179 protein-coding genes, 1 tRNA gene and 2 pseudogenes (2 of these 182 cut by a window edge) are annotated in these 230,686 nt (G+C 68.7%); 83 read left to right on the top strand and 99 right to left on the bottom strand.

Annotated features, from left to right (window positions below; all coding sequences use genetic code 11):
- Positions 1–262, bottom strand: the 5' portion of a protein-coding gene (locus ACI1V7_RS05090; protein ID WP_404530660.1) for an SIMPL domain-containing protein. The gene continues 524 nt to the left of window position 1, outside the view; the window shows 262 of its 786 coding nt (coding positions 1–262); its start codon is at positions 260–262; the stop codon falls past the left edge of the window.
- Positions 263–414: 152 nt separating this feature from the next.
- Here ACI1V7_RS05090 and ACI1V7_RS05085 point away from each other — a divergent pair, with 152 nt between their 5' ends.
- From ACI1V7_RS05085 to ACI1V7_RS05070, 4 genes are all read left to right on the top strand, one after another.
- Positions 415–813, top strand: coding sequence for a BlaI/MecI/CopY family transcriptional regulator (locus ACI1V7_RS05085; protein ID WP_404530659.1), 399 nt, complete (start codon positions 415–417; stop codon positions 811–813).
- Positions 810–2,084 (top strand): M56 family metallopeptidase, encoded by a 1,275-nt coding sequence (locus tag ACI1V7_RS05080; protein ID WP_404530658.1) that lies wholly within the window; start codon positions 810–812, stop codon positions 2,082–2,084. The genes ACI1V7_RS05085 and ACI1V7_RS05080 overlap by 4 nt, the downstream gene beginning before the upstream one ends.
- A 139-nt stretch (positions 2,085–2,223) precedes the next feature.
- The gene (locus ACI1V7_RS05075; RefSeq protein WP_404530657.1) at positions 2,224–2,598 is read left to right on the top strand and encodes an energy transducer TonB; all 375 of its coding nucleotides are present in this window, start codon (positions 2,224–2,226) and stop codon (positions 2,596–2,598) included.
- A 91-nt stretch (positions 2,599–2,689) separates the two neighbouring features.
- Positions 2,690–3,727: a S41 family peptidase gene (locus ACI1V7_RS05070; RefSeq protein WP_404530656.1), complete on the top strand. Its 1,038-nt coding sequence runs from the start codon at positions 2,690–2,692 to the stop codon at positions 3,725–3,727.
- 77 nt (positions 3,728–3,804) lie between these two features.
- Here ACI1V7_RS05070 and ACI1V7_RS05065 read toward each other — a convergent pair whose 3' ends face one another.
- Complete coding sequence (locus ACI1V7_RS05065) at positions 3,805–4,455, bottom strand: 3-oxoacid CoA-transferase subunit B (protein WP_404530655.1); 651 nt, start codon at positions 4,453–4,455, stop codon at positions 3,805–3,807.
- 21 nt (positions 4,456–4,476) lie between these two features.
- Positions 4,477–5,175 carry a CoA transferase subunit A gene (locus ACI1V7_RS05060; RefSeq protein ID WP_404530654.1) on the bottom strand — a complete coding sequence of 233 codons (699 nt, stop codon included), beginning with the start codon at positions 5,173–5,175 and terminating at the stop codon, positions 4,477–4,479.
- 135 nt (positions 5,176–5,310) lie between these two features.
- On the opposite strand from ACI1V7_RS05060, the gene ACI1V7_RS05055 reads away from it, so the two are divergent.
- A complete protein-coding gene (locus tag ACI1V7_RS05055) occupies positions 5,311–5,871 on the top strand; it encodes a LuxR C-terminal-related transcriptional regulator (protein ID WP_404530653.1) in 561 nt (186 codons plus the stop codon).
- Between the two features lie 54 nt (positions 5,872–5,925).
- On the opposite strand, the gene ACI1V7_RS05050 is transcribed toward ACI1V7_RS05055, so the two are convergent.
- From ACI1V7_RS05050 to ACI1V7_RS05040, 3 genes are read right to left on the bottom strand one after another with little or no spacing between them, the layout of a single operon-like run.
- On the bottom strand, positions 5,926–6,345 hold the full coding sequence (locus ACI1V7_RS05050) for an acyl-CoA thioesterase (RefSeq protein WP_404530652.1): 420 nt from the start codon (positions 6,343–6,345) through the stop codon (positions 5,926–5,928).
- Between the two features lie 44 nt (positions 6,346–6,389).
- Positions 6,390–7,139, bottom strand: a complete 750-nt coding sequence (locus ACI1V7_RS05045; protein ID WP_404530651.1) for an alpha/beta fold hydrolase — start codon at positions 7,137–7,139, stop codon at positions 6,390–6,392.
- An 18-nt stretch (positions 7,140–7,157) separates the two neighbouring features.
- The gene (locus tag ACI1V7_RS05040; RefSeq protein WP_404530650.1) at positions 7,158–7,934 is read right to left on the bottom strand and encodes an SDR family oxidoreductase; all 777 of its coding nucleotides are present in this window, start codon (positions 7,932–7,934) and stop codon (positions 7,158–7,160) included.
- A gap of 190 nt (positions 7,935–8,124) precedes the next feature.
- Here ACI1V7_RS05040 and ACI1V7_RS05035 point away from each other — a divergent pair, with 190 nt between their 5' ends.
- Positions 8,125–9,801, top strand: coding sequence for an electron transfer flavoprotein-ubiquinone oxidoreductase (locus ACI1V7_RS05035; protein ID WP_404530649.1), 1,677 nt, complete (start codon positions 8,125–8,127; stop codon positions 9,799–9,801).
- Between the two features lie 12 nt (positions 9,802–9,813).
- Here ACI1V7_RS05035 and ACI1V7_RS05030 read toward each other — a convergent pair whose 3' ends face one another.
- From ACI1V7_RS05030 to ACI1V7_RS04995, 8 genes are all read right to left on the bottom strand, one after another.
- Positions 9,814–11,955, bottom strand: a complete 2,142-nt coding sequence (locus tag ACI1V7_RS05030; RefSeq protein WP_404530648.1) for a putative bifunctional diguanylate cyclase/phosphodiesterase — start codon at positions 11,953–11,955, stop codon at positions 9,814–9,816.
- Between the two features lie 104 nt (positions 11,956–12,059).
- Positions 12,060–12,731 (bottom strand): amino acid ABC transporter permease, encoded by a 672-nt coding sequence (locus ACI1V7_RS05025; RefSeq protein WP_404530647.1) that lies wholly within the window; start codon positions 12,729–12,731, stop codon positions 12,060–12,062.
- A gap of 16 nt (positions 12,732–12,747) precedes the next feature.
- The gene (locus tag ACI1V7_RS05020) at positions 12,748–13,572 is read right to left on the bottom strand and encodes a cystine ABC transporter substrate-binding protein (protein WP_404530646.1); all 825 of its coding nucleotides are present in this window, start codon (positions 13,570–13,572) and stop codon (positions 12,748–12,750) included.
- Positions 13,573–13,678: 106 nt separating this feature from the next.
- A complete protein-coding gene (locus ACI1V7_RS05015; RefSeq protein ID WP_404530645.1) occupies positions 13,679–14,113 on the bottom strand; it encodes a hypothetical protein in 435 nt (144 codons plus the stop codon).
- 70 nt (positions 14,114–14,183) lie between these two features.
- Entirely contained in the window at positions 14,184–14,657 is a 474-nt protein-coding gene (locus tag ACI1V7_RS05010; RefSeq protein ID WP_404531544.1) for a metallophosphoesterase family protein, read from the bottom strand.
- 5 nt (positions 14,658–14,662) lie between these two features.
- Positions 14,663–14,935: a DUF378 domain-containing protein gene (locus ACI1V7_RS05005; RefSeq protein ID WP_404530644.1), complete on the bottom strand. Its 273-nt coding sequence runs from the start codon at positions 14,933–14,935 to the stop codon at positions 14,663–14,665.
- A 147-nt stretch (positions 14,936–15,082) separates the two neighbouring features.
- Positions 15,083–15,724, bottom strand: a complete 642-nt coding sequence (locus tag ACI1V7_RS05000; protein WP_404530643.1) for a YcbK family protein — start codon at positions 15,722–15,724, stop codon at positions 15,083–15,085.
- Positions 15,725–16,073: 349 nt separating this feature from the next.
- Positions 16,074–16,487 (bottom strand): GNAT family N-acetyltransferase, encoded by a 414-nt coding sequence (locus tag ACI1V7_RS04995; protein ID WP_404530642.1) that lies wholly within the window; start codon positions 16,485–16,487, stop codon positions 16,074–16,076.
- A 198-nt stretch (positions 16,488–16,685) separates the two neighbouring features.
- Here ACI1V7_RS04995 and ACI1V7_RS04990 point away from each other — a divergent pair, with 198 nt between their 5' ends.
- The 3 genes from ACI1V7_RS04990 (at position 16,686) to ACI1V7_RS04980 (ending at position 19,622) form a co-directional block, all read left to right on the top strand.
- Positions 16,686–17,702: a sulfate ABC transporter substrate-binding protein gene (locus ACI1V7_RS04990; protein ID WP_404530641.1), complete on the top strand. Its 1,017-nt coding sequence runs from the start codon at positions 16,686–16,688 to the stop codon at positions 17,700–17,702.
- A gap of 374 nt (positions 17,703–18,076) precedes the next feature.
- Positions 18,077–18,994 (top strand): serine hydrolase, encoded by a 918-nt coding sequence (locus tag ACI1V7_RS04985; RefSeq protein WP_404530640.1) that lies wholly within the window; start codon positions 18,077–18,079, stop codon positions 18,992–18,994.
- Between the two features lie 91 nt (positions 18,995–19,085).
- Positions 19,086–19,622, top strand: coding sequence for a DUF2939 domain-containing protein (locus ACI1V7_RS04980; RefSeq protein ID WP_404530639.1), 537 nt, complete (start codon positions 19,086–19,088; stop codon positions 19,620–19,622).
- A gap of 99 nt (positions 19,623–19,721) precedes the next feature.
- Here the strand turns inward: ACI1V7_RS04980 and motA are convergent, their stop codons facing one another.
- The 4 genes from motA to recC all read right to left on the bottom strand — a co-directional run bounded on the left by motA (position 19,722) and on the right by recC (position 29,766).
- A complete protein-coding gene (motA, locus tag ACI1V7_RS04975) occupies positions 19,722–20,582 on the bottom strand; it encodes a flagellar motor stator protein MotA (protein WP_404530638.1) in 861 nt (286 codons plus the stop codon).
- Positions 20,583–20,730: 148 nt separating this feature from the next.
- Positions 20,731–22,683 carry an exodeoxyribonuclease V subunit alpha gene (gene recD, locus ACI1V7_RS04970; RefSeq protein ID WP_404530637.1) on the bottom strand — a complete coding sequence of 651 codons (1,953 nt, stop codon included), beginning with the start codon at positions 22,681–22,683 and terminating at the stop codon, positions 20,731–20,733.
- Positions 22,673–26,332, bottom strand: coding sequence for an exodeoxyribonuclease V subunit beta (gene recB, locus ACI1V7_RS04965; protein ID WP_404530636.1), 3,660 nt, complete (start codon positions 26,330–26,332; stop codon positions 22,673–22,675). The genes recD and recB overlap by 11 nt, the downstream gene beginning before the upstream one ends.
- Positions 26,329–29,766, bottom strand: a complete 3,438-nt coding sequence (gene recC, locus ACI1V7_RS04960; protein ID WP_404530635.1) for an exodeoxyribonuclease V subunit gamma — start codon at positions 29,764–29,766, stop codon at positions 26,329–26,331. Before recC ends, recB begins: the two co-directional genes overlap by 4 nt.
- Before the next feature lie 174 nt (positions 29,767–29,940).
- Between recC and ACI1V7_RS04955 the strand changes: the two genes are divergently transcribed.
- Together ACI1V7_RS04955 and ACI1V7_RS04950 are read left to right on the top strand one after the other, a co-directional pair.
- Positions 29,941–31,998 (top strand): prolyl oligopeptidase family serine peptidase, encoded by a 2,058-nt coding sequence (locus ACI1V7_RS04955; protein ID WP_404530634.1) that lies wholly within the window; start codon positions 29,941–29,943, stop codon positions 31,996–31,998.
- Positions 31,999–32,208: 210 nt separating this feature from the next.
- Positions 32,209–32,478, top strand: a complete 270-nt coding sequence (locus ACI1V7_RS04950) for a helix-turn-helix domain-containing protein (protein ID WP_290411144.1) — start codon at positions 32,209–32,211, stop codon at positions 32,476–32,478.
- On the opposite strand, the gene ACI1V7_RS04945 is transcribed toward ACI1V7_RS04950, so the two are convergent.
- Positions 32,453–33,184 (bottom strand): helix-turn-helix transcriptional regulator, encoded by a 732-nt coding sequence (locus tag ACI1V7_RS04945; protein WP_404530633.1) that lies wholly within the window; start codon positions 33,182–33,184, stop codon positions 32,453–32,455. The two genes, ACI1V7_RS04950 and ACI1V7_RS04945, sit on opposite strands and share 26 nt — an antisense overlap.
- 487 nt (positions 33,185–33,671) lie before the next feature.
- Between ACI1V7_RS04945 and ACI1V7_RS04940 the strand changes: the two genes are divergently transcribed.
- Positions 33,672–38,606: a hybrid sensor histidine kinase/response regulator gene (locus tag ACI1V7_RS04940; RefSeq protein WP_404530632.1), complete on the top strand. Its 4,935-nt coding sequence runs from the start codon at positions 33,672–33,674 to the stop codon at positions 38,604–38,606.
- Positions 38,607–38,617: 11 nt separating this feature from the next.
- A complete protein-coding gene (locus ACI1V7_RS04935; RefSeq protein WP_404530631.1) occupies positions 38,618–39,481 on the top strand; it encodes a CheR family methyltransferase in 864 nt (287 codons plus the stop codon).
- A 107-nt stretch (positions 39,482–39,588) separates the two neighbouring features.
- Here ACI1V7_RS04935 and ACI1V7_RS04930 read toward each other — a convergent pair whose 3' ends face one another.
- Complete coding sequence (locus tag ACI1V7_RS04930) at positions 39,589–40,212, bottom strand: glutathione S-transferase family protein (RefSeq protein ID WP_404530630.1); 624 nt, start codon at positions 40,210–40,212, stop codon at positions 39,589–39,591.
- A 183-nt stretch (positions 40,213–40,395) separates the two neighbouring features.
- Between ACI1V7_RS04930 and ACI1V7_RS04925 the strand changes: the two genes are divergently transcribed.
- Positions 40,396–43,050 carry a M1 family metallopeptidase gene (locus ACI1V7_RS04925; protein ID WP_404530629.1) on the top strand — a complete coding sequence of 885 codons (2,655 nt, stop codon included), beginning with the start codon at positions 40,396–40,398 and terminating at the stop codon, positions 43,048–43,050.
- A 99-nt stretch (positions 43,051–43,149) separates the two neighbouring features.
- Here the strand turns inward: ACI1V7_RS04925 and glpD are convergent, their stop codons facing one another.
- Positions 43,150–44,715, bottom strand: a complete 1,566-nt coding sequence (gene glpD / locus ACI1V7_RS04920; protein WP_404530628.1) for a glycerol-3-phosphate dehydrogenase — start codon at positions 44,713–44,715, stop codon at positions 43,150–43,152.
- Positions 44,716–44,926: 211 nt separating this feature from the next.
- Here glpD and ACI1V7_RS04915 point away from each other — a divergent pair, with 211 nt between their 5' ends.
- The 3 genes from ACI1V7_RS04915 (at position 44,927) to ACI1V7_RS04905 (ending at position 46,629) form a co-directional block, all read left to right on the top strand.
- A complete protein-coding gene (locus ACI1V7_RS04915) occupies positions 44,927–45,535 on the top strand; it encodes a phosphohydrolase (RefSeq protein ID WP_404531543.1) in 609 nt (202 codons plus the stop codon).
- Positions 45,532–46,350, top strand: coding sequence for an SIR2 family NAD-dependent protein deacylase (locus ACI1V7_RS04910; RefSeq protein WP_404530627.1), 819 nt, complete (start codon positions 45,532–45,534; stop codon positions 46,348–46,350). Before ACI1V7_RS04915 ends, ACI1V7_RS04910 begins: the two co-directional genes overlap by 4 nt.
- Before the next feature lie 156 nt (positions 46,351–46,506).
- Positions 46,507–46,629, top strand: coding sequence for a hypothetical protein (locus ACI1V7_RS04905; RefSeq protein ID WP_404530626.1), 123 nt, complete (start codon positions 46,507–46,509; stop codon positions 46,627–46,629).
- A 100-nt stretch (positions 46,630–46,729) separates the two neighbouring features.
- On the opposite strand, the gene ACI1V7_RS04900 is transcribed toward ACI1V7_RS04905, so the two are convergent.
- Together ACI1V7_RS04900 and ACI1V7_RS04895 are read right to left on the bottom strand one after the other, a co-directional pair.
- Complete coding sequence (locus ACI1V7_RS04900) at positions 46,730–48,868, bottom strand: ATP-dependent helicase (RefSeq protein ID WP_404530625.1); 2,139 nt, start codon at positions 48,866–48,868, stop codon at positions 46,730–46,732.
- Positions 48,869–49,252: 384 nt separating this feature from the next.
- Positions 49,253–49,471 carry a hypothetical protein gene (locus ACI1V7_RS04895; protein WP_404530624.1) on the bottom strand — a complete coding sequence of 73 codons (219 nt, stop codon included), beginning with the start codon at positions 49,469–49,471 and terminating at the stop codon, positions 49,253–49,255.
- 236 nt (positions 49,472–49,707) lie between these two features.
- On the opposite strand from ACI1V7_RS04895, the gene ACI1V7_RS04890 reads away from it, so the two are divergent.
- From ACI1V7_RS04890 to ACI1V7_RS04865, 6 genes are all read left to right on the top strand, one after another.
- Positions 49,708–49,929 (top strand): hypothetical protein, encoded by a 222-nt coding sequence (locus ACI1V7_RS04890; protein ID WP_404530623.1) that lies wholly within the window; start codon positions 49,708–49,710, stop codon positions 49,927–49,929.
- Between the two features lie 121 nt (positions 49,930–50,050).
- On the top strand, positions 50,051–50,893 hold the full coding sequence (gene fghA, locus ACI1V7_RS04885) for an S-formylglutathione hydrolase (RefSeq protein WP_404530622.1): 843 nt from the start codon (positions 50,051–50,053) through the stop codon (positions 50,891–50,893).
- Between the two features lie 236 nt (positions 50,894–51,129).
- Positions 51,130–51,600: an Hsp20/alpha crystallin family protein gene (locus tag ACI1V7_RS04880; protein WP_404530621.1), complete on the top strand. Its 471-nt coding sequence runs from the start codon at positions 51,130–51,132 to the stop codon at positions 51,598–51,600.
- Positions 51,601–51,659: 59 nt separating this feature from the next.
- On the top strand, positions 51,660–52,319 hold the full coding sequence (locus ACI1V7_RS04875; protein ID WP_404530620.1) for a phosphoribosyltransferase: 660 nt from the start codon (positions 51,660–51,662) through the stop codon (positions 52,317–52,319).
- Positions 52,320–52,407: 88 nt separating this feature from the next.
- Positions 52,408–53,496, top strand: coding sequence for an SRPBCC family protein (locus ACI1V7_RS04870; RefSeq protein ID WP_404530619.1), 1,089 nt, complete (start codon positions 52,408–52,410; stop codon positions 53,494–53,496).
- 7 nt (positions 53,497–53,503) lie between these two features.
- Entirely contained in the window at positions 53,504–54,859 is a 1,356-nt protein-coding gene (locus tag ACI1V7_RS04865) for an erythromycin esterase family protein (protein WP_404530618.1), read from the top strand.
- On the opposite strand, the gene ACI1V7_RS04860 is transcribed toward ACI1V7_RS04865, so the two are convergent.
- Positions 54,841–57,258: a sensor domain-containing diguanylate cyclase gene (locus ACI1V7_RS04860; RefSeq protein WP_404530617.1), complete on the bottom strand. Its 2,418-nt coding sequence runs from the start codon at positions 57,256–57,258 to the stop codon at positions 54,841–54,843. The two genes, ACI1V7_RS04865 and ACI1V7_RS04860, sit on opposite strands and share 19 nt — an antisense overlap.
- Positions 57,259–57,463: 205 nt before the next feature.
- On the opposite strand from ACI1V7_RS04860, the gene ACI1V7_RS04855 reads away from it, so the two are divergent.
- From ACI1V7_RS04855 to ACI1V7_RS04845, 3 genes are read left to right on the top strand one after another with little or no spacing between them, the layout of a single operon-like run.
- Complete coding sequence (locus ACI1V7_RS04855; RefSeq protein ID WP_404530616.1) at positions 57,464–57,976, top strand: (2Fe-2S)-binding protein; 513 nt, start codon at positions 57,464–57,466, stop codon at positions 57,974–57,976.
- Entirely contained in the window at positions 57,973–60,204 is a 2,232-nt protein-coding gene (locus tag ACI1V7_RS04850; RefSeq protein ID WP_404530615.1) for a xanthine dehydrogenase family protein molybdopterin-binding subunit, read from the top strand. Before ACI1V7_RS04855 ends, ACI1V7_RS04850 begins: the two co-directional genes overlap by 4 nt.
- A 1-nt stretch (position 60,205) precedes the next feature.
- Positions 60,206–61,708 carry a tetratricopeptide repeat protein gene (locus tag ACI1V7_RS04845; RefSeq protein WP_404530613.1) on the top strand — a complete coding sequence of 501 codons (1,503 nt, stop codon included), beginning with the start codon at positions 60,206–60,208 and terminating at the stop codon, positions 61,706–61,708.
- A 112-nt stretch (positions 61,709–61,820) separates the two neighbouring features.
- Here ACI1V7_RS04845 and ACI1V7_RS04840 read toward each other — a convergent pair whose 3' ends face one another.
- Positions 61,821–62,426 carry an isochorismatase family protein gene (locus ACI1V7_RS04840; RefSeq protein ID WP_404530611.1) on the bottom strand — a complete coding sequence of 202 codons (606 nt, stop codon included), beginning with the start codon at positions 62,424–62,426 and terminating at the stop codon, positions 61,821–61,823.
- A gap of 101 nt (positions 62,427–62,527) precedes the next feature.
- Positions 62,528–62,884, bottom strand: a complete 357-nt coding sequence (locus ACI1V7_RS04835; protein ID WP_404530610.1) for a hypothetical protein — start codon at positions 62,882–62,884, stop codon at positions 62,528–62,530.
- 184 nt (positions 62,885–63,068) lie between these two features.
- On the opposite strand from ACI1V7_RS04835, the gene ACI1V7_RS04830 reads away from it, so the two are divergent.
- Together ACI1V7_RS04830 and ACI1V7_RS04825 are read left to right on the top strand one after the other, a co-directional pair.
- Complete coding sequence (locus ACI1V7_RS04830; RefSeq protein ID WP_404530609.1) at positions 63,069–64,250, top strand: pyridoxal phosphate-dependent aminotransferase; 1,182 nt, start codon at positions 63,069–63,071, stop codon at positions 64,248–64,250.
- Between the two features lie 57 nt (positions 64,251–64,307).
- Positions 64,308–66,497 carry a hybrid sensor histidine kinase/response regulator gene (locus tag ACI1V7_RS04825; RefSeq protein WP_404530608.1) on the top strand — a complete coding sequence of 730 codons (2,190 nt, stop codon included), beginning with the start codon at positions 64,308–64,310 and terminating at the stop codon, positions 66,495–66,497.
- A gap of 12 nt (positions 66,498–66,509) precedes the next feature.
- On the opposite strand, the gene ACI1V7_RS04820 is transcribed toward ACI1V7_RS04825, so the two are convergent.
- Both ACI1V7_RS04820 and ACI1V7_RS04815 read right to left on the bottom strand, forming a co-directional pair.
- Positions 66,510–66,983 (bottom strand): hypothetical protein, encoded by a 474-nt coding sequence (locus tag ACI1V7_RS04820; RefSeq protein ID WP_404530607.1) that lies wholly within the window; start codon positions 66,981–66,983, stop codon positions 66,510–66,512.
- A gap of 186 nt (positions 66,984–67,169) precedes the next feature.
- The gene (locus tag ACI1V7_RS04815) at positions 67,170–68,429 is read right to left on the bottom strand and encodes a PEP-CTERM sorting domain-containing protein (RefSeq protein WP_404530606.1); all 1,260 of its coding nucleotides are present in this window, start codon (positions 68,427–68,429) and stop codon (positions 67,170–67,172) included.
- 214 nt (positions 68,430–68,643) lie between these two features.
- Here ACI1V7_RS04815 and ACI1V7_RS04810 point away from each other — a divergent pair, with 214 nt between their 5' ends.
- From ACI1V7_RS04810 to ACI1V7_RS04795, 4 genes are all read left to right on the top strand, one after another.
- Positions 68,644–70,416: an alkaline phosphatase D family protein gene (locus ACI1V7_RS04810; RefSeq protein ID WP_404530605.1), complete on the top strand. Its 1,773-nt coding sequence runs from the start codon at positions 68,644–68,646 to the stop codon at positions 70,414–70,416.
- 167 nt (positions 70,417–70,583) lie between these two features.
- Positions 70,584–72,209 (top strand): Na+/H+ antiporter, encoded by a 1,626-nt coding sequence (locus tag ACI1V7_RS04805; RefSeq protein WP_404530604.1) that lies wholly within the window; start codon positions 70,584–70,586, stop codon positions 72,207–72,209.
- A gap of 145 nt (positions 72,210–72,354) precedes the next feature.
- The gene (locus ACI1V7_RS04800; RefSeq protein ID WP_404530603.1) at positions 72,355–73,482 is read left to right on the top strand and encodes a DNA topoisomerase IB; all 1,128 of its coding nucleotides are present in this window, start codon (positions 72,355–72,357) and stop codon (positions 73,480–73,482) included.
- A 23-nt stretch (positions 73,483–73,505) separates the two neighbouring features.
- Complete coding sequence (locus ACI1V7_RS04795) at positions 73,506–74,549, top strand: L-dopachrome tautomerase-related protein (protein WP_404530602.1); 1,044 nt, start codon at positions 73,506–73,508, stop codon at positions 74,547–74,549.
- 12 nt (positions 74,550–74,561) lie between these two features.
- Here ACI1V7_RS04795 and ACI1V7_RS04790 read toward each other — a convergent pair whose 3' ends face one another.
- The 6 genes from ACI1V7_RS04790 to ACI1V7_RS04765 form a co-directional block, all read right to left on the bottom strand.
- Positions 74,562–75,392: an ABC transporter substrate-binding protein gene (locus ACI1V7_RS04790; protein ID WP_404530601.1), complete on the bottom strand. Its 831-nt coding sequence runs from the start codon at positions 75,390–75,392 to the stop codon at positions 74,562–74,564.
- A 19-nt stretch (positions 75,393–75,411) separates the two neighbouring features.
- Positions 75,412–76,134 carry an energy-coupling factor ABC transporter ATP-binding protein gene (locus tag ACI1V7_RS04785; protein ID WP_404530600.1) on the bottom strand — a complete coding sequence of 241 codons (723 nt, stop codon included), beginning with the start codon at positions 76,132–76,134 and terminating at the stop codon, positions 75,412–75,414.
- Between the two features lie 8 nt (positions 76,135–76,142).
- Positions 76,143–76,850 carry an ABC transporter permease gene (locus tag ACI1V7_RS04780; RefSeq protein ID WP_404530599.1) on the bottom strand — a complete coding sequence of 236 codons (708 nt, stop codon included), beginning with the start codon at positions 76,848–76,850 and terminating at the stop codon, positions 76,143–76,145.
- On the bottom strand, positions 76,850–77,791 hold the full coding sequence (locus ACI1V7_RS04775; RefSeq protein ID WP_404530598.1) for a formate dehydrogenase accessory sulfurtransferase FdhD: 942 nt from the start codon (positions 77,789–77,791) through the stop codon (positions 76,850–76,852). The genes ACI1V7_RS04780 and ACI1V7_RS04775 overlap by 1 nt, the downstream gene beginning before the upstream one ends.
- An 82-nt stretch (positions 77,792–77,873) precedes the next feature.
- A complete protein-coding gene (locus ACI1V7_RS04770; RefSeq protein ID WP_404530597.1) occupies positions 77,874–79,262 on the bottom strand; it encodes an FAD-binding oxidoreductase in 1,389 nt (462 codons plus the stop codon).
- Positions 79,263–79,344: 82 nt separating this feature from the next.
- Positions 79,345–79,881 carry a pyridoxamine 5'-phosphate oxidase family protein gene (locus ACI1V7_RS04765; RefSeq protein WP_404530596.1) on the bottom strand — a complete coding sequence of 179 codons (537 nt, stop codon included), beginning with the start codon at positions 79,879–79,881 and terminating at the stop codon, positions 79,345–79,347.
- 142 nt (positions 79,882–80,023) lie between these two features.
- Here ACI1V7_RS04765 and ACI1V7_RS04760 point away from each other — a divergent pair, with 142 nt between their 5' ends.
- Positions 80,024–82,219, top strand: coding sequence for a hybrid sensor histidine kinase/response regulator (locus ACI1V7_RS04760; protein WP_404530595.1), 2,196 nt, complete (start codon positions 80,024–80,026; stop codon positions 82,217–82,219).
- Positions 82,220–82,336: 117 nt separating this feature from the next.
- Here ACI1V7_RS04760 and cyoE read toward each other — a convergent pair whose 3' ends face one another.
- The 18 genes from cyoE to ACI1V7_RS04670 form a co-directional block, all read right to left on the bottom strand.
- Positions 82,337–83,281: a heme o synthase gene (cyoE, locus tag ACI1V7_RS04755; RefSeq protein WP_404530594.1), complete on the bottom strand. Its 945-nt coding sequence runs from the start codon at positions 83,279–83,281 to the stop codon at positions 82,337–82,339.
- 268 nt (positions 83,282–83,549) lie between these two features.
- Entirely contained in the window at positions 83,550–84,737 is a 1,188-nt protein-coding gene (pncB, locus tag ACI1V7_RS04750) for a nicotinate phosphoribosyltransferase (protein WP_404530593.1), read from the bottom strand.
- 59 nt (positions 84,738–84,796) lie between these two features.
- Positions 84,797–85,294: an SET domain-containing protein gene (locus ACI1V7_RS04745; RefSeq protein WP_404531542.1), complete on the bottom strand. Its 498-nt coding sequence runs from the start codon at positions 85,292–85,294 to the stop codon at positions 84,797–84,799.
- Positions 85,295–85,406: 112 nt separating this feature from the next.
- Positions 85,407–87,083, bottom strand: coding sequence for an AMP-binding protein (locus tag ACI1V7_RS04740; RefSeq protein ID WP_404530592.1), 1,677 nt, complete (start codon positions 87,081–87,083; stop codon positions 85,407–85,409).
- Between the two features lie 127 nt (positions 87,084–87,210).
- The gene (locus tag ACI1V7_RS04735) at positions 87,211–88,914 is read right to left on the bottom strand and encodes a 4Fe-4S binding protein (RefSeq protein ID WP_404530591.1); all 1,704 of its coding nucleotides are present in this window, start codon (positions 88,912–88,914) and stop codon (positions 87,211–87,213) included.
- Positions 88,911–89,423, bottom strand: a complete 513-nt coding sequence (locus tag ACI1V7_RS04730) for a DUF3306 domain-containing protein (RefSeq protein WP_404530590.1) — start codon at positions 89,421–89,423, stop codon at positions 88,911–88,913. Before ACI1V7_RS04730 ends, ACI1V7_RS04735 begins: the two co-directional genes overlap by 4 nt.
- A gap of 11 nt (positions 89,424–89,434) precedes the next feature.
- On the bottom strand, positions 89,435–89,881 hold the full coding sequence (locus ACI1V7_RS04725; RefSeq protein WP_404530589.1) for a DUF3305 domain-containing protein: 447 nt from the start codon (positions 89,879–89,881) through the stop codon (positions 89,435–89,437).
- 19 nt (positions 89,882–89,900) lie between these two features.
- On the bottom strand, positions 89,901–90,383 hold the full coding sequence (locus ACI1V7_RS04720) for a hypothetical protein (protein ID WP_404530588.1): 483 nt from the start codon (positions 90,381–90,383) through the stop codon (positions 89,901–89,903).
- 19 nt (positions 90,384–90,402) lie between these two features.
- Positions 90,403–90,840, bottom strand: a complete 438-nt coding sequence (locus ACI1V7_RS04715; RefSeq protein WP_404530587.1) for a hypothetical protein — start codon at positions 90,838–90,840, stop codon at positions 90,403–90,405.
- 10 nt (positions 90,841–90,850) lie between these two features.
- Positions 90,851–92,020 (bottom strand): formate dehydrogenase subunit gamma, encoded by a 1,170-nt coding sequence (locus ACI1V7_RS04710; RefSeq protein ID WP_404530586.1) that lies wholly within the window; start codon positions 92,018–92,020, stop codon positions 90,851–90,853.
- Between the two features lie 9 nt (positions 92,021–92,029).
- Complete coding sequence (locus tag ACI1V7_RS04705; protein WP_404530585.1) at positions 92,030–92,251, bottom strand: hypothetical protein; 222 nt, start codon at positions 92,249–92,251, stop codon at positions 92,030–92,032.
- Positions 92,248–92,928: a formate dehydrogenase FDH3 subunit beta gene (gene fdh3B, locus ACI1V7_RS04700; RefSeq protein ID WP_404530584.1), complete on the bottom strand. Its 681-nt coding sequence runs from the start codon at positions 92,926–92,928 to the stop codon at positions 92,248–92,250. The genes ACI1V7_RS04705 and fdh3B overlap by 4 nt, the downstream gene beginning before the upstream one ends.
- Positions 92,929–92,947: 19 nt before the next feature.
- Positions 92,948–95,770 (bottom strand): formate dehydrogenase subunit alpha, encoded by a 2,823-nt coding sequence (locus tag ACI1V7_RS04695; RefSeq protein WP_404530583.1) that lies wholly within the window; start codon positions 95,768–95,770, stop codon positions 92,948–92,950.
- Between the two features lie 85 nt (positions 95,771–95,855).
- Positions 95,856–96,074 (bottom strand): formate dehydrogenase, encoded by a 219-nt coding sequence (locus ACI1V7_RS04690; RefSeq protein ID WP_404530582.1) that lies wholly within the window; start codon positions 96,072–96,074, stop codon positions 95,856–95,858.
- Positions 96,075–96,082: 8 nt separating this feature from the next.
- Positions 96,083–96,868 (bottom strand): TorD/DmsD family molecular chaperone, encoded by a 786-nt coding sequence (locus ACI1V7_RS04685; RefSeq protein ID WP_404530581.1) that lies wholly within the window; start codon positions 96,866–96,868, stop codon positions 96,083–96,085.
- Between the two features lie 105 nt (positions 96,869–96,973).
- Positions 96,974–97,096, bottom strand: a complete 123-nt coding sequence (locus ACI1V7_RS04680) for a DUF2474 domain-containing protein (RefSeq protein WP_404530580.1) — start codon at positions 97,094–97,096, stop codon at positions 96,974–96,976.
- Positions 97,096–98,103 (bottom strand): cytochrome d ubiquinol oxidase subunit II, encoded by a 1,008-nt coding sequence (cydB, locus tag ACI1V7_RS04675; protein ID WP_404530579.1) that lies wholly within the window; start codon positions 98,101–98,103, stop codon positions 97,096–97,098. The genes ACI1V7_RS04680 and cydB overlap by 1 nt, the downstream gene beginning before the upstream one ends.
- A 9-nt stretch (positions 98,104–98,112) precedes the next feature.
- The gene (locus ACI1V7_RS04670; protein ID WP_404530578.1) at positions 98,113–99,531 is read right to left on the bottom strand and encodes a cytochrome ubiquinol oxidase subunit I; all 1,419 of its coding nucleotides are present in this window, start codon (positions 99,529–99,531) and stop codon (positions 98,113–98,115) included.
- Between the two features lie 150 nt (positions 99,532–99,681).
- On the opposite strand from ACI1V7_RS04670, the gene ACI1V7_RS04665 reads away from it, so the two are divergent.
- The 3 genes from ACI1V7_RS04665 (at position 99,682) to ACI1V7_RS04655 (ending at position 102,202) form a co-directional block, all read left to right on the top strand.
- Positions 99,682–100,158: a DUF2721 domain-containing protein gene (locus tag ACI1V7_RS04665; protein ID WP_404530577.1), complete on the top strand. Its 477-nt coding sequence runs from the start codon at positions 99,682–99,684 to the stop codon at positions 100,156–100,158.
- Between the two features lie 102 nt (positions 100,159–100,260).
- Positions 100,261–101,028, top strand: coding sequence for a fumarate/nitrate reduction transcriptional regulator Fnr (fnr, locus tag ACI1V7_RS04660; RefSeq protein WP_404531541.1), 768 nt, complete (start codon positions 100,261–100,263; stop codon positions 101,026–101,028).
- 76 nt (positions 101,029–101,104) lie between these two features.
- The gene (locus ACI1V7_RS04655; RefSeq protein WP_404530576.1) at positions 101,105–102,202 is read left to right on the top strand and encodes a porin; all 1,098 of its coding nucleotides are present in this window, start codon (positions 101,105–101,107) and stop codon (positions 102,200–102,202) included.
- Between the two features lie 102 nt (positions 102,203–102,304).
- Here ACI1V7_RS04655 and ACI1V7_RS04650 read toward each other — a convergent pair whose 3' ends face one another.
- The 5 genes from ACI1V7_RS04650 to ACI1V7_RS04630 form a co-directional block, all read right to left on the bottom strand.
- Positions 102,305–104,155, bottom strand: coding sequence for a DUF885 domain-containing protein (locus ACI1V7_RS04650; protein ID WP_404530575.1), 1,851 nt, complete (start codon positions 104,153–104,155; stop codon positions 102,305–102,307).
- A 119-nt stretch (positions 104,156–104,274) separates the two neighbouring features.
- On the bottom strand, positions 104,275–105,726 hold the full coding sequence (gene hemN / locus ACI1V7_RS04645) for an oxygen-independent coproporphyrinogen III oxidase (RefSeq protein ID WP_404530574.1): 1,452 nt from the start codon (positions 105,724–105,726) through the stop codon (positions 104,275–104,277).
- A 152-nt stretch (positions 105,727–105,878) separates the two neighbouring features.
- Positions 105,879–107,183 (bottom strand): polyamine export protein PaeA, encoded by a 1,305-nt coding sequence (paeA, locus tag ACI1V7_RS04640; RefSeq protein ID WP_489672314.1) that lies wholly within the window; start codon positions 107,181–107,183, stop codon positions 105,879–105,881.
- Positions 107,184–107,272: 89 nt separating this feature from the next.
- A complete protein-coding gene (locus tag ACI1V7_RS04635; RefSeq protein WP_404530573.1) occupies positions 107,273–107,764 on the bottom strand; it encodes an META domain-containing protein in 492 nt (163 codons plus the stop codon).
- Positions 107,765–107,813: 49 nt separating this feature from the next.
- The gene (locus ACI1V7_RS04630; RefSeq protein ID WP_404530572.1) at positions 107,814–108,086 is read right to left on the bottom strand and encodes a hypothetical protein; all 273 of its coding nucleotides are present in this window, start codon (positions 108,084–108,086) and stop codon (positions 107,814–107,816) included.
- 77 nt (positions 108,087–108,163) lie between these two features.
- On the opposite strand from ACI1V7_RS04630, the gene ACI1V7_RS04625 reads away from it, so the two are divergent.
- The 4 genes from ACI1V7_RS04625 to ACI1V7_RS04610 all read left to right on the top strand — a co-directional run bounded on the left by ACI1V7_RS04625 (position 108,164) and on the right by ACI1V7_RS04610 (position 110,484).
- On the top strand, positions 108,164–108,562 hold the full coding sequence (locus ACI1V7_RS04625) for a VOC family protein (protein ID WP_404530571.1): 399 nt from the start codon (positions 108,164–108,166) through the stop codon (positions 108,560–108,562).
- A gap of 65 nt (positions 108,563–108,627) precedes the next feature.
- Positions 108,628–109,071: a cupin domain-containing protein gene (locus ACI1V7_RS04620; protein WP_404530570.1), complete on the top strand. Its 444-nt coding sequence runs from the start codon at positions 108,628–108,630 to the stop codon at positions 109,069–109,071.
- Positions 109,072–109,178: 107 nt separating this feature from the next.
- Positions 109,179–109,541 (top strand): translation initiation factor Sui1, encoded by a 363-nt coding sequence (locus ACI1V7_RS04615; RefSeq protein ID WP_404530569.1) that lies wholly within the window; start codon positions 109,179–109,181, stop codon positions 109,539–109,541.
- Positions 109,542–109,638: 97 nt separating this feature from the next.
- Complete coding sequence (locus ACI1V7_RS04610; protein ID WP_404530567.1) at positions 109,639–110,484, top strand: DUF6159 family protein; 846 nt, start codon at positions 109,639–109,641, stop codon at positions 110,482–110,484.
- Here ACI1V7_RS04610 and ACI1V7_RS04605 read toward each other — a convergent pair whose 3' ends face one another.
- A complete protein-coding gene (locus ACI1V7_RS04605) occupies positions 110,485–112,047 on the bottom strand; it encodes a methyl-accepting chemotaxis protein (RefSeq protein ID WP_404530565.1) in 1,563 nt (520 codons plus the stop codon).
- 200 nt (positions 112,048–112,247) lie between these two features.
- On the opposite strand from ACI1V7_RS04605, the gene ACI1V7_RS04600 reads away from it, so the two are divergent.
- Both ACI1V7_RS04600 and ACI1V7_RS04595 read left to right on the top strand, forming a co-directional pair.
- The gene (locus tag ACI1V7_RS04600; RefSeq protein ID WP_404530564.1) at positions 112,248–116,285 is read left to right on the top strand and encodes a Pls/PosA family non-ribosomal peptide synthetase; all 4,038 of its coding nucleotides are present in this window, start codon (positions 112,248–112,250) and stop codon (positions 116,283–116,285) included.
- A 2-nt stretch (positions 116,286–116,287) separates the two neighbouring features.
- Positions 116,288–116,878: a 4'-phosphopantetheinyl transferase family protein gene (locus ACI1V7_RS04595; RefSeq protein ID WP_404530563.1), complete on the top strand. Its 591-nt coding sequence runs from the start codon at positions 116,288–116,290 to the stop codon at positions 116,876–116,878.
- A gap of 78 nt (positions 116,879–116,956) precedes the next feature.
- Here the strand turns inward: ACI1V7_RS04595 and ACI1V7_RS04590 are convergent, their stop codons facing one another.
- Positions 116,957–117,685 carry a PEP-CTERM sorting domain-containing protein gene (locus ACI1V7_RS04590; protein ID WP_404530562.1) on the bottom strand — a complete coding sequence of 243 codons (729 nt, stop codon included), beginning with the start codon at positions 117,683–117,685 and terminating at the stop codon, positions 116,957–116,959.
- A 274-nt stretch (positions 117,686–117,959) separates the two neighbouring features.
- Between ACI1V7_RS04590 and ACI1V7_RS04585 the strand changes: the two genes are divergently transcribed.
- Positions 117,960–119,285, top strand: a complete 1,326-nt coding sequence (locus ACI1V7_RS04585; RefSeq protein ID WP_404530561.1) for a metal-dependent hydrolase — start codon at positions 117,960–117,962, stop codon at positions 119,283–119,285.
- Between the two features lie 120 nt (positions 119,286–119,405).
- On the opposite strand, the gene ACI1V7_RS04580 is transcribed toward ACI1V7_RS04585, so the two are convergent.
- On the bottom strand, positions 119,406–121,229 hold the full coding sequence (locus ACI1V7_RS04580) for a glycosyltransferase (protein WP_404531539.1): 1,824 nt from the start codon (positions 121,227–121,229) through the stop codon (positions 119,406–119,408).
- 285 nt (positions 121,230–121,514) lie between these two features.
- Here ACI1V7_RS04580 and ACI1V7_RS04575 point away from each other — a divergent pair, with 285 nt between their 5' ends.
- The 6 genes from ACI1V7_RS04575 to ACI1V7_RS04550 all read left to right on the top strand — a co-directional run bounded on the left by ACI1V7_RS04575 (position 121,515) and on the right by ACI1V7_RS04550 (position 131,481).
- Complete coding sequence (locus ACI1V7_RS04575; RefSeq protein ID WP_404530560.1) at positions 121,515–122,066, top strand: GNAT family N-acetyltransferase; 552 nt, start codon at positions 121,515–121,517, stop codon at positions 122,064–122,066.
- Positions 122,067–122,342: 276 nt separating this feature from the next.
- The gene (locus ACI1V7_RS04570) at positions 122,343–124,601 is read left to right on the top strand and encodes a TonB-dependent receptor (RefSeq protein WP_404530559.1); all 2,259 of its coding nucleotides are present in this window, start codon (positions 122,343–122,345) and stop codon (positions 124,599–124,601) included.
- A gap of 85 nt (positions 124,602–124,686) precedes the next feature.
- A complete protein-coding gene (locus tag ACI1V7_RS04565) occupies positions 124,687–125,568 on the top strand; it encodes a carotenoid biosynthesis protein (RefSeq protein ID WP_404530558.1) in 882 nt (293 codons plus the stop codon).
- The gene (locus ACI1V7_RS04560) at positions 125,565–126,965 is read left to right on the top strand and encodes an oxygenase MpaB family protein (protein ID WP_404530557.1); all 1,401 of its coding nucleotides are present in this window, start codon (positions 125,565–125,567) and stop codon (positions 126,963–126,965) included. The genes ACI1V7_RS04565 and ACI1V7_RS04560 overlap by 4 nt, the downstream gene beginning before the upstream one ends.
- 5 nt (positions 126,966–126,970) lie before the next feature.
- Positions 126,971–130,555 (top strand): hybrid sensor histidine kinase/response regulator, encoded by a 3,585-nt coding sequence (locus tag ACI1V7_RS04555; RefSeq protein WP_404530556.1) that lies wholly within the window; start codon positions 126,971–126,973, stop codon positions 130,553–130,555.
- Positions 130,552–131,481 carry a diguanylate cyclase gene (locus ACI1V7_RS04550; RefSeq protein WP_404530555.1) on the top strand — a complete coding sequence of 310 codons (930 nt, stop codon included), beginning with the start codon at positions 130,552–130,554 and terminating at the stop codon, positions 131,479–131,481. Before ACI1V7_RS04555 ends, ACI1V7_RS04550 begins: the two co-directional genes overlap by 4 nt.
- Positions 131,482–131,532: 51 nt before the next feature.
- On the opposite strand, the gene ACI1V7_RS04545 is transcribed toward ACI1V7_RS04550, so the two are convergent.
- The 5 genes from ACI1V7_RS04545 to ACI1V7_RS04525 all read right to left on the bottom strand — a co-directional run bounded on the left by ACI1V7_RS04545 (position 131,533) and on the right by ACI1V7_RS04525 (position 139,711).
- Entirely contained in the window at positions 131,533–131,946 is a 414-nt protein-coding gene (locus ACI1V7_RS04545) for a DoxX family protein (RefSeq protein WP_404530554.1), read from the bottom strand.
- A gap of 170 nt (positions 131,947–132,116) precedes the next feature.
- Complete coding sequence (locus ACI1V7_RS04540) at positions 132,117–136,649, bottom strand: discoidin domain-containing protein (RefSeq protein WP_404530553.1); 4,533 nt, start codon at positions 136,647–136,649, stop codon at positions 132,117–132,119.
- Between the two features lie 568 nt (positions 136,650–137,217).
- Complete coding sequence (ppk2, locus tag ACI1V7_RS04535; RefSeq protein ID WP_404530552.1) at positions 137,218–138,138, bottom strand: polyphosphate kinase 2; 921 nt, start codon at positions 138,136–138,138, stop codon at positions 137,218–137,220.
- Positions 138,139–138,213: 75 nt separating this feature from the next.
- Positions 138,214–139,479, bottom strand: a complete 1,266-nt coding sequence (locus ACI1V7_RS04530) for a ComEC/Rec2 family competence protein (RefSeq protein ID WP_404531538.1) — start codon at positions 139,477–139,479, stop codon at positions 138,214–138,216.
- A gap of 161 nt (positions 139,480–139,640) precedes the next feature.
- Positions 139,641–139,711 (bottom strand) — tRNA-Cys (locus ACI1V7_RS04525).
- A gap of 265 nt (positions 139,712–139,976) precedes the next feature.
- On the opposite strand from ACI1V7_RS04525, the gene ACI1V7_RS04520 reads away from it, so the two are divergent.
- The gene (locus tag ACI1V7_RS04520; RefSeq protein ID WP_404530551.1) at positions 139,977–142,133 is read left to right on the top strand and encodes a TonB-dependent siderophore receptor; all 2,157 of its coding nucleotides are present in this window, start codon (positions 139,977–139,979) and stop codon (positions 142,131–142,133) included.
- A gap of 111 nt (positions 142,134–142,244) precedes the next feature.
- Positions 142,245–143,402, top strand: coding sequence for a sensor histidine kinase (locus ACI1V7_RS04515; protein WP_404530550.1), 1,158 nt, complete (start codon positions 142,245–142,247; stop codon positions 143,400–143,402).
- Between the two features lie 4 nt (positions 143,403–143,406).
- Here ACI1V7_RS04515 and ACI1V7_RS04510 read toward each other — a convergent pair.
- A pseudogene (locus tag ACI1V7_RS04510) lies at positions 143,407–145,932 on the bottom strand (response regulator).
- A 247-nt stretch (positions 145,933–146,179) separates the two neighbouring features.
- Between ACI1V7_RS04510 and ACI1V7_RS04500 the strand changes: the two are divergent.
- The 4 genes from ACI1V7_RS04500 (at position 146,180) to ACI1V7_RS04485 (ending at position 155,058) form a co-directional block, all read left to right on the top strand.
- Entirely contained in the window at positions 146,180–146,827 is a 648-nt protein-coding gene (locus ACI1V7_RS04500) for a superoxide dismutase (protein ID WP_404530547.1), read from the top strand.
- A 269-nt stretch (positions 146,828–147,096) separates the two neighbouring features.
- A complete protein-coding gene (locus ACI1V7_RS04495; protein ID WP_404530545.1) occupies positions 147,097–150,036 on the top strand; it encodes a sensor histidine kinase in 2,940 nt (979 codons plus the stop codon).
- A gap of 114 nt (positions 150,037–150,150) precedes the next feature.
- Positions 150,151–153,057: an insulinase family protein gene (locus tag ACI1V7_RS04490; RefSeq protein ID WP_404530543.1), complete on the top strand. Its 2,907-nt coding sequence runs from the start codon at positions 150,151–150,153 to the stop codon at positions 153,055–153,057.
- 105 nt (positions 153,058–153,162) lie between these two features.
- A complete protein-coding gene (locus ACI1V7_RS04485; protein WP_404530542.1) occupies positions 153,163–155,058 on the top strand; it encodes a CocE/NonD family hydrolase in 1,896 nt (631 codons plus the stop codon).
- A gap of 117 nt (positions 155,059–155,175) precedes the next feature.
- Here the strand turns inward: ACI1V7_RS04485 and ACI1V7_RS04480 are convergent, their stop codons facing one another.
- A complete protein-coding gene (locus tag ACI1V7_RS04480; protein ID WP_404530541.1) occupies positions 155,176–157,614 on the bottom strand; it encodes a membrane-bound PQQ-dependent dehydrogenase, glucose/quinate/shikimate family in 2,439 nt (812 codons plus the stop codon).
- Positions 157,615–157,877: 263 nt separating this feature from the next.
- Here ACI1V7_RS04480 and ACI1V7_RS04475 point away from each other — a divergent pair, with 263 nt between their 5' ends.
- Complete coding sequence (locus ACI1V7_RS04475) at positions 157,878–158,873, top strand: Lnb N-terminal periplasmic domain-containing protein (protein ID WP_404530540.1); 996 nt, start codon at positions 157,878–157,880, stop codon at positions 158,871–158,873.
- Positions 158,874–158,886: 13 nt separating this feature from the next.
- On the opposite strand, the gene ACI1V7_RS04470 is transcribed toward ACI1V7_RS04475, so the two are convergent.
- On the bottom strand, positions 158,887–159,324 hold the full coding sequence (locus tag ACI1V7_RS04470) for a response regulator (protein ID WP_404530539.1): 438 nt from the start codon (positions 159,322–159,324) through the stop codon (positions 158,887–158,889).
- Between the two features lie 321 nt (positions 159,325–159,645).
- Here ACI1V7_RS04470 and ACI1V7_RS04465 point away from each other — a divergent pair, with 321 nt between their 5' ends.
- Positions 159,646–160,215, top strand: a complete 570-nt coding sequence (locus ACI1V7_RS04465) for a TetR/AcrR family transcriptional regulator (protein ID WP_404530537.1) — start codon at positions 159,646–159,648, stop codon at positions 160,213–160,215.
- On the opposite strand, the gene ACI1V7_RS04460 is transcribed toward ACI1V7_RS04465, so the two are convergent.
- Positions 160,212–161,663: a UDP-glucose dehydrogenase family protein gene (locus ACI1V7_RS04460; protein ID WP_404530535.1), complete on the bottom strand. Its 1,452-nt coding sequence runs from the start codon at positions 161,661–161,663 to the stop codon at positions 160,212–160,214. The two genes, ACI1V7_RS04465 and ACI1V7_RS04460, sit on opposite strands and share 4 nt — an antisense overlap.
- A 288-nt stretch (positions 161,664–161,951) precedes the next feature.
- On the opposite strand from ACI1V7_RS04460, the gene ACI1V7_RS04455 reads away from it, so the two are divergent.
- Both ACI1V7_RS04455 and ACI1V7_RS04450 read left to right on the top strand, forming a co-directional pair.
- Positions 161,952–162,641 carry a heavy metal response regulator transcription factor gene (locus ACI1V7_RS04455; RefSeq protein ID WP_290411240.1) on the top strand — a complete coding sequence of 230 codons (690 nt, stop codon included), beginning with the start codon at positions 161,952–161,954 and terminating at the stop codon, positions 162,639–162,641.
- A complete protein-coding gene (locus ACI1V7_RS04450; RefSeq protein ID WP_404530534.1) occupies positions 162,619–164,091 on the top strand; it encodes a heavy metal sensor histidine kinase in 1,473 nt (490 codons plus the stop codon). The genes ACI1V7_RS04455 and ACI1V7_RS04450 overlap by 23 nt, the downstream gene beginning before the upstream one ends.
- On the opposite strand, the gene ACI1V7_RS04445 is transcribed toward ACI1V7_RS04450, so the two are convergent.
- Both ACI1V7_RS04445 and ACI1V7_RS04440 read right to left on the bottom strand, forming a co-directional pair.
- Positions 164,054–165,937, bottom strand: coding sequence for a glycosyltransferase family 39 protein (locus tag ACI1V7_RS04445; RefSeq protein WP_404530533.1), 1,884 nt, complete (start codon positions 165,935–165,937; stop codon positions 164,054–164,056). The genes ACI1V7_RS04450 and ACI1V7_RS04445 overlap by 38 nt on opposite strands.
- 194 nt (positions 165,938–166,131) lie before the next feature.
- Complete coding sequence (locus ACI1V7_RS04440; RefSeq protein WP_404530532.1) at positions 166,132–166,293, bottom strand: hypothetical protein; 162 nt, start codon at positions 166,291–166,293, stop codon at positions 166,132–166,134.
- A 235-nt stretch (positions 166,294–166,528) separates the two neighbouring features.
- On the opposite strand from ACI1V7_RS04440, the gene soxC reads away from it, so the two are divergent.
- From soxC to ACI1V7_RS04425, 3 genes are all read left to right on the top strand, one after another.
- A complete protein-coding gene (soxC, locus tag ACI1V7_RS04435) occupies positions 166,529–167,806 on the top strand; it encodes a sulfite dehydrogenase (protein ID WP_404530531.1) in 1,278 nt (425 codons plus the stop codon).
- Positions 167,793–168,320: a c-type cytochrome gene (locus ACI1V7_RS04430; protein ID WP_404530530.1), complete on the top strand. Its 528-nt coding sequence runs from the start codon at positions 167,793–167,795 to the stop codon at positions 168,318–168,320. Before soxC ends, ACI1V7_RS04430 begins: the two co-directional genes overlap by 14 nt.
- A gap of 107 nt (positions 168,321–168,427) precedes the next feature.
- Entirely contained in the window at positions 168,428–170,302 is a 1,875-nt protein-coding gene (locus ACI1V7_RS04425; RefSeq protein WP_404530529.1) for an ABC transporter ATP-binding protein/permease, read from the top strand.
- 20 nt (positions 170,303–170,322) lie between these two features.
- On the opposite strand, the gene ACI1V7_RS04420 is transcribed toward ACI1V7_RS04425, so the two are convergent.
- From ACI1V7_RS04420 to ACI1V7_RS04405, 4 genes are all read right to left on the bottom strand, one after another.
- The gene (locus ACI1V7_RS04420) at positions 170,323–171,957 is read right to left on the bottom strand and encodes a L,D-transpeptidase family protein (RefSeq protein ID WP_404530528.1); all 1,635 of its coding nucleotides are present in this window, start codon (positions 171,955–171,957) and stop codon (positions 170,323–170,325) included.
- Between the two features lie 179 nt (positions 171,958–172,136).
- Positions 172,137–173,360, bottom strand: coding sequence for a chromate efflux transporter (chrA, locus tag ACI1V7_RS04415; protein ID WP_404530527.1), 1,224 nt, complete (start codon positions 173,358–173,360; stop codon positions 172,137–172,139).
- Between the two features lie 146 nt (positions 173,361–173,506).
- A complete protein-coding gene (locus ACI1V7_RS04410) occupies positions 173,507–174,052 on the bottom strand; it encodes a hypothetical protein (RefSeq protein ID WP_404530526.1) in 546 nt (181 codons plus the stop codon).
- Positions 174,053–174,154: 102 nt separating this feature from the next.
- Positions 174,155–175,135 (bottom strand): NAD(P)H-quinone oxidoreductase, encoded by a 981-nt coding sequence (locus tag ACI1V7_RS04405; RefSeq protein WP_404530525.1) that lies wholly within the window; start codon positions 175,133–175,135, stop codon positions 174,155–174,157.
- A gap of 317 nt (positions 175,136–175,452) precedes the next feature.
- Here ACI1V7_RS04405 and ACI1V7_RS04400 point away from each other — a divergent pair, with 317 nt between their 5' ends.
- Entirely contained in the window at positions 175,453–176,382 is a 930-nt protein-coding gene (locus ACI1V7_RS04400) for a LysR family transcriptional regulator (protein ID WP_404530524.1), read from the top strand.
- Positions 176,383–176,542: 160 nt separating this feature from the next.
- Positions 176,543–177,001, top strand: coding sequence for a hypothetical protein (locus ACI1V7_RS04395; RefSeq protein ID WP_404530522.1), 459 nt, complete (start codon positions 176,543–176,545; stop codon positions 176,999–177,001).
- A 30-nt stretch (positions 177,002–177,031) separates the two neighbouring features.
- Here the strand turns inward: ACI1V7_RS04395 and ACI1V7_RS04390 are convergent, their stop codons facing one another.
- On the bottom strand, positions 177,032–177,946 hold the full coding sequence (locus tag ACI1V7_RS04390; RefSeq protein WP_404530521.1) for a LysR family transcriptional regulator: 915 nt from the start codon (positions 177,944–177,946) through the stop codon (positions 177,032–177,034).
- Between the two features lie 109 nt (positions 177,947–178,055).
- On the opposite strand from ACI1V7_RS04390, the gene ACI1V7_RS04385 reads away from it, so the two are divergent.
- Genes ACI1V7_RS04385 through ACI1V7_RS04365 form a run of 5 tightly spaced genes read left to right on the top strand, consistent with a single transcriptional unit; the run spans position 178,056 to position 183,431 of the window.
- Positions 178,056–179,147 carry a porin gene (locus ACI1V7_RS04385; RefSeq protein WP_404530520.1) on the top strand — a complete coding sequence of 364 codons (1,092 nt, stop codon included), beginning with the start codon at positions 178,056–178,058 and terminating at the stop codon, positions 179,145–179,147.
- Positions 179,148–179,158: 11 nt separating this feature from the next.
- Entirely contained in the window at positions 179,159–179,962 is an 804-nt protein-coding gene (locus ACI1V7_RS04380) for a substrate-binding domain-containing protein (RefSeq protein ID WP_404530519.1), read from the top strand.
- A gap of 28 nt (positions 179,963–179,990) precedes the next feature.
- Complete coding sequence (locus tag ACI1V7_RS04375; RefSeq protein ID WP_404530518.1) at positions 179,991–181,340, top strand: MFS transporter; 1,350 nt, start codon at positions 179,991–179,993, stop codon at positions 181,338–181,340.
- Positions 181,341–181,363: 23 nt separating this feature from the next.
- A complete protein-coding gene (locus ACI1V7_RS04370; RefSeq protein WP_404530517.1) occupies positions 181,364–182,194 on the top strand; it encodes a class I SAM-dependent methyltransferase in 831 nt (276 codons plus the stop codon).
- 10 nt (positions 182,195–182,204) lie between these two features.
- Entirely contained in the window at positions 182,205–183,431 is a 1,227-nt protein-coding gene (locus tag ACI1V7_RS04365; protein WP_404530516.1) for a cation:dicarboxylate symporter family transporter, read from the top strand.
- A gap of 150 nt (positions 183,432–183,581) precedes the next feature.
- On the opposite strand, the gene ACI1V7_RS04360 is transcribed toward ACI1V7_RS04365, so the two are convergent.
- The 5 genes from ACI1V7_RS04360 to ACI1V7_RS04340 form a co-directional block, all read right to left on the bottom strand.
- Positions 183,582–184,517, bottom strand: a complete 936-nt coding sequence (locus ACI1V7_RS04360; protein WP_404530515.1) for an alpha/beta hydrolase — start codon at positions 184,515–184,517, stop codon at positions 183,582–183,584.
- Between the two features lie 24 nt (positions 184,518–184,541).
- Complete coding sequence (locus ACI1V7_RS04355; protein WP_404530514.1) at positions 184,542–187,220, bottom strand: glycoside hydrolase family 3 C-terminal domain-containing protein; 2,679 nt, start codon at positions 187,218–187,220, stop codon at positions 184,542–184,544.
- 3 nt (positions 187,221–187,223) lie between these two features.
- Positions 187,224–190,259 (bottom strand): glycosyl hydrolase family 28-related protein, encoded by a 3,036-nt coding sequence (locus tag ACI1V7_RS04350; protein WP_404530513.1) that lies wholly within the window; start codon positions 190,257–190,259, stop codon positions 187,224–187,226.
- Positions 190,260–190,416: 157 nt separating this feature from the next.
- Entirely contained in the window at positions 190,417–191,727 is a 1,311-nt protein-coding gene (locus ACI1V7_RS04345) for a gluconate:H+ symporter (RefSeq protein WP_404530512.1), read from the bottom strand.
- A 12-nt stretch (positions 191,728–191,739) separates the two neighbouring features.
- Complete coding sequence (locus ACI1V7_RS04340; RefSeq protein WP_404530511.1) at positions 191,740–194,748, bottom strand: TonB-dependent receptor domain-containing protein; 3,009 nt, start codon at positions 194,746–194,748, stop codon at positions 191,740–191,742.
- A gap of 417 nt (positions 194,749–195,165) precedes the next feature.
- Here ACI1V7_RS04340 and ACI1V7_RS04335 point away from each other — a divergent pair, with 417 nt between their 5' ends.
- Positions 195,166–196,800, top strand: coding sequence for a cation:proton antiporter (locus tag ACI1V7_RS04335; RefSeq protein WP_404530510.1), 1,635 nt, complete (start codon positions 195,166–195,168; stop codon positions 196,798–196,800).
- Between the two features lie 19 nt (positions 196,801–196,819).
- Here ACI1V7_RS04335 and ACI1V7_RS04330 read toward each other — a convergent pair whose 3' ends face one another.
- Both ACI1V7_RS04330 and ACI1V7_RS04325 read right to left on the bottom strand, forming a co-directional pair.
- Complete coding sequence (locus ACI1V7_RS04330) at positions 196,820–198,181, bottom strand: MFS transporter (RefSeq protein WP_404530509.1); 1,362 nt, start codon at positions 198,179–198,181, stop codon at positions 196,820–196,822.
- Between the two features lie 214 nt (positions 198,182–198,395).
- The gene (locus ACI1V7_RS04325; RefSeq protein WP_404530508.1) at positions 198,396–199,169 is read right to left on the bottom strand and encodes an IclR family transcriptional regulator domain-containing protein; all 774 of its coding nucleotides are present in this window, start codon (positions 199,167–199,169) and stop codon (positions 198,396–198,398) included.
- 154 nt (positions 199,170–199,323) lie between these two features.
- On the opposite strand from ACI1V7_RS04325, the gene pcaH reads away from it, so the two are divergent.
- Genes pcaH through pcaCD form a run of 4 tightly spaced genes read left to right on the top strand, consistent with a single transcriptional unit; the run spans position 199,324 to position 203,233 of the window.
- Entirely contained in the window at positions 199,324–200,016 is a 693-nt protein-coding gene (gene pcaH / locus ACI1V7_RS04320; RefSeq protein ID WP_404530507.1) for a protocatechuate 3,4-dioxygenase subunit beta, read from the top strand.
- Positions 200,017–200,026: 10 nt separating this feature from the next.
- The gene (locus ACI1V7_RS04315; RefSeq protein ID WP_404530506.1) at positions 200,027–200,548 is read left to right on the top strand and encodes a peptidase associated/transthyretin-like domain-containing protein; all 522 of its coding nucleotides are present in this window, start codon (positions 200,027–200,029) and stop codon (positions 200,546–200,548) included.
- 20 nt (positions 200,549–200,568) lie between these two features.
- Positions 200,569–201,963, top strand: coding sequence for a 3-carboxy-cis,cis-muconate cycloisomerase (gene pcaB / locus ACI1V7_RS04310; protein ID WP_404530505.1), 1,395 nt, complete (start codon positions 200,569–200,571; stop codon positions 201,961–201,963).
- 7 nt (positions 201,964–201,970) lie between these two features.
- Positions 201,971–203,233, top strand: coding sequence for a bifunctional 4-carboxymuconolactone decarboxylase/3-oxoadipate enol-lactonase PcaCD (gene pcaCD / locus ACI1V7_RS04305; protein ID WP_404530504.1), 1,263 nt, complete (start codon positions 201,971–201,973; stop codon positions 203,231–203,233).
- A 45-nt stretch (positions 203,234–203,278) separates the two neighbouring features.
- Here the strand turns inward: pcaCD and ACI1V7_RS04300 are convergent, their stop codons facing one another.
- From ACI1V7_RS04300 to ACI1V7_RS04275, 6 genes are all read right to left on the bottom strand, one after another.
- Positions 203,279–204,391, bottom strand: coding sequence for a porin (locus ACI1V7_RS04300; protein WP_404530503.1), 1,113 nt, complete (start codon positions 204,389–204,391; stop codon positions 203,279–203,281).
- Between the two features lie 52 nt (positions 204,392–204,443).
- Complete coding sequence (locus ACI1V7_RS04295; protein ID WP_404530502.1) at positions 204,444–206,180, bottom strand: tannase/feruloyl esterase family alpha/beta hydrolase; 1,737 nt, start codon at positions 206,178–206,180, stop codon at positions 204,444–204,446.
- 390 nt (positions 206,181–206,570) lie between these two features.
- Positions 206,571–207,800, bottom strand: a complete 1,230-nt coding sequence (mhpT, locus tag ACI1V7_RS04290; RefSeq protein WP_404530501.1) for a 3-(3-hydroxy-phenyl)propionate transporter MhpT — start codon at positions 207,798–207,800, stop codon at positions 206,571–206,573.
- Complete coding sequence (locus tag ACI1V7_RS04285; RefSeq protein ID WP_404530500.1) at positions 207,797–209,710, bottom strand: feruloyl-CoA synthase; 1,914 nt, start codon at positions 209,708–209,710, stop codon at positions 207,797–207,799. The genes mhpT and ACI1V7_RS04285 overlap by 4 nt, the downstream gene beginning before the upstream one ends.
- Before the next feature lie 12 nt (positions 209,711–209,722).
- Positions 209,723–211,165, bottom strand: a complete 1,443-nt coding sequence (locus ACI1V7_RS04280) for an aldehyde dehydrogenase (RefSeq protein WP_404530499.1) — start codon at positions 211,163–211,165, stop codon at positions 209,723–209,725.
- Positions 211,166–211,261: 96 nt separating this feature from the next.
- A complete protein-coding gene (locus ACI1V7_RS04275; RefSeq protein WP_404530498.1) occupies positions 211,262–212,095 on the bottom strand; it encodes a p-hydroxycinnamoyl CoA hydratase/lyase in 834 nt (277 codons plus the stop codon).
- 92 nt (positions 212,096–212,187) lie between these two features.
- Here ACI1V7_RS04275 and ACI1V7_RS04270 point away from each other — a divergent pair, with 92 nt between their 5' ends.
- On the top strand, positions 212,188–212,655 hold the full coding sequence (locus ACI1V7_RS04270; protein WP_404530497.1) for a MarR family winged helix-turn-helix transcriptional regulator: 468 nt from the start codon (positions 212,188–212,190) through the stop codon (positions 212,653–212,655).
- 61 nt (positions 212,656–212,716) lie between these two features.
- Here the strand turns inward: ACI1V7_RS04270 and ACI1V7_RS04265 are convergent, their stop codons facing one another.
- Positions 212,717–213,883, bottom strand: coding sequence for a 4-hydroxybenzoate 3-monooxygenase (locus ACI1V7_RS04265; protein WP_404530496.1), 1,167 nt, complete (start codon positions 213,881–213,883; stop codon positions 212,717–212,719).
- A gap of 94 nt (positions 213,884–213,977) precedes the next feature.
- Between ACI1V7_RS04265 and ACI1V7_RS04260 the strand changes: the two genes are divergently transcribed.
- A complete protein-coding gene (locus ACI1V7_RS04260; protein ID WP_404530495.1) occupies positions 213,978–214,859 on the top strand; it encodes a helix-turn-helix domain-containing protein in 882 nt (293 codons plus the stop codon).
- 15 nt (positions 214,860–214,874) lie between these two features.
- On the opposite strand, the gene ACI1V7_RS04255 is transcribed toward ACI1V7_RS04260, so the two are convergent.
- Positions 214,875–215,843, bottom strand: coding sequence for a PDR/VanB family oxidoreductase (locus tag ACI1V7_RS04255; protein WP_404530494.1), 969 nt, complete (start codon positions 215,841–215,843; stop codon positions 214,875–214,877).
- Positions 215,840–216,892 carry an aromatic ring-hydroxylating dioxygenase subunit alpha gene (locus tag ACI1V7_RS04250; RefSeq protein ID WP_404530493.1) on the bottom strand — a complete coding sequence of 351 codons (1,053 nt, stop codon included), beginning with the start codon at positions 216,890–216,892 and terminating at the stop codon, positions 215,840–215,842. Before ACI1V7_RS04250 ends, ACI1V7_RS04255 begins: the two co-directional genes overlap by 4 nt.
- A 167-nt stretch (positions 216,893–217,059) precedes the next feature.
- Here ACI1V7_RS04250 and ACI1V7_RS04245 point away from each other — a divergent pair, with 167 nt between their 5' ends.
- Entirely contained in the window at positions 217,060–217,563 is a 504-nt protein-coding gene (locus ACI1V7_RS04245) for a MarR family winged helix-turn-helix transcriptional regulator (RefSeq protein WP_404530492.1), read from the top strand.
- A gap of 27 nt (positions 217,564–217,590) precedes the next feature.
- Here the strand turns inward: ACI1V7_RS04245 and ACI1V7_RS04240 are convergent, their stop codons facing one another.
- The 4 genes and pseudogenes from ACI1V7_RS04240 to ACI1V7_RS04225 form a co-directional block, all read right to left on the bottom strand.
- Positions 217,591–220,083, bottom strand: a complete 2,493-nt coding sequence (locus ACI1V7_RS04240) for a hybrid sensor histidine kinase/response regulator (protein ID WP_404531537.1) — start codon at positions 220,081–220,083, stop codon at positions 217,591–217,593.
- Positions 220,084–220,101: 18 nt separating this feature from the next.
- Positions 220,102–220,356 (bottom strand): annotated as a pseudogene (locus ACI1V7_RS04235) (PAS domain-containing protein); the annotation flags it as partial.
- Positions 220,357–220,555: 199 nt separating this feature from the next.
- The gene (locus ACI1V7_RS04230) at positions 220,556–221,509 is read right to left on the bottom strand and encodes a LysR family transcriptional regulator (protein ID WP_404530491.1); all 954 of its coding nucleotides are present in this window, start codon (positions 221,507–221,509) and stop codon (positions 220,556–220,558) included.
- 98 nt (positions 221,510–221,607) lie between these two features.
- Positions 221,608–222,627 (bottom strand): porin, encoded by a 1,020-nt coding sequence (locus ACI1V7_RS04225; RefSeq protein ID WP_404530490.1) that lies wholly within the window; start codon positions 222,625–222,627, stop codon positions 221,608–221,610.
- 167 nt (positions 222,628–222,794) lie between these two features.
- On the opposite strand from ACI1V7_RS04225, the gene ACI1V7_RS04220 reads away from it, so the two are divergent.
- Positions 222,795–223,892, top strand: a complete 1,098-nt coding sequence (locus tag ACI1V7_RS04220) for an amidohydrolase family protein (protein ID WP_404530489.1) — start codon at positions 222,795–222,797, stop codon at positions 223,890–223,892.
- A 4-nt stretch (positions 223,893–223,896) separates the two neighbouring features.
- Here ACI1V7_RS04220 and ACI1V7_RS04215 read toward each other — a convergent pair whose 3' ends face one another.
- From ACI1V7_RS04215 to ACI1V7_RS04205, 3 genes are read right to left on the bottom strand one after another with little or no spacing between them, the layout of a single operon-like run.
- Positions 223,897–224,601 carry a TetR/AcrR family transcriptional regulator gene (locus tag ACI1V7_RS04215; protein WP_404530488.1) on the bottom strand — a complete coding sequence of 235 codons (705 nt, stop codon included), beginning with the start codon at positions 224,599–224,601 and terminating at the stop codon, positions 223,897–223,899.
- 54 nt (positions 224,602–224,655) lie between these two features.
- The gene (locus ACI1V7_RS04210) at positions 224,656–225,888 is read right to left on the bottom strand and encodes an FAD binding domain-containing protein (protein ID WP_404530487.1); all 1,233 of its coding nucleotides are present in this window, start codon (positions 225,886–225,888) and stop codon (positions 224,656–224,658) included.
- Between the two features lie 11 nt (positions 225,889–225,899).
- Positions 225,900–226,349, bottom strand: coding sequence for a VOC family protein (locus tag ACI1V7_RS04205; protein ID WP_404530486.1), 450 nt, complete (start codon positions 226,347–226,349; stop codon positions 225,900–225,902).
- 174 nt (positions 226,350–226,523) lie between these two features.
- On the opposite strand from ACI1V7_RS04205, the gene ACI1V7_RS04200 reads away from it, so the two are divergent.
- From ACI1V7_RS04200 to ACI1V7_RS04180, 5 genes are all read left to right on the top strand, one after another.
- Positions 226,524–227,738, top strand: a complete 1,215-nt coding sequence (locus ACI1V7_RS04200; protein ID WP_404530485.1) for an ABC transporter substrate-binding protein — start codon at positions 226,524–226,526, stop codon at positions 227,736–227,738.
- Between the two features lie 64 nt (positions 227,739–227,802).
- Positions 227,803–228,687 carry a branched-chain amino acid ABC transporter permease gene (locus ACI1V7_RS04195; RefSeq protein ID WP_404530484.1) on the top strand — a complete coding sequence of 295 codons (885 nt, stop codon included), beginning with the start codon at positions 227,803–227,805 and terminating at the stop codon, positions 228,685–228,687.
- A 10-nt stretch (positions 228,688–228,697) separates the two neighbouring features.
- Positions 228,698–229,681 (top strand): branched-chain amino acid ABC transporter permease, encoded by a 984-nt coding sequence (locus tag ACI1V7_RS04190; protein WP_404530483.1) that lies wholly within the window; start codon positions 228,698–228,700, stop codon positions 229,679–229,681.
- Entirely contained in the window at positions 229,671–230,414 is a 744-nt protein-coding gene (locus ACI1V7_RS04185; RefSeq protein WP_404530482.1) for an ABC transporter ATP-binding protein, read from the top strand. Before ACI1V7_RS04190 ends, ACI1V7_RS04185 begins: the two co-directional genes overlap by 11 nt.
- Positions 230,401–230,686 carry the start of an ABC transporter ATP-binding protein gene (locus tag ACI1V7_RS04180; RefSeq protein ID WP_404530481.1) on the top strand. The gene runs 440 nt beyond the window's last position, so the window shows 286 of its 726 coding nt (coding positions 1–286); its start codon is at positions 230,401–230,403; the stop codon falls past the right edge of the window. Before ACI1V7_RS04185 ends, ACI1V7_RS04180 begins: the two co-directional genes overlap by 14 nt.

The following is a 230,686-nucleotide window of genomic DNA, read 5'->3' as shown; positions in this document are numbered from 1 at the left end:
CCACCTGCCGCATCAGCGCATGCAGCTCGCCCATGCGCGCTTCCAGCACGGCGCGCGCCGCGGCCGGGTCGGCATCGGTGGCGACGATCTCGAAGTCGAGGCTGCCGATGTCCGGCAAGGCGGCCTGGAAGGCGCTGCCCGTCACGTGCACGAACGGGTAGGCAGGCAGGTCGGCCGCCGATGCGGTGGCCACGGCGGCGCCGGACAGCGCGAGGGAGACGGCAAAGGCGGATGCGGCGAGGCGGGTGTTCGGCAGGATCATCGGAGCGCTCCATGTGTAGACAATGTTTTCTATGTTAGGCCGCTTCAGTCCGCCGCGGCAAGCCGCCGCACGAAAAATAAATGTGTAGACAAAGCGATCTAGACGGTTTAGTCTAGGTTATCGAATCATCATTGCCGTCGCGAGGAATTCCCATGGCCAAGTCCCCTGCCCTACCGAAGCCGACCCCGGCGGAACTCGACCTGCTGCAGGTCCTGTGGCCGCTCGGCGCCGCCACCGCCCGCCAGGTCCACGATGCGATCGTCAAGGAGCGTCCGGACGTCACCTACGCGACCGTGTTGCGGCTGATGCAGATCATGCACGGCAAGGGCTTGCTGATCCGCGACGAGAGCGAACGATCGCATGTGTACGCACCGGCCCAGGCCCAGGAATCGCTGCAGACGAACCTGCTGAAGGACTTGATGCAGCGGGCCTTCTCGGGCTCCGCGACGGCCCTGGTGCTGGCCGCGCTCAAGACCGGCATCTCCAGGAAGGAAAGGGAGGAAATCGAGAAGCTGCTGAAGGATGGAGACGCGGACGGAGACGCCCGATGAGCGCCCAGGCGGTGGTTGCCGCGCTCGGCTGGGTACTGTTGAACTTCCTGTGGCAAGGCTGCGTCATCGCCTGCATCACGGCGGAACTGCTGGTGGCCTTGCGCAATGCGCGTCCCGAGTCCCGCTATGCCGTCGCCTGCCTCGGCCTGGCCCTGTGCCTGGCCTGGCCCGCCGCGGTCCTCGTCAGCGTCCTTGCGGGGCCGCACGATGCCCAGGCCGGCGCCGTCTTCTTCGGCATCGGCTTCCAGGCGGTACCGGCGAGTGAGCCCGGCAACTGGCTGGCCTGGCTGCAGGCGCACACGGGCTGGATCGTGGCGCTGTGGACGGCGTGCGTGGCGGCATTGTGCCTGCGCACGGCGACGGGCCTCCTGTGGATCGGCCGCACCGTGCGCAAGGAGCGCGGCGATCCCGCGTGGCAGGCACGCCTCTCCGCCATGGCCGAGCGTTGTGGCCTCGGGCGCGACGTGCGCCTGCGCGTGGTCGAGCGGCTCGCCAGTCCCGTGACGGCCGGGTGGTGGCGGCCCGTCGTGCTGGTGCCCGCCTCGCTCGTGGCCGGCATGCCGCCGCACTTGCTGGAAGCGCTGCTGGCGCACGAACTCGGCCACATCAAGCGCCACGACTACCTCGTGAACCTGCTGCAGAACGTGGTCGAGATCCTGCTGTTCTACCACCCGGCCGTCTGGTGGATCTCGCGCCGGATCCGCACCGAGCGCGAGCAGATCGCCGACGACTTCGCCGCGCGCCACCTGGGCGATCCGCGCCGCCTGGCGCTGGCCCTGTCCGAACTCGAACGCCTGCAGTTCGCCGGCACCGGCCTCGCCCAGGCCGCCAATGGCGGCGACCTGCTGGCCCGCATCCGCCGCCTGCTGCGTCCCAGCACGCAGTCGCTGGACTGGCGCGCGCTCGTCCCCGTGCTGGGACTGGCGCTCGCCTTCGCCGGCAGCGCCCAGGCGCTCGCCGGCCGCGACGCCGTGCTGGCGGACCAGCGCTCGATGACGACCAAGGCGCTGGCCGACTTCAGCAGTTGCGCGCGGCCCGATTATCCGCAGGCCGACATCGACGCCGGCCACCAGGGCACCGTCACGCTGGCCTTCCTCGTCGACCAGACCGGCATCGTCGGCGATTCCCGCGTCGAGCGCTCGAGCGGCTTCGCCTCGATGGACGAGGCCGCGCACGGCGCCCTGCGCAAATGCCGCTTCCACCCGGCGCTCCAGCAGGGCCGTCCCGTCACCGAATGGACCAGGGTGCAGTATGTCTGGACCCTTGAGTGACACCGCCCGGCTAGGCAGCTAGCCGGTTCCGCTTCCCCGTCGTTCCCGGCGCACCGCGCCGGCCCCGTTGCGCCCGCCGCACGGCGCATCGTCACGTCCGTCAACAACGAGCCGAGTGCTCATCAACCAGGAGAAGACCATGTACCAACGCACGATCTCGATGCAATCCCGCGCCGCCCTGCTGGCGGCATGCCTGCTGGGCATCGCCGGCTGCGCCACGGCAGCGGACACCAAGGGCAACGAGCGCGCCCTGCTCGACTTCGACAGCTGCGCCAAGCCCGAGTATCCGCATGCCGACGTCCAGGCCGGGCACCAGGGCACGGTCACCCTGAACTTCCTCGTCGACCAGGACGGCAAGGTCGGCGACTCGAAGGTCGCCAAGTCCAGCGGCTTCCCGACCATGGACGAGGCCGCGCGCACGGCGCTGGTCAAGTGCCGCTTCCGCCCCGCGACGAAGAACGGCAAGCCGGTCAAGGACTGGACCAAGGTGCAGTACGTCTGGACGCTGAAGTAAGGCGACACCCTGGTGGCCGCCCGCGGCGCCCTGGCGTCGCCACGGACGGCGTCACCACGCCATTGACCGCCACATTCGAGGAACATCATCCGTGCGCCATTACTTCATGTTGTACGCGACGCTCGTCGCCGCTGCTGCGGTGCATGCCGCCCCTGCGTCCACGACACGCGCGACGCTCGTCGAACGTGTCGCGGTGGAACTGGAACGCGCCTATATCGATGCCGGACAGGCCGCCCGGCTGGGCCCGGCGTTACGCCGTGCCGACTTCGGCCCCAACCTCGACGACGAAGCGTTCGCCAAGGCGGTCACGACGCTGATGCAGGACGTCAGCCGCGACCCGCACCTGCGTCTGATCTACGATGCGAGACCCGCCCCGGCCGGCGGTGCCGGTACGCCCGCGCCAGCCGACATCGCCAGGCGGCAGGCCTACCTGAGGGAACGGAACTATGGCATCGAGCGCGTCGAGTGCTTGCCGGGCAATATCGGCTACCTCAAGACGCGGTTTTTCGCGCCGGCGGCCGATGCCGCGCCGTCCATCGGCGCGGCAATGACCCTGCTGGCCAATACGCGCGCCCTGATCCTCGACATGCGCGAGAACGATGGCGGCGCGGCCGATGCGCTCCCCCTGATGGCCAGCTACCTGTTCGATGCACCCACCCACTTGAGCGACCTGTACCGGCGTGAAGGCAACGTGACCGAGCAACAGTGGACGTTTCCCGGCGTTCCCGGGAACCGCTACGGGATGGACAAGGAGGTCTACATCCTGACCAGCAAAGCCACGTTCTCGGCGGCGGAAGGCCTGGCGTTCGCACTGAAGAACCGCAAGCGCGCCATCATCGTCGGCGAAACGACTCGCGGCGGCGCGCATCCGTCGCGCATCAAGCGGCTCGACGAGCACTACGCGCTGATGGTGCCCGCCTCGACGGCGCGGGATCCCGTGACGCGACTGGACTGGGAAGGCACGGGCGTCCAGCCCGATGTGGCGGTGCCCGCTGCACAGGCGCTGACGCGCGCCCAACTCATCATCCTGGACAAATTGCCGACCGGCGACGGCGACCGCGCCACCCAGGACGCGATCCGGCAGCGCCTCGATACCCTGCGCGCCGAAGCGTCGACGGCCAGCGATTGAGGACCGCGCAAACAAGAACGCGACGCCGGCAAGCGCCGCGCGTCGCGTGTGTGCCGGGCCGGATCGCTGCGGCGCCGTCAGACTCCCGTCACGTCCAGCTCGGCGGACGTGGCCTGCACCACTTCTTCCTTCGTGACGCCCGGTGCCAGCTCCACGAGCTTCAGGCCCGTGTCGGTCACGTCGATCACGGCGAGGTCCGTGATGATGCGGTCGACCACGCCCACGCCCGTCAGCGGCAGGTCGCACTTCTTGAGGATCTTGTGGCTTGTCGAGCCGTCCTTGGCCGTCGCCACGTGCTCCATCACGACGACGACGCGCTTGACGCCCGCCACGAGGTCCATCGCGCCGCCCATGCCCTTGACCATCTTGCCCGGGATCATCCAGTTGGCCAGGTCGCCCCGCTCCGACACCTGCATCGCGCCCAGGATCGCCAGGTTGATCTTGCCGCCGCGGATCATGCCGAAGGAATCGGCCGAGCTGAAGTAGGCGGCGCCCGGCAGCGCCGTCACGGTCTGCTTGCCGGCGTTGATCAGGTCGGCATCGACCTCGCCGTCCGTCGGGAACGGGCCGATGCCCAGCAAGCCGTTTTCCGATTGCAGGAAGACTTCGATGTCCCTGGGTACATAGTTTGCCACCAGGGTCGGCAAGCCGATGCCCAGGTTGACGTAGAAGCCGTCCTGCAGCTCCCGTGCCGCGCGCGCGGCCATTTCATCACGAGTCCATGCCATGGTTTGTCTCCGATCCTGGTCTTATGCTTGGCGCACGGTGCGCTGCTCGATGCGCTTTTCCGGCGTCGGGTTGTGAACGATGCGGTGCACGAAGATGCTCGGGGTGTGCACCTGGTCCGGATCGATCTCGCCGACCTCGACCAGCTTTTCCACTTCCACGATGCAGACCTTGCCGGCGGTGGCCACGTTCGGGTTGAAGTTGCGCGCCGTCTTGCGGAACACCAGGTTGCCGGCGCGGTCGGCCATATAGGCCTTGACCAGCGAGACGTCCGGCAGCAGTGCCCGTTCCATCACGTACATTTCGCCGTCGAATTCGCGCGTCTCCTTGCCTTCGGCGACGATCGTGCCGTAGCCCGTCTTGGTGAAGAAGGCGGGGATGCCGGCGCCGCCGGCGCGCAGCTTCTCGGCCAGCGTGCCCTGCGGCGTGAATTCCAGCTCCAGTTCGCCGGCCAGGTACTGGCGCGCGAATTCCTTGTTCTCGCCCACGTAGGACGCGATCATCTTCCTGATCTGGCGCGTCGTCAGCAACTGGCCCAGGCCGAAGTCGTCGACGCCGGCATTGTTCGAAATGGCCGTCAGGTTCTTGACGCCGGAATCGCGCAGCGCGAGGATCAGCGCCTCCGGAATGCCGCACAGGCCGAAGCCGCCGACGGCGATGGTCTGGCCGTCCGCGACGACGCCTTCGAGCGCGGACCGCGCGTCAGGATACACTTTGTTCATACCCGTCCCTTTAATAGTTAAGCTGGAAGCTCTTTCTGTACAGCAGAGTAGAATCTCAGAATAAAATAGCCCCCTTCAAAGCACAATACCGTAGAACTACCGGCAACAAGGCCCGCGGAGACACCCTTGCACCAGATGAACGCATCATACGCCATCGACTACGAGATGATCTTCCAGCACGCGCCCGTCGGCATGTGCATCTCGGTGGACCGCGTCATCCAATCCTGCAACGATGCCCTCGCCGCGATGTTCGGCTATGAGCGCGCGCAACTGGACGGCCAGTCCTTCGCCGTGCTCTACCCCACCATGGACGAGTTCCTGCGCACGGGCGACCGCATCATCCCCATCATGAACACGAAGGGCCGCTACTCGGACGAGCGCATCATGCGCCGGGGTAATGGCGAACTGTTCTGGTGCCACGTGACGGGCCGCGCGCTCGACCCGCAACAGCCCTTGGGCGCCGGCGTCTGGACCTTCGAGGACGTCAGCGAAAAGCGCCCCGTCACGGCCGAGCTGACGCCGCGCGAACGGGAGATCGCCGCCCTGCTCGTCGAAGGCAAGACCAGCAAGGTGATCGCCCGCGAGACCGACCTGTCGCCGCGCACGGTGGAGATGCACCGGGCCAAGCTGATGCGCAAGTTCTCGGCATCGACCTCGTCCGAGCTCGTGCACAAGCTCGTGGGCGTGACGCGCTGAGCGCCGACGAAAAAGGCGGGCACATGGCCCGCCTGCGATGGCGCCGCGCGCGGCTCAGCCGCCCGCCAGCAATGCCTTGAATTCTTCCGGCAGCGGCACCGACTTCTCTGCAGCGAAATTCACCCATACGACCTTGGCGCCGCCCTCGGCATGCACGACCTCGGCGTTGCCCTCGGCATCGACGAGGCGCATCTCGTGCGTGATCTCGACGCTGGAGCGGCCCGGCGTGCCGGCGAAGGTGCGCACTTCGATGTCGCCCGGATAGGTCAGCTGCTTCATGAAATTGCAGTAGGCGGTGACGATCACGGGGCCCTCGCCTTTCGGATCGATGCTGCCCTGCGCTTCTTCCAGGAAGGCGATGCGGGCGCTTTCCATGTAACGGAAATAGACGGTGTTGTTGACGTGTCCCAGCGCATCCATGTCTCCCCAGCGGATGGCCTGACGCATCGTGTGAACCAGTTTCTTGTCGCTCATTATTGTTAATCGCTTCGATTGCTATGCTTCGTTGAAAAAATCGTTCAGGCCGGGTTCTCCTCGGCCAGGATCCGCGCGACGATGGCGCAGAAGCCCGACGGGTCTTCCAGCATCATCATGTGGCCCGTCTTCGGCTGCACGTGGATGGCGCGCGCGGCAGCCAGCACCCATTCGGGAATGTCCCAGCCGGCCGCCGACTGTTCGCCGCCGACCAGCCACAGGGGCGTACCGCGCAGCAGCACGCGCCGCACCCGTTCAAGGTAGTCCGGCGATCCCGTCACGTCCAGCACCGATTGCGCGAGCCGCTGCAGCGTCGTGTAGGGCTGGTTGGCGAGCATCTCGCGCGCGAACGCGACGTGTTCGTCGCTCGCTTCGATGCCCATGCGTTCGAGCCAGGCGCCGGGCGCGTCTTCCATGGCGCCGTATTCGGCCGCCCATTCGGCCTCCGGCAGCGCGGCGATGCGGCCGCACCAGAAGGCATCCTTCAGCGTGAAGTTGCCCTCGACGTTGACGATGCCGCGCACCCGCTCCGGTACCAGGTCCGCCACCAGCCACGCCAGCGCGCCACCCACGCTGTGGCCGAGCAGCCAGGCCGGCCGCCCCACCTCGTCGCGCAGGAAATCGGCCAGGGCACGCGCCTGCGACGGCAGGTCGATGCCTGCGTCGACGCTGCGCAAGCGCCCGTAGCCGGCCAGGTCGGGCATGCGCACGTCCACGCCGGGCAGCAGGCGCTGCGGCGCGATCGGGGCGAAGGCGTTGAACAGGCCGTGGACGACGACGACGGGATCGCTCATTATGCGCTCATTGCGCGCTCACTGCGCCGTCATGCCGTCGTCGGCCGTGATGATGGCGCCATTGATGAAATGGGCTTCCTCGGCCGCGAGCAGCAGCAGCAGGCCGTCCAGGTCTTCCGGGCGGCCCGTGCGGCGGCGCGGCAGCATGTCGATCAGGCGCTTGCCCTGCTCGGTCTCGAAATAATCCTCGTTCATCTCGGTGGCGATGTAGCCGGGGCAGATGGCGTTGACGTTGATGCCGTAGCGGCCCCATTCGACGGCCATCGCCTTGGTCATCTGGACCACGCCGGCCTTGCTCATGCAATAGACGCCGATCTGCGGCAGCACGCGCAGGCCCGCCACCGAGGCGATGTTGACGATGCGGTGCTGCTTGCGCGGGTCGCCCTTGGCGCGCTGGATCATGCGCTTGGCCGTCTGCTGGGCCATGAAGAAGGCGCCGCGCAGGTTGGTGTCCATGATGTAGCCGTAGTCGTCCTCGCTGACGTCGAGCAGGCGCTGGGTGTTTTGCACCCCGGAATTGTTGACCAGGATGTCGATCGGCCCCGCTTCCGTCTCCGCGTGGGCGATGGCGGCCTTGATGCTGGCCAGGTCGGTGACGTCGAGCGAGACGACATGGGCGGCGCCGCCGTCGGCCTCGATCTCGGCGCGCAACTCCTTCAGGCGGTCGAGCCGGCGCGACGCCAGCACGACCTGGGCGCCGGCGCCGGCCAGCGCCTTGGCGAAACGCGCGCCCAGCCCGCTGGATGCCCCCGTGACCATCGCGATCTTGCCTTCGAAGTTGACTTCAATACCCACTTTACGATCCTCCGCGCGGACGAGCCCGAACTATATTCTGTTGCGAAGACATAATGATTACATACTTCACCAAATTCACGCGGTTTAGATTGCCGCATCTAATACTTGCCCTACAATGGCGCACGCCGTTGCCAAGCAACGCAAAAAAGTGCACACTCGTGCTTAAATTTTTTTGATACCAATTAGAACAATGACACAGACCAACAGCATCCTCGAACAGTATGGCCCCCGCGAGGCGATGGAGTACGACGTGGTGGTCGTCGGCGGCGGTCCCGCCGGCCTGGCAGCGGCCATCCGCCTGAAGCAACTGGCCACGGAGCAAGGCCGCGAGGTATCGGTCTGCGTGCTCGAAAAAGGCGGCGAGCTGGGCGCGCACATCCTGTCCGGCGCCGTCATGGACCCGATCGCGCTGAACGAACTGTTCCCGAACTGGAAGGAACTGGGCGCGCCCCTCAACACCCCGGTCACGGAAGACCGCGTGCTGTTCCTCACGGAGACCAAGTCCTACGCCACGCCCTCGTTCATGGTACCGAAGGCGCTGACCAACCATGGCAACTACGTGATCTCGCTGGCCAACGTCGTGCGCTGGCTGGGCCAGCAGGCGGAAGCGCTGGGCGTCGAGATCTTCCCGGGCTTCCCGGCCGCCGAGATCCTGTACAACGAGGACGGTTCCGTGAAGGGCGTCGCCACCGGCAACATGGGCATCAACCGCCATGGCGAGCCGACCGACGCCTTCCAGCTGGGCATGGAGCTGCATGCCAAGTACACGCTGTTCGCCGAAGGCTCGCGCGGCCACCTGGGCAAGCAGCTGATCGCCAGCTTCGGCCTGGACAAGGGCCGCGACCCGCAGGTGTACGGCATCGGCATCAAGGAGCTGTGGGAGATCGACCCCGCCAAGCACCAGCCGGGCCTCGTCGTGCACACGGCCGGCTGGCCGCTTGACTCTTCGACCTACGGCGGCTCCTTCCTGTACCACCTGGAAAACAACCAGGTCGCCGTCGGCTTCGTCGTCGGCCTCTCGTACCAGAACCCCTACCTGTCGCCGTACGAGGAATTCCAGCGTTATAAAACCCACCCCAGCATCCGCGGCTTCTTCGAGGGCGGCAAGCGCATCTCCTACGGCGCGCGCGCGATCACGGCGGGCGGCCTGCAATCGCTGCCGAAGACCGTGTTCCCGGGCGGCGCCCTGCTCGGCTGCGACGCCGGCTTCCTGAACGTCAGCCGCATCAAGGGCAGCCACGCCGCCATCAAGACGGGCATGCTGGCCGCCGACGCCGCCTTCGCCGCCCTTGGCGAGGGCCGCCAGTTCGACGAACTCTCCGCCTACCCGGCCGCTTTCGAGGCGTCGTGGCTGAAGGAAGAGCTGCACGTGGCGCGCAACTTCAAGCCGTGGATGAGCAAGGGCCTGTACCTGGGTTCCATCATGACGGGCATCGACCAGATCGTCTTCAAGGGCAAGGCGCCCTGGACACTGCACCACCAGCACGCGGACCACGAATGCCTGCGCCCGGCCTCCGAGTTCAAGCCCATCGTCTACCCGAAGCCGGACGGCAAGCTGACGTTCGACCGCCTGTCCTCCGTGTTCATCTCGAACACCAACCACGCGGAAGACCAGCCCGTGCACCTGACGCTGAGGAACCCGAGCATCCCTGTGGAGGTGAACCTGGCCAGGTTCGCGGGTCCCGAGCAGCGCTACTGCCCGGCCGGCGTGTACGAGTTCGTGAAGACCGACGAAGGCAAGGACCGCCTGCAGATCAATGCGCAGAACTGCGTGCACTGCAAGACCTGCGACATCAAGGATCCCACGCAGAACATCGTGTGGGTGACGCCGGAAGGCGGCGGCGGGCCGAACTACCCGAACATGTAGTTGGCGGAGGGGTCAGAGCCCGGTGTTGGTGTTAAAAGGGCTCTGACCCCGGTGTTCCGCCACCGACGTATCGAAGGGCACCACCGCCATCTCCTCCAGCTCCCCCGCCGTCATCGGCGCCCCGAACACATACCCCTGCGCGTAATCGCACCCCGCCTGCACCAGCAGCCGGCGCTGCTCCTCCGTCTCCACGCTTTCCGCCACCACTTCCAGGCCCAGCTTGTGCGCCATGGCGACGATCGCCTCGACCAGCGCCGCCTCGCCGTCGGCCGCGCTGGCGGACGCCGCGTCCACCTTCACGAAGTCGATCGCGTGGCGCTGCAGGTGCGCCAGCGAGCCGTGGCCGCTGCCGAAGTGGTCCAGCGCCACCTGCAGGCCCAGCGCGCGGTACTGGCGCAGGCGTTCCACCACCCGCTCGGTCCCGTCCATCAGCACGTTCTCGCCGATCTCGGCGACGATGCTGCGCGGCGGCAGCCCGAGCTGCTGCAGGTAGTCGAACCAGCCCTGGTAGAGCGCCGCGTCGCGCCGGAACTGCACGGGCGACTTGTTCACGCTGACCTGGAAGTCGGGCGCAATGCTGCGCTGCCAGGCCTGCACCTGGCGCGCCGCCTCGCGGAACACCCAGTCGCCGATCTCGACGATCAGCCCCGAGCTTTCCGCGAAGGGGATGAACTCGGCCGGCTGCAGCAGGCCCTGGCGCGGATGGCGCCAGCGCAGCAGCGCCTCGGCCTTGCGCACGGCGCCGCTCTTGAGCGAGACGATCGGCTGGTACAGGATCTCGAACTGGCCGTCGTCGAGCGCGTGGCGCAGGTCGGCGCCGATGGCCTGGCGGCGCAGCGCGGCCTGCTGCAGGTCCGGCGTGAAATAGCAGTAGCGGTTGCGCCCCCCGTTCTTGGATGCGTACATGGCCTGGTCGGCGCTGGCCAGCAGCGCACCCAGGTCGCGCGCATCGGCCGGATACAGCGCGATGCCGACCGACGCCGACACCTCGGCCTGGCCGCCCGGCAGCTCGAACGGCCGCGCCAGCGCATCGACGATGGCCTGGGCGATGCGATCGACGTTGCCGACCCGGTCCAGCCCCGCCAGGATCAGCGTGAATTCATCGCCGCCCAGGCGCGCCAGCGTGTCCGACGCGCGCACGCAGCCCTTGATGCGGCGCGCAGCGTCGGCCAGCAGCGCGTCGCCCATCGCGTGGCCGAGGCGGTCGTTGACCTCCTTGAAGCGGTCCAGGTCGATGAACAGCAACGCCAGGAAGGTGGCGTTACGGTCGGAGCGGTGCATTTCCTGGCGCAGGCGGTCGCGGAACATGTGGCGGTTCGGCAGGCCCGTCAGCTCGTCGTAGTTGGCCTGGTGCCAGATGCGCTCGGCCGAGGCGCGCTGGCGCGTGATGTCGGTGACGAGGGCCAGCGTGCCCGTCACGTTCCCGAGGGCGTCGTGGATCGGCGTTGTCGCCACGCTGGCCCACAGCACGGCGCCGTCGCTGCGGATGAACGTGAGTTCGGCGCGCGCATCCACGCCCGCGCCCGCGTGCGCAGGCAGCCGGCGCACGTCGATGGCATCGAAGCGGGCCCGCCCCTCGTCGTCCATGAAATCGGCCAGCGGCCGGTCGAGCATGTCCTCGATGGTGCAGCCCAGCAGCGCCGCCATGCGCGGATTCACGAAGGCGATGCGCCCGCGCGCATCAGTCTCCCAGATGCCGACGTCGGCGCAGTGGACGATGCGGCGGAACCGTTCTTCGCTCCGGGCCAGCAGCGCCAGGCGCTCGGCGGGGTCGCCCGGATCGATGGCAATGCGGCAGGCCCGGCCGCTGCCGTCGGCATGGGCGGCCAGCGCCACCGCCAGCGGCTCCGCACGCTCCGCCCACGCCAGTTCCAGCGTGCAGGCAAGCGGCACGCGGCTGCCCAGCGCGGCATCGAAGAAGGCGTCGAAGCGCGCCTCGCTGCCGCGTGCCACGAAGTCGCGCAACTCCCGCCCGCCGCCCGCCCGCGGGATGCCCAGCATGCGCGCTGCCGCCACGTTGGCGCGCAGGATGCGGCCGTCGGCGGCCACCACCACGTGGCCACCAGGCGCCAGCAGGTGCAGTTCGTCGTAGGGGTCCTGCACATCGTCCACGCGGTCCGTGGCCCGCCGGCCGGCCTGCACGTCCTTGTCCATTCCGCCTCGCTCGTCGTCGGTGCTGCGTTCGGAAACACGATGCGCCGACGCTCGGGCGTCCGGCAACCGCCTCGCCGGCCGGCACGAGGCGGTTGCCGGGCGCGTCAATGAGGCTGGTGGGCCCGGTTGAAGCGGCGTTCGGCGCGGCGCTGCAGGGCCTCGAAGAACAGGCTCAGCAACCAGTAGATGATGGCGGCTGCGATGTACAAGGGCAAAGGCTGGAATGTGACCGAGATCAACTCTTTGGTGACTAGCATCAGTTCGGTCATCGTGATCACGGAAACCAGCGAGGTGTCCTTGATCAGGCTGATCAGGGTATTGCTCATCGCGGGTACGGCAATGCGCAATGCCTGCGGCAGCACGACGTGGCGCAAGGCCTGCGGCCAGGTCAGGCCCAGGCTGAACGCGACGCGCCATTGTCCCTGGGCGACGCCGAGGATGGCGCCGCGCAGGCTTTCCGACAGGTAGGCGCCGGAATTCAGGGACAAGGCCAGGATGCCCGCCGTGACGGGCGTGAATTCGATACCCACGCTGGGCAATCCGTAATAGATGACGAACAGCTGCACGAGCAGCGGCGTGCCGCGGAACAGGCTGACGTAGAGCGCCGCCGGCCAGCGCAACGGTGCCCAGGGCACCACGCGCAGCACGGCGGCGGGAAAACCGAGCACGAGGCCGCCGACCATGGCGGCCACGGCGAAGACCAGCGTGTAGCCGGCCCCCTTGAGCATGGTCGGCGCCGCCTCGGCCAGCAGCGCCGTCAATTCATGGACATCCATCGCGGCCGGGAACTCCTCAGGGCGCGCGGCTGGCGTCGCTGCCGAACCACTTGACCGACACCTGCTTCAGGCTGCCGTCGGCGCGGGCATCCTCGATGGCCTTGTCGATGGCGGCCAGCAGCTTCGGATTGCCCTTCTTGAGCGCCACGCCCATGCGCTCGACGGCACCGACGCGCGCGCCGGCGCGGATCGGCAACTGCGAATTCTTCAGCAGGTAGGACACCATCAGGCTGTCGTTCAGCGCGGCGTCGATGCGGCCGAACGCGAGGTCCTGCAGGTTTTCCGGCGCCGCCGGGTAGCTCTTGACGTCGATGCCGGCCACGGCCTTGGCCTGCTGCTCGTAGACGCTGCCCTGCCCCACGCCGACCTTCTTCCCTTTCAGGTCGTTCAGGCTGGCGTAGTTGTTGCGCTCGTTCTTGCGCACGATGAGCTGCGGCGACGAATACGTATAGGGCTGGGAAAAGTCGAAGGCCTGCTGGCGGCGCGGATTGATGCCGACCTGGCTGACGATCACGTCGTACTTGCCGGCGCCCAGGCCGGCCAGGATCGCCGCCCATTCGGTGGTGACGAATTCCGGCTTGACGCCCAGCCTGGCGCAGATGAGCTTGGCGACATCGACGTCGTAGCCGGCCAGCTGGCCCGTCTTCGCATCCTTGAAGTTGAACGGGGGATAGGTGCCCTCGAGGGCGATGCGCAGCGTGCCGCGGGCCTTGGCCGTATCGAGCAGGTCGGCGGCATGGACGGACGATGCCAGCCCCAGGTTCAGGCCCAGTGCCAGCAGGCCCGCGCCGGCCAGCAGGGAACGGCGCTTGCCGCCACGCGTGAGGGATACCATTTGCATGTAATTCAACACTCCAGTCGTAGACAGCGCAGATCGAAGACGGCCTCGCACGGGAGCACAGCACGGCGCGAGGCAGAAGTTGTCACCGAATAATATCAGGAGCGCATCACCAGCGCTGGCGGCCATGCTTGCCGAAATGGTGGCCCGTGACGATCAACGAGGTTTCGACGAGGGTGGACAGGCCCAGCAGCAGTTGCACGAGCTTGTCGTCCGCCAGGATCCAGAATTGGCCGCTGGGCTGCTCAGCGCCGGTGGCGGCCATGATCAGGGGGGCGACCCAGCTCGCGTCCGGTTCGACGTCGAGGATCACGGCGTCGTCCAGCGTCTGCATGTAGATGTCGCCGCCCACGGCCAGGCGGAAGCGCACGCCGACGCCCGTCTCCTGGGGCCGCACCAGTTCCTGCATCGTGCGGTTGTGCTCCTCGATCCAGAGCTCCACGTCCTGCGGGGTTTCCAGCGGGGTCCAGGGCACGGGACGGAAGCGCGGGCGTTCGCCGTCGCGCGTGGAGGAGTTCGAATCGGAGTTGGCGTCTTGCGTCATATCAAAGGGGATGCGGGAAGTGAATGAGACGGCGCGTATGCTACGGCATTTCGGCGCCCTCGGCCATGGCTCAGGCCGGCGGCACCAGCGTCACGAGCCGCGCCTCGACGCGGCCGGCGTCGATCAGCAGCTCGCCCACCGCGATGGGCAGGCTGAAGCGGCGCTTGCCGGCGCTGCCCGGGTTCACGTAGAGCACGCCGTCGCGCTCCGTGCACGAGGGCCGGTGCGAGTGGCCGGACACCACCACGCGCACGCCCTCCGCCCGCGGGTCGAGCGGGTCGAATGCCAGCGCCTTCAGGTCGTGGATCGCCAGCAGGCGTATGCCGCCGAGGTCCAGCGTGGCCGTCTCGGGCAAGGCATCGGCCCAGGCGGCCGTGTCGTTGTTGCCGCGAACCACCGTCAGCGGCGCGATCTGCGCCAGGCGCACCAGGATCTCCTCGCCGCCGATGTCGCCGCCGTGGACGATGTGGTCGCTGCCGGCCAGGAAGTCGAGCGCTTCCTGGCGCAGCAGCCCGTGGGTATCGGAGACGAGGCCGATGCGCAGCCGCGTCAATGCCTGCGGCCCATCTTCATCGCCGTCCAGATCGAGTACAGGGCCGAGATGCCGACCAGGACGTAGATCAGGCGCGTGGCGGGACTGCCGGCGCCGAACAGCGTGGCGACGACGTCGACGTCGAACAGGCCGACCATGGCCCAGTTCAAGCCGCCGACGATCAGCAGCGCCATGGCGATGTAGTCGATCGCCGACATGGCCGCGCTGCCTTCGCGCACGGCGGCGCGCCGTTCCGGCAGGTGCCGGCGTTCCATCGTGGGTGCGTTCATGGTTGCCATCATGTCCTCCGTGGAAAGGTTACGAGTGAGGGAACCTGCCGCCGGGCTCGCACTGCGCCGGCCGGCCACGTAAAGATAGCAAAAACGCGGAGAAGCGCGCGCCGCCATGCGCGGGCGCACGCGCCCGGCACGGTGGGCTCAGCCTTTCCAGGTACGGTTCAAGCCCGTATCGGCATGGATCCAGCCGCCCTTCGGACCGGAGCGGTAGTAGAAACCGACGCCGCCCTGGCGGAAGCTCTTCACCAGGCCGCCCAGCACTTCCTCGGTCAGGCCGGCGATGCGCACGTCGGCTGCCTTGCCCGACATGTGCAGCGACTGGCGCGCGGCCGGCACGCCCTGCTCGCGCAGGCGCGCATTCGAGGCCGGCGTGCGGTAGCCGGACAGGATCTCGAGCGGATGCTCGAGGCCGTAGCGGGCTACGAAGGCCTGCGAGGCCCACAGCGTCTCGAACAGCTTCGGGTCGATCGGGATCGACGCCTTGCCGTTCACGTCGCGCAGGATGTGGCACAGCTCCTGGTAGGCCGAATCGATGATCTGGCCGTCCTTCCAGTACAGTACCTTGGTGCGTTCGCCGCTGGCCGGACGGATGACGGACAGCGTGCGCGGCTTGACCCAGAAGTCGAGATCGACCACCTGGGCGTCGAACAGATCGGGGGGCGGTTCCAGCTCGGTGCTGGATTGGGCTGCGGCGCGGGCACGCGCATCGAGCAGCGGCACGGCGACCAGGCCGGCGGCGGTCAGGCGCAAGCCCTTCTGAATGAAATCTCTACGGGAAGCCATATGGTACTCATCGTTGCAAGCTGCTTACTATAACGCAAGCAATAACAGGAAAAAAGACGAGCACACATTACAAATGCATCAGAGAGCACTCGCGCAACAGTGGCGCGATGCGGTCAGCCGGTGCACTTGCAGTAACGTTTACTGGCGGGCGGCGCGCAGGCATCGACCTGCTTCCAGAGGAAATCGCATTCCATGCCGAAGCAGGCCTTGTCCTTGCCCGCATTGATATAGCCGAGGGGCTTTGTTGCATAAATAAACGATAAGCCTTTGATTTTTCAGTGAATTATAAATTTAGCAGCGAAATTTTTGTTCAATAAAATCAATGACTTGCGGATTTATGCAACAAAGCCTAGCCGAGGCGTTCGAAGAAGGCGCTGGAGGAACCGGGCGCGTGCATATGCAGCTTGCTGATGTTCCAGACGCGCGCCTGGGCCTCGATGGCATCCAGCAGCAGGCGGCCGACGCCGTTCTTGATCTGGTCCGGGCGCACGTAGCACAGCGCCAGCTTGCCGGCCTGGTTCACCAGCGCGAGGCCGACCAGCGCGCGCCCTTCGCCATCGCCCATCTCGGCCACGACGGCGTAGTTGGAGGGCGAGGAAAACCAGCCCAGGACGTTCTGCGGAGTCTTGTTGCCGAGCCAGGCCTCCAGGATCTCGGGCCGGCCGCCGTGGTCCTGCTCGCAACCCTGCTCGATCGAGCGGCGCAGCAGGTCGCACGCGTCGGTTGCGTCGGAAGGTCGTGCCTGGCGAATGTCGATACCCATGATCTAGCGCTGGAAAAACGTCGATGCAGTAAGAGAGCCGTGCGAAGGCCGGACTATAACGCAATCCCGGGATCTCTGCTGTCCAGGTATGCATTCCGGATTTGGTTGTAAGCATATGATGAAAATGTACTTTTGTTTTGCTATTCATTAACGGATCATGCCTCGAGTTCCCATCGCACCTCCCACAGGAAGAAAACCATGACCCCGACCACCTCCCCGCTGCGCCGGCTGCTGCTGGCGCTGGCCCTGGGCAGCGCCATGCTGCCTGCCGTGCAGGCGCGCGCCGCCGAGACCGAGCTGCTGAACGTGTCCTACGACGTGGCGCGCGAACTGTACAAGGATGTCAATCCCGCCTTCATCGCGGAATGGAAGAAGACGACCGGCGAGGACATCGTCATCAAGCAGTCGCACGGCGGCTCCAGCAAGCAGGCGCGCGCCGTCGCCGACGGTTTGCAGGCCTCGGTCGTGACGATGAACCAGGCCAACGACATCGACATGCTGGCCGACCGCGGCCTCGTCGCCAAGGATTGGGCCAAGAAATTCCCGAACAATGCGGCGCCCTATTATTCGACCATGGTATTCCTGGTTCGCAAGGGCAATCCGAAGCAGATCCGCGACTGGGCCGATCTCGCCAAGCCGGGCGTGAAAGTGGTGATCCCGAATCCGAAAACCGCCGGCAACGGCCGTTATACCTACCTGGCCGCCTGGGGCGCCGTGGTCAAGAAGGGCGGCAGCGAGGCGCAGGCGCGCGACCTCGTCGCCCGCATCTTCAAGAACGTGCCCGTGCTGGACGGCGGCGGCCGCGCGGCCACTACCACCTTCACCCAGCGCCAGATCGGCGATGCCCTCGTCACCTTCGAGAACGAAGTGAACCTCGTGCGCGCCGAGTTCGGCGACGGTTTCGAAGTCGTCTACCCGACCATTTCCGTGCTCGCCGAATCGCCGGTAGCCGTGGTCGACAAGGTCGTGGACCGCAACGGCACCCGCAAGCAGGCCACGGCCTACCTGAACTTCCTGTATTCGGAAACGGGCCAGGCGATCGGCGCGAAGCACTATATGCGCGTACGCAATGAGAAAGTGATGAAGCAGTTCGCGGCCAACTACAAGCCGATCCAGCTGTTTACCGTCGACGACGTGTTCGGCGGCTGGCGCGCGGCGCAAAAACGTCACTTCGACGATGGCGGCGAATTCGACAAGATCTATCAGTCGAAATAATGCTGATAAATGATTGGCAACGAATGAGCTGGATAGATATACAGCCTTAAAACCGATAAAACGTTTTATGCTGTACAAATATACAGCCGTAAGCGCAGATAACTATTGCTGAGTGGTTTTTTTAACGAACATAAATTGCTCAACAATTAAATTTCCGTTCGAAAATAAGGCCTTGCGACAACGCGAGGCCTTTTTTTCTTGTAGAATCTTGCCAGTGGTCTTGATTTCCTTTGAGAGACATTGATATATGTCATTCATTGGTGCGAGACCAATGAAAATTTCGCTATTTAGCGCGACGCTAATAGCTGGCTTGACGTTTTGATGCTCCGCCGCCATTCGGCGCCCGACCATTAACCCGTACCTACACGATACCCATGATCAAAAAATTCCTCGCTGCCGTGCTGATGACGCTTTCCAGTGCGGCCGCCCTCGCCGTACCGTTCGGATCGCAATCGGTGCTGGTGGTGGAAGACGATACCGGCAAGGTGCTGTTCGAAAAGAACGCCGACAATGTCGTGCCCATCGCTTCCCTGACCAAGCTCATGACTGCCATGGTGGTGCTCGACGCCCACCAGGACATGAACGAGATGATCGAAATCGACAAGAGCGACGTCGACATGCTCAAGCACAGCAGCTCGCGCGTGCCCGTCGGTTCGACCATCCCGCGCCGCGACGTGCTGCAGCTGGCGCTGATGTCCTCGGACAACCGTGCCGCCGCCGCCCTGGGCCGCACCTACCCGGGCGGCATGCCGGCCTTCACGGCCGCCGTCAAGCGCAAGATCGCCGCGCTGGGCATGCACCAGACCGTGATCGAGGAACCGACGGGCCTGAGCCCCCATAACCGTTCGACCGCCGCCGACCTCGTCAAGATGGCGACCGCCGCCTCGAACTACGCCGAGATCACCCGCATCACGACCTCGTCCGACCACATGGTCAACATCAAGGGCCGCGAGGTCGAGTACCACAACACCAACCGCCTGGTCGGCGCCAAGGGCTGGGACATCGGCCTGTCGAAGACCGGCTACACGCAGGAAGCGGGTCGCTGCCTGATCATGCGCGTGAAAGCCGCCGGCAAGAACGCGACGCTGGTGCTGCTCAACGCCGGCGCCTCGTCGGTGCGCATGCTGGACGCGCTGAACATCCGCCGCCACGTGCTGGGCGACACGATCCCGACCGCGACGGCCGCCACCAAGGCGCCGCGCATCAAGGCGACCGCCGGCACCGTGCGCGTCAAGGCCTCGGCCCGCAGCGCCCGCAAGAAGGCCGTGGTACGCCACCGCAAGCACCGCTGATCGGCGCATCAGCGTCGTCATCGAAAGCCGGCACGGGCAACCGTTCCGGCTTTTTGTTTATCATGGCGCCTTCGCCACTTCCGCTGACCCCATGAAACGCCATCGCTCAGTTGCCATCTTCGCCATCGGCGCCGTCGTCCTGGCCCTGCTGGCCGCCTCCGTCTATGCCAGTCCGTACTGGCAACTGCGCCAGCTGCGCGCCGCCGTCGAGCGCCACGATGCCGACGCCGTCGCGGCCCACGTCGATTTTCCCGCGCTGCGCGACAGCGTCAAGAGCCAGCTGATGGCATCCGTCAGCCGCGACCTGGCGGCGCAGGAGAGCACGAACCCGCTGGTCGGCCTGGGCAGGTCGATGGCCCTCGCCTTCCTGAACCCGATGGTCGACGCGCTCGTGTCGCCGGCGGGCGTGATCGCGATGATGGAGAACGGCAAGGTCAACCTGGCCAGGCGCCGCAGCACGGACGACGCGCAGCCGCGGCGCGACGAGCACGGCAAGCCGGAATACGCTGCGGCCTACCGCGGCTGGAACCGGTTCGCGCTGACGTGGAAGGGCTCGGAAGGCGGCCTCGTGTTCACGCGCCACGGGCTGTGGGGCTGGAAGCTGTCGGGCATCGAGCTGGGCCATTAACCCGCGTCGCCCCGGCGCAGGCCGGGGCCCAGGTTCATGGCTCGGCCTGCGAATGACATCGGGCCCCGGCCTGCGCCGGGGCGACAGGTTGGAGGAGTTCTAGCGTGCCTTCAACTGCCGCACATGCCCCTCCAGCTCCTCGAAGGTCGGCCGCTCGGTTGCCGAGATGACCTTGCGTCCGAACTCGACGGCGATGGTCGGGGCGTAGCCGTTCAGGCTCGCCAGCAAGGTCACCTTCACGCACTGCATCGCCTTCGTCACTTCCTGGTGGCGGCGGTGCAGCAGGCTGGCCAGTGGCGCGACGAGGCCGTACGACAGCAGGATGCCGAGGAAGGTGCCCACCAGCGCGGCGGCGATCAGGCTGCCCAGTTCCGCGGGCGGGCGCCCGATCGCGCTCATCGTGTGCACGACGCCCATCACGGCGGCGACGATGCCGAAGGCCGGCATGCCGTCGGCCAGCTTGTGGATCGCCTGGACGGGAATGTCGGCGTCTTCCTCGCAGGTCGCGATCTCGCTGTCCATCAGGTTCTCGAGCTGGTAGGCGTTCATCGTCCCGGACACGATCAGCCGCAGGTAGTCGGTGATGAAGTCGAGCAGGTGCTCGTCCTGCAGCACCAGGCGGTAGCTGCCGAACAGCGGGCTCCGATAGGGGTTGTCGATGTCTTCCTCGATGGCCATCAGGCCTTCCCTGCGCACCTTGGTCAAGACGTCGAACAGCAGCGCCATCAGGTTCATGTACAGCGCCCGCGTGTAGCGCGAGCCGCGGAACAGCAGCGGCAGGCTGTGCCAGGTCAGCACGAGCGCCTTGCGGTCGTTGGCGATGACGAAGGCACCCAGCGCGCCGCCGAAGATCATCATCAGTTCGTAGGGCTGGAACAGCGCGGCCAAATGGCCGTCCTGCAGCGCGAAGCCGCCGAAGACGGCCAGCAAGACGATGACGAATCCGGCGAGGATCAGCATGGCGGCTCCCGATTACTTTCCAAATCGCAACTTTATCATTGTTGCCACTAAGAAAGCAAAGCGGGAACGCAAGCCATCGCAAACAGCTTTACCAATGCGCAGCCGCCGCTTGCGCGGACGCAGGGAACGCAAGAGCCGAACGCAGCGTTCAGCGCTCGATCATGCCCCGCAAGCCGCTGGCCCGGTGCGTGCGGCGCTGGATGGCGTCGCCCAGCACGCCGGGCGTCGGGGTCGTCAGCGTGAAGCGGCGGCTGGCGCGGGTGATACCCGTGTACACCAGTTCGCGCGCCAGCACGGCTCCGCCCTCCTTCGGCAGCGCCAGCACCGTGTGCGCGAATTCCGAACCCTGCGATTTGTGGACCGTCATCGCGAACGCCGTCTCGACGTGGCGCAGGCGCGTGGCCAGCACGCTGCGCACCTCGTCCCCTTCCAGGAAGTAGACGCGCAGCGAACCGGGGCGGTCCGGGTCGGCCAGCGTCAGGCCGATGTCGCCGTTGAAGACGCGCGTGCCATAGTCGTTGCGCGTCACCATGACGGGGCGGCCCACATACCATTCGCCCGCGCGCGCGATCAGGCCGGCGTGGTCCAGGCGCCCCTCGATGGCCGTGTTCAGCCCCTCGACGCCCCACTCGCCCTCGCGCAGTGCGCACAGGATGCGGAACTGTTCGAACTGCTGCAGCACGCCCCGCACCCAGTCCTCGTGCGCGCCCTGGGGCCCGGCCTTGAGCAGCTCCAGGTAAGGCCGGTAGCCGTCGCCGGCCAGCTGCAGCAGGTGGTGCTGGTGCGCATGCTCGATCCAGCGCAGCTCTTCCGCGTGTTCGCCGTCGCGCAGGACAGCCGTCGCCCCGTCGACGTCGCCGCCGTTGACGGCCAGCGCCAGCCGGCCGATCGGCCCGCCGAAGCGGCGGCTGTGGCGCAGCATCACGGTCTGCTGGGCCAGCGGTCCGCCGGCGCCGGCGTACTCGTCCGGGATGGCCTCGCCGCTGGCCGCGCGCACGTAGTCCAGCGTGGCGCCGTCGTAGTTGCCGGCCTGGGCATCGTGGCACAGGTCGCCCAGCACGGCACCCGCCTCCACCGACGCCAGCTGGTCCTTGTCGCCCAGCAGGATCAGCGTCGCTTCCGGCGGCAGCGCGTCGAGCAGCGAGGCCATCATCTCCAGGTGCACCATCGACGCCTCGTCGACGATCAGGACGTCGACGTCGAGCGGATTGCCGCGGTGGTGGGCGAACGCGCGCGTATCCGGGCGCGCGCCGAGGAGGCTGTGCAGCGTGCGCGCCGCCCCCATGCGCGCCGTCAGCTCGCGCAGCGGCAAGGCTTCGCCGACGCGGTCGGCCAGCTCCGTCAGCGCCTTGTCGATCGACTGCTTCAGGCGTGCGGCCGCCTTGCCCGTCGGCGCCGCGAGGGCGATGCGCTGGCGGGCGGCATCGGGCGCCGTCGCGAACAGCAGCGCCAGCAGGCGCGCCACCGTATAGGTTTTACCCGTGCCCGGACCGCCCGTGATGATGGCGATCGAGCCGCGCAGCGCAATGGCGCAGGCCAGCTTCTGCCAGTCCGGCCTGGGCTGCTGGTCCGACGCGCGGGGCGACGTGAACAGCACTTCGAGCCACGTGCGCACGGGTGCCGGATCGACGGAGTGATGGGCCAGGGCCCGTCCGCGCACGCTGGCCGCCACCAGCGTCTCGTCGCGCCAGTAGCGGCGCAGGTACAGGCGCGAACCGTCCAGCACGAGCGGCTGGCCGTAGTCCAGGTCGCCGACGCGCCACACCTGCTCCACGTTCGACAGTTGCCCGATCCAGCCCTTGGCGCCCTTCGGCAGCGGCTTGGCGGCCCTGGCCAGCGCCTTCCAGTCCTCGTCGGCCCAGCCCAGCAGCGCGGCGGGTTCGCTGGCCAGGTCGTCCAGCAGCAGGCAGCTGTGGCCGCGCCCTTCCAGTTCCGACAGCACGAGGGCGGCCAGCAGCAGCGGCAATGGCGCGGATGCCGGGACGGCAGCGAGGCTGGCGACGAAGCGCGAAAACGCGCCGGACAGGCGGCGCAACTCTCCCGCCTCGGTCAGGCGTTCGACCTCCTGCCAGAACGCCGGATGTGCTTCTTCAATCTTCATGGTGTCGTCCATCGCCCAGCAGGCGATCCAGTCCGTCGAGCAGTTCCAGGTCGGGCTCGATCAGGTAGCAGCCGTGCGTGGCGGGGTTGGCGATCCCCCGCAGGAACAGGAACACGGCACCGCCCAGCTGCTCCTCGGGCGCGTAGTCGTCGCCCAGGCGCGCGCGCAGCAGGCGGTGCAGCGCCAGCAGGTAGATGGCGCCCTGGATGTCGTAGCGGTGCTCGGCCATGCCGGCGGCCATCGCCGTGCGCGTGTAGGCCGCGTCGCCCGGTCCCAGCGCGTTCGACTTGTAGTCGAGCACCCAGTAGCGTCCCTCGTGCTCGAACACGAGGTCCGTGAAACCCTTGAGCATGCCGTGCAGCTGGCGCTCCGGCAGCGTGGGACGCGCCACGTTGCCCAGCAGCCGGCGGCGGCACAGGCGGTCCAGCGCACCCACGTCGAGCTGGCGGCTGGGGAACCAGAATTCCATCTCGGGCAGCGGCGCGGCGATGTCGGCCAGCGCGGCGTGGAACGGCGGCAGGCGCGTGGTCGCGATCGTCTTCAGCCAGGCCAGCGCGTCGTCCAGGCGGTTGCCCCAGCCGGCGCGCTGGATACGTTGCGCCAGGCGTTCCTGGAAGCCCTCGTCGTCGACCATGGAAAAACCTTCCTGCGCCATCCATTCGAGCTGCTCGTGCAGGAAGTTGCCGGGCGTGGAGCCGCGCGGAAAACGGTGCCACGGGGCGTCCTCGGCGCGCACCGGCTCCACCGTGCCGGGCTCCGCCTCTTCCATCAGGTTCTCGTCCTGGGGCCGCGTGGGGGGCGCCACCGTATGGCGAGTGAGCGAGGTGAACGACCCGACCGCCCAGTTGCGCTCGAAGCGGCCGTCGAAATGGGCGGCGTCCACCAGTTCGGGGCGCACGTCGGTGCGCCGCAGGACGGTAATGCCTTCCGGTTCGTCCAGCATGCGCAATTCGATGCCGGCGGCGTCGCCGCGCAGGCGCTCCCAGTGGGCGCCCATGTCGGCGGCCGCCACCGGCTCGCCGCCCGTGAGCAGGTAGCCCAGCGCGGAATCGTGCAGGCGGTTCTCGCCCTTCTTGCGGCCCGCCACGGCGGCCACGCCCAGCCACAGGAAGTGGCGCGCCCGTGTCAGCGCCACGTACAGCAGGCGCAGGTCTTCCTCCAGGCGCGCCCGGTCGACGGCGGCCAGGGCCTCGTCGGACAGCGCGAGGTCGATGCGGCGCTCGCCATCGTCCACGTACTCGAAGAAGGCGCGGTTGCGCTTGTCGGTCTTGCGCGCCGTGACGGCGAACGGCAGGTACACGAGCGGGTACTCCAGACCCTTCGACTTGTGCACGGTGACTACCTTGACCAGCTCCGCGTCGCTTTCCAGGCGCAGCACGCGCTCGTCGCCGCTCGCCCCCATGCCCTCGATCTGTTCGGCGAACCAGCGGATCAGCGCCTGCTCGCCGTCCAGTTCGCGGCTGGCTTCCTGCAGCAGCTCGGCCAGGTGCAGCAGGTTCGTGAGCTTGCGCTCGCCGCCCGTCTGCTGCAGCAGCGTCGACGGCAGGCCCAGCTCGTGGATGAAGCGGCGCAGCATGGCCAGCACGCCCTGGCGCTGCCAAGCCTGGTGCAGCGCCTTCAATTGCTCCACGCGCGCTTCCCAGGCCAGTTCGTCGCTCGACAGGCGCGCCAGCTCGCCCAGCGGCAGCGCGCAGGTGGCGGTGGCGAACGCGGCGCGGGCCAGGCCGCCGTCGAGCGGATTGGCGACGGCCTGCAGCCAGCGCAGCACGTCGCGCGCTTCCTCGCTCTCGACCACGGAGTCCTGGTCGGACAGGTAGACGCTGGCCACGCGCCGGCGCACCAGCGCGCGCCGGATCGCCCCCGCCTCGCGGCGGTCGCGCACGAGGATCGCGATATCGGCCGGCATCAGGCGGCGGAAGCCCCCTTCGTCGTCGGCAAAACCCACGCGCTCGTCGTTCAGCAGTTCGACGATGTGCTCGGCGCAGTGGTGGGCGAAGAATTCGCGGTAGTCCTCGGCCTTGAGGTCGTCGCGCGCCGTACTGCAGATCGCCAGAGCCTGGTAGGCGCCCTCGACGCCCACCAGCTGCTGGCGCCGTCCGGCCGCGTCGACGGGTTCGAACGGCAACGGATTCTCGCCGTCCTTGCGGAAACGGAAAGCGCCCGCCGCATAGCCGCCCTCGGCGTAGTCGAACAGGCGGTTCACGGCCGCCACCAGCTGCTTCGTCGATCGGTAGTTGGTGCCCAGCTGGTAGTGACGCCCCGTCGTCGCGCGCCGCGCCGACAGGTAGCTGTGGATGTCGGCGCCGCGGAAGCCGTAGATCGACTGCTTCGGGTCGCCGATCAGGAACAGGCCGCGGCCCGCATCGTTGTCGGCCACGCGGTACAGCAGGTCGAAGATGCGGTACTGCTCGGGCGAGGTATCCTGGAATTCGTCGACCATCGCCACGGGGAACTGCTCGACGATGCGGCGCCGCAGCGCCTCGCCGTTCGGTCCTTCCAGCGCCGTCTTCAGCCGCGCGAGCATGTCGGCAAAGCCGAACTGGCGGTTGCGGCGCTTCAGTTCAACCATGCGCCGCGCGATATTGCAGGCGGCGTGGCGCAGCAGCTGGTGCTTCAGCGGTTCGATGGCGTCGAGCGCGGCGCGCAGGGCGGCCGTGTGCTCGAAGCATGCGGGCACGGCGGCGTCGAAGTCCTTGCCGTAGGCGTCGATGATGCCGTCCGGCGTCAGGCGGCGCCAGGCCGTGTCGGTCAGGTCCGGTTCCGCCAGCGCCGGGTCGGCGGCCCAGCGCCGCAGCGCCTCGAACCATTTGGCCAGCGTGTCGGGGCGCATCTTCGTGCCGTTGAACGCTTTCGGATTGGCGCCGCGCTGGGTGGCGATCCAGGCTTCCATCGCGTCGGCCCGGTCGGCCCAGCCTTCCTTGACGCGCGCCAGTTCGGCCTGGCGCCGGGCCTCCGCGCGCGCCACCAGCTTGCCCAGCGGCTCCATGCCGCCCGGGCCGCCCTCCTCGTCCAGGCAGTCGGGCCCCAGCAGCTCGGCGCGCTGCACCAGCTCGCGCACGCCGTCCTTCATCGCGTCGACGTCGGGCCATGCGCCCAGCAGCGCCTGCAACGCGCGCCCGCCCAGCGGGTACACGTGCTGGCGCCAGTAGTCGTGGGCCGCGTCCTCGAACAGGCCGCGCTCGTCGCTGACCAGTTCCTCGTCGAACAGGCTGCCGCTGTCGAACGCGTGCTCGCGCAGCATGCGCTGGCACCAGGCGTCGATGGTGAAGATGGCCGCCTCGTCCATCGTCTCGGCGGCCAGCACCAGGCGGTGCGCGGCGACCAGGCGCTCGGCCTCGTCCGTGTAGCTGTCGGCCAGCGCTTCGAGGTAAGGGTCGTCGACGAATTCCTCGCCGCGGAAGAAGGCGGCGGCCTGCACAAGGCGCTCGCGCACGCGGTTCGACAGCTCGCGCGTGGCGGCGCGCGTGAAGGTCATCACGAGGATCTCGGGCGGCAGCAAAGGACGCACGTAGCCGGCCTCGCCGCCGTGGCCCAGCACCAGGCGCAGGTAGAGCGCGGCGATCGTCCAGGTCTTGCCGGTGCCGGCGCTGGCCTCGATCAGGCGCGAGCCGTGCAGGGGGAACGTCAGCGCGTCCAGCAGCTGGCTCATGCCGCACCTCCGTCCGCGCCGCCGTCCGCGCCGCCGTCGAAGCGGGTGACGCTCACCCCTTCCTGCAGCCAGTCGTGCAGCGGTCCGTACAGCGCGCGGGCGACGGCCGGCCAGTCGCCCGCGGCGCGCAGCAGCTCGAATTCCGGCCACAGGCGCGCCAGGCACGGGTCGGCGACCTCGCCGTCGATCTCGAAGCCGCCGTCGTAGGTTTCGCGCGCGTCGCCGCCGGACAGTTCGGCCAGCGCCGTCTTGCAGGCCACGGCCAGCGGACGGTCGAGGTTCGCGCGCCACAGCCGCGCCAGTTCCTCCAGCCGGGCCAGCGCGGCATCCTGGGCGATGGGCGCCATCTCGACCATGCCGTCGCGCGCCACCAGGTGGCCCGTGACGCCCGCGCCCATGGCGGACGCGGCCAGCTGGCGCAGCCAGGGCGCGATCAGCTTGTCGCCGCGCGGCGCACCCTTGCGGTCCAGCACCTTCGACGAGATCTGCACGAGCCACACGGTCGATGTGCCGTCCGTGCGCAGGCGGTCGATCCAGTCGTCCAGGCGGATGTCGCCAAGCTGCAGGTCCACTGCGAGCTTCGGCGCCGCCTGCGGAAAGCGGGCGCCCAGCGCCAGCCAGGCGCGGCGCACGGGCACGAGTTCTTCGACCAGTTGCTGCTGCCACTGGCGGCCCACGAGACCGATGGGCAGCACGCCTTCGCGCGCGACCCGTTCGGCGCGCGCTTCCAGCACCTGGCGCACCTCATGCTCCGGCTCCGGCGCGCCGCTGTCGTCGAGCAGCGTGTCTTCCAGGAAGTAGCGGTCCAGCGCATTGAGCGCGAACGGCTCCTCGTCCTCGCCCACCACTTCGAGGTCGTTGAAGTTCACGGCCAGGCGGCGCCGGAAGAAGTAGCGCGCCGGCTGCTTCAGGAAGGACGCCAGTTCGCCCAGCTTGAGCCCACTCCCCGCATCCAGTTCGTACGGCGGCAGCTCGGTGGCGACGGCCGCGAGGGCCTCGTCGTCGCCATCGCGGCGGTGCGCCGAGCGCCATTCGCCCGCATAGGTGCGCAGGCCGCCGCGCTCGAAGTAGCGGCGCGAAAACGGCTGCAGCGCGTGCACGGTCGTCAGCGCGTCCGGATCGAGGTCCCAGCCGGACTTCAGGTAGTCGCGCAACTGCGCCACCAGCACCGACGCGGGCTGCTCCGTGTTGTCGCGCACGTTGCGGCCCACCCAGCTCACGTACAGCTTGTCGCGCGCGGCCAGCAGCGCTTCCAGCATCAGGTAGCGGTCGTCGTCGCGGCGCGAGCGGTCGCCGGGACGCTGCAGGCCCGGCAGCGCCAGCAGGTCGAAGTCGGCCTGCTGGGCGCGGCGCGGGAAGTCGCCGTCGTTCATGCCCAGCAGGCACACGACGCGGAACGGCACGGCGCGCATAGGCATCAGCGTGCAGAAGGTGACGCCGCCGGACACGAACTGGTGCGTCAGCGCCGGCTGGTCCAGTTCGTTCATCCACGCCTCGCGCATCACGGCCAGCGGCACGGGCTCGTCGAACAGTGCGTTCTCGCAGATCTCGAGCCAGCACTGCAGCGCTTCCTCCAGCTGGTTCAGCGTGATGCGGTCCGCTTCGTCGGACGCCCGGAAGAACCTGGCCATCAGCGCCCGCGCCCGTTCTCCCCATTCCAGCGGACGCAGGTCCGCGTCCAGCAGCTCGCGCCAGGCCAGCAGCGACTCGACCAGCTCGGCGAGCGAGCCGGCCAGCGCCGCGTCGAGGCCACCCACTTCCGCATACGGCTCGATGTCGCGGAAGCTCGGGCCGGCGCCCGTCGCATAGCCCAGCAACATGCGCCGGATGCCGAACAGCCAGGAATTCTGCTCGCCCGCCGATCCCAGGCCCAGGCCGGCGCGGTGGCGCTGATCCAGTCCCCAGCGCACGCTGGCGCCTTCGATCCAGTGGCCCAGAACGGGCAGGTCGTCGTCGGCAAGGCCGAAGCGGGCGGCCAGCGCCGGCACGTCGAGCAGGTCGCGGACCTCGCTCTGGCGGCAGCGCTGCTGCGGCAGGCGCAGCAGCCATTCGAGCGCGACCAGCAGCGGATTGACGCTGCGGTCCTTGGTGTCGCCGATCTCGAACGGGATGTAACGGGGGTCGCTGCGCTTGTGCTGGTCGAACACGGCGTGGATCGCGGCCGAGAAGGTGTCGATGTCCGGCACCATCACGACCACGTCGCGGGGACGCAGCGGCTCGTCGCCGAACTGTCCCGTCTCGTCGGCGAACCAGGACAGCAGCTGGTCGTGCAATACCTCCACCTCTCGCTGGGCGCTGTGGGCGATGTGGAATTCGATCGAGCGGTCGGCGGGATCGGGTGGCACGTGCGGATGCTCGGCCAGCGGCAGCAAATCGCGGATCGCGGCCTGGGCCTGCGCCAGCAGCGTCTCGCCCTCCTCGTCGCCGAACAGGTCGACGCGCAGGTTGCCGAAGCGCGCCCCATGGTCGCTGTCGAATTCGTCCAGCATGCGCACGAAGTCGCGCCCCTGGCGGCCCCAGCTCGCCAGCAGCGGATGGCTGTGCGCGTGCAGTTCCTCGATCGGGACGGACGAGAGGTCGCGGCCGTCGCGCGGCGCCTGGCGTTTATAGGCCGCCTTCAGCAGGTCGCGCCCCTCGATGATGTCGCCCCAGTAGAAGCGGCAAGGGTTCGGCACGGCCAGCAGCACCTGGGTGTGGCGCGACAGGCCCGCCATCGCCTGGATGGTCTGGTAGGGCAGCGTCGACATACCGAACAGCACCACGCGGCGCGGCAGGCGCAGCACGGGCGGGCGGTCGTCTTCCACGGCGGCCATGAACTGCTGGTGGATGGTGGCGCGGCCGGACCAGCGCCGCTCGGGCGGCAGGCTCTCGTGGATCTCGCGCCAGAGCTGCGCCTGCCAGCACTGGTCGGGTGTCAGCGCGATGGGGTCACCGCCCGGGCGCTGCAGCTGGTCGCGGCCCTCGGCCCAATCGGTCAGCCAGTCCGCGCGGTACACCTGGTACTGGTCGTACAGGTCGGCAAGGCGCTCGGCCAGCTGCAGGCGGCGCTCCGGGTCGCCGTCGGACAGGAAGTGGCGCAGCGGTTCGAATTTTTCCTTCTGCAGCAGCTCGGGCAGCAGGCGCATCAGGCGCCAGGTCAGCGCATCCTTGTCGAACGGCGAGCGGCGCGGCACGCGCTCCGGCCCCAGCATGCCGCGGTAGGCCTGCCACAGGAACCTCGCCGGCAGCGCCACGCGGGTGGCCGCGCACACGCCCAGTTCGTCGGCCAGCGCGATCTTGAGCCATTCCGCCACCCCGTTCGACTGCACGAGGATCAGCTCTTCCTCCAGCGGGCCGAGCGGATGGTTGCGCAGCCAGTCGAAGACGGCGGCGCGCAGCAATTCCATCTGGTTGCCGTGCAGGATGAGGAGACCGGGGGTGATCGGGGATGGCATGGGGTCTGCTGAAGGATGTACGTCCAAGGGATGCCGGCAGCATACACCGCATGGCCCGCCATTGGTAGAGCTGGAAGCCATTCCGCCGCCACGTCCGCGGGGGCGTGACGCGTGGTCATTTCTTTACATTTGCTACCATGGCAGCATCGCCAAGCACGGCAATGAGGAAACGACATGCAAGATCGAGAACACGAGGACCACGCCGCCCTGGCGGACCCGAGCCAGGACCCGCACGGCTGGCTGGAAGACATCGCCGGCGACGCGGCGCTCGGCTGGGTGCGCGAGCGCAATGGCGCGAGCGAGGCGGAGCTGACGGCGCGCCCCGACTACGCGCCGCTGCGCGCGCGCCTGAAGACCATCCTGGATGCCAAGGAACGCATTCCCTGGGTCGGCTACCACGCCGGCTTCTACTACAACTTCTGGCGCGACGCCGAGCACGAACGGGGCCTGTGGCGCCGCACGACGCTGGACGAGTACCGCAAACCGGAACCGGCGTGGGAGACGGTGCTCGACCTGGACGCGCTGGCGCGGTCGGAGAACGAGAACTGGGTCTGGGCCGGCAGCGTCAAGCTCAAGCCGCGCGGCGACCGCTGCCTCGTGTCGCTGTCGCGCGGCGGCGGCGATGCCCACGTGGTGCGCGAATTCGACCTGGCCGCCAAGTCCTTCGTCGCCGACGGCTTCGTCCTGCCGGAGGCGAAATCCAACGTCGGCTGGATCGACGCCGACACCCTGTTCGTGGCCACCGACTTCGGTCCGGAATCGATGACCAGCTCGGGCTACCCGCGCATCGTCAAGGAATGGAAGCGCGGCACGCCGCTGGAAGCGGCCGTCACCGTCTACGAGGCGCAGCCGGACGATTTGTCGGCGTCCGCCTGGAAGGACTTCGCGCCCGGCTTCGAGCGCCAGTTCGTCAACCGCCAGATCGATTTCTACAGCAGCGAACTGTTCGTGCGCGAAGCTGGCCGGCTGGTGCCGATCCCGAAGCCGCTGGACGCCAACGCCTTCACGGTGCGCGGCGAGATCGTCATCGAACTGCGCTCGGACTGGGACGCGGGCGACCGCAAGTGGCCGCAGGGCGCCCTGCTGGCGATGGATTTCGCGCGCTACATGGCGGGCGAGACGGCGTTCGAGGCGCTGTTCCTGCCCACGCCCACGACCTCGCTGGACGGGGTGACGGCCACGAAGACCGCCGTGCTGCTGACCATCCTCGACAACGTCAAGAACCGCGTCGTCGAGCTGCGCAACGAGCACGGCCGCTGGATCCGCCGCGACGTCGATGCGCCCAAGATGGGCGCGCTGGAAGTCGACAGCGTCGACGAGATCGAGTCGGACGACTACTTCCTCACGGTCACCGACTTCCTGACGCCTACCAGTACCTACCTGGCCCACGTGGGCAACGACCGGCGCGAACTGCTGAAGTCGATGCCGGCGTTCTTCGACGCGTCGCCGTACACGGTGAACCAGTTCGCCGCCAAGTCGGCGGACGGCACCTACGTCCCCTACTTCGTCGTGATGCGCAAGGACGTCGAGTGGAATGGCGGCAATCCGACGCTGCTGTACGGCTATGGCGGTTTCGAAGTGTCGCTCAAGCCATTCTACAGCGGCATCACGGGCGAAGCCTGGCTAGCCCAGGGCGGCGCCTATGTGCTGGCGAACATCCGGGGCGGCGGCGAATTCGGCCCGCGCTGGCACCAGGCCGCGCTGAAGGAACACCGCCAGAAGGCCTTCGACGATTTCCTGGCCGTGGCCCAGGACCTGATCCGGCGCCGCCTGACGAGCCCGCGCCACCTGGGCATCATGGGTGGCAGCAACGGCGGCCTGCTGGTCGGCGCCGCGCTGACCCAGCGCCCGGACCTGTTCAATGCCGTCGTGTGCCAGGTGCCCCTGCTGGACATGCGCCGCTACCACCAGTTGCTGGCCGGCGCGTCTTGGATGGGAGAGTATGGCGACCCGGACGATCCGGCCCAGTGGGCGGCGATCGCGAAATACTCGCCCTACCACAACGTTTCCGAGGACAAGCAGTATCCGCGCGTGCTGTTCACGACATCCACGCGCGACGACCGCGTCCACCCCGGCCACGCGCGCAAGATGGCGGCGCTGATGGGCGCCCAGGGCCATGACGTGCTGTACTGGGAAAACACGGAAGGTGGACACGCTGGCGCAGCAAACAATGAACAAACTGCAACGATGTATGCATTGACGTTCACGTTCCTGCTGCAACAACTGAAGTGATGACGAGCTGATACGTCGTCGACAAGCCGGTTCGGCAAGCAAACGCCGAACCGGCGATCCTTTCTTTTGATAGGGATCAAGTCCTAAAACCCCTGTTTTAGGGGACCGCTCCTAGGGAGTTCCGGTCGGAACTAGCAGGGTTGCTAGGTCGCTAGATGAATGATGCATGGAATACTTGTCTCCCACACATCTTTCCCTGGAGGATCGGCGATGGCTAATGATTTCGTTACCGAAGCAAGCCTGCGTGAACCGGCTGCAGGCACTGTGCTCAAACCGGCGTCGCTGGCCCTGTCCGTCGGCGATTTGAAGAAATACCGGATCAGCAAGCGCGAAAGCCAGGAGAAATTCTGGGGCCGTTTCGGCGTGACCCAGTCGAGCGGCAGCCGCTTCGAGACGGGCCTTGCGATTCCCGCACCCGTCGCGCTGTTGTTGAAGCTTTACGTCAACGGCAAGCTCAACGATGGTGATCTTCTGGGGTAATCAGGCCCAGGGAAATGGCCCGCACGACCGCCTGTTGCCGAGTGTTGACGTTGAACTTCTGCCGGATATTACCCATGTGGAAGTTCACCGTTGCCTCGGAACAGCCGGTGATCTTTGAAATCTCCCACGACGACTTGCCCACCATGACCCAGTTGAGCACCTCCAGCTCGCGCGGGGTCAGCTTCGGCGCTGCCTCCTGCGCCACCGGCGGGCAGAACCGCACCGCGGACGCGAACGCGTAATCGCGCACCAGGGCCAGGTCGGCCAGCATCCCCGTCACTCTCCGTACATAAGCCGCATCCGGCGCCGCATCGCTGGCAAAGGACAGCAGGCCGAACTCCCCGTTCGGGCCGTGGATCGGGAAGGTCACGCCCGCGCGCACTCCGTGGCTGCAAGCGTCGTCGTACAGGGCACGCTGGGTCGGGCTGCGGAACAGTTCCGGCTGCCAGATGACGGGCAAGGTGCTCTGCATGCAGTGGCTCACCACCGGATCGACATGGGCAAGGCGTTCCGCGTCGTAGCGCTCGCGCCATGTAGCCGGATAGTTGGATTGGATGAAAGCGTTTTCGAGCCGCGCATGGCGCGAGCCGGACAGCCCGAACAAGACCTTCTCGAAGCCGTGGGCGCGGCCGAGCGCGAACAAGACCTTGCCCCACGCGGCGGCGCTGTCCGCGTGCATCAGCTCGTCAAGCTCGACGCTATTCATGTCTTCCTCGCACTAGGGATGTCGCTGCCGCTATCGATGTCTGGGTCGTTTTAATAACAACTACCATGCTAAATAAGCCGTAACAAAAAAGCACGAAAAATGTTGTTCTTATTCATAATGGCTAGTTCCAGCCGGCTTGTCTACTTATACGAAGATGGATGGCGATCGGATCTGAAATCGTTTTCTTTCAATCGTGCGCTCCGATCATCGAAGATGTTCTAAGATCGCGCGAATTGTCCATTGAAAATTGCATAAATGCAAGTTTATATACACAATAGATGAAACTTGGCATGTAAGCCACAGCGTCGCTTGACTGGCTTGCCGAGATGCGTATCGTTGCAATTTTTTGACATTTAACAATAGCGTCCGTCCAAATTTCTCGCTCGAGCATGTACATCGTCCTCACCTTGACGTGGTCGTCCGTACCTGCCGCGGCGGTTGGCGCACCGCCCCTACCTACTCTTTCTCCTTCGAGGAACCCTAGTCAATGAACGACATGACTGACATGGCTGAGCAGCTCGATGTCAAGCTGTTGCTGTCCACCCTGATGGCCCTGAAAAAAGGCGATTTCTCCGTCCGCATGCCGTCCGACTGGACCGGCGTCTCGGGCAAGATCGCCGACACCCTGAACGACATCATCGAGACCAAGCAGAAGATGGTCGAGACGGTGACCGAGGTGTCGCGCGTCGTGGGCCGCGAAGGCCACCTGACCCAGCGCGCCGACGTGCCGGGCGTGGTCGGCGGCTGGTCCACCATCATCAGCTCCGTCAACACCCTGATCGACGACCTGGTGCGTCCGACGACGGAGATGGCGCGCGTCATCGGCGCCGTGGCGAAGGGCGACCTGTCGCAGACCATGGCCCTCGAAGTGGACGGCCACCCGCTCAAGGGCCAGTACCTGCGCGCGGCGACCACCGCCAACACGATGGTGGAACAGCTCTCTTCCTTCTCCTCCGAAGTGACGCGCGTGGCGCGCGAAGTGGGTACCGAGGGCAAGCTGGGCGGCCAGGCCTACGTGCCGGGCGTCGCGGGTACCTGGAAGGACTTGACCGACTCCGTGAACTCGATGGCGGGCAACCTGACCTCGCAGGTGCGTAACATCGCCGAGGTGACCACCGCGGTGGCGAACGGCGACCTGTCCAAGAAGATCACGGTGGACGTGCGCGGCGAGATCCTGCAGCTGAAGGACACCATCAACGTGATGGTGGACCAGCTGCGCTCCTTCGCTTCCGAGGTGACCCGCGTGGCAAGGGAGGTGGGTACCGAGGGCAAGCTGGGCGGCCAGGCCTACGTGCCGGGCGTCGCCGGCACGTGGAAGGATTTGACCGACAACGTGAACTTCATGGCGTCGAACCTGACAGGCCAGGTGCGTAACATCGCGGCGGTGACCACCGCCGTGGCGAACGGCGACCTGGGCAAGAAGATCACGGTGGACGTGAAGGGCGAGATTCTCGAGCTGAAGAACACCATCAACGTGATGGTGGACCAGCTGTCCTCGTTCGCATCGGAAGTGACCCGCGTGGCGAGGGAAGTGGGTACCGAGGGCAAGCTGGGCGGCCAGGCAATGGTGAAAGGCGTCGCCGGCACGTGGAAGGACTTGACCGACTCGGTGAACTCGATGGCGGGCAACCTGACGGGCCAGGTGCGTAACATCGCGGACGTGACGACGGCCGTGGCGAATGGCGACCTGTCCAAGAAGATCACGGTGGACGTGAAGGGCGAGATCCTGGAACTGAAGAACACCATCAACGTGATGGTGGACCAGCTGAACTCCTTCGCGTCCGAGGTGACCCGCGTGGCCCGCGAAGTGGGTACCGAGGGCAAGCTGGGCGGCCAGGCGAACGTGCCGGGCGTCGCCGGCACCTGGAAGGACTTGACCGACGGCGTGAACTCGATGGCGGGTAACCTGACGGGCCAGGTGCGTAACATCGCGGAAGTGACGACGGCCGTGGCGAACGGCGACCTGGGCAAGAAGATCACGGTGGACGTGAAGGGCGAGATCCTGGAACTGAAGAACACCATCAACGTGATGGTGGACCAGCTGTCCTCGTTCGCGTCCGAGGTGACCCGCGTCGCGCGTGAAGTGGGTACCGAGGGTAAACTCGGCGGCCAGGCCTACGTGCCGGGCGTGGGCGGCACGTGGAAGGACTTGACGGACAACGTGAACTTCATGGCGTCCAACCTGACGGGCCAGGTGCGTAACATCGCGGCGGTGACCACCGCCGTGGCAAGGGGTGACCTGTCCAAGAAGATCACCGTCGACGTGAAGGGCGAGATCCTGGAACTGAAGGACACCATCAACGTGATGGTGGACCAGCTGTCCTCGTTCGCGTCGGAAGTGACGCGCGTGGCGCGCGAAGTGGGTACCGAAGGCAAGCTGGGCGGCCAGGCGAACGTGTCCGGCGTCGCCGGTACCTGGAAGGACTTGACGGAAAACGTCAACCAGCTGGCGGCGAACCTGACCAACCAGATGCGCGCGATCGGCGAGGTGGCGACGGCGGTGACGCGCGGCGACCTGTCGCGTTCCATCCAGGTGGAAGCGCGCGGCGAGGTCTCGTACCTGAAGGACAACATCAACGAGATGATCCGCAACCTGAAGGAGACCACGCAGAAGAACGCCCAGCAGGACTGGCTCAAGACCAACCTGGCGCGCTTCACCCGCCTGCTGCAGGGCCAGCGCGATCTGCAGGCCGTGACGAAGCTGATCCTGTCCGAACTGGCCCCGCTGGTCTCGGCGCACCACGGCGTGTTCTACATGATGGACTCGCAGGAGATGGAAGCGCGCCTGCGCATGATCGCCTCCTACGGCTACCGCTCCAGCCGCAAGCTGCCGACCTCGTTCGCCCCGGGCGAAGGCCTGGTCGGCCAGTGCGCGATCGAGAAGAGCCGCATCTGGCTGACCGACGTGCCGCGCGACTACATCGTTGTCTCCTCCGGCCTGGGTTCGGCGCCGCCGACGAACATCGTCGTGCTGCCGATCCTGTTCGAGCAGCAGGTCAAGGCCGTCATCGAGATCGCCTCGCTGGACCGCTTCACGGAAACCCACCTGTCCTTCCTCGACCAGCTGATGGAATCGATCGGCGTCGTCCTCAACACCATCGAGGCGAACAGCCGTACCGAATCGCTGCTGACCCAGTCGCAGTCGCTGGCGCAGGAACTGCAGCAGACCAACCAGGAACTGGCGGAAAAGGCGCGCCTGCTGTCCGAGCAGAACATCGAGGTGGAACGCAAGAACCGCGAGGTGGAACAGGCCAAGCTGGCGCTGGAAGAAAAGGCCACGCAGCTGGCGCTGTCCTCGAAGTACAAGTCCGAGTTCCTGGCCAACATGTCGCACGAACTGAGGACGCCATTGAACTCGCTGCTGATCCTGGCGCAGCAGCTGTCGGACAACCCGGAAGGCAACCTGACGGGCAAGCAGGTCGAATTCGCCAAGACCATCCACGGCTCCGGCTCCGACCTGCTGACGCTCATTAACGACATCCTCGACCTGTCGAAGATCGAATCCGGTACCGTCACGCTGGACGTGTCCGAGTACCGCTTCTCGAACCTGCGCAACTACGTCGACCGCACGTTCCGCCACATGGCCGAGGCCAAGCACCTGGGCTTCCAGGTCGACCTGGCGGACAACCTGCCGACCGCCGTGATGACGGACACCACGCGCCTGCAGCAGGTGCTCAAGAACCTGCTGTCGAACGCGTTCAAGTTCACCAGCCACGGCCAGGTGTCGCTGACGATCAGCCTCGTCACGAGCGGCTGGACCGCCGACCACCCGCACCTGCTGCATGCGGACGCCGTGCTGGCCTTCTCCGTGCGCGACACGGGCGTGGGCATCCCGTCCGACAAGCTGCAGCTGATCTTCGAGGCATTCCAGCAGGCCGACGGTTCCACCGCGCGCAAGTATGGCGGCACGGGCCTGGGCCTGTCGATCTCGCGCGAGCTGGCGCGCCTGCTGGGCGGCGAAATCCGCGTCGAGTCGACCGTCAACATCGGCTCCACCTTCACGCTGTACCTGCCGTACAACCGCGCCGGCTTCATCAACTACGAACAGACGCGCCAGCCGCAACCGGCGCGCCTGGCCGCGCCGCCGGCCGCGCCGAGCGTGGTGGCCTCCCCCGTCGTGCAGACGGAGCGCGGCCACGAAGCCGATGGCGGCGTGGTCACGATCGACGCGCTCGATCCGTCCGACGACCTGGGCGACGATGCGGGCCAGTACGCGACGATCCGCGACGACCGCGGCCTGGTGGTGCCGGGCGACGCCTCGGTGCTGATCGTCGAGGACGACGAGCGCTTCGCCAAGACGCTGCTCGACTTCGCCCGCGAGAAGAACTTCAAGGGCGTCGTCACGCAGCGCGGCGATTCCGCCCTGTCGCTGGCGCGCGACTACCTGCCGTCGGCGATCCTGCTCGACATCGACCTGCCCGACATCGACGGCCTGACGGTGCTCGACCGCCTGAAGCGCGACCCGAGCACGCGCCACATCCCCGTGCACGTAATCTCGGCGCTGCGCGAGCGCGAGCGCGCGCTGCGCCAGGGCGCGATTTCCTACCTCAACAAGCCCGTCGACCGCGACATGCTGCAGGAGGAATTCAAGCGCATCCAGAAGTTCCTGATGGGCGGCAAGCGCTCGCTGCTGGTGGTCGAGGACGATCCGGCCCAGCGCGAGGCGATCGTGTCCCTGATCGGCGCCGCGGACGTGCACATCGTGATGGCCGAGGACGGCAAGTCGGCGCTGCAGGCGCTGGCGTCCGACCAGTTCGACTGCATGGTGCTGGACCTGACGCTGCCCGACGTCTCCGGCTTCGACCTGCTCGACCAGATCGGCAAGCAGCCGCAGCTGCGCGACCTGCCGATCGTGATCTACACGGCGCAGGAGCTGTCGCGCAAGGAAGTCACCAAGCTGAAGCGCTATGCCAAGACCATCGTCGTCAAGGACGCGCGCTCGCCCGAGCGCCTGCTCGACGAGACGGCACTGTTCCTGCACCGCTCGCAGGCCAGCCTGCCCGAGGTGCAGCGGCGCATGCTGGAAGAGATCCACGCGCTCGACGGCGGCCTGGCTGGACGCAAGGTGCTGATCGTCGACGACGACCTGCGCAACATCTTCGCCCTGTCCTCGCTGCTGGAGCGCCAGCAGATGCAGGTGCTGTTCGCCGAGAACGGCCGCGACGGCATCGAGGTGCTGGAGAAGGATCCGAGCATCGAGATCGTCCTGATGGACATCATGATGCCGGAGATGGACGGCTACGACACGATGCGGGCGATCCGCCGCATCCCGAAGTTCAAGTCGCTGCCCATCATCACGCTGACGGCCAAGGCGATGAAGGGCGACCGCGACAAGTGCATCGCGGCCGGCGCCTCCGACTACATCACCAAGCCCGTCGACGTGGCCCAGTTGCTGTCGATGATGCGTGTTTGGCTCCATTGATGGCTGCACTGATGCCAAAGTCGATGGGACCATCCAACGCATGGACCGGCATGGCCGCCGGTCTCGCGGTCGAGGAGCTGGAGACGGAGCTGCTGCTGGAAGCCGTGTTCCAGCGCTTCGGCCACGACTTCCGCGCCTACGACCGCCAGGCGCTGCGCGAGCGGCTGGCGCGCGTGCTGCGCCTCCTGGACGTGCGCACGCTGTCCGGACTGCAGGAACGGGTGCTGCACGACGGCGCGGAAGCGTCGCGCCTGCTGCGCGCGTTCTCGCCGTCCCCGGCCGGCCTGTTCGAGAATCCCGGCCACGCCTCGCGCCTGCGCACGGTGCTGGCGCCGTCGCTGCGCGGCTGGCCGCTGCCGCGCGTGTGGATCGCCGAATGCGCGGGCGTGGGCGAAGCCTGGACGCTGGCCATCGTGCTGGCCGAGGAAGGCGTGCTGGGACGGCTCGACATCCACGCCACGCTGGCCAACGAGGAACTGGTGGCCGAACACCAGGACGGCTGGCTGCCGCTGGCCGAGCTGGACGCCGCACGGCAGCGCCATGCCGACAGCGGCGGCACCGGCGACCTGTCCGCCTGGTTCGAGATCGCGGACGGCAAGGCGCGCCTGCAAACGCAGCTGCGCCGGCGCATCACGTGGTCGCAGTACAGCCTCGTGACGGACGCCTCGTTCAACGAGTTCCAGGCCATCGTCAGCTGCCACGCGCTGTCCGACTTCGGCCCCGTGCTGCGCCAGCGCGTGCTGCGCCTGTTCTACGACAGCCTGGCGCGCTTCGGCGTGCTGTGCCTGGACCGGCCGCTGGCCGTGACGGATGCGCACGCGGGCTCGTACCAGGCGGTGGCGGGCGAACGGCCGTGGTACAAGCGGGTGGGATAAGCGTCCCTGCCTGCACGTCGTCCCTGCGCAGGCAGGGACCCAATTGCTGATGCGCCGTCGCAACGCGTACAAATTGGGCCCCTGCCTGCGCAGGGGCGACGGACTTTCTACACCACCGCCGCACTCGGCCTTTCCGCCACACGATCCCGCCACGCCTGCAGGTGTTCCATCCCCTCCTGCCCCGGCCGGAACCGCATCAATCCCCGTGCGAACTCCAGCGCGCAGAACGCCGTGATGTCGGCGATCGTGAACCGTTCCCCCGCCACGTAGGGCTGCCGCGCCAGCACCCCATCCAGCCAGCGCGCCGTCGCGCGCATCTTGTCGCCCTGCGAGACCCCGAATTCGCCGAACTGCGGCTGCTCCAGCGGGGCCAGGCCCGGATGCGTGTGACGGATGCAGTTGGCGATGCGCAGGAACAGCTGCAGTTCGCAGCGCCGGTCCATCATCTCGACGAAGGCGCGCTCCTCGAAGCCCTCTCCCATCAGGTTCGGCGCCGGATGGCGGCCCTCCAGGTAGGTGCAGATGGCGCGCGTCTCGGCCAGCACGCGGCCGTCGTCCAGTTCCAGCGCCGGCACCTGGGCCAGCGGATTCTTCGCCATGAAGGCGGCGCCGCGGTGCTCGCCGCCCGCGAGGTCGACCGGCACGACCTCGATGTCGCGGATGCCCTTCTCGGCCATGAACATCAATACGCGGCGCGGATTCGGCGCGCGCGTGGCACTGTACAGTTTCATCAGCGTCTCCTGTCGTCGTTATCGTGCGGACCATGATAACCGCACGGCGTGCCGGCGCCGCGACCGCATGGGCGAATTGCCTCGTTGACATCCGGCACGGTTTGCCCGTAGATTTGCCGCTTGGCCTTGCTCGTCCAAGCACACCCAGCGCGCAAGTTCGACATACATACAAATAGGACCTCCATGCAACGCCGCCTGCTTTCCGCCGCCATTGCCCTGGCTTTCGCCGCCATGCCCGCCCTCCACGTCCAGGCCGCGCCGGCCACGGCCGCCACCCAGCAAGCCACCACGCAGCTGCCGCGCGGCGTCGTGCCGACGCACTACGACGTCTCGCTGACGCCCGACGCCGCCGCCGCGACCTTCGCCGGCAAGGCCGTCATCACGCTCGACGTCGCCAAGGCGACGGACAGCATCGTGCTCAACGCCGCCGACCTCGCGTTCTCCGGCGCCAGCATCGCGCCGGCCGCGGGAGGCGCCGCCACCAAGGCCAGCGCCAGCGTGAACGCCGAGGCGCAGACGGCGACCTTCAAGTTCGACCGTCCGCTGGCGCCGGGCACCTACCGCCTGTCCCTGGACTACACGGGCAAGATCGGTACCCAGGCCGTCGGCCTGTTCGGGCTGGACTACGCGGGCGCCGATGGCAAGCAGCAGCGCGCCCTGTTCACGCAGTTCGAGAACTCGGACGCGCGCCGCATGATCCCGTCCTGGGACGAGCCGGCCTACAAGGCCACGTTCTCCCTCGACGTGACGGTGCCGGCCGGCCAGATGGCCGTCAGCAATATGCCGGGCGACGTCAAGACGCTGCCGGACGGCCGCCAGCAGGTGCGCTTCGCGCGCACCCCGAAGATGTCCACCTACCTGCTGTTCTTCGCGCTGGGCGACTTCGAGCGCGCCACCGCCACCGTGGACGGCACGGAACTGGGCGTCATCACGCGCCGCGGCGCCGTCAAGCAGGCCCAGTTCGCCCTCGATTCGTCGAAGGACATCCTGAAGGAATACAACCAGTACTTCGGCGTGCGCTATCCGCTGCCCAAGCTCGACAACATCGCCGGCCCGGGCCAGAGCCAGTTCTTCGGCGCGATGGAAAACTGGGGCGCGATCTTCACCTTCGAATACGCGCTGCTGCTCGACCCGGCCATCGCCACCCAGCGCGACCGCCAGAACATCTTCTCGACGGCCGCCCACGAGATGGCGCACCAGTGGTTCGGCGACCTCGTCACGATGCGCTGGTGGGACGACCTGTGGCTCAACGAAGGCTTCGCCTCGTGGATGGAAAGCCGCATGACGGAGCGCCTGCATCCGGAATGGAACAGCAATCTGTCGGCCGTCGGCAGCCGCGACGGCGCCATGCAGCGCGACTCCACGGCCGCCACCCACCCCGTCGTGCAGCACATCGAGACCGTCGAGCAGGCCAGCCAGGCCTTCGACGAGATCACCTACCAGAAGGGCGAAGCCGTCATCCGCATGCTGGAAGCCTACGTGGGCGAGAACGCCTGGCGCGACGGCGTGCGCGCCTACATGAAGGCCCATGCCTACGGCAACACGGTGTCGGACGACCTGTGGAAGCAGATCGAGAAGGCGGCCGGCAAGCCCGTCACGGCGATCGCCCACGACTTCACGCTGCAGCCGGGCGTGCCGCTGATCCGCGTCGGCGCGCCCGTGTGCAAGAACGGCGCGACCGTCGTGCCGCTGACCCAGGCCGAATTCTCGCGCGACCAGCCGAACAAGAAGCCGCTGGCCTGGCGCGTGCCCGTGATCGCGCAAGTCGCGGGAAACGGCAAGAGCGCGAACACGCTGGTCTCCGGCGGCAAGGGCACCATCACCGTACCCGGCTGCGGGGCCGTGATCGTCAACGCGGGCCAGAGCGGCTACTACCGCACGCTGTACGCGCCCAAGGAATTCGCCGCGCTGGCCGGACAGTTCGCCCGGCTGGCGCCGATCGACCAGATCGGCCTGCTGTCGGACAGCTCCTCGCTGGGCATGGCCGGCCTGCAGCCCGCCTCCGACGTGCTGGCCCTGGCCAAGGGCGCGCCCCTGCAGGCCGATCCGCTCGTGTGGCAGCGCATCGCCGGCGTGCTGTCCGGCTTCCACAGCCGCTACGCCGGCGACGAAGCGCGCCAGCGCGCCTTCGATGCCTTCGCCCTCGCCCGCCTGGCGCCGCTGATGGCGCAGATCGGCTGGACGGCGCGCGACGGCGAGGCCGCCACGGTCGCCAACCTGCGCAACCAGCTGATCGGCGTGCTGAGCGACCTGGGCGACGCCGCCACCATCGCCGAGGCGCGCCGCCGCTACGCCGCCATGGACAAGGACCCGTCCGCCGTGCCGGGCCCGCTGCGCAAGACCATCCTGGCCGTCGTCGCCCAGAACGCGGATGCCGCGACCTGGGACGGCCTGCGTGCCCGCGCCCAGGCGGAGAAGACGCCGCTGCTCAAGTCGAACCTGTACACGCTGCTCGCCATTGCCAAGGACAAGGCCCTGGCCCAGCGCGCGCTGGACCTGGCGCTGACGGACGAGCCGGGCGCGACCACCAGCGCGACGATGATCTCGGCCGTGGCCGGCCGCTATCCGGACCTGGCGTTCGACTTCGCGCTGGCCGAGCGCGAGAAGATCAACGAACGCATCGACGCCACCTCGCGCAGCCGCTACTTCGCGCGCCTGGCCTACGGCTCGTCCGATCCGGCCATGGTCGGCAAGCTGAAGGCCTATGCCGACGCCAACCTGGCGGCCAGTGCCCGCGGCGACGTCGAGGCCGCCGTCGCCGCGATCCAGGACCGCATCAAGGTCAAGGAGCAGCGCCTGCCGGAAATCGATGCATGGCTGGCGCAGAACGCCAAGTAAGGTAACGCCCGCCCTATCCGTCGCCCCTGCGCAGGCAGGGGCCCAATCTTGCGTGCACGTTGACCAAATTGGGCCCCTGCCTGCGCAGGGGCGACGTACTCATGACAACGGCACCGTTTTTTGTCGCCGCAGCGCCAGCCACTCGTCGAGCTTCGCCGCCGCCCCCGCCCGCACGTGCAGCCCCAGCTTCGTCCTGCGCCACAGGATGTCTTCCGCGCTGCGCGCCCACTCCTGGCGCACGAGGTAGTCGACTTCGACTTCGTACAGGCCCGGCACGATCTCCTCGCCCAGGTCGGCCGGCGAGCGGCAATGCGCCAGCATGGCGCCCAGCCGGGTGCCGTAGGCATGCGCCCAGCGCTGCAGCAGGGATTGCGGCAGCCAGGCGTACTGCTGGCGGCGCGTGCGCAGCCAGCCGTCGAATTCCAGCACGCCGCGCGCGATCGGCAGCCGGCCGTACAGGTCGCCGCCGGGGAGGCAGGCGTGTTCGGTCCAGCCGCGTACCTGGCGTCCGAGCGCGGGACCGATGAGGTCGACGGCCTGCTCGGCCAGCTTGCGGAAGGTGGTCACCTTGCCGCCGAAGACCGACAGCAAGTGGGCGCCCGTGTCGTCGAACGCCAGCCGGAAGTCGCGGCTGGCCGCCGACGCGTGCGCCGCGCCCGGCCCCACCTCGCCGATCAGCGGGCGCACGCCGGCATAGCTCCACACGACGTCGTGCTGGCCGATGCGGCGCTCGAAGCAGCGGTTGACGGCCTCGCACAGGTAGGCCGTCTCCGGAGCGCTGATGGCCATCCGGTCGAGCGCACCGGTCTCCGGGTCGCCCGTGAACTCGACGTCCGTGGTGCCGACCAGCGTGAAGTCCTCCTCGTAGGGCAGCGCGAACACGATGCGGCCGTCGGGCTGCTGCAGCAGGTAGGCGTCGCCATGGTCGAACAGGCGCGGCACGACGATGTGGCTGCCCTTGACGAGCCGCAGGGGCCGGGGCTGGGCGCCGTCCACGCCGCGCAGGAAGCTGGCGGCCCACGGTCCCGCCGCGTTCACCAGGCAGCGCGCATGCACGTGGCGGATACCCCCCTCGCCTTCCAGCATCGCATCCCAGCGCCCGCCCTCGCGCCGCACGCCCGTGCAGCGCGTGCGCGTGTAGACGGTGGCGCCGCGCTCGCGCGCATCGAGCGCGGCCAGCACGACGAGGCGCGCATCGTCCACCCAGGCATCGTAGTAGGAGAACCCGCGGGTGAACCGGCGCTGCAGCGCCGCGCCGGCCGGGTCCAGGCGCAGCCGAAGCGCCTGCGAGGCGGGCAGGAAGTCGCGCGGCGCCAGGTGGTCGTACAGGAACAGGCCGGCGCGGATCATCCAGGCCGGCCGTTGCCCCGGCGCATGGGGCATCACGAAGCGCAGCGGGCGCATGATGTGCGGCGCGCCCTTGAGCAGGATCTCGCGCTCGCGCAGCGCCTTGCGCACGAGGCCGAACTGCCATTGCTCCAGGTAGCGCAGGCCGCCGTGGATCAGCTTGCTGGAAGCGGACGAGGTGTGCTGGCCCAGGTCGTCCTTTTCGCACAGCACGACGCGCAAGCCGCGGCCGGCGGCGTCGCGCGCGATGCCGGCGCCGTTGATGCCGCCGCCGACCACCAGCACGTCGCAATCGACGCGTTTCGGAAGTTCGCCCATGTCTGTCCCCCCACCTCGTTTCCGCCCACGAATCCGCGCACCACGCTGCTCGCCATCCTGCCAGAGCATAATGCCAGAGCAGGCCGCGATGTTCGTCCACGTCAATCGTCAACCGGCGCGGGAAGTCCTGGCGGCCCCGTGTAGAATCCTCGCATGACGACTCTTGCTCCTGCTCCCTGACATGGCGCCCGAGATGCGCGCCTGGGTTCGCATGCCTTCCGGCAAGCGACTCGACCTCCTGAACCCCACGCCCTTCGACTGGGACGATGCCGACCTGGCGCTCGGCCTGGCCCGCACTTACCGCTGGGGCGGCCACTCGGCCTGGCCGCTGCCGCTGTCGGTGGCCCAGCATTCGATCGCCGTGATGCTGCTGCGGCGCGCGGCAAGCAGCGCGCCCCTGCCCGCCGTGTGCGAGTTGCGCGAACTGCTGCACGACGCCGAGGAAGGGTTGCTCGGATTCGACGCGGTGTCGCCCATCAAGCCTTTCCTCGGCGACGGTTTCCGCGCGTTGACGCGGCGCCTGGAACAGGCCGTGTTCCTGCGCTACCGCCTGCCCGCCTGGACGGCCGGCGAGCACGCGCTGCACAAGCGCGCCGACCGCCTGGCCGCCGCCAGCGAGGCCGTGCACGTGGCCGGCTGGTCGGTGCAGGAAGTGCGCTCCACGCTGAAGATCCGCTCCAAGGTGCTGGAACGCGATCCGCTCGCCGATGCCTACGGCTGCCGGCCGTGGGAGCCGTGGCCGCCGCTCGTCGCGGCCGAACGCTTCCTGGCCGAGCTGGAGCGCCTGCAGCGCAGGATCGACGCGGAGGAAGGACCGTGAGCGTGGACGCCGCCATCGCCCGCGCCGCCGCGCTGCTGCGCGATGCCGACGCGCTCCTGGTCGGCGCGGGCGCCGGCATGGGCGTCGATTCCGGCTTGCCCGACTTTCGCGGCGACCACGGGTTCTGGCGCGCCTATCCGCCACTGGCGCGGCTCGGCATCCGTTTCGTCGAGATGGCCAACCCGCGCCACTTCGCGGCGAATCCGGAACTGGCCTGGGGCTTCTACGGCCACCGCCTCGCGCTGTACCGCGACACCGTGCCGCACGAAGGCTTCGCCATCCTGCGCGCACTGGGCGAGCGCCTGGCGCACGGCGCCTTCGTCTTCACGAGCAACGTCGACGGCCAGTTCCAGCGTGCCGGCTTCGATCCGCTGCGCCTCGTGGAATGCCACGGTTCGATCCACCACCTGCAATGCACGCGGCCGTGCAGCGGCGCCATCTGGCCGGCGGACGGGGTACGGCCCGCGATCGATCCGGCCACCTGCCTGATGGCGCCGCCGCTGCCCACCTGCCCGCACTGTGGCGCGCTGGCCCGCCCCAACATCCTGATGTTCGGCGACGGCGCCTGGCTCGACACCCGCACGGAGGCCCAGTACGCACGCCTGGCGTCCTGGGGCGGCGCGGCACGCCGCCTGGTGGTGATGGAACTGGGGGCCGGCAGCGACGTCCCCTCCGTGCGGCGCCTGTGCGAAGCGCAGGATGCGCCCCTCATCCGCGTCAATCCGCGCGAGCCGGACGTGGCGCCGCGTGCCGGCGTCGGCATCGCGGCGGGCGCGCTCGACGCCCTGCGGCGGCTGCGCGACGCGCTGCCCTGAGCGACGCCGCTGGGAGCGACGGACTGTCAGGAAACCGGCCCCAGTCGATGCGGTCGTTGCCTGTCTGCAAATCCTCGACCGGCACACACAAAAATGCGCTAAGGCATTGATTCCAATCGATTTATTCCAATATCCACAAGAAATGTGGATAACTGTGTGGACAAGCCCCTCTTGACAAACGCGGAGCGCAGCAGCCGTGCGGGTTTCAACAAAATGCCCAAGGAACAGGCAAAAAATAAGCCCTTGGAAATCAATGACTTGGTCGTGCACCGCTTTTGAACAGTGCGTGACTATAGGGCAAATTCCTACAAAAACGACACAACGGGGATAACTCGGCGAACGTGGCAGGAATTCCGGGGATCCCGCTGTCTTCTTCGCATTATTTCCATGCATTGCGCGCGCGCTCGCGCACCATCATCCTGACGCTGTCCGGCATCGGCTTGCGGCTTTGCGGCGTATCGGCATTCATCCATACGCATTCCTCGAAATGCTTCAGCATGGCCGGGGCGATGAAGCGCGTGCGCTGGGCGTACACGTGGCGGTCGCCCATCTGGGCCTGCTGCTTGATGAAGAAGCGGTTGGGCACCACCAGATGCAGGTGCTCCTTGGCGCGCGTCATGGCGACATACAGCAGGCGCCGTTCTTCCTCGATGTCTTCCGCGCTGCCCGTCGCCATGTCGGACGGGATGCAGCCGTCGACGACGTTCAGCACGTGCACGGCCTTCCACTCCTGGCCCTTGGCCGAATGGATCGTCGACAGGATCAGGTAGTCGTCGTCCAGCAGCGGCGGTCCGGCGCGGTCGCTGGTGGCGTCGGGCGGATCGAGCGTCAGCTCGGTCAGGAACGCTTCGCGCGAACCGTAGCCGCCGGCCAGCGCCGCCAGCTGCTCGAGGTCGGCGGCGCGCACGGACGCGTCGTCGTACAGGCGTTCCAGGTGCGGCAGGTACCAGTCCTTGACGAGCTCGGCGTCCAGCGGCCAGCGCAGGCCGGACGCGCGCAGGGTCCGGAACAGCGCGGCGAACTGGTCCCACTCGGCCTGGGCCCGGGCCGGCGCGGCGAAGGCGGCCACGGCATCGGCAGGTTCCGGCGCGGCGGCCACGGCATCGAGGAGGCGCGCCGCTGTGGCCGGGCCAATGCCGGGAATGAGCTGCACGACGCGAAAGCCCGCCAGGCGGCCGCTCGGGTTCTGGGCGAAGCGCAGCACCGCCAGCATGTCCTTGATATGGGCCGCTTCCAGGAATTTCAGGCCGCCGAACTTCACGAACGGCACGTTGCGCCGGACCAGTTCCAGCTCCAGCGCCGCGCTGTGGCTGGCGGCGCGGAACAGCACGGCCTGCTGGGTCAGCTTGGTGCCCTGCTCGCGCTGCTCCAGCACGCGGTTGCAGACCCAGCGCGCCTGTTCGGCCTCGTCCGGGATCAGCACCAGTTGCGGCTTGCCGCTCGCGACCCGGTCCGTCCACAGCGTCTTCGCATGGCGCTCCAGCGCCGCCGCGATCACGGCATTCGACGCGTCCAGGATCGGCTGGGTGGAACGGTAGTTGCGGTCCAGCGTGACCGTCAACGCCGGCTGGCTGAACTGCTTCGGGAAGTCGAGGATGTTGCGTACCGTGGCGCCGCGGAAGGAATAGATGGCCTGGGCATCGTCGCCGACCACGACCACGCCCCTGCCGTCCGGCTTCATGCCCTGGATGATGGCCGCCTGCAGCCGGTTGGTGTCCTGGTATTCGTCGACCAGCACGTGGTCGAACAGCGCGCCCAGTTCCGGACCCAGCTCGGGATCGGATGCCATTTCGGCCCAGAACAGCAGCAGGTCGTCGTAGTCGAGCACGTTCTGCTCCTGCTTGGCGTCGACGTATGCGCCGAACAGGCGCTTGAGCTGTTCCTCCCACTCGCTGCACCAGGGAAAGGTCGATTGCAGCACATCGGCGAGCGGCTCGCGGCTGTTGACAACGCGCGAATAGATCGCCAGGCAGGTCCCCTTCAGCGGAAAGCGCTTCTGGCCCGCCGCGGCGCCCAGGCCGATCTCCTGGCGCACCAGGCCCATCATGTCTTCGGAATCGGCGCGGTCGTGGATCGTGAACGACGCTTCCAGGCCGATGCGGCCGGCATACTCGCGCAGCAGGCGCGCCCCGATGGCGTGGAAGGTGCCGGCCCACGGCAGGCTGGCGAACGACTGGCTCGACGTCTTGAAAATGCGCTGCAGCACGCCGGCCGCGCGCTGCCCCATCTCGTTCGCCGCGCGCCGCGAGAACGTCAGCAGCAGGATGCGCTGCGGATCGGCGCCCGTCTGGATCAGGCGCGCCACCCGGTGCGCCAGCGTATTGGTCTTGCCCGAACCGGCGCCGGCAACGACCAGCAGCGGCCGCGGCGCCGCGGCGCCGATGTCGTGGTCGACGGCGGCGCGCTGGGCCGCGTTCAGGCTGGCATAGGGATCGTCGTCCCGTGCGGTGGACGAAGGGGGCGAAGCGGACGCAGAAGACGACGGCGGCGCGGCGATGGCGGAAGCGGTAGCGGACATGGACAAGCCGGAAAGATGGCTCAACTGTACATTTATCCAGTGTGCTTGCGCAAGTGCAATCTCGGCGGCCCATTGCGCCAGTGTCGCGAAACGGCATCAGACCAGGCGCAGTGCGGTCGGGGCCGTTTTCGCCAAGTCGATGATTTTTATTGCATTGATCAGATATCCACAAAAACTGTGAATAAGCTTGTGGAAAAACACCCTCTTGACATCGCAAAACCAAGCTGGGATGCGGCTTTCAACAAGTTGCCCGTTGCGCGAGCAGTTTGCAAGCCGCGCAAAATCAAGGGTTTACGATGTCAAGCGAAACACGGATGAAATAATTATGCAAGATGAAAACAGGAAATTTTTGTGTATAACCTTGGCCGACGCGCGCCTCCGGGCTCAGGCATACCAGGCACGCCTGCGCCCCGGCTCGGTCAGCACGCGTTCGATGACGTCGTTGCCGACGTCCTGGGAACGCAGGTATTCGACGGCCGTCATCGTATTGCTGCGTTGCTGAAGGGCAATGCCGAGATCGACGATCTCGGTGCGCTGGTCGTCGCGACGCTGGTAAGGAATACTGACGTGGTCGTCGTCTTGATCGAGGATATCTTGATTCATCTCAGTTCCTGACTTTGATGGAGGATAAGGGTTTGACTGCTCAGTGTTGCTGCTTTACGAGTATTTCCCAGGATGACTGAAAGTCAAGGCCAAATTTCGCACTGCACGATGACAAGCGCGTGACAAGCGCGGGACAAGCCATCACATGCGCCCGCAAGCCGGCCGGCCGCGTGCGCCGCCGCCGCGCCGCCCATCCTAGAATGGCTTCGTCATCCATTCTTCCCAGCGAGGCTTCCGTGAGTACCGACAGCAACCGCGCCAACCCGGCCGACTACCACCATCCCGTCACCCCCGCCGCCCCCGACCTGAAACCGGGCGACGAAGCCCAGCCGGGCACGCCCGGTGCCGCCGAGGACCTGTGCGAAACCTGCGGCGGCAGCGGCAAGCTGGCCGGCGGCAAGACCTGTCCCGAGTGCGAAGGCACGGGACGCGTCATGCGCGGCATCGGCGGCGGCTGACGTTTCCCTACCCTGAGGCTGCGCAATGCCGACGCCATGCCCGGGCTGCCGAGCTGGCAGGCCCGGCGTGGAACGGGCATACTTGCGGTTTCGTTCATCCAGCGCATTTGCGGATTCCACCATGCTCGAACTCCTCAGCGAACACGCCTGCTTCGGCGGCGTCCAGCGTTTCTACAAATTCTATTCCGCCGCCATCGGCCTGCCGATGCGCTTCTCGGTATACCTGCCGCCCGGCGCCGAGGGCAAGCGCCTGCCCGTGCTGTTCTACCTCGCCGGCCTCACCTGTACCGAAGAGACCTTCATGATCAAGGCCGGCGCCCAGCGCGTGGCGGCCGAGGAAGGCCTGATCCTGGTGACGCCGGATACCAGCCCACGCGGCGCCGGCGTGCCCGGCGAGACGGACGCCTGGGACTTCGGCGTGGGCGCCGGCTTCTACGTGGACGCCGTGCAGGAGCCGTGGTCCACGCACTACCGCATGTACAGCCACATCCTGGAACTGCGCCGGCTCGTGCCGGAAGCGCTGCCGGCCGATGCCGAGCGCGTCGGCATCTTCGGCCACTCGATGGGCGGCCATGGCGCGCTGATGCTGGCGCTGCGCAACCCGGACCTGTTCCGCTCCGTCTCCGCGTTCGCGCCGATCGCCGCGCCCATGCGCTGCCCGTGGGGCCAGAAAGCCTTCGGCGGCTATCTCGGCGGCGACCAGGCCGCATGGCGCGCCTACGATGCGAGCGCGTTGATGGCCGACAGCGGCACGGCACCCTTCCCCAAGGGCATCCTCATCGACCAGGGCCTGGCCGACAAGTTCCTCGCCGAGCAGCTGCATCCGGAAGCGTTCGAGCAGGCCTGCCAGGCCGTCGGCCAGCCCCTCACGCTGCGCCGCCATCCCGGCTACGACCACGGCTATTACTTCATCTCGACCTTCGTCGACGACCACCTGCGCTTCCACCGCCGCAACCTCGGCTGAGCGCTTCCACGTCCCATCCCTGCAATGGACCGGCGCCACGGCGCCGGATTCCCCGCTCTCGTCCGCTGGCTGGCGCGCGTCAATGATCTCTTCCCGGCCCCGCGCACGAATGGCGGCGGCGCTTGCATTCGGCCTGTCCCGGTCCTATAAATGCGATGGCGGCGCCGTCATTCCACCGGCCGCCGTTGCATCCCGTCGTGTCATCCCTTCATGTCATCCTTTACGAGGAGCGCATCATGAACCTGATCAGGAGGACCAATGCCCCGCTGACGCCGTTCCGGCCGGGCTCGATGGAAGACCAGTTCGGCCGCATGGTCGAAAGCATGTTCCAGGACTTTTTCGCGCCGCTCGCGCACGGCGCCGCCTGGGCCGGCGAAGGCGTGGGCATGCCGCGGCTCGACGTGACCGAGCACGATGGCGCATTCGAAGTGCGTGCCGACCTGCCGGGCGTGCGCAAGGAAGACGTGAAGGTCGCGATCGACGGCCAGCGCGTGACGATCGAAGGCGAATGCCAGCAGGCAAACGAACAGCGCCAGGGCGAACAGGTGGTGTACGCTGAACGCGCGACGCGCCGCTACCAGCGCACCTTCACGCTTCCCGCCGAGGTCGACGATGCGGCAGCCGAAGCGAAGCTCGAGAACGGCGTGCTGATGCTGACGCTGCTGAAGAAGGCAGGCGGCGCGGCGCGCCGGCTGACCGTCCAGTAGCACGGAGGCCCGCCGGCACAGGGTCGACAACGCAGGGACGGCGAGGCAGGGACGGCAACATGGCGGACATCCACGGCTTCAAGGACCGCCGCGAAGCGGGCGGATTGCTGGCCGCACCGCTCGCCGAATACGCCGGCCGGGACGACGTGCTGGTCCTCGCGCTGCCGCGCGGCGGCGTGCCGGTCGCCTTCGCCCTCGCGCAGCGCCTCGGCGTCGCGCTGGACATCCTGGTCGTGCGCAAGCTGGGCATGCCGCACCACCCGGAGCTGGCGATGGGCGCCATCGGCAGCGGCGGCGTGACTGTGCTGCAGCCGGGCGTGCCCGGCGTGATGGGCGTAACGCAGGACGACGTGGACGGCGTGGCAGCGCGCGAGCGGGCGGAACTGGCACGGCGCGAAAAGGCCTACCGCGGCGACCGCCCGCCGCTGGCGCTGGCGGGTCGCAGCGCCATCCTGGTCGACGACGGCGTGGCTACCGGCGCGAGCATGCTGGCCGCCATCGACGTCGCGCGCCGCCTGGGGCCGCGCGAGCTGGTGGTGGCGGTCCCGGTGGCGCCGCCGGACACGCTGCAGGACCTGGCGCCGCGCGTCGACGCGCTCGTGTGCCTGCTGGCGCCGCCACGCTTTCGCGCCGTCGGGCAGTGGTACGAGCGCTTCGACCAGACGAGCGACGCCGAAGTACAGGATCTGCTGGGAGCGGCCTGGCGCGCCCCTTCCTGACCTGTCAGGAGCGTGCGACCACGGACAACGAGCAGAACCACCGACGAACATCGACGATAAGCGACGACAAGCGACGAGGACCGAAACCATGAGACCGACGAGCGACATCAATCTGGACATTGCCAAATGGCTGGGCGGCGCGGCCGCCGGGGCGCTGCTGATGTACATGCTCGACCCCGACCGCGGCGGCGCGCGGCGCGCCCGGTCGGCCGCCGCCGTGCGCGGCGCGGGCACGCGCACCTCGCAGGCGCTCGGCCACGCCTGGCATGGCGCCGGCGAACGGCTGGGCGCCGCCGGCGAGCGCCTGCGCGGGACCGTGCGCCAGGCCGCCGCGGACGTGCGGGAGGCGGTACGCCCGGACGGCGCCGGCGGGCGCCTGCTGGACGGGGCCGGCGCGCGCATGGCGCACGACGCGCAGCACGGCATGGAGCGGATCGGCGACGCGACCGGCGCGCCGGACCGCAGCAACGGCGCCTGGTCGCCGGCCGTTCGCAACTCGGCCGTGGCGGGCGGAACGCTGCTGGCCACGGTGGGCGTGCTGCGCCGTTCGCCGCTGGCCCTCGTGCTGGGCCTGGCGGGCGCCGCCCTGCTCGCGCGCGGCGCCGCCAACCGGCCGCTGGGCGGTGCGCTGGGCGGCGCCCTTGGTGGGATGATGCGCGGCCAGCTGGGCCAGCGCCTGCGCCTGTCGATGGACCAGACCGCCGACGTCGAGCAATCGATCCGGATCGACGCGGCGCCGGAAGACGTGTACGACCTGTGGACCGACTACGAGAACTTCCCCCGCTTCATGTCGCACGTGGTCGAGGTGCGCGACCTGGGCCGGCGCCGCTCGCACTGGGTCGTCAAGGGCCCGGGCGGTACCGAATTCGCGTGGAACTCCGTCGTCACCGAACAGAGCCGCCCGCACCGCCTCGCCTGGCGCAGCGAACCGGGCGCGGAAATCCCGCAGAACGGTTCCGTGCAGTTCGAGCCGCAAGACGGCGGCACGCTCGTCACCGTGCGCATGTCCTACGTGCCGCCGGCCGGGGCGCTGGGCCGCGGCCTGGCCGCGCTGCTGGGCGCCGATCCGCAGGCGCGCATGCAGGACGACTTGCGGCGCATGAAATCCTTCATCGAGCGCGGCGCCGCGCCCTTCCGCATGGCCGACCGGCACCCGGGCGGCCGCACCCTCCATTGAGCACACCATGCCGAACCAGCACGCCGCCTCCTTCCTGCGCAGCGCCGCCCGTCCCCTCACCGGCGGCGAGCACGACTACGATGCCCTGCTCGACCTGATCGGCGACGCCCGTTTCGTGCTGCTGGGCGAAGCCACCCACGGCACCCACGAGTTCTACGCGGAGCGGGCCCGCATCACCCGCCGCCTGATCGAGGAAAAGGGCTTCCATGCCGTGGCCGTCGAGGCGGACTGGCCCGACGCCTACCGCGTCAACCGCTACGTGCGCGGCCAGGGCGAGGACAAGGACGCGAACGGGGCGCTGGGCGGCTTCACGCGCTTTCCGAACTGGATGTGGCGTAACACGGACGTGGCGCGCTTCGTCGAATGGCTGCGCCGGCATAATGGACAGCGACGTGGGCAGCAGCACGACCGGCACGGCGGCGCCGCGCGCCAGGTCGGCTTCTACGGCCTGGACCTGTACAGCATGTTCACGTCGATCGGCGAAGTGCTGGACTACCTGGAACGGGTGGACCCGCAGGCGGCGGCCCAGGCGCGTGCCCGCTATGCCTGCTTCGACCACTACGACGAGGACAGCCAGCACTACGGCTACACGGCCAATATCGACCTGTCGGCGTCCTGCGAACAGGGCGTGATCGACCAGCTCGCGCAGATGCAGCATCGCGCGCTGGAGTACATGCAGAAGGACGGCGCCGAGGACGGCTTCTTCTATGCCCAGCAGAACGCCCGCCTCGTCAAGAATGCCGAGGAATACTACCGCACCATGTTCCGCGGCCGCATCTCGTCCTGGAATTTGCGCGACAGCCACATGGCCGAGACGCTCGACGCGCTCGCCGGCTACCTGACGCGCGACGGCGAACCGGCCAGGATCGTCGTCTGGGAACACAACTCGCACATCGGCGACGCGCGCGCCACCGAGGTCGGCGAGCTGGGCGAATGGAACGTGGGCGAACTGGCGCGCAAGGCCTACGATGGCCAGACCCGCCTCGTCGGCTTCTCGACCTATGACGGCTACGTCACGGCCGCGTCCGAATGGGACGGTCCGGCCGAGCACAAGCGCGTGCAACCCGCCCTGGCCGGCAGCTACGAGGCGCTGCTGCACGAGGTCGGCCTGCCGCGCTTCCTGCTGCCCCTGCGCGGACCGGGCCCGGCGCACGATATCCTGATGGAACGCCGCCTGGAGCGTGCCATCGGCGTCCTCTACCTGCCGCGCACGGAGCGCCAGAGCCATTATTTCTCTGCGACGATGGCGCGCCAGTTCGACGCCGTCATCCACATCGACCGCACGACGGCCGTGCAACCGCTCGACCCGGGCGGCGGCTGGCATGCGCAAGAGCCGCCCGAAACCTATCCTTCCGGCCTGTAGCCGGCCGACGCCGCCGCGTCGCCGAGCACGACGAAGCGGTCGCGCCCCGCGCGTTTGGCTTCGTACAGCGCGGCATCGGCCTGCCCCAGCAACTGCTCCTGGCCGGGCAAGGGTCCGGCGCCCGCATCCGCGAGCGTGATGCCGACGCTGGCACTCACGGCCAGGCTGCCCGCGCTGGTGGCGAACGGCGCGCGCATCGCCTCGACCACCTGGGCGGCGGTGCAGGTCGCCTGCGCCACGCCGCCCACGTCTTCCAGCACGATCACGAATTCGTCGCCAGCCAGGCGCGCCACGGTGTCGACGGCGCGCACGCTCGCGGACAGGCGGCGCGCGAACTCCCTCAGCACCTCGTCGCCCACGCCATGGCCCCAGGTGTCGTTGATGCGCTTGAAATGGTCGATGTCGAGGTAGGCCAGCCCCAGCACGCTGCCGCTGCGGCGCGCCCGTTCGAGCGCGCGCGCCAGCGTCTCGCCGAACAGGCGGCGGTTGGCGATGCCGGTCAGGTCGTCCACGCGCGCCATCTGCACCAGGCGGCGCTCCGCTTCCTTCATGCGCGTCATGTCGTGCGCGAGCGCATACACGCCCGTCACGGCGCCCTTGCCCGCGCCGACAGCGGTGCCTGCGCCGCCACGGTCCGGCACGAACGTCCATTCGAGGATGCGGTGCCGGCCGGCCGCCTGCAGCGCCATCTCGAAGCGCACGCCGTCGCCGCCGAAGGCGCCCTGCAAGCGCGCCCTGGCCCCGTCGTAGCCGGGCTTGCCCAGCGCTTCCAGCAGGTGCATGCCCTCCAGGGTCGCACCGTCCAGGCCCAGCCAGTCGCGGAAGGTGGCGTTGGCGAATCCCAGGCGGTGGTTGCGGTCGATGTAGCAGATCAGCACCGGCAGGTTGTCGGCGATCAGGCGCAGGCGCTGCTCGCTGGCCGCCTGCGCCAGTTCCGCTTCCTTGCGTTCGCTGATGTCCATCGCCAGCACGTAGAAACCGGCGACGGCCGGGTTGCCGTGTTCGTCCGCGCCGACGTCGGGGAGGTATTCGATCAGCTGGTGGCGGCGCTTGTCGTCGCTGCGCACGTCCTCGACGCGTCCCCGCTCGCCGCGCAGCACGGCGCGCACCAGCGGCTCCAGGCGCGCGTAGCCCGCTTCGCCCAGGGCCTCTCGCACGGTGCGGCCGCAGGCGCCGCCCGCCATGCCCAGCATGCCCTCGAAAGCGGCGTTGGTGAACACGATGCGTTCCTCGCGGTCGACGTAGGCGATGGCGGCCGGCACGTTGTCGGCGATGGCGCGCACCCGGTTCGACGCCTGCTCGCGTTCGTGCACCAGGTCGTGGAAGGCGCGCGCCAGCTCGCCGATCTCGTCGCGACGGCGCAGCTGCGGGTCGGATTGCAGCGCGGCGCTGCCGACGCCGCCGCGGCGCATCGCCGCCACCTTGCGGCGCAGCGCGTCCAGCGGACGCAGGCGCCGCCGCACCAGCCACCAGGCAAAGCCGCCGGCCAGCAGCGCCAGCGCACCCGCCACGGCCAGCACGCGCCCGCGCATGCGCGCCATCGGCGCGAACGCCTCGTCGCTCGGGTAGCGCGCGCCCAGGATCCAGCCCGTGCTGCGCAGGCGTTTATAGGTGAAGATCGCCGCGCCCTGGCTGTCGCTGCCGTACAGCCAGCCCTCGAAGCCGCGCAAGGCGCGCTGGGCGCCGGGCTGGTCCCCCACGCTGCCGGCCGCGGCGGCGTCGAGCCGTTCCAGCAGGCGATCGCGATTCGGATGGTCGATCACCACGCCGTCGGCCGACATCAGGAACAGGTAGCCGCTGCGGCCCGGCTTCAGGGCGTCGATCTGGCGCAGGAAGTTCGAGTGCTGCAGGTCGATGCGCCCGGCCAGCACGTAGGCCAGGTCGCCGGCGGCATCGAACACGGGCGCCGTCACCAGCACGACCTGGGCGCCGGACAGGCGGCTTTCGAACGGTTCCGACACCAGGCCGTGGCGCCGCCGCACGGTCTCCTCGAAATACTGGCGCCCGGCGCCGGTGAGCGGCTGGGCGCTCGGCATCGAGGATCCGGACGCCACCAGGTCGCCGTTGCGCGCGAACGCGACGACGTTGACGAAGCCGTCCAGTGCGCCCGGTTCGCGCTCGCTCAGCCAGGCCTGCAGGCGGCGCGCATCGTGCAGGGCGGCCGGCGGCACGGCGCCGGCCAGCACGTCCATCTCGCGCACGCGCGCTTCCAGGCGGTCGTCGATGAAGGCGGCGGCGCTGGACAGCAGCGCGAACTGCTGATCGCCCAGCACGGCGCGCATGTCGTGCTCGGCCACCGTCAGCGCGAGCGGGCCGACCAGCAGCGTGGCGCCCAGCACCAGCGCCCCGACCGTGACGGCCAGGCGCGAACGGACGGTGATGGGCAGGATGGATCGCAAGGTCGTCGTATCTCGGCAGCGCTGCGTGTGTCGCAGCCCCGCCAGTATATGTCACAGTCGTATGGCAAGGTCGAAAGTGCAACGACGAAACCATATGCTCGGCCGCGTTGTTGGTTTACGATGTGCATCTTTATGATCCGCACCACGAAGATCCAATAACGCGAGCCAACAACGTGATCCAACAACGTGATCCAAAAACGGGGACATGAGTAAATACATCTTGAACGTCAACGGCAAAGCCCAGGCCGTCGACGTCGAAGCGGACACGCCGCTGCTGTGGGCCTTGCGCGACACCCTGGGCCTCGTCGGCACCAAGTACGGCTGCGGCATGGGCGTGTGCGGCGCGTGCACCGTGCACGTCGACGGCCAGCCGGCGCGCTCCTGCCAACTGCCCGTCGCCAGCGTCGGCAAGCGCAAGGTGACGACGATCGAGGGCCTCGATGCGCAGGCGCGCCATCCGCTGCAGCAGGCTTGGCAGGAACTCGACGTGCCGCAGTGCGGCTATTGCCAGGCGGGCCAGATCATGACGGCATGCGCGCTGCTCAAGCAGCACCCGCGCCCGACCGATGCCCAGGTCGACGAAGCCATGGCCGGCAACCTGTGCCGCTGTGCGACCTATGTCCGCATCCGCGCCGGCATCCACCGCGCCGCGGCGATCGCGGCCACCGACGCAGCCACGGCCACCACGAATGCCGCCGCCGGAGGGAGCAGGAAATGACGCATGCCGCCACTTCCCCATCGCGCCGCCGCTTCCTGCGCCAGTCCGCCGGCGCCCTGTTGCTCGGCCTGCAGGGCGGCACCATTGCGCTGGCCAGCGCCTCGGACCTGGACCAGGCGGGCGCATTCGCGCCGAACGCCTTCATCCGCATCGGCACGGACGGCCGCGTGACGCTCGTGTCCAAGCAGCCGGAGATCGGCCAGGGCATCAAGACCTCGCTGCCGATGGTGCTGGCCGAGGAACTCGACGTCGACTGGAAGGACGTGCACGTGGTCCAGGGCGACCTCGATGCCGTCTACGGTCCGCAGGGCGCGGGCGGATCGACGTCCACGCCCACCAACTACGAGAATTTCCGCAAGCTGGGCGCCACCGCGCGCACCATGCTGGTACAGGCGGCCGCGCGCACCTGGGGCGTGCCGGCATCCGCATGCCGCGCGAGCCAGGGCAGCGTGCTGCACGCGGCGAGCGGGCGCCAGATCGGCTACGGCGCCCTCGCCGCGACGGCGGCCACGCTGCCGGTGCCGGATGCGAAGGACGTCCGGCTGAAGGACCCGTCCACCTACCGCCTGCTCGGCACGCGCGTCGGCGGCGTCGACAACGGCCTCGTCGTGGCGGGCAAGCCGCTGTTCGGCATCGACACGCGACTGCCCGGCATGCTCTACGCCACCTACGTGAAATGCCCGGTGCTGGGCGGCCGTCCCGTCGGCGCCAACCTGGCGGCCATCAAGGCGATGCCCGGCGTGAAGGATGCGTTCATCGTCGAAGGCACGGAGAACCTGAACGGCCTGCGCCCGGGCGTGGCCATCGTCGCCAACTCGACCTGGAACGCGCTGCGCGCGAGGAAGAAGCTCGAGGTGACGTGGGACGAAGGCGACGGCGCGAAGCACAGCTGGGCGGGATTCGAGGCCCAGGCGCAGGCGGCGTCCGGCGATCCGGGTCAGGCCGTGCAGCGCTGCGACGGCGACGTCGATGCCGCGCTGGCCGGCGCGGCGCGCACCGTGGAAGCGGCCTACAGCTACCCCTTCATCTCGCACGCCAGCATGGAGCCGCAGAACTGCACGGCGTGGTACAAGCCGGAATCCGGCATGCTGGAACTGTGGGCGCCGACGCAGAACCCCGGTTCCGGACAGGCGCTGGTCGCCTCCACCTTCAACATGCCGAAGGAAAGGATCGTCCTGCACATCACCCGCAGCGGCGGCGGCTTCGGGCGCCGGCTGTCGTCCGACTTCATCGTCGAGGCGGCCGCCATCGCGCAGAAGGTGAATGCCCCCGTCAAGCTGACCTGGACGCGCGAGGACGACCTGCAGCAGGACCACTTCCGCGCCGGCGGCTTCCACTTCCTGCGCGGTGGCGTCGACGAGCAGGGCAAGGTGGTGGCCTGGCACGACCATTTCGTCACCTTCGCCAACCGCGTCGAGAAGGAAAGCGGCAGCGTGCTGCAGCCCGGTAGCGGCGGCAACCTGTCCGGCGACGAGTTCCCGGGCCGCTGGGTGCCGAACTGCCTGATCGAGCAGACGCCGCTCGAATGCCGCATCCCGATGGGGCCGTGGCGCGCGCCGGGCAGCAATGTGTTCGCCTGGGTGTTCCACAGCTTCATCGACGAGCTGGCCCATGCGGCCGGCCGCGATCCGGTCGCCTTCCGCCTCGACCTGCTGGGCGACAAGGACATCATGCCGGGTACCGGCGAGCGCGGCACGCCCTACAACGTGGCGCGCATGCGCGGCGTGCTGAAGGCCGTGGCCGAGAAGTCGGGCTGGGGCCGGCGCCGCTTCCCGCGCGGGAAAGGCGCGGGCGTCGCCTTCCACTTCAGCCACCGCGGCTACGTGGCGCAGGTGGCGGAAGTCACCGTCAGCAAGGACGGCAAGCTCACCGTGGACCGGGTCGTCGTCGTGGCCGACGTCGGCGCCCAGATCGTCAACCTGTCCGGCGCCGAGCACCAGATCGAGGGCTCCGTGATCGACGGCCTGTCCACGCTGATGCTGCCGGAGCTGGACATCGAGAAGGGTCGCATCGTCCAGTCGAACTTCCACGACTACCAGCTGATGCGCATGCCGGACATCCCGACGAAGATCGAGTCGCACTTCCTCAAGACCGATTATCCCGTCACGGGACTGGGCGAACCGGCGTTCCCGCCGCTGGCGCCGGCCGTCTGCAACGCCATCTTCGCCGCCACGGGCAAGCGCGTGCGCGAGCTGCCGCTGTCGAAGGCGGACCTGAGCTGGAGCTGACGTGGACGATCCGGGCGCCCTGCTGCGGCAGGCCGTGCAGCTGCACCAGCAGGGCCGCCTGGACGCCGCGGCCACGCTCTACCGCCGCGTGCTGGACGCCGCGCCGCGCCAGTTCGACGCCCTGCACCTGCTGGGCGTGATCGAGCGCCAGCGCGGCAACCCGGCACGCGCGGCGGAACTGATCGGCGCGGCGCTGCAGGTCGATCCGGGCCAGGCCCGTGCCCACTGCAACCTGGGGGCCGCGCTGCAGGACCTGGACCGCCCGGCCGACGCGCTGGCCAGCTACGACGCGGCGCTGCGCCTGGACCCGCGCTACGCGCTCGCCTGGAACAACCGCGGCAACGCGCTGCGCCGCCTGGGACGCCAGGGCGAGGCGCTGGACAGCTACGAGCGCGCGCTCGCCATCCAGGCCGGCTACCCGGAAGCCTGGTGCCAGCGCGCGATGCTGCTCAACGACCTGGGCCGCTTCGAGGAGGCGGCCGCCAGCGCTGAACAGGCCTCGTCGCGCCGGCCCGGCTATGCCGACGCCCTGCTCGCTCTCGGCAATGCGCTGCAGGGCATGGACCTGCCGGCCGACGCCGTCCGCGCCTACGATGCGGCCCTGGCCGCCGCGCCGCGCCAGGCCGACGCCTGGTGCGCGCGGGGCGCCGCCCTCAAGAAATCCGGCGACCTGGCGGCGGCGCTGGACAGCTACGACCGGGCGCTCGCCCTGCGGCCCGATTACGCGCTCGCCGCGCACTACCGCGCCAATGCGCTGCGCGCCCTCGGCCGCCGGGATGACGCCAGGGCCGCCTACCACCAGGCGCTCGCGCTGGGCGCGGACGGGAACGACATCGCCTTCGCCCTGGCCGCGCTGGGCGAAGGGGCGCTGCCCGACGCCGCCCCGCGCGACTACGTGCGCGAGCTGTTCGACGGCTACGCCGGCCGTTTCGAGCGCCACCTGGTGGGCCAGCTGGGCTACCGCACGCCTGCTCTGCTCGCGGCGTTGCTGTCCAGGCACGGCGTGGCGCCGGCACCCGGCGCTGCCTGGCACGTGGCGGACCTGGGCTGCGGCACCGGCCTGTGCGCACCCTTCCTGCGGCCGCTGGCGGCGCGCCTGACGGGCGTGGACCTGTCGCCGAAGATGCTGGAGCGGGCCGCGCAAACGGGATCGTACGACGCGCTCGCCTGCGCCGAGATCGGCGACTGGCTCGCCGGGCAGGAACACGACTGCGACCTGCTGGTCGCCGCCGACGTACTGGTCTATATCGGGGCGCTGGACACGCTGTTCGCGCGCGCGCATGCGGCGCTCGGGCCGGGCGGGCGGTTCGCGTTCTCGTGCGAGGCGCTGGAGGGGGCGGATGGCTACGCGATCACGGCGTCGAACCGGTTCGCGCACGCGCTGGCCTATGTGCAGCGCTGCGCGGCGCAGGCAGGGTTCGTACTGGTGGAGGCGGAGCGCGCGGTGCTCAGGCGCGAGCACGGGGAGGATGTGCAGGGGTGGGTGGTCTTGCTGGCGGCGTGATTCGGCGGGCATGGTGGGCACGTGGTGCCCACCCTACGTGCTGCGCGGCCTGGCGACGCGGCCGGCATCACGCCACGGTCGTAGGGTGGGCACCATGTGCCCACCGTCGCGCCTAGGCCACGGACAGCGCCGTCATCCCGACTTCGCCCAGGCGCACCGGCACGGCGCCGCGCGCCACCATGCGGTCGAGCGCGCGGCGGCCGTCGCCTGCCTCGACGTCGACGGCGCGCATCGCCTCGGGCACGATGATGGTCGCGAAGCCCTCTTCCAGCGCATCGGTGACGGTATTCAGGACGCAGTAGTCGGTGGCCAGGCCGCACACCGTCACGCGGTTCACACCCCGTGCGCGCAGGCGCGCCGCCAGCGTGGTGCCGTTGAACGCGGAATAGGCATCGACGCCCGCCGTGTCGGCCTTCGAGATGACGACGGCATCGTCGGGCAGCGCCAGCTCGGCGGAAAATTCCGCGCCCGGCGTATTGGCCACGCAGTGCGGCGGCCAGGGACCGCCCTGCTCGGCGAACGAGCAGTGGTTGGTCGGGTGCCAGTCGCGCGACGCGAAGATCGGCAAGCCCTGTTCGCGATACAGCTCGATCAGGTGATTGATCGGGGCGATGACTTCATGGCCCGCGGCCACGCCGAGCGCCCCGCCCGGCAGGAAATCGACCTGCATGTCGATCACGAGCAAGGCATCGTCCTTGTCGAGGTGGATCGCACTCATTCTTGTCTCCCATTGACACGGCACGGCGCCGCAGATGCGCCATTGTCGCGCAAACTGCCGCGCCTTGCCGGGATCGGTGCGCCGCCGGCGCCCCGCGCCATTCAGTGACGCGTCTGCGCCGCGTTCGCCGCCCGCGTCGCGGGGTCGGGATCCAGGCCGCCCAGCCGGTCGAGGATGGCCGCCGCGCGCTCGGCCGTGGCCGGGTCGGGCGCGTTGACCGTCACCTGGCAGTCGCGCACCGCGTCCTGGGCGACGGGCGCGTAGGTATGGCTGTAGGCGGTCTTGCCCGTGACCTCGGGAGAGTCGCCGGTGACGAAGTTGCCCTGCACGGGGCCGGTCTCGTCGATGCGCACGTCGATGGCGACGTCATCGGCGGCAATGCCGGCCTCCAGCAACGCGGCACGCGCCTGCTCGGCGGCGGTCACGTGCATGAAAGTACGAACGATCGGGTTTTGCATGATGGCTCCTGCATGAATGCACTTGGACCCACCGTACCAGAAATGCATCGGGGGTGGCGCCCGCCGCGACCGACCCTGCTTGTACGATTGCCAAGCATGCGTTCGTGACAAAAACACGTAACGTGCGGCACGAAGTTTTTGCTTTAGTACAATTCTCGCCACCTCAACTGCGAGCCCCTACCCCATGCACACGTCTGCCCGGATCGCCTCCTCCCGCCCCCTCGCCACCACCGCCATGCACGGCCGCGTCGAAACGCTGCGCAGCCAGGGCCAGGAGGTCATCGACTTTTCCATCGCCATCTCGCACTTCCCGGCGCCCGCGCCGGTGCTGGACGCGGTGGCGCACGCGCTGGAGGCCCAGCGCACGATGCCCTACACGAGCGTGGTCGGCGCCCTCGACGTGCGCGAGCGCCTGGCCGCCAAGCTGCGCCGGGAAAACGGCATCGCGGCCCGGCCGGACGAGATCATCGTCACCAACGGCGCCAAGCAGGCGCTGTACGAGGCGCTGTACGCGATGAGCGATCCGGGCGACACGGTGCTCGTGTTCAAGCCGCACTGGCCCGCCTATGTCGCCACGGCGCAGCTGCTCGGGCTGCGCGTGGCGCTGGCCGAGCTGCCGGACGCCATCACGCCCGCCTTGCTGGACGGCCTCGGCACGCCCAGGATCGTAATCATCAATAACCCGCACAACCCGACCGGCAAGGTGTACACTCGGCGGGAACTGGAATGCGTGCGCGACTGGGTGCAGCGCATCGGCGCCCGGGTGATCGTCGACGAAAGCTACGAGCACCTGATCTTCGACGGCGAGCATGTCAGCCTGGCCGCCTTGTGCGACTGGCGCGACGTCGGCGCGGTGACGATCTTCTCGGCGTCGCAGAGCCATGCCATGATGGGCTGGCGCGTCGGCTTCGCGCTGGCGCCAGCGCCCATCGTCGAGGCGATGCAGACGCTGCAGGGGCCGATCACGGCGGCCGCGCCGCACCTGTCGCAGGTGGCCGTCGCCGCGGCCTTCGACAGTGGCGCCCCGCTCGCGATGATGGCCGAGTACCGCGAGAGGCGCGACCTGGCGGTGGCGGCGTTTGCGGGACTGCCCTGGATGACGATGCATGCGCCGGCGTCCGGGCCCTACCTGTGGGGCGACGTGCGCGCGCTCACGCAGGACAGCGTCGGGCTGTGCGAGGCGCTGCTGGAAGAAAAGCGGGTGGCGACGATGCCCGGCGATGCGCTGGGCGTGCCCGGCTTCATCCGCCTGGGCTATATCGCGGACGACGTGGCGACGCTGCGCGACGGCATCGACAGGATCATCGCATTCGGCGACGCCGCGTTCGCGCGGCAACGGTCACGGGACGAGCAAGTAGATGAGTAGGAAGACATGATATTTGGGTTGAGCCGGTTCCGGCCGAACAGTCTCCGGAGCCGGCTGATGCTGCTGGTGGCGCTGGCGATCACGCCGCTCGCGATCATGACGATCCTGTCCGGGGTCCGCGAACGCGAACACGCCATCAAGGCGTCCGAGGAAAACCTGCGCCGCCTGACCGGCATGGCGGCCGCCAACGAGGCCCAGTCGGTGGAAGGCGCGCGCCAGATCCTCGTCGACCTGGCGAGCGTGCCGGACCTGATGGGCGACACGGCCAGGTGCACGTCGCTGCTGTCCGACGTGCTGGACCGCAACGAAGGCTTCGTCAACTTCGGCCTGATCCAGCTGAACGGCGACGTCACCTGCAGCGCCGTGCCGCTGCTGCATCCGGTGAACCTGGGCGACCGCAGCCACTTCCGCCGCGCCATCGCGGAGCGCCGCTTCATCGCCGGCGACTACGTGTTCGGACGCGTCATCAAGAAGCACACGATCAACCTGACCTACCCGGTGATCGACCGCGGCGGCAAGGTGCTGGCCGTCGTGTTCGCGGCCATGGACCTCGAAGGCCTGGACACCTTCATCAACGACATCGACCTGCCGCCCGGCTCCGTGCTCGCCACGGCCGACGCGCGCGGCACCATCATCGCGCGCCGCCCCGACCCGGAACGCCACTTCGGCACCCGCCTGGCGCCGGCCATGCTGGAAGCGATGCGCACGGCCGGCCAGCGCGCCGTGACCATCCGCGGCGAGGACGGCGTCGAGCGCCTGCACACCTTCGCGCGCGTGGGCGCCCCGGCACTGTCCGACTATACGGTGACGATCGGCATCCCGACCGAGACGATCCTCTCCGCGGCGCGGCGCGACCAGATCATGTCGCTGCTGGGCCTGGCCGCCACGACGCTGCTGGCGCTGCTGGCGGCCTGGCTGGTGGGCAACGTGCTGATCGTGCAGCGCGTGCGCAAGCTGATGGGCACGGCCGAACGCATCGCCGCCGGCGACCTGGACGCCCGTTCCGGCATCGACTACGGCCGCGAAGAGATCGGCAACCTGGCGCAGGCGCTGGACCGGATGGCGGCAGCGCTGCAGAAGAAGGAAACGGCGCGCACGCTGGCCGAGCGCGAGCTGCGCGCGGCCGACCAGCGCAAGGACGAATTCCTGGCCATGCTGGCGCACGAACTGCGCAACCCGCTGGCCCCGATCAGCACGGGCGCGCACCTGCTCAAGCTGCTCCATTCGGACAATGCGCAGATCACCCAGACCTGCGCGATCATCGTGCGCCAGGTCGACCACATGACGAGTCTCGTCGACGACCTGCTCGACGTCTCGCGCGTCACCCGCGGCCTCGTCGCGCTGTCGACCCAGGTGCTGGACATGAAGCGCGTGGTCGACGATGCCGCCGAGCAGATCCGCCCGCTGATCTCGGCGCGCCGCCACCGCGTCGCGATCGATCTGCCGCCGGAGCCGGCCCACGTCAAGGGCGACCACAAGCGCCTGGTGCAGGTCTGCGCCAACCTGCTGAACAACGCCACCAAGTACACGCCGGAAGGCGGCACCATCCGCCTGCGCCTGGCGCCGGACGGCAGCGACTGGGTGCTGACCGTGGAGGACGACGGCATCGGCATGGAACCGGAACTGGTGGACCGCGTGTTCGAGCTGTTCACCCAGGCCGAACGCACGCCGGACCGTTCGCAGGGCGGCCTGGGCCTGGGCCTGGCCCTCGTCAAGAGCCTGGTCGAGCTGCACGGCGGCACCGTGCAGGCCGCGAGCAAGGGGCTCGGCCAGGGCTCCACCTTCACCGTGCGCCTGCCCCGCTTCGTGCAGGAGGTGGTGCCCGCGCCCATCGTCGACCGCGGCGCGCTGCCGGCCGGCGGCGTGGCCCCCTTGCGCCTGCTGCTGGTGGACGACAACGTCGACGCCGTGCACACGCTGCAGCTGTTCCTGCGCTCGGCCGGACACCAGGTGGAAGTCGCCTACTGCGCCAGCGACGCCCTCGAACTGGCCAAGGTGCTGGTGCCGGACGTGTGCCTGCTCGATATCGGCCTGCCCGACTTCGACGGCAACGAACTGGCGCGCCGCCTGCGCCAGCTGCCGCAGGCGGCCGGCGCGACGCTGGTCGCGATGACGGGATACGGCCGCCAGCAGGACCGCGACGCGTCCATGGCCGCCGGCTTCGACCACTACCTCGTCAAGCCCGTCAACACGGGCCAGCTGGCCGACATCCTGGGCGCGGTGGCGGAAACGGGCGCCGGGCGCTAGGAACGGCTACTGTCAGGTGCTGCTGCGCTGCGTGGCCAGCGCCACGATGGCGGCGCCGGCGGCGACGATCAGCGCATCCTCGATCAGGCCGCTGCGGGTCTGGCCCATGCGCGCCATGGCCTGCTTGCGCACGGCCAGCGTCGCGTAGGCCAGCGGCACGGCGGTCGCCACGGCGACGGCGGCTCCCTCCTTCTCGCTCCCGCGCGGCGCCAGCGCCGCACCCGCGATGCCCGCGCTCATCACCCGCGCCAGCAGGCCCAGGAACACGGTGCGGTCGGGCGCCGTCTTCATCTTGTCGCCGGCCAGTTCGCCGACACCCATCGCCAGCGCGCCGTACTTGAAGACGGGGCGGTTGAGCAGGGCCAGGTGGCCCGTCGTGTCGCGTCCGGCCAGGCGCGCCGTGGCCAGCGTGGCCATCGGCGTCATCGAGCGGGCGCTGGCGACGGCGCCGATCAGGATCGAAGGAAGCAGGTCGCGCAATCCCATGGAGATCTCCTTGTCAGTGGTTGGATGCAAACCGCCGTGGCGGCTGAGTTGGCATCCAGCTTACGCGACTCGGGAATATTGCACCGCACGCATCGTCCAGCCCCCCAATGACACATCCCGGCGGCAGGCTGGCTGCGGCCGGGATGGCGGGAGGAATGGCGGGAGGAAGGGGGTCGCGGCCCGGGTTCAGGCGCGGCGCCTGCGCCGCGCTGCCAGCAGGCCCGCGAAGCCCAGGGCGAGCAGCCATGGCGCGCCCGGCTCCGGAACCTCGCTGGCGCCGTCCTTGCCGTCGGCGGAACCGGTCGGGACGGGGATCGGCTGGGTCGGCTGCAACACCTGGGGCAGGCCGCCGTTCGGTGCCTCGGGCGCCGTCTGCGGCGCGGGGATGACGGGGCCGGTGGAGGGGGTGGTGCCGCCGTCGCCCGTGCCGCCGCCATTGCTGCCCGTGCTGCCGCCGCCGGCATTGCCCGGATCGCCCGACGGCGCGCCCTCGCTACCGCCCGTGCTGCCGTCCGCGGTTCCGCCCGTGGTCCCGCCCGTGCTGCCGTTCTGCTGCGGCGCCGGCGCGGCGGCGCTGCCGCCCGTGTTTGTGTTGCCCGTGTTCGTGTCGCCCGTGCCCGAAGCTTGCGAGGCTGCGGACAGCAGCAGGCCGCTGTTGGCGATGCGCATCATTTCAGCGAGGTCCGGCATATACGGCAAGCCGATGCCGGTGCTGCCGCCGCGCGCGCTGGCCGCAGCGGTGCCGCCCGCCAGGCCCGCGCCAAAGAAATTGTTCAGCGCGAAGGCACGGCCGCCTCCGTCGACGAGGCTGTCGGCCGTGAACGACACGTTCTCGGCACTGCCCTCGTCGGCGTCACCGGCTTCGTCGCTGGCCGCATCCAGTTCGGACTCGCTGGGCCCCTTCGCCTCGACGGGGAGCATGGCGACGTCGGAGATGCGGTTGCCGCAGCGGCCGCGGATCTCGCTGCTGCCGTCGGTCAGCACGGTTTCGCCGGCGGCCAGCGTATGCTTGCCCGCGGTCCAGTAGACCTTGTCGCCCTTGCGATAGGACACGTACACGGCGCGCGGCTTGGACACCGTCGCGACGCTGGCCTTGTCGACCTGGAACGAGGCATAGTGAGCGGCCACCACCTTGTCCATCTTCATCACGCGCACGACGTCGTCGCGCCCGGCAACGCCGCCCGGCACGATCGAATACGGATACACGCGGCGCGCCGCCCTGGACGCCACCGGTGCGGCGGCCTGCCCGGCCTGCGCCTGCATCCCCGTTGCCGCCACCTCGACGATGCCGGACACGTCGGCCGCCACCGAAGGCGGCGCCGGGCTGCGGGTGGCGTACAGCAGTGCGGCACAGGCCGCGACACCCAGCATGGCCACGACGGCCAGGCGCTGCTTGAGGCGCTGGGACTTTCTGCTGCGTCGAATGTAGGCGGTGCGTAAAAGCATGATTCAACCTGAGTAGGACATTTCCTACAGTGTAAAGCTATTTCCAAACGTAAAACTGTCCGTTTGGAAATATTGGTTATTTTGCGTTGTAGAAATGCCGAAATTGATGATGTGGAGAAACGTTTTCATTTCCACATGGAAACATCTTGCTTTGTCATTGCTCGGCAATAAACGATCGCTAGACTCGGCGCCGTTCACTTGACACGAGGGCAATATGGATCGACGTGGTTTTCTGCGCAGCGCAGCCTATTTCACCGTGGTCGGCGCCGGCGTCCCGCTGGCCGCCTGCGGCGGTTCGGACGGCACCCCGGCCGGCAGCTTCACCTTTCCGCTGGGCGTGGCCAGCGGCGACCCGAAGGACACCAGCGCCGTGTTCTGGACGCGCTGCCTGCGCAAGGACGGCAATGGCGACGCCAGCCTGCGCCTGGACGTGGCCAGCGACCCGGCATTCGCGAACATCGTCGCGCTGGCCGAGCTGAGCGCCACCGCCACCTACGACCATACCGTGCGCGCCAAGGTGACGGGCCTGGCGCCGAACACCCGCTACTGGTACCGCTTCGTGGCCGGCACCGACGTCAGCGCCATCGGCCAGACGAAGACGGCGCCGGCCGCCGCGAGCGCGCCGGCACAGCTGCGCTTCGCCTGGATGACCTGCCAGGACTGGAGCATCAACCACTGGGCGGCAATGGACCTGATGGCGCAGGAGGACCTCGATTTCATCGTCCACCTGGGCGACTACATCTACGAGACCGTGGGCGCCGCGTTCCAGACCGGCGCGGCCGAACCGGCGCACGGCAAGATCACGCTGCCGAACGGCGTGGCCGCCGGCGGCGCCGTGTATGCCAATACGGTGGACGACTACCGCACGCTGTACCGCACCTACCGGGGCGACACGCGCCTGCAGGAACTGCACCGCAAGTTCCCGATGGTGGTGATCTGGGACGACCACGAGTTCTCGGACGACTGCTGGCGCGACCACCAGACCTACACCAACGCCAACGTCCAGCAGACGGCGCGCCGGCGTGCCGCCAACCAGGCCTGGGCGGAATACATGCCGGTCGACTGGGGCGACGTGTCTTTCGACCTGAACAACGCGGCCTACGACAATATCCGCATCTACCGCGACTTCAAGTTCGGCAATCTGCTGCACCTGGTGATGACGGACGAGCGCCTGTACCGCGACGACCACGTGGTCAGCGAAGCGGCGTACGCGCAGATGCTGCAGCACGATGCCGTGAACGGCAGCGATTCCGTCGGTTCGCGCTATTTCGTGCCCCAGCCCCTGCTGCTGCAGTACGAGCAGGCCGACACCGCCGCGCTGGGCCGCGCCCCGAGCATCTTGGGCGCCACCCAGGAACAATGGTGGAAGGACACCATGAAGAACTCGACGGCGACCTGGAAGGTGTGGGGCAACGAAGTCACGCTGAACCGCATGTGGGTCGACCTGCGCACCCAGGCCGCGGCGCCCTACAACCAGCTGTACGTCGTGAACGCCGACGGCTGGGACGGCTATCCGGCGCACCGCGCGGAACTGCTGGGCTGGCTCGGCAAGCAGGGCATCGGCAACGTCGTCGCGATCACGGGCGACCTGCACGCCTTCCAGTGCGGCGTCATCTACGACAACAACGACCCGGCCAGCGGCAAGGCGGTGGCCGTCGATTTCGTCAGTGCCGGCATCAGCAGCAGCTCGTTCTACAAATACCTGAGCGCCGGTTCGGCCGGCACGCCGCTGGCGCCGCTGGTGGCGACGCCGCAGACCTTCGACGGCGTGCTGCGCGCCCACAACCCGGGGTTCGCCTACGTCGACCACGACGCCCAGGGCTATTCCGTGGCCACCGTGACGCCCTCCTCGTTCAGCGTCGTGTTCAACAAGGTCAAGCCGCTCAACGCGGACGGCAGCAAGCCGTCGGCGCCGCTGGCCAAGAAGACGCGGATCGTGCTGCAGGCCGGTTCCACGGTGCCCGCCGTCACCGACAACGTCAGCTGATCCGTCGCCCCTGCGCAGGCAGGGGCCCAATGTCCGCATGCACTGACGCCGGGCGAGCAATATTGGGCCCCTGCCTGCGCAGGGGCGACGTCGTTCGGCCATTCGGTAGACCACGCTCATCGCTCCATTCATTTATGATTCGTTTACACATGAATGAAAGGAAATGAATGGAGTCGATCGAAGTTGTCCTGGCCATGCTGCTCGCCGTCGTGGCGAGCGGGTGGCTGGGAAGGATGCTGCCGTTTGCCGTACCGCTGCCGTTGATCCAGATCCTGCTGGGCGCGATCATCGAAGGGGTGTTCATGCACGGCGTGACGCTCGACCCGGACATTTTCTTCCTGCTGTTCCTCCCTCCGCTGCTGTTCCTGGACGGCTGGCGCATTCCCAAGGTGGGCCTGTTCCGCGACAAGGGCACGATCCTCGAGCTCGCGCTGGGCCTCGTCGTCTTTACCGTGCTCGGCGCCGGCTTCCTGCTCGACTGGCTGATCCCGGAAATGCCGCTGGCCGTCGCCTTCGCGCTGGCCGCCATCGTGGCGCCCACCGCCCCCGTCGCCGTGTCCGCGATCACGAGCCGCATTCCCGTGCCGCCGCGCCTGATGCACATCATCGAGGGCGAATCGCTGCTCAACGATGCCAGCGGCCTCGTGTGCTTCCGCTTCGCCGTGGCCGCCGCCATGACGGGCCACTTCTCGCTGACGAAGGCCGGCACGACCTTCCTGTGGGTGGCGCTGGCCGGCATCGCCGCCGGCGTCGTCGTCACCTGGGCCATCGCCCGCGCCCACGCGATCCTGCTGAGCCGTTTCGGCGAGGACGACGGCATGCCGATCCTGATCAACCTGCTGACCCCGTTCGGCGCCTACCTGGCGGCCGAGCACCTGGGCGCCTCCGGCATCCTGGCGGCGGTGGCGGCCGGCATCACGATGAGCTACGTCGAGCTGGGCGGCAGCGCCACGCCGACCACGCGCATCCGCCGCAACGTCGTGTGGGACACGCTGCAGTTCGCGCTGAACGGCGTGATGTTCGTGCTGCTGGGCGAGCAGTTGCCGGACGCCGCCCGCGCCGCCCTGCATCCCAGCGGCCCCACGCCCTACGGCGGCTGGTGGCTGGCCGGCGTGGCGCTCGCGTTCAGCCTGGCGCTGGTCCTGCTGCGCTTCGTCTGGGTCTGGATCTCGCTGCAGCTGACGCTGCTGAACCGGCGCCGCCTGGGCCAGCAGGTCTACGAGCCGCGCATGCGCGTGATTCTGGCGACTTCCTTCGCCGGCGTGCGCGGCGCCCTGACGATGGCCGGCGTCCTGACGCTGCCGCTGGCGCTGCCCAGCGGCGCGCCCTTCCCCGCGCGCGACCTGGCGATCTTCCTGGCCGGCGCCGTGATCGTCGTGTCCCTGGTGCTGGCCAGTATCATGCTGCCGCCCCTGCTGCGCGACCTGGAGCTGCCCGAGGCGCCGCACGTGGACGACGAGGAAGACCGGGCCCGCCACGCCGCCACGGTAGCGGCCGTGGCCGCGATCGAAAACGAGGCCAAGCAGTACGGCAGCGACGCCAAAGGCATGCTGCATGCGGACGCCGCCTCCCACGTGCTGGGCCTGTACCGCCACCGCCTGCGCGAAACCCAGCCCGGGGACGGCCGCCCGGACGCCCACGCGGCCGAGCAGACCGAGCGCATCTACCGCCTGCTGGGCTTGCGCACCGAGCGCGACACGATCCTGCGGCTGGCGCGCCGCAACGAGATCTCGGACGAGGTGGCGCGCCACCTGGTGCGCGAGATCGACCTCGTCGAGGCCCGTTACCGCTAGGCCGGCGCATTCTTGACGCGCCGCCGTAGGGTGGGCACCACGTGCCCACCATCACTGTCTCCCGGCCACCAACGTTAGTTCCCGAACGGTGCATCCACGCCATCCGCTTAGACTGACCGCTGGACGTGTCAGATACGGATGACCCATGAAAAGCGAACAGCGCGCACCGGCCGGCCCGGTCCCGAATACCGATCCCCCCGCCGCCGCCAAGGCGGCCGGCTTGCGCTACGTCCACGACGACCGCCCCGGCATCACGCGCAAGCCGGCCAAGGACGGGTTCAGCTACCTGGACGCCCACGGCGTGCCCGTCGAGGACGAGGCCACCCTCAAGCGCATCAGGGCGCTGGCGATCCCGCCCGCCTGGACGGAGGTCTGGATCTGTCCCCAGGCCAACGGCCACCTGCAGGCGACGGGCCGCGACGCGCGCGGGCGCAAGCAGTACCGCTACCACGCCAAGTGGCGCACCGTGCGCGACGAGGTGAAATACGAACGCATGATCAAGTTCGGCCAGGCCCTGCCCCTGATCCGCAAGGAAGTCGACCGCGCGCTGGCCCTGCCCGGCCTGCCGCGCGAAAAAGTGCTGGCGACCATCGTCTACCTGCTCGAGGCGACGATGATGCGTATCGGAAATGACGAATATGCGCGCGAGAACAAGTCCTATGGCCTGACGACGCTGCGCAACCGCCACGTGCACATCGACGGCAGCGAAGTCGAATTCCGCTTCCGCGGCAAGAGCGGCGTGTACCACGACGTCAAGGTGCACGACCGGCGCCTGGCAAGGATCATCGCCCGCACCCGCGAACTGCCCGGCCAGGAACTGTTCCAGTACCTCGACGAGCACGGCGAGCGCCACGCGGTGGGGTCCGCCGATGTCAACGACTGGCTGCGCACCGTCACCGGCGAGGAATACACGGCCAAGGATTTCCGGACCTGGTCCGGCACCGTGCTGGCCGCCATGGCGCTGCGCGAATTCGAGAGCTTCGACTCGGAGGCGCAGGCCAAGAAGAACATCGTGCGCGCCATAGAATCGGTGGCCGAAAAGCTCGGCAATACCCCGTCGGTGTGCCGCAAGTGCTATGTGCACCCGGCCGTGCTGGACTCCTACCTCGACGGCACCATGCTCGAGGGCCTGCGCGCCCGCGCCGAGGAAACCCTGGCCCAGGACCTGCCCGACCTGCAACCCGAGGAAGCGGCGGTGCTGGGCATGCTCCAGCACCGCCTCGCGCAGGAAGCCGCCGCGGCCGGCGTACACGTGACACGCCGCGCCGCCTGACCAACCCAAAGAAAGGCAAGCCCATGACAGCATCGCGCAGCATCGAACTGGTCGCCGAATTCGGCCACCAGGTGACCGGCATCTCCGTCTCGGAAGACAACCGCATCTTCGTCAACTTCCCGCGCTGGACCGAGGACACCGAGGTCTCCGTGGCCGAACTGGTCGATGGCCAGCCACGGCCCTATCCGGACGAGGAATGGAACGCCTGGCGCAACGCGAAGAAGGACGAGATCACGCCGGAAGACCATTTCGTGTGCGTGCAGAGCATCGTGGCCGACGGCCGCAGCAGCCTGTGGGTGCTGGACGCCGCCGCGCCGGCCCAGGCCCACATGGTCTCGGGCGGACCGAAGCTGGTGCGCGTCGAACTGGCCACGAACACGGTCAGCCAGGTGATCCCGTTCGACGAGGACCTGGCCCCGCAGGGCTCCTACCTGAACGACGTGCGCTTCTCCCCGGACGGCAAGTACGCCTACATCACGGATTCCGGCGTCAAGGGTGCGCTGCTGGTCGTGGACATCGGCGCCTCCAAGGCCGTGCGGGTGCTGGACGGCGACCCGTCCACGCAGATGAAGAAGGGCTTGAACGTGACGGCCGACGGCAAGGTGCTGCGCCGCCCGGACGGGCGCGGCGTGGAATTCTCGGCCGACGGCATCGAACTGTCGAAGGATGGCACATACCTGTACTGGCAGGCGATCAAGGGCGAGGACCTGTACCGCATCCCCACCGAGGCGCTGCTGGGCGCCGGCCTGCGCGGCGAGGACGTGTCGGGCCAGGTCGAACCCTACGGCAAGAACGGCGTCTGCGACGGCCTGCTGTTCGACCGCGGCACGGACGTCATGTACCTGACCTCGCCGCAGGACGATTCCGTCAAGCGCCGCGACCTGGCGCAGGGTCCGGATGCGCCGGTCGAACTGGTCGTGCACGACGATCGGCTGCGCTGGCCCGACACCTTCAGCCAGGGGCCGGACGGCACGATCTACGTGACCACCTCGCACATCCAGGACTCGGCCTTCTTCAAGCCGGACGCGCCGCCGGCCCTGCCGACGCAGCTGTGGAAGCTGGTGTGAGCGAGCGGCAGGCTATTGCGCGGAAGGGAAGAACAACTGCTCCCCTTCCGGCTTGAACGCCGCGATCTTCGCCTGGCCCTCGCGCGAGGTGATCCACGCGATCAGCTGCTTCGCGCCCTCGTAGTTGATGCCCTTGTGCTTGTCCGGATTGACGGCGATGATGCCGTAGGGATTGAACATGCGCTTGTCGCCCTGCACGAGGATGGCCAGGCCCGTCTTGGCCTTGTAGGCGCCATAGGTCGCGCGGTCGGTGAGGGTATAGGCGCCCAGCTCGGACGCCATGTTCAGCACCTCGCCCATGCCCAGGCCCGCCGACACGTAGTTGGCACCGGCCGGCTTCGTGCCCGCCGCCTGCCAGTAGCCCTTTTCCATCACGTCGGTGCCGGAATTGTCGCCGCGCGAGATGAACTTCGCATTGCCGGCGGCGATCTTGCGGAACGCGGCGATCACGTCGCGCTCGCCCTTCACCTTCGCCGGGTCGGCCGTGGGGCCGGCCACGACGAAATCGTTGTACATCACGTCGCGACGGTCGATTCCCCAGCCTTCGGCGACGAACTTGTCTTCCAGCTGGCGCGCGTGCACGAGCGTCACGTCGACGTCGCCGTTCTTGCCCAGTTCCAGCGCCTTGCCGGTGCCGACCGAGATCACCTTGACCTTGATGCCCGTCTTCGCCTCGAAGGACGGCAGCAGGTAGGCGAGCAGGCCCGAGTTCTCCGTGCTGGTGGTGGTCGACAGGCGCAATGCCTTGGCGTCGCCGGCCTGCTGGGCAAATGCGAGGGGCGCCGACAGCGTGGACGCGAGAACGGCGCCGAGGGCGAGGACGAGGATGGAACGGCGTTGCATGGACATCTCCTTGTTGTGGTCAGCGGACTTCGAGGCGGCCGTCGCGCAGCTTGAAGCGGTGCACGCCCGGCAGGTTGATGAGGTCGCGGTCGTGGCAGGCGACGACGACGCTGCTGCCCTCCTCGACCAGCGCCGGGATGAGTTCGAGCACCTGCTCGCGCGCGGCGCCGTCGAGGTTGGCGGTCGGCTCGTCCAGCAGCAGCAGGCGCGGCTGCAGGATGCGGGCGCGCGCCAGCGCCACCCGCTGCTTCTCGCCGCCGGACAGGCGCGCCGGGTCGGTACCCTGCAGGTGCAGGACGCCCGCCCAGGCCATGGCTTCCTCGACCAGCGCGGCCTGCTGCCGCGCCGCGCCGCCGCGCAGGGCCAGGCCGTAGCCGACGTTGTGGGCGACGCTGCTCGAGAACAGCACCGGATGCTGGTGCACGTAGACGATGGACTGGCGCAGGGCGCGCGGATACGGATGGTGGCGCACCTCGCGGCCCTCGAAGCGCAGGCTGTCGATCTCGGCGCGCTCCAGGCCGCCCAGCACGCGCAGCAGCGTGCTCTTGCCGGCGCCGTTCATGCCCGTCAGTACATAGGCCGCATGCGTCGCGATCTCGAGCCGGTCGATGTCGAACAGCAGGCGCTCGCCGTGGCGCTTGCGCAACCCGCGCAGGCCCAGCAAGGCCTTGCGGCGCTCGCCGCCCTGGCTCGCGTTCGACTCCACTTCCGAGCTCGTTTGCAGCTTCGTTTGCGGCAGCATGTGCGACATCACTCGCGCCCCCGCGCCGCATGGGCGTCGCCCTGCAGCACCATCAGCATGCCGTTCATCACGAGCGCGAGCGTCACCAGCACGATGCCCAGCGCGATGCCCTGGGCGAACTCGCCCTTGCTGGTCTCCAGCGCGATGGCCGTCGTCATCGTGCGCGTCTCGCCCTCGATGTTCCCGCCCACCATCAGCGCGCAGCCCACTTCCGAGATCACCCTGCCGAAACCGGACAGCACGGCGGCCATCACGCCGAAGCGCGCCTCGTGCAGCACGCGCGCCATCACCTGGGCACGCGAGGCGCCCAGCGTGACGGCCGTCTCGGCGTAGCGCGGATCGACGGCCTGCACGGCCGCCAGCGTGAACGCCACGAGGACGGGCAACGCCACCACGCACTGGCCCAGAACGATACCGGGCTGCGAGAACAGCCACTGCAGGTCGCCCAGCGGCCCGCGGCGCGACAGCAGCAGGTAGAGCAGGAGGCCGATCAGGACGGTCGGCAGCGACAGCGCCGCCTGCGCCAGCCAGATCACGATGCGGCGCCCGCGGAAGCGGTACATCGCCACCACGTAGCCCAGCAGCACCGCGGGCGGCGCGGCCAGCAGCAGGCCGGCCAGGCTGGTGGTGAGGGAGACGCGAATGATGCGCCACAGGGCCGGGTCGCCCGTGAACAGCAGCGCGAACGCGCGTACGATGGCGTCGGCCAGGGACATCAGGGCGCGAGGGGGGCGGCCGGGCTGGACGCGGCGGCCCGGGCGGCGTATTCCGCGTCGACGGCGGCCAGCAGCTCAGGTTCGAACACGAGCCGCTCGGTCCCGGACAGCAGCAGGAAATGGCGGCCGCTGCAGCGCGCCAGCAGCGACATGCCGAGCTGCCGGGCGACCTCGTGGCCCATCTGGGTGGTGCCGGAACGCGACAGCAAGAAGGGAATCCCCATCTGCGCGCCCTTGATCACCATCTCGGACGTCAGCCGCCCCGTCGTATAGAACACCTTGTCGGCGCCGCTCATGCCTTCCAGCCACATCAGGCCGGCGATCGCATCGACGGCATTGTGGCGGCCCACGTCTTCCACGAACCACAGCAGCTCGCCGTCGGCATCGAACAGCGCGCAGCCGTGCACGGAGCCGGCCTGCTTGTACACCGACTGCTGGCTGCGGATCGCCTCGACGATCCGGTACACCACCGACTGGCGCAGGCGCGCGTCCGGCGACAGCGCGATGCGGTCGACCTCGTCCATCAGCCCGCCGAACACGGAGCCCTGGCCGCAGCCGGTCGTGACGACCTTGCGCGCCGTGCGTTCCTCGACGTCGCGGATGCCATCGCGGGTGACGACGGCCACCGCATCGACGGACCAGTCGACCTGGACCGAGACGACCTCGTCGAGCGAGCGCACCAGGCGCTGGTTGCGCAGCCAGCCTAGCGTCAGCGCTTCCGGCGCGCCGCCCAGCGTCATCAGGGTGACCAGTTCGCGCTTGTCCACGTACACGGTGAGCGGACGTTCGGCCGGGATGTCGAGCGCCGTGTGGCGGCCGCGTTCGTCGACCGATACGACCTGGTGGGTCAGCGTGGCGCTGGCCTGCGAGAGCAGCGGGCGCCGGCCCGGCACGGCATGCGCTGCGGACGTCATGACAGGAGGCAAGTCGATACGGTTCATGCTTGTCATTGTGCCACGGTCGCGGCAAATGGCGCACTCCCCTGCCTTTCGGCGTGCCCGCCCTTGCTGTCCCTGCGCCGGATCACCCGCCCGGCCGGATGTTGTGGTTGAAGCGGAACAGGTTCTGCGGATCGTAGCGCTCCTTCACCTGCAGCAGCCGGTCGTAGTTGGCGCCGTAGGCCTCGCGCACGCGCGCCGCCTCGTCCTGCGTGAGGAAATTCACGTACACGCTGCCCGCCGCGTGGGGCGCCGCGGCGGCGAAGAATTCCCGCGCCCAGCCCGTGACGCGCTCGTCGTCGGCCGCGTCCAGCCAGCGCCCGTGCACGTTCATCGCGAACTGGATGTCGCGGTGCGGGTAGGCGGTGGCGTCCGGCGCCGGCTCGTTGGCGCGGCCGCCGATCAGGCCCAGGAAGATCTCGCAATGGGGCGTCGGCACGGCGGCCGCGTAGCGCAGCACGACGTCCAGCGCCTCGTCCGACAGGTGCCTGAAGTTGTGCGATTTCCAGTAATTGCGGGCGCCCGGCGCCAGCAGCGGATCGAAGACCTTCTGCCAGGCCGTGTACGGCATCGCGCCCACGTGCTCGCCCAGCACCGTGCCGAAGCCGCGCACCTCGTCGACGACGGGCGCCACCTGCGCCGGCGGCTGGGGCGAGAACACGGCCAGCGCGACCATGCCGGTGCCGTGCACGTCGGCCGGCAGGAAGGGCAGCGGCGGCGCCTTGCGCAGGACGGCCCAGATGCTGACGTCGTTGGGCAGCGTGTCGACCAGGTCGCGGTAGCGGCGCAGCACGTCCCTGCCCTCGGCATGCGGGAACACGACGAGGCCGGCCGTGACGTCGGGGCCGACGCCATGCAGCGCGAACTCGAACCGGGTCACCACGCCGAAATTGCCGCCGCCGCCGCGGATGGCCCAGAACAGGTCCGGTTCCTGGCGCGGACCGATGTGGCGGCGCAGGCCGTCCGCCGTGACGATCTCGGCGCCGACCAGGCTGTCGACGGTGAGGCCGTAGGCGCGGCTCAACCAGCCGAAGCCGCCGCCCAGCGTCAGGCCGCCCACGCCGGTGGTCGAATTGATGCCGAGCGGGACCGCCAGCGCGAAGGCCTGCGTCTCGTGGTCGACGTCGGACAGCAGCGCCCCTCCGTCGACCCAGGCCAGGCAGGCCTGCGGATCGACGTGCACGCCGCGCATGTCGGACAGATCGATCACGAGGCCGTCGTCGCACAGCGCATTGCCGGCGATGTTGTGGCCGCCGCCGCGCACGGCGAGCGGCAACCCGTGCTGGCGCGCGAAGCCGACGGCGGCCAGCACATCGGCCGTGCCCGTGCAGCGGGCGATCAGGGCCGGGCGCCGTTCGATCATCGCGTTCCAGATGGTCCTGGCCGCGTCGTAGTCCGGATCGCCCGGCTCGAGGACGGGCCCGCGCAACGCCGCCCGCAGGCCGGCGACGACCTCGCTGTTCATCTTGGTCATGGCATCCCCCTATGGCATGGATTCAGCATAGGAGGCGCCGGGCGATGTGCAAGCGGCCCGATGAGCTGCGCGCAGGTCGTCGTCAGAAGGTCAGGCGGCCCTCGATCGAATCGTCGAGCGTCTTGCCGATCAGGGCGCCCACGGCGACCTTGGCGCCGGCCACGACGCTGCCATGCTTGTTGTCCCAGTAGTAGCCCGTCTTCGGCGTGAAGCGGATCACGGTGATGCGCGGATCGTCCTCGCCTTCCGTGAACCAGGTCTTGAGCAGCGGGTTCCACAGTTCGTGGATCATGGTGCGGTCCTGCATGATGTCGGCGCGTCCATCCAGTTCCAGGAAGCCGGCGTGGTGGCCGACCTGGAAATACAGCTTGGCGGCCGGATTCGCGGCCAGCTCGTGGTTCTTGTGGCTGTCGCTGGCGGACAGGAACCACAGGTTGCCGGCGTCGTCGGCCTTGCGCACGCTCATCGGACGCACGCCGTCCGTGGAACCGGTGGCGCCGGTGGTGCAGAAGAAGCAGGATTCGGCGTCGTCGGCCATCTCCTTGACGCGCTTGGCGGCGTCGATGCCGGCCAGGTCGCGGCGGTTCTGTTCGGGTTGGTTGCGGTTGATCGAATCCATGGCGTTCTCCACTATTGAAAGGTAACCCGACTGTACGCCGCGCACACCTTCCCGTCTGTGCGCGGCTGAACGGTGGCGGCAGCGAACGGCCATGGCACGGCGCTGCTTGACCTATAATTACATTTTTTATCCCGGGAAACACATGCGCGCATCCGGCGGGCCCACCCTCTCCCTGCGCCACCTGCTGATCCTGCTGACGGCGATCGGCCTGCTGCCGCTGGCGACGCTCGGGGTGTGGAACCTGCATGCCGCCTCGGAATACCGCCAGCGCGAACAGGAGCGTTCGATGCTGGACCTGGCGCGCGCCCTGTCCAGCGCCGTCGACGCGGAACTCGACGGCACCGTCGCCACGCTCAGCAGCATGGCGCGCAGTCCGACGCTGGCGGCTGGCAATATCCGCGGCTTCTACGACATCGCCGTCCAGCAGGCGCACTCCCAGGACGAGTGGCTGTCCGTGATCCTGGCCGACGCGGACGGGCACATGCTGTTTCGCACCAATGCCCCGTATGGCGCGGCGCCCGCACCGGTCGCCGATCCGGCCAGCCTGCAGCAGGTGCTGGCCCTGCGCCGGCCCGTCGTCGGCCGCATCGCGCGCGGCAAGGGTGGCACCCTCGCCGTGCCCGTGCGCATTCCCGTCAGCGACGGCGCCGGCCGCCTGTACGCGCTGACCGCCGTCGTGCGCCCCGACCGCATCGTGCGCGTCATCGAGCGCCAGCGCACGCCGGTCGGTTCCGTGATCGGCGTGATCGATGCCAGCGGCGCGCTGGTGGCGCGCTCGCGCCACAAGGCGATCGGCGAGCGGCCGAGTCCTTCGCTGGTGCAACTGATGCAGACCGGCGGGCCCGAGAACGTCGGCCGCACCACCACGCTCGAAGGCGACGACGTCGTCACCGCCTATACCCGCCTGTCGCACTATGGCTGGACCGTGGCCATCGGCGCACCGCCGGCGCCGCTGCGTGCCGGCTTCGTCAGTGGTTTCGCGCTCTACGGCGCGGCCATCGCCCTGTCGCTGGCCGTGTGCATCGCCCTGGCCTCGTGGCTGGCGGCGCGCATCGTGCGCGGCATCGAGCGCCTGGAGCGGGGCGCCGCCGCCCTCGGTGCCGGCGCGCCGGTCGCCATCGCGCCGTCACGCATCCGCGAGATGCAGCGCATCGGCCAGGCGCTGGAAGCGACGGCGCGCCAGCGCAACGCGCACGAGGACGAGCGTTCGCGCCTGCTGGTATCGCTGAAGGAGGCGCTGGAACGCCAGGAAGAAGCGCTCGGCGAGGCCCGCAGCGCCGGCCGCGCCAAGGACGAGTTCCTGGCCGTGCTGGGCCACGAGCTGCGCAATCCGCTGAGCCCCATCGTCGCCTCGCTCGACCTGATGGACATGCGCGACGAGCCGGCCGGACGGCGCGAACGCACGATCATGCGGCGCCAGGTCAGCCACCTGAAACGCCTGGTCGACGACCTGCTGGACGTGTCGCGCATCGCGTCCGGCAAGCTGCAGGTCGACCTGCGCCCCCTCGACCTGGCCGAGCTGGCGCGCCAGACGGTGGCCGCCCTGCCCGACCAGCCGATCGGCTTGCAGGCGCCGGCCGCGCTGTGGGTCGACGGCGACGAGAGCCGCCTGGCCCAGGTGCTGAACAACCTGCTGTCGAATGCCGCGCGCTTCGGCAGCAGCGCCACGCGCGTCACGCTGGAGGCGGTGGACGGCAGCGCCCACCTGCGCGTCGAGGACAACGGCGTGGGCATGGAAGCGGACCTGCTGGCGCGCGTGTTCGAGCCGTTCTACCAGGCGCCGCAGCCGCTGGCGCGCCACACGGGCGGCCTGGGACTGGGCCTGGCGATCGTGCGCCGCATCGTGGAACTGCACGGCGGCCGCGTCGCCGCCCGCAGCGCGGGACCGGGACGGGGCAGCTGCTTCGAGGTGGTGCTGCCGCTGGCGGAGGCGCCGGCCGCGCCCGCGGCGCCCGAACGCGCGCCGGACTCGCGCCGCCTGCGCGTGCTGCTGGTCGACGACAACGAGGATGCGGCTGCCACCGGAGCCGCCCTGCTGGGCCAGCTGGGCCACGAGGTCCGCACGGCCTACACGGCCGGCCAGGCCCTGGCAGCGGCGCGCGAATTCCATCCCGAGGTGGCGATCCTGGACATCGGCCTGCCCGACATGGACGGCTACGGCCTGGCCGCGATCCTGCGCCGCACGGGCACGCCGGGCCTGCGCCTCGTCGCGCTGACGGGCTATGGACAGAAGACGGACGTGGAACGGGCGCGCGCGGCGGGGTTCGACCTGCACCTCACCAAGCCCGCGGGGCTGGAAGATTTGCAACGGGCGTTGCAGACGGCGGCGCCGGCGTGAGCCGGAACACGTGAAACCGTCGCCCCCGCGCAGGCGAGGACCAAGGTTGCCGGCGTTGCTACGACGCGCGACATTGGGCCCCTGCCTGCGCAGGGGCGACGATACGTCGGCGACGGGTCAGCCGAGCAAGGGCATCAGATAATGATCCGCCAGCAGCGCCGCGAACAGCAGCGCCAGGTAGGCGATCGACCAGGCGAACGCCTTGCGCGCCACCTGGTCGCTGTAGCGGCGGTGCACCAGCCAGGAATGGCGCAGGAACACGGCGTTCAGCACGGCGGCGGCGGCCAGGTACAGCCAGCCGCTCATGCCGACGACGAACGGCAGCGCGCACGAGGCGGCCAGCACGATGCTGTAGCGCCAGACGGCACGGCCCGTGTGCGCCATGCCGTGGGTGACGGGCAGCATCGGCAGGCCGGAGCGCGCGTAGTCGTCGCGGCGGTACATCGCCAGCGCCCAGAAATGCGGCGGCGTCCACAGGAAGATCACCAGCACCAGCAGCCAGGCTTGCAGCGGCACGGCATTCGCCACCGCGGCCCAGCCCAGCGCCGGCGGCATCGCGCCGGCCAGGCCGCCGATCACGATGTTCTGCGAGGTATTCGGCTTGAGCAGGATGGTATAGATGAAGGCGTAGCCGACGAAGGTGGCCAGCGTCAGCCACATCGTCAGTGGATTGACCTCGAAGTACAGGATCGCCATGCCGGCCCCGCCGACCAGCAGCGACAGCAGCACGGTGCGGCTGCGCGTGATCTCGCCGCGGGCGGTGGCGCGGCGCGCCGTGCGCGCCATGCGGGCATCGACCTCGGCCTCGATCAGGCAATTGACGGCGAAGGCGGCGCCGGCCAGCAGCCAGATGCCGGCGGCGCTCCACAGCAGCACGGCCCAGCCGGGAAAGCCGGGGGCGGCCAGCAGGCTGCCGATCACGGCGCAGAACACGGTCAGCTGGGTCACGCGCGGCTTGGTCAGTACCCAGTACTGGGACAGCGTGTTCAGGGCCGGCGCCAGCGCGCCGGCGACGGCGGCCGGTTCCGCCGGCACGGCAAGTTTTGCTTCGACATTCGACATGGCAGATAGTCCAACGTAAGACGGTGGCGGCACGGCCGATGGGTACCGTGCGGCGGCGTGCGGCGCCTGCGCGGCGCACGGGCCGGCGGGGTCGGGATGGAAGCAGCCTGCGAAAGGCGCACTCCCGGGCAGCATGAACCCGGCATGCTAGCGGAAAACGCCACGCGGACGTACGGGCAAATTGTCCCAGTTGACGGTCAGACAAGCCGCGGGCCCCTTGGGCGGGAGGGGCGACTGTGGCGTAGCGGCCACAGTCACGCAGGCGGCATCAGATGCGCTGGTCGAAGACCTGGCGCAGGTAGGCGATGAAGGTCTCGTCCGTGGAAAAGCCCTTGCCCGGGCTGTCGGACAGCTTGGCGACGGGCTGGCCGTTGCAGCGGGTGAGCTTCATGACGATGTTCAGCGGGTCGAACTGGGTATCGTTGGTGAGCTTGGTGCCGATGCCGAAGCCCGTCAGTACGCGGTCGGCGAAGTGACGGTACAGCATCAGCGCCTTCGGCACCGTCAGCGCGTCGGAGAACACGAGGCGCTTGGTGCGCGCGTCGATGCGCAGCTTGGCGTAGTGGGCCAGCGCCTTCTCGCCCCACGCGACCGGATCGCCCGAGTCGTGGCGCAGGCCGTCGAACAGCTTGGCGAAATACAGGTCGAAGTCGCGCAGGAAGGCGTCCATGCCCACCACGTCGGTCAGCGCCGTGCCGAGGTCGCCGCGGTATTCCTGCACCCAGTCTTCCAGCGCCTTCTTCTGGAAGTCGCGAAGGCGCACGTCGAAGGACTGGAACGCCTGCATGTATTCGTGCGCCATCGTGCCGATGGGGACGATGTTGAACTTCTTGGCCAGGTAGACGTTCGACGTGCCCTTGAAGAATTGCGGGATCTCGCGCACGAGCGTGGCCACCACTTCCTCGTGCCAGTCGCCCGAGAAGCGCCGGCGCACGCCGAAGTCGGAGAATTCGAACGGGTGCTGGCGCTTCGGCTCCTGCTCGAAGGCGCGCAGCTCGTCGATCTTCTGCTGCAGGCGCTGGCGCGCTTCCGTCAACGCCGCTTCCTGGTCGAAGCGGCGGAAATACAGCTCGTTGACGATGTACAGCACGTAGATCTCGAAGCCCATCACGTGCACCAGCGGGCCGGCGGCGCGGATGCGCAGGTGCGGACCGTCCGTCTCGACCTGGATGAACTTGCGCTGGAAGCGGAACAGCGTGAGGAAGTCGGCGAAGTCGCTTTTGATGTAACGCAGCGTGCGCAGGTAGTTCACCTCGTCCTCGGTGAAGCGCATCGTGCACAGGTGGTCCAGCTCGCGCTCGACTTCTTCCTTCAGGTCGGCCAGCGGATAGGCGGGCGTGTTGCGGCACTTGAACTCGTATTCGCCGACGGCGTTCGGGTGCATGTGCAGCAGCGCCTGCCACATCGTGAATTTGTACAGATCGGTTTCGAGCAGGCTGCGGACGACGGGTTTCATGTGCGAGCGTCTTGTTGTTGTCGGTTCCGCCATCTTACCGGGCCTGGCGGATTCGCGCTTCACGCCGCCGCGTTTGCTTTCGCGCCCGCGCTTTTCCTGGTCCGCTTCTTCGGCGCCAGCATCGTGCCATTGCACTCCTCCGTCCCGCAGCGGCAGGCGAACAGGCGCTTCAGGGCCGGCGTGTGGCGCTCGTCGTAGATCAGCGCATAGTTGTAGTTCAGCTCCTCTCCCGCCTCGATGTCGTGCAGCGCGTGGATGTAGACGCGGCCATCCTCCTCGTAGGCTTCGCAGTTCGGGCCGCAGGCATGGTTGATCCAGCGCGCGTCGTTGCCGCGCCGGCCGCCGTCGATGACGTTGCCGTCGGCCAGGCTGAAATAGAAGGTGTGGTTGACGGGACCGCCGCGCTCGGCCGCGCGCCGGGTCGCCTCGTCCCAGCTGATGCGCTCGCCGCGGTACTCGATGATGCGCTCGCCGGCCGCGATGTCGCGCAGGGCGAAGACCCCGTTGCCGTGGATGGGCGATTTCCGGACTTCGTAGATGGAAGACTTGGTGCTCATTGCGATGACGTTGTGGGGTGGTGGATGGTGGAAGGCGCCGCCGGCGGACAGCATGCATTATTGCTCTTTTTATAGCATTGTGCCGCACGTCTCGGCGGCGCGCCACCTTCCGTCAGCCTTCGAACTCCTCCTCGCGGAATTCGACGCCCACCCGCTGCCCCGCCGCCTCCGCGCGGCGCAGTTCGACGCGCCGGATCTTGCCGGAGATCGTCTTGGGCAGCTCCGTGAACTCCAGGCGGCGGATGCGCTTGTAGGGAGACAGCCGCTCGCGCGCGAACGCGAAGATGGCGCCGGCCAGCGCACGCGTCGGCTCCACGCCGGGGCGCAGCGCGACGAAGGCCTTCGGCACCGACAGCCGCAGCGGGTCGGGACTGGGCACGATGGCAGCCTCCAGCACGTCCGGGTGCTCGATCAGCACGCTCTCCAGCTCGAAGGGGCTGATGCGGTAGTCCGAGGACTTGAACACGTCGTCGTTGCGGCCCACGTAGAAGTAATAGCCGTCGGCGTCGACGCGGGCCGTGTCCCCCGTGTGGTAATGGCCGGCCCGCATCACGTCGGCCGTCTTGTCCGCATCCCCCTCGTAGCCCAGCATCAGGCCGATCGGCCCGTCGGCGAGGTCGATGGCGATCTCGCCCTCCTCGGCCGGCTCGTCGTCCGGGTCCAGCAAGGCGATCGAGAAGCCCGGCAGCGGGCGGCCCATCGATCCCGGCTTGACGCGCTGGCCGGGCGGATTGCCGATCTGGCACGACGTCTCGGACTGGCCGAAGCCGTCGCGGATGCGGATGCCCCAGGCCCGTTCGACCTGCTCGATGACTTCCGGGTTGAGCGGCTCGCCCGCCCCCACCAGCTCGCGCAGCGGCGGCCGCCAGGCGGCGAGGTCTTCCTTGATCATCATGCGCCACACGGTCGGCGGCGCGCACAGCGAGGTGACGCCGCAGCGCACGATGGTGTCCAGGCAGGCGCGCGCGGAGAAGCGCTCGTAGTTGTAGACGAAGACGGTGGCGCCGGCATTCCAGGGCGCGAAGAAGCAGCTCCATGCGTGCTTGGCCCAGCCGGGCGAGCTGATGTTCCAGTGCACGTCGCCCCGCTGCAGGCCGATCCAGTACATCGTCGACAGGTGGCCCACCGGATAGCTCTGCTGGCTGTGCAGCACCAGCTTGGGCTTGGCCGTCGTGCCCGACGTGAAGTACAGCAGCAGCGGATCGGTGGCCATGGTCGGCCCGTCCGGCACGAAGTCGCGCGCCGCGGCGTGGCTGGCGGCGACGTCGCGCCAGCCGTCCGGCGCGCCGCCCACGGCGATGCGGGTGAAGCCGCCGCCCATGCCGGCGAACTTGTGTGCCTCGGACGCCTGCGCCACGACGTGGGCGACACCGCCCCGCCCCATGCGGTCTTCCAGGTCGGCGCCGGAGACGAGCATCGTCGTCGGCACCAGCACGGCACTCAGCTTGATCGCGGCCAGCATGATTTCCCACAGCTCGACGCGGTTCGGCAGCATCAGGAGCACCCGGTCGCCGCGCCGCACGCCCGCGCCGCGCAGCCAGTTGGCGACCTGGTTCGAGCGTGCCGCCATCTCGGCGAAGCTCAGGGTACGCTCGCTGCCGTCCTCCTCGACGACCCACAGCGCGGGCGTGTCGTTGCCGGCGGCCTGGACGTCGAAGAAGTCCAGCGCCCAGTTGAAGGTGTCCAGCCGCGGCGGCTGGTAGTCGCGGTAGGCGGTGTCGTAGTCGAGGCGGTGGCGCTGCAGGAAGTCGCGCGCGGCGACGAAGCGCCCGGTCGGGGAAGCGGTCATGGTGGTCTCCTGTGCATGAATGCGGCGACGGGATTCTGCGTTCCCTGTCGTGTCGCCCCCATTCTGCCACGGCCGCGCGGGGCTGCGCGACCGTTTCCACCCACGTCGTTGAAGCGCCAGGCGGCTATCAGCGGCGCCTGAGCTCGCGCGCCTCGCCGATCGTCATCTCGTCCTGCGGCGCCATCATGTCGACCACGCGGCAGTCGCCGCACATGCGCATGCGGTCCAGGTTGCCGGCGAACGCGGGGTGGCCGGACAGGCGCGCCAGCATCGCCTCGATCATGCGCACGGTGCCGAACGGCTTGCTGCAGCGGATGCAATGGAAGGGCTGCGTCTCGGCCAGCACCACGGGCTGCTTGCGCGTGGGCAGGAAGGACAGGCGCGGCACCAGCGTGATCGCGTCTTCCGGACAGGTGTCGGCGCACAGCCCGCACTGCACGCAGTTCTTCTCGATGAAGCGCAGCTGCGGCAGGCCCTGGCCATCCTGCAGCGCGTGGGCCGGGCAGGCGCCGACGCAGGACATGCACAGGCTGCACGCCGCCCCATCCACGGCCAGCGCGCCGAACGGGCTGCCCGGCGCCAGCGCCACTTCGTCCGGCTGCACGGGCGCATGGCGGTACAGGTGGTCGAGCGCGTACTCGAGCGAGTCGCGCTTGTCGCGCGCCAGGTGGAAGCCGGCACGGCGGGCCGGCGCCGCGCCGCGCGGCGCATGGGCCAAGGCCAGCGCCAGTTCCGGCACGCTGCCCGCGCGCACCAGCTGCACGTGCGGTCCCGCATAGCCCAGGCCCGCCATCGCCTCCTGCACGACGGCCATCTGGCGGTCCAGCGCGACCACGTACTGCGGCGCCTCCTCGTCCGTCGTCAGCACGGCGACGCCGGCCGCGCCCCAGGCCAGCGCCGCCAGCCAGACGTCGATGCCCGTCGATGCCGCATGGTGCAGGCCCACGGGCAGCACCCTGGCCGGCAGCGCCTGGCCGTCGCGCTCCATCCCCACGAGCAGCGCCGCGCCCGGCGCGCCGTGGAACAGCAGCACGGGATCGCTGCCGCCGGCCTCGAGGTAGGCGTTCAGCATCGCCTGCACGCGCCGGCCCGTGTGCTCGGCGGACGGGTAGGCATAGGCAAGCGCGCCCGTCGGGCAGACGGTCGTGCAGGCGCCGCAGCCGGCGCACAGGTAGGGATTGACCTTGACCAGGTCGCCCGCGCTGGAGATCGCCTCGGCCGAGCAGATGGCGATGCAGGCATTGCAGCCCGTGCGCTGGTTGCGGCTGTGCGCGCACAGGCGCTCCTTGTACTGGAAATACTTCGGCTTCTCGAAGTCGCCGACCATCTCCAGCAGTTCGTCGGCGAGCGCGTCGAGCTCCCTGGCGCGCGCAGCGATCCCCGGCCCCGGCGCGAAATAACCGTGCGGGCGCTGGTGCGCGCCGATCTGCGGCGCGGCGCCGAGGTCGGCGACGAGGTCGAAGCGAGCGTGTTCGGGCGCCCTACCCGCCACCTGCCAGGTCGCCTCGAAGGCGCCCAGCCAGCCGGACAGCACGAGGGCCCGGGCCTGGAACACGGGATAGATGCGCAGCGACGGGGCCGGCACGTCGTCTCCCTCGTCCAGCAGCAGGACCGTCACGGGCACGGCGGCCGCCAGGCGGTCGGCCAGCGGCAGCGCATCGGCGCGACTGCCGACGACCAGCGTCGCGCCGGCGGAGTGGTAGCCGACCGTGTCGAGCGCCTCGGGCGGGTTCAGGGTGTCCAGCACGGCGAGCGCCGCCGCGCGCGCCAGCTGGTTGCGCGCCTCCTGCTGCGGGTCGGCGTCCTGGGCTTCGATCAGGCGGATGTTCATCGTGTCTCTGGTTCCGGTGGGGGTTCTGGTTGTCGTTGTTCTGCCGGCTCTGGCGATGGCGGCGGCGCTTCCGGCTGCGGCGCTGCGTCATCGGGCTCATCGTCGAGCAGGTGGCGGAACACGCTCTTCGCGTGGTCCAGCGAGGCGAGCATGGCGTCGGAGACGGGACTGGGCTTCGTGTAGTCGTCGATGTACACGTCCAGCCCGTCCATCATGTTGAAGTGCGGGTCGGCGAACAGCTTCTTGAGCGCCGTGCGCCGCACCGCCTGGTCGACGCCGCGCGCGACGAAGGCGGAGAAGTCGGCGTCGCTGCTTAGAGCCGCCACGTCTTCCATGGTCGGCAGGCGCACGGGCTCCCGGGCCGCCTCCGGCTCGGGAGCCAGCGCCACGCCCGCGTCCGGCGCCGCGGCAGGAGGAGGCGGCGGCGGCGCTTCCTCGGCGGGCGCATTGCCGAGCTTCGTCTCGGTCTTGCGGCGCGACCAGCGTCTCAGGAAGCCTTCGTCGGCCATGGCTTGATCCGTCATCCGTGCTGGCGTCCCTTCTTGCGCGGCTGCGGCTGGTAGTGTTCGCGCAGGTAGGCGGCCAGCCAGGCGTACACCTCGGCCGGCATGTCGACGCCGTCGGCGTTCTCGCCCGAGTCGAACATGCGCGTGCCCTCGACGTAGCTGACCGAGGCGCGCACGGGCATCGCGCGGCCATCCTGCATGCGCCACAGCACGAATACCTTCGATTCGGGCGCCATGCAGTTCTCGTAATATCCTTCGTTCTCGTCCGGATACAGTTCCAGCTCCAGTCCCGGGACCAGGTAATAGTCGCGTTCCGGCGAGCGGCTGAGTTCCTGCACGTCCCCCAGGTTGCCGCGGTCGGGCACGATGCCGACGGCGGACCAGGCTTCGTCCTCGGTCCAGCGGGTCCTGACCACGCGGCGCTGCATCAGCACGGCGATCGGCATGCTGCCCATTTTCATCGTGTCCTCGTCCTCTCCGTCACTTCTTGCTCGCGTCGGGCGAGCCCTTCTGGACCGTCGGCGGTGTGCCCGCCGCGACGGACTTCGTCGGCCCGGACTTGACGTCCTCGCTGGGCGGCGCGGTGCCGAATTTTTCGCTCTGGATGGGCGCCGCGGCCGCCGCCGGGGTCAGCTTGCCCTGCGGCTGCCCGGCCGGGCCGCCACCGGCGATGGGCGCCGCCGACGCGCCCGCCGGCGCGGCGGCGACGGCCACCGGCGCATGCGTCTTCCAGCCCTGGGCGGCGGCGCGGGCACGCCAGCGCGCGCTCACGGCGTCCATCGATGCGGCCAGGCTTTCCTTGTCCTTGGCGGCCTGGGCGTCGGCCTTGGCCTTCTTGTCGGCCGCCGCCTGCTGCTGGGCCGGAGTCGGGGGCGGCAGCGCGGCGAGCGCGGCGGCGGACGTCGCCGCCAGCGCCAGCACGGCGCCGCGCATCCAGCGGCATGCGCGATGTGGTTCGTTCATCGTGTCCTCCTTCATCCGATCAACGCGACGGCGCCGCGCCGTGGGCCGGGTCGCGGTGCACGGCGCCCGTCGCCGGCGCATTGGCTGGAGCGCCCGGCGGCGGCGTGTTCTCGCCGCTCTGCTGCTGCATCGCTCCGCCACCCGGCGTGCTGGCCGCGCCCGGGTCGCTGACGCCGGCCGACGGTCCCTTGCCCGTCTCGGTGACGGTACCGCCGGTGGCGGCACCCGAGGTATTGCCGCCGCTGCCGCCGGCGATGCCCGGGGTGCCGCCCGCATAGGTCGCCTCGGTCTTGGGCCCGCCGCTGGCCGCCATCACCTGGCCGCTGGTGCCGCCGCCGGACGAGACCACGCCGGGAAACTTCGTCTGGCGCTGTGCCGTGTCGCCGTGCTTCGCGCAGCCGGCCGCGGCCAGCAGCATGGCGGCGGCCGCGAGCCCGATGTTCGGTGCTGTCTTCATGGTGCGCTCCTCAGTGGGCAGGACGCGGCGGCAAGCCCGCGTTCGGCGCCTGGCCTGGTGGATGATTCGGCGGGCTGCCGGGCGGCTGGTCGGGCGGCGTGCGGTCGTCGAAGGTGCCGGGCGGGACGCCCGCCTTGACTTCCTCGTACCACACGGCGTGGTGGGCCTTGGCCCAGGATTCGTCGACGGTGCCGTGGCGCATTGCCTGGTAGGCGCCCGGCGTGCCCCAGGTGCCGATATAGCTGTGTCCCATGGCGGCGGCGATGTAGAACATGGCGCCGACGATGTGCAACGTGTTCGCCACCTGCAGCACGTAGCGGGTCTGGCCGAAGCCGATGAAGTCGAGGATCAGGCCCGTCACCGACATGACGATGCCCAGCAGCGTCACGCCCAGCCAGAACCAGGCTTTTTCGCCGGCGTTGAAGAAGCCGGCCCGCACGTGCTTGTGGGTGACGAGGCCCCCGCCCTGCTTCACCCATTCCCAGTCGATCTTCCTGAGGAAGTTACGGTGCACGAAGGTGAAGAACATCAGCACCGAGCACACGATGAACAGGGGGCCGACGAAGTTGTGCAGGTACTTGAACACGTAGGCGATGAAGGCGAACACGTCGTGCCCGACCAGCGGGATCAGGAGCTTCTTGCCGAACATGATCACCAGTCCCGTCACGGCCAGCACGATGAAGCTGATCGCCGTCGACCAGTGCACCCAGCGCTCCCAGCCGTTGAAGCGCTGGATGCGCCGCCCCGTCTCCGGCGCGTCGGTGCGCACGGGACCGACGAGGCGGTAGAAGAAGAAGATGGCGATGATCACCACGACCAGCAGCGTGCCCATGATGGTGGCGATCGGTCCGTTGCGCCATTCGCGCCAGGTGTTGCCGCCGCGCTGGACGATCACCGTTCCCTCCGTATGGCCGTACTGGCCCAGGTAGTGGCGGTCGATGTGCACGCGGCCGGACGATGCCGAGGCCAGCCCCGGTTCCGGGCTGCGCGAATCGGCTTCGGCCTGCAGGATCGTCTGCTCCTCGGCGTACGCCGGCTCGGCGCGTTCGTTGGGCACGCCCGCGTGGGCGGGCACGCCGGCCAGCACGAGCAGCGCCAGCACGGCAAGCAGGCAGGCGGCGAGGAACCGGGACAGCCGGGCCGCGGACGCCCGCGGCGGAAACTGGAGTGCAAGCATCATCGGTTCCTCCTAGGGATTGGCCCGGTTGAATTCGTTCTGCAGCTGGTTGCGGTTGTTGATCGTGCCCCACCAGGCGAGCTTGTCGTTGTGGAACATGACCTGCTGCTGGCGGTTGTCGGTCTTGCCGGCGTACTGGCCCTTGACCCAGGCCGGATGCTGGTCGACTTCGAGGCAGCCGGCCAGCAGCGCCAGCGGCATGGCAAGGAGGCAGAGTCGCGCACTGGTCTTCATGTCGGCTGCTCCCCCGGATCGTTCTGCGACTGGCCCGGCACCTGGTTGATGCGCGGCGCGTCGCCCCTGGCGCCGATGCTGCCGCCCCGTTTCGGCTTGCCGTAGGCGATCTTCCAGCCCCACAGCTCGGGACCGTAGCCGCGCGTCTCGACGCGCTGGCGGTAGATGTCGGCCAGGATGTTGGCGTCGCCGCCGATCAGCGCCTTGGTGCCGCACATCTCGGCGCAGGCGGGCAGCTTGCCCTCGGCGATGCGGTTGCGGCCGTACTTCTTGAATTCCGCTTCCGACGTGTCCGGCTCGGGGCCGCCGGCGCAGAACGTGCACTTGTCCATCTTGCCGCGGTGGTTGAACAGGCCCGTCTCGGGGAACTGCGGCGCGCCGAACGGGCAGGCGTAGTAGCAGTAGCCGCAGCCGATGCACTGGTCCTTCGAGTGCAGCACGATGCCGTCCTCGGTATGGTAGATGCAGTTGACGGGGCAGACCGCCAGGCATGGCGCATCCGTGCAGTGCATGCAGGCCATCGAGATCGAGCGCTCGCCCGGCATGCCGTCGTTGATCGTCACCACGCGGCGGCGGTTCACGCCCCACGGCGTCTCGTGTTCGTTCTTGCAGGCGGTCACGCAACCGTTGCAGTCGATGCAGCGCTCGGTGTCGCAAATAAACTTCATCCTGGCCATGCGTTTCTCCTTCCCGCCGTCAAGCCCGCACGAGGCGGCACAGCGATACCTTGGTTTCCTGCATCATCGTCACGGCGTCGTAGCCATACGTCCAGCCCGTGTTGACGGCCTCGCCGCGCACCTGCGGTGCGCCGCCCTCCGGATAGCGGTCCTTCAGGTCCTCGCCCATCCACCAGCCGCCGAAGTGGAACGGCATCCACACCAGGCCTTCGGGCACGCGCGGCGTGACCATGGCCATCAGCTTCAGGCGCGCGCCGGTCGGCGTCTCGACCCACATGAAGTCGCCGACCTTGACGCCCACCTGGGCCGCATCGTGCGGGTTCACCTCGCAGAACATGTTCTGCTGCAGCTCGGCCAGCCAGGGGTTGGAGCGCGTCTCGTCGCCGCCGCCTTCGAACTCGACGAGGCGGCCGGACGTCATGATGAGCGGGTAGTCCTTCGAGAAGTCCACCTGCTGCACCGACTTGAACAGCGTCGGCAGGCGCCAGAACGCGGCCTTGTCGTCGTAGGTCGGGTACTGCGCCACCAGGTCGCGCCGCGGCGACAGCAGCGGCTCGCGGTGGACGGGGATCGGATCCGGGAAGTTCCACACATTGCAGCGGGCGCGCGCATTGCCGAACGGGGCGCAGCCGTGCGCGATCACGACGCGCTGGATGCCGCCGGACAGGTCCGTCTTCCAGTTCTTGCCCTCGGCCTGGACCTGCTCTTCCGGCGTCAGGTCGGCCCACCAGCCCAGCTTTTTCAGGAACACGTGGTCGAATTCCGGGTAGCCCGTGTCGAGTTCGCTGTCCTTGGTGAACGAGCCGTCGGCCGCCAGCAGGCTTTCGCCGTTGTGCTCCACGCCCCAGTTGGCGCGGAACGGCAGGCCGCCCTCCGCCACCGGCTTGTGCAGGTCGTACAGGATCGGCGTGCCCGGGTGCTTCATTTCCGGCGTGCCCCAGCACGGCCACGGCAGGCCGTAGTAGTCACCCTTGCACGGGCCGGACTCGGCGCGCATCGTGGTCGGGTTGAACGTGTGCTTGTTCTGCATGTGCAGCTTCAGGCGCTCCGGCGAGCAGCCCGTGTAGCCGATGGTCCAGCAGGAGCGGTTGATCTCGCGCAGGATGTCCTCGACCACGGGCTCGTTGTGCACGACCTTGATGTTCTTGACCAGCTGCTCGGCGAATCCGAATTTTTTCGCGAACAGGTACATGATCTCGTGGTCGGTCTTGCACTCGAACAGGGGCTGGATCACCCGTTCGCGCCACTGGATCGAGCGGTTCGACGCAGTGACGGAACCCTGGCATTCGAACTGCGAGGCGGCCGGCAGCAGGTAGACACCGTTCTCGCGGCCGTGCATGGCGGCCGTCATGCTCGGATACGGGTCGATCACGACCAGCATGTCCAGCTTCTGCATGGCCGCCTTCATGTCCGGCAGGCGGGTCTGGCTGTTGGGCGCGTGGCCCCAGTAGATGACGGCGCGCAGGTTGCTGGGCTGGTCCACGTACTGGTTCTGCTCCAGCGCGCCGTCGTACCAGCGCGACACGGTGATGCCGGACTTTTCCATCAGCTCCTTGGAGCCGTAGCGCGACTTCAGCCACTCGTAGTCCACGCCCCAGACGCTGGCGAAGTGCTTCCACGCCCCTTCCGCCAGGCCGAAGTAGCCGGGCAGCGAATCGGCGTTCGGCCCCACGTCGGTGGCGCCCTGCACGTTGTCGTGGCCGCGGTAGATGTTGGCGCCGCCGCCCTGCACGCCGATATTGCCCAGCACGAGCTGCAGGATCGACAGCGCGCGCACGTTGGCCGTGCCCACGTGGTGCTGGGTGATGCCCATGCACCAGACCACGGACGAGGGACGGTTCGTCGCCAGCATCTCGGCCGCCTTGCGCACGGCCGATTCCGGCACGCCCGTCACTTCGGTGACCTTGTCCGGAGTCCATTTGGCCACTTCCTTGCGCACGTCGTCCATGCCGTAGGTACGGGCGGCGATGAAGTCCTTGTCTTCCCAGCCGTTCTGGAAGATGTGCCAGATCATGCCCCAGACCAGCGCGATGTCGGTGCCGGGCCGCACGCGTACGTAGTGGTGGGCGAACCGCGCCGTGCGGGTGAAGCGCGGGTCGATCACGATCATCTTCGCGCCCAGTTCCTTCGCGTGCAGGAAGTGCAGCATCGAGATCGGGTGCGCCTCGGCCGGGTTCGAGCCGATGAACAGTACCGCCTTGCTGTAGTGCAGGTCGTTGAACGAGTTCGTCATCGCCCCGTAGCCGAAGGTCTGGGCGACGCCGGCCACCGTGGTCGAGTGGCAGATGCGGGCCTGGTGGTCGCAATTGTTGGTGCCCCACATCGACACCCATTTGCGCAGCAGGTAGGCCTGTTCGTTGTTGTGCTTGGAGCTGCCGATCACCATCAGCGCGTCCGGCCCCGCCTCCTGGCGCAGGTGCAGCAGGCGGTCGCCGATCTCGTTGATGGCCTGGTCCCAGGAAATGCGCTCGTACTTGCCGTTGACGAGCTTCATCGGATAGCGCAGGCGCTTTTCGCCGAAGCCGTGCTCGCGCACGGACGCGCCCTTGGCGCAGTGGGCACCCATATTGATGGGCGAATCGAAGGCCGCTTCCTGGCGCACCCAGACCCCGTTGCTGACCACGGCCTCGACCGAGCAGCCCACCGAGCAGTGGCTGCAGACGGTGTGCTTGATCTCGGTCTTGGGCTGCGCCTGCGCGGCCGGATCGGCCGCGTTGGCCGGGCCGATCACGTTCAGCGGCAGGTGGCGCGCGAGCGCACCGGCGCCGGCCGTGATGCCGGCGCCGGCCAGGAAGCGGCGGCGCTTCAGGCCGCTGTCGCGCGATGTCTTCACCAGGGTCATTGCGAACTCCTTCGAATGCGTGCAGTTGTGCTCGGCAGTGCCGGATCACGGGGTCCGGGCACCCGGGTCCGGTCACCCGGTTTTGTTACCAGTATGCGGCGGTACGGTAGTAGGTGCGGATGTGTTCCGTCTCGTGGTAGCCCTTCGGCTCGGGCGCCGGCTCCGGCAGCGCGACGGGCGCGGGCGCGGCGGCATCGGCCTTGCCCGCCACCACGGCGAGCGCGCCCAGCGGCGCCGCCTTCAGCAGGCTGCGGCGGGTCGGATCGGGCCGGTCCTGGGCTGGCGGTCGTTGGTGCTTGTTCATCGTTGGCCTCATGCGGTCAGGGTGGTATCGGCCCGCAGGTCCGGGTCGGACGCGGGCAAGGCGTGGCGCAGGTCGGCGCGCGGCTGGCGCGGCTGTCCTGTCAATGGATCAAGTGCAGGGTCGAGCGGGTCCAGGACGGCGAAGGCCTGGGCCTCGATCGACAGGAAGGCGTCGACCACGCGCGCGACGACGCGGTAGAAATTCGACCCTTCGGTGCCCGCGATGTCGGCCAGGCAGGCCGCGTACCAGGGCCGCAGGTGCGTCTCGAAGAACGCTTTCTGCGCGGGCAGCGGACGGGGCGCCGCGCCGGGACCGCCCTGGATCAGCACGCGCATCGTCTCGCACAGGGCGCCCAGGTGGTCCTCGAACTCGCCGCTGCCCGGCGCGCGCGCGAGGCGCAGCACGGCCAGGTCGTGGCGCAGCTCGGCCAGCGGCACGTCGTTCAGGTGGCCGGTCAGGTAGAAGGATCCGTAGGGATTGAGCAGCGGCGTGCCGGTGCTGATGAACAGCAGGTCGAACTCGTCGGCCGCCGCGCGCGCATCGACGACGCCGGCGGCCTGGGTCAGCCCGAGCCAGGCGTCTTCCAGCGCGAACTCGCCGACGGCGGCGATCGGGTCGGCATGCGCGAGGGCGGCCAGCAGCGCCGCATCGGGCGGCGCCAGCAGCAGGCGCGCGAACAAGGCGTAGAAGTCGGCACGGGCCTGGTCTTCCTCGTGCAGGCCGCCGTCCTGCTGCCGCTCTTGCTGCCGCTCTTTCTGCAGCTGTTGCTGCCGGTCTTGCCGCTGCTCGGACATGCTGCTCCCGTTCACAAAGTTTGTTGCGAGTCTAGCAGCCGTGGCAAAAGAATTGCACACGATAGGACTTTTGGCAGGGGTCGTATCCGCCCGGAATGAAAGCGCTCAATGCAGGCCCGCAAGACGCATTGCCAAGCGCAACAACCATGCCACGACACCCAGTGCCGCCACGCCGCCCAGCCATAAGGCCAGCATCCAGGCGAGCCTGCTCAGCCATGGGCGCCGCATCAGTGATAGCCCTGGTCGGCGCCGACCTTGCCCCGGAACACATAGTAGGACCAGCCCGTGTACGCCAGGATCAGCGGCAGCACGACCAGGGCGCCGACCAGCGTGAAGCGCTGCGAGGCCGGCGGCGCGGCCGCTTCCCAGATCGTGACGGTGGGCGGGATGATGTGCGGCCAGATGCTGATCGCCATCCCGACATAGCTCAGCAGGACGAGCCCCAGCGCCGCCACGAAGGGAACGCGAAACGGGTTGCGCTCGAGCGCGCGCAGCAGGATGAAGGTGCATGCGGCCACCAGCAAGGGCACGGGCGAGAGCAGCAGCAGGTTCGGGAAGCTGAACCAGCGCTCGGCCACCTGGTGGTAGGCCAGCGGCGTCCAGATGCTGACGCCCGCGATGGCGGCCAGCAGCAGCCAGGCGAGCGGCTTCGCCAGGCGGATCATGCGCTGCTGCAACTCTCCTTCCGTCTTCATCACGAGCCAGGTCGCGCCCAGCAGCGCATAGGCGGCCACGACGCCGCACCCGGCCGCCAGCGGAAACGGCGCCAGCCAGTCCAGCGGGCCGCCTGCGTAGCTGCGCCCCGACACGGGAATGCCCTGCAGCAGCGTGCCCAGCGACACGCCCTGGAAGAAGGCGGCCGTCACCGAGCCGCAGATGAAGGCCAGGTCCCAGATGGGGCGTTCACGGTCGTTGGCCTTGAAGCGGAACTCGAACGCCACGCCGCGGAAGATCAGGCCGATGAGCATGAAGATCAGCGGCAGGTAGATGCCGGACAGGATTACCGAATACGCCAGCGGGAAGGCGGCCAGCAGCCCTTCCCCGCCCAGGACCAGCCAGGTCTCGTTGCCGTCCCAGATCGGGGCCACCGTGTTCATCATCGTGTCGCGCTCGCGCCGCCCGCGAACGAACGGGTACAGCAGGCCGATGCCGAGGTCGAAGCCGTCCAGCACCACGTACATGAAGACGGAGAAGAAGATGATCGCGGCCCAGACGGCCGTGGGGTCGAAGTCCATGCGGGTTCCTCAGGGCGGGGAGTCGGCGGCGTCCTTCTCGGGCACCGACAGGGGCCGGGCCGGCGTGCGCTGGTCGCCGGGTCCCCCGTGCGGCGCGCCGTGCACGTCGAAGGCCTGCGGCCCCTTGCGCACGAGGCGCAGCACATAGGCGATGCCGACGCCGAACACGAAGAAATACGAGACGACGAACAGCGCCAGCGACAGCGCGAGCGGCGCCACGCCATGCTTCGAGGCTGCGTCCGCCGTGCGCAGCACGCCGTACACGACCCAGGGCTGGCGGCCGACCTCGGTGGTGATCCAGCCGGCCAGCACGGCGACCAGCCCCGCCGGTCCCATGCAGGCGGCAAAGCGCAGGAAGCCGCGCTGCGTGTACAGGCGTCCGCCGCGGCGCAGCCACAGGCTCCAGGCGCCCAGCAGGATCATCAACAGGCCCAGGCCGACCATGACGCGAAAACTCCAGAACACGATCAGGGAATTGGGCCGCTCGTCGCGCGGGAACTCCTTCAGGCCCTTGATCTGGCCGTCCCAGGTGTGCGTGAGGATGATGCTGCCCAGGCGCGGCACGCCGACGGCGAAGCGGGTCCGCTCCTGCTCCATGTCAGGCACGCCGAACAGCAGCAGCGGCAGCGGCTCGTCGCCCTCGTTCTGCCAGTGGCCCTCCAGCGCGGCGATCTTGGCCGGCTGGTAGCGCAGCGTGTTCAGGCCGTGCATGTCGCCGACGAGCGCCTGGACGGGCGCCACCACGAGCGCCATCCACATCGCCATCGAGAACATCGTGCGCACGGCGGGGCGATCGTTCCCTTTCAGCAGGTGCCAGGCGGCGGACGCGCCGACGAACAGCGCGGTGGCGAGGAACGCGGCGATCGCCATGTGCGCGAGGCGGTAGGGGAACGAGGGATTGAACACGATGGCGAACCAGTCGACGGGGACCATGCGTCCGCCTTCGATCGCATAGCCCTGCGGGGTCTGCATCCAGCTGTTGGCGCCGAGGATCCAGGTGGCCGAGATCAGCGTGCCCAGCGCCACCATGCAGGTGGCGAGGAAGTGCAGGCCGGGGCCCACGCGGGTCCAGCCGAACAGCATCACGCCCAGGAAGCCCGCCTCGAGGAAGAAGGCCGTCAGTACCTCGTAGGTCATCAGGGGCCCGACGATGCCGCCCGCGTATTCGGAAAACGCGGCCCAGTTGGTGCCGAACTGGTAGGCCATCACGATGCCGGAGACGACGCCCATGCCGAAATTGACGGCGAAGATGCGCAGCCAGAAGTGGTACAGGTCGACGAACACCTGGCGCTTGGTCCTGAGCCAGCACGCTTCCAGCACCATCAGGTAGCTGGCCAGGCCGATCGTGATGGCCGGGAACAGGATGTGGAACGACATCGTGAACGCGAACTGCACGCGTGCCAAATCCAGTGCCGCCAATCCGAACATGAAAGTCCTCCCGAGGTCGTATGGCCAATCTTACATGCGCACGGGGCGCACACGCTTGCCGCGTTCGCCCGTGCGATGCACACTGCATCGTTATTTGATGCAGGTAAGACGCGCAAGCCTTGCCGTCCGGCGCATCGCCGAAGGAAGCCCATGGATTTCGAACTCAAGGAAGTGCTGCAAGCCGTCGGCCCCAATGCCGGCCTGGTCTTCGCATCGTGGATGTTCATGCACCTGCTACAGGGACGCTACAGCAGCGCCTACGAGCGCTACCGCAGCCTGGTCGACAACTACCGCCAGGGTGCCGACGGCCAGCGCAAGGAGACGATCCGCGACGAGGTCGCGCTGTACCGCCGCCGCATCGACTGCATGCGCCGGGCGACCGACTTCGGCCTGTACGCCGCCATGTTGCTGATCGGCACCCTGATCATCGCCGTCGCCGACGCCATCTTCAAGGGCACGTCCTTCCTCAAGTACGCAGGCGCCGCGACCACCGTCGTGGGCCTGGCCATGGTGATCTGGGCCGCCGCCCTCGTCGTCAAGGAAAACCGGCTGATCAAGATGCCACTCGACCGCGAGGCCGACGACATGCCCGAACTGGACCGGCACATGCAGGAGCAGCGTACCTGAATGCGACACTTTTGGCGGCCGAAGGGGTAGGAAAGCGCCCCGATGGTCGAGATTCGCGACAATGGCGACTATAATTCCCTTGTCGATGCTCCCCTTCCCGCCATGAACCACGCCGCCATCCTTACTCCCGACCAGCCGCTGAACATCCAGGCCCTCAAGGTCAGCTGCCAGCAATGCAGCATGGGCCAGCTGTGCCTGCCGATGGGCCTGGCGGATGCCGAGATCGACCGCCTCGACCAGATCATCGGCCGGCGCCGCCGCATCGCGCGCGACGAGCGCCTGTACCAGATGGGCGAGCCGTTCCGCAGCCTGTACGCGGTGCGCTTCGGCCACTTCAAGACCTACCAGGTGAACGCGGCCGGCGAAGCCCAGATCACGGGCTTCCAGATGGCCGGCGAGCTGCTGGGCATGGATGCGATCAGCGGCGACCGCCACCATTGCGACGCCGTCGCGCTGGAAGACAGCGAGGTGTGCGAGATCCCGTTCGACAACCTCGAAGACCTGTTCGGCGAAGTGCCCAACCTGCTGCGCCACTTCCACCGCATCATGAGCAAGGAAATCACGCGCGAACAGAACGTCATGCTCCTGCTTGGGAACATGCGCGCCGAACAGCGCTTCGCCGTGTTCCTCGTAAACCTGTCGGCCCGCTACGCCGCGCGCGGCTATTCCTCGACCAGCTTCCAGCTGCGCATGTCGCGCGAGGACATCGGCAACTACCTGGGCCTGACCATCGAGAGCATCAGCCGCCTGCTGTCGCGCTTCAGGAAGATGGGCCTGGTGCAGGTGGACAAGCGCGAAGTGATCCTGCTCGAACCGGCGCGGCTGAAGGCCATGGCGGCCGGCACCGAGCAGTGCAGCCCCATGGCTTGAGGCGGCCCACGGTATACGTTCGGATAGCTGGCAAGCTGCTCCTGGCCCTGCACAATCGGGGCGAAGGAGATTGCCAATGTCCCACAAGCTTCACCTCGGCGCCGCGGCCTGCCTGCTGTGCGCCACCGCCGTCCACACCGCGCACGCCCAGGACGGCGTGCAGATCTACGGCCGCCTGAACGTCTCGATGGAACACGTCGACAACGGCAGCGGCTTCACCCAGACCCGCCTCGTCAACAACCGCTCCGTGCTCGGCTTCAAGGGCAGCGAAGACCTGGGCGGCGGCCTGAAGGCGATCTTCCAGCTCGAGGGCACGCTGTCGCCCGACACGGGCGCGGGCGAGCCGTTCCGGCGCGATACCCGCGTGGGCCTGGACGGTCCCTGGGGCACGCTGTTCGCCGGCCACTGGGTCACCGCGTACAACGGCGCCACGTCGGGCCTCGACCCGTTCTACCCGACCACGGCCGGCTACATGAGCATCCTGGCCAACGGCTCCGGCTCCTCGGTCGACAACGTCAACAACACGTATTCCTTCGACCGCCGCCAGGCCAACTCCCTGCACTACTGGACGCCCGAGTGGCACGGCCTGTCGCTGCGCCTCACGCGCGGCATGAACGAGGAATCCCCCGCGAACGGCGCCAAGCCGTCGCTGTGGTCGGCCGCCGTCATCTATGCCGACGGCCCGTGGTACGCGACGGTCGCGCACGAACGCCACCACGAGTACCAGGGACCAGGCCTGGACGACACGGGCAGCAAGGCGGCCCTTGCCTACCAGTTCGGCAAGACGTCCTGGGGCCAGACCCGCGTCGCCGTCGTCGGCGAGCGCCTGGAATACGAGACGGCCAGCGGCAAGCTGCCGCGCAATGCGGCCTTCGTCTCCGTCTCGCACCAGATGGGCCTGCACGGCCTGCGTCTGACGGTGGGCCGCGCGGGCGACGCCGGCGGCGCGTCGACGGCGACGATCGGCTTCCTGCACAGCGGGCCGGACACGGGTGCGACGCACGCGACGCTGGGCTACGACTACATGCTGTCCAAGCGCACGAGCCTGTATGCCTATTACACGCTGCTGGACAACGAGCGCAATGCCACCTACGACTTCCCCATCAACGGGATCGGGCCGGAGGCCGGCGCCACCTTGCGCGGCGCGGTGTTGGGGATGCGGCACAATTTCTAAGTCCGCACAACGTCGCCCCTGCGCAGGCAGGGGCCCAAGTGCTGTTCGCGCCGACAGTGCGCCGGCAATTGGGTCCCTGCCTGCGCAGGGACGACGGATTCGTTACGCTGCCTTCTGCACCACGATCCACCGGTCGATCACCTCGCCCAGCACGTCCAGCGGCACCGACCCGTTCTTCAGCACCACGTCGTGGAACGCCGGCAGCGAGAACTTGTCGCCCAATTCCTTCTTCGCCTTCTCGCGCAGGTCGATGATGCGCAACATGCCGATCATGTACGCGCAGGCCTGGCCCGGCCAGGCGACGTAGCGCTCCACTTCCTGCGCGCCGATGCCGTAGTCGATCGCCTGCTGGCGCGTCCAGCCCTTCGTGTGCAGGCCCGTGTCGACGACGAGGCGGCGCGCGCGGAACAGTTCCGAGCCGAGGGCGCCCAGCAGGCCCGGGACGTCGCCCTCGTACCAGCCCTGCTCCACCGCCAGCCGCTCCGCGTACAGCGCCCAGCCCTCGCTGTGGGCGCTGCCGCCGCCGAAGATGCGCTGGGCGCGGAACTTCGGCAATCCCGTCTGTTCCTGCTGGATCGCCAGCTGGAAGTGGTGGCCCGGCACCGCCTCGTGGTAGGACAGGCTGCGCATGCGGATCACGTCGAACGTCGGCCCGCGCATCGGCACCCAGAAGATGCCGGGACGGCTGCCGTCCGGCGCCGGCAGCGTGTAGTGGGCGGCGGCCGACGGCTCCGTCAGCGGCGGTTCGCGCCGCACCTCGACCGGGGCGCGCGGCGTCAGGTTGAAGATGGAGGCGCTGCGCCGTTCGGCGTCGGCCACCATGTCCGCGTACTTGCGCAGCAGTTCCGGACGCGGGTCCGGCTCCGCCTTCGGCTGGAACGTGACGTCCAGCTTGGCCATGCGCTGCTCGACGCTGCCCTCGGTATAGCCGAGCGTGCGCAGGTGGCGGTCCATCTCCCCTTCGATGCGCGCCACCTCGCGCAGGCCGATCGCGTGGATCTCGGCGGCCGTCAGGTTGGTGCTCGTGTAGGTGCGCAGCGCGTGCTGGTAGGCGGCGGCGCCGTTCGGCAGGCGCGAGATGCCGGCCGTGTCGTTCGTCTTCGGATGCAGCGCGGCCAGGTAGGCCTGCACGCGCCGGTAGGCGGGACGGATCTTCGTCTCGACGATGCGGGTGGCGTCGGCGATCGCCTTGTCGCGCGCTTCCGGCGCCAGGTCGGACAGCTTCTCGCTGCGCTGGGCGAACGTGGTCACGAGCACGTTCTGGCCGGCCGCGGGCTCCAGGAATTTGTCGACCTGGAACTGGGCGCGCTCGAGGATGAAGCGCGGCGGGATCAAGCCCTTGGCCGTCGCCGCCTGCGCGCGCGCAAGCGCCTCGTCCATGCGCGCACCGATCTGGTCCAGGCGCGCCAGGTAGCTGGACACGTCGGCCGCGCGGCGCAGCGGATGCGTCGTCGTCATGAAATTGACCAGGCCCACCTGCACGCCGCCGAACTGGTTGAAGACGAAGCTGTAGTCTTCATACGGTTCGCTGGCCACCGTATTCGCCAGCGACCAGCGCATCACCGCGGCCGAGGTACGCTGCTCCTCGCTCAGCGGCCCGGCCAGGAATGTGTCGAGTCGGGCCACGCCCGTCTTCGCGAGCGCCACGACCTTCTTGCGCTGCGCCGGCGTCTGCGGCGTCAGCTGGCGGTCCAGCGCTTCCTGTTCGCTGCCGGAGAAGTACTGGGTGGAGGTGGCCGATTGCGGATTGAGGCGCACCCAGTCTTCGGCGAAGCGGTCGGCCCAGGCGGCGAACGCCGCGTTTTGGGTGGCCTGGGCAGCCTGGGTGGCCGCAGCGGCGGCCGGCGCGGCAGGAGCGGCGAGAGCGGAGGCCGGCAGCGCGGTGCCGAGGACGGGGAGGACGAACAAGGCGCCGGTGGCGGCGCGCAGCAGGCGGGAACGGGTCGGTGGCATCTCTCTTTTCCATGTAGTTGTCATTGCCAACTGGATGAGCTTGGCACTTGGCAATCTACCATGGATGACCGGCGCATCGTCATCCGGATTGGCCGGACGCGGGTGCGGCCGATCGCCGTTCAGACGGTGCGCGAGTGGCGCGGCGCTTCGCCGCGCTGGCCCAGGTAGCGGTCGAACACCATGCACACGTTGCGGATCAGCAGGCGCCCCTTCATCGTGACGGTGATCCAGTCGGGCGTCACCGTCACCAGGCCGTCGCGTTCCAGCTGCGCCAGCCGGGCCAGCTCCGGCTCGAAGTATTTCGCGAACGCGATCGGAAACGCCTGCTCGATGGCGGACACGGACAGCTCGAACTGGCACATCAGCTTCTGGATCAGCGCGCGGCGCAAGGCATCGTCCATCGACAGGCGCACGCCGCGTGCCACCGGCAGCTCGTTGCGGTCGAGGGCGTCGTAGTAGGCGTCCAGCGTCTTGACGTTCTGGCTGTAGGTCGCGCCGACGGCGCTGATGGCCGAGACGCCGCAGGACACCAGGTCCGTATCCGCATGCGTCGAATAGCCCTGGAAGTTGCGGTGCAGGCGGCCCTGCAGCTGGGCGATGGCGAGGTCGTCGTCCGGTTTGGCGAAATGGTCCATGCCGATATAGACGTAGCCGGCGGCCGTGAGCTTCTCGATGCACAGCTGCAGCATGGCCAGCTTGGTGTCGCTGTCCGGCATGTCGCCGTCGAGGATGCGGCGCTGCGGCTTGAACAGGTGCGGCATGTGCGCGTAATGGTAGACGGCGATGCGGTCCGGATCGGCAGCGATGACCTTGTCCAGCGTGGCGCGCATCGTGCCCGGCGTCTGCTTCGGCAAGCCGTAGATCAGGTCGATGCTGACGGAACGGAAGCCGGCCGCGCGGGCCGCGTCGATGATGGCGACCGTCTGCGCCTCCGGCTGGATGCGGTTGACGGCCTTCTGGACGTCGGCGTCGAAATCCTGCACGCCCAGGCTCAGGCGGTTGAAACCCTGGCGGCGCAGGCTGTGCACGCGCATTTCCGACACCGTGCGCGGGTCGATCTCGATCGAATACTCGCCCGCCTCGTCCGGCGCGAAGCGGAAGCAGCGGCGCAGGTGGTCCATCAGCTCGCCCATCTGGGCATCGGACAGGTAGGTCGGCGTGCCGCCGCCGAAGTGCAGCTGCTCGACCTCGTTCATGCCGGCGAACAGGCGCCCCTGCATCTCGACCTCGCGCTTCAGGTAGCCGAGGTAGGTGGCGGCCTTCTCGCGGTTCTTCGTGACGATCTTGTTGCAGGCGCAGTAGTAGCACACCGTGTCGCAGAACGGGACGTGCAGGTACAGCGACAGCGGCTTGGCGCTGGCGCGCGTGCGCAGGTCGGCCACGGCGCGCAGGAAGTCGTGGTAGCCGAACGCCTCGGTGAAGCGGTCGGCGGTCGGGTACGAGGTGTAGCGCGGACCCGAGCGGGACAGGCGCGCGATCAGTGCCGCGTCGAAGTCGACGGTGGGCAGCGCCGTGGCGGCCAGGCTCGCGGCACTGGCGGGAATTGCCGGAATAATATCGAACAGCTTCATCAAAAACGCTCCTTGCCGGGCCACGCGACGGGGTGACGTGGCATTCTATACAGCAAGTTTATTGAGCGGACTCAGCAAAATCTTTGACGTGGATCAAAAACAGGACGATGAATCCTGCTTGAAACGCCTATAAAAAGGCTGGGCTGCCGCGCTCAGGGAGGCGAACCGCCGTCCAGGCGCTTGACGAGCAACTGGTCGATCCGATAGTGGTCGACGTCGAGCACCTCGAAGCGGATGCCTTCGCATTCGACGCTGTCGGTCGGCTTGGGGATCTTGCGCAACATGTACATCATGAAGCCGGCCGCCGTCTCGTAGTGCTCCTCGTCCGGCAGGGATGCCAGGTCGAGCAGGCGCTTCAGGTCGGCCACGGGCGTGCTGCCGTCGATCAGCCAGGATCCGTCCTCGCGGCGCGTGGCCAGCTCGCCCGTCTCGAGCGGGCTGCCCCACTTGCCCATGACGGTGACCATGATGTCGCTCAGGGTGATGACGCCCACGACGAGCGCGTATTCGTTGATGACCACGGCGAAGGTTTCCTTGGTCGCACGGAAGCGGTCGAGCAATTCCGACAGCCTCAGCGTGTCCGGGATGATCAATACCGTGCGGATCGTCGATTCGCTCAGCTGGAAGCCGGACTGGTTGTTCAACAGGCGCACCAGGATGTCGCGCGTATCGACGTAGCCGATGACGTGGTCGATCGTGTCGTCGCAGACGGGGAACTTGGACAGGGCGTGGCGGGCGATCTTCTGGCGCACGCCGTCTTCCGTCTCGTTCAGGGTGAAGAACACGATGTGCTCGCGGGTGGTCATCGTCGAGGTCACCGCACGCGACTCGAGTTCGAACACGTTCTCGATGAAATGCTGCTCCTGCTTCTGCAGCACCCCGGCCTGTGTGCCCGCTTCCACGACGGCGGAAATCTCGTCAAAGGTGATGCGGTCTTCGCGCGTGGTGTTGATGCCAAGGAGGCGGAACAGGGTATTGGCGACGACGTTCAATGCCCAGGAAAACGGCCGCAACAGCCGGATGATGAACAGGACGGGCCCGATGACGGCGATCGCCGTGCTTTCGGGCGCGATCATCGCCAGCCTTTTTGGCATCAAATCGGAAAACAGGACGAAGAACGTCGTCACGAAAACGAAAGAAAGGGCGAACGCGATATTTTCGCTGCCGGGACCGTCATAAAACATCGCCAGCCAGGCCGAGAAATAAGGCCGCAATGCGCCCTCACCGAGAATACCGCCCAGAATTGCAATCGCATTCAAACCGATCTGGGACGCGGCAAAGAAATCGGCGGATTGGCTCTGTAATGCCATGACCTTGCGCGCCCGCTCGTCCCCTGCTTCGGCGAGCAATTTCAGTTTTATCTTCCTCGCGCCCGCCAGCGAGATTTCCGTCAACGACAGAAAGCCGGCGGCCATTACCAGCACGCCCAATAATAACAAGTGTTCAAACAGACTCATTGCCCATCCATGCAGTGTTCGTGGCCGCGTGACCCTCACCGGCTCCCCGCCGGGAGCGGCGTCGCTACCGGCAAGGGCACACTTCTCCCTCAGGGTGCGACGCGCTCCCAGACATAGGTTCCGCTACCTTGTCCGCCACGCAGTACGAGTGTATCGCCGCTCAGACGATAACTTGCAAGATTTTCAATATCGCGTGCGAGTGCGGCGCCGACTGCGTTGCTTTCAGGACACATCATGCGCGTCACCCCTAGCGGCCCCATGCGCAAGCTCCCCTGGGAGGGGCCGTCCGGCGTCGCCGTGTAGGCACCGGTGCCGCGGTTGCAATCCAGCTTGGCCGACAGGCGGCCGTCGCTGCCGAACGTGAAGACGATCTGGCCGGGCCGGACCTCGGCCAGGGGATTGCCCGTCGCGGGGGTGTAGCCGGCCAGGCGCCACGCGCTGCCTTGCAGCGCGGCCGGCGCGTCGGCCGGACCCTGGCTGGTCGTACATGCCGCGAGTGCGCAAGCCAGTAACAAGCCGGCGCCGTGCTGGACTTGCCGCATGGACGTACATAAAATTTTCTTGGAAAAGATGTTTGTCATAGAGTTTCAATCTAAAAATGTGTATTCATACTGCCGGGTGTCTGGCAATTCAGCCCTGATCGAATCGTCGACCGCTGGACAAACCTATTTCCACTATTAATGAATAATTCACTGCGCATAACAAGCGATAAGAATTAGACGGAATCGGCAACACCATCTGAACAATCCTTGCTAATACAATCATACCGCGCTCATCCCGCCTCCGCCTGTTGGGCTGCGCCACCGGAAATAGCGGCAACAGCACTGTGGCGCATGCCTGCTCCGGCTTGCGATAGGTTGCGTCGGCGTTCCATCCAGTGATCGACACGACTGGCGCGATCACGTGTCGATCCGGCTGCCCGTCGTTCGTCGTAAGGCTGGGAACCGCGATTCCCAGCCAACCTCCGACAAGGACACACCATGAACAAGCAGATCATCCTCAACGTGCCGGTGAAGGACCTGGACAAGTCCAAGGCCTTCTTTTCCGCGCTGGGCTTCACGTTCAGCGACCGTTTCAGCAGCGACAACGCGGCATTGATGCAGATCGCCGGCGACACCATCCAGGCGATGTTGACGACGGAGCCCTTCTTCGCGTCCCTGATCGACAAGCCCGTCGCCCAGGCCAGGGAAGCCAACGAGCTCGTCATCGGCCTGAGCTGCGAAAGCCGGGAAGAACTCGACACGCTGATCGCCAGGGCGGTCGCCGCCGGCGGCCGCACGCCGCACCCGCCCGAAGACCACGGTTTCATGGTCGACCAGGGCTTCGAGGACCTCGACGGCCACTTGTGGAACCTCGTCTGGGTGGCCCCGGAGGCCTGAAGCAGCCGCATCACGGGCGCGCCGTCGACGTACACTATTGCTATCTATTCACACGAGGAATCGCCATGCCAGCCCTGACTGCCGACCAATTCATCCATGAATCGACCGAGGACGTGACGACCGCGTGGATCTCCGAGGCCGGTCAACTGAGCCAGTTCGGCGCCTTCATCGAGGTGCTGCAGCCCGGCGCGCAATCCTCGATCAAGCACTGGCACAGCGCGGAAGACGAGATGGTGTACGTGCTCGACGGGGAAGTGACGCTGGTCGAAGGAGAGACCGAGACCGTGCTGCGCCCCGGCGATGCTGCCACCTTCCGCAGCGGCGTCGCCGTCGGACACACGCTGCACAACCGTAGCGCGCTGCCGACCAGATGCCTGGTCGTCGGCACGCGCGCGGCGCTGTATCGCATCACCTATCCAGACCACGACCGGGTATGCATCCGCGACCGCTCGCTCCCGGACGACGTATGGACGACGCTCGACGGCGCGCCGGCGGCGAGTCCCTACTGAACCCTGCTGTCCGCGCAAGGACAAACCAGGGACGAGCCAGGGACGAACCGAGGACGGGCCGTCGCCTGCTACACTTGCGCCTCCCGTAGCTCCCCATTTGACCCAGCATGAAACGTAGTTCAACCGGCGGCCTCGTCTACTCCACCGAAAGCGGCCGCATGTGCCCCGACTGCCGCCATCCCCTGGCCGATTGCACCTGCAAGGCCAAGGCCAGCGCCGCCCCCATCGGCGACGGCGTCGTGCGCGTGTCGCGCCAGAGCAAGGGCCGGGGCGGCAAGACGGTCACCCTCGTCAAGGGACTGGCGCTCGACCCCGTCGCGCTGGCGGCGCTGGGCAAGCAGCTGCGCACGGCCTGCGGCACGGGCGGCACGGTGAAGGACGGCGTGATCGAGGTGCAGGGCGACCACTGCGACCTCGTCATGCAGACCCTCGACAAGCTGGGACACAAGCCGAAGCGCGCGGGCGGCTGATCGGCGCAGCGTGACAAAGCACGCATTTTCGGCCCAGCGGCCCCGGTAAGATGGGCGCACCGCACCGCCGGTGCGCCGCATCCCGAGGAGCCACGTCATGTTCGACCGCATCAAGCGCAGTTTCGATCTCGTCCGCGCCAGCATCCAGGTGCTGCGCCAGGACAATCACCTGCTGCTGTTCCCCATTCTGTCCTCGGTGGCGCTGGTACTGGTGCTCGTCGCGTTCGCGCTGCCGGTCTTCGGCCTCGCCTCCATCGACGGCATCGGCGAAGGAGGCCTGTACGGTGCCGCCTTCCTGTTCTACGTCGTGCAGTATGTCGTCATCTTCTACTTCAATGCGGCACTGGTCGGCGCCGTCATGATCCGGCTCGACGGCGGCACGCCGACGCTGGGCGACGGCCTGCGCATTGCCAACAGCCGTTTCCCCGCCATCCTCGGCTACGCCGTCATTTCGGCGACCGTCGGCGTCATCCTGCGCGCGATCCAGGAACGCCTCGGTGTCGTCGGGCGCCTCGTCATCGGCCTGGTCGGCGCCGCCTGGGCGGTGGCCACGTTCATGGTGGTGCCCGTCATCGTCGTGCGGGATAGCGGCGCGATCGATGCGATCTCCGAGAGCACTTCCCTGCTCAAGCGCACCTGGGGCGAAAACGTCGTCGGCCAGACGGGACTGGGCGCCGCGTTCGGCGTGATCTACTTCGGCCTGGCGACGGTCACGTCATTGCTCGCGGTGCCGCTGATGCTGAACGTGCGCGCCGTCAGCCCGGCACTCTTCATCGTATTCGCCATCGTGGTCCTGCTGGCCGTCCTGGCCTGCATCCTCTTTCATGCCACCCTTTCCGGCATCTATGCGGCCGTCCTGTACCGCTATGCGTCGGACGGCAGGGGCACGCCCGGCTTCGACCAGTCGGTGCTGGACGCGAGCTTCGTGCGCAAGTCCAAATAATCAGCTGCCCCGGCCGCGCCGCTCGACCTTGAACACCGACACGGCCTGCGCCAGCCGCACGGCCTGCTCGGCGACGCTGCTCGACGCGGTCGCCGATTCCTCCACCAGCGCGGCGTTGCGCCGGGTGATGCCATCCAGTTCGACCATCGCGGCATTCACCTGGGCGATGCCGTGGCTCTGCTCGCGCGACGCGGCCGTGATGGCGTGCATGATCGCGGCGGCGTCCTTCACGGCGCCCACGACCTGGCGCATGGTCTGGCCGGCCGATCCCACCAGTTCGCTGCCCTGGCCCACCTTGTGGACGGAGTCGTCGATCAGGGCCTTGATCTCCTTCGCGGCCGTGGCCGAGCGCTGGGCCAGCGAGCGCACTTCCCCCGCGACGACGGCGAAGCCGCGGCCCTGTTCTCCCGCCCGCGCCGCTTCCACGGCGGCGTTCAGCGCCAGGATATTCGTCTGGAAGGCGATGCCGTCGATCAGGCCGATGATGTCGACGATGCGCGTGGCCGAGCTGCTGATCTGATCCATCGTCGTGCCCACCGCCTCGACGGCCTCGCCGCCGCGGCCCGCCACGCTGGACGCGGCGCCGACCAGGCCGTCCGCGCGCACGGCGCTGTCCGTGTTCTGGCCGGCCGCCGCCGCCACCTGGGCCAGGCTGGAGGCCGTTTGCTCCAGGCTGGCGGCCTGCGCTTCCGTGCGCCGCGCCAGGTCTTCGTTGCCACTGGCGATGTCGCGCGTGGCCGCTTCGATCGAGGTCACGCTGTCGTTGACGTCGCCCACCACGGCCGTGAGGTTGATGTTCAGCTGGCGCAGCGCCAGCAGCAGCCGGCCCATCTCGTCGTCGCGCCCCCGCGGCGGCAGGTGGGACAGGTCGCCGCCGGCCAGCGCGAACACGGCCGCCTGCGCCTGGCCCATCGGTCCGACGATCGACGATTGCAGTTCGTGCCAGGCCAGCAGCGTGAGGCCGGCGCCCAGCGCCGCCAGCACCCGCCAGACGAGGCTGTCGGTGACGCCGGCCAGCGCCACCAGCAGCGCCGCCTGGCTGCCCAGCATCAGGCCGAGGCGCCGCCCCAGCGGCAGCGCGCGCAGGGCCAGCAGGCGCGCGAGGGGGCTGGTGCCCACGGGCTTGCCGCGGCGGATCGCCAGGCCGCCCGCGCGGCCTTCGCGGAAGCGCCGGTACAGCGCCTCGGCGGCCGCGACCTGGTCGCGCTCCGGACGCGTGCGCACCGACATGTAGCCGACCGTACGGCCGCCTTCCTTGATCGGCACGACGTTCGCGACGACCCAGTAGTAATCGCCGTTCTTGCGGCGGTTCTTGACCAGCCCCGTCCACGGCTCGCCGGCCTGCAGCGTCTCCCATAGGTCGGCGAACGCCTGGGGCGGCATGTCGGGATGGCGCACGATGTTGTGGGCCTTGCCGATCAATTCCTCTTCCGTAAAACCGCTGGCTTCGATGAAGTTCGGGTTGACGTAGGTGATGCGGCCCTTGGTGTCCGTCTTCGACACGATGGACTGGCCTTCCTTGAGGTGGTATTCGATCCCGGTGACGGGCAGATTGGTACGCAAGGCATGCTCCTTTTGATTTCCGTGCGGCAATTAACTTGTCTCGAATTGTAGCGATGCGCCTCCCGGTTAACATTTGATGTGGATCAAAAATGCCCCAAACCGGTGCGTAATCGCGACGGTCATCCAAGCCGTTCCAAAATCGCGTAGGATGCGCGCATGTGCTTGTTTTCCCCCTCTGCCGCCCTTACCTGCAGCCGTCGATGAACGACATTTCTACCCTGACACGGCATCCCGATGTCCTCCACGGTCCGCACCAGCCCGAGCTGCTGCGCCACGAAATCCTGGCCGACTTGCTCGAAAGCAGTGCGCGCCGCGCGCCCGACCAGCTCGCGCTCGTCACGCACGGGCGCAGCCTCACCTACGCCGAACTCGATGCGCTCGCCGACCTGGCCGCCTCGCGCCTGATCGACGCCGGCATCCGGCCCGGCCACATCGTCGGGCTGTGGATGCCGCGGGGGATCGACCTGCTCGTCATGCAGGCCGCCATCGCCAAGGCCGGCGCCGCCTGGCTGCCCGTCGACGAGGACACGCCCGTCGAGCGCCTGCTCGTGTGCATGGACGACGCGCAGTCGCCAGCGCTCGTGTCCAGCGAACGCATGCGCGAGCGCCTGGGACCGCACTTCGCCGGTACGGCGCAGCCCGTCCACATGGCCGAGCAACTGCTCGCCCCGGCGCCGGACGGCTATGTGCTGCAGCGGCGCGGCGCCGTGCCGGGCGACGCCCCCGCCTACGTCATCTATACGTCCGGATCGACGGGCAAGCCGAAGGGCATCCTGATCGACCAGCGCAGCATCTGCCACTTCCTGCGCAGCGAGAACGAGGTGCTGGGCGTGCGCGCGACGGACCGCGTCTACCAGGGTTTCTCGGTCGCGTTCGACATGTCCTTCGAGGAAATCTGGATTTCCTACCTGGTCGGCGCCACGCTGTGGCTGGGACCGAAGGAGGCGGCCGGCGATCCGGAAGCGCTGCCGCGCCTGCTCCTCGACAATGGCGTGACGGTGCTGCACGCGGTGCCGACGCTGCTGGCGCTGTTCGCCGAGGACGTGCCGAGCCTGCGCATCATCAACCTGGGCGGCGAGATGTGCCCGGAAACGGTGGTGGAGCGCTTCGCGCGCCCCGGCCGCCAGATGTTCAATACCTACGGCCCGACCGAGGCGACCGTCTCGGCCAGCCTGGCGTCGCTGGAACCCGGCAAGCCGATCACGATCGGCACGCCGCTGCCGAACTACGGCCTGCTGGTGATCTCCACGGAGATGGACAAGGGGCTGCAGATCCTGCCGCGCGGCGACACGGGCGAACTGTGCATCACCGGTCCCGGCCTGTCCGCCGGCTACCTGGGCCGGCCCGACCTCACGGCCGAGAAATTCCTCGCCAATCCCTGGAGCGCGGGGCCGGACGATACCCGCCTGTACCGCACGGGCGACCTGGCCCGCATCGAAGCGGACGGCCAGGTCGTGTGCCTGGGCCGCACGGACGACCAGGTCAAGATCCGCGGCTTCCGCGTCGAACTGGGAGAGATCGAAGCCGTGCTGGCGCAGCAGGAAGGCGTGGGCACGACGGCCGTCCTGCTGCGCAAGGACGACGGCATCGACCGCCTCGTCGCCTACCTGGTGCCGGCCGCCGGCGCCCGCGACGACCAACTGAGCCCGACCACGCTGCGCCGCGCGCTGGCCGAGCGGCTGCCGCCGTACATGGTGCCGAGCCGCTTCGAGACGCTGCCCGTGATGCCGCGCCTGACCTCGGGCAAGATCGACCGCAAGGCGCTGAAGGCCATGGCCCTGTCGGCGCCGCTGCCCAGCGACCCGGCCGACTCGGACATCGCCGAGACGCCGGGCGAGGAAGCGCTGTTCGCCGCGCTCGCCACGCTGTTCCCGGGCCAGCCGGTCCGGCGCGAACTGGACTTCTTCTCCGACCTGGGCGGCCACTCTTTCTTTGCCGCGCGCCTGGCCACGCTGCTGCGCGCCGACCCGCGCTTCGCCCACGTGACGGTGCGCGACATCTACCAGCACCGGCAACTGGGCGCCATCGCCGCCAGCCTCGACCAGGCCGCGGGCACGGCCGCCATCGAGGAAGACTGGACGCCGCCGCCCGCCTCGCGGCGCTGGCTGTGCGGCCTGGCGCAACTGGCGACGCTGCCCGTGCTCGTCACGCTGCGCATGGCCCAGTGGCTGGCGCCGTTCTTCACCTACCACTTCTATACGGGCGACCCGGGCGACTCGGTGGCGCGCGCGATCGCCGCGTCGCTGGGGGTGTTCCTGCTGGCGACACTGGCCGAGTTCCTCATCGCCATCGTGGGCAAGCGCGTGGTCGCACCCCGGCTGCGGCCGGGCTCCTATCCGCTGTGGGGCATGACTTATTTCCGCTGGTGGCTGGCGGACCGCCTGGTCGAGGCGGCGCCCACCTACCTGCTGGCCGGCTCCTCGCTGTACGCCTGGTGGCTGCGCCTGCTGGGCGCGAGGGTGGGACGCGACGTCGTCATCGGCTCGATGACGCTGCGCGCGCCGGAACTCCTCACGATCGGCGACAACGTCAGCATCGGCAACGGCGTCAATTTCGAGAACGCGCGCGTCGAACGGGGCCGCCTCGTCCTGGGCGAGATCGTGCTCGACGACGATGCCTGCGTCTCGTCCTATGCCATCCTGGAAGGCAATACCCGCGTGGGCCGGCGCGGCCACCTCGAGGGCCAGTCGGCGCTGCACGACGGCGCGGTCGTGCCGGACGGGCGCGTGTGGTGCGGCTCGCCGGCGCGCGATGCGGGCGCTTTCGACCCGTCGACGCTGCCGCCACGGCCACCCGTCAGCCGCGCGCGCCTGGCCGGCGAAGCGCTGTTCTTCGTGTTCGGCATCCTGCTGGTGGCGACGGTGTTCTTCATGCCCGTGTTCCCAAGCTTCGTGCTGATCGACTGGTTCGACGAGCGTGGCGCCCTGCCCGGCTTCCACCAGAACTCCATCTGGGGCCAGCTGGCGCGCTACTTCGTGCTGGCGCTGCCGGCCAGCGCCGTGCTGATCGCGCTGACGATGCTGGTGTCGGCGGCGATCCGCTGGGGTTTCCTGCCGCGCCTGACCCCGGGCCGCTCGGCGGTGCACAGCAATACCTATTGTAAAAAATGGCTGGTCAGCCACATCCAGGAATCGAGCCTGAACGTCCTGCACGGCATCTACGCGACCGTGTTCGCGCCGTTCTGGTACCGCCTGCTGGGCGCCAAGGTCGGGCGCGACGCCGAGATCTCGACGGCGCTGGGCGTGGTGCCGGACATGCTGACGCTGGGCGACGAGACCTTCATCGCCGACGCCGTCATGCTGGGCGACGAGCAGATCGACGGCGGCTGGATGACGATGGAAGCGACGGTCGTCTCGAACCGCTCCTTCGTCGGCAACGGCAGCTACATCCCGGACGGCACCGTGCTGCCCGAGGGCGTGCTGGTGGGCGTGCACACGCATGCGCCGCGCAACGAACGCATGACGGGCGGCGACACCTGGCTCGGCTCGCCGCCGATCCACCTGCCGGCACGGGAACAGACCAGCGGCTACCCGGAACACCTGACCTACCGCCCGTCGGCCCTGCGCCGCCTGGGCCGCACGCTGGTCGAGGGCTTCCGCATCGTGGCCCCGCACGCGCTCGTGATCGCCGTCGGCTACACGGTGGTGCTGGACCTGATGCCGCTGGCCGGCGCCGGGCGCTGGGGCGAAGTGCTGTGGGACCTGGCGCTGATCGGCCTGGCCTTCGGCGTCGGCAACTTCGTGTTCGTGCTCGCCTTCAAATGGCTGCTGCTGGGGCGCTACAAGAAACGCGCGGATCCGATGTGGACGCCGTTCGTGTGGCTGTCCGAAGGCGTGACCAATATGTACGAGGGCATCGCCGTGCCCAACTTCATGCGCTACCTGCGCGGCACGCCGTGGCTGCCGCTCGCGTTCAACCTGCTGGGCTGCCGCATCGGCCGCGGCGTCTACATGGACACGACGGACATCACGGAATTCGATTGCGTGACGATCGGCGACCACAGCGAGCTCAATGCCCTCTCCTGCCCGCAGACGCACTTGTTCGAGGACCGCGTGATGAAGATCGACGAGGTGGAGATCGGCAGCAAGGTCTACGTGGGACCGCGCAGCGCCGTCCTGTACAGCGCCCGCGTGGGCGACAACGCCCGCATCGGCCCGCTGACCCTCGTCATGAAGGGCGAGCACATCCCGGCCGCCACCGCCTGGAACGGCCTTCCGGCCGCGCCGCAGCGGATGTGACGATGGCCCCGCCCGTGCGCTGGTGGACGGTGGATGGCGGCTTCGCTCCCGACACCGACTGGAGCGCCGGCCAGATCGCCGTCGTCGGCGTGGCCGGCCAGGCCGGGCGCGAGGCCGCCAGGGCAGCCATCCGCGCGGCGCTGCACGCGGCGATTGTCCAGGCCTGCGGCGTGGCGGCGCAGGCCGTCGTGCTGCACGCCCCGCCGGGCAGTGGCGAAGCGCCCTACGCCCTCGTCGGCGGCACGCACCGCGCCGCGGCGGCCATCAGCCACGACGGCGGGCTGTCGCTGGCGGCGTTCCGCTTCGACGGTCGGGTGGGCATCGACGTCATGCAAGTGGTGCCCGTGCCGGACTGGCGGGCGGTGGCGCGCGACTACCTGGGCCCGGTCGTCGCTGAGGCACTCGCCGCCCTGACCGACGGCGAACGGGATGCCGCTTTCGCCCGCGCGTGGAGCGAACACGAGGCGCGCCTCAAATGCCTGGGCTGGCCGCTGCGCGAATGGATCGACGGCGACGAAGCGGCCCTGCAGGCCTGTACTTGCGTGCCCCTGTCCGTACCCGCCGGCTACGTCGCCACGCTGGCATTCGGATGAGCGATGGCGGCGCGCCGATGGCACAGCGCCGCATGGTCCGCTCCCCCCCCCACGCGGACGAGCGAGTCGATCGGCGCGTCAGGCACCCGTGCGCCGGCGACGCGCTGCAGCGTAGACGACGGGTAGGCCCAGCAGGAGGATCGGCAGCCGGGACGGCTCCGGAACTGGCGAGACCATGCCTTCCAGACTACCGATCAAGCTCACGAAGCCGCCGCCTTCGACCGATCCGGAACGGTACAGTATTTCCAGCATTGCCGATTGCTGCGCCGTGCCGCTCGTGCCGATCGATGTAGTTCCAGGCATTTGCTCGCCGTCATAGGATGACCCATACAGGCTTGCCGACGCAGCGGTCCTGACATCATTGACGCCGCTGTAGCTGGCAACCTGGGCGTCGGCCGTGAAAATCACTTGCGTGTTCGGTGAAAGCCGAAAGCTGTAGTCGGAAGTGCCGGCGATGTAGGTGTTGCGGTCGACGAGGTTGAGGCTGAGCAGTAAGCCGTCAGAGGAGCTGTTTCCGAAGACGGCATTGCCGCCGTCGGACAAGCTCAATTGACCATGCTGATCCAGGAAATCATGCAGTGTTCCCCCTGATGGCCGCTGGATCGAGGCGCTCATGCTACCCCAGAGGCCGGCCAGGTCGATCCAGGGCGCCAGCCCGTCGTCAGGTGTCAGGTCGATGAGACGGTAGCCAAGTGACGTGATCGCTGCTTCGGCACGGGAAGGCACTGTGGCGGATTGCGCCATCGCATGCATGCTCGTGAAGGCACCGACAAGGAAAATCGTTCCGCATAAGAAAGTGAGCTTCACCGGCGCCTCCCGTAAAGACAAGCGCAGCCACTTTGTACCAAACCGGAGAAATGCAGCGCCCGCTTGAACACGCGCCGTTCCGGACCTCGCCACGGCAGGGATCGGTCGCGCGGTACTTTAAATACGGAGGAGTCGGGACACTTCGGCGTCGCAGCGCTGGCCTACTCGACGTGGCTAAAGATGATATCGGTTAGTTGCAAATAGTTCGGTACTGCCTTGGCGTGGCGATCCCATCAAAACAACGCCAGGCTTGCAATGCAGGTAAGATTGAAGGATGGACAATCTCACCCACTCCGTCGTCGGCCTCGGTGTCGGCGCCCTGATCGACCGCAGCCTGCCTCCCGAAGCCGACCTTGCCAACGAACACCGGCGCACGCGCCTGCTGCTGACCGTGTGCTGCCTGGCCAGCAACTTCCCCGACCTGGACCTGGTGCTCACGCCCCTGCTGGACGCCCCGCTCGGCTACCTGCTGCACCACCGCGGCCATACGCACACGGTGCTGGCCGCGATCGGCGAGGCGGCGCTGCTGCTGGGACTCGTCTGGCTGCTGTGGCCGGCGGCGCGCCAGGTCTTGCGCGACAGCCGCCACGCCCGCCGCGGCGCCGTGTTCGCCGCCGGCGCCGGCCTGCTGCTGCACCTGTGCATGGACGGCTTGAACGTGTACGGCGTGCATCCGTTCTGGCCGTTCGACCCGCGCTGGTACTACGGCGACCTCGTCTTCATCGTCGAGCCCGTGTTCTGGATCGCCTTCGGCGTTCCGCTGGCCGCCATGGTGAAAAAAGCCTCGCCACGCCGGCTGCTGCTGGCCGCGATGGCACTGGTGCCGCTCGGCTTCACGCTGGGCGGCTTCCTGCAATGGGGTTCGCTGCTCGGCTTGCTGGCGCTGGGCCTGGTTCTGGCCTGGATCCAGCGCCACGTCGCTGCACCGGCCATCGATGCGCTGCCCGGCGGCGCGGCCGATGCGAACCGCACCGCCGTCCACCGCCCGCCGCGCCGGCGCGCCGGCCTCGTCGCCGGACTGGTGGCATCGCTGGCCTTCGTCGCCATCCAGGCCGGTGCCATGCACGAGGCGCGCGGCATCATCGCGGCGCAGCTGCAGCGCAGTGACGCCGGCGAGCGGCTGCGCGACATCGCCCTGTCGGCCTATCCGGCGAACCCGTTGTGCTGGTCCTTCGTCACGGTGGGCGAGGATGCCGCCGGCGGCAGCTACCGCCTGCGCCGCGGCCTGCTCAGCATCGCGCCGGGCGTGACGGCCGTGTCCGCGTGCCCTGCACGGATCGCGGGCCCGGCGGCCGGCCGGTCCGCCGCCGATGCCGAGACCGATTCCGTCGCCGTCGCGGGCCTGGCCTGGCAATCGGACGAACGCCACAGCCTGGCCACGCTGCGCACCCTCGCGCGCGACGATTGCCACGTCGGCGCCTGGATGCGTTTCGCCCGCGCCCCGTCGTTCGACGGCGGACTGGCCACCGATGTGCGCTGGGGTCCGCCTGGCAGCCGCAACTTCTCGACGATGGACGTGGCCGCCATGGCGCATACGCCCTGCCCCTCCCCCGTGCCAGGCTGGGGCATGCCGCGCGCGGACCTGCTGGGCCAGCGCTGACACGGACTGCCTGCGGCGCGCTCGCGGCCGTTCGGCGGCGCGCCGTCGTGTCGTCATGCCGCGTCGTCACGTCGTGTCGTCACGCCGTGTGGTCACGTGCCACTATCTCGTGCCACCGTTTCATGCTGCCGTCCGCGCCCCCTTGTCCGCCGAGGCGATGACGCGGCGGAAAAAGTCCAGCAAGCCGGGCACGTGGGTATCGAAGCAGAACGACATGCGCCGCGCCCACACGCGCTCGCGCAAGCCCTGCATGCGCGCACCGTCGCGCAGCTGCGCCGCCAGGTCGTCGAGATCGCGATGGAAGATGCCGATGTCCATGCCGCGCACGAGCGCCTGGCTCGCGACCGTGGCGCCGCCGTTGTCGCGCTGGATCATGGGCAGCCCCGCCGCCGCCAGCGTCGCGACGCGCGCGGGGATGTTCAGGTCGTCCCAGTCGGCGCGCCGCAGGTCACCCCCGTTGTGGCTGGAAAAGCAGTGCAGCCAGCCGGCGTCGTAGCGCGAGAATTCCTGGACCCAGCGGTCCTGGGCGACGTGGCCGTGCAGGTGCAGGTGGCGTGGCGCCAGCGCGCGTGCGCGGGCGATCCATTCGCGCCACTGGCCCTGCGTGAAGTCGCCGTAGAAGTGCAGGTGGATGCCGAGGGCGGCCAGCGCGCCCACGTCGGGCGGATGCAGGCCGATGGGCCGTCCCGGCACCACCGTATGGAGCTCGCCGTCCCTTGCCGACAGGAGCGCCGAGGCCGGCGCATCGAACCAGTCGCGCTTGGGCAGGTCGCCGTCGAGCACGTGGCAGGGCCGCGACGTGGCCAGGCCCGGCGCCGCGAGCTCGAACCAGTCGCGCGCCTCGGCACTGCTGAAGATGCGGCCGTCGGCGCGGCGGTACAGGTCGATGAGCTGCGGCCAGCTGCCCTGTTCCAGGCAGATGAAGGGCCCTTCCTTGAAGTGCCAGACGAAGGGGATGCCCGCGCTGGCGTCCAGCACGGCATGCGCAAACGGCACCGCCTGCCAGTTCAGCAGCGCATAGATGAGGTCCGGCTGCAGCTGCCGCAGCGCCACCCGCCAGTCCCCGCGCGGCAGCTCCTCGACGTGGCCGCAGGCGAGCGGCCCGACGCTGTTGAAGCCGTATGGTGCGTCCGTCCATAGTCCGTACAGGCTGTGGCCCTGTTCTTCCAGCGCCAGCACGCGTTCCGGATTGTAGGCCAGCTCGCCGACCAGCAGGATCGTCAGGCCGTCAGTCGCGCGCGGGGTCGGCGGCCGCGCACGCAGGCGCCCGTACAGCGCCGCTTCGTCGACGGGGTCGCCCGTCGTCATGTGGAAACGCAGCGGCGTGCGCACGCGGTAGTGGCGGCGGAAAGGATTCAGGCCGCCTTGCGGTTCCCGCATCAGGCGGTGGCGCTGTTGCGGATGCGCCACCCATTCGCACGTCACGGCTCCGGTGCCGACGCAGGCTCCCACAGCACGCAGGCGCGACCAGTACAGGCGTTCCAGGTCGTCCGATTCGAGCTCGGCACGCTCGATCCAGCGCGGGGCCACGCGCCGGTGCATGACCTGCACCAGCTGCAGGCCGGCATCCGGCGCCTCATTCGCATCCCGGTACTTGTAGTGATGGCGCAGGCCGCTGAACGCGAGCACGGCGGCGGGGGCGCCGTCGAGTGCCGCCGCGAGTTCCTGCAGGTGCGACGGGTAATACAGGTCGTCGCTCGGCAGGTAGGCCAGCAAGGGGGCGCGGCTCGCCTCGATCGCCAGGTTCAGCGCCCGCCCGAGGCCGACGTTCTCGCCGAGGCGCAGGCAGCGGATGCGCGCATCGCGCAGGAACGGCGCCAGCACCGCCTGCGTGCCGTCCTGCGAGCCGTCGTCGACGACCACGGCTTCCCAATCGGCCAGCGTCTGGGCCTGCAGGCTGGCCAGCGCGCGGGCGATGAAGCCCGCCTGCTCGAAGGTGGGCATCAGCACGCTGACGCGCGGCGCCGCGCTGCCGACGCGCTCTGCGTCCTTGTGCGCGGCTGGATCCGCGGCTGGATTCCCGGTCGGAGTCGCAACAGGATTCGAAACAGGATTCACATCAGGATTCGCGCCCTCGACCGCCTCCATGTCCGTCCGCCTCCATGCCATCGACCATGCAACGAGGTTAAATGCCGGACCGGGCAAGCGTTTGCGCGGCATCAGTCGTGCGCCGGCGCACGGGGACAGCCCCATGGCCGCGGCGCGAAAAGGCCGTTGTACAATTTGCCGATGAGCGGACTGCCCATCATCGATACGCCGCGCACGGTCATCACCGTGCCCTCGCCGGACTGCGCACCGCTGCTGCAGGCCTACCGTATCGCCAACCGCGCCCACCTGGCGCCGTGGGAACCGCTGCGCACGCCCGCCTACTTCGGCGAGGAAGCGGCGCGCCAGCGTCTCGCGCAATCGCTGGCCGAGGCGCATGCCGGCAGCGCCCTGCACTTCATCGCCTTCGACCGCGCCGGCGGCGAGATCGTCGCCACCTGCGCCTTCACCAATATCGTGCGCGGCGTGTTCCAGGCCTGCCACCTGGGCCTGTCCGTTTCCGCGGCCCACCAGGGCACCGGGCTCATGCAGGAGGTCGCAGCCGCCGGCATCGCCCACATGTTCGGCCAGGAACGCCTGCACCGCATCATGGCCAGCCACATGCCGGCCAACAAACGTTCCGCCGCCCTGCTGCAGCGCCTGGGCTTCGAGCGCGAAGGCCTGGCCCGCTCCTACCTCTGCATCGCCGGCCGCTGGGAAGACATGGTACTGACTTCCCTCGTCAACCCAGCATGACATTTTTCCCTTGCCGGAAACACAACGGCACCCGCGAGCGACGCCTCCCATCTTATTTCTAGCGAGAAATAAAGTTATACTGACATTTGTGCAAGTTACAGTTCCTGTGTGACTGATCTGTGGTTATTGAACACTATTTCGTATCGGTACTAACTGATAGACTGCTGGGTTTCACCCGCCGGAAATAAAATCTCACCAAAATCCACTGGGTGGTAGCAGAGGTGTCGGCAGACAGGCCGCACCGGTAGCAGAAACATAATAGCAATGGGAATGTTCATGAAAAAGCAACAAGGTCGCACGGCGCCGCGCGCCCTCGCGCTCGCCATCTCGGGCATTGCCTGGGGTGCCGCCCACGCCCAGGCGATGCCGCCGGCAGCGGGCAACGACCAGGCAGCGATCCAGGAAGTCATCGTCACCGCGCAACGCACCGCCACCCCGGAATCCAAGACCCCGGTGGCGATGAGCGTGCTGGACGGCGCGCAACTCGACAAGGCCGGCCTGGACACGCCCGGCGACATCGCCGACCGCCTGCCGAATACCTATCTGCAGAATTCCTACGACGGGCTGCGCATCACGATCCGCGGCATCTCGAGCTCGGACAATACGGAAAAAGGGGATCCGTCCGCCGCCTTCATGGTCGACGGTATCTACGTCGCCCGCCCGCAGAGCCAGAACGTCTCGTTCTACGACATCGACCGCGTCGAAGTGCTGCGCGGCCCGCAAGGCACGCTGTACGGCCGCAACACGACGGCCGGCGTCGTCAACGTGATCAGCAAGGCGCCCGTGTGGCAGCGCGAAGGGGCGGTCGCCGTCACCGTCGGCGACTACGCCACCCACAAGGTCAACGCGATGCTCAACCTGCCCGTCAACGACGTGCTGGCACTGCGCGCCGCGTTCACCTGGAACGAACACGACTCCTACCTGCGCAACGGCACGGGGACGGCACGCAAGCTGGGCCTGGACCGCGACGACCGCGCCGCGCGCCTGTCGGCCAAGTTCAAGCTGGGCCAGGACGCCGACCTGCTGGTGCGCTACGAGACCAGCCGCGACGACACCAACAACGACGCCAGCGTCCCCGACACCAATTTCTACCGCGGCATCCCGAGCGGAAGGCCCGTGTGGAACGGCGACAGCACCGACCGCGTGCTCACGAACCGCTTCGTGCCGTTCAACGCGCCAACCGAGCAGGGTTATTCGCACAAGAAGACGTCCAGCCTGTCGACGGAACTGAACTGGAACCTGGGCCCCATCACGCTGTCCTGGCTGGGATCGCACCGCGACTACGAGCACCAGTACCTGTACAACTTCTATTACCGCGTCGCTCCGGCCGTGGCCCTGGGCGTGCGCCAGCACTTCGACGGCGACTACCAGCAGGACTCGCACGAGCTGCGCGTCGCCACCCGGGGCGACGGTGCGCTGCAGGCGCAGGCCGGCGTGTACTGGTTCCGCGAGGAGGCCAGCGACCTGTACAACTTCCGCGACCTCGAACGGGCCGGCCTGCCGCCCTACTACGTGTTCCACAACGACCCGGTCGAGTCGCGCAGCAAGGCGCTGTTCGGCCAGGCCAGCTACCGCATCGTCGACGGCCTGCGCGCCACCGCGGGCGTACGCTTCACGGACGACGACAAGTCGCGCACGGGCACCATCGGCTACCAGCGCACGGCCAACTACAACCCCGCCACCGACCTGCGCGAGCTGAACGTCGGCAGCATCTCCAGCAACAAGACCACCTGGCGCTTGGGCCTGGACTACGACCTGGCGCCTGCCACGATGGTGTACGGCTCGGTCGCCACCGGCTACAAGTCGGGCGGCTTCAACGACGGCTGCGTGGCGGGCGCCAGCGCGAACGGCGTCGGCTGCCCGGCCGGCAGCGCCGTACCGGCCGAGAGCCTGGTCTACCAGCCGGAAACCGTGCGCGCCTACGAGGCCGGCCTGAAGACCCGCTTCTGGAACAACCGCGCCAGCCTGAACCTGGCCGCCTTCCACTACGACTACAAGAACCTGCAGCTGTCGGCCGAGGCGGTGGTGAACGCCAAGCCGCGCTACGAGACGGTCAACGCGGGCGAAGCGAGCGTGCGCGGCCTGGAAGCGGACGGCCAGCTGCTGGCCACCGCGGTGGACCGCTTCACGTATGCGCTGACGCTGCTCGACGCCCATTACACGCGCTATGCGCCGGACGGCGTGCACTCGTGGGCCGGCACGAAGCTGGACCGTACGCCGACCCGCACCGCCTCGCTCGGCTACGAGCACCGCCTGCGCCTTGCGGGCGGCAGCCTGGTGGGCGCCGTGGGCACCCGCGTCAGCTCCGCCTACCTGATCTCGGTGCCGTCGCAGCAGCTCAAGTTCCGCATCCCCGGCCATGCCGAGTCGGACCTGCGCCTCGGCTGGGAGCCGGACGGCGCGCGCTGGAGCTTGCAGGCGCGCGTGCGCAACCTCGAGGACAAGGTCCGTCCGCTGACGATCAGCGGGGCGGGCCTGACGGTGCCGAGCAACCCGCGCACCGCCGACCTGCGTTTCGACTACCGCTTCTTCTAACCCTGGCCGGAAAGCGCGGCGCTGCCCCCCGCGGCGCTTTCCCATGTTTGCGTCACGTTCCACCCTGCACCAAGGAGCCATCGCCATGACCTCGCTGCTGCACCGATCCTCGCGCATCCCCTCCATCGCCGCCTTCTGCCTGCTGGCCGGCTTCCTCGTCCTGCTGAGCGCGCGCGGCTATGCCGAGACCACGCCGCTGCTGGTGGCGAGCTCGCTGCTGATGTTCGGCTGCTGCTGGGCCAGCGCGATCCACCTGCTCGGCAGCCGCGCGGCGCTGGCCCTGGTGCTGATCGCGATGTCCGCGGGCTGGCTCGCCGAACAGCTCGGGGCCACGCTCGGCTGGTTCTTCGGCGACTACCACTACACGGATGTGCTGGGCCCGCGCCTGCTGGCCGTGCCGGTGGTGATCCCGATGATGTGGTTCGCGCTGTCCTACTGCGGCTACGTGATCGCGAACCTGATCGTCTGGCAGGCGCCCGACGCTCCCGAGGGTTCGCGCGGCATGGCGGTCCTGATGGCCGTCGTCGGGGCGATGGTCGTGACCTGCTACGACCTGGGCGTGGACCCCTACATGGTCCACGTGCTGAAGGCCTGGATCATGACCCGCACCGACGGCTGGTGGTTCGGCGAGACCATCGAGGGCTTCGCCGGCTGGATGATCGTGGCGTTCGCGATCGGCCTGCCCTTCCGCCTGCTGCTGCGCAAGCGCCCGGCGGCGCCCTCGCATCCGGCCACCACGCGCCACGTGCTGGTGCCCCTGTCCGTGTACGCCGGCCTGATGGTGTTCCAGGTCTGCCTGGGCTACCCCCACGAGGCGCGCACGATCGCCCTGTTCGCGATGGGCTTTCCCCTGCTGACGGCGGCCTGCGGCCTGCTGCGCTGGCGCGCCGCGCGCCGCCAGGACGTGCCGGCGGCGGATGGCGCGGGTACGGCAGCAATGCCGGTCGCCCTGAAGGAGGCCGCATGATGCGCGAGGAACTGCCGCTGGCAGCGGACAATCCGGCCCTGCGCGCCGACCCGCTGGCCGACGCCGCCATCGCGCGTGCCCTCGGTCCCGCCGGCGGCGCCGGCCCGGACCTGGCCGCGATCGGCCTGCTGAACGCCGAAATCGCGCGCTGGCAACATAACCGCGACCTGGACGGCTGGCGCGCCAGCCCCGGCCTGCCGCCGCACATGGCGGGTGCGCTGGAAGACTACGTGGCCGCCGCCCGCGCGCTGCCGGCATGGGCCGACACCGACGCCATCGCGCGCGCCGAAGACCTGTTCATGGACATGAGCATGGCGTCGTGCACGCTGCTGTTCTGCGCCAGCCTGCCGCAGTGCTACGTGATGCCCGACCTGGCCGCCGTGCTGCACGCGGCCGGCCAGCTCGAACGCCATACGGACTACCGCGTGCGCTCCACCGCCGCGATGATCTTCCCCGTCATGCTGCGCGGCGGCCTGACGGATCCCGACGGCGGCGGGGTCGCGCAGGCGCTCAAGGTGCGCCTGATCCATGCGACGATCCGCCACCTGATCCTGCGCGGCGACGCGGCCGACGCCCTCGTCGCCCCGCGCCGCCTGCCCCGCATCGCCCCGCGCGGCGAAGGCGTGCACCACACGCTGTATGCGCGCGGCTGGGACATCGACCGCCGCGGCCTGCCCTGCAACCAGCAGGAGCTGGCGTACACGCTGCTGACCTTCAACTACGTGTTCCTGAAGGGCATGCGCGACCTCCGCATCCCGGCCGGCGCCGCGGACGAACAGGCCTACCTGCACACCTGGAACGTGCTGGGCCACCTGCTCGGCATCGAACGGGGCCTGATGGCGGACACGATGGACGAGGCGCAGGCGCTGTTCGACGCGTTCCAGGCGACCGGCCGGGACGCGGTCCACCACCACGGCGACGGCCAGCCCGACCCGCGTCCTGCGCTGGCGGCCGACCTGGTGGCGGCGCTGCAGCACTACATCCCGCTGCGCCTGCTGAAACCCTTCCCCGTGCTGCTCACGCGCCGGCTGTGCGGTCCGGCCGCCTCGCGCGCCTTCGGCCTCACGCGGCACGTGTCGCTGCCGGCGCGCCTGGCGTTCGCCGTCTGCGTCGGCCTGGTGCGCACGATCGACGGCGTGGCGCGCCTGGCGCTGCCGGACTTTTCGCTGTCGCGCCTGGCCACGCGCGTGCTCGGCTACCACCTGACGACCCGCCTGCTGATGGACCAGACGCGCCCCCTCAAACTGCCCGCTGCGCTGCTCGACGGCGTCCACGAAACGATGCGCAGCTGGCGCACGGATCCGCGCGCGCCGCGCTGGATCCGCGCACTGGAACAGCGCCTGACCGTCGGCCGCAACGACGCTGCAACGGGCGCTGCCGCCGCCGCGAAAGGATGACCACGATGTCCGCCGCCTCCCTTCCCTTCGTTCCGCCAGCCCTTCGCGGGCACATTCGCGCGGCCCTGCATGCCCTGCTGTGCCTCGCCGCCATGCTGTGCCTCGTGGCGCCGCCGGGGGCCGGCGCCGCCGGCGTGCCCGTGGCATCGGGTGCGCCGCTGGCGCTGGACGGCCATGCTTCGCGCGTCGAGGCCTGGCCGGCCGTGACGGTGCTGCACGATCCCGACGGCCGGCTGCAGGCCGAGGCCGTGCTGGCCGCGCCCGAGCGCTTCGCCGCGCCGCAGGGCGCATATGCGACGCTGGGCATGGTCAAGGGTCCGGTGTGGCTGCGCATGCCCATCCAGGTGGGCGCCGGCGACGACGGCCAATGGGTCATGAAGTTCGACTTCGGCCTGCTGAACCGGATCGACCTGCACGTCGTGCGCGACGGCCACGTCGAACGCCACCTGGTGGCGCGCCGCGGCGCCGCGCCGGAAGGCTCGCTGGACGGTCCGATCCCCGCGTTTTCGCTGAGCCTGGAGCCGGGGGCACGCTACGAGATGCTGGTGCGGGTCGATACCAACGGACCGAAGATCCTTCCGGTGGAATTCGAGAAGCCCGACGCCTTCTTCCGCTCCGCGCTGACGGAACAGCTGCTGCAGGGTGCCCTGCTCGGCCTGACCGTGTGCCTGCTGCTGTACAGCCTGGCCCAGTGGGCCAACCTGCGCGACCGGCTGTTTGGCGCCTACGCGCTGCTGGTGGGCGGCATGGCTCTGTACAACACGGCCTGGTTCGGCCTGGGCGCCCATTACCTGTGGGGCGGCAACACCTGGGCGACGATCCACGTCACCGGCATCGCCTCGCTGCTGGCCGCCTGCGGCGCCTACCTGTTCGTGCGCAGCGTGCTGATGCGCCCGGGAAGAGACCGCAAGTTCGGCATCGCCATGCACGTGCTCGCGGCACTGTGCATCGTCAGCGCCGTCGCCTTCGGCCTCGGGCTGATCGCGGACGCGGCGCTGGTCGCGATCGTCGCCTCGCTGGGCATCCTGCCCAAGCTGCTCGGCCTGCCCGGCTCGATCACGCGCGCGCGCCACGGTGACGCCGTCGGCATCTATTTCCTGCTGGGCTGGGGCATCAGCTTCGTGACCTCGGTGATCCTGGCGCAGGTGATCAAGGGCCAGGCGCCCGCGAATTTCTGGACCATGCACGCGCTGCAGTTCGGCAGCGCCTTCGACATGGTCGTGTTCATGCGCATCCTGGGCCTGCGCACCAAGGACATCCAGACGCAGATGCAGCGCGCCGAAGCGGCCACGCGCATGAAATCGGAATTCCTGGCCAATATGAGCCACGAGATCCGCACCCCGATGAACGCGATCATCGGCATGAGCCGCCTGGCGCTGATGGCCGACCCCAACCCGAAGCAGCGCAACTACCTCGGCAAGATACTGGGCGCCGGCGAGCACCTGCTGGGCATCATCAACGACATCCTCGACTTTTCCAAGATCGAGCCGGGCCGCATGACGGTGGACCGGGTCGCGTTCGAGCTCGACGAGATGCTCGAGCACCTGGCCAGCATCACGGCCATCAAGACGGATTCAAAACGCGTCGAGCTGATTTTCAGCGTGCCGCGCGGCGTGCCGCCGCGCCTGGTGGGCGATCCGCTGCGCCTGGGCCAGGTCCTGATCAACCTGACCAACAATGCCGTCAAGTTCACCGAGCAGGGCGAGATCGTCGTCGCCGTCGAGCTGGTCCAGCGCAGCGGCAACGAGGTGCTGCTGCGCTTCTCGGTCAGCGACACGGGCATCGGCATGGATTCCGCGCAGCTGGCACGCCTGTTCCAGTCGTTCTCGCAGGCCGACAGTTCGGTCTCGCGCAAGTACGGCGGTACGGGCCTGGGCCTGTCGATCTCGAAGCAGCTGGTCGAGCTGATGGGCGGCACCATCCAGGTCAGCAGCACGCCGGGCGTGGGCAGCCGCTTCAGCTTCACCGTCTCCCTGGGCATCGCCGATGCGGCCAGTGCGCCGGCGCCGCTGTCGGCCGCCGCACTGCAGCGCATGCGCGTGATGATCGTCGACGACAGCGCCAGCACGCGCGGGGCGCTGGTCGAGATGCTGGCCGGCTTCGGCATCCAGGCCGATGCCGTGGCCTCCGGCGAGGAATCGCTGGCGCGCCTGGCCGCGGCCGTAGACAGCGGCGCGCCCTACCAGGTGGTGCTGATGGATTACCTGATGCCGGGCTGGGACGGGGTCGAGACGATCCGCCGCATCCGCGCCGACCGCCGCTTCCCGGCGCCGCCCGCGATCCTCATGATCAGCGCCTACACCCGCGAAGGCGTGCTGCAGCGCGAGGGCGACCTGCCGCTGACGGGCTTCCTGACCAAGCCGATCGGGCCGGCCCTGCTGTACCACAGCCTGGTGCAGGTACTGCGCCCGGACGCTTCCGGCGCCGGCCAGGGCCCGACGGCCGCCGACGCGACGGTGTCGGCCGCGCAACTGGACCGCCTGGACGGCGCCCGCATCCTGCTGGTCGACGACAATGCCAACAACCGCGAGGTCGCGCTCGACTTCCTGGCCGCCGCACCGCTCCAGGTCGACGTCGCCACCGGCGGCCTGGAGGCCGTGCGCATGGTACGCGACCACGACTACGACCTGGTGCTGATGGACATCCAGATGCACGGGCTGGACGGCCTGTCGGCCACGCGCCAGATCCGCGCCCTGCCCGGCCGCGCCGCCTTGCCGATCGTGGCGATGACGGCGCACGCGATGGCCGGCGACCGCGAGAAGAGCCTGGCGGCCGGCATGAACGACCACGTGGTCAAGCCGATCGACCCGGACCTGCTGTTCCGCGCCCTGCTCAAGTGGATCGACCCGGCGCGCCTGCAGGGCCGCGCGCCGGCCGGCATGCCGCCGGGTCCGCAGGCAGATTCACATCCGAATCTGCAACCCTATCCGACCGTTTCCGTGCCGGCCGAGACCCTCGATACGGAAGCCCTGCCGCCCGTGCGCGGCGTCGACTGGGAACGGGCGCTGGCCAATGCCGGCGGCCACCACGAACGCCTGTACCGGCGCATCGCCAGCTTCCAGCAGGAATACGAGGCGGCGCCACTGCTGATGCGCGACGCGCTGGCCGGCGGCGACTATGCGCCGCTGCAGGCGCTGGCGCACAACCTGAAATCGGGCGCCTCCTACATCGGCGCGGTCCCGCTGGCGACGCTGGCGGGCACGCTGGAACAGGAGCTGCGCGCCGGGCGCCAGGAGCGCGTGCCGGTGCTGGCCCCGGACCTCATCGTGGAGCTGGACGGCGTGCTGGCCGGCCTGGCGCGCACCCGCGCGCTGGCCGCCGCGGCCCGCCCGGCCCCTGCCGGCGCCGACCTGCCCGTGCTGGTCGAGCGCCTGCGCGACTTCCTGCGCGCCGACGACGCGCGCGCCGAGGATGCGCTGTCCGAGCTGCAGGCGGCGCTGGCGGCGACCCGCCACGCGGCCCTGCTGGCAGCCGTGCGCGCCGCCGTCGACGAGATCGAATACGAAACGGCGCTGCGCCTGCTGCGCGAGCTGGACGAAGCGCTGGCGGACGAGGCGGCCGCGCGCGCGCAGGCGGAAGGGTTGGCATGAACCCGGTGCAACCGCAGAAAGTGCTGGTCGCGGACGACGACCCGATCAACCGCCAGGTGCTGGCCGAGCTGCTCAAGCCGGAATACACGGTGCTGCTGGCGAAGAACGGCGAACAGGCGCTGGAACGCGCCGCCCGCCATGCACCCGACCTGGTGCTGCTGGACGTCATGATGCCGGACCTGGACGGGTACGAGGTGCTGCGCCGGCTGCGTGCCGACCCGCACACGGAGCAGATCGCCGTGATCTTCATTTCCGGCCTGGACCGGCCCGAGGACGAGGCCAACGGCCTCAAGATGGGCGCGGCCGACTACATCGCCAAGCCCTTCAACGCCACCGTCGTGATGGCGCGCGTGGCCCTGCACCTGCAACTGGTGCGCCAGCGCCGCATGCTGGAAAGGCTGGCCAACGTCGACGGGCTGACCGAGCTGGCCAACCGGCGCCGCTTCGACGAACTGTATGCGATGGAATGGCAGCGCGCCCAGCGCAACGGCTGGCCGCTGTCGGTGGCCCTGCTCGACATCGACGCCTTCAAGCAGTACAACGACCACAACGGCCACCCGGCCGGCGACCGCGCGCTGCGCGCCGTGGCGCGCACGGCCTCGGCCTGGATGCGCCGCCCCGCCGACCTGGCGGCGCGCTACGGCGGCGAGGAACTGGTGCTGCTGCTGCCCGACACGGACGCCGCCGAGGCCCAGGCATTGATGGAGGAACTGCGCGCCGCCGTCGCCGCGCTGCAGCTCGCGCACCCGGCGTCGCAGGTGGCGCCCGTCGTCACGGTCAGCATCGGCGGCGCCACGCGGGGCGGCCACGGCGACATCGGTCCGGAAAGCGCGGCCGAACTGTTCGAGGCGGCCGACGCCCACCTGTACCGCGCCAAGCAGGAAGGCCGCAACCGCGTGGTATGGCGCACGGCGCCGCCGCCCTGAACCCGGAGGGACGCAGGCGGCCACCACGGACCGCGCACGCCGGAGAAGCGCTCAGGCGTCGCGGCCGTGCAGCGTGGACAGCACCAGCAGGCCGCCCACCATGCACACGTGTTCCATGAAGGTGATCAATTCGTTGTGACGCGCCTCGCCGGTGGCATGCCAGAAGCCGTGGTACAGCACCGTGGCGAGCGCCGTGAACGCAGCCAGCGCCCAGCAGCTCGGACGCAGCCAGCGACCCGCCATGATGGCGGCGCCGGCGGCGATCTGGAGGACGATGGTGGCGGCCAGCAGCAAGGGCGGGAACGGCAGGCCGCCGCCCGCCACCTCGGCGAGGGCGCCCGGCCAGCCCTGGATCTTGTCGATGCCGGCCCAGACGAACAGCAGGCCGACCAGGATGCGGCCGGCCGTGCGTAAGGTACGGTCGAAGGAAGAGGTTTGGAGCCGTGTGGATTGGGATGGTTTCATGAGCGCAATCTACACCGCGGCAGATCGGCGCGCCTCCGACTTTCGTAGGATCGACGAAGCGTCGTCCCCGCGCAGGCGGGGACCCAATATTGCTGGCGCATCGAAAACGCTGGCCGGACTTGGGTCCCCGCCTGCGCGGGACGACGTCTTACCTGGTCACGGGTGCCCGCTTACTCGAACACCTTGGCCTCCGCCACCGACCACCATGCATCGGCGCTGCCCGTCTGCACCACGCGGATGAAGCGTGCCGTGCGCTTGCCCAGCGGGATCGACAGGTAGGCATCCTTGCCGGTGCCGCTCGCGACCGGGTCGCTCCAGGTCGCGCCGTCGTCGGACAGGCGCACTTCCCAGGCGCGCGGCCAGTCGTTCGAGTTGGCGTCCAGGTCGATCTGCTTCACGGCACGGCTCGTGCCCAGGTCGATCTGGAACCACTGGCCCGGCTGCTGCACGGCGCCGGAGGTCCAGCGGGTGCCGGCCTGGCCGTCGAGTGCGTTGGCCGCCGCTTCGCCGCTGGCCGAGGCACTGGCGGTCCAGCCGTCATGCGCGATCTCGCGGACGGCACCGAGGCCGTTCCAGGCCACGTTCACCTCAGCCAGCGACCACCAGTTATCGGCACTGCCAGTCTGCTCGAGGTGCAGGTAGCGGCCCTTGACTGGCGCGAAGGTGGCGGCCACGCGCTGGGCGGTCACGGCATCGGCCGTGTACACCGGTTCGCCCCAGGCGCCCTGCTCGCCCGTCTCGGACACATAGACCTTCAGGCCGTGCGGATAGTCGCCGGTGCGGCCGGCGGCGTCCACCACCACGCTGTCGAGATAGCGGCTGCTGCCCAGGTCGATGCGGAAGTACTGGCCCGGTTGCTGCGGCGCGCCGCTGCTCCAGATCGTGTCGCGGTTGCCGTCGATGGCGTTCACGACCGGGTCGCGGTCGAAGCTCGACGAGGCGTACACGGACCAGGCGCTGCGGTCGAAGGCGCCGGTCGCCGGGGGCAGCGCCGGTTCGGCCGGCTGCGTCGGCGCGGCCGGGCTGCCGAAGCTGGCCACCTTGACCTCGGTGATCGACCACCAGCGGTCCGACGTCGCCGTGTTGACGATCTTGATGAAGCGTGCGCTCTGCTTGCCCAGGCTCAGCACCAGGCTGCTCTCGCCTTCGCCCGAGGCGACCTTGTCGCCCCAGGTCTTGCCGTCGGCGGACACGTAGATCTCGTAGCCGCGCATGTAGTCGCCCGTATTGCCGGCGCTGACGAACAGCGTGTCGAAGGTCTGCGTCGTCTTCAGGTCCAGCACGATCGACTGGCCCGGCACCTGGGTCTGGCCCGAGCTCCAGCGGGTGTCCGGATCGCCGTCCAGCATGTTCTTGGAAGCCTCGGCGTTCGGGAAGGACGAATCCACCGTCCAGCCGCTCGTGGACAGGTAGGGATCGCTCGGCGCCGGCAGCACGGGCGCGACGGTCACCGTCTTCATCGGGTCGACGGCCACGGTCGAGTGGGCCGGCACCACGGCCGAACCGGTGATGCCGCTGCCGTCGCTGAACTTGACGGTGCGCTCGACGTCGGTCGGGTTCCAGACCTGGGCCTTGTAGCCGTTCGGTCCCTTGTACACGGTGGCCGCGGGCCAGCCGACGGCCACGATGTCGTTGCTGCGTTCGCCCAGGCTCGCCATCGAATTGATGAACCAGTAGGCGTTGAACGCCTCGGATGCCTTGACGGCCTTGCCATCCCACTTGGCCAGCGCGCCCTTGGCGTCGCTGAGGGCCTGCATCGGCCAGACGATGTGCTGCCAGTCGCGCTCGTCGCCGCCGCTGTCGGCCACGAAGCCCTGGTACAGGCGCGCCACCTTGGCCGCGTCGCGGGCGTAGTAGGTCAGCCATTCGGCAGTCGGCACCCAGTGGATGCCGTAGACATAGGCCGGGTAGTCGCCGAAATAGGTGAGGAAGGCATTCGATGCGTCATACACCTGGCCGACGGTCGCATGCGTGTAGTTCGGCAGCCAGTTGTCCTGGTCATAGTTGAACCAGTACTGCTCGATCGCCTTTTCCTCGGTGGTGAACCCGTAGATGCCGGCGTCGCGGTAGGCGTCGTTGCCGGTCGCCAGGCCCCACAGGTACTGGCCCACCCAGCTGACCAGCGCTTCGCCCGCCGCTTCCTGGTTGTTGCCGCTCATGTTGTCGCCGTAACCGCCGGCCCAGGAGTGGCCCGAATACGGATTGAAGTTGCGCAGGTAGGGGAACATCGTGTCGGTACGCGACGGATTCGCGTAGTCGCGGATCAGCATGTCGATCATCGGACCGTAGTCCGTCACGAAGTTCTTGTCGTAGTTGGCCAGCACGCCCGCGGCAAAGGTGAAGTAGCCGTAGGTGAAGTGGTGGTCGGTCAGGCCCGTGTTGATGCCGAAGCCCGTGTGGTAGCTGACCAGCGAACCCCACGATTTCACGTAGTGGAAGTAGGTGCCGAGCTTCGTGTCGTTCTCGCTGTAGTCGAGCCAGTCGGCGAAGATCGCGCGCAGGCGCGCGACGTAGCGGTCGCGCCGGTTCACGTCGCCGATCTGGTCGGCCACGATGATGCCCATCGCCAGCGGGTGCAGCGCCTTGCCCTGCCAGTACGGATCGTCGTTCATGATGCCCGTGGTGGTGCTCTGGTCCAGCTGGTCGAGGTAGGCGGCCAGCTTGGCGCGCGAATATTCCGGATTGTTCGGTTCGACGAACTGCGGAATCACGCCGTGGAAACGGTCGACGGTCTGGAAGCTGTTGCCCGTCATGAGCTTGAGGTCGCCGCGCACGGTCGGGAACACGCGGCCGTCCAGGCGGGCGCCGGACAGCTTCCACTGGTGCGGGAACAGGCCCATCATGGTCTCGTTCGAGAAGCCGGCGCGCTTGACGGTGGTGGTGGTCGTGAAGTCCGTGCTCACCTGCGACGTCGCCAGGTCGACCTTGTAGCTGGACTTCGTGCCCGTGACGAAGGCATAGGCGTGCTGCTGGAAGTCGTTCAGGTCCGCGGCCTGCGGCATCGTCGCCACCGACAGGTATTCCTGGCCGCTCGGCAGCGTCACCTTGATCGCGTTCCCCACGCGCATGAAGGTCGAGCCGGCGGGCCCGAACACGCCGTAGTAACGGGTCGAGGTCTTGGCCGGCTGGCCCTTGTCCGTGCTCAGCACCTCCATGCCGATCACGTCGCCCTGGACCGTCTCGAAGTCGTTGGCCAGGATCGTGTTGCCGTCGCGGTCGAACAGGCGCACCAGGTTGTAGGCGGTGAGCTGTACCTTGTCCGGATTGGAGAAGGTGTTGAAGATGTACGGAGAACCCTGCACGAGGGTGCTGGTCATCTTCGGCGTGGCGTCGTCGCTCATCACGACGTCGACGTGGTAGTCGCCGTAGCCCGCCACCTTGGTGACGGCCTTGGACGGCAGCATGTTCACGGGGCGGATGTACAGGTCGGTGTCGCGGCCCGTATCGACCGAGGTGCCGGTGCCATTCAGGTAGCCGGCGTCCAGGGTGGTGATGCCGAGGCCGTTGCGGCTGTAGTTCGAGCGCAGCGGGTGCGTGACGAGGCTGTTGCCGTTGCCGAAGTTGGCGATCAGGAGATGCTGCCACCAGTCGTTCGACGGGATCGGGCCCTTGATGGCATCGGTCTTGTAGGTCGGCGGCGGCGGTTCGAGCTGGGCGATGTCGTTCACTTCATAGCTGCCCTTGCCGACGGCGACGCGCTTGGGCGCGGGCGGCATGTCGGGCAGCGTGTAGACGGGCTTGGCGTCGCCTTCGCGCCACGGGAATACCTTGAACTCGAGCATCGAGTAGCCGAACGTGGTGGCGCGCGCGATGCCGTGCATGCGCACGTAGCGGCCCGTCGCGTACACGGGGACGCGGTCGTTACCGCCCGCGCTGGCCAGCGTGCGGTAGACGGTGGTCCAGCTGGAGGCGTCGTCCGAGACCTGGATCTCGTAGGCGCGGCCGAAGGCGTTCTGCCAGTCGAATTCGACGGCGCCGATGACGGTGCTCTGGCCCAGGTCGACGTAGATCCACTGGTCGTCGCCGTAGGTCGAGGACCAGCGCGAACCCGTGTCGCCGTCGGTGACGTTCGTGGCCAGGTAATCGCGCGGGGTCAGCTCCTTCGGGTGGGCCGGGTCGTCGATCTCCTGCGAGGACGCGACGACCGGGCGGCCGGCCGCGATGTTCGGCGCCGGCGCCTGCACCGCGCCCACGCCGCTGCCGTAGACGTTGAATTCGAGGATCGAGTAGCCGTAGGCCGGGTTGTTGCGCTCCGTGCCCAGCACGCGCAGGAAGCGCGCGTTCAGGTCCAGCGGGATCCGGTTCACCAGCGACTGGTTCGGCTCGGGCGTGACGTAGGCGCGCTCCCAGTGCACCTCGTCGTTGGACCACTGGATCTCGAAGGTCTTGGCGAATGCGCCTTCCCAGTTGATTTCCACGCGCGAGACATGCGCGTTCGCGCCCAGGTCGACGTACAGCCACTGCGGGTCCTTGCCCCATGCGCTTTCCCAGCGCGATTGCAGCGAACCGTCGACGGCGAGGTCGGGCATGTTGTTGTCGCGCACCGACGAGGCGTACACGGGGCGGTCCACGGAAATGAGCTGGTCCTGCGCCTGGGCGGCAGGCCACGCGAGCTGCAGCGCCAGCGCGATTCCCGCCAGGCGCAACGCAGGCTGGTTCGCATGCAGCGAGCGCAGAAGTACCGGTTTGGTTCGATGGGTCATCAGGGTCCTCATGGAAGAAAAACGCGCACCGGCAGCGCGGGTTGGTGTCAAAGATAGAATATTGAACGGCGGAAACTCTAGCATAATGACACGCGTTTTTTGTTGCCGCGTGGAACTATCTTTAGTAGTGAGGGCGGACAATTTCGGACAATTTGGTAACAAATACGTGGGAACGTCGTTCAACTGTTGGCTTCTAGAAAACGGTCGTGTCAAGAAAGGCAACGGAATTGGCGAAATTGAAAGTTAGACGAAAGAAATATTCTCCCTTGCCAACGTTGTCATCTTCCTGACATCGCGGCGGACTAAGATGACGTCACTCTCTTCGTGAGTTTCCTTATCGGATACTTCGTTCATCCGCCTTCCTTCGGGTCGGCGGATTTTTTTTGTCCTGTGCGCCGATGCGGGAGGCGCGCGCGCACCGTCGTCCCGCCGCACGGCAAGGAAGGACGGTTCGGCGCGCACGGGTTGCGGTCAGCGGGTCGTGCCGGCGCAGGGCCGGCGCAGGGCCGGCGCAGTAGAGCGTGGACGGTAAGCGAAACGGGAAGCGAAGCGGGACCGCGCCCGCCGTTCAGTAGATATCCGGGACGATGATCTCCGGCGGCACCGGACGGCGCACGTAATCGTCGTGGTACTCGCGCTCGGGCAGCTGGATCGTCGGCCGGTCGACTTCGACATACGGGATCTGCTGCAGCAGGTGGTGGATGCAGTTCAGGCGCGCGCGCTTCTTGTCGACGCCCTGCACGACCCACCAGCGCGCCTCGGGGATGTGGGTGCGCTCCAGCATGACTTCCTTGGCCTTCGTGTATTCCTCCCAGCGCCGGCGCGACTCCAGGTCCATCGGGCTGAGCTTCCACTGCTTGAGCGGATCGTGGATGCGGGACAGGAAGCGCGCGTTCTGCTCCTCGTCCGAGATCGAGAACCAGTACTTGATCAGCTGGATGCCCGAGCGCACCAGCATGCGTTCGAACTCGGGCACGGTCTGGAAGAATTCCTCGTACTGGTCGTCCGTGCAGAAGCCCATCACGCGCTCGACGCCGGCGCGGTTGTACCAGCTGCGGTCGAACAGGACGATCTCGCCGGCCGCCGGCAGGTGCGGCACGTAGCGCTGGAAATACCACTGGGTGCGTTCGCGGTCGTTCGGCGCGGGCAGCGCCACCACGCGGCACACGCGCGGGTTCAGGCGCTGCACGATGCGCTTGATGGCCCCGCCCTTGCCGGCCGCGTCGCGGCCTTCGAACAGGATCACGACCTTGTGGCCCGTGTGCGCGACCCAGTCCTGCAGCTTGACCAGTTCCGCCTGCAGGCGGAACAGTTCGCGGAAGTAGTCGCGCCGTGCCGTGCGCTCGGCCTCGGTCCGGGATCCGGCCGGCAGCAGCGTGTCGGGGTCGAGGTCGCGGTCGTCCAGCTCCAGTTCGAGTTCTTCGTCGTAGCTGTCGGCGATGTCGAGATGGACGCGCCGGACCAGGTCGGGATGGTCGGTATTCCTCATGGGGTGCCTCGTCAGGGTGGAGTTCGGGATGGTCCCGACTCTACCCTGCCGCCATGACAGGGCCGTGACCGCGGTTCAGGCCAGGTAGGGTCCCGTGACGAGCGTCACGCGGTCGTCCTCGTTGCGGTTGTCCGTCACGGCCACGTGGAAGCGCATGCCGCCCGGCGCCACGCGCACGACGACGTGGCCGTCGTGGCTGCGCATGCGGCTGGTCAGGCGGCCGTTGGCCAGCAGGTTCTCGCGCATCACCGTGGTCGCGAACACGTCCCGCGGGCCCGGGTACAGGCGCTGGCTGAACATGCGCTCGAGCTGCAGCATGTCCGGATGCACGATGTGCCAGGTCGGCACCACCCACACCTGCGGCCGCAGCGCGCGCACGACGCCGGCGTCGAGGCCGTCGAACATGCCGTGGTGGTCGGCCGTCGCCACGCTGGCCGGTCCCGCCACCCGTGCGGCCGGGCCGAGGATATCGCGCCAGGGCAGCGCGCCGTCTTCCGTGTAGCTGGTCAGGTCGCCCGCCGTGAAATAGGAAAAGCGGCCGTAGCCGAGGCGCACCGCGATCGAGCACACGTTCTCGTTCGGCCAGTCGGCCCGCGCCAGCGTGGACAGCGGCGGAAAATGCGCGACGGCCGACTCGCCCTGCCCGCTCCACACCTCGCCGTTGGCGGCGACGTTGCGGATCTCGAAGGCCGGCGCGCCGGGGCGGTGGCCCTGCGCGCGCAGTTGCGTCGCGCTGCCGACCCGGATGCGCTCGACGGCCAGGCCGGCGCGCCGGCGCTCCTGCACGAAGGCGCGGTAATTGTCGGCGAACGGCGCCTGGACGGGCGCCGGATACGCATAGTCCGGATAGCCGCGGTCGACGACGGTGCCGATGTCCAGCAGCTCGGCCACGTCGGTCACGCCGCTCAGGCGGTACTTGCCGTTCGGTGCGAGCGGCGAGCCGGCGCCGACGTCGCCCGTGTGGTCAGGATGCACATGGGTCACGAGCAGGTAGTCCAGCCGGGAGAGGTCCGCGCGCTGCAGGTGGCGGCGCGCATAGCGGCCGATCCACTCGCCGGCACGGCGGCTGGCATCGGGCCGCGGCGCCACCGAGGTATCGAGATCGTTGTTCGATGCCCCCGCGTCGATCAGCATGCTGGTCCCGTCGGGCAGCATGACGAAGGTGGCGTTGCCGCGTCCCGTCGCGATGTGGTGGATGTCGAGCCAGCCCGGCTGCCAGGGCGCGAGCGGGCTGCCGGCGCGGTCGGGCAAGGCGGCGTCGGTACCGGACGCCATGGCGGGCGTCGCGGCCAGGGCGAGCATGGCGCGCAGCAGCGCGCGGCGTTGCGGCTGCGCGGGCATCACGCGCGCACCATCGAGCACGCAGGAAAGGTGAGGCTGGGAGAGGAATGCATCACGATGGGTCCGGTAAAAAGATCATCCCGCAAGCGTAGCATGCAGGCATGACCCGACCGTGAAAACGGGAACACCACGCGGAGCAGTTAAGTGGAAAGCCGGGGATGAGGCGAGGGCAGGAATTGAACCTGCCTCCACGGCGTTGCAAGCCGTTGCATGACCTCTTTGCTACCTCGCCGTAGAAGATCATATGTTTTCCGCATGTGACGGGCGTGCGCTGGATCAAGCGGCGGCCTTTGGCGGTGCAAGCGACGGACATGGGCGAAAGCAGGCGTATCGGCAGCCGCCGAACGCGGTGCCGCGGCGGCCGGCGTTGCATCCCGCTGTCATCCGCATTTATTTCCCTCTAGAAAACTGGAACATTCGCCCACGTCCCGTTATAATTGCGAATGATTCTTATTAACTTTGACCGGCGCGATGCCGGCCGCCAGCCAGGAGTTCCGATGTCCCGCCCACGTTCGACCCGCTTCCCGCAATCCGATTCCGCACGCCTGCTGCGCCTGCATCCGCTGGCCCTGGCCTGCGCCCTGCTCGCCGCCGGCAGCCCGGTCCTGGCCGCCGAGCCGGAGACGCCGGCGGCACCGGAAGTGCAGGCGGATGCGAACGTGGCCACCGTTACCATCACGGGCGCCAACGCGAAGCCGGGCTACACGGTGCGCGACAGCGCCACGGCCACGCGCCTGGACCTGTCGCTGCGCGAGACGCCGCAATCGATCTCCGTGGTGACGCGCGAGAAGATGGACGACTTCAAGCTCAACTCGGTCAACGACATGCTGGCCAGCACGCCCGGCGTGACGGTCGAATCGATCGAGACGGACCGCGTCTACTACACGGCGCGCGGTTTCGAGATCACCAACTTCCAGTACGACAGCGTCGGCATCCCCTTCGTGTTCGGCAACGTCACCGGCAACTTCGACACGGCGCTGTACGACCAGGTCGACATCGTGCGCGGCGCCAACGGCCTGCTGTCCTCGACCGGCAATCCGTCGGCCACCGTCAATTTCACCCGCAAGCGCCCCGGCGACAAGCTGGCCGCCTCCGCCGGCCTGACCTACGGTACCTGGGGCCACAAGCGCTTCGACGGCGACGTCACGGTCCCCCTGAACGAACAATGGGCGGCAAGGGTCGTCGTGGCGCGCGACCAGGGCGGCTCCTGGCTCGACCGCTACAACCTCACCAAGACGGTCGCCTCCGTCATCGTCGAGGGCAATCTCGGTGCCAACGACAAGGTCGCCGCCGGCTATACCTACCAGAAGAGCGCGGCGGACGGCGCCATGTGGGGCGCGCTGCCCCTGTACTACACGGACGGCAGCCCGACCGATTATCCGACCTCCGCCAACACGGCCCCCGGCTGGAGCTACCAGGATGCGTCCGTCAACAGCACCTTCGCCGAATGGACGCACCGCTTCGGCAACGGCTGGACGGGCAAGGCGACGGCGACCTACAACCTGTCGCCCACCGATTCCAAGCTGTTCTTCGTGTCCGGCATCCAGGACCGCGCGACGGGCCTGGGCCTGACCAGCTACCCGTCGCTGTACCGCTCGAAATTCAAGCAGAAGCTGGCCGACGCCTCGGTGACCGGCAAGTTCGACCTGGGCGGCCGCAGCCACGACCTGAGCTTCGGCGCCTCCTGGGCCGAATCCCGGGTCGACCAGTTCTCCGGCTACGGCCAGGGCATCGGCACCGACCTGCCGGGCAATACCGCCGTCGACGGCAGCTATCCGGAGCCGGCGTTCGACGCCAGCATCGCCAACAGCGGCTTCGTCGACAAGCGCAAGAACGCCTTCGTGGCCGTGCGCTGGAACCTGGCCGACGACTGGAAGCTGCTGACGGGCGCGAACCACGCCAAGGTCGACACCAACGGCAACAGCTACGGCGTGAACAGCTACCGCTCGGCCAGCAAGACCTCGCCGTACGCGGGCCTCGTCTACGACATCAACCGCAACGTCTCGGCCTACGCCAGCTACACGGCCATCTTCAATCCGCAGAGCGAGCTCGACGCCAGGCGCCAGCCGCTGGCGCCGGTCGAGGGCAAGACCTACGAACTGGGCGTGAAGAGCGAATTGATGGGTGGCCGCCTGAACCTGTCCGGCGCCGTCTTCAAGACCAAGCAGGACAACGCCGCCCAGCTGCTCGGCTACCTGAACGGCGTCGACGCCTACTACGAAGGCATCAGCGCCAAGTCCAAGGGCTTCGAACTGGAGGCGAGCGGCCAGCTGACGCGCAACTGGAACGCGAACATCGGCTTCGCGCAGCTGTCGATGGAAGGCAACGAGGGCGAGGACGTCAAGACCTACATCCCGCGCAAGACCGTGCGCGCCGCCACCACCTACCGCTTCCCGGCGCTGCCGGAACTGAAGGTGGGCGCGAACGTCAACTGGCAGTCCCGGATCTACCTGGACGACGTCGTCGCCGTGATCCGCCAGGGTTCCTACGCCACGGTCGGTCTGATGGCGCAGTACGACATCACTCCGCACCTGAAGCTCTCGGCCAACATCTACAACCTGGCCGACAAGCGCCACCTCCAGAGCCTGTACTGGAACCAGAGCTACTACGCGGCACCGCGCAACGCGAGCGTGAGCCTGAACTGGACCTATTGAACGCAAGCGCAATGAAAATGTAACGGCGGCCTGCTCTGCCGTTACAGTTGGCGTGGCCGGGCGGCAAACTGGCGTAGCATGGAGTCCATGCCATTTGACCGGAGGGACTTCATGAGCCTAGCCAGCGACCAGGACGCCGGCGAACATCGCCTGTCCGAGAACGCCAGGCGCATGCTCGCCCTGCGCGAACGGGTGTTCGACACATGGTCCCGCCGCGTGCGGGCCCAGGTGCTGCAGGCGCGCGCCCTGCAGCAGCCGATCCTGATCGACACCCTGCCCGTGTTCTACGACAATATTGCGCAGAGCATCAGCCCCGCCTACCCGCGCACCTCGGCCATCGACGGCACCACGGTGGCGGCCGAGCACGGGGGCGAGCGGGCCCGCATCACGACCTACGACCATGCCGCGCTGATCGAGGAATACCAGCTGCTGCGCTGGGCCATCTTCGACGTGCTGCACCGCGAGGGCGTGGCGCTCGACCACGTCGAGACGCATGCCGTGCACTCCTCCATCGATTCCGGCATCCAGCAGGCCGTGGAAGCGTTCTCGCTCGTGCACAGCGGTTTTCGCGAGCGCTTCGCGGCGGCCCTCACGCACGACTTGCGCAACCCGCTGGCCGCCACCGTGACGGCGCTCGAGGTGATCCTCCTGACCGACGACCCGACCCGCATCAAGACGGTCGCCGCCAAGGCGCTGGCGAACACCCAGCGCATGAGCGGCATGATCGACGAACTGCTGGACACGATGGCGTTCCACGGCGGCCGCAAGATCCAGCTGGCCATCGAACCGGTCGACGTCCACGCGGTGGTGCAGGAAGTGCTGGCGGACGCCATCGCCGCCCACGGCCACCGTTTCGAGGTCGAAGGGGAACCCGTGCAGGGCTGGTGGGACCGCGCCGCCATGAAGCGGGTGACGGAAAACCTCGTGACGAACGCCGTCAAGTACGGCAGCGCCGGCACGCCGATCACGATTCGCACCAGCGACATCTACGGACGCCTGGTGCTGACCGTGCACAACGAGGGCGAGCCGATCCCGGCCCAGGAACAGGAATGCATCTTCCAGATGTACCGGCGCGCGGAATCGGCCAAGCGCGACGCCAAGGGTGGCTGGGGCATCGGCCTGCCCTATGTGCGCGCCGTGGCCGAGAGCCATGGCGGCAGCATCGGCCTGGACAGCAGCGCCGAGCGCGGCACCACCTTCGTGGTCGACATCCCGCTCGACGCGCGGCCGCACCAGAACGCGGACAGCCTGGCGCAGGAGCAGGTGTGAAGGTTCAGCCCACCTGCGTGCCCGGTGCCCCCAGCGCCGCCAGCGCCGTCCGCAGGCTGTCCAGCGTGTAGGGCTTGGGCAGCGCGGCGGCGCCCGGCACCTGCACGGCGCCGCCGTAGCCGCTCGCCAGCAGCACCTTGATGCCCGGGAAGCGCGCCAGGGCGGCCTGCGCCAGCTCGCCACCGCCGATGCCCGGCAATTGCAGGTCGGTCAGCAGCAGGTTCACGTCGGCGGCCAGCAGGGGCAGCGCGTCTTCCGCGCTGGCCACGGCGGTGACGGCGTGGCCCAGGAACGCGAGCATGTCGCGCGTGTTCTCGCGGATGTCTTCTTCGTCCTCGACCAGCAGCACCTTCATGCGCGGCGCGGACGGGCCGGTCGGCGCCGCTGTCGGCGCCGCCATCGGCGCAACGATCGGCGCAACGATCGGCGCAACTTCGGCCGCGGACGCCGCCTCCCGCGCGATGCGCTTCTGCTTTTCGTTGGCCAGCACGTGGCGGATCTTGCGCGCCAGGTGTTCCTTCGTGTACGGCTTGCCGATCAACTCCACGCCGCGGTCCAGGCGGCCCCCGTGCACGATCGCGTTTTCCGTGTAGCCGGAGGTGAACAGCACGGCCAGCTCCGGCAGGCGCTCCCTGGCCTTGCGCGCCAGTTCGGGGCTGCGCAGCGGTCCCGGCATGACGACGTCGGTGAACAGCAGGTCCACGTGCACGCCACTGTCGATGACGGTGAGCGCGGAAGCCGCGTCGGCGGCCTTGAGCACGCGGTAGCCGAGCCCGGTCAGCATCTCGACCACCGTCGCGCGCACGGCGTCGTCGTCCTCGGCCACCAGGATCGTCTCGTTGCCGCCCACCGCCGGCTGCGTGTCCAGCGCCACGTAGCTGTCTTCCGCCGCGTCGGCACGGGGCAGGTAGAGCTTGATCGTGGTGCCCTCGCCCACTTCGCTGTAGATCTTGATGTGGCCGCCCGACTGCTTGACGAGGCCGTACACCATCGACAGGCCCAGTCCCGTGCCCTTGCCTTCCGCCTTGGTGGAGAAGAACGGCTCGAAGGCGCGGTTCATGATTTCCGGCGGCATGCCGCTGCCCGTGTCGCTGACGGCGATCATCACGTACTGGCCGGGCCCCACGTCGGGATGGCCCGCGCAATAGGCGGCGTCGAGCATGGCGTTGCCCACTTCGATCGTCAGCCTGCCGGCGCCGTCCATCGCATCGCGCGCATTGATGGCCAGGTTGAGCAGCGCGTTCTCGAACTGGACCACGTCGATCGACGTGCACCACAAACCGCCCGACATCACCGTCTCGATCTCGATTTCCTCGCCCAGGCTGCGGCGCAGCAGGTCTTCCATGCCCATGACGAGGCGGCTGACGCGGATCACCTTCGGTTCCAGCGGCTGCTTGCGCGCGAACGCCAGCAGCGAGCTGGCCAGCTTGGCGCCGCGCTGCACGCTGGCCAGCGCGTTCTCGACGCGGCGGCGGCCGTCCGGCATGGCCGCCAGCTCCGGCGCCAGCAGCTGCAGATTGCCCGAGATGACCTGCAGCAGGTTGTTGAAATCGTGGGCGACGCCGCCCGTCAGCTTGCCGATCGTTTCCATCTTCTGCGACTGCTGCAGCGCGGCCTCGGTGCGGCGCATGGTCTCGGCCTGCTGCAGGTCGGCCGTGATGTCGCGGCCGACGGCGTGGATGAAGTTCGCGTCCGGCACCGCCGTCCAGGCCAGCGTGCAGTAGCTGCCGTCCTTGCGGCGGTAGCGGTTCTCGAAGCGGTAGACGTGGCCGCCGCCGCTCAGCGTGCCGACCTGCTGCAGCGTCGCCTGCACGTCGTCCGGGTGCACGAGGTCGAGGAAGGAGGTGCCGACCACGTCCTGTTCGCGCCAGCCCAGCGCCGCGCTGAAGGCCGGGTTCACGGCGACCAGCCGGGCATCGAAATCCGCCACCAGCATGATGTCCTTGGACAGGCGCCAGATGCGGTCGCGCTCGGCGGTGCGCACCGATACCTGCTGCTCCAGCGTGGCGCTGAGCGCGCGGAAGTTCGCCTCGCTGTCGCGCAGCGCGGCTTCGGCGCGCACCTTGCCCGTGGTCTCCACGACGACGGCGATCACCCCGGCGATCGCGCCGTCCTCGAACACGGCCGGCGAGTAATCGAGGTTCATCCACACCTGTTCCGGCATGCCGTTGCGGTGCAGCGTCAGTTCCTGGTCCGTTTAGCTGAGGATCCCGCCGCGCAGCACGACCTTCATCACGTTGTCGTTGAAGTCCGCCACCTCGGGCCAGCCCTCGCGCACCTTGGACCCCAGCAGGCGCGGATGGCGGCCGCCGGCAAATACGGAATACGCGTCGTTGTAGATCATGTAGCCATCCTCGCCCCACAGCGTCACGATCGGCACGGGCGAGCGCAGGACGAAGGCGACCAGCGTCTTCAGGCCGCCGGGCCAGCGTTCGATGGGGCCCAGGGCGGTGTCGCTCCAGGGAAACGCACGGATGAGCGCTGCGGTCTTCCCGCCGCGGTCGAGGAAGGTCAAGGCGTTGTCGGGCATGAAATGTGAAATGTTCCACAAAGGAAGCCACATTCTACATGGATGCGGCCGCTCGCTCCGCCCTGAAACACTGCGATACATGGCAGGTGCTGCCTGCATGCAAGCGGACGGTGGCCGGGACCGCCATTCGGTATAGTCGAACGTAGACACTTGATGTTTTCGACGCCAGCAACATATGCGCACTACAGGATCTTGCGTGACCGGCAAGGTCTCTTTTCCGAACCCATCCATTGAAGGGAGAACGAATATGCCTTATGAACTGCCCCCCTTGCCGTATGCCTACGATGCGCTCGAACCGCACTTCGATGCGCGCACGATGGAAATCCACCACACCAAGCACCACCAGACCTATGTCACCAACCTCAACAATGCGATCGGCGAGGCCGGCGTGCAGGAAGAGCCGGTGGAACAGCTGATCACGAAGATCGATACCCTGCCCCAGCAGATCCAGACCGCCGTGCGCAACAATGGCGGCGGCCATGCCAACCACGCGCTGTTCTGGACCGTGCTCACGCCATCCGGCGGCGCGCCGTCGGGCAAGCTGGCCGCGGCCATCGACAGCGAACTGGGCGGCTTCGACAAGTTCAAGGAAACTTTCACCAAGGCGGCGCAGACGCGCTTCGGCAGCGGCTGGGCCTGGCTGACGGTCGGCAAGGACGGCAAGCTGCTCGTCGAGAGCAGCGCCAACCAGGACAATCCGCTGATGGGCGGCTTCGCCGGCCTCTCGGGCGGCACGCCGATCCTGGGCCTGGACGTGTGGGAACACGCGTACTACCTGAACTACCAGAACCGCCGTCCGGACTACATCGCCGCCTTCTTCAACATCATCAACTGGGACGAAGTGGCACGCCGCTATGAGGCTGCCACCCAGGCCGCCACCCAGGCTGCCCGCTGAACTGCCCGCCGAGCCGTCCGCGGGTCCGGCCGAGCACAGCCGGCCGGCATCCCGGGGCGGCCGGCGCCCGCACATCGGCTAGCACCGATGCCCATCATTGCGCAACTACTCATATCTGAGGAGTCATTGACATAGAATAATTGTTTATCATGGCATAAAACCATGATGTCCCTCACTTAATGCGCAGTCCGACCCGTTTTTCGCTGTTCATCGTCGTGCTCGCGCTCTGCATCTGGGGCGCGGCCACGGTATGCCCCCCCGCAAGCGCCATGAGCGTCCCGCCGCGTTACGCGCCCGACGTCGACCTGGTGCACGCCAGCTGGTCCGCCCGCGAAGGCGCGCCCACCGGCATCACCGGCATCGCCCAGACACCCGACGGCTGGATCTGGATCGGCAGCGCGTCGGGGCTGTTCCGCTTCGACGGCGTGCGCTTCCTGCGCGCGACGGGGAAACAGGCGCCGCTGTCGTCGAATATCTCCGCCATCGGCATGCTGAAGGACGGCACCATGTGGGTCGGCTACAAGTACGGCGGCGTCAGCCTGATGCGGGACGGCCAGATGCGCCATTTCGGCCTGGACGACCCCGACACGCCTGCCGGCACCATCTTCTGCGCCACGCGCGACGCGTCGGGCCGCCTGTGGCTGGCGACCAGCCGGGGGCTCGTCTATTTCGACGGCAAGTGGCGGCGCCCCGCGGCATCGCTGGACGCGCCGGCGGAACGCATCTATTCGCTGCTGTTCGACGGCCGCGGCGTGCTCTGGGCGCGCGGCGAAACGGCCGTCTTCATGCTGCCCAAGGGCGGCTCCCGGTTCCTGCGCCAGGGCGCCTTGAATGCCCATGGGGTGATCATGCAGCATCCGGACGGCAGCGTCTGGACGACGAACCTGGAGACGCACGGCCTGCGCATGCTGGCGCCGCCCGAGCATGGGAAGGCGCCGGCCTGGAACATCGGCATCGCGGCCGGCATCTTCATCTTCGACCGCAAGGGCCAGGCATGGATGGATTCCGTGCAGGGCGTCCTGCGGGTCGGCCACGCGCCGGACGGCGCTCCCGTCGTCGACCGGCTGGGCGACCACGCCGCCAACGCCTTCTTCGAAGACCGCGAAGGCAATATCTGGGCCGGCACCGAAAATGGCCTCGACCGCTACAAGGCGTCGCGCATCCGCGCCGCGCCCATGCCGGCCTACACGGCGAACAATGCCCGGCCCGTCGCGGGCGGCCCGGGCGGCGGCGCCTGGACCGATCGCGTCTTCGCCGCCGCGCCCGGCGGCCCGTTCCGGGCCTTCATGCCGGAACCGGGCAATCTCAACGTCGTCACCGCCCTGTACCGGGCACGGGACGATACGGTCTGGCTCGGCCGCAGCGACAGCTGGCTGGGCACGCTGAAGGACGGCAAGGTGCAGGCGCTGCCGCTGCCGCCCGGCCTGTCCGGCCCTGCCTTCGTGAATGCGTTCGCCCAGGACGGCGGCGGCACGATGTGGGTCAGCATGGGACGCCGCGGCCTGTACGCATGGCGCGCCGGCCAGTGGTCGGCCGGTGGCGGCGTGCCGGACCTGGCGTCGTTCGCGGCGACGACGATCGCCGCCGATACGCGCGGCCGCGTCTGGCTCGGCTCCGTGAACGACCAGATCGCCGTGCTCGAGAACGGGCGCGTGCGCCGCTACGGACGCGCCGACGGCCTGGCCATCGGCACTGTGGTGCAGGTCGTGCCCAGCGGCGGCGGGGCCTGGGTCGGCGGCGAGAACGGACTCGCGCACTTCGACGGCCAGCGCTTCACCGCCGTCGCGGGCGCGGGCGGCGAGCCGTTCGCCGGCATCACGGGCATGGTATTCGACAGGCGCGGCACCCTGTGGCTCAACGGCGGCAACGGCATTTCCGGCATCGCGCCGGCGGAGCTGCAGCGCGCGCTCGGCAAACCGGGCTACCCGGTGCGCTTTCGCCGCCTCGACTACCGCGACGGCGTGGCCGGCACCACCAGTCCCATCATCCCGGTGCCGTCGGCGACGCGCAGCGACGACGGCACCCTGTGGTTTTCCACCACCCGCGGCGTGTATGCCTTCGACCCGGACCGCCTGCCCCGCAACACGCTGGTGCCGCCCGTCGCCATCCTGGGCCTGACATCCGGCGGCGCCATCCACGCGCCGACCGACGGCGCCCGCCTGCCGGCCGGCACCGAGACGCTGGAGATCGACTTCACCGCCCTGTCCTACCAGGAGTCGGAACGGATGGAATTCCGCTACCGCCTGGACGGGGTCGATGCCGACTGGCGCGACAGCGACGGCCGGCGCACGGCGTCGTACACGAACCTGAAGCCGGGCCGCTACCGCTTCCAGGTGATCGCCTCGAACAACGATGGGGTGTGGAACACGGACGGCGCCGCGATGGGCTTCGAGATCGCGCCGCGGACCACGGAGACGGTCTGGTTCCGCGTGCTGTGCGGCGCCGCCGGCGCCGGCCTGCTGGCCGGCCTGTATGCCTGGCGCACGCGGCGGCTGGCGCGGCGCTACGGCGACCGGCTGCGCGACCGGCTGGCCGAGCGCGAACGCATCGCGCGGGCGCTGCACGACACGCTGTTGCAGAGCATGCAGGCGCTGATCCTGCGCTTCCACGGCGTGGCCAAGCGCCTGCCCGCGGGCAGCGAGGCGCAGCAAGGCATCGAGGAGATCCTGGACCAGGCCGACAAGGTCATGACCGAGGGACGCAACGAACTCCTGAACCTGCGCAGCCAGCGCGGCGACCACAACGACATAGGCCATGCGCTGGCCCGCTTCGGCCAGTCGCTGCAGGAGCAGTTCGGCCCGACGTTCACCCTCGTCGCGACCGGCACGCCACGCGCCATCGAACCCGGCGCGCGCGACGAGATCTACTGGATCGGCCGCGAAGCGCTGTTCAACGCCTACCAGCACGCGCACGCCCGCCACGTCGAAGCGGAAATCGTCTACGGCGACGAGCGCTTCGGCCTGTTCGTCAGGGACGACGGCGCCGGCATGCCGGACGACGTCGGTCCGGACGGCAGCAAGGAGGGACACTGGGGCGTGGCCGGCATGCGCGAACGCGCGCATGCGCTCGGCGGCATGCTCGATATCTGGAGCCGCAGCCGCCTGGGCACCGAGCTCGCCCTGCAATTGCCGGGGCAGCGCGTCTACGCGGCGCCGCGCCGTCCCGGCCCGGGACGACGCCTGCGCGCCTGGCTGGGCCGTATCGCCTAGCACGGCATGTTCTCCGGAGCACGGCCGGCCGGAACGAAAACGCTCGGTGGCGCGCAGCCCCGGGCGCCCTCGTCTATGATGTGGCATGGCTTTTGAATTCCACGACGAGCGACCATGAGCACATTCGACCTTCTCCGCACCCACTCCATCCCCTCGCTGCAGGCGACGCTGGAAGAGTACGTCGCCCCCGCCACCGGCGCGCGCCACGTGCACCTGGCGACGGCCCAGCCCGACCTGGCCTTCCTGGTCGCCTTCCCGACGATTCCGCCCACGTCCGACGGCCGCGCCCACATCCTCGAACACCTGGCGCTGAGCGGCTCCGAACGCTATCCCGTGCGCGACCCTTTCTTCTCGATGCTGCGCCGCTCCACGGCCACGTTCATGAACGCCATGACCTATGCCGACCGCACCGTCTATCCGTTCGCCAGCACCGACCGCAAGGACTTCGACAACCTGCTCGACGTGTACCTGGACGCCACCTTCTTTCCGCGCCTGGACTACCTGAACTTCCTGCAGGAAGGCTGGCGCCACGTGCTGGAAGACGGCAAGCTCGCGTACCAGGGCGTCGTGTTCAACGAAATGAAGGGCGCGTTCGCCGATCCGTCGCGCGCGCTGTACCACGGCGTGGTCGCCAACCTGCTGGCCGGCACCACGTATGCCTCCGTCTCCGGCGGCGACCCGCTCGCCATCCCCGACCTGACGCACGCGGCGCTGAAGGAATTCCACGCCACCCACTACCACCCGTCGCAGGCGCTGTTCATGACGGCCGGGCCGATCCCCGCGAGCGAGATCCAGCAGCGCATCGCCGAGCGCGTGCTGGTGCGCCTGCCCGGCACGGCGCCGCTGATGACGCCGCAGCTGGCCGCCGTCGACGCGCCGCGCACGACGGTCGTCACGGTGCCCGGCCAGGCCGGCCGCGAGGACGGCCACGGCATCCAGCTGGCCTGGATCCTGGGCGAATCGGCCGACAGCGCGGCCCTGCACCGCGCCAACCTGCTGCAGGCCGGCCTGCTGGGCAACGCCTCGGCGCCCCTGCGCAAGGCGATGGAGACGGCCGGCTACGGCCGGCCCTCGCGCATCAACGGCATGGACCCGAACCCGCGCCAGCTGCTGTTCCACCTGGGGATGGAAGGGCTGACGCAAGACCAGGTGGCGCCCGCCCGCGCGCGCATCTGGGACGCGCTCGAACAGGCCGCCGCGGCGGGCGTGCCGCAGGACGTGCTGGATGCGACGCTGCGCGACATCAAGTACGAGCAGCGCGACACCTCGAGCGGCAGGATGCCGAACGTCCTCGCGCGCATGCTGCGCGCCGTGCCGGTGGCCATGCGCGGCGGCGACGTGCACGACACCTTCGACAGCGAGCGCGTGCTGGAAAGCCTGGAACGGCAGGTCGCCGATCCCGCCTTCTTCACCGGCATGGTGCGCGCCCTGCTGGATGCGCCGGCGCGGCTGGAAGCGACGATCGCGCCCGATTCCGATTATTTCGGCAAGCGCGGCGCGGCCGAGACGGCGCGCCTGGCCGACGACACGGCACAGCTGACCGACGCCGACCGCGCCCGCATCGAGACCGACAACGCCGCCCTGCTCGCCCTGCAGGGCCAGCCGACCGACACGGCGGTGCTGCCGCGCATCCTGCCGGGCGACGTCGACGCGCAGCCGCTGCCGCTGCCCGCCGTGGAGCCGGCGACGACGCCGGATGCGGCCAAGCTGTTCACCTTCCCGATCGCATCGAACGGCATCTCGTACGCGCGCATCGAATACGACGTGTCCGCGCTGCCGGAAAGCGACTGGCCCTGGCTCCAGCTGTACGCCGACATGCGCCGCGGCCTGGGCATGGACGGCATGGACTATGCCGAGGCGGACGCCTGGCGCCAGCGCGCCGTGCCCGTGTTCTCGCTGCAGCTGCTGCCGGCGCTGGTCGACGGCAGGCTGCGCCTGACGCTGCGCTTCCACGCGGACGGCCTGCGCGAGGAGCACGCGCGCATCGCCGAGGTGCTGTCCACCTTCATCGGCAAGCCGCGCTTCGACGAAACCGACCGCATCGCCTTCCTGGCCGCCCAGTCCGCGCAGCAGCGCCTGAACAACCTGGCGCAGGCCGGCGACCAGTACGCGGCCGTCGCCGCCGGCGCGCCCCATTCGCCGCTGCGCGCGTTCGAGCACGCCACGGCCGGCATCCGGAGCCTGCCCTTCCGCGCGGCCCTGCAGCGCCTCGCGGCCACGCCGGACGGCGCCGCGCAGGTCGGCGCCCAGCTGGCGCGCATCCACGCCCAGGTGCTGGCCTGCGCGGCCACCGTGGTGTGCGCCGGCAGCGACGACGATGCGGCCGACCTCGCGGGCCTGATCCAGGTGCCGTCCGGCGCCGCGCCGGCCGCGGGCGAAGCGGCGCCGCAGCTGGGCAACGGTCCCGCCGTGCTCGCACAGCCCGGCAACCTGGCCCTGCACGCACCCGGCCAGGCCAACCACTGCCACATCGCCTGGCCTGCACCGAACGTGCGCCACGAGGATGCGCCCGCGCTGGCCGTCGCCGCCGAACTGCTGACGCACCGCTTCCTGCACCGCGCGATCCGCGAACAGGGCGGCGCCTACGGCGGCGGCGCATCGTACGCGTCCGGCGCAGGCCTGTTCACGATGAAGTCCTACCGCGACCCGCGCCTGAAAGCCACCTATGCGGACTTCGCGGCCGCGCTGGATGCCTTCGTCGACGCCGACTTCTCGACCGAGCAGCTGGAAGAAGCGATCATCTCCGTCATCAAGAACCTGGATCGCCCCGGCTCCCCGTTCGACGCGGCGATGACGGCGCTGGACCTGTACCGGCGCGGCATCGGCCCCGCCGACCGGGCGCGCTTCCGCGCCGGCGTGCTGGGCTGCACGGCCGCGCACGCACAGGAAGCCGTGCAGCGCTGGCTGCGCGGCCGGCCCGGCACGCGCGCGGCCTTCGTCGCCAACGCGGCCCAGGACCTCGACGGCCTGACGCTGGTGGAACTGCCGGCGCTGTTCCAGGAAGCGCAGCCGCCCGCATAATCCGCAATACCGTTTGCATATTTGTTACAATTTTCGCGAGGCACGATCCATCCGGGTCCTGCCTCGCGATTGCATTTCCCTTCCCACTTGCCAGCAGGAGCGTCCTTGAAGAAGATCATCGCCAGCCTCGTCGCCGCCACACTCACCCTGTCCTGCGCCGCACCCGGCGCCATCGCGCAGGATTACGCCAAATACAGCCCCGAGGCGATGGACAAGGAGCTGGCGAAGATCGCCACGTCCCGGCTCGGCGTCCTCGTGCCGATGCGCGACAACGTCGGCCTGTCGACCGACATCTACATGCCCAAGGGCGCCAAGGGCCCGCTGCCCACCATCCTGTGGAAGACGCCGTACAACGAGCACAAGCTCAAGGGCGGCACCTACCGCTACGTGCTGGAATCGGTCAAGCGCGGCTATGCCTTCATCGTCCAGAACGAACGGGGCCGCTACTTCTCGCAGGGCAAGTGGGAAATCCTGGGCAACCCGCAGACGGACGGCTACGACACGCTCACGTGGATCGCCAAGCAGCCCTGGTCGAACGGTAAAGTGGGCACACTGGGCTGCTCGTCCTCGGCCGAATGGCAGCTGGCGCTGGCCGGCATGAACCACCCGGCGCATGCGGCGATGGTGCCGATGTCGGCCGGCGCAGGCATCGGCAAGGTGGGCCGCTTCCAGGAGCAGGGCAACTGGTACACGGGCGGCGTGCCGCGCAACCTGTTCTTCGTGTGGCTGTACGGCGTGGACAATCCGCTGCGCGCCGAGCTGCCCGCATCGCTGACGGACGAGAAGCTGCGCGCCCGCATCGAAGCCTACAACGACCTCGACCCGAGCAAGCCCAAGGTCGACTGGAACAAGCAGATCAAGCACCTGCCCGTCGACCAGATGCTGACGTCGATGGGCGAGCCGCCGGCCACCTTCGAGGACTTCATCAAGCGCACGCCGGCCGATCCGGCCTGGCGCAAGGGCGGCCTGTACCACGAGGACATGGGCTGGGGCGTGCCCGCCCTCTGGTTCAACACCTGGTACGACGTGTCGATCGGCCCGAACCTGGAGCTGTTCAACGTGGCGCGCGCCGCCAACACGGACAAGGAGGCGAGCGCCAACCAGTACGCCGTGGTGGCCCCCGTGCCGCACTGTGCGTTCTCCCGCCTCGGCCCCGACACGGTGGTCGGCGAACGCGACATGGGCGACACCAGCTTCGACGTCGACGGCGCCATCTACGGCTGGTTCGACCGCTGGCTCAAGGGCGACGCCAAGGCCTTCCCGGCAAAGACGCCGCGCGTGCAGTACTACATGATGGGCGAGAACCGCTGGAAGAGCGCGGCCCAGTGGCCGCCGCAGAACGCCAAGCCGATGCGACTGTACCTGCGCTCCGGCGGCAAGGCGAATTCGCTGTACGGCGACGGCCGCCTGCTGCCCGAGGCGGCGCCCGCCAACGAAGCCGTGGACCGCTACCGCTACGACCCGATGAACCCGGTGCAGACGATCGGCGGCGGCGACTGCTGCAACGGCGGCGTCGTGGTCCCGGGCGCCTTCGACCAGCGCCCGATCGAGGCGCGCAGCGACGTCCTCGTCTACACCACCGACCCGCTCGACAAGCCGGTCGACGTGGCCGGCTTCGTGGACGCCGTGCTGAAGGTCTCGTCCAGCGCCAGGGACACCGACTTCGCCGTCAAGCTGGTCGACGTCGCGCCGGACGGCACCGCCTGGATCATCGGCGACACGATCTTCCGCGCCCGCTACCGCGACGGCTACGACAAGCCGGCCATGATGCAGCCCGGCCAGGTCTACACGATCCGCCCGACCCCGATCACGACGGCGACCCGCTTCGGCGTCGGCCACCGCATCCGCGTCGAAGTGACGTCGTCGAACTTCCCGAAATTCGTGCGCAACCTGAACACGGGCGGGCCGAACGAGAGCGAGAAGGACGGCATCGTCGCCGACAATGCGATCCACCATGCGGGCGAGGCGCAGAGCTACATCGAATTGCCGGTGCTGCGCTGACGTCATGCTCCTGACATGAAGACGGCGTATCGTTGCGCCGTCTCTTCCGTAGTTCTAGCGAATCTACGTTGTCCGCCGGCCGCAAGACCGGCGGTTTTTTTTTGGGTGGCGGCGCCTCTATTTCGCCGCGCCATCCAGCGCATAGGCCACCACGTAGTCGCCGCTCCTCGTTCCCAGGCCGCCGTGGCCGCCGGCGGCGATGACGACGTACTGCTTGCCGTCGACCGCGTACGACATCGGCGTGGCCTGGCCGCCGGCCGGCAGGCGGGCCTGCCACAGCAGCGCGCCGCTGCGCTCGTCGAAGGCGCGCAGGTAGTCGTCGGCCGTCGCGCCCATGAACACGAGGCCGCCCCTGGTCACGATATTGCCGCCGATATTGAAGATGCCCGTCTCGAGCGGCAGGTTGACGTGGGTGCCGAACGGTCCCGTGTCGCGCGTGGTGCCGACCGGATGCTGCCAGGCGATGCGGCGCGTCTTGAGGTCGATCGCCGTCAGCGTGCCCCAGGGCGGCGCGTTGCACGGCACGCCCAGCGGATTGAGCCAGGGATGCACGCTGCCGACGTAGGGCGTGCCGTACTGCGGCGAATACGCTTCCTTCGTCAACGGCTGGTCGCCCTTGCCGTCCCAGGGCCGGATGGCGCCCTTGCGCTCGAGCCCCGCGCGCGGGATCAGCTGGACGACGAAGGGAATGTAGTTGGCGTTCGCGAACACCACCTTGCGGTCCGGGTCGACGGAGGCGCCCATCCAGTCGATGACGCCGTCGAAGGCCGGATAGACGATGGTCTTCTGCAGGCCGGGCGGCGTGAACTGGCCGCGGTAGTTGAAGGACTTGAACTGGATGCGGCACACGAGCTGGTCGAACGGCGTCGCGCCCCACAGGCGGCTTTCCTTCAGGTCGGCCGGCGTCAGCGACGGCAGGCCCGTGGAGAACGGCTGCGTCCTGCTGACGTAGTCGCCCGGCGCGGCGCCCTGCGGCACCGGCTTTTCCTCGACCCGCGCCAGCGGCGTGCCGGTGCGGCGGTCCAGCATGAAGAACTCGCCGCGCTTGTTGGTCTGCACCAGCGCCGGAACCAGCTTGCCGGGTTGCGCGGGATCGGGCACGTCCACCAGCGATGGGCCGATGGGCAGGTCCATGTCCCACAGGTCGTGGTGGGTGGTCTGGAAATGCCAGCGTTCCTCGCCCGTGGTGATGTCGAGGGCCACGATGGCGCTCGAATACTGCTCGTCGAACGGGCGCCGGTGGCCGCCGAAGTAGTCCGGCGTCGCATTCCCCATCGGCAGGTAGACGAGGTTCAGGTCGGGGTCGGCCGTGTAGACGCCCCACGCGTTCGGCGTGCCGCGCGTGAGTTCGTCGTTCGGGCCGGGCTTCCAGGTATGCGGCGTGTGGCCCACGTCCCAGGCCCACACCAGTTCACCCGTCAGCGGATCGAAGCTGCGCACGGCGCCGGACGGTTCGTGCTCGGCCTGGTTGTCCCAGACCCAGCCGCCCAGGATCAGGCGGTCCTTGAGCACCAGCGGCGGCGAGGTGACGAAGTGGAAGCCCTTCTGCACGTGACCCAGGTACTTCGTCAGCGAGATGAAGCCGTGGGTGCCGAAGTCCTCGCACGGCTTGCCCGTCTCGGCGTTCAGCGCCATCACGCGCGCGTCGAGCACGGGGGCGATGATGCGGGTCGGACAATCGGTCCGGGTGCCGGCCGGCGCCGCGTAATACGCCACGCCGCGGCAGGCCAGGTACACGTCCGCGTCCGTGTCGGCGTGCGGGTCGAAGCTCCATTTCTTCCTGCCCGTCTTCGCGTCGAGCGCCACCACCCAGCTGTGGCCCGTGCAGACATAGACGGTGTCGCCGATCTTGCTGGGCGTGTCCTCGAAATTGAATTCGTGGCCGGCGTCGGTGCCGCCGATGTCCTCGCCCGGGCGCATGGTGTCGCCCGTGCGGGCCTGCCACGCCACCTTCAGGCGGCCGACGTTGCCGGCATTGATCTGGTCCAGCGGCGAATAGCGGTCGCCCTTCGCGCTGCGGCCGTAGAACTGCCAGTCGGCGTCCGGCACGGAACGGTCGTGGGCGTCGGCCAGGTGCGCATCCGCCGGCAGCTGGCCCGCGATGCCGGGCGCATGGAACAGGGAAGCGCCACCGGCGGCGATGGCCAGCACGACGGAGGCCAGCAACGGTAGCTGGGCACGGCCGTATCCGGCGGGAGCCTGCCTGGTCCCCCCGCCCAGCCGCGGCGCGACCCACGGCAGCAGCAGGTAGATGCCCAGCAGCGTGGGCACGAGCAGGCGCGGCTCCAGTTCCCAGCCGCGCAGGCCGACTTCCCACAGCGCCCACGCGACGGTGCCGGCGAGGACGAGCGCATACAGGTGCAGCGCCCAGCGCCGGCCGGCAAACAGGCCGGCGCCCGTGAGGATCACGCCGGCGCCGGCGAGGAGGTAATACCAGGAACCGCCGAGGATGGCGAGGTAGATGCCGCCGCAGAACAGGAACAGGCCGGCGAGCACGAACAGTCCGCCGCTGATGCGCGGCATGCGCGCGGCGGGAGAGGTGGAAGGAGCGGGCATGGTGGATTCCGAATGACGTGCCGCGGCGCACCGGAACCGGCATCGACGCGACTTTTGTTAATGAACAAATCACATTCGACGTCTTTATAGCACGCGCGTTTTTGCGCACGGCACACCTTAGCGGCTTGTAATGTTCCGTGCCCGCCAGCGTGGCGGGTACCGCGCCATGCCGCTCATGCATTTACCGTTATAATTTTTGCATGCTTGGACACCAACCCACTCCCCTCTCCTTGCGCCTGCTGCGATACGGCGGGCGGACCGTCATGACGCTGGCCCTGGCGGTGCTCGGTGCATGGGGTGCCGGCGCGCTGTGGTTCCAGCTGCTGCCGCGGCCAGCCGCGCTGGCCGCGGTGCCCTGCTGGATCCTGCTCGCCCTGTCCGCCGCCTGCGCGCCGTGGGCCTGGCCGGGGCGGCGCCGCACGCGCGCTCTGCTGGCCGCCTTCGCCGGCGCGGCCCTCGTGCTGCTCGCGTGGTGGCAGTCGCTGGCGCCGTCGCACGACCGGGTCTGGGCGGACGACGTCGCCCGCCTGCTGGAAGCGGACGTCGACGGCGACCGCGTCGTGCTGCGCAACGTGCGCAACTTCGACTGGGTCACCGAGACGCGCTATGCGCCGCGCTGGGAAACGCGCGCCTACGACCTGTCGCGCCTCGTGTCGGGCGACCTGATCCTGTCGTACTGGATGGGACCGCACATCGCCCACACGCTGGTCTCGTTCGGCTTCGACGACGGCCGCAAGCTCGTGTTCTCGCTCGAGATCCGCAAGGAGCGGCAGGAGTCGTTTTCCGCCGTCGGCGGTTTCTTCAGGGAGTTCGAGCAGGTGATCATCGCCGCGGACGAAAGTGATATCGTCCGCACGCGCAGCAACGTGCGCAAGGAAGACGTCTATATGTACCGGCTGCGCGCGACGCCCGCGCAATTGCGCACGCTGTTCAAGGCCTACCTCGAGCGCGCCGAGCGCCTGCGCCGCCAGCCGGAGTTCTACAACACGCTCACCAGCAACTGCACGACCATCGTGTTCGATCTCGCGCGCCAGATCGACCCCGGCCTGCCGCTGGACATCCGCCTGCTGCTGTCCGGTCACGTGGACGAATACGCGTACGACCAGCACGCGCTGACGCCGGGCGTGCCGTTCGCCGAGCTGCGCCGCCGCGCCTACATCGACGAGCGCGCGCGCCGCGCCGACCGCGATGACAGCCGCAGCTTCTCGCAGGCGATCCGCGTCGGCATACCGGGCGTGCCGGCCGCGGAAACACGGTAGCGCGCCAGCGCCGTCAGGATGCCGTCGACAGCAGCGGCTCTTCCGCGCCGGCGTCGGACGGCGCCGACCGCCGCATCTGGCTGCCGAGTTCCAGCGCCGCGAACAGTTCGGGCAGCTGGACGGGCTTGGCCAGGTGCAGGTCGAAGCCCGCGCGGCTGGTCAGTGCGCGCGCTTCGCTGTCGTGCCAGCCGCTCAGGGCGATGATGTAGACATCCTCGAACTTGCGAAGCTGGCGCAGCATCGGCGCGACCTGGTCGCCGGTGAACCGGGGCATGCCCAGGTCGAGGATGACAATGTGGGGATGGAACGCCAGCGCGGCGTCCAGGGCCATGAAACCGTCGTAGGCGGTGCAGGTGACATAGCCTTCGGCGCTGGCAATTTCGCTCAGCAGCTCGGCGGCGTCCTGATTGTCGTCGACGATCAGGACGCGGGTTGAAGAATTGGTTGGCATGGATTCGATAAACGCAAGGCAGCGCGCAAAGCGCTACCGGGAATATCGGCGAAGTCTTGGCCGGGGGACGAGCGGACGGGAGAGGGCGGAACGTGGCGTTCTCCGGCTCGAGGCACGATTGTAACGCATTTTGACTGCTGGAATTTACGTTGTCTTAGGCCAACAACACCCGTGGTAGCCAGCCGGCAGGGGCCGAACGCCTGGCATCCGGCCAGGGCCGCGCGCGACCTGACAAAAACGTAATCTTCCGGACGGTATTTCGTCAGCCTCGTTTGGTGACAATGACGGCCCCCGCCACCCGACCGTCGAGCATACCGCCCCATGGCCCGCACCAAGACCGGAAACAAGAAAGAATGCATCCTCGCGGCCGCCACCGGGCTGGTCGCCACGCACGGCACCGCCGTGTCGGTCCGCCAGATCGCCGAGCAGGCCGAGGTCGCGCACGGGACGGTGTTCCTGTATTTCTCGAACAAGGAGAGCTTGCTGGACGAACTGCACGCCTGCCTGCGCGGCCGCGTCCTGGCGTCGATGGCGCCGGCGGATGCCGGCCAGGCCGGCCTGCCCGACCGGCTGCGCGCATACTGGAACGGCTACATCGACTGGGCGCTCGCGCATCCGCAGCAGTACCGGGCCTTGAAGCGCCTCGCCGAGGACGAGGCCTCGTCCTCGGGAGCGTCCCCGTACGAGGACCCGCTGTTCGGCGCCGCCGGCATCCTGCACGACGTCCGCGGTTGCGCGGGCCTGCGCGACCGGCCGTCCGACTACTTCACGGCCCTGTTCCTGTCGCTGGCGCAGGTCGCCATCCGCTTTTCCACGTCCGACCCTGCCGGGGCGGACAAGTACAAGGCGGATGGCTTCGACGCCATCTGGCAGATCCTCGCGAACCCCTAGTACGCGGCCAGGCCCAGCGCCTCGTCGACCGGCGCCGCGGGCTGCGCCGGGATACCCGACGTGTCCCCGCGCGCCAGCACGGAGCGGCCGATGCCGTGGTATTCGATACCCAGCGACGTCATGCTGCGCGGGTCGAACAGGTTGCGGCCGTCGATGACGACCGCCCCCTTCAGGCGCGCCTTGACCTGCTCGAAGTCCGGGCTGCGGAAGGCTTTCCATTCGGTGACGATGACGAGCGCCTCGGCGCCGTCCAGCGCATCCATGGGCGCGTCGTGGAAGACGATGCGCGACAAGGCCTCGCCGTCGAGGTCCAGCGCCAGCACGCGGCGCGCCTCGGCCATCGCGACCGGATCGTGCACGGCCACGCTGGCGCCGCGTTCGAGCAGCTCGCGCAGCAGGACCCGTGACGGCGCCTCGCGCATGTCGTCGGTCTGCGGCTTGAACGCCAGGCCCCAGACGGCGAAGCGCTTGCCGGACAAGTCCTCGCCGAAGCGCGCCACGACCTTGCGGCCGAGCACCCGCTTCTGGCCGTCGTTGACGGCTTCCACGGCGCGCAGGATCAGCAGGTCCTGGTCGTGCTGGCGCGCGGTGCGTTCCAGCGCCTGCACGTCCTTCGGGAAGCACGAGCCGCCATAGCCGGCGCCCGCGTACAGGAAGCTGTAGCCGATGCGCGGATCGGACCCGATCCCCTGGCGCACCGCCTCGATGTCGGCGCCCACGCGGTCGGCCAGGTTGGCCAGTTCGTTCATGAACGAGATGCGCGTCGCCAGCATGGCATTGGCCGCGTACTTGGTGAATTCGGCCGAGCGCACATCCATCCAGTAGGTGCGTTCGTGGTTGCGGTTGAACGGCGCGTACAGCAGCTTCATCAACTCGCGCGCGCGCCGGCCGGCGCTCGTGTCGTCGTGGCCGATGACGATGCGGTCGGGCCGCATGAAGTCCTCGACGGCCGCGCCCTCCTTCAGGAATTCCGGGTTCGAGACGACGGCGAACTCGATGCCGCCCGCGTCCTCCCCTTGCGCAGCGCGGGCCGCGAGCTCCGCGCGCACCGCGGCCGCCACGCGGTCGGCGGTGCCGACCGGCACGGTCGACTTGTCGACGATGACCTTGTATCCGTCCATGTGGCGCCCGATATTGCGCGCGGCGGCCAGCACGTACTGCAGGTCGGCCGAGCCATCTTCGTCGGGCGGCGTGCCGACGGCGATGAACTGCAGCTGGCCGTGCGCCACGGAGGCGGCGACGTCGGTGGAAAAGCGCAGGCGGCCGGCGGCGCGGTTGCGGGCGACGACATCGTCCAGGCCGGGTTCGTGGATGGGAATGCCGCCGCTATTGAGCAGGTCGATCTTGCGCTGGTCGACGTCGAGGCAGAACACGTCGTTGCCCAGCTCCGCGAGGCAGGCGCCCGTCACGAGGCCGACGTAGCCGGTGCCGATAATGGTAATCTTCATGGTTCGCTAGTGTCCGAAAAGGCAGGCGCCATTGTGGCGGCCCGTGACTGACTTGGCACCAACTAAAACATTACAATTCCGTAACCCGGCCCCGGGCGCCGCCGCCGCCAATATGCCGCATCGCCCCGCTGCGGGATATGATGCGGCGGTCGCACGCATGACGCACGCCGGCATGCGCGCCTTTACGGCGTTTACCTTACGAAAATGTAATGTTCCTGCCCGGCTGCCGTCAGGCGTTGCTCCGCACAATGGCGGCCTATCAATCACTCTGGATCGCACACGATTCGCATGGCAAAGATTCTCCTGGTAGAAGACCAGGCCACCGCCGCGGCCTACCTGTCGCAGGGCCTGAAGGAAGAAGGCATGGTGGTCGACGTCGCGTCGAACGGCCCGGACGGGCTGCACCTGCTGTTGACGGCCGATTACGACGTCGCCATCCTCGACGTCATGCTGCCCGGCCTGGACGGCTGGACCATTCTCGAGACGGCGCGCCGCGCCCGGCGCCAGACGCCGGTGCTGTTCCTGACGGCGCGCGACGCGATCGACGACCGCGTGCGCGGCCTCGACCTGGGCGCCGAGGACTACCTCGTGAAGCCGTTCGCCTTCAGCGAGCTGCTCGCGCGCGTGCGCGTGATCCTGCGCCGCAACGACCGCTCGTCGACCCACGGCGAGCAGACCATCTTCCACATGGACGACCTGACGCTGGACCTCCTCAAGCACCGCGCCACGCGCGGCGGCGAGCGGCTCGACCTGACGCCGAAGGAATTCGCCCTGCTGTCGCTGCTGATGCGCCGCGCCGGCGAGGTGCAGTCGCGCACCGTGCTGGCCGAACAGGTGTGGGACATGCATTTCGATTCCGACACCAATGTGGTCGAGGTGGCCGTACGGCGCCTGCGCACCAAGCTGGACGACCCCTTCCCCGTCAAGCTGCTGCACACCGTGCGCGGCGTCGGCTATGTCCTCGAAGTCCGGGCCTGACGCCACGGCCAGCCCGCGCCGGGGCGCGGCCTGGTCGCTCACGCTGCGCATGACGGTGTTCGTCGGCGTGGCGATCACCGTCATCGTGCTGGGCGTGTCGGCCATGATGTATGCCGAGCTGCTGGGCCGCCTGCACGACAAGGAAGAGGCAGAGTTGAAGAACGACCTGCAGATCCAGCGCGACACGCTCGAGTACCTGGTCGGGCGGCGCGTGCCGCACTCGCAGTGGAAATACGAGTGGCAGGAATACCAGGAAGCCAGCCAGGCATTCGCCTGGCAGCTGCTGGCGCCGGACCGCTCGGTGCGCGAGGCCTCGCCGAACGCGGACCTGTTCGCGGCGGCGCTGGCCACGCCCGTGGCGCCGGGCCGGCACGCCCGCGTCGAGGACGCCGCCCGCCGCCGCTCCTACCTCGTGTTCGACCTGCCGGTGCACACGCGCGGCGCCGAGGCCATCGAGATCCAGGGCCCGGCGATCGGTCCGCAAGGCGCCATCCTGCGCGGCGTGCTGGACGTGACGGAGAACCGCAAGCTGCTCGAAGCCTACCGCAACAAGCTGGCCGCCGTCATCGGCATCGCGATCGCGCTGTCCGGCGGCATCAGCTGGCTGCTCGCGCGGCGCGGCCTGGCGCCCGTGCACGCGATGTCGCGCGAGATCGGCCGCATCAACGCGGAAAAACTGCACGAGCGGATCGCGCGCGAGGACTGGCCGGCCGAACTGCGCGCACTGGCCGGCAGCTTCGACGAGATGCTGGCGCGCCTGGAACGCTCGTTCGAGCAGCTGACGCGCTTTTCGTCCGACATCGCCCACGAATTCCGCTCGCCCGTCAACAACCTGGTCGCCGCCGCCAGCGTGACACTGGCGCGCGCGCGCACGCCGGCCGAATACCAGAACACCCTCGAAGTGGTCGTCGAGGAAGGCAGCCGGCTGTCGCGCATGGTCGCCAGCATGCTGTTCCTGGCCCGCGCCGACAACGCCGAGCAGCACATCCACCCGGAGCCGATGAAACTCGCCGACGAGTTCCGCCGCCTCGTCGAATTCCACGGCATCAGCGCCGACGAACAGGGCGTGACGCTCGTCGCCGAGGGCGATTGCGAGGTCATGGCCGATCCGCTGCTGCTGCAGCGCGCGCTCTCGAACCTGCTCACGAACGCGCTGCGCCACACGCCGCGCGGCGGCACCGTGCGTCTGCATGCCGAACGCACCCGCGACGCGGTCCACATCGCCGTCGAGGACAACGGCAGCGGCATCGCCAGCGAACACCTGCCCCACCTGTTCGAGCGCTTCTACCGCGTCGACGCGTCGCGCAGCGCGACCGACAGCACGGGCCTGGGCCTGGCCGTCGTCAGCTCGATCGCGGAACTGCATGGCGGAAGGGCCGAGGTGGCCAGTATCCTCGGCCAGGGCAGCACGTTCACGCTGACGTTCCCGCAGCCGCGCAAGGCGCCGTAGCACATCCAGCGCGGTTCGTGACCGCCTTGCCGCTCGTGGCCGCGGCGCGGTTCGCGATCACGGTGCGGCGCGTATCCGCGGCCACGACGTGCAGCGCCACCCCCGCGCGCCGCAGCTCGGGCAGCAGGTCGTTGCGCACGATCGCCAGCGCCGGCCGGCCCGCTTGCGTATCCGCCTGCCAGCGGTCCATGAAATCGTCCACCGTATCCAGCGCCAGCGCCGGCTCCTGGCGCAGCCCGAAATCGAATTCGTCGCGGTAGTCGGCCAGCACGACGGTATGCTGCAGGTAGAACGTGAGCGACTGCTCGTAGATCCCGACCGAGTATACGCGCGTTGCCGGCGTCAGCGCCGCGCGCGTGGCCGGCAGCAGCCCGGTGCCGGCGCGCAGCTGCGCGATCGGCGCGAAGCCCGCCAGCAGCAGCTGGGTGCAGGCGAAGCCCGCGAGCGCCAGCGCCAGCACCGAGCGGTCGCGCGCCGTGTCCTGCGCTTGCTGCGCTGAGTGCTGGGCTGACTGGTGCGCTGACTGCTGCGCTGACTGCTGCGCTGACTGCTGCGCTGACTGCTGCGCTGGCCGCTGCCACAGCGCGTGGCGCAGCGCCAGCGCGCCGCCGATCAGCGCCACCAGCCCGACGCCGGCGATCCACGGGGCGCAGGTCGCGAACTGCGCCGCCTCGCCGGCGCGGCGGCCGAACTGCGCAGCGAATGGCGCGACCCCAAGCAGGCCGAGGCCCAGCACGGGCAGCACGGCGGCATTGGCGGCAAGATCGCGCCGGGACGCCGCCGCCAGCCAGTCGCCGGCGAGCAGCGCCACCGCCGGGAACACGGGCAGGATGTAGCCGGGCAGCTTGGAGCTGGACAGCGTGAAGAACAGCAGGATGAACGCCACCCAGGCCAGCAGCAGCTTGCGCGGCTGGAACGCGCCGGCCCGGCGCCGCAGCGCCGCGGCCAGGCTGCGCACGAGGATCCATGGCCACGGCAGGCTGCCGATCGCCAGCAGCGCGGGAAAGGTCCACCATGCCGCCTCGCGGTGGTGCTCCTTGAGCAGGAAGCGTTCGACGTGCTCGTGGATGAAGAAAAAGTGCGGCTGCTCCGGGTTGCGCAGCGCGACGAGCACGAACCACGGCGCCGCGATGAGCAGGAACAGCGCCAGCCCACACACGGGATGCAGGCGCGCCAGCACGGCCCGGTCCCCCGCCGCCGCCGCGTAGACCAGCAGCACGCCGGCCGGCAGCACGATGCCGATCAGGCCCTTCGACAGCACGGCCAGCGCCATGCCCGTCCAGCAGACCAGCATCCAGTGGCGCCGCGCCGCCGCCGGGATGCCGTCGCGCTGCGCCAGCAGCAGGCCGCACAGCGCGACCGTCATCATCGCGGACAAGCCCATGTCCAGCGAGTCGATCTGGCTGCAGGCCGCCCAGTAGAAGCACGACCCCAGCGCCAGCGCCGCATAGGCGCCGGCACGGCGGCCGAACAGGCGTGCGCCGGTGAAGCCGACGAGGCCGACGCCCAGCAAGCCGCACAGGCCCGTCCAGAGCCGGGCCTGCCACTCGCCCAGGCCGAACGCGGAGAAGGCCAGCGCCGTCATCCATGTCTGCAGCGGAGGCTTTTCGAAATACTTGATGCCGTTCAGGCGCGTCGTGATCCAGTCGCCGCTGGCGAACATCTCGCGCGCCATTTCGGCGTAGCGCCCTTCGTCCGGTGGCACCAGCACGCGCACGCGCAGCACGTACAGCGATACGGCGACGAAGGCCAGGACAAGCAGGCCCAGCAGAGTAGATTGGCGCGACAGGGTTCGCCGGGCGCGGACGACGACGGGCCGGTCGTCGACGAGCAGGGTTTCGGGCATGCTGGCTCCATCGAATAGCAACAGGCGCCATTCTGAGGGAACCAGGCTGACGTTTGGCAGCCCGGCAGATTACATTTACGTAAGGCGGCGCGCGCCCCGGCAAAGCGGCTGCCAAAAAAAAGCGGCGGAAATCGTTCCGCCGCCGTGCTTCTTCCACCACCTCGCAGGTTGCTGCCGCCTGCTGGGATAGGCTCTTAGTGTTCGCAGATGATGTTGCCATCCTTGTCGATGCGGTGCTCGTACGAGCGCACCCAGGCATCGAACAGGCGGCGCAGGAACGAACGCTCGGGAGCGGCGGCCTTGCGAGCCGGCGCTGCCAGTTCTTCGGTCATGGCTGCGGTATGTTGATTCGACATGGCTTGATTTTCCATAACATATTGAGCAACCGAATATGTTAGGAAAAATCAGTCATGTTTTCCAATCATATGTTCACATGCCCGTCATCATGACGGTGTATGGCTGGCGCCGCATGCCAGGACACGCTCACGCGGCGCATGAGCTTATCCGGAATCGTTCTAGCCCATCGATTGACGGCAGCTTTCGCGGCGGCGTAGAGTTGCCGGTTCCACAACCCCTGATCGGACGACACCGATGGAGCTGGATCGACAAGACAACGCCGCGCCGGCACCCGTGCCGCCGCCGCGGCGCCGCTTTCTGGCGCGCGGCGCCGCCTCGCTGGCAGCGGCCGGCGGCGCGGTGTCCGGCGCCGCCTCTGCCGCCGACAATCTGCCGCCGAACGTCCCGCAATGGATGCGCGCACCCGGCGCCGGCTTCCTGAACCCGCCGTACGGGCAGCCGTCCCCGTTCGAGAAGCACGTCGTGCGCAAGCTGCCGGAGCAGCCGGCCGCCTTCCCCACGGCCACCCGCACGCCGCTGCAAAGCCTGTTCGGGACAACCACGCCGAACGGCCTGTTCTTCGAGCGCCACCACGCCGGCGTGCCGGCCATCGACCCGGACCAGCACCGGCTGATGGTGCACGGACTCGTCGACCGCCCGCTGCTGCTGACGATGAAGGACCTGCTGCGCTTTCCCGCGGTCTCGCGCAGCCATTTCATCGAGTGTTCCGGCAACAGCATGGCCGAGTTCAAGGCGCCCGGCAAAGGTACCGTGCAGGACATCCACGGCCTGCTGAGCGGGGCCGAATGGACGGGCGTGCGCCTGGCCGACGTGCTGCGGGAAGCGGGCCTGCAACCGTCCGCCTCGTGGATCCTGGCCGAAGGCGCCGACGCGGCCGCCATGACGCGCAGCATTCCGCTGGCCAAGGCCCTGGACGACGCGCTGCTCGCCTACGGCCAGAACGGCGAGATGCTGCGTCCCGAGCAAGGCTATCCGCTGCGCCTGCTGCTGCCCGGCTACGAGGGCAATATGAACATCAAGTGGCTGCGCCGCCTGAAGGTGGGCGATGCGCCGTTCCAGACGCGCGAGGAGACATCCAAGTACACGGACCTGATGCCCGACGGGACGGCGCGCCAGTTCACCTTCGTGATGGGCGTGAAGTCCGTCATCACGACGCCCTCGGCGCGCCAGGTGCTGGACGGCCACGGCTTCCGCGAGATCGGCGGCCTGGCCTGGAGCGGCCATGGACGCATCGCGCGCGTGGAGGTATCGCTGGACGGTGGCCGGCGGTGGCAGGAGGCGGCGCTGGACGGACCCGTGCAGCCGCGCGCGCTGACGCGCTTCCGTTTTCCGTGGGTGTGGACGGGCCAGGAAGCGATCCTGCAAAGCCGCGCCGTCGACGAGGCGGGCAACGTGCAGCCCACGCGCGCCGCGCTGATCGCCAGCGACGGCCAGAACTCGATCTACCACTACAACGCGATCCAGAGCTGGAAGGTCGCATCGAACGGCGAGGTGTCCAATGTCCACGTCTAAGGCGATCGCGGCATCGATGCTGGCGCTGGGGTTGGCCGCCTGCACCCCGACGGCGCCGGGCGCGCGCCTGGGCCTGGGCCAGGCGGCGACGGCGGAACAGATCCGCGGCTGGGACATCGACGTGCGCGCCGACGGCGCCGGCCTGCCACCGGGCCAAGGCTCCGTGGGCCAAGGCCGCGCGATCTACGCTGCGCGCTGCCAGGCCTGCCACGGCGCGAACGGCGCAGGCGGCACGGCGCCGCGCCTGGCCGGCGGCCAGTGCACGCTGGCGACGAAGGCACCCGTGCTCACCGTGGGCAGCTACTGGCCGTATGCGACGACGCTGTACGACTACATCCACCGCGCCATGCCACTGGACAGCCCGCAGTCGCTGACGCCGGACGAGGTATATGCGTTGACGGCCTACACGCTGCACCTGAACGGCATCGTCGGGGCGGACACGGTGCTCGATGCGGCATCGCTGGCGGCGGTCAGGATGCCGAACAGGGACGGGTTCAGGCCGGTATTGAAGTAAGGCCGGTGTTCCAGTAAGCGGAGGCAAGCTGCGTCTTGTGTATGTTTCCGCACTGAACGCTTTGGGTCCCGGTCGTATGCTGCAGGCGTAAAACCTGAAAGCATCACATGACGACGCCTACCCCAGCCGACACCGGCACCCAGCGCGACGATCCGGCCCCGCCGGCACGCAAGCGCCGCATCCCTCCCCTGTCGCTCGCGGCATGGAGGCAATTCCTCAACGTGGCCAAGCCCTACTGGCAGCAGGAAGCCAAGGGCAAGGCCTGGTCGCTGCTGTTGCTGCTGATCGTGCTGATGCTGGTCGACACCCGGCTGGCCGTGATGTTGAACAACCAGGCCGGCGAAATGACCTCGGCGCTGGCCGGCAAGGACGGGGACCGCTTCTGGGCGGCCGTGCGCGCCTGCCTGTTCACGCTGGCGTTCGCGATCCCGATCTACGCCTTCTATTACTACATGCGCGACGTGTTCGCCAACCAGTGGCGCGACTGGCTCACGCGGCGTTTCCTGGATGGCTACCTGAACGGACGCAAGTACTACGCGTTGGGCGCCGTCGGCGACCTCGACAATCCTGACCAGCGAATCGCCGAAGACATCAATACCTTCACGGGCAGGTCGATCAACTTCCTGCTGATCTTCCTCGGCTCGCTCATGCAGCTGGTGGCGTTCAGCGCCGTGCTGTGGTCGATCTCCCACCTGCTCGTCGGCGTGCTGGCCGTCTACGCGATTGCCGGCACGGTCATCGCCCTGTACGTGTTCGGCACGCCGCTGATCCGCCTGAATTTCTGGCAGCTGCGGCGCGAAGCGGACTTCCGCTTCAGCCTGATCCGCCTGCGCGAGAACGCGGAATCGATCGCCTTCTACCGCGGCGAAGCGCAGGAACGCGAACACATCGACGCCAAGTTCGGCCTCGTCATCGACAACTTCGGCAAGCTGATCAAGAAGCAGCGTTCGCTCAACTTCTTCCAGCGCACCTTCAGCCAGCTGACCCTCGTGCTGCCCGGCGTGATCCTCGCCAACGGCGTGCTGTCCGGCGAGCTGGAAGTGGGCCGGGCAATCCAGGCGACCGGCGCGTTCACGGCCGTCCTCGGCGCCGTCGGGGTCATCGTCGACAACTTCGAAAGCCTGTCCCGCTTCGTCGCCGGCATCGATCGCCTGCAGGCGCTGTCGAACCTGGTGCTGGCCGACGCCAAGGGCGAGTCCCGGCCGGAGGCGAACGGCACGCCGCCGCGCATCACGATGCGGCCGGGCGAGCACCTGGCGCTGGAATCACTGACGCTGCACCCGCCGGAATCGGAACGGGTGCTGATCAAGGAGCTGAGCCTCGTGGTGAAGCCGGGCGACGCCCTCCTCATCACCGGCGACAGCGGCTGCGGCAAGAGTTCCCTGCTGCGCGCCATCGCCGGCCTGTGGGGCACGGGTGCCGGCACGATCCAGCATCCGCCCGCGGACGACATCTTCTTCCTGCCGCAGCAGCCCTACCTGCAATCCGGCACGCTGCGCAGCCAGCTGATCTACCCGAGCGCGCGCTGCGAGCTGGACGACGAGCAGCTGCTGGCCATCCTGGAACAGGTCCACCTGCCGCACCTGGTGCAGCGCGTGGGCGGACTGGACGCCGTGCGCGACTGGGAAAAGCTGCTGTCCGTCGGCGAGCAGCAGCGCCTGGCGTTCGGCCGCGTGCTGGTGCACGCGCCCAGCATCGTCATCCTGGACGAAGCCACCAGCGCCCTGGACAGCGGCAACGAAGCCTCGCTGTACGGCCGCCTGCGCGCCAGCCGCACGACGCTGGTCAGCATCGCGCACCGCCCCGCCGTGCTGCGCCACCATACGCATGTGCTGAAACTACTGGGCGATGGCGCGTGGGAGGTGCTGGACGCAAAGGTGTTCCGGTTCGACGAGCCGCGGGGCGAGGAGGACAGCGAGGAGGACGGATCGCCCGCAAGCGCGAACGCCGCGCAGGAGATGCGGGTGGCGGCGTCCGGATAGATGCCGTTCCCCGCACCCTCTCAGGTGTCCGTCGACACGTTCGCGCCGGCGGGCCGGCGCCCGCCGCGCAGCGCCACCAGGTCCCGCTCCAGCTTCGCGTCGCGGCCATAGATGTCCGCGGCAAAGCGCGCGCTGCCGTCACCGTCCACGATGGCCGTGGCATAGAAGATCACCACCGGAATCGCACGGGTCAGGTCGACGTGCCGGGTGGGCCCCGGCTGCAGCGCGTCCTGGATGGCATCCGCGTTCCACTGGCGCTGGCGGCCGAGCACGAACTGCGCCAGCGCGGCCGGATGTTCGACGCGGATGCAGCCGTGCGACAGGTCGCGCCGGGTGCGTTCGAAGGCGCCGCGCGCCGGGGTCGAGTGCAGGTAGATGTCCATCGGATTGGGCATCGCGAACTTGATCGCCCCCAGCGCGTTCTTCGCTCCCGGACGCTGGCGCACGCGCGCGCGGCCCGCCTTGAGGTCGGCCATGCCGGCATTGGGCGGCACCGTCTCCATCTCGTTCTGCGCGAGATAGGCCCGGTTGCGCGCGATCTTGGGCAGGAGTTCCTTTTCCAGGATGCTGCGCGGGACGTTCCAGTACGGGTTGAACTCCAGGTAGCGCATCTGGCCCACGAACAGCGGGGTCTCCGTCTTGACGGCGCTGCCGACCACCACGCGCATCTCGAGCGGGGCCTCGTCGCCGCCGTTCTCCAGCGCCCACAGGCGGTAGGCAGGCAGGTCGACCATGATCAGGGGGCCGGGGCCGACGTCCGGCAGCCAGCGCAGGCGCTCCAGCGTCAGTTCGAGCTGGCGTACCCGCCGCGCGGGCGGCACGTTCAGTGCATCGACCGTGCCGCGTCCCAGCACGCCGTCGTCGTCGATCCCGTGGCGGGCCTGGAAGTGGCGCACGCCCTCTTCCATCCGCTCGTCGTAGACGCCGTCGGCCGGCGGCGCCGCATCGGCGGGCAGGTCGCCCAGCAGCACCAGGCGCTCGAACAGTTCCTTCGCCGCCGGATAGGCGCCCCCGGGCACCACCTTGGCCGACGGCGTCGGCAGCGCCGGATACGGCTGCCCGGCCAGCGCGCGGTAATGCGCCAGCGCCGCCTTCGCCTGGCCGTAATGGCGCAATTGCGGCTCGGCCGCCTGCACGGCGGCGCGCAGCTTGCCGGCCGCCAGTCCCGTGCGCAGGCGCTCGACGGGATCGTACTGCTTCAGGCGCGCATCGGGCAGCTTCGTGTGGTATTCGGAACGCACGCGGCCCACGCGCAGGTCGGCGAGGTAATGCAGCATCGCCGACGTCAGCGCGACGTCGAAACGGGCGGTGCCCGCGCCGCCCGCGCGCAATTGGCGCTGCAGGGCGTCGGCGTCGTAGTCGGCGGGGTCGAGGCCCTGCACGGTGGCCTGGCGCAGCACCCACAGCGCCGCGGCGGCGGTCGACGCGTTCCAGGCCGGCGCGTACTTGCGCGGCGCGTAGAAGCGTTCGAGCCAGCCCCGTTCGTCGTAGGGGCCGGATGGCGCCGTGCGCGCATGCGAGGCCTGGACGGCCAGCGCGCGGATGTCGGCAGGAGCAGGTTGGGCAAACGCGGGGCGGACGAGGGTCGTACCGGGAACGAGCGCCACGGCTGCGCAAAGCGCGAGCGCGGCGCCGATTTGTTGGGTGAGCTTCATTGACACTTTCGGACTTCGGCAACCGGATGTTACGGGCAGCATCATACCCGTTTTCGCGCCCTCGCTCGACGGCAGGATGTGTATCGAGCGCCACATTCCAGGCTAGATATCGTCGATCGCTCGCTACCGTACGACCCGCCCGCAAGGCGCCTCAACGATGGCCGAAGGCGCGACCCGCTTCACGCCGGCCCGAGGGGCCCGACGCCCGTCACGAGCGCCGCAAGGATCACCACGAGCCACGGCGGCCAGCGCCAGAACACCAGCAGCAGATAGGCGATGGCCGCCAGCGCGAAATCCGCCGCGCCATGGATCGCGCCCGTCCACACGGGGTGATAAAACGCCGCCAGCAGCAGCCCGACGACGCCCGCATTCACGCCCTGCAGCGCGCGCCTGATGCCGGCACGGCGGCGCAGGTCTTCCCAGAACGGCATCGCGCCCGCGACGAGCAGGAAGGCCGGCAGGAAGATGGCGACCGTGGCGATGGCGGCACCGGCCCAGCCGGACGGCGACCCCGTCGAGATGGCGCCGAGGTAGGCCGCGAAGGTGAACAGCGGGCCGGGCACGGCCTGGGCGGCGCCGTAGCCGGCGAGGAAGGCATCGTTGGCGACCCATCCCGGCGGCACGACCACGGACTGCAGCAGCGGCAGCACGACGTGGCCGCCACCGAACACGAGGGCGCCCGAGCGGAAGAAGCCGTCGAACAGCTTCAGCGCATACGCTCCCGTACCCTGCGCAAGGAGCGGCAGCGCGAACAGGAGCAGGAAGAAGACCGCCAGCAGCAGCGCGCCCGTCGAGCGTTTGAGCGGGACGGACACCGCGGCGTGCGGCAACGCCGTGTCGGCGCGCAGCAGGCACCAGCCAACGAGGCCGCTGCCTGCAATCGCCCCGATCTGCCCGAGCGCGGACGGCACCATGGTGACCAGTACTGCCGTCGCCACGGCCAGCGTCGCGCGCTGCTTGTCCGCCGCCAGGCTCCTGCCCATGCCCCACAAGGCCTGCGCGACGACGGCCACGGCGACGACCTTCAGGCCGTGCAGCCAGCCGCCATCGACCTGTCCGCCGAACCTCGCCACGCCGAGCGCGAACAAGGCCAGCAGGATGGCGGAAGGCAGCGTGAACCCGAGAAAGGCCGCCAGGGCGCCGGGGATGCCCGCGCGCGACAAGCCCAGCGCCATGCCGACCTGGCTGCTCGCGGGCCCCGGCAGGAACTGGCACAGCGCGACCAGGTCGGCATACGCGTGTTCGTCGAGCCAGCGCCTCCGTTCGACGAATTCCGCGCGGAAGTAGGCGAGGTGGGCGACGGGGCCGCCGAAGGAAGTCAGGCCCAGGCGCAGGAAGATGAGGAAGACGGCGAGGAGGCTGGCGTGCGCCTGCGTCGCCGTGCTGCTTGATCGTCGATCCAAGGTTGTATTCCTGCGTCGGACAGCCGGACTAAGTAGGGACCGTGATGGTACAACGAACCTGGCGTCAGCGAACACTCCCTGCTCCTGGCACCGCCCCACATCGCCGACGCCATGCCGCGCAGTCAGGCCAACAATCAGGCCAACAATCAGGCCGCGGCGCGCCGCGCCGCACGCGCGATGCTCTCGGCGAACAGCGGCGTTTCGCGGCGGTTGTGGTCGCCCGAGGACTGCTGGCGGTCCGCCTGCGCCTTTTCCCAGGCGATGCCGTGCTCCTTGATGAATGCCAGGAACTCCTCGGTCGGGTGCGACACGACGCTGTTCGTGTACTCGCAGCGCGTGTCGTCGATCTTCCGGACGCTCAGGTCCCAGATCACCTGCACCTTGGTGCGGCCGTTCGGCGTGAACACGTCGGATGTCGAGACCATCCTGCAGTGGGCCGGTTCGGTGATCTCGCCCACGTAGTGCTGGACCACGAGGCCGGTGCCGATCATCTCGACGTTGATGGACATGCGGCGCCCGTCGTCGGTGAAGGTCGCGCCCGCGGCGATGTGGTCGGGCGGCGCGCAACGCTGGTACTCGGCATCGGGCAGCGTGAACAGCCACTGGGCGATGTCGACCTGCTCGAACGGCACGTCGATGACGTGGCTGAATGCGGATTGGGACAGAACCAGGTCGGTGCGGATGATAGTCATGATGATTCTCCTGATTGGATACGCCGGGCCGTGGAACGGAGCCCGCATATCGGTGTGCCGGATCGGCGATATCGAAAATGATGAAAACAGGCGCGGCGCTGCTCACATGGTCAGCACGATCTTGCCGACGTTCAGCCCGTCCTCCATGCGCCGCTGGGCCGCGCCGGCTTCGGCGAGCGGGAACGTGCTGTCGATGACGGGCCGCAGTTCGCCGCTGGCGAACGCGGGCAGCCAACGTTCCCTGAAGCGGCGCGACATGCCATGCTTGACGTCCTGGGTGCGCGACTTCATGACGGTGCCGATGATCTGCAGGTGGCGGTACAGCAGGCGGTCCAGCGGAATCCGCGCATCCTCGATGCCGCCCATGATCCCGATCTGCACGAGGCGTCCGCCGAAGCCGAGCGCATTCACGTTGCGTTCGAAGTAAGGCGCGCCGATGAAGTCGAGGATCAGGTCGACGCCGCGGCCGCCCGTGAGGCCGGCGACGACGTCGGCGAAGTCCTCGTGCTCGTAATCGATCGCCTGGTCCGCGCCGAGCTGGCGCACGAGCGCGTGCGCCGACGCCTGGGCCGTGGCGAACACCCGCGCGCCGAGGGCGTGCGCCAGTTGCACCCCGGCGCCGCCGACACCGCCGGCCCCCGCATGCACCAGCACCGTCTCGCCGGGCTGCAGCTTGCCGAGGTGGATCAGCGCTTCGTGGGCGGTGACGAACACCTCGGTGATCGCCGCCGCTTCCACGTAATCCAGGCTGTCCGGAATCGGCATCGCCATGCGGTAGTCGATGCGCGCGACTTCCGCGTAGGCGCCGCCGCCGACGATGCCCATGACGCGGTCGCCGACCGCAAACCCCTGGACTTCCTCGCCCACGGCGATGACGTCGCCGGCGATTTCCAGGCCCATGATGGTCGAGTCGCCGAAATCGGGCCGGCCGTAGCCACCGCGGCGATGGGTAAGGTCGGCGCGGTTGACGCCGGCGGCGCGGGTGCGCACCAGCAGGTCGTGGGGACGCAGCGCCGGCTCCGGCACCTCGCCGATCCTGAGGACGTCCGCTGTGCCGAACTGGTCGAAGATAATCGCTTTCATGCTTGCTCCTTGATCCGTGTGATGGGGGCGCGGCATGCCGTCACCCGCCTGTCTCGTGAATGCCCCCTTCCTGCCTCGTGGTGCAGGAGAGGAGCTGGAACGAGCATAGCGACGAACGGCCGGGCCGATAATCCGTCGCCGGCGACAAACGGCTATGCGCTTTTCGCACAAGTGCGCGGCAGGCGCGCTGTCCTGGGCAGGAACGGTTTTCTACGATGCGCATGAACCCGATCCGATGGCAGGGATGCCGGGAAAATCGGCGTTTCCGCGTGTGATAATGACGGTCCGACTCTCCTTCTTCTGCATGGGACGCAGGCATGCTGACAGACCGTTTCGCCGAATACCTGGGGATCTTTGCCGATGTCGCGCGCGAAAGCAGCTTCTCCGGCGCGGCGCGGCGCAGGGGCATCACGCCCTCATCGGTGGCGCGGCAGATCGACGCGCTCGAAACGCACCTCGACACGGCCCTGTTCCTGCGCTCGACCCGCATGCTCGCGCTGACGGAGGCCGGCCAGGCCCTGCTGGTGCGCGCCCGGCGCATCCTCGACGAACTCGACGACGCCCAGCAGGAAATCGCTTCCATGAAAGGCGAGGTGCAAGGCGTGCTGCGCATCGCCTGCTTTCCCACCTTCGGCCGGCGCTACGTAATTCCCGTCGCCGCTGCGCTGGCCGAGCAGCATCCCGCCCTGCACGTGGAACTGGACTTGACCGAACGGCTCGCGGACCCAGTGTCCGAACGCCTGGATGCCGTCATCCGCATCGGCAGCCTCTCCGACAGCACCCTGATCGCCACGCGCATCGCCAGGCAGACCCGCCTGCTGTGCGCCAGTCCTGCCTACCTTGCGCGGCGCGGCAGCCCGGAATGCACGCCGGACGGGTTGCGCGGGCACTGCCTCATCGACAAGCTGCACGGCAACGACCTGCTCGGCTGGACGGACCTGCTCGGCCAGCCCATCGGAACCGGCCAGGCCGTGTTCCGCTGCGACGATTTCGAAGCCATGTTCCTGGCCGTGTGCGCCGGCATGGGCATCGCCCTGCTGCCCGACTGGGTCGCCGGCCCTGCGATCAAGGAGGGCAAGTTGGTGCACCTGGCGCCGGAGTCGTGCGCCCTGCCCAGCATGCGCACGGACATCCACCTGCTGCGCGCGCTGGCCCAGCCGGCCGTCAAGCTGCGCGCCTTCGTCGATGCGCTCAAGGCGTATATCGGCGCGCCCGAGCGCTGGTCGGTCGCCCCCGACGCGCGGTAGCCCCCTTGAACGGGACACGGCCGGCCGTTCCCTCCCGGTGCGGGACCGCTTGCGTGCAGCACCGCACCGAGTCCTTCGCGCGGGCGGCGTATGGTGGCCACACAAGCGCGCGCCGCCCCCGGGCCGGCGCGTCCCACACCGACATTTTCATGGGAATCGCATGCAAAAGCACAAAGCCGCCATCTTGGGAGGACTGGTCGCCGGCGTCGTCACGACCGCCTTCATGGTCGCGGGCCGCAAGACCGGCCTGCTGACCAAGACCCTGGACCGCGACGCGGTCGACTGGATCGACCGCACGACGGGTTCGCGCGCCGTCATCGGCGACACCGGCACCAGCGTCGTCGAATTCGCCAACCACCTGGGCGCATCGGCGGCCTTCGGCGCCGCCCTGCCGACGCTGCGCGAATGGGCGCCGAACCTGTCGACGGTGGCGCTGGGCACGCTGTACGGCACCGCCCTGTACGCCGTCAACATCGCCGGCATCGCGCCGGTGCTGGGCATCACGGAGGGCGAGGTGCAGGCGGGGCCGCGCAAGGCCGGCGAACGCTGGGCCGTGCACGTGCTGCAGGCCGTGGTCACGGCGCTGGTCGCCGAGCGGCTGGAGAAGCAGCCCGACTGATGCGCCCTCCCCCGCCGGTGCCGGCCTCGCCTACGGGGATGCCGGCGCGGGCGGAACGAGCGATTCCACCAGCATGTCGAACAGCGTGCGCGCCGCCGGCGCGATGCTGTGGCCGCGGCGCGTGATCAGGCCGAGCGTGCGCTTGATCTCCGGGTTCGCCAGCGGCACGCCGACGATCCCGTCCTGCCGCCCCGGCAGCACGGACAGGCCCGGCACGGCCGCGACACCCAGCCCCGCCTCGACGAGGGCCAGCACGCCGGACACGTGGTTCACCTCGCACAGGATCACCGGGTGCTTCTCGATGCCGGCCAGCGCCGCGTCGATCACGGTGCGGTTGCCGCTCGACTTGGCCACCGAGATGTAGCGTTCGTCCACCGTCTCCTTCCAGTTCAGCACCTTGCGCGTGGCCAGCGGATGGTCGCTGCGCATCGCCAGCACATAGCTTTCGACGTGGATCGGCTCGAACACGATCTCCGGATTTTCCGCGCCGGCGAAGTTGATGCCGAAATCGGCTTCGCCGCTCAACACCAGGTTCAGCACGTCCTGGGCGCTCTCGTCGTGGACGCGCACGCGGATGCGCGGATAGCGCGCGGAAAACCGGGCCAGCACCTCGGGCAGGAAGTGCCACACGGCCGACGGCACGCACGCGAGCGTCACGGTGCCGGTACGGTGCGCGGCCAGGTCGGCGATGCCCAGCACGGCGTCTTCCAGGCCATCGAGCGCCGTGCGGACATTGACGAGGAAGGTCTCCCCCACGTTGGTCAACTGCACGCGCCGCGTCGTCCGTTCGAACAGCTTTACGCCCAGGCTGTCCTCCAGCTTGTCGATGCGCCGGCTGAGGGCCGATTGCGACAGGAACAGGTCGGCGGCCGCCTGGCGGAAGCTGGCCCGTTCGGCGACGGCGACGAAGGCCTGCAGGTCGAGGATGTCGTAATTGATGCGCATGGCACAAGAATAAGCCAGAAAATTGCAATTATCAAATCAGTCATTCTGGCGGATGATATCCCATATAAGAACATGCAGCCTCGGCAAGAAGGCCTTTCATGGAGACACCATGCGCCATCCAAGCATCTTCGCGGCACTGCTCGCTGCAAGCATTCCCTGCTTCGCACAGACGAGCGTCAACCTCTACGGCATCGTCGATGTCGGCCTGCGCTCGCTGAACGGGCTGAGCGCCAACAACACCCCCCTCCCCTCCGGCACCGTGAACTCGGTCGCCAGCGGCGTCGACAACACCAGCCGCTGGGGCATCCGCGGCCAGGAAGCGCTCGGCGGCGGCTGGAACGCCGTGTTCCGCCTCGAGGGCGGCATGAACGCGGACAACGGCACCCAGGCCAAGACGGACCGCTTGTTCGACCGCCAGGCCTGGGCCGGGCTCGAGACGCCCTACGGCACGGTGGCGCTGGGCCGCCAGCCGAACCTGATCTCGGATGCGCTGATCCCCGTCGACCCGATCGGCAAGCGCTTCGCCTCGTACAACCCGAACATCAACGTCGCGGGCCTGAGCAACACGAAGTTCGGCACCCATGCGTTCGGCACGCAGTACGGCCCCAGCGGCTACGCCGACAACTTCTACCGCCTCGACAACACGATCAAGTACACGGCCACCGTCGGCGCGTGGCAGGCACGCGCCGCCTATTCGGCCGGCGAGGTAGCCGGCGACGCCGACGCGTCCTCCGCCCAGGGCGTGGCGCTCGCCTACCAGCGGCCCGACTGGACGGTGTCCGGCGCCACGATGCGCTTGCGCAGCCGCGAAGGCCTGCCGCTCGATGCGTGGTCGCTGGGCGCGGCCGTGCGCGTGGACGCCTGGCAGTTCAAGGCCAACGCGGCCCGCAATACGGCGGATACGGGGCCGGGCCAGACCGTCCACCAGCGCATCCTGTCGGCCGGCGTGAACCGCGCCATCGGCCCCGGCCTGCTGCTGACGGCCGCCTGGTACGGCGTGCGCCGCGACGCCACCGGCCACGTGGACGACGGCTTCGACCGCGAATTCCTGTTCCTCGAGAAGTCGCTGGCGCCGCGCACCACCGCCTACGTCGAAGCCGACTACACGACCTGGCGCGGCGACGCCGCCGGCACCACCGGCTCCCATCCCAACGACCGCCACGGCGCCGGCCTGACGCTGGGCCTCATGCAGAAATTCTAAGGAGACGACAGATGCGACCACACCATACCCTGCTCCGCGCCGCGGCGTTCGCGGCCATCGCAACCATGACAATGAGCGCAGGCGCGGCCCATGCCGCCGACCTGCGCGTCGTGAGCTCGGGCGGCTTCGCCCAGGCCTACAAGGACCTGTCCGCCCCCTATGAAAAGACCAGCGGCGACCACCTGGTGTCCGAATGGGGCCCGTCGATGGGCGCGACGAAGAACGCGATTCCCGCGCGCCTGGCACGGGGCGAGCCGATCGACGTCGTCATCATGGTCGGCGACGCCCTCGACAAGCTGATGGCCGAGGGCAAGCTGGAGCCGGGCAGCAAGGTGGTGCTCGCGAATTCCCCCATCGCCTGCGCCGTGCGCCACGGCGCCGCCAAGCCGGACATCCACACCGTCGACGGCCTGCGCAACGCCTTCCTGCAGGCCAGGCACGTGGCCTATTCGGACAGCGCCAGCGGCGAGTACATCAAGCGCGAGCTGATGGACAAACTGGGCATCCGCCAGCAGATGGAAGGCAAGGCCGCCCAGATCCCCGCCACGCCGGTCGGCGAGATCGTCGCCCACGGCGACGCCGACTTCGGCTGCCAGCAGCGCAGCGAACTGCAGCCCGTCAAGGGCATCGACATCGTCGGCCTGCTGCCCCACGAAGTACAGCTCAAGACCGAATTCTCCGCCGCCATCGTGCGCGGCAGCCGCCATCCGGACGAGGCGCGCGCGCTGCTGCGCTACCTCGCCGCCCCGGCCAACGCGCAAGCCATCGCGGCGACCGGCCTCGAGCCGGCGGCAGCGGCGACCGCGGCGCGCTGAACGACCCACCATTTTTCGAGAGGCCACCATGTCCATCCAATCCACCTCCGGGGCGTCCCACGCGCCGTCCGCCGCTCCCGCCGCACCGGCGGCGCATGCGCACGCCCAGCCGGCGCGCGCGCAGTCGAAGCTGGCGACCGTCATCCGCGTCACGAGCGGCAACTTCATCGAGATGTACGACTTCTTCCTGTTCGGGTTCTACGCCAGCCACATCGCGGCCGCGTTCTTCCCGGCCACGAGCGAGTACGCCGCGCTGATGATGACCTTCGCGACCTTCGGCGCCGGCTTCTTCATGCGTCCGCTGGGCGCGATCTTCCTGGGCAGCTACATCGACCGCATCGGACGGCGCAAGGGCCTCGTGCTGACGCTTGCCATCATGGCCTCGGGCACGGCGCTGATCGCCTTCGTGCCCGGCTACGCCACCATCGGCATGCTGGCGCCGCTGCTCGTGCTCATCGGCCGGCTGCTGCAGGGCTTTTCCGCGGGCGTGGAACTGGGCGGCGTGTCCGTCTACCTGTCCGAGATGGCCACGCCCGGCAACAAGGGCTTCTACGTCAGCTGGCAGTCGGCCAGCCAGCAGCTCGCCGTGATCTGCTCGGCCGCGCTGGGCTATGGACTGAACCAGATGATGCCGAAGGACCTCATCGCCGACTGGGGCTGGCGCATCCCGTTCTTCATCGGCTGCTCGATCATCCCGATCGTGTTCTACATCCGCAAGTCGCTGCAGGAAACGGAAGCCTACCTCGCGCAGAAGACGCGTCCCACCTTCGGCCAGATGATGCGCACGATCGGCGCCAACTGGCTGCTGGTCACCGTCGGCACCATGCTGATCGTGCTCACCACCGTCGCGTTCTACCTGATCACCGTCTACACCCCGACCTTCGGCAAGAGCGTGCTGAAGCTGACCACCGAGGAAAGCCTGCTGGTGACGCTGTGCGTGGGCGTGTCGAACTTCTTCTGGCTGCCCGTGATGGGCGCCGTGTCGGACCGCATCGGCCGCTGGCCCGTGATGGCCACCTGCGCCGCGCTGACGGCCATCACCGCCTACCCAGCGCTCTCGTGGCTGATCGCCAACCCCAGCTTCGGCAACATGGTCATGATCGAGCTGTGGCTGTCCTTCCTGTACGGCAGCTACAACGGCGCGACCATCGTGGCGCTCACGGAGATCATCCCCGTGCAGATCCGCACCACCGGCTTCTCGCTCGCCTACAGCCTGGCGACCGCGCTGTTCGGCGGCATGACCCCGCTGCTGTCGACCTGGCTGATCGAGACGACCGGCGACAAGGCGGCGCCCGGCTACTGGATGGCGGGCGCCGGCGCGATCAGCCTGGTGGCCACCTTCCTGATCTACCGCGGCATCGTCAAGGCGCGCACCTGACGCCGCGGGCCGGGGCGGGTATCATGGCGACGACGAACATCGTGACCACGACCATGCCGACGCCACCCTCATCCGCCCCCGCCGCCGCCGCCGCCGCTGCCCCCGCCCCCGCCTCCGCCCGCAACTGGTTCGACCAGGGCGGCAGCGCCTATGCGCGCTTCCGCCCCGAATATCCGCCCGAACTGGCCGCCTTCCTCGCGCAGGCTGCCCCGGGCCGCAGCCTGGCCGTCGATGCCGGCTGCGGCAACGGCCAGCTGACCCAGCTGCTGGCGCCCTGCTTCGCGCAGGTCGTCGGCATCGACCCCAGCGCCGACCAGATCGCGAACGCGGCGCCCGACCCACGCATCGACTACCGCTGCGCGCCCGCGGAACACATGCCCGTCGCGGACGGCAGCGCCGACCTGGTGACGGCGGCGCAGGCCGCGCACTGGTTCGACCTGCCGGCCTTCTACGCCGACGTGCGCAGGATCGGCCGTCCCGGCGCCGTCCTGGCACTCGTCAGCTACGGCGTGCTGCGCATGGACGCCGCGCTCGACGCCCGCTTCCAGTCCTTCTACCGTGACGAGATCGGCCCTTACTGGCCGCCCCAGCGGCATCTCGTCGACACGGGCTACGCCACCATCGACTTCCCGTTCGCCGAATTCGCGGCGCCCGCGCTGGAAATCCGCCGCGACTGGTCGCTGCCGCAGTTCCTCGGCTACCTGACGACATGGTCGGCCGTGCGCAGCGCCCGCGAAGCGGGCCGCGAGGCCCTCTTGAGCGCGTTCGCGCAGGACGTGTCGGCGGCCTGGGGCGATCCCGACGCCACGCGCACGGTGCGCTGGCCCCTGAACATGCGCATCGGGCGCCTGTAGCGGGCTCCCGGTGGCACGCCCACCATCGATCCTGCCGCTGGCCGCGGCCATCGCGGCCGGCCTCGCGCTCGGGATCGCCGCTCCCGCCACGGCCGTGCAGACGCACGTGCTGAGCGAGGTCTTCATCCGCCTGCTCGGCTGGATCATGGCGCCGCTCGTGTTCTGCATGCTGGCCGACGGCGCCGCCGCGCTGGGGCGCCACCGCGACGCCGGCCGCACGGGCGTGTCCATGGTGCTGTACTTCGGCGCGATGTCGCTGCTGTCGATGCTGGGCGGCCTCGTGGCCGGGGTGGTACTGGAACCGGGCATCGGCATGGCCGCCGCGGGTGACGGCGGCGTGGCGCTGGCCCATCACGGGGCGCTCGCGCCCCATGTCCTGCCGGACTGGATGGCCTGGCTGCCGGCGCTGCAGCCGAACAACCTCGCCGTGCTGGCGCTGGCGCTGCCCTTCGGGCTGGCCGCCGGGCTGCGTCCCGGCACGCGCCTGCTCGGCTGGATCGGCGCCGCGCGCGGCGCGCTGCTGGCGGCAACAAGGATCGTCCTGTGGCTGGCGCCGGCGGCCGCGTTCGGCGCCATGGCCTCGGCCGTCGGCCGCTCGGGCCTGGTCTCGCTGCTGCCGCTGCTGCGCTTCGTCGTCGCCATCAACCTGGCCAGCGTCGTGTTCGTGTTCCTCGTGTACGGCGGCGTCGCGCGCCTCTTGCGCCTGCCGTTCGGGCGCTTCCTCGTCTTCCTGCGCAACGAACTGGCCCTCGTCGCGTCTACCGGCGCCACGCTGGCGGCGCTGGCCCCGCTCAGCGAGCGGCTCGCGCGCCTGGGCTGCCCGCGCCGCCTCGTCGACGTCGTGCTGCCGTTCTCGTATTCGCTGAACCTGTCCGGCACCTACCTGTACATCGCGATGGCGCTCGTCTTCCTCGCCGAGGCGTCGGACGTCCATCTCGGCTGGCACGAACTGGCGCTGATGTTCGGCGTCGGCCTCCTGTCCAGCAAGGGCGCGGCCGGCGTCGCCGGCTCGGCGCTGGCGACGCTGGTGGCGACGGCCGCGCTGCTGCACGTCGCGTCGGCCGACACGGTCGCGCTGCTGGTCGCCATCGACCGCACGATGAAATGCCGCCTGCTGACCAACGTGATCGGGCACGGCCTCGCATGCGTGGTGCTGGCCGCGCGCGACGGGAGCCTGGACCGGGAGGCGCTGGGCAGGGAGCTGGGAACCGACCAGGGCGTCTTCGACCGTTCGTAGCCGGTCGACACCGTTCATCCGGAACGCCAGCCCGTCATTCCCCACACTGCCGCAAGCTACTTCCGGCGAATGCCGGGATCCATGTTTTCCGACGCGGCGGCGCGCCGGACTTGGGCGCCTGCCTTCGCAGGGGCGACGGGTGGGCTGGCGTCAGCCGCCCTGCTTCAGGTAGCCGTGCATCTCGAGCCAGCGCGCGAACGCGTCGAACCACCCGGTGCTGGTGGTCGTCTTGGGGTACATGCCGAAGCCGTGGCCGCCCTGCTCGTACAGGTGGAACTCGACGGGACGGCCGGCGGCGCGCCAGCCTTCGACGAGGCCGAAGCCGCCCTTGGCGAACAGCGGGTCGTCGGCCGCCAGCGCCACGAACATCGGCGGCGCGTCGGCCGGCACCTTCATGGCGGCGAGCGGGCCGTAGATGTTGGCGATGAACGCCGGTTTCGCATCCTGGCCATGCAGGGCCGTGGCCATCGTCAGCATGGCACCGGCCGAAAAGCCGGCCATGCCGATGCGGTCCGGCGCCACGTGCCACTCGCGCGCGCGGGCCCGCACGAGGGCGAAGGCGGCGCGGGCGTCGGCGATCTGCGGCGCCAGCGTCCTGGCGGGATCGTCCTGGCCCGGCGGCCGCGGGGCTTTCGCGGCGCCCGAGAACATCTCGGCCATCGACCGTTCGAACGCCGCCATGTCGGCCGGCGTCTGGTTCAGGCGGTACTTCAGCACGAAGGCGGCGACGCCGCGCGCGTTCAGCGCCTTGGCGACGTCCCAGCCCTCGTTGCTCATCGAGAGCGTGCGGAAGCCCCCGCCCGGCGCCACGATCACGGCGGCGCCCGTCGCCCTGGCCGGATCCGGCAGGAACGGCGTCAGCGTGGCGACGGTGACGTTGCGCGCGAACTGGCTGCCGTACTGCGTGTGCCAGCTTTCCTGCACGGTGGCGCCGGGCAGCGGGCCCGTGTCCAGCACGATGGCGCCAGGCTGCGCGGGCGTCGCGATGGGCGTCATCTTGTCGTTCTGCGCCAGCGCGGGGCCGGCGCACAGGCCGGCGGTCACGACGGCCGCACCGAGGGCGCGGCGGATTCCTTGCATGGTCATGGTGTCTCCTTGGTCATCGAATGGTCAGCGCGGCAGGACGTCGGGACGCTGCAGCACCACCGTGGCCGCCTGGCCGGCGACGCCGGTGCCCGGCTGTCCGCTCCCCACGCTCACGCCCAGCGTGCCCGGCATCAGCTGGCGCACACCGTCGCGCGTGACGAAGCTCAGGTCGCGCGGCGACAGGCGGAAGCTGACGGTGCGGCGTTCGCCGGCCTTCAGCGACAGGCGCTGGAAGCCGCGCAGCGCCACGCGCGGCGCGCCCTCGAAGGCCGGCGGCGTCAGGTACAGCTGGGCGACCTCGTCGCCGTCGCGCCGGCCCGTGTTCGACACGGTGGTGGTGACGAGCACGCCATTCTCCGGCGCGCCGTCGACGGGCTCCACTTGCAGCGGCCCGTACGCGAACGTCGTGTAGCTCAGGCCAAAGCCGAACGGATAGACGGGCGTGCCCGTGAAGTAGCGGTAGGTGCGGCCCTTCATGCCGTAGTCGTCGAACGGCGGCAGGTCGGCCACGCTGCGGTAGAACGTCAGCGGCAGGCGGCCGCCGGCATCCGACTTGCCGCTGACGACGTCGGCCACGGCCTGCCCGCCGGACTGGCCCGGGTACCAGGCCGCCACGATGGCCGACGCGTTGTCCTTCGCCCACGACAGGTCGATGGCGCTGCCGCCCATGACGACGACGACGAGCGGCTTGCCGGTCGCCTTCGCCTGTTCCAGCAGGCGGCGCTGGTCGCGCGGCAGGTCGAGCGAGGTGCGGTCGCCGCCCGCGAAGCCCTCGATCTTGAGCGCCAGTTCCTCGCCCTCCAGGTCCGACGTCAGGCCGACCACGGCGACGACGACGTCCGCGTCGGCGGCGGCCTTCTTCAGCTCGGCCTGCGGGTTCTTCGAAATGCGCTTCCAGAACAGGCCCGGCACGGCGGTCACGCCCGTCTCGGTCTGGTAGCGGATCGGGTAGGACTTCCCCTTTTCCAGGGACACTTCCGCCAGTTGCAGCGGCTCGGCCCAGCGCGAATAACTTTTCGCGGCGGCGGCCGGCTTGCCGGCCACCGTCATCTGCCCCTGCACCCCGGTCACGCCGATGCGGTAGGTGCCCGTCTCCGGCGCGACGAGGAAGCCCGTCCAGACGACCTTGTGGTGGTCCGCCACCTCCTTCAGTTCGAGCGCATGCGATTCCAGTCCGGGCTCCGTGCGCACGGCGGCGGGCTTGTCCTCGAACGGCGTCTTGCCGGGCACCGCGGCGCCGGATCCGCCGCCGCTGCGGTTGAAGTAGGCGGCACGCAGGCCCGGCTTGCCGTCCGGCGCGCGAAACGCCGACGGCGGCACCGGGTCGCCGTCCGTGATCGAGGCGCCGGACGGCACGGCCTGGATGCGCGCGCCGGGCAGCGCCGCGCGCAGGCCGTCCAGGACGGAGACGGGCGGCGCGCTCTGCGTCGACGAATAATTCCCGCGCAGCACGCGCGTGGCGTCGGCCAGCGGTCCGGCGACGGCGATGCGGACATCGCTTCTCAACGGCAGCACGCCGTCGTTCTTCAGCAGCACCAGGCTCTCGACGGCCGCCTTCAGTGCCAGCGCGCGGTGTTCCGGCGTGTCGATCGCCGTGACCGGTACGGGCTTGTGCGCGCGCGCCGGCAGGCCGGCTAGGTCGCCATTACGCAGGCGCGCCGAGAACAGCCGCACGAGCGCGCGGTCGATGTCGGCCATGCCGATCAGGCCCCGTCGATAGGCTTCGCGGTAGCGCTGGTCCAGGCCCGGCGTGTCGCTGAGGGTCTGGGTATTGCACTCGTTGTCCGTGCCGGCCTTGAGCGCGACGGCGACGGCGGCGGCCGGGTCGGTCGCGTACTTGCTGTGGATCGAGATGTCGGTGACGGCGTCGCAGTCGGACACGACGTAGCCCTTGAAGCCCCAGGCGCCGCGCAGCGTGCGCTCCAGCAGCAGGTTGCTGCCGCAGGCCGGCTGGCCGTTGATGCGGTTGTAGGCGCACATGACGGAGCCGGCCTTGCCGTCGACGATGGCGGCGCGGAAGGCCGGCAGGTAGGTGTCTTCCAGGTCGTGGTCGGACACGAACACATTGGCCACGTGCCGGGTCGGTTCCGGGCCGCTGTGCACGGCGAAGTGCTTGGGCGTGGCGATCACCTTCGGCAGGTCCGGATCCGGCCCCTGCACGCCCTGCACGAAGGCCACGCCCAGCGCCGCCGTCAGGTACGGGTCCTCGCCATACGTCTCCTGGCCGCGGCCCCAGCGCGGATCGCGGAAGATGTTGATGTTCGGCGACCAGGTGTCCAGCCCGGTGCCGATGCGGCCCAGGCGGCCCGTCTCGCGCCCAAGCGTGTGCAGCGCCTGCACCTCGGTGCCGATGGCGGACGCCACGTCGCGCAGCAGCTTCTCGTCGAACGTGGCGGCCAGGCCGATCGGCTCAGGGAAGTTCGTCGTCGGCACGGGGCCGAGCGCGCCGTGCAGCGACTCCGTCCACCAGTTGTAGGCGGGGATGCCCAGGCGCGGCAGGGCGGGCGCCACGTTCAGCAGCTGGCCGATCTTCTCGTCCAGCGTCATCTGCGCCACCAGCGCGCCGGCCCGGGCATCGGCGTCGGCGCGCACGTCCGCACGCACGTCGGCGCGCATTTCGGCGCCATGGGCCAGCACGGGCAGCGCCAGCAGCACGGCCTGGCAGATGGCCGTGCGGCCCAGTCGTGTCAATGTCGTGCGCATGGCTCAAATCCTCGCCGAATACAGCGCATGGTGCGTCAGGATGAACAGCGTGCGCTTGTCGGCGCCGCCGAACAGGAGCTGCAGCGGCCGCGCCGGCACGTCGATACGGCCCACTTCCTTGCCGTTCGCGTCGTAGACGAACACCTGGCCGTTGGCCACGTAGACGCGGCCGTCCGGGCCCTGCGCCGCGCTCTCGCCGCCGCGGTCGGCCACGCGTTTCAGGTCCGTCAGCGCACCGCCCGCGCCGACGAGGGCGCTGTAGGTGACGTTGCGCGACGCGTTGGTGACGAGCGCGCGCTCGCCCACCTTCGCGGTGACGAAGCCGTGCGCGTCTAGCGTGTCCGACCAGCGGTGGCCCAGGTGGTCGGGCGAGCCGTGGCGCGTGACGCGGAACGCCGGCAGCACCAGGCTGCCGTCGGGCGACACGTATTCGCGCGCCTTGGGCTGGCCGACATCGCGCGCGAACATCTCGTCCAGCGTCGTGAATTCGTAGGTGTCCAGGTTCAGCTGGTCCTTGAATTCGCCGTTGTTCCAGAAGTTCACGGGCAGCGCCACGCGTGCCTTCGCATGCTGCGCCGCTGCCGTGGGCGTGATGAACGCGGGCAGCGCGCCCGGCACGCGCGGGTCGAGCGCGTACACGGTGGCATCCTTGCCGCTGGAGGACAGCACGAGCAGCCTGCCGCTGTCCTCGACGGCCAGGTTGACGGGATCGAGCGGATAGTCGCTGGCGATCTTGAGGCCCTCCCCCGCCGCCCAGCTAAAGATGCGCTGGAAGTGGCGGTCGATGAAGTACAGGCGGCCGCTCGCGTCGACGGCGCCGCCGGCGATCGAATAGAAGCCGTCCTGCAGCTTGTCGACCTTGGCCATCGGCGGGGTCGGTGTCGACGCCGGCTTCGCGCCCGTGTAGTCGTACACGGAGAACATGCGCTCGCGGATCTCGAGGCCGTTGGTGACGTCCGTGATCGCGTTCTCGTACGGGTATTTCGAGGCGCGCAGGTAGGCGGTGCAGCCGTTCTCGTCGCAGGTGGGGAAGCCACTCTCCGCGTTCACGGCCACGTTGCGGAAGCGGATGCCGCTCGAATTGGCCAGGCGCACGGCGGTCGGCGCCGGCTTCATCGAGCGCGTGACGCGGTAGGCGTGCAGGTTGGCCAGCAGGATGTTCTTCGAGTTGCGGATGTCGACCGCCACCGAGTCGGCGCCGTCGCGCACTTCTTCCTCCGTCTGCGGCGCGTGGAATTCCCAGTTCTCCACGCCGTCCAGCACGATCTCGTTGCGGATATGGTGCTCGGCCGAGAGCTCGTAGACGCGCCCCGGCGTCTTGGTGTTGGTGACGTAGAAGCCCGCCTGCGCGTGGCCGGCCGGCACCCACACGCCGGTGAACGTGCCGCCGCCGCCGTCCGTGACCCAGACGTTCGGGTACTGGCGGTCCCACCACGCGCTGGTGTCGAAGCGCGGACCCTTCTTGTACGGGTCCGTGTCGGCGCCCATGCTCCACTGGAAGCGGATGTCGTCCACCAGCGACTTCGCGCCGGCGCGCCACAGCAGGCCCACGGCGCGGTTGTTCACTTCACCCGTATTGATGCCGATGCCCGTCACGACGGCGTCGCCCCCGCGCGCGCTCTCGATCACGGCCTTGGGCAGCCCGGCGCCCTGGTACAGCGGCGAGCCGTTCGGCAGGCGCAGCTGCGTCAGTCCCGGGTGCAGGCCGATCAGCACCGTGTCCGGCTTCAGGCGGATGGTGTCGTTGACGACGTAGATGCCGAGCGGCAGGTAGACGGCGCGGCGGCTGTCGATCGCCTTCTGGATGGCGGCCGTGTCGTCGCTGACGCCGTCGCCCTTGGCGCCGAAGCTTTTCGCGCTGGCCCATTCGGCGCTCGGCGGCAGCGCGCGCAGCACGCGCTCTCCCCCCTCCTTCGCCCTCGCCGGCAGCGCGGCGGTCTTGAAGTGGGTGTCGAACGCGCCGGGCGCGCCCGCGTTGGCCACCTTCAGGCCGTGGTTGAATTCGGCCACCTGGTAGTCGCGGCCCGTGCCCGGGAGGGTCTTGCCGCTGTCGCGGAACGCGGCGAACACGGGCACGTTGCGCGCGCTGGCGCGCTCGAAGCCGACCTGCGTGTACACATTGTTCTCGTTGCTGACGATGACGCCGGCCTTGGACACGTTCTCGAAGCGCACGTCCTGTCCCCATAGCCAGTCGCCGTAGCCGCGGTCGATCTCGATGCCGACCGGAGTGTTGCGGATCTCCGTGTTCGCCAGCGTCAGCGCGGCCTCGTGCTCGCGGATGGCAGCGTCGCGCTGGCCGTCGAAATGGGAATCAAGCAGCGTGAACTGCCAGGCCGGCGAGGTCTTCTCGGCCAGGATGCCGTAGCGGCCGCCGTAGAAGCGCAGGTTGTAGGCGATGTTGCCGACCTGGTAGACGCCGGCCAGGCCGGAGCCCATGCGAAAGTCGATGTGCGACAGGTTCGAGTGCTGCGCCGTGTGCATGCGCACCCCGCTGGCGGCCGGGTTGCCGTCGCCGACCTCGAAGTCGACGTTCGACAGGGCCGAATAGAAGGTCGAGGAATTCGCGTCGCGCACGGGCTTGTTGGCGGGGTCGAACGGCACGGCGCCCGGCACGGGCATGGCCACGCCGCCGATATTGTAGGTGTCCGTGCCGGTGAAGATCACCATGTTCGCCAGGCCTTTCTGGAAGCCCGGCGTGTTCGGTCCCAGCACCAGCACGGGACGCGTCTTGCCGACGCCGTACAGGCGCACGGCGATGGGAATCAGGATGCTGCGGCTGATGCGGTAGCGGCCCGCCGGCAGGAACACGACGCCACCGGCGCCATTGTTCGCTGCACGGTCGATGGCTTGCTGGATGGCGTCCGTGTCGTCGGCCTTGCCATCGCCCTTGCCGCGCACGACGACGGCGCGGGTGTCCTCGGGCATGGCCTGGTAGGCGGAGACGGAAGGCGGCGGCGCGCTGGCGGCGAAAGCGGCGCCGTGCAAGGTCAGGATGGCGGCGAGCGCCGCGGGGAGCAGATGGGTCGATCGGTCTTTCAATGTGGTCTCCTTGTTATCTTCCTCAATTTTGTCGGTCCGAGTACCGTCGCCCCGGCGCAGGCCGGGGCCCAATATCGTCGCGCAACGGGTACGCACGACACATTGGGCCCCGGCCTGCGCCGGGGCGACGTGCCAGGCAACGTGCCGGTACGGCGCTTCACCCGACGAACAGCGACAGGATCAGCACGAACACGATGCCGAAGGTGCCGGCCAGCGTCTCCATCGCCGTCCAGGAACGGAAGGTGTCCTTCAGCGACAAGCCGAAGTATTCCTTGAACATCCAGAACGCCGAGTCGTTCACGTGGCTGAACATCAGGCTGCCGGCGCCGACGGCCAGCACCATCAGGTTCGGATTCACGTCCGTCGATTCGACCAGCGGGCCGACCACGCCGGCCGCCGTGAGGCCGGCGACGGTGGCGGAACCGAGGCAGACGCGGATCAGCGTCGCCACGGCCCAGCCCAGCAGCAGCGGCGGCACCGGCAGGCTGGCCAGCTGCGCGCCCAGCTGGGCGCTCACCCCCGCTTCCGTCAGCACCTGCTTCAGCGCGCCGGCGCCGGCGATGATCAGGAGGATCGGCGCGATCTCGCGCAGCGCTTCCTGCGCCGACCCCATCACCTGGACCAGCGTGCGGCCCCGGCCCAGACCCAGCGTGAACACGGCCACCAGGTAGGACGCCAGCATCACGACGAGGGGATTGGCGAAGAACGCCAGCGGACCCGCCAGCGCCGGCCGCAGCAGCGTGGCCAGCGTGAAGGCGCCCAGCAGCAGCACGGGCAGCAGCGCGGTGGCGAAGCTGGCGAAGGCGCTGGGCAGTTCGTGCTCGGGGATCGGCGCGCCCTGGAATACAGGGGCGGGCTGGGCGCGGATGCGCTTGAGCGTGAGGGCGAACAGCGGCCCGGCGATGCACAGCGTCGGCAGCGCCACGATCAGGCCGTACAGCAGCGTCGTGCCCAGGTCCGCCTGCACGGCCGCGACGAGCGCCGTGGGCGACGGATGCGGCGGCAGGAAGCCGTGCGCGATCGACAGGCCCGCCAGCAGGGGCATGCCGAGCGCCACCGCCGGCCGGCCCGATTGGGCCACCAGCGAGAAGATCAGCGGGATCATCAGCACGAAGCCGACGTTGTAGTCCAGCGGCAGCCCGACGACGAAGCCCGTCACCGTCATGGCGACGGGCACCCTTGCCGGGCCCAGCGTCTTGACGAGGCTGATGGCGATGCGCCGCGCGGCGCCGCTGTCGGCGATCAGCTTGCCGAAGACGGCGCCCAGGCAGATGACGACGACCAGCGACCCGAGCAGGTCGCCGATCCCCTTCTCGATGGCGCCGGGGATCTTCCCCGCCGGCACCCCGAGCATCAGGGCGGCGGCCATGGCGGCCACCACGAACGCCAGCAGGGGCTGTACCTTTCCCCAGGCGATCATGACGGTCAGCATGACCACCACCAGCAGTACGGCACACAGGCTCCACACGCCGGCGGGCCCTCAGAACGTCATGCGCACGCCGGCGCGGTAGGTACGGCCGATGGCGTCGTACACGGCCGGGTTCAGCGCCAGGCTCAGGTTCGTCTGCGGCACCAGCACGGGATCGCGGTCGGCCAGGTTGTCGACCTTGAAGTAGGCCGTGACCTGCTTCGAGACGTTGTACGTCGCCCCGAAGTCGATGTAGACGGCGCCCGGCATGTGGTTGTCGTAGATCGTCGGATGCGCCGCCGTCGGCAGCGGGCAGTTGGTGCGGCACTCGATGTATTCGTTGTTGAATACGCCGGCGCCGATCCAGCGCTCGCTCAGCGTCACGCCCAGCTTGCCCTGCAACAGGCCATCCCAGGACTGCGACACGAGCGCCTTCCACTTCGGCGTCGCGCCCGTCATGTTGCCGGCGCCTTCGCTCGGCGTGGTGCCCGGCACGCCCGGATCGGAGATCGAGTGGATGGTGCGCGTCGCCAGGCCGCGCAGCGTCACGGCGCCCGGCAGGCCGAAGTCGCCCATGTTCAGCCGGTAGGCCGTCTCGAAGTCGATGCCGCGGGTATGCAGCGAAGCGAAGTTGAAGCTCTGCGCCAGCACGTAGTTCGTGCCCGCCGGACCGTTGATCGACACGGAACTGCAGACCTGCTGGTTGCCCGCGTAGCACAGGTCGACTTCCTGCTGCGGGTTCAGGGAGCTGATCACGTTGTCGACCTTGATGTCGAAGTAGTCGACGGAGAAGTTGAAGTTGCGTGCCCAGCTCGGCTGGCTCAGGATGATGCCGAACGAGTTGTTGCGCGCGACCTCCGGCTTCAGGTTCGGATTGCCCACGTTGCGCTGCTGGATCTGGATCGACTGGCCCTGGTTGTTGTTGACGGCCTGGTTGGTGACCGTCATGGCGGCGTACAGCTCGGACAGGTTCGGCGCGCGCACGTCCTTCGAGCTCACGGCGCGCAGGCGGATGCCGTCCAGCGGCGTCTTCCACGTCGCGCCGATCTTCCAGGCGCTGGCCTTGCCGGCCGTGCTGTATTTTTCCTCGCGGTCGGCCAGGTTCAGGTTGGCCTCGCCCCAGGTGTCCGACTTCAGGAACGGCACGTTGAACTCGACGTAGGCCTCGCGCACGTTGAAGCTGCCCTTGCCGTTGTGGTAGTTGCCCGCGAACCAGTTGTCGCCCGTCCGGGACAGCGTCGGATCGGCCGGATAGCTGGCCGAGTACGGCGACTCGTAGGCCTCGCCCGCGCCGTAGGGGTCGCCGTACACGGCATATTTCTCGCGCCGGTATTCGGCGCCGAAGGCCATGGAGACGGGACCGGCCCAGCCCTGCCAGACTTCGCCGTTGATGTTGACGCTGGCGACGTCCTGGCTGGAATCCGTGTGCTGCATCGGTCCGTTTTCCGGCGCGATGTAGTTCCAGCCCGCCATGTTGATGGGGACGTCGCCCAGGATGTTGATCGGCTGGCAGCCGGCGGCGCGCGCCGCGGCGCTGCGGCAGACGATCTGGCCGCTGGCCGGGTCGCGCACGGCGTCGATGGCGAAGTTGTAGCGCGGGTTGAGCGTGATGTCCTTCACGTGGATGACGGTGGTGTTCTCGCCGTGCTCGACGTAGGCGTCGTAGCGCCAGTTCTTGCCGAACAGGCCGAACTGGCCGTCGGCGCCGATCACGAAGCGGCGCTGGGTGCGGGTCGGGTGCACGTTGATGTCGGCGGGGAACTCGGCGTTGGCCGTCCCGACCGGCATCGCGCCGCTCGGATAGCCCGCCAGGCAGGGCGCAACGAGCGAGGCCGGCAGGTAGGCGTTGTCGCAACGGATCGACAGGTTGCCCTGCTTGGCAGCGCCCGGATTCGGCTGGAACACGGATTTCACCTGCGCCCAGTTACCCGTGACATAGATTTCGTTGTCCGCATCGAGGTCCCAGGAGATGCGGGTATAGGCCACTTGCCGCTTGAAGTTCATCGCCAGGTTGGTGCCGTTGCCCACGCTGCCCGAGCGGTCGCCGCCGACGCAGAAGTTGCCGACGCAATCGGTGCCGTACTGGAACGGATACGGGGTGCCGCCGGGGCCGAAGGCCGTGCCGCGCAGCGCGCCGCCCGTGATCAGCCCGTATTTCGCGTACTGGATGTGCTGGGCATTGTGGATGTACTTGTAGCGCGGCGCGCCGGCCGCCTGCATGGCCGGCGTCGATTCCTGCAGCGCCGGGTTGTCGTACCACGAGCGGCCGCCCGCGTTGACCTGGCCGAAGCGCGGCGCGTCGATGCCTTCGTGCTTGGTGAACTCGCCGCTGGCCGTCACGTGCAGGCGGTCGTTCATGAACGCCTTGCCCCATGCCGCCTGCAGCGTGCCGTTCTTGTCGTCGCTGTACTTGGTCATGCCCCCTTCGACGTTGGCCTTGAAGCCCGTGAACTTCTTGTCCGTGATGAAGTTGACGACGCCGCCGATGGCGTCCGAGCCGTAGGAAGCGGAGGCGCCGCCCGTAACGACGTCGACGCGCTTGACGAGCAGTTGCGGGAACTGGCTGACGTCCGTCACGCCGGTGACGTTGGCGCCGACTACGCGCTGGCCATCCAGCAACGTCAGCGTGCGCAGCGTGCCGAGGCCGCGCAGCGACAGCGAGGACAGGCCCTGGATGCCGCTCGAGGTGCTGAAGGTATTCGTCGTGCGTCCCGTGCTGCCCTGCAGCGCGGGCAGTTCGGTCAGGGTGTCGAACAGGTTCGGCTTGGCCGCCTTTTCGATGTCGGCCGTGGACAGCGTGGTGGTCGGCGTGGGCTGGTTGAAGCCGCGCGTGGCGATGCGCGAGCCGGACACGACGACGGTGCTGACACCGTTGGCCGCCGTCGGGGCGGCAGGTGCGGCGGTCGGGGCTGCGGTCGGCGCGGACGCGGGCGGCGCGGCATCCGTGCCGGTGGCTGCCGCTGCGTCCGGCGGGGTTTGCTGGACTTGCTGGGCTTCCTGCGAGTGCGCAGGCATGGCGAGCATGCCGCAGGCGCTGGCCACGGCAAGGTGAACCAGCGTCTTCTGGAATGGCGTTTGCATCGTGTCTCCGTTCTTATAGTTGGCGTACCGGTCGGGCGTGGACGCCCGTACTCGTTGTTCGATGACTTTCCATGAAGCTGAAGCGATTGATGTGTGTGGCGGTCTCCTCGGTGATGGTGATGCGCTGTTAGCGCTAACTCCGTAATAAGTATTTTATGCCTGGACGTAAACACCCAGCCAATAACTTTTTTAGGTGTTGCGATATCGGAACAGATATCGGTGGCGGCGGCGTGCGCGGCGCCCGGCCGGCGAGCGCACCCTACCCATGATGCATCCGGACGATTCCCTTCCTCGCGCATGGCGTCCGTGCGGCGCAAAGGCGGCTATCATTTTCACGCGGCCGTTCATACCGGGACGGCGCCCGCTGCCTGGCCCCGCCCGTCCCCGCTTTCGATCATCGGAACACCACGGAGAACGATGGAAACACTCGAACAATTACTCGCCCTTTTCGTGGCCGCCGTCGTGCTGGCCAGCCTGGCGCGCCGCGTGGGCGCGCCGTATCCCGTCTTCCTGGCGCTCGGCGGCGCCGCGATCGCCCTGATGCCGCAGGCGCCCACCTTCGCCCTGCCGCCGGAACTGGCGCTGGCCCTGTTCGTCGCGCCCGTGCTCGTCGACGCCGCCTACGACATGTCGCTGCGTGACCTGCGCGACAACTGGGCGCCGATCGCCGGACTGGTGGTCGCCGCCGTCTCGCTGACCACCGTGGCCGTGGCGGCCGTCGCGCACGCGCTGGTGCCGGAGCTGCCCTGGGCCGCGGCGATCGCGCTGGGCGCCATCGTCGCGCCGCCGGACGCCGTGGCCGCGGGCGCCGTGCTGCGCCCCATGCATCCGCCGCACCGCATCGTCAACATCCTGGAAGGCGAAAGCCTGCTGAACGATGCCACCGCCCTGCTGGTCTACCGGCTGGCGGTAGGCGCCGTGGCGGCCGGCGAATTCACCTGGGGCGCCGTCGGCCCCGCCTTCCTGCTCGGGGTGGCGGGCAGCCTGCTGGCCGGCGCCCTGCTGGGACGGGCCGTGATCTACGTGACGGACCGGATCGAGCACGTGCCCACCGCGATCATCCTGCAATTCGTGTTCAGCTTCGGCGTGTGGATCGCGGCCGAACGCCTGGGCCTGTCCGCCGTGCTGACGATGGTGTGCTTCGCCGTGACGCTCAAGCGCACCCGCCGGCGCCCCATGCCGGCCCGCATGCGCATCGCCACCAATGCCGTCTGGTCGGCCGTCGTGTTCGCACTGAACATCCTCGCCTTCATCTTCATCGGCCTGCAGGTCCGCCCCATCCTCGGCGGGCTGGACCGGGCCGAGCTGCATCTCTACCTCGGCGTGACGGGCGCCGTGCTGGCCACCGCCATCGGCGTGCGCCTGGCCTGGCACATGTCGTTCAACACCGTCCTGCGCTGGCGCCACCGCCGCTGGGGCTACCATCCGCCTCGTCCCCTGATGCGGCCGACCGTGGGCACCGGCCTGGTGATCTCGTGGGCCGGCATGCGCGGCATCGTGACGCTGGCGGCGGCCCTGGCCCTGCCCGCCGCCTTTCCCCAGCGCGACCTGATCCTGTTCGCCGCGTTCGGCGTCGTGCTCGGCACGCTGGTGGTGCAGGGCCTGACGCTCAAGCCGCTGCTGCGCGCGCTGCGCCTGCGCGACGACGACCCGGTCGGCCGCGAAACGGGCGCGGCGCGCGAACGCGCCTACCAGGCCGGCCTGGCCAGCATGGCGGACGTCCAGTCGCCGGATGCGGACAAGGTCAGGGAGAAACTGCGCACGCTGCTGGTGTCGCCGGAAGCGGACGACGACGCGGCGGAGGATGCGGCCGACGGCGCCGCGCGCCAGCGCGCGCTCTACCGCCAGGCGCTGGGCGCGGCGCGCGAAGCGATCCAGGCGATGCGCGACGAGGACGAGATCGGCGAAGACGCCTTCCTGCAGATCGAGCAGGATCTCGACTGGCGCGAGATGGCGATCGGCGGCGCGGCGCGGGCGGGCCGGCCGGCACCCGCGCCGCGTGCGGATGCGCTGGCCGGGGCAGGTCCGGGCCAGCCGGCGCCGCCCGCCTAGCCGGTGCGCTCCCCCCGCCTCAGTGCAGGCTCGCCTGCGCCCGCAACGCCGGATCGCCGCCGCGCGGCCTGCGCTGGTCGATCAGGAACTTGACGACGAGGGCGGACGTGGAGACGACGGCGGCCGCCGCGACGACCGCGAACACGTCGCTGAACGGCAGCTGGCGGCGCGTCAGCTCGGCGACGAGGAAGGAGCCCGCGATGCCGCCGAAGCGGCCCACGCCCAGCATCCAGGCGACGCCGGTGGCGCGGCCGCGGGTCGGGTAGTACATCGCGGCCAGGGCGGGCAGCGAGGATTGCGCGGTATTCATCAGCGTGCCGGCCAGGAACACGGTCGCCGTCAGCAGGCCGAGGTTGCCGACCACCTGGCCGATCATGAAGACGGCGACCGCCGTGAGCGCGAAGCCGATGGCGATGACGCGGTTGGCGTCGTAGCGGTCCATCAGCCAGCCGAACAGGATCGCGCCCACGCCGCCCAGCGGGAACAGGGCCGCGATCAGCGTCGCGCTCTGCGCGGGGAGTCCGGCTTCCTTGAACAGGACGGGCATCCAGTTGATGAGGGCATAGAAGATCACCAGCCCCATGAAGTAGGCCAGCCACAGCATGAGGGTGCCGGCGAGGTAGGGTCGCGAGAACACGACGGCGACGCCGCCGCGCGCCGCCGTGGCGCCCTCCCCGGCCATGACGAAGCGCCCGGCCGATGCCGCCGCCGGGTGGATGCGGCGCAGGATCGCGCCGATCCGCGCGGGCGACGCATTGCGTGCGACGAGGTGGCGCACGGACTCCGGCAGCGTGAAGACCATGATGACGGCCAGCGCCAGCGGGACGGCGCCGCCCAGTTCCAGCACGCTGCGCCAGCCCCACTGCGGGATCATCCACGCGGCCAGGAAGCCGCCGCACGCGGCGCCCAGCGGGAAGCCGCAGAACATGGCATTGGTGACGAAGGAGCGGCGCGCGTCCGGACAGAATTCGCTGATCAGCGTTACCGCGTTGGGCATGGCGGCGCCCAGGCCGATGCCGGTGAGGAAGCGCAGGATGACCAGCTGTTCCAGCCCGCCGGCGAATGCGGACGCGAAGCAGGCGGCCCCGAAGGCCAGCACGGACGCCAGCAGCACGATGCGGCGCCCCAGGCGGTCGGCAAGCGGTCCCGCGACGATCGCGCCCGCGGCCAGGCCGAACAGCGCCGCGCTCAGTACCGGCGCCAGTGCCGGCTTGTCGATGCCCCATTCCTTCAGCAGCGAGGGCGCGATGAAACCGATGGCGGCCGTATCGAAGCCGTCCAGCAGCACGACGGCGAAGCACAGCACGAATACCAGCCACTGGTACGGCGAGAACGGGTGTCGGTTAATGAAATCCTGGACGTCAAGATCCTGATTGTTCATGTCGGTCTCCATCGGGCCGCGCCGAACCGCGCGCCCGGTTATGAATACGGCTGTCTGGTCGCCGCTTGTGTGGATGTGTTCGGTGGCTGGGTCTAAGTGTTCGATAATCGAACAATGCTTCGCCTACCGCACAAAACGAGTGTATGCCTGTGCTTCGACGCCGGTCAAGCGAAAAAGCGGCGTGACACCGCGGGGTGCAAACGTGCAGGGATGGTCAGAGCAAGGCGCTCAGCTCGACCTGCATCTTGATGAGTGCCGGCAGGTAGCGCTCGGCCATCGCGTGGGCGGGCTGGCGGTTCGCGTGGACGCTGATGTTCAGCGCCGCCACGGCGTCGCCGCGGAAATTGCGCACCGGGACGGCGATCGTGCACAGGCCCAGTTCCAGCTCCTGGTCGACCAGCGCATAGCCTTGCGCCCGCGCGCGGGCGATCTCGAGCGCCAGGCGCTCCTTGTCCGCGATCGTGTGCTCCGTGATCCGTTCCGGCGCCACGCGCGCCAGGTAGCGTTCGAGCTCTTCCTGTGGGAGGCCGGCCAGCAGCACGCGGCCGTTCGCCGTGCAGTAGGCGGGAATCCGCGTGCCCGGCTGCAGCGTCACCGACACCAGCTGCCCGGCGCTGACGGCCGCCACGCACACGAGCTGGTCATGGTCCAGCACGCCGATGGACGCCGCTTCGCCCAGCGAGTAGGCCAGCCGGTACAGCGAGGGCTGGACGATGCGCGGCAGGCGGGCGGAGTGCAGGTAGGACTGCCCGAGCCGCAGCACGGCCGGGGTCAGCGAGAACATCTTGTTCTCGTGCCGCATATAGCCAAGGTGCGTCAGCGTGATCAGGTAGCGGCGCGCCGCCGCGCGCGTCATCCCCGTGGCCTGCGCCACTTCCGCGATCGTCAGGCGCGAGCGCTCCTGGTCGAAGGCCTCGATCACCTTCAGGCCTTTTTCGAGGCTCGACACGAGGTCGCGTTCGAGCGGCAGTTCGTCCTTGCTGTCCATGCATGAGAAAAGCGATGATTTGTGCGAGTATCGCACATTCCGTGCGCAGAGCGAATGCGACGATGACGGCCTGTCTTGTCAGGCCGCCTGACGATCCCCTAGTATTTTTCGGACCGAAAAGCATGTTCGAACAGCACCAGCAAAGGAGACAGCCGTGAAATTCGATGCCATCGCACCGGGCGTTTATCCCGACCCCGTCCATCCACCGTACAAGTCGACGCTGCTGCGCGGACCGCTGCAGGCGCCGCTGCGCATCCAGGCGCCGGTGCCCGCCACCCGCAACATCGTTCCCTCTCCCCGCATCCTGCTGCCCCACGACGCCGACCTGACCGCCCATGGCGAGGGCGCGCCGCTGGGCGAGAAGATCGTCGTGACGGGACGCGTGGTCGACGAGGACGGCAAGCCGGTGCGCAACTCGCTCATCGAAGTCTGGCAATGCAACGCGGCCGGCCGCTACCGCCACAAGCGCGACCAGCACAATGCGCCGCTGGATCCGAACTTCAACGGCTGGGGCAAGATGCTGACCGACGACGACGGCCGCTACCGCTTCGTCACGATCAAGCCCGGCCCCTACCCCTGGGGCAACCACGACAAGGCCTGGCGCCCGGCCCACATCCATTTCTCGCTGTTCGGGAACGTGTACGCCCAGCGCCTGGTGACGCAGATGTACTTCCCCAGCGATCCGCTGTTCCCGTACGACCCGATCTTCAACAGCATTCCGGACCAGGCCGCGCGCGACAGCCTGATCGCGAAGTTCAGCATCGACCACACGGTGGGCGAGGAAATGCTCGGCTACGAATTCGACATCGTCCTGCGCGGACGCAACGCAACGCCGATGGGCCTGTAAGGAGACCGCCATGAGCAAAATAACGACTTCGCAGACCATCGGTCCGTTCTCGCACGAAGCCTGGCAGTGGGGCGTGGACGCCAGCACGCCCGACCGGCTCGAGACGAGTGTCCCGACCATCACCATCGCCGGCGTCATCCACGACGGCGCCGGTGTTCCCATCAACGATGCCCAGATCGAAGCCTGGATCCCGGGTGCGGCGGTGGCGGAAAGCGCGCATCCGGTGCCCGGTTTTCGGCGCGTGCCGAGCGGCGCCGACGGCGACTTCCGCGTGCGCGTGTCGGTGCCGCCGGACGCCACGCCCGGCGAGCCGGTCATGTACGTCACCGTGTTCGCCCGCGGCCTGCTCAAGCACCAGTTCACCGCCGTCTTCCTCGAGGACGCCCCGGGCCTCGCGCAATCGGCGATACTGAGCCAGGTGCCGGAGGGCCGGCGCGATACCCTCATCGCCCGCAAGACGGGAGAAGGCCAGTACCGCTGGGACATCTGGATGCAGTCGGACCGGGAAACGGTCTTCTTCGACTACGCGTGAGCAGAGGACATGGGACCCGAATGAGCGTATCCATTTTCGATAGTTTCCTGACGACGCCGGACATGATCGCCGTCTTCGACGACGCCGCCGTCGTCCAGGCGATGTTCCAGTTCGAGCAGGCCCTCGCGCGCGCACAGGCGGACGAAGGGCTGATCCCCGACGCTGCCGCGAAGGCCATCGCGGGCGTGTGCAGCGCAGGGCTGTACGACATCGGCGCCCTGATCGATGCGGGACGCCGCGCCGGCGCGCTGGCGATCCCCGTCGTCAAGGAGTTGACGAAGACCGTCGCCTTGTACGACGAGGAAGCGGCCCGCCACGTGCACTGGGGCAGCACCAGCCAGGACGTGCTGGACACGGCCATGGTCCTCGTCACGCGCGAAGCGCTGAAGCTGCTCGACGACGGCCTGCACGACCTGGCCGGCCACCTGCTGCAGCTGGCGCAGCGCCACCTGGACACGCCCGTGCTGGCGCGCACGCTGATGCAGCCCGCGCAGGTGACGAGCCTCGGCTTCAAGGCCGCCGGCTGGCTGGCCCCCGTCGTCCGGGCGCGCACGCGCCTGCGCGAGGCGGCGGCGCGGGCGCTGCAGCTGCAGCTGGGCGGCGCCGTCGGCACGCTGTCCGTCATGGGCGAGGCCGGCCCGGCCGTCGCCGCCAGGATGGCGGCGCAGCTGGGCATCAAGGCGGCGGACGCCGCCTGGCATACGCAGCGCGACGAATGGGTGCGGCTCGGGATGGAAGTGGCGGTCCTGACGGGCACGCTGGGCAAGCTGGCCACGGACCTGAGCCTCATGGCGCAGGGCGAGATCGGCGAACTGGCCGAGCCGTCCGGCCAGGGCCGGGGCGGCTCGTCGGCGATGCCGCACAAGCGCAATCCGGTGTCGGCGATGATCACGCTGGCCGCCGCCCACCGCACGCCCCAGCATGCGGCGGCGCTGCTGGCATGCATGGGCCAGCAGCACGAGCGCGGCCTGGGCAACTGGCAGGCCGAACTCGCGGAGTGCCCGTCCCTGTTTCTCGGCGCCCACGGCGCCCTGCGCGCCTTGAACGAGGCCTTCGCCGGCCTGCAGGTCGACCGCGAGCGCATGCTTCAAAACATCGAGGCCTTGCACGGCCTCGTGTTCGCCGAGGCGGCATCGGCCTGGCTGGCCGCGGCCATCGGCCGGCCGCGGGCGCACGCGCTGCTGGAAGCGCTGACGCGCCGTACCGTGTCCGAACGGGGCGAACTGGCCGCGCTGCTGGAACAGGCCGTCCGGGCCGATCCGCAACTGTCGGGCGCCGTCGACACGGCGCAGCTGGCGGCCCTGTTCGACCCCGCCACCGCCGCCGCGCCGGCGCGCCGCCTCGCCGAACACCAGCTGGCCGGCCTGCGCACGGCGATGGCCGCGCTGGATGCCTCCCACCCTTTCCACCAGTGATGACGACATGAGCTACGACCCCTTGGACCACGACTTCGAACGCGGCCTGCACCACCGGCGCACCGTGCTGGGCGACAGCTGGGTGGAGCGTTCGCTCGCCGGCGCCACCAGCTTCAACGCGGACTTCCAGAACCTGATCACCCGCTTCGCCTGGAACGAGATCTGGGGCCGCCCGGGGCTCGACCACAAGACGCGCCGCGCCATCGTCCTGTCGATCTGCACGGCGCTGGGCCGCTGGGAAGAATTCGACCTGCACGCCCGCGCCGCCCTGCTCGCCGACGCGGGCAGCGGCCTGTCGCCGGACGAGCTCAAGGAAATCCTAATGCAGTCGGCCATCTATGCGGGCGTGCCGGCCGCGAACACCGCCTTCGCCCACGCGCAGGCGATCCTGCGCGACGTCGCCGGGCAGATCGGCTATCCCCTCGCGCCGGCCTCGCCCGCCGCAGTCAACCATCCCGGCATCGGGCACGAGGGACGGACGGCGAGCGCGCCGGCGCTGCACTACAGCGTGCGCGCGCCGCGCAGCGGCAAGGCGCCGCGCCATACGGTCGTGCTGAGCCACGCGCTGGGCTGCGACCTGACGATGTGGGATGCGCTGGCCAACACCCTGGCGCAGGATTGCCGCGTCATCGCCTACGACCACCGCGGCCACGGCAGCTCGGACGCGGCGCCCGGCCCGTACGCGATGGCGGAACTGGCCGACGACGCCGCGCGCCTCCTGCGAGAACTCGACACGGGTCCCGTGGTCTGGGTCGGATTGTCGATGGGCGGCATGGTGGGGCAGGAACTCGCGCTGCGCCACCCTTCCCTCGTGCGGGCCCTGGTGCTGGCCAATACCACCAGCGCCTATCCGGAAGCGGCACGCGCCGCCTGGATGCAGCGCATCGACACCGTGCGCGCGCACGGCATCGAGGCCATCGCCGACGCCGTCATGGAACGCTATTTCCATCCGGGCTTCCGCGCCCAGGCGCCGGCCACCGTGGCGCGCTTCCGCCGGCGCCTGACGACGACGGACGCCCACGGCTACGTGGGCTGCTGCAACGCTGTCGGCCACGTCGACACGACGTCCAGGCTCGGCGCCATCGCCGTGCCCACCCTCGTGATCGCGGGCGAACTGGACCAGGGCACGCCGGTGGCCATGGCGCGCACGCTGGCCGAGGCCATCGCGGGCGCCGAACTCGTCGTGCTGCAGGAGGCGTCGCACCTGAGCGCCATCGAACAGCAGGGAGCGTTCGATGCCGCCGTGACGCGCTTCACCGGCGCGCTCTGAGCGCTGGCAGCGGCGGGCGGCGCGCCGTCCGCCGCTGCCTCAGGTTCAGAAGTGGTGCCGCAGGCCGACCATCACGCCGTTCTGCGACAGGCCCGTGCCGACGGTGCCGCCGGCATCCAGCGCCACGGCCGACGCGCCATCGTTGTCGATGTGGCCGATCGTCGCGTACAGGAAGCTGCGCCGGGACAGCGCATACGTCACCCGGCCCACCAGCATCGCCACGTCCGCATTGGCGTGCTTGGTGTCGCGGCGCGACCATTGGGCGTCGACGGTGAACGGGCCGAACGGATGGCTGGCGCCGAAGTAGTACAGGTCCGACTCCGTCCGCCCCGTCGCCGCCCGCGTGTCCCGGTCCATCACCCCGGCCCCGATCTTGGTCGCGCCCACCATGACGTAGGCGTTGACGAGCGTGCGGGTATCCGTGTTGTCGCTGCTGGTGAGCCCGCCCGCCGCCCCCGTATTGCCGTACATGCGGTCATAGACGGCGTTCACGCCCCAGGCCTTCGTCTCGTAGCCGAGCATGCCGGTGTACTGCCGGCACGCCTTCGCGTTGCCCGGTACCTCGCCGGCGCAGTTGGTGGCGGGCGGTCCGCCGGCGTTCGACGCGTCGCGCCCGAAGCTCCAGGTCGCGCCGACCACGACATCGCCGAAATTGCCCATGTAGCCGATCGCATTGTCGCTGCGCGCGTTCGGCAGGTAGGGATCGATGCTGCCGATGGCGAAGATGCCGGGTCCCAGCACGTCGGCCTTCAGCACCGAGATATAGGTCATGTTCTGCTGGCGGCCCAGCGTGAACGTGCCCCACGTCCCTTTCAGGCCGACATTCGCGGCCCGGCCGAACAGGCGGTTACCTTGTTGCAGGGTGCCGGTGTCGATCGCGACGCCGCTTTCCAGCACGAAGAAGGCCTGCAGGCCGTGCCCGAGGTCTTCCGTGCCCTTGAAGCCGATGCGCGAAGGGAATTCGCCCGTAATCGAGGGCATTTTCGTCACGGAGCTGCCCGCCGCGTCCACGTTGGTGACGTGGACGACGCCGGTGTCGACGATGCCGTAGATTTGCACGGCGGTCTGGGCCTGGGCGTGCGCCCCGGCGAGGCAGGCCGCGAGGGCGGCGCTGCTGCGGATACCTGCGCGGATACTTGCTCGGGTCGTTGTTTTCATGGTGTCTCCTGGATGGTGGGGCGATGACGTTCGCATCGCTTATTGACAGCGCTTACTGGCATACGAAACTGGCGGCCTGCTCGACGTCGCCGCTGCCCTTGTAGGTCGCGACCTTCGGATAGGGGCACAGGGGACGGGTGCGCGCCGCGGACCAGCCGGCAGGCAGGTCGGCATTCGCACCGCCGGCATTGCCGGGCCCGCGGGCAGTGGCGACGATCGAGGCCGGCGCCTGCCCTCCCTCGACCCAGGCGACGAGCGCCGTGAGCGCATCGAACTGGTCGGTTGCCGGCCCGCCCGCGCAGTGGTTCATGCCGGGCACGCGGAAGAAACGGGCGAAGTCCGCCGCATCGCCGCCGTTCGCCGCGCGCAGGGCCTCGTACCAGTTCGTGGTGTCGTCGCTGGAAAAGATCGGGTCGCTGGTGCCGTGGTAGACGAGCATCTTGGCGCCGCGCCGCTTCAGCCTGTCCAGGTTGGCCGGCTCGGGCGGCAGCATGAAGGACAGGGCCGATTCCGTGTAGACGCCGTTGGCGGACCCGACCCGTGCCAGCATCGTCGCCAGGTTGCCGTTCAGCGCGAAGACGGGGCCGTCGAACGTCGCCGGGTCCTCGGGCGGCACCGACCAGATCAGGCCCACGCCACCGGTATCGAGGGTGAGCGAAGCGTTGAATTTCCAGCTCGCCCAGCCGCCCGTCGCCAGGCCCGCGTCCCACGGGAAGCTGGCATAGATCCGGGAGCCGGTCTCCGTCGTGGCGCCGGCGAACAGGGCGCCGATGCCGCGCTTCTGCGCCGCGCTCAGGCAGCTGCCGTCACGCGTGGCGCCGCAGGTGGGCACGTCGCGCTCGATGTCGAACGCCTTGCGGCAGGCTTGCGTGTCCTGCACCAGGCCGTCCGCGGCGCCGTCGAGGGCGTCGCACTTGCCGAGCACCGCGTTCGACACCAGCGCCCGTTCGGCCTGCGTGAAGCCCGTGCCGATGTCGCGCGGATCGGTGGCCAGCGACGCATAGGTCTTCGCGCCCGCGATGTTCGCGATGGCGGCGAGCGGCAGGCGGAAGCCCGGATTGCCGGCCAGGTAGCCGTCGTACTGGTCGGCATAACGCGCCGCCGCCACCATCGTGTGCCGTCCCCCGTTCGAGCAGCCGCCGATATAGGAACGGTCGGGCGCCTTGCCATAGGCAGTCCGGATGAGGGCCTTGGCCATCGGCGTCAGCTTGCCGACGGCCTGGTAGCCGTAGTCGAGCCGGGCCTGCGCATCGATGCCGAAGTCCGGTCCCGGTCCCGCGTGGCCCGCATCGGCGCTGATCACGGCGAAGCCCTGGTCGAGCGCGTTGTCGAGCGGACCGCCGCCGCCGACCGGCCCCAGGGCCGTCGCCACGCTGCCGTCCGTGCCGCCGTTGGCCTGGTAGAAGAAACGGCCGTTCCAGGCGAGCGGCAGGCGCAGCTCGAAGCCGATCGCATAGACCTTGCCGTCCTGCGGGCTGGTGCGGCGGAACATCTGGCCCAGCACCTGGCAATGCGCGGCGACGGGTTTGCCGGCCACCTTGACGGTACCGGCGGCGATCGCATTGACCGCCGTGATGGTCGTGTCGGGATACGACAGCCGCGCCGCCAGGCCGTCGCAGGAGGGCATGGCGGCGCCCGTCGCGGGGCTCAATTGCGGTAGAGGATGGGCCGACGGCGGGGGCGAAGCCGGTGCGGCCGGCGGCTGCCAGGCGTCGTCGCCGTCGCTGCAGCCGGCCACTCCCAGCACGGCAATGGCCGCGACGATGCCGCGCATCTGTTGCATGTTCATCTGTTCTCTCCTCAAACGGGGCGTGCCACGACACGCCGGGACGAACGGGGCCGATCGGCACGCGCATCGGTGGATGCACGGGCCGTCGCGGTGTCCTGGACGGTGCGGGAAGGGCTAGCTGGAGGGGGATCGTCCGGGCGCGCCGGAGCGAACCGGGCCGGGTATGGCCAGGGCTGTCGATGTCATGTCGTCTCCTGTCGTCGTGATGGTGTGGCGAGGCGCCGGCAAGGGCCGCGCCGGCGCCTGCCTGCCCGGTGCCGTCTGTGCGGCATCCGGGCTATATCAGATTACCTGATATTAAATTTATACTACCCCGGCCAACCCATCTTTACAAGCGCCTTTTCGGGGTGCGGCGGCAGCTCAGCTGCAACAGTAGCAGCAGCGGCGCGTTCAGCGCGTGCCGAGCGCCTGGCCGGCGCGCACTTCCTCGGGGTCGGCGCGGCGCGACAGCGTCCACGCGCACAAGGCAGCCACGACGAGCCCCGGCGCCGCCGACAGCATGACGCCCGCCGCCCCTGCCCCCGCGGCCAGCACCTGGCCCGCCACGAGGGGGCCGGCGATGGCGCCCAGCCTGCCCGTCGAGATCGAGGCGCCGACCCCGGTGGCGCGGATCGCCGTCGGATACAGGGCCGGGGCGCGCGCATACAGCACGGCCTGGGCGCCGATCGCGCAGCAGCCCGCGGCGAAGCCGGCCACCAGCATCAGGGCGAAGCTGGTCGACATGCCGAGCCCCGCCAGCGACAGCAGCATGCCGGCGTAGGAGATCCCGACGGCGAGGCCGGCGCGGTCGCGGTCGACGAGGCGTCCGCTCATGACGGAGCCGGCGGCGCCGCCGATGTTGAACAGGATCTGCACGATGCCCGCCTCGGCACGCGAATATCCCTGGCCGATCAGCAGCGACGGCAGCCAGTTCAGCAGCATGTACAGGACCGTCAGCGTGAAGAAGCAGGCCACCCACAGCAACAGCGTCGAGCCCAGCACCCGGTCCGCGAACAGCCCGCCGATGCGGCGGTCCGCCGGCGCCTGGTTCAGCGCCTCCTGGCGGAAGCTCGCGGACTCGCGCAGCAGGAAGAACAGCAGCAGCGCCACGACGAGGGGCACGATGCCGCCGACGTAGAAGATCATGCGCCAGCCGGCGTCGAACTTCATCATCCCGATCACCGACGCGATCGCGCCACCGAGCGGTACGCCGCAATAGGTGAGGCTGACGGCCGTGCTGCGCATGGACGGATCGGCCGCCTCGGACGTCAGCGCGATCAACAGCGGCAGCGCGGCTCCGAGGCCCAGGCCCGTCAGCACCCGCGCGCCGAGCAGGCTGGGATAGTCCCAGGCATGCGCGGTGGCGAACGAGAAGATCCCGAACAGCAGCACGGCCCATACCAGCACGGTCTTGCGGCCGACGCGGTCGGCCAGCCAGCCGCCGGCGAACGCGCCCGGCAGCAGGCCGACGAGGCCCGCGCTGAACACCCAGCCCATCATGGCCGGCGCCAGCTTGAATTCCGCGCCGATGCCGGGCGCGGCGATGCCGGTGGACTGCAGGTCCAGCCCTTCCAGCAGCGCGGTGACGAAGCACAGGGCGATCGTGGCAGCGCCACGGGGCAGCTTGTTCTGGTGCGTCATGCTTGCTCTCCTTCCTTCGTCGCGCGGATCGTGCGATCCGCCCGTCCTGCGTACATGGGTGCATACGTGGGTGCATACATGGCATCGATCACATCAGCCCGGCGCGCCAGCACGGCGGCCTGGTTGATCGAACCCTTGTCGGTCAGCTCGCGGTGGTCGATCGACGGCGGCTCGGCCAGCAGCAGCAGGCGTTCGATGCGGTGCGAGGAGCCGCTGGCGCCCGCGTTCAGGCCGTCGAGCAGGCGCGCGAAGAAGTCGCGCACGGGCGTGCTGGCCAGCACCTCCTCCGCCGGCGTATCCGCCGGCATGCCCGACAGCGTCAGGCAGTGTTCCATCCGCGGAAAGACCAGCAGGCCGATCGACGCGCGATTGAGGCCGGTGACGACGGCGTCCATGATGTAGGGGGCGCCCTGGCTGATCACCCGCGCCCGCAAGGGGCCGACGCTGACGAAGGTACCGGACGAGAGCTTGAAGTCCTCGGCGATGCGGCCGTCGAACACGAAGCCCAGCTCGGGGCGCGCCGGGTCGTAGAAGCGCAGGGCGTCGCCGGTGCAGTAATACCCTTCCTCGTCGAACGCCTGCGCCGTCAGCTGCGGCGCGCGCCAGTAGCCCGGCATGACGTGCGGCCCGGCGAACCGTGCCTCCAGCTTGCCGTCGACGGGCACCAGCTTGACCCGGCAGCCCGGCGCCGGCACGCCCACGTAGCCGGCCTGCACGATGCTGCCCGTGCCGAAGGTGCACGAGGGCGAGGTCTCCGTCATGCCGAGGCCCGTCATGATGCGGATCGATTCGCCGCAATGGGCGACGGCGACGGCATCCAGCCGGTCCCACGCCGCCTGCGACAGGCCGGCGCCGGCGCAGAAGAAGAGCTTCACGCGCGAGAAGAAGTTCTCGCGCAGGCCGGCATCCTGTTCCAGGGCCTCGGCCAGCATCTCGAAGCCCTTCGGGATATTGAAGTAGACGGTCGGCGCGATGTCGCGCAGGTTGTCCAGCGTCGCGCCGAAGTCGCGCGGCGTGGGCCGGCCGTCGTCCAGGTACAGGCTGCCGCCGTTGTAGAGGGCGATTCCCACGTTGTGGCTGCCGCCGAAGGTGTGGTTCCAGGGCAGCCAGTCGAGCAGCACGGGCGGCTCCTCGGCAAAACAGGGAAAGGTCTGCAGCAGCATCTGCTGGTTGCTGCACAACATGCGATGCGTCGTGATCACCGCCTTCGGCTTTTTCGTCGAACCGGACGTGAACAGGAACTTCAGGATGGTGTCCCCGTCGACGCCGAGGTTGGCGGCATCGATGTCGCGCGGCGCCGTGTCGAGCAGGCTGGCGAAGGAAGTCGCTGGCCTATCCCCCTCCTCCGCGGCGCCGACGATCAGTTCCGCGTCGAGCGGCAGCGCGGCGTCGAGCGCCTTCGCGAACACGCGCGCGTCGGACACGAACACGGCGCCCGGCGTCAGCTGCGCCATCAAGTCGCGCAGCTTGTCGTAGTCCGTGGACACCAGCGAATAGGCCGGCGAGATGGGCGAATACGGAATGCCGGCATAGGCGGCACCCAGCGCCAGCTGGTAATGTTCCAAGTCGTTGCCGGACAGGATGACCAGCGGCCGTTCGGCGGACAGGCCGCGGTCGCGCAGCGCCTGGCCGATGCGGCGTGCGCGCTGCAGCATGTCGGCGTAGGTGATGCGGATCCATGCGCCGTCGGGACCGCGGCGGGCGACCAGCGTGCGCTGCGGATGCGCGGCCGCGCCGCTGACCAGGCGGTCCGTGTAGCGCACGGGGACCGGCGCCAGCGGCGTCACCGCGTCGACGTGCCACAAGCCGTTTTCCTGGTACGCCCGGATCTCGGGGTTGCCAAGCGTGATGGGGCGACACTGCACGGAGCTGCACTGCAAGGTGCGGCCCGCCAGATGGACTGCGTTCATGGCGTCCTCCGCTCAGATCGGATAGTGGCGCGGCGCGGTCTGCACCGTGATCCAGCGCAGGTCGGTGAACTCGGCGATCGCCGCCTTGCCGCCGAAGCGTCCATAGCCGCTGCCTTTGACGCCGCCGAACGGCATCTGCGCCTCGTCGTGCACGGTCGGGCCGTTGATGTGGCAGATGCCCGATTCGATCCGCTGCGCCACGGCCATCGCGCGGCCGATGTCGCGCGAGAACACCGCCGAGGACAGGCCGTATTCGCTGTCGTTGGCGAGCCGGATCGCCTCCTCGTCCGTATCGAAGCGCAGCACGGAGACGATGGGGCCAAACGACTCTTCCTGGTAGACCCGCATCGCCGGCGTGACGTCGTCGACGATGGCCGGCTGCAGCACGTTGCCTGCGAGCCCGCCCGTTTGGGTGACGGTGGCGCCCCGTTCGCGCGCGTCCTGCAGCATCGCATCCACGCGGGCGGCCGCGGCCGGGTCGATCATGCCGGCCAGCGGCGCATCCGACGGCGCCGCCTTCAGCGTCGCCGTCTTGGCCGCCAGCTTCTCGACGAAGGCCGGCGCCACCTTGCGGTCGACGAGGATGCGGTCCGCCGACATGCAAATCTGGCCCTGGTTGAAGAAGGCGCTGAACGCGGCCGCCTCGACGGCCGCATCGAGGTCGGCGTCGTCGAGCACGACGATCGGGTTCTTGCCGCCCAGTTCCAGCAGCACGGGCTTCAGGTGCCTGGCCGCGTGCTCGGCGATGATGCGGCCGACCTTGGTCGACCCGGTGAAATTGATGCGGCGGACGGCCGGGTGCGCGATCAGGCGCTCGACCACCTGCGGCGCGTCGTCCGGCGCATTCGAGATCAGGTTGACGACGCCGGGCGGGAAGCCGGCATCGACGAAGGCTTGAGCGATCAGCCGGTGCAGCGCCGGGCACAGCTCGGACGCCTTCAGGATCACCGTATTGCCGCAGGCGAGCGGCATGGCGACGGCGCGGGTACCGAGGATGATCGGGGCGTTCCACGGCGCGATGCCGACCACGACGCCGCAGGGCTGGCGCACGCCCATGGCGAGCGAGCCGGGGACGTCGGACGGGATGACCTCGCCGCTGATCTGGGTCGTCATCGACGCCGCCTCGCGCAGCATGTTCGCGGCCAGCGTGACGTTGAACTGGTACCAGACGGGCGCGCCGCCGCATTCGGCGACGGCGGCTTCGACGAACCGGCCGCGCAGCGCTTCCATCTTGTCCGCGGCCGCCAGCAGCAGCGCGCGGCGCGCACCGGGCAGCATGGCGGACCAGGCGGGGAACGCGTCGCGCGCCGCGGCGACGGCGGCGTCGACGTCCTCGAGGGTGGCGGCGGGAGCGCGGGTGGCGACCGCGCCGGTGGATGGATCGTGGCGCGCGAAGGTGGCGCCGTTGGATGCCGCGCGGGCGTGCCCGCCGATCAGCAGATCGGTATTGAACATCAGATGTCTCCTCTGTTAGCTCGCTGATTCAAGCTTGCTGGATGCGCTGCCGTGGGCGGCAGTCGCGCTTTTTTCTTGTTTGCCGGCCGACGCGTCTTATGCGCGTTTGTAGGCCTGCAGTCCGGGCTTGATGCTCTTGTCATCCAGGAATTGCTTCAGGCCTTCCTTGCGGCCCTTCTCCGGATCGCGGTAGTTCGACTGGTCCGTCTTTGCGTACAGGTAGTCTTCGTTCTGGTCCCAGGTGAGCTCGCGGCAGCGCTTGAAGCCGACCTTCGCGTAGCGCAGCACCACCGGGTTCTTGTCGAGCAGCTTGCCCGCCAGCTCGACGACGGCGTCGCGCAGTTGCTCCTTCGGGACGCTGCGGTTGACCAGGCCCATGGCGGCCGCTTCCCGGCCCGTGAAGGTCTCGCCCGTCATGATGTAGTACAGCGCCTGGCGGTGCCCCATCGTGTCGGCCACGGCCTTGGACACCAGGTTGCCGGGCGGGATGCCCCAGTTCACTTCGGACAGGCCGAACACGGCGTCGTCGGCGGCGATGGCCAGGTCGCAGGCGACCAGCGGCGAGAAAGCGCCGCCGAAGCACCAGCCGTTGACCATCGCGATCGTCGCCTTGCTGTACATGCGCAGCAGCTTCCACTGCCATTGCGAGCAGTCGCGGCGCATGCGTTCCTGCATGATCTCGGGCTTGCCGTCCGTCTCGCGGAAGTATTCCTTCAAGTCCATGCCTGCGGTCCAGGCCTCGCCCGCACCGGTCAGCACGATCACCTGGGCGTCGTCGTCCAGTTCCAGGGTCTCGAGCACGTCGATCATCTCGCGGTTGAGCGTGGGGCTCATCGCGTTGCGCTTTTCCGGACGGTTGAGGGTGATCCAGCCGATCTGGTTCGCCACCTCGACCTCCACGGTTTGCCAACGACCTGCATATTTGGACATACAATGTCTCCTAACTTGATGGGGATTTATCAGGCTACCTGATATGAATCTTATACTAGCCACGTCAGCGAGCTTTGACAAGAAAAATATTCATGCCACGACAGACTGCATCAGAAGCGTCCTCCAACGCCGCTAAACCCGCCGGCCTGGCCTACCTGGTCGGCCGCCTGGACCACGTCCTGAACAAGCGCCTGCGCGACGGCCTGGCCCCGCTGGGCATGACGGTGCCCCACTACACCGCCCTGTCCGTATTCCGCGTGATGGGTACGCTGTCGAACGCGCAGCTTGCCGAACGCACCATGGTCTCGCCGCAATCGGCCAACGAAATGGTCAAGGCGATGGAAGCGAAAGGCTGGATCGAACGCAGCCCGGACCCCAGCCACGGCCGCATCATCCGCATCGGCCTGACCGACGCCGGACTCGCCTGCCTGCGCGAGTGCGACGCCGTCGTGCGCAAGGTCGAGGAGATGATGTTCCCCGAGCTGTCCGACGAGGAGCGGACCCGGCTGCACGCCCAGCTGCGCAGCGCCGTGCGCTCGCTCAGCGTGCAGGGGCTGTGATGCGCTGCGTGATATGCGCTAGATATGCGCTAGGTGAGCCGGGGCGCCGTGCAGCGGCGCATCAGAACGCGCCGACGTAGTTTTCCGCGAGCGCCGTCGCCAGCGCGCGCGACCCGACGACGTTGTCCAGTTCGGCGCGCTGCAGCTCGCGCTGGAACGGCGAGGCGTCGGCGAAGGTATGCAGCATGCTCGTCATCCACCACGAGAAGTACTCGGCACGCCAGACGCGCTTGAGGGCATCGTCCGTGTAGCGGTCGAGCCGCTCGCTGCTGCCGCGGCGGTAGAAGTCGTCCAGGCCGGCGGCCAGCAGGCGCACGTCGGACACGGCCAGGTTCATGCCCTTGGCGCCCGTGGGCGGCACGATGTGGGCGGCGTCGCCGGCCAGGAACAGGCGGCCGGACTGCATCGGCGTCGAGACGAAGCTGCGCATCGGCACGATGTTCTTCTGGAAGATCCGGCCTTCCGTGACGCGCCAGCCGTCGCGGTTCTCGAGGCGCGCATGCAGTTCCGCCCAGATGCGGTCGTCCGACCAGTTGTCGACGCTGTCCTTGGGGTCGCACTGGAAGTACATCCTCTGCACGGTCGGCGAACGCGTGCTGACGAGGGCGAAGCCGCGCTCGTGGCGGGCATAGATCAGCTCCTCCGACGACGGCGGCGCTTCCACCAGGATGCCGAACCAGCCGAACGGGTAGACGCGCTGGTAATCCTCGCGCCCCGCTTGCGGCATCGCGGGCCGCGCCACGCCGTGGAAGCCGTCGCAGCCGGCGATGAAATCCGCCTCGATGCGCTGCGCCTGCCCCGCATGCGTGAAGGTGACGGACGGCCGCGCGCCGTCCAGCCCGTGCAGCGCGACGTCGCGCACGCCGAAGAACAGCTGCCCGTCTGCCGCGACGCGCGCCGCCACCAGGTCCTTGATGACCTCGTGCTGGGCATACACGCTGATCGACTTGCCGGTGAGCTCGCGCAGGTCGATGCGGTGGCGCCGTCCCGCGTAGGCCAGCTCGAAGCCGTGGTGCAGTGCGCCTTCGGCACGCATGCGGTCGCCGACGCCGGCCTCGTTCAGCAAGTCCATGGTGCCCTGCTCGAGCACGCCGGCGCGGATCGTCGACTCGATGTCCTCGCGGCTACGGGACTCGAGCACGACGGATTCGATTCCCTGCAGGTGCAGCAGGTGGGACAGCAGCAGGCCGGCCGGGCCCGCGCCGATGATGGCAACTTGGGTACGCATGTCGTCTCCTCGAATGGTTTGTTTTCGAAAATACTAGATGCCGCCGCGGCGTTTTGAAATGGATGAAATCGTCGATTTCTGGTACTTTTTCGTCATGCCCGCACATCCACACGACACCCCCGACGTTCCCCGCTTCGCCCTCTACGGCGAGCAAACGCCTGCCGAGGCCGTGCATATCGAGCTGATCGCCACGCGCAGCCGCCTGCACGACTGGCATATCGACAGGCACACGCACCCGGGCCTGTTTCAAGTACTTTTTTTACTCAGCGGCAAAGTGCGCGCGTCGATCGAGGACACGAAGTGGGACTGCCGCGGGCCCGTCGCGATCACCGTCCACCCGTCCGCCGTGCACGGCTTCGCGTTCTCGGAAGGCGCGCAGGGCTATGTGCTGACGGTGGACCAGAACGTGCTGTTCTCGACGCCGGACGATGCGGGCGAACTGTTCGCGCCCCTGTTCGCGGCGCCCTTGGCGCTGACGCTGGCGCGCCAGCCGCGCGCGCGCATGCAGGCGCTGCTGGCGAACCTGCTGGAGGAAGCGGCGTGGCCGCAGCAGGGCAATGCGCTGATGCTGGAGTGGCTCGCGCGCAGCGTGCTGCTGCTGCTGGCGCGCATCCATGCGGAACACAGCGCGGCCAGCGCGACGGGGCATGGCGAGTTCCGCCTGTTCGCGGCCTACCGCGCCGCCGTCGAGCAGCACTACAAGAGCGGCGCGCCGATCGCCGACTATGCGGCCCGGCTCGGAGTGACGCCCGTGCGCCTGAACCGCCTGTGCCTGAAAATGACGGGCAAGTCGGCGTTCGACATCATCCAGGACCGCCTGATGCTCGAAGCCTGCCGCAAGCTGACCTATGCGCCGTCCAGCGTGGCCAGCGTCGCCTACGAACTCGGATTCCAGGATCCCGCCTACTTCAGCCGCGCGTTCAAGCGGCATACGGGGCTCACGCCGCGCGCGTTCCGCGAGCGCCGCGGCGCCTGAGTTCAGCGATCCGTCTCAGAGATCCAGTACCAGCAGCGGCGTCTTCGCGCGCGAGCAGCAAGGCGTGAACTGGTCGTTGGCCGCCTGCTCTTCCTCGGTCAGGTACATGTCGCGGTGGTCCGGCACGCCTTCCAGCACCCGCGTCAGGCAGGTGCCGCACACGCCTTCCTCGCAGGAATACGGAATCGCGATTCCCTCGGCTTCCAGTGCCTTGAGCGCCGTGGTGCCGGCCGGGACGGCCACGATCCTGCCGTTCGAGGCCAGCCTGACCTCGAACGGCCGGTCGCCGGCCGTGTCCTGCGCCGCGGCGCCGAAGTACTCGACGTGCAGCTGCGCCGGCGCCCAGCCGAGCGTGCGGGCGCTGCCCAGCACGTGGTCGATGAAGCCCTGCGGACCGCACGCGTAGAGGTGCGTATCGGCATCCGGAGCGGCCAACAGCGTGTCGAGGTCCAGCCGTTGCGCGGCGTCGCCGCCGTCGTAGTGGAAGTGCACCCGCGCGGCCAGGTGCGAGGCGGCCAGGCGTTCCTTGAAGGCGGCGCGTTCCGGCGAGCGGGCGCTGTAGTGCATCTCGAAGTCGGCGCCGCGGGCGGCCAGCGTCTCGGCCATCGCCAGGATCGGCGTGATGCCGATGCCGCCCGCGAACAGCAGCGTGCGCTTCGCCTCGACCAGCGCGAAGTGGTTCTTCGGCGCGCTGATGGTCAGCGTGGATCCCGTATCGATGCGGTCGTGCATGGCCTGGGAACCGCCGCGCGAATTGGCGTCGCGCAGCACGCCGATCTGGTAGCGCTGCGTCTCGCCCGGCGGGTTGCACAGCGAATACTGGCGCACCAGGTTGGCGCCCAGATGCACGTCGATGTGGGCGCCGGCCTCGAAGGAAGGCAGCGGCGCGCCGTCCAGCCGCGCCAGCTCGTAGCTGCAGATGCCGTCGGCTTCGCTCGTCTTGCGCGTCACGCGCACGTCGAACGTGTTCACGGTGGTATTCATACGGCTGCCTCCCCCACCTGGCCGGCCTGCTCGCGCGCCAGCCACCCGTCGATGATGCGGCGCGACTGGACGCCGCCGGCGTCGATGTTCAGCATCAGCAGCTTGCGCTCCGGGTGGCGCAGGATGTTCTGCTGCTGCAGTTCGAGCATCTCGCGGTCTTCGCTGAAGATCTTGCCTTGGCCTTCGCGGATCGTGCGCGTGAGCGCCTCGTCGTCCGGCTTGAAGTTGCGCGCCATGCCCCAGAAGTACCAGTGCGACGTCTCCGTTTCCGGGGTGATGAAGTCGACCACGATGCTCGATGCCTTGTGTGCCGGATCGGCCGCGTAGCCGCCCTTGCCCGCGTGCGCCACGCCCACCTCGATCATCACGTGGCTGGGCGCGTTGAAGCGGCAGATCTGCCAGCGGTCGACCGGCACGTCGTCGGCCAGGCCGTTGCCGCGCAGCGCCGCCTGCCAGAACGGCGGCGGCATGATGTTTTCCATGAAGCGGCTGGTCACCACCTGCTCGCCTTCGGCCTTGGTCGTCACCGGCGCCTCGTCGATTTCCTTCTGGCCGATGCTGGACGCGTGCACATAGGTCTCGTGCGTCAAGTCCATCAGGTTGTCGACCATCAGGCGGTAATCGCAGTTGATGTGGTACAGGCCGCCCCCGTAGGCCCATTCCGGATTGTCGGCCCATTCCAGGTGGTGGATGGTGGCCGGATCGGCCTTCTCCCGCTCGCCCGGCCAGACCCAGATGAAACCGTAGCGTTCCTCGACCGCGTAGCTGCGGATGCACGGAAAGCCGCGCACGCGCTGGCCCGGCATGCTGATGGCCTTGCCTTCGCAACCCATCTCCAGGCCGTGGTAGCCGCACACCAGGTTGCCGTCGCGCACGAAGCCGAGCGACAAGGGCGCGCCGCGGTGCGGGCAAAAATCCTCCACGGCGGCGACCTTGCCTTCCTTGCCGCGGTAAAACACGATCTTCTCGCCGCAGATCTGGCGACCCAGCGGCTTGCCTTCGATTTCGTCCGGGGTGCAAGCGACGTACCAGGCGTTCTTCGGGAACATGTTTGTCTCCTTTTCGGTTTATATTCAGTGCACTGAATGTGAGAAAATTATCACGCGTTCGCACGACGATGTAAACCGGGGAGCCGCTTATTTCGATGGTGCGCCGCACCAACGCACGCGTTCACGAACACACGCGCCGATATGCGCGCTTACACTCTTTGCCATCCATGTCCTCCACCACCGAACGCGGCACGCCGGACGCGCCGCTCGACCTCTACGAACATCCGGGCCACCTGCTGCGCAGAGCCCAGCAGATCGCCGTGTCGATCTTCTACGATGAAATGGGAACCGAGCTGACGCCGGTGCAGTACGCCATCCTCAGCCGGCTGGCCGCGCATCCCGGCATCGACCAGGTCTCGCTGGCGGGGCTCGCGGCCATCGACACCTCGACGGGCGCGACGGTCTGCGCGCGGCTCGAAGAGAAAGGACTGCTCGAGCGCAAGATCATTCCGCACAACCGCCGCCAGCGCGCGCTGTCGATCACGCCCGAGGGTGTCCGCCTGCTTGCCGCGCTGGAACACGGGGCACAGCGCCTGCGCCAGCGCCTGCTGGCGCCCCTCGACCCGCAGGAACAGGCGCAATTCATGACCCTGCTCGACAAGCTGGTCAGCGCGAACAACGAACAGAGCCGTGCGCCGCTGGCCATGCCGGGCAGCTTGCCCGCAGCCTGAATCCCCGCGCCGCCGGCCGGCGCCCCGTCACGGAGCCCGGTGCCCCGTCTCCGCTGCGTTGCTACGGTCTTCGCTACGCCCTTCGCCACCCCCTTCGCCCTGATTCGCCGCGATCTCGGCCAGGATGTCGATGAGGTGCGCCGGGTCGACGGGCTTGACCAGGTGATGGGAAAAGCCCGCTGCCAGCGACTGCCTGCGGTCGCTGTCGTGACCATAGCCGGAAACGGCGATCAGGACGGCGCCGGCCGTTTCCGGCTGGGCGCGCAGGCGCATGGCCAGTTCGTTGCCGTCGATTTCGGGCAAGCCGATGTCGAGCAGGCACACCTGCGGCCGTTCGACACGCGCACGGGCCAGGGCCGCGCGGGAACCGACTTCGACGGCCACATGGTGGCCTTCGCTCTCGAGCACCGTGCCCAGCATCGCGGCGGCATCGACGTTGTCGTCGACGACGAGTATGCGCAGGGCGGAGGCCGTGCGCCGGCTCGCCCGCGGACTCGTCCCGGCCGCTGCGGAGCCCGACTCGCCGTCGAGCCGGGGCAGCCACACCGAGAAACGGCTGCCCTGCCCCGGTCCGTCGCTATGGCAGGTGACCTCGCCGCCATGCAGCTCGACGATGCTCTTCACCAGCGCCAGGCCGAGTCCCAGGCCGCCGGCCGACCGGTCCGGCGTGCGCTCGGCCTGCGTGAACAGTTCGAACACGTGCGACGTCAGGTCCGCGCTCATGCCGATGCCGTTGTCGGCGACGTCGATGACGACGCCGTCCGCCCGCACATCCAGGCCCAGCGTGATGACGCCTCCGTCCGGCGTGTATTTGGCTGCGTTGTTGAGGATGTTCGCCACCACCTGCACCAGCCGCTTCTTGTCGCCCATGACGAGCGCGCTTTCCGGGGAGATGCGCGTATGCAGGGCGTGGCGTTTGCCCTGGATGAGCGGCGTCACCTGTTCGGCCGCATCGATGACGACGTTGCGCAGGTCGACCCGTGCATTTTCCAGTTCGACCAGGCCACGCGTGACGCGCGACACGTCGAGCAGGTCGTTGATCAGGTGCGTCATGTGGTCGACCTGGCGGCCGATGATCTCGCTCGTCTGGCGCAACCGGTCCGTGTCCAGCCGCCCCAGCCGCAACAGGTGCGCCGCGGCGCCGATCGGTGCCAGCGGATTGCGCAGCTCGTGCGCGAGCATCGCCAGGAAGTCGTCCTTGCGCCGGGCCGCGTCCCGCAGCTGCTCTTCGATCGCCTTGCGTTCGCCGATATCCCGGAAAAACACGGCGAGGCGCTGCTCCGGCAACGGGTAGGCACGGATTTCGAGCCACAAGCCGGTGCCGTCGTGCAGCACCTGGCGGTATTCGAGCGTGCCGGCGCCCGACTGTGCCTGGACGCGCCGGCACAGCGTCTCGATCTCGCTTCCCTGCAGGCAGGGCATGGCCGCCAGCACGTGCTTGCCCAGGAGTTCCGAAGACGGCAGGCGCGACAGCTGGGCCCCGATGTCGTTGATCTGCAGGAGCGTCCCGTCGCTGTCGAGCAGGGCGAACCCTTCGGCCATGCTCCTGAAAATCTCCTGGCTCTGGTCGCGCTCCGTCCGCAACTCATGCTGGAACCGCGCGCTTTCCACGGCAAACCGGGTACGGTCGACCATGTCCTCCGCCATGCCGATGTCGTCGGGCGACCACGCATGGACCTCGTCGTCGTGGACGCTCAACACGGCACGCAAGCGCCCATCCTTCACGAGGGGAATCGCCAGCACGGAACGAATGCCCGACGCCATGTAATTGGCCACGTGCGGCAGGGCTTCGTCGACGCGCATCACGTCGTCGATCACGAGGTTGCGTCCTGAACGCAGGATATCGGCCACGGCCGCACCGAAATCGTCCATCCGCAGCCGCATGCCTCCCATCGATGCGAGCGTGCCGTCGGTCCAGTCACGCTTCAAGGCGAGGTACGCCCCCGTGTCGTCCGCCTCGCCGTAGACCACGCGCTTGCCGCCCAGCGCCTTGCCGAGCAGCTCGCAAGCCACGGCCGTCACCTCCTCCGGATCCAGCAGCGGACGGATGCGGTCGGCCAGCGTCAGTTCGAACGAGCGGCGGCGCTCCTCCCTCTCCAGCGCCATCTTGCGCATGGTTTCTTCGTGGATGTCGGTCGAGGTGCCGAACCAGCGGTCGATGGCGCCCGCGCTGTCGAAGAAGGGTTCGGCGCGCACGAGGAACCAGCGGTATTCCCCGGTCCGAGAGCGGATGCGGTGCTCGACGTCGAAGGCCTCGCCACGCGCGTAAGCGTGTTCCCACGCCGCCATGGTGTGCGCCTGGTCGTCCGGGTGGACATGCTGGTTGGCGACGTCCGCCGGCGTGGAGGAAGCGATGGGCGCACCGGTATAGTCGTCCCACTGGCGGTTGAAATAGACGGCCTCGCCGGATGCCATGACGATCCAGATGATCTGGGGCACGGAATCGGCCATCAGGCGGAAATTGCGTTCGCTTTCCCGCAGCGCGCGTTCCGTCGACACTTGCGCGCTGACGTCGCGCACATGGAAGGCCAGTTCGCCTGCCGCAGGGGCAACGACTTGAAACTCAACCCATTTTTCGTGTGCCGGAAAACGGAGATTGAAAACGGCAGTCGTACCCTGGGTCGATGCCACGCGACAAGCTGCTTCGACGGCGCTGCGATCGATGGCAGGCAGTACTTCCCACATGCTCTTGCCCACGACCTCGTCGCTCTCCACGCCCAGCAACTGCGCGGCAGATCGATTCAGATAATGGAATGCCCAATGCTCACCGACCGAAAAAAACGCGGTCGGCATTGCTTCCAGGTACGCAAACGCCTGGTTTGTCGACCATTGCGCGTTTCGATTGCCAACATCCATGTGCATCTCTTCGGTTTCGTAACGATCCCAATTATATGATGGCAGATGGATCCGTCAGCGCGAGCAAAGACAAGGCACTGCAGAACCGAAGCCGGCCGCCGTTCGCCACCTCCCTGTGGGTACCTCCACACGACCGTTACGCGGTATACGATGCAGCATCGACCTTGGCGAGATGCTCGGACAATAACTCGACAAACGCATGGATCTTTCGCGATCCACGCCGGTTGGATTGGTACAGGGCATACATCGCCACATCCATCGACCCGGGATTCACATCGTAGCCGTCCAGGACTTGCACCAGCCGTCCCGCCCGCAGGTCGTCCTGCACCAGCCAGCGCGCCAGCATCGCGATGCCCAAGCCGGACATGGCTGCTTGGCGCAGCAGTTCGCCGTTATTCGCCTGCACGACGCTGTTGACGGCGATGTCCTCGATTGGCATGTGTTCCGCCGGCACATCTCCCACCGCATCGTTGCGGCGCAGGCGCCAGGTGCGACGGTTGTCGGCGAACGAGAACTGCAGGCAGTCGTGTTCGAGCAGGTCGGCCGGATGGCCTGGCGTGCCCCGTTCGGCCAGATAGGCCGGGCTGGCGCACAGCAGCCGCTGGTGCGCCGCGAGACGGCGCGCCACCAGATTTGCCTGCGCATCGACGTTGCCGATGCGGATGGCGACGTCGATCGATTCATCGATGAGATTGCTGGCGTTGTCGCTGAGCCGAAGATCGACCGCCAGACGCGGATGGCGCCGCCGCAACTCGAGCAGGATCGGTGAAAAGTACATCGTCGCAAACGTCACCGGCGCGGCGACGCAGATCACGCCGCTGATGTCAGTGGCGCGATCGGAGACGGCATCGTCGGCCGCGTCGAGCTGTTCGAGGATACGCTGCGCATCCTCATAATAAGCGCGGCCCGCGGCCGTCAATGTGACGCTGCGCGTGGACCGGTTGAGCAACACCGCGCCCAGGCGCTGCTCGAGCGCGTCGACCAGCCGTGTCACAGATGATGTAGCGCTGCCGAGCTGGCGCGCAGCAGTCGAGAATCCGCCGGTGGAGGCAACGATGCAGAAAGTCTTCAGTTCGGCAAATCGATCCATGATCTCGCTTGGGTTGCTGTTCTGAGCCGCATGTTACCTCACGGCAGGCGGGCCAAAAAGAACCTGCTTGCGGTCGCTGGCCGCAGCATATGGCGCCTTCAGAACCGGTGACGGATGCCCAGCGCATAGGTCTTCGCCCGGTTGGCGCCGGATAACCTGTCGACCTGCGCGACCGCATACGCGTCGGTGCGCCGCGACAAGGCATAGTCGTAGCCGATGGCGCCCGTGTCGCGCCGGGCGGGCGCGGCTCCCGCCGCATCAATGGTCGTCCTGGCCCAGGAAGCCATGATGCTGCCACCGCCTGCCCGGATGGCGACGCCGGCCTGCCCCGTACGCGCCTCCAGGTCGGGAGCGTCGCTGTCGGCAAGGTCGTACGATCCGAACAGCTTGATGCGGCCCAGGTCGTAGCTGCCGCCCACGAAATATGTGGACTGCTCCGACCTGCCGACCGCCGCCAGGCCGGGGCCGACGCGCACGCGCTGCGCGGTCGCGTACAGCACGGCCGGACCGGAGACCCAGCTCAGTGTCGCATTCAGGTTGTGCGCCGACGTGCCGAACGCGGTTTCGCCGAGCCCGGCCAGGACGGCCAGTTTGGCGCCCGCCATTGCCGGCGTCGTGTACGAGACGACGTTGTCCCAGCTCGTGTCGCCGGACACGGCGCGCCCCTGCTGAGGCGACCAGATCTGGGCAAGCAACGGCGCCAGCCGGATCGAGCCGCCGAACGGATTGGACTGCGCCGTCGCGACGAACAGGGGATTCAGGATCCGCCCCATCTTCAGTTCGCCCAACGGTCCCTGCAGTCCGACGAAGGCATTGCGGGCGAACATCGCGTCGGTCGGCGTCCGGCCGCTCGCGCCCGTGTCGAGCTGCAGATAGCCTTCGACCGTATAGATCGCCCGCGTGCCGCCGCCCAGCGGCTCGCTGCCGCTCCATCCCCAGAACGAGGTCTGCATGCCGCCGTTGTTGACCATGGTCGACGCCCGGTCGCCGGCGCTCGTCTCGGAACGTCCACCCCATAGGTCGAGCACACCGTACAACTGTGGCGCCGTCTGCGCGCACGCGCTGCCCCCGATGACCAGCATTGACGCCATGCCTGCAAAAGCACGAGCTGCCTTCATTTCCACTCCTGTTCATGATCGATATTTAGATTATCGTTCGATCACTTAAGGATGTACACTGCAGGCTCGATGAAATGCCGGATACTTGCATTTTGTTGCGTTAGAACAAAATTCAAGGGATCGATACGGCGACCATTGATGATCGATCTATCACTTAAAAGGAGACGATGATGACGGACAGGAGGCAGTTTCTCGGACAGGGCGTGGCGGCGGTCGGCGGTATCGTGCTTACCGGTTGCGGGGTGCTGGGCGCGGCGCGGGCGACCCCCGCCGCGCCGTCCGGCACGCCCGCCGCACCGGGGCGCCGCGCCGCCAGGAGCATCGACGTGCATGCGCACTGCGTGGTTCCCGAGGCGCTGGCGCTGGCGGGCATGGATGTCTTCGCCCTGTATCCGAAGACCATGAAAGGCGGACAGGAAAACGTGATCGTGATCGCGGAGCGGCTGGCGGCGATGGACGCCCAGGGCGTCGACATGGAGGTACTGAGCATCAACCCGTTTTGGTACTCGCAGGAGCGCGCTACGTCGGCGCGGATCGTGCGCCTGCAGAACGAGAAACTGGCGGAACTGTGCGCGGCGAAGCCGGATCGCTTCGCCGCCTTCGCCTCGCTGTCGCTGCAGCATCCGGACTTGGCGGTGCGCGAGCTCGACGACGCGGTGCGTCGACTCGGCTTGCGCGGTGCGGCGATCGGCGGCAGCGTGGACGGCGTGATGTTTGCCGACCCCCGCTTCGATTCCGTCTGGGCACGCGCCCAGGAGCTGGGCGCCACGCTGTTCATCCACCCGACCGGCATCCCCGAGATGGCGCGGCGCTTTGCCGGCAATGGCTGGATGGCGAACGTGATCGGTTATCCGCTCGAGACCACGACGGCACTGCAGCACTTCATCTTCGAAGGAGTGCTCGACCGCTTTCCGGCGCTGAAGATCTGCGCTGCGCATGGCGGCGGTTATCTTCCAACCTCCGCTGCGCGCATGGACCATGGATGCTTCGTCAATCCAGGCGCCTGTGCCCACGGGCCGGCATTGAAGAAGAAGCCCAGCGAGTATGTGAGCCAGCTGTTCTTCGACAGCCTGGTCTTCACGCCGGAGGCGCTGCAGCACCTGGTGCGCCAAGTCGGCGTGTCTCAGGTCGTACTGGGATCGGACCACCCGTTCCCGTGGTCCGGCCGGCCGGCCGAGCACGTACTCGGCACGCCGGGCTTGTCCGACGCGGACAAGGAAGCCATCCTGGGAGGCAACGCTCGCCGGATGCTGGGACTGGCCTGAACGCTCAGGCCTTGCGGATGCGCTTCAGCACCGAGGGAGCGCTGTCCAGGAATGCCTCGACTTTCTGCGCGATCAGGCGGTCGAGGTCCTTCGGCACCGGCATCCCGTAGATCCACTTGCGCACGCCGACGTAGAAGATGGCGGCGTGCATGCCCCAGATGAATTCGATCTCGTCCTCGTACTGCTGGGGGGTCGGATCGGCAACCTTGAACTGGCGCCTCATCTCGGTCAGCACGACGTCGAACACCCGTTCGCGCAGGCGCGCGAGATAGCGGTTGTTGATACCTTCACGCGTCAATCCGGCGAAGATGAAGATGCGGATCCAGTCGCTCTTGAGGATCACGCGGCCGTACTGCTGGTAGAACTCGAGCAGGCGTTCGTGCAGGGGACGGGCCTGGTCCCTGAGGATGTCTTCCCACTCCGGATTCCAGCGCGACAGGTAGACCTCGTGGAACACGCGATCGGCAAGCGCATCCTTGTTCGGAAAATAGCGGTACAGGAGCGGCTGGGAGACGCCGATCTCCTTCGCCAGTTCGCGGGTGCTGGCGGAAAACCCGTAGGTGGCGAAATACTTGATGGCCTTCTGGACGATCAACTGCTCGCGCTCCTCGGGAGCGAGGCGGCGCGTCACTCCCCGCGCCGCCGCTGCCGCCTCCGGCGCCTTCGTCGCCTTCGCCGTACCGGTCTTCTTTACGATAATCGAACTCATGATGGCCTTTTGCTGTATGCGCCGAGTATAGTGATCCGATTATCGTTTGACAAATCAGTCGGTGGCAGCGTGGTCGTCCTCCGTCTCGAACTGGGGCGGCACGGCCGTCTCCCGCATGACAGCGGCGGGCGTGCGGTACAGTTCCGCCATGCGCACTTCATGCGCCGTCGCCAGCTGTGCCTGCATGTAGGCGCCCAGGTGGCGCGCATGGGCGACGATGCGCTTGCCGTAGGCGACCCGCTCGCGCGAATACCCGGACAGCGCTTCCTCCACCGGACAGCGCTCCAGCCAGGCCAGCAGCGCCAAGGCATCGCGCGCGGCCTTGGTCACGCCCATCCCGCAATGGGGACGCGCGACGAAGGCCGCGTCGCCCAGCAGCGCAACCCGCCCGAACGCCAGGTTCGGCGATTCCAGGTCGTAGATCGGCTGGAAGAACGGCTGCGCGGTACGCTCGACCACTTCCGCAAACTGCGGCGCCAGGGTGTCACGCGCCACCGCCCGGACCTCGCGCAACACCGCATCCGAGATCAGCGGCGGTGGAATACCCTTCTCGTAGACGCGGCCGGCGGCGTCGGTCGACAGGCGCGTCACCTCGGCCGCGTCCGCCGGGCGGTACCAGACGAAATTGTAGCGCCGCGCTCCCGCTTCCATCGCATTGCCGGCCCCCGCGACCGGATAGCCCAGCATCTGTTCGCGTTGCGGCAGGCAGAAGCCGAAGTGGCCGAACAGGCGGGCATGCGTCGCCGGGCTGAGCGCGCTTTCGTCGACGAGGCCGCGCCAGGCGACGTAGCCTGCATAGGCCGGCTGTACCTCCGGCGCCAGCAGCGCGCGCACCGTCGAACGGATGCCGTCCGCCGCCAGCAGCAGGTCGGCGGTGGCGCTGCCGCCGTCCGCGAACTGAGCGCTGACGCCGCGCTCGTCCTGCGCCAGGCCGACCAGGTGCTTGCCGTTGTGGTAGCAGGCGTCCGGCAGGGCCGCGCGGAGCAGCGCGTACAGCCGTCCCCAGGCGGTAAGGACTTGCGGATGCGCGTGCTCGCCGATCACGCTGCCGTCGCGCGCCAGTGTCAGGCGCGCATCCACACGTACGCCGAGGTCGCGGTCGTCGATCCCGATCAGCGCCAGTATGTCGAACAATTCCGGATGGGTGACGACGCCGGCGCCGCGTTCGGCCAGTTCCTCGCTTACCCGCTCGTATACATCCACTTTCCAGCCCGCGCGGTGCAACAGGTTGGCGGCGAACAGGCCGCCCAGCGAACCGCCGATGATGGCCACGTGTCCCTTCGACATGGCGTTCTCCTTCATGCCAACCCGAGGCTGCGCGCCTCGTCGTTGGGGTAGTTCATTTCGATCGTCACCCCGCTGGGGTCGGTGAGGAACAGCTGGAACAGGCCAAGCGAGGGCACGGTGCGCTCGGTGAACGCGTGGCCGGTCGCGGCCAGCCGCGCCCGCATCGGCTCCAGGCCAGTGGTCAGGAAGGCGACGTGGTCGACGGCGCCGGTACCGCTCAACGCGGCCTCGTCCTTGTCGCCGAGATAATCCTTCAGGCCTTGCGCATCGTGCGGGTCGATCCCGATGATGTGCACGACGCCGAAGTCGGCCTCGTCGCCACCCGCATACAGCCAGATGCCCGGAAACTTGAATGGCGGGCGAAAGCCCTCCTCCAGTCCCAGGATCTCGGTGTAGAAGCGCCGCGACGCTTCCAGGTCACCGGTGCGGATCGAATAATGGCCCAGTTTTCGTATTCCCATGATCTCCTCCATCGTGTCAGGTACGAATGAATATAGGTGATCGATCGATCAATAGCAAGCGTGATCGTCACAAATCTCGCTTGACATTCCAACCGTGCCGTCCGATTATTTATCGAACGCTCATTAAAAAGGAAACCCCGGCAGCCGCCGGCAGGTTTCGACAACGGAGACGACATGATCAAGTTTGCCCTGCTTGCCAGCGCAGCCTGCCTGGCCTGCGCGACGGTTCCATCCCGCGCGGCCGGCGCGCCGCCCACTCCGATCCGCATCGGCCTGCCGGTGCCGCTTACCGGCCCCTACGGCGCGGAAGCCCAGGACCAGGTCCGCAACGCGACACTCGCGATCCAGGAATTCAACGACGCCGGCGGGCTGGCCGGCCGCAAGGCCGAGCTCCTGGTAAGGGACGACCGGCTCAACCCGGCGGAAGCGGCGACGCGCGCGCTCGAGCTGATCGACAAGGACCATGCCGACTTCATCGTCGGCAGCCTGTCGGCGGCGACCCAACTGGCCGTCAACAACGTGATCCGGCAGCGCCGCGTGCCGTACATCTCGATCAGCCAGTCGGATGCGATCAACGAGGCGGCCGACTTCTCGCGCTACACGTTCCACGAATCGCTGAATCCGCACATGACGACGCAGGCCGTCGGGCGCTACGCATTCAGGAAGGGCATGCGCATTGCCTTCCTCACGGCCGACTATGCCTACGGCCAGGAAATGACGCGCGGCTTCACGCGGGTCGCGAAGGAAGTCGGAGCTCAGGTCGTGGGCGAAATACGCCATCCGCTCGGGGCCACCGATTATTCGCCGTTCCTGCCGCGACTGATGGCGATGCACCCCGATGTACTCGTCTTCAACAACTTCGGCCGCGACAATCAGATTTCGATCAAGCAGGCAGCCGAATTCGGCATGAAAAGCAATATGCGGTTCGTGACGCCGGTGCTGACCTACACGTCGCGCGTCGCGGCCGGCGCGCGCGTCTACGACGGCGTCATCGGCGGCAGCTCGTATTACTGGGGAATCGAGGCGACCACGCCGGCAGCGCGGGCACTCAACGACCGCTACCGCAAGGCCTACGGCGGCGCCGTCCCCTCCGACTACGGCACGATGGCGTATTCCGCCGTCAAGTCGCTGCTGCTGGCGGTCAAGGCGGCGGGCAGCAGCGATGCGGAAAAAGTCATCGACGCGCTGGTCGCGCTGCGCTACGACACCTATAAGGGCATCCAGTCCTACCGTGCCTGCGACCACCAGTCGGTCCAGTCGGTGCTGGTGCTGCAGTCGAAGGCGGCGCCTTCCGGCTCGCCCGACCTGTTCTCCGTGCTGCATGTCGCGCCCGCATCCACCTCGGCCCTGCGCAGCTGCGCCGAATTGGGCCACAAGCCGGCGCCCTGAATCCAACCGGATCACCGGCGGACCACGGCCCGCCCGACCTTCCACCTTTTCCGCAGGAGGCATCATGGATGGCATTACTCCCCAGCTGGTCGGACTCCAGCTGTTTACCGGACTCGCGCTGGGCGCGATCTACGTGCTGCTCGCGGTCGGCCTGTCGCTGATCTTCGGCATGCTCACCGTCGTGAATTTCGCGCACGGCGCCTTCTTCATGGTCGGCGCCTATACCGGCTACGCCCTGTACCGGGTACTGCCGAATTTCTGGCTGTGCCTCGTGCTAGTCCCCCTCGTCGTCGGGGCGTTCGGCATGCTGGTCGAACGCACGCTCGTGCGGCCCTTGTACGGCCGCGGCATCGACTACCCCCTGCTGCTGACCTTCGGTCTTGCCTACGTGATGATCGAAGCCGTGCGCATCGGGTTCGGAAAACAGGGGATGCCGGTCGACGGCCCGGCGCTGCTGGAGGGTTCGGCCAATATCCTGGTCGGCCAGTTTCCGCTGTACCGGCTGTTCGTCATCGGCGCCACGGCGCTGGTGCTGACCGGCCTGTGGCTGTTCATCGAAAAGACCTCGTTCGGACTGATCGTGCGGGCCGGCGCGCGCGACCCGCAGATCGTCAGGATCCTCGGCATCGACGTGGCCCGCGTCTGGCTGATCGTGTTCGGCCTCGGCACCGGCGTCGCGGGGCTGGCGGGCTTCCTGGCCGCCCCCATCCAGGGCATCAGTCCCGAGATGGGCGGCTCGGTCCTGACCGTCGCCTTCGTGGTGACCGTCGTCGGCGGCATGGGCTCGCTGGTCGGCGCCGTCGTGGCGGGCATCCTGATCGGTATCGTGGAAAGCCTGGCCGTGCTGTTCGTGCCGGAAGCGGCCAAGGTGTCGATGTTCGTCATCATGGCCGTGGTCTTGCTGGTGCGTCCGCGGGGCTTGTTCGGGCGTGCTGCCCTTGCGTCTTGAAAGGTCAACGATGAACGTGCATACCGATATCCTGCAACGCGTCGGCACGACGCGCCCTCTTTTCGATCGCATCCGCGCCCACCGTGTGCTTGCCAGCGTGCTGGTGCTGCTGGCGCTGCCCTGGCTGGTCCCGAACGGATCGGTCGCGGTCAACATCCTGATCTATGGCCTGTTCGGCGTCGGCTTCAATCTGGTGTTCGGGTACATGGGCATGCTGTCGTTCGGCCATGCGGCATTGTTCGGCATCGGCGCCTACTGTGCCGGGATCCTGATCGCACAGGAGGCCCTGCCATGGTGGATCGCACTGCCGGCGGCGGTGCTGGCCGCCGCCATCCTCGCGCTGGCGATGGGCCTGCTGGCGATCCGCACGCGCGGCATCTATTTCGCCATGGTGACGCTGGCGCTGTCGCAATGCGTGTATTTCCTCGTCTACCAGTTTCCCCGCTCCGGCGGGGAGAACGGCTTGCGCGGCGTGAACGTCGCACAGGTCCGCCTGGCCGGCCTGCACATCGACCTGCTCGACCCGACCGCCAAATACCTGGCCTTCCTCGCCGTGGTCGCCGTGGCCTTGCTGGCCCTGTCCCGGGTGCTCGAGTCGCCGTTCGGCGGCGCCGTCGAAGCCATCCGGGAAAACGAGGCCCGCGCGCGCGCATGCGGCTTCGATGTCGAGCAGACCAAGCTGCTGGCCTTCGTGCTGTCGGGCGGCCTGTGCGGACTGGCGGGTGCGCTCGGTGCGATCCACCTGTCCAGCGTCGCGATCGAAAGCCTGCATTACGAAACGTCCGGCCTCGTCGTCATGATCTGCCTGCTGGGCGGCATGGGGACGTTCTTCGGGCCGTTCGTCGGCGCCGCGCTGTTCCTGCTGATCCAGGACACGTTCTCGCTGTGGACCGAGCACTGGCAACTGTACGTGGGCGCCGTTTTCATGTTCTTCGTCCTGTTCTTCCCGAAAGGGGTATGGGGCACGATTCTGGAGAAGATCCATGGCCGCTGACATCATCCTGCGCACGGAGCGCCTGACGCGCCGCTTCGGCAAGTTCATCGCCCTGAACGACGTGTCGGTCGCGTTCGAGCGCGGCAAGCTGACGTCCATCATCGGCCCCAACGGCGCCGGCAAGAGCACCTTCTTCAACGTCCTGTCGGGCAGCGTCGCGCCGTCGGCGGGCCGCGTGGTGTTCGACGGCATCGACGTGTCGGGCCTGCGCCAGCACCGCTTCGCCGGCCTCGGGGTGGCCAAGTCGTTCCAGACCACCAACGTGTTCCCGGCCTTCAGCACGCTCGACAACGTCTGTATCGCCCTGCAGGCGGGCGTGGCGCGCATGAACTTCTGGCGCCGCCGCGACACCCTCGACCTGGCGCCGCGCGCGAACGCGCTATTGCAGGCGGTCGGCATCGGCCAGCATGCCGCGCGCCCTGCCCGCGAGCTCGCGCACGGCCAGCAGCGTGCACTGGAGATCGCCATCGCCCTGGCTGCCGACCCCAAGCTGCTGCTGATGGACGAGCCGACCGCCGGCATGAGTCCGGAGGAAACCGTCACGATGATGGACCTGATACAGCGTCTGGCCGCGCAGCGCACCGTCGTGCTGGTCGAGCACAAGATGAAGATGGTGATGGGGATCAGCGACCGCATCGTCGTCCTGCACCACGGCGAGCTGCTGGCCACCGGCACGCCCGCCGACATCCGCGCCAACGATGACGTCAGGCGCGTCTACCTTGGCAAACACTGAGGACGCCATGCTCAAGATCGACAAGTTGAATGCCTGGTACGGCAGCAGCCATATCCTGCAGGATGTCTCGCTCGACATCGCCCGCGGCGAAGTCGTCGCGCTGCTCGGCCGCAACGGCGCCGGCAAGACCACGCTGCTCAAGAGCGTCATGGGCCTGCTGAAGAAGACCCGCGGCACCGTCGAGTTCGAAGCGCAGGATCTGCTGTCCCGGCCGGCCCACGCGCGTTCCCGACTGGGCCTGGCCTACGTGCCGGAAGAGCGTCGCATCGTGC

The sequence above is a fragment of the Massilia paldalensis genome, assembly GCF_044901715.1.
GTDB lineage: Bacteria > Pseudomonadota > Gammaproteobacteria > Burkholderiales > Burkholderiaceae_D > Telluria > Telluria paldalensis.
This window is presented reverse-complemented; position numbering and strand designations above follow the sequence as displayed.

What these genes read in the sequence shown, in the direction of transcription:
- ACI1V7_RS04545 (WP_404530554.1), bottom strand. Translation starts at nt 131,946, where the DNA reads ATGAAACCATCCCAATCCACACGGCTCCAAACCTCTTCCTTCGACCGT.
- ACI1V7_RS04430 (WP_404530530.1), top strand. Translation starts at nt 167,793, where the DNA reads ATGTCCACGTCTAAGGCGATCGCGGCATCGATGCTGGCGCTGGGGTTG.
- ACI1V7_RS05025 (WP_404530647.1), bottom strand. Translation starts at nt 12,731, where the DNA reads ATGGATGTCCATGAATTGACGGCGCTGCTGGCCGAGGCGGCGCCGACC.
- ACI1V7_RS04840 (WP_404530611.1), bottom strand. Translation starts at nt 62,426, where the DNA reads ATGAGTGCGATCCACCTCGACAAGGACGATGCCTTGCTCGTGATCGAC.
- ACI1V7_RS04765 (WP_404530596.1), bottom strand. Translation starts at nt 79,881, where the DNA reads ATGGATTCGATCAACCGCAACCAACCCGAACAGAACCGCCGCGACCTG.
- ACI1V7_RS05030 (WP_404530648.1), bottom strand. Translation starts at nt 11,955, where the DNA reads ATGGACAAGGACGTGCAGGCCGGCCGGCGGGCCACGGACCGCGTGGAC.
- motA (WP_404530638.1), bottom strand. Translation starts at nt 20,582, where the DNA reads ATGCTGATCCTCGCCGGATTCGTCATCGTCTTGCTGGCCGTCTTCGGC.
- ACI1V7_RS04820 (WP_404530607.1), bottom strand. Translation starts at nt 66,983, where the DNA reads ATGGGATTGCGCGACCTGCTTCCTTCGATCCTGATCGGCGCCGTCGCC.
- ACI1V7_RS04560 (WP_404530557.1), top strand. Translation starts at nt 125,565, where the DNA reads ATGATGCGCGAGGAACTGCCGCTGGCAGCGGACAATCCGGCCCTGCGC.
- ACI1V7_RS05015 (WP_404530645.1), bottom strand. Translation starts at nt 14,113, where the DNA reads ATGACGCAAGACGCCAACTCCGATTCGAACTCCTCCACGCGCGACGGC.
- ACI1V7_RS05000 (WP_404530643.1), bottom strand. Translation starts at nt 15,724, where the DNA reads ATGGCTTCCCGTAGAGATTTCATTCAGAAGGGCTTGCGCCTGACCGCC.
- ACI1V7_RS04515 (WP_404530550.1), top strand. Translation starts at nt 142,245, where the DNA reads ATGAGCCTAGCCAGCGACCAGGACGCCGGCGAACATCGCCTGTCCGAG.
- ACI1V7_RS04800 (WP_404530603.1), top strand. Translation starts at nt 72,355, where the DNA reads ATGAAAAGCGAACAGCGCGCACCGGCCGGCCCGGTCCCGAATACCGAT.
- ACI1V7_RS04550 (WP_404530555.1), top strand. Translation starts at nt 130,552, where the DNA reads ATGAACCCGGTGCAACCGCAGAAAGTGCTGGTCGCGGACGACGACCCG.
- ACI1V7_RS04285 (WP_404530500.1), bottom strand. Translation starts at nt 209,710, where the DNA reads ATGAACGCAGTCCATCTGGCGGGCCGCACCTTGCAGTGCAGCTCCGTG.
- ACI1V7_RS04930 (WP_404530630.1), bottom strand. Translation starts at nt 40,212, where the DNA reads ATGAAACTGTACAGTGCCACGCGCGCGCCGAATCCGCGCCGCGTATTG.
- pncB (WP_404530593.1), bottom strand. Translation starts at nt 84,737, where the DNA reads ATGAAACCCGTCGTCCGCAGCCTGCTCGAAACCGATCTGTACAAATTC.
- ACI1V7_RS04595 (WP_404530563.1), top strand. Translation starts at nt 116,288, where the DNA reads ATGGCCCCGCCCGTGCGCTGGTGGACGGTGGATGGCGGCTTCGCTCCC.
- cyoE (WP_404530594.1), bottom strand. Translation starts at nt 83,281, where the DNA reads ATGTCGAATGTCGAAGCAAAACTTGCCGTGCCGGCGGAACCGGCCGCC.
- ACI1V7_RS04375 (WP_404530518.1), top strand. Translation starts at nt 179,991, where the DNA reads ATGTCCATCCAATCCACCTCCGGGGCGTCCCACGCGCCGTCCGCCGCT.
- ACI1V7_RS04390 (WP_404530521.1), bottom strand. Translation starts at nt 177,946, where the DNA reads ATGCGCATCAATTACGACATCCTCGACCTGCAGGCCTTCGTCGCCGTC.
- ACI1V7_RS04855 (WP_404530616.1), top strand. Translation starts at nt 57,464, where the DNA reads ATGAGTAAATACATCTTGAACGTCAACGGCAAAGCCCAGGCCGTCGAC.
- ACI1V7_RS05035 (WP_404530649.1), top strand. Translation starts at nt 8,125, where the DNA reads ATGACACAGACCAACAGCATCCTCGAACAGTATGGCCCCCGCGAGGCG.
- ACI1V7_RS04710 (WP_404530586.1), bottom strand. Translation starts at nt 92,020, where the DNA reads ATGATGCTTGCACTCCAGTTTCCGCCGCGGGCGTCCGCGGCCCGGCTG.
- ACI1V7_RS04425 (WP_404530529.1), top strand. Translation starts at nt 168,428, where the DNA reads ATGACGACGCCTACCCCAGCCGACACCGGCACCCAGCGCGACGATCCG.
- ACI1V7_RS04950 (WP_290411144.1), top strand. Translation starts at nt 32,209, where the DNA reads ATGGCTAATGATTTCGTTACCGAAGCAAGCCTGCGTGAACCGGCTGCA.
- ACI1V7_RS04480 (WP_404530541.1), bottom strand. Translation starts at nt 157,614, where the DNA reads ATGCCCGCTCCTTCCACCTCTCCCGCCGCGCGCATGCCGCGCATCAGC.
- hemN (WP_404530574.1), bottom strand. Translation starts at nt 105,726, where the DNA reads ATGAAGCTGTTCGATATTATTCCGGCAATTCCCGCCAGTGCCGCGAGC.
- ACI1V7_RS04230 (WP_404530491.1), bottom strand. Translation starts at nt 221,509, where the DNA reads ATGGATCGATTTGCCGAACTGAAGACTTTCTGCATCGTTGCCTCCACC.
- ACI1V7_RS04650 (WP_404530575.1), bottom strand. Translation starts at nt 104,155, where the DNA reads ATGCCACCGACCCGTTCCCGCCTGCTGCGCGCCGCCACCGGCGCCTTG.
- mhpT (WP_404530501.1), bottom strand. Translation starts at nt 207,800, where the DNA reads ATGACGCACCAGAACAAGCTGCCCCGTGGCGCTGCCACGATCGCCCTG.
- ACI1V7_RS04945 (WP_404530633.1), bottom strand. Translation starts at nt 33,184, where the DNA reads ATGAATAGCGTCGAGCTTGACGAGCTGATGCACGCGGACAGCGCCGCC.
- cydB (WP_404530579.1), bottom strand. Translation starts at nt 98,103, where the DNA reads ATGGACTTCGACCCCACGGCCGTCTGGGCCGCGATCATCTTCTTCTCC.
- ACI1V7_RS04715 (WP_404530587.1), bottom strand. Translation starts at nt 90,840, where the DNA reads ATGAAGACAGCACCGAACATCGGGCTCGCGGCCGCCGCCATGCTGCTG.
- ACI1V7_RS04225 (WP_404530490.1), bottom strand. Translation starts at nt 222,627, where the DNA reads ATGAAGGCAGCTCGTGCTTTTGCAGGCATGGCGTCAATGCTGGTCATC.
- ACI1V7_RS04295 (WP_404530502.1), bottom strand. Translation starts at nt 206,180, where the DNA reads ATGAACATGCAACAGATGCGCGGCATCGTCGCGGCCATTGCCGTGCTG.
- ACI1V7_RS04680 (WP_404530580.1), bottom strand. Translation starts at nt 97,096, where the DNA reads ATGCGGCGCCCATGGCTGAGCAGGCTCGCCTGGATGCTGGCCTTATGG.
- ACI1V7_RS04555 (WP_404530556.1), top strand. Translation starts at nt 126,971, where the DNA reads ATGTCCGCCGCCTCCCTTCCCTTCGTTCCGCCAGCCCTTCGCGGGCAC.
- ACI1V7_RS04790 (WP_404530601.1), bottom strand. Translation starts at nt 75,392, where the DNA reads ATGCAACGCCGTTCCATCCTCGTCCTCGCCCTCGGCGCCGTTCTCGCG.
- ACI1V7_RS04670 (WP_404530578.1), bottom strand. Translation starts at nt 99,531, where the DNA reads ATGTTCGGATTGGCGGCACTGGATTTGGCACGCGTGCAGTTCGCGTTC.
- ACI1V7_RS04395 (WP_404530522.1), top strand. Translation starts at nt 176,543, where the DNA reads ATGCAAAAGCACAAAGCCGCCATCTTGGGAGGACTGGTCGCCGGCGTC.
- ACI1V7_RS04940 (WP_404530632.1), top strand. Translation starts at nt 33,672, where the DNA reads ATGAACGACATGACTGACATGGCTGAGCAGCTCGATGTCAAGCTGTTG.
- ACI1V7_RS04835 (WP_404530610.1), bottom strand. Translation starts at nt 62,884, where the DNA reads ATGCAAAACCCGATCGTTCGTACTTTCATGCACGTGACCGCCGCCGAG.
- ACI1V7_RS04200 (WP_404530485.1), top strand. Translation starts at nt 226,524, where the DNA reads ATGATCAAGTTTGCCCTGCTTGCCAGCGCAGCCTGCCTGGCCTGCGCG.
- ACI1V7_RS04205 (WP_404530486.1), bottom strand. Translation starts at nt 226,349, where the DNA reads ATGGGAATACGAAAACTGGGCCATTATTCGATCCGCACCGGTGACCTG.
- ACI1V7_RS04265 (WP_404530496.1), bottom strand. Translation starts at nt 213,883, where the DNA reads ATGCGTACCCAAGTTGCCATCATCGGCGCGGGCCCGGCCGGCCTGCTG.
- ACI1V7_RS05080 (WP_404530658.1), top strand. Translation starts at nt 810, where the DNA reads ATGAGCGCCCAGGCGGTGGTTGCCGCGCTCGGCTGGGTACTGTTGAAC.
- ACI1V7_RS04915 (WP_404531543.1), top strand. Translation starts at nt 44,927, where the DNA reads ATGCCTTCCGGCAAGCGACTCGACCTCCTGAACCCCACGCCCTTCGAC.
- pcaB (WP_404530505.1), top strand. Translation starts at nt 200,569, where the DNA reads ATGAGCGTATCCATTTTCGATAGTTTCCTGACGACGCCGGACATGATC.
- ACI1V7_RS04600 (WP_404530564.1), top strand. Translation starts at nt 112,248, where the DNA reads ATGAACGACATTTCTACCCTGACACGGCATCCCGATGTCCTCCACGGT.
- ACI1V7_RS04635 (WP_404530573.1), bottom strand. Translation starts at nt 107,764, where the DNA reads ATGACAAACATCTTTTCCAAGAAAATTTTATGTACGTCCATGCGGCAA.
- ACI1V7_RS04770 (WP_404530597.1), bottom strand. Translation starts at nt 79,262, where the DNA reads ATGACCAAGATGAACAGCGAGGTCGTCGCCGGCCTGCGGGCGGCGTTG.
- ACI1V7_RS04540 (WP_404530553.1), bottom strand. Translation starts at nt 136,649, where the DNA reads ATGACCCATCGAACCAAACCGGTACTTCTGCGCTCGCTGCATGCGAAC.
- ACI1V7_RS04760 (WP_404530595.1), top strand. Translation starts at nt 80,024, where the DNA reads ATGCGCGCATCCGGCGGGCCCACCCTCTCCCTGCGCCACCTGCTGATC.
- ACI1V7_RS04520 (WP_404530551.1), top strand. Translation starts at nt 139,977, where the DNA reads ATGTCCCGCCCACGTTCGACCCGCTTCCCGCAATCCGATTCCGCACGC.
- ACI1V7_RS04980 (WP_404530639.1), top strand. Translation starts at nt 19,086, where the DNA reads ATGAAACGCCATCGCTCAGTTGCCATCTTCGCCATCGGCGCCGTCGTC.
- ACI1V7_RS04355 (WP_404530514.1), bottom strand. Translation starts at nt 187,220, where the DNA reads ATGCGCACGACATTGACACGACTGGGCCGCACGGCCATCTGCCAGGCC.
- ACI1V7_RS04585 (WP_404530561.1), top strand. Translation starts at nt 117,960, where the DNA reads ATGGACAATCTCACCCACTCCGTCGTCGGCCTCGGTGTCGGCGCCCTG.
- ACI1V7_RS04405 (WP_404530525.1), bottom strand. Translation starts at nt 175,135, where the DNA reads ATGAAAGCGATTATCTTCGACCAGTTCGGCACAGCGGACGTCCTCAGG.
- ACI1V7_RS04580 (WP_404531539.1), bottom strand. Translation starts at nt 121,229, where the DNA reads ATGCCCACCTTCGAGCAGGCGGGCTTCATCGCCCGCGCGCTGGCCAGC.
- ACI1V7_RS04625 (WP_404530571.1), top strand. Translation starts at nt 108,164, where the DNA reads ATGAACAAGCAGATCATCCTCAACGTGCCGGTGAAGGACCTGGACAAG.
- ppk2 (WP_404530552.1), bottom strand. Translation starts at nt 138,138, where the DNA reads ATGAGGAATACCGACCATCCCGACCTGGTCCGGCGCGTCCATCTCGAC.
- ACI1V7_RS05055 (WP_404530653.1), top strand. Translation starts at nt 5,311, where the DNA reads ATGAACGCATCATACGCCATCGACTACGAGATGATCTTCCAGCACGCG.
- ACI1V7_RS04255 (WP_404530494.1), bottom strand. Translation starts at nt 215,843, where the DNA reads ATGAATACCACCGTGAACACGTTCGACGTGCGCGTGACGCGCAAGACG.
- ACI1V7_RS04215 (WP_404530488.1), bottom strand. Translation starts at nt 224,601, where the DNA reads ATGAGTTCGATTATCGTAAAGAAGACCGGTACGGCGAAGGCGACGAAG.
- ACI1V7_RS04330 (WP_404530509.1), bottom strand. Translation starts at nt 198,181, where the DNA reads ATGAACAATCAGGATCTTGACGTCCAGGATTTCATTAACCGACACCCG.
- ACI1V7_RS04665 (WP_404530577.1), top strand. Translation starts at nt 99,682, where the DNA reads ATGGATTTCGAACTCAAGGAAGTGCTGCAAGCCGTCGGCCCCAATGCC.
- ACI1V7_RS04185 (WP_404530482.1), top strand. Translation starts at nt 229,671, where the DNA reads ATGGCCGCTGACATCATCCTGCGCACGGAGCGCCTGACGCGCCGCTTC.
- ACI1V7_RS04445 (WP_404530533.1), bottom strand. Translation starts at nt 165,937, where the DNA reads ATGCCCGAAACCCTGCTCGTCGACGACCGGCCCGTCGTCGTCCGCGCC.
- ACI1V7_RS05060 (WP_404530654.1), bottom strand. Translation starts at nt 5,175, where the DNA reads ATGAACAAAGTGTATCCTGACGCGCGGTCCGCGCTCGAAGGCGTCGTC.
- ACI1V7_RS04815 (WP_404530606.1), bottom strand. Translation starts at nt 68,429, where the DNA reads ATGCTTTTACGCACCGCCTACATTCGACGCAGCAGAAAGTCCCAGCGC.
- ACI1V7_RS04935 (WP_404530631.1), top strand. Translation starts at nt 38,618, where the DNA reads ATGCCAAAGTCGATGGGACCATCCAACGCATGGACCGGCATGGCCGCC.
- ACI1V7_RS05005 (WP_404530644.1), bottom strand. Translation starts at nt 14,935, where the DNA reads ATGAACGCACCCACGATGGAACGCCGGCACCTGCCGGAACGGCGCGCC.
- ACI1V7_RS05050 (WP_404530652.1), bottom strand. Translation starts at nt 6,345, where the DNA reads ATGAGCGACAAGAAACTGGTTCACACGATGCGTCAGGCCATCCGCTGG.
- ACI1V7_RS04870 (WP_404530619.1), top strand. Translation starts at nt 52,408, where the DNA reads ATGAGACCGACGAGCGACATCAATCTGGACATTGCCAAATGGCTGGGC.
- ACI1V7_RS04575 (WP_404530560.1), top strand. Translation starts at nt 121,515, where the DNA reads ATGAGCGGACTGCCCATCATCGATACGCCGCGCACGGTCATCACCGTG.
- ACI1V7_RS04570 (WP_404530559.1), top strand. Translation starts at nt 122,343, where the DNA reads ATGAAAAAGCAACAAGGTCGCACGGCGCCGCGCGCCCTCGCGCTCGCC.
- ACI1V7_RS04245 (WP_404530492.1), top strand. Translation starts at nt 217,060, where the DNA reads ATGTCCTCCACCACCGAACGCGGCACGCCGGACGCGCCGCTCGACCTC.
- ACI1V7_RS04260 (WP_404530495.1), top strand. Translation starts at nt 213,978, where the DNA reads ATGCCCGCACATCCACACGACACCCCCGACGTTCCCCGCTTCGCCCTC.
- ACI1V7_RS04325 (WP_404530508.1), bottom strand. Translation starts at nt 199,169, where the DNA reads ATGGACAGCAAGGACGAACTGCCGCTCGAACGCGACCTCGTGTCGAGC.
- ACI1V7_RS04775 (WP_404530598.1), bottom strand. Translation starts at nt 77,791, where the DNA reads ATGAACCGTATCGACTTGCCTCCTGTCATGACGTCCGCAGCGCATGCC.
- fnr (WP_404531541.1), top strand. Translation starts at nt 100,261, where the DNA reads ATGAACCACGCCGCCATCCTTACTCCCGACCAGCCGCTGAACATCCAG.
- ACI1V7_RS04315 (WP_404530506.1), top strand. Translation starts at nt 200,027, where the DNA reads ATGAGCAAAATAACGACTTCGCAGACCATCGGTCCGTTCTCGCACGAA.
- ACI1V7_RS04900 (WP_404530625.1), bottom strand. Translation starts at nt 48,868, where the DNA reads ATGTCCGCTACCGCTTCCGCCATCGCCGCGCCGCCGTCGTCTTCTGCG.
- ACI1V7_RS04740 (WP_404530592.1), bottom strand. Translation starts at nt 87,083, where the DNA reads ATGACCGCTTCCCCGACCGGGCGCTTCGTCGCCGCGCGCGACTTCCTG.
- ACI1V7_RS04685 (WP_404530581.1), bottom strand. Translation starts at nt 96,868, where the DNA reads ATGTCCGAGCAGCGGCAAGACCGGCAGCAACAGCTGCAGAAAGAGCGG.
- ACI1V7_RS04735 (WP_404530591.1), bottom strand. Translation starts at nt 88,914, where the DNA reads ATGAACATCCGCCTGATCGAAGCCCAGGACGCCGACCCGCAGCAGGAG.
- ACI1V7_RS04455 (WP_290411240.1), top strand. Translation starts at nt 161,952, where the DNA reads ATGGCAAAGATTCTCCTGGTAGAAGACCAGGCCACCGCCGCGGCCTAC.
- ACI1V7_RS04615 (WP_404530569.1), top strand. Translation starts at nt 109,179, where the DNA reads ATGAAACGTAGTTCAACCGGCGGCCTCGTCTACTCCACCGAAAGCGGC.
- ACI1V7_RS04475 (WP_404530540.1), top strand. Translation starts at nt 157,878, where the DNA reads ATGACGCTGGCCCTGGCGGTGCTCGGTGCATGGGGTGCCGGCGCGCTG.
- ACI1V7_RS04460 (WP_404530535.1), bottom strand. Translation starts at nt 161,663, where the DNA reads ATGAAGATTACCATTATCGGCACCGGCTACGTCGGCCTCGTGACGGGC.
- ACI1V7_RS04500 (WP_404530547.1), top strand. Translation starts at nt 146,180, where the DNA reads ATGCCTTATGAACTGCCCCCCTTGCCGTATGCCTACGATGCGCTCGAA.
- pcaCD (WP_404530504.1), top strand. Translation starts at nt 201,971, where the DNA reads ATGAGCTACGACCCCTTGGACCACGACTTCGAACGCGGCCTGCACCAC.
- ACI1V7_RS04690 (WP_404530582.1), bottom strand. Translation starts at nt 96,074, where the DNA reads ATGAACAAGCACCAACGACCGCCAGCCCAGGACCGGCCCGATCCGACC.
- ACI1V7_RS04720 (WP_404530588.1), bottom strand. Translation starts at nt 90,383, where the DNA reads ATGAACGAACCACATCGCGCATGCCGCTGGATGCGCGGCGCCGTGCTG.
- ACI1V7_RS04895 (WP_404530624.1), bottom strand. Translation starts at nt 49,471, where the DNA reads ATGAATCAAGATATCCTCGATCAAGACGACGACCACGTCAGTATTCCT.
- ACI1V7_RS04880 (WP_404530621.1), top strand. Translation starts at nt 51,130, where the DNA reads ATGAACCTGATCAGGAGGACCAATGCCCCGCTGACGCCGTTCCGGCCG.
- ACI1V7_RS04875 (WP_404530620.1), top strand. Translation starts at nt 51,660, where the DNA reads ATGGCGGACATCCACGGCTTCAAGGACCGCCGCGAAGCGGGCGGATTG.
- ACI1V7_RS04705 (WP_404530585.1), bottom strand. Translation starts at nt 92,251, where the DNA reads ATGAAGACCAGTGCGCGACTCTGCCTCCTTGCCATGCCGCTGGCGCTG.
- ACI1V7_RS04990 (WP_404530641.1), top strand. Translation starts at nt 16,686, where the DNA reads ATGACCCCGACCACCTCCCCGCTGCGCCGGCTGCTGCTGGCGCTGGCC.
- ACI1V7_RS04210 (WP_404530487.1), bottom strand. Translation starts at nt 225,888, where the DNA reads ATGTCGAAGGGACACGTGGCCATCATCGGCGGTTCGCTGGGCGGCCTG.
- ACI1V7_RS04340 (WP_404530511.1), bottom strand. Translation starts at nt 194,748, where the DNA reads ATGCAAACGCCATTCCAGAAGACGCTGGTTCACCTTGCCGTGGCCAGC.
- ACI1V7_RS04495 (WP_404530545.1), top strand. Translation starts at nt 147,097, where the DNA reads ATGAGCGTCCCGCCGCGTTACGCGCCCGACGTCGACCTGGTGCACGCC.
- ACI1V7_RS04490 (WP_404530543.1), top strand. Translation starts at nt 150,151, where the DNA reads ATGAGCACATTCGACCTTCTCCGCACCCACTCCATCCCCTCGCTGCAG.
- ACI1V7_RS04335 (WP_404530510.1), top strand. Translation starts at nt 195,166, where the DNA reads ATGGAAACACTCGAACAATTACTCGCCCTTTTCGTGGCCGCCGTCGTG.
- recC (WP_404530635.1), bottom strand. Translation starts at nt 29,766, where the DNA reads ATGCCATCCCCGATCACCCCCGGTCTCCTCATCCTGCACGGCAACCAG.
- ACI1V7_RS04850 (WP_404530615.1), top strand. Translation starts at nt 57,973, where the DNA reads ATGACGCATGCCGCCACTTCCCCATCGCGCCGCCGCTTCCTGCGCCAG.
- ACI1V7_RS04825 (WP_404530608.1), top strand. Translation starts at nt 64,308, where the DNA reads ATGCTGCTGGTGGCGCTGGCGATCACGCCGCTCGCGATCATGACGATC.
- ACI1V7_RS04280 (WP_404530499.1), bottom strand. Translation starts at nt 211,165, where the DNA reads ATGTTCAATACCGATCTGCTGATCGGCGGGCACGCCCGCGCGGCATCC.
- ACI1V7_RS04530 (WP_404531538.1), bottom strand. Translation starts at nt 139,479, where the DNA reads ATGCCCGCGCAGCCGCAACGCCGCGCGCTGCTGCGCGCCATGCTCGCC.
- ACI1V7_RS04865 (WP_404530618.1), top strand. Translation starts at nt 53,504, where the DNA reads ATGCCGAACCAGCACGCCGCCTCCTTCCTGCGCAGCGCCGCCCGTCCC.
- ACI1V7_RS04410 (WP_404530526.1), bottom strand. Translation starts at nt 174,052, where the DNA reads ATGACTATCATCCGCACCGACCTGGTTCTGTCCCAATCCGCATTCAGC.
- ACI1V7_RS04360 (WP_404530515.1), bottom strand. Translation starts at nt 184,517, where the DNA reads ATGACCATGCAAGGAATCCGCCGCGCCCTCGGTGCGGCCGTCGTGACC.
- ACI1V7_RS04380 (WP_404530519.1), top strand. Translation starts at nt 179,159, where the DNA reads ATGCGACCACACCATACCCTGCTCCGCGCCGCGGCGTTCGCGGCCATC.
- ACI1V7_RS04270 (WP_404530497.1), top strand. Translation starts at nt 212,188, where the DNA reads ATGCCACGACAGACTGCATCAGAAGCGTCCTCCAACGCCGCTAAACCC.
- ACI1V7_RS04250 (WP_404530493.1), bottom strand. Translation starts at nt 216,892, where the DNA reads ATGTTCCCGAAGAACGCCTGGTACGTCGCTTGCACCCCGGACGAAATC.
- ACI1V7_RS04450 (WP_404530534.1), top strand. Translation starts at nt 162,619, where the DNA reads ATGTCCTCGAAGTCCGGGCCTGACGCCACGGCCAGCCCGCGCCGGGGC.
- ACI1V7_RS04620 (WP_404530570.1), top strand. Translation starts at nt 108,628, where the DNA reads ATGCCAGCCCTGACTGCCGACCAATTCATCCATGAATCGACCGAGGAC.
- ACI1V7_RS04195 (WP_404530484.1), top strand. Translation starts at nt 227,803, where the DNA reads ATGGATGGCATTACTCCCCAGCTGGTCGGACTCCAGCTGTTTACCGGA.
- paeA (WP_489672314.1), bottom strand. Translation starts at nt 107,183, where the DNA reads ATGAGTCTGTTTGAACACTTGTTATTATTGGGCGTGCTGGTAATGGCC.
- ACI1V7_RS04955 (WP_404530634.1), top strand. Translation starts at nt 29,941, where the DNA reads ATGCAAGATCGAGAACACGAGGACCACGCCGCCCTGGCGGACCCGAGC.
- ACI1V7_RS04420 (WP_404530528.1), bottom strand. Translation starts at nt 171,957, where the DNA reads ATGAAGCTCACCCAACAAATCGGCGCCGCGCTCGCGCTTTGCGCAGCC.
- ACI1V7_RS04805 (WP_404530604.1), top strand. Translation starts at nt 70,584, where the DNA reads ATGGAGTCGATCGAAGTTGTCCTGGCCATGCTGCTCGCCGTCGTGGCG.
- ACI1V7_RS04385 (WP_404530520.1), top strand. Translation starts at nt 178,056, where the DNA reads ATGCGCCATCCAAGCATCTTCGCGGCACTGCTCGCTGCAAGCATTCCC.
- ACI1V7_RS04830 (WP_404530609.1), top strand. Translation starts at nt 63,069, where the DNA reads ATGCACACGTCTGCCCGGATCGCCTCCTCCCGCCCCCTCGCCACCACC.
- ACI1V7_RS04985 (WP_404530640.1), top strand. Translation starts at nt 18,077, where the DNA reads ATGATCAAAAAATTCCTCGCTGCCGTGCTGATGACGCTTTCCAGTGCG.
- ACI1V7_RS05045 (WP_404530651.1), bottom strand. Translation starts at nt 7,139, where the DNA reads ATGAGCGATCCCGTCGTCGTCGTCCACGGCCTGTTCAACGCCTTCGCC.
- ACI1V7_RS04785 (WP_404530600.1), bottom strand. Translation starts at nt 76,134, where the DNA reads ATGCTGCCGCAAACGAAGCTGCAAACGAGCTCGGAAGTGGAGTCGAAC.
- ACI1V7_RS04400 (WP_404530524.1), top strand. Translation starts at nt 175,453, where the DNA reads ATGCTGACAGACCGTTTCGCCGAATACCTGGGGATCTTTGCCGATGTC.
- ACI1V7_RS04780 (WP_404530599.1), bottom strand. Translation starts at nt 76,850, where the DNA reads ATGTCCCTGGCCGACGCCATCGTACGCGCGTTCGCGCTGCTGTTCACG.
- fghA (WP_404530622.1), top strand. Translation starts at nt 50,051, where the DNA reads ATGCTCGAACTCCTCAGCGAACACGCCTGCTTCGGCGGCGTCCAGCGT.
- ACI1V7_RS04730 (WP_404530590.1), bottom strand. Translation starts at nt 89,423, where the DNA reads ATGGCCGACGAAGGCTTCCTGAGACGCTGGTCGCGCCGCAAGACCGAG.
- soxC (WP_404530531.1), top strand. Translation starts at nt 166,529, where the DNA reads ATGGAGCTGGATCGACAAGACAACGCCGCGCCGGCACCCGTGCCGCCG.
- recD (WP_404530637.1), bottom strand. Translation starts at nt 22,683, where the DNA reads ATGAAGATTGAAGAAGCACATCCGGCGTTCTGGCAGGAGGTCGAACGC.
- fdh3B (WP_404530584.1), bottom strand. Translation starts at nt 92,928, where the DNA reads ATGGCCAGGATGAAGTTTATTTGCGACACCGAGCGCTGCATCGACTGC.
- ACI1V7_RS04370 (WP_404530517.1), top strand. Translation starts at nt 181,364, where the DNA reads ATGGCGACGACGAACATCGTGACCACGACCATGCCGACGCCACCCTCA.
- recB (WP_404530636.1), bottom strand. Translation starts at nt 26,332, where the DNA reads ATGAGCCAGCTGCTGGACGCGCTGACGTTCCCCCTGCACGGCTCGCGC.
- ACI1V7_RS04465 (WP_404530537.1), top strand. Translation starts at nt 159,646, where the DNA reads ATGGCCCGCACCAAGACCGGAAACAAGAAAGAATGCATCCTCGCGGCC.
- ACI1V7_RS05085 (WP_404530659.1), top strand. Translation starts at nt 415, where the DNA reads ATGGCCAAGTCCCCTGCCCTACCGAAGCCGACCCCGGCGGAACTCGAC.
- ACI1V7_RS04695 (WP_404530583.1), bottom strand. Translation starts at nt 95,770, where the DNA reads ATGACCCTGGTGAAGACATCGCGCGACAGCGGCCTGAAGCGCCGCCGC.
- ACI1V7_RS04745 (WP_404531542.1), bottom strand. Translation starts at nt 85,294, where the DNA reads ATGAGCACCAAGTCTTCCATCTACGAAGTCCGGAAATCGCCCATCCAC.
- ACI1V7_RS04610 (WP_404530567.1), top strand. Translation starts at nt 109,639, where the DNA reads ATGTTCGACCGCATCAAGCGCAGTTTCGATCTCGTCCGCGCCAGCATC.
- ACI1V7_RS04470 (WP_404530539.1), bottom strand. Translation starts at nt 159,324, where the DNA reads ATGCCAACCAATTCTTCAACCCGCGTCCTGATCGTCGACGACAATCAG.
- ACI1V7_RS04995 (WP_404530642.1), bottom strand. Translation starts at nt 16,487, where the DNA reads ATGGGTATCGACATTCGCCAGGCACGACCTTCCGACGCAACCGACGCG.
- ACI1V7_RS04220 (WP_404530489.1), top strand. Translation starts at nt 222,795, where the DNA reads ATGATGACGGACAGGAGGCAGTTTCTCGGACAGGGCGTGGCGGCGGTC.
- ACI1V7_RS04190 (WP_404530483.1), top strand. Translation starts at nt 228,698, where the DNA reads ATGAACGTGCATACCGATATCCTGCAACGCGTCGGCACGACGCGCCCT.
- ACI1V7_RS04300 (WP_404530503.1), bottom strand. Translation starts at nt 204,391, where the DNA reads ATGAAAACAACGACCCGAGCAAGTATCCGCGCAGGTATCCGCAGCAGC.
- glpD (WP_404530628.1), bottom strand. Translation starts at nt 44,715, where the DNA reads ATGGGCGAACTTCCGAAACGCGTCGATTGCGACGTGCTGGTGGTCGGC.
- ACI1V7_RS04810 (WP_404530605.1), top strand. Translation starts at nt 68,644, where the DNA reads ATGGATCGACGTGGTTTTCTGCGCAGCGCAGCCTATTTCACCGTGGTC.
- ACI1V7_RS04440 (WP_404530532.1), bottom strand. Translation starts at nt 166,293, where the DNA reads ATGTCGAATCAACATACCGCAGCCATGACCGAAGAACTGGCAGCGCCG.
- ACI1V7_RS05020 (WP_404530646.1), bottom strand. Translation starts at nt 13,572, where the DNA reads ATGCAAATGGTATCCCTCACGCGTGGCGGCAAGCGCCGTTCCCTGCTG.
- ACI1V7_RS04725 (WP_404530589.1), bottom strand. Translation starts at nt 89,881, where the DNA reads ATGAAAATGGGCAGCATGCCGATCGCCGTGCTGATGCAGCGCCGCGTG.
- ACI1V7_RS04565 (WP_404530558.1), top strand. Translation starts at nt 124,687, where the DNA reads ATGACCTCGCTGCTGCACCGATCCTCGCGCATCCCCTCCATCGCCGCC.
- ACI1V7_RS04925 (WP_404530629.1), top strand. Translation starts at nt 40,396, where the DNA reads ATGCAACGCCGCCTGCTTTCCGCCGCCATTGCCCTGGCTTTCGCCGCC.
- ACI1V7_RS04795 (WP_404530602.1), top strand. Translation starts at nt 73,506, where the DNA reads ATGACAGCATCGCGCAGCATCGAACTGGTCGCCGAATTCGGCCACCAG.
- ACI1V7_RS05075 (WP_404530657.1), top strand. Translation starts at nt 2,224, where the DNA reads ATGTACCAACGCACGATCTCGATGCAATCCCGCGCCGCCCTGCTGGCG.
- ACI1V7_RS04655 (WP_404530576.1), top strand. Translation starts at nt 101,105, where the DNA reads ATGTCCCACAAGCTTCACCTCGGCGCCGCGGCCTGCCTGCTGTGCGCC.
- ACI1V7_RS04275 (WP_404530498.1), bottom strand. Translation starts at nt 212,095, where the DNA reads ATGTCCAAATATGCAGGTCGTTGGCAAACCGTGGAGGTCGAGGTGGCG.
- ACI1V7_RS05065 (WP_404530655.1), bottom strand. Translation starts at nt 4,455, where the DNA reads ATGGCATGGACTCGTGATGAAATGGCCGCGCGCGCGGCACGGGAGCTG.